190 protein-coding genes, 8 tRNA genes and 3 pseudogenes (2 of these 201 cut by a window edge) are annotated in these 230,183 nt (G+C 68.3%); 81 read left to right on the plus strand and 120 right to left on the minus strand.

Annotated features, from left to right (window positions below; all coding sequences use genetic code 11):
• The 5 genes and pseudogenes from truB to rimP form a co-directional block, all read right to left on the minus strand.
• Window positions 1-773 carry the 5' portion of a tRNA pseudouridine(55) synthase TruB gene (gene truB / locus ACG02S_RS07995; protein ID WP_394469916.1) on the minus strand. It extends 214 nt beyond the left edge of the window, so 773 of the gene's 987 nt are visible here — the first part of the coding sequence; its start codon is at window positions 771-773; the stop codon falls past the left edge of the window.
• Window positions 766-1,146 (minus strand): 30S ribosome-binding factor RbfA, encoded by a 381-nt coding sequence (rbfA, locus tag ACG02S_RS08000; protein ID WP_394469917.1) that lies wholly within the window; start codon window positions 1,144-1,146, stop codon window positions 766-768. Before rbfA ends, truB begins: the two co-directional genes overlap by 8 nt.
• Window positions 1,147-1,210: 64 nt before the next feature.
• Entirely contained in the window at window positions 1,211-4,234 is a 3,024-nt protein-coding gene (gene infB, locus ACG02S_RS08005) for a translation initiation factor IF-2 (protein WP_394469918.1), read from the minus strand.
• Between the two features lie 53 nt (window positions 4,235-4,287).
• Entirely contained in the window at window positions 4,288-5,766 is a 1,479-nt protein-coding gene (gene nusA / locus ACG02S_RS08010) for a transcription termination factor NusA (protein WP_394469919.1), read from the minus strand.
• Window positions 5,767-5,894: 128 nt separating this feature from the next.
• Window positions 5,895-6,401, minus strand: a pseudogene (rimP, locus tag ACG02S_RS08015) (ribosome maturation factor RimP); the annotation flags it as partial.
• Between the two features lie 248 nt (window positions 6,402-6,649).
• Between rimP and fabI the strand changes: the two are divergent.
• On the plus strand, window positions 6,650-7,432 hold the full coding sequence (fabI, locus tag ACG02S_RS08020) for an enoyl-ACP reductase FabI (protein WP_394469920.1): 783 nt from the start codon (window positions 6,650-6,652) through the stop codon (window positions 7,430-7,432).
• Window positions 7,433-7,438: 6 nt separating this feature from the next.
• On the opposite strand, the gene ACG02S_RS08025 is transcribed toward fabI, so the two are convergent.
• From ACG02S_RS08025 to ACG02S_RS08035, 3 genes are all read right to left on the minus strand, one after another.
• Window positions 7,439-8,131 (minus strand): PEP-CTERM sorting domain-containing protein, encoded by a 693-nt coding sequence (locus tag ACG02S_RS08025; protein WP_394469921.1) that lies wholly within the window; start codon window positions 8,129-8,131, stop codon window positions 7,439-7,441.
• 233 nt (window positions 8,132-8,364) lie between these two features.
• Entirely contained in the window at window positions 8,365-10,632 is a 2,268-nt protein-coding gene (locus ACG02S_RS08030) for an Orn/Lys/Arg family decarboxylase (protein ID WP_394469922.1), read from the minus strand.
• A 403-nt stretch (window positions 10,633-11,035) separates the two neighbouring features.
• Window positions 11,036-11,467 carry a DUF4902 domain-containing protein gene (locus ACG02S_RS08035; protein WP_394469923.1) on the minus strand — a complete coding sequence of 144 codons (432 nt, stop codon included), beginning with the start codon at window positions 11,465-11,467 and terminating at the stop codon, window positions 11,036-11,038.
• Window positions 11,468-11,583: 116 nt separating this feature from the next.
• Here ACG02S_RS08035 and ACG02S_RS08040 point away from each other — a divergent pair, with 116 nt between their 5' ends.
• A complete protein-coding gene (locus ACG02S_RS08040; RefSeq protein ID WP_394469924.1) occupies window positions 11,584-12,309 on the plus strand; it encodes a helix-turn-helix transcriptional regulator in 726 nt (241 codons plus the stop codon).
• A gap of 421 nt (window positions 12,310-12,730) precedes the next feature.
• Window positions 12,731-12,820, plus strand: a tRNA-Ser gene (locus ACG02S_RS08045).
• 531 nt (window positions 12,821-13,351) lie between these two features.
• On the opposite strand, the gene ACG02S_RS08050 is transcribed toward ACG02S_RS08045, so the two are convergent.
• The 23 genes and pseudogenes from ACG02S_RS08050 to ACG02S_RS08160 all read right to left on the minus strand — a co-directional run bounded on the left by ACG02S_RS08050 (window position 13,352) and on the right by ACG02S_RS08160 (window position 33,041).
• Window positions 13,352-13,428 (minus strand) — tRNA-Asp (locus tag ACG02S_RS08050).
• A 98-nt stretch (window positions 13,429-13,526) separates the two neighbouring features.
• Window positions 13,527-13,602, minus strand: a tRNA-Glu gene (locus ACG02S_RS08055).
• A gap of 45 nt (window positions 13,603-13,647) precedes the next feature.
• Window positions 13,648-13,723 (minus strand) — tRNA-Ala (locus tag ACG02S_RS08060).
• Between the two features lie 92 nt (window positions 13,724-13,815).
• Window positions 13,816-13,892, minus strand: a tRNA-Asp gene (locus ACG02S_RS08065).
• 99 nt (window positions 13,893-13,991) lie between these two features.
• A tRNA-Glu gene (locus ACG02S_RS08070) sits at window positions 13,992-14,067 on the minus strand.
• A 50-nt stretch (window positions 14,068-14,117) separates the two neighbouring features.
• Window positions 14,118-14,193 (minus strand) — tRNA-Ala (locus ACG02S_RS08075).
• Window positions 14,194-14,270: 77 nt separating this feature from the next.
• Window positions 14,271-15,671, minus strand: a complete 1,401-nt coding sequence (gene gltX / locus ACG02S_RS08080) for a glutamate--tRNA ligase (protein WP_394469925.1) — start codon at window positions 15,669-15,671, stop codon at window positions 14,271-14,273.
• A gap of 29 nt (window positions 15,672-15,700) precedes the next feature.
• Entirely contained in the window at window positions 15,701-17,212 is a 1,512-nt protein-coding gene (gene purF / locus ACG02S_RS08085; protein WP_394469926.1) for an amidophosphoribosyltransferase, read from the minus strand.
• 11 nt (window positions 17,213-17,223) lie between these two features.
• Window positions 17,224-17,766 (minus strand): CvpA family protein, encoded by a 543-nt coding sequence (locus tag ACG02S_RS08090; RefSeq protein WP_394469927.1) that lies wholly within the window; start codon window positions 17,764-17,766, stop codon window positions 17,224-17,226.
• Between the two features lie 14 nt (window positions 17,767-17,780).
• Window positions 17,781-18,554, minus strand: a complete 774-nt coding sequence (locus tag ACG02S_RS08095) for an SPOR domain-containing protein (protein ID WP_394469928.1) — start codon at window positions 18,552-18,554, stop codon at window positions 17,781-17,783.
• 14 nt (window positions 18,555-18,568) lie between these two features.
• A complete protein-coding gene (folC, locus tag ACG02S_RS08100; RefSeq protein ID WP_394469929.1) occupies window positions 18,569-19,879 on the minus strand; it encodes a bifunctional tetrahydrofolate synthase/dihydrofolate synthase in 1,311 nt (436 codons plus the stop codon).
• Between the two features lie 62 nt (window positions 19,880-19,941).
• Window positions 19,942-20,814 (minus strand): acetyl-CoA carboxylase, carboxyltransferase subunit beta, encoded by an 873-nt coding sequence (gene accD, locus ACG02S_RS08105; protein WP_394469930.1) that lies wholly within the window; start codon window positions 20,812-20,814, stop codon window positions 19,942-19,944.
• 3 nt (window positions 20,815-20,817) lie between these two features.
• A complete protein-coding gene (trpA, locus tag ACG02S_RS08110; RefSeq protein WP_394469931.1) occupies window positions 20,818-21,621 on the minus strand; it encodes a tryptophan synthase subunit alpha in 804 nt (267 codons plus the stop codon).
• Window positions 21,618-22,907: a tryptophan synthase subunit beta gene (gene trpB, locus ACG02S_RS08115; RefSeq protein WP_394469932.1), complete on the minus strand. Its 1,290-nt coding sequence runs from the start codon at window positions 22,905-22,907 to the stop codon at window positions 21,618-21,620. Before trpB ends, trpA begins: the two co-directional genes overlap by 4 nt.
• A 9-nt stretch (window positions 22,908-22,916) precedes the next feature.
• A complete protein-coding gene (locus ACG02S_RS08120; RefSeq protein WP_394469933.1) occupies window positions 22,917-23,543 on the minus strand; it encodes a phosphoribosylanthranilate isomerase in 627 nt (208 codons plus the stop codon).
• Window positions 23,540-24,322 (minus strand): tRNA pseudouridine(38-40) synthase TruA, encoded by a 783-nt coding sequence (truA, locus tag ACG02S_RS08125; protein WP_394469934.1) that lies wholly within the window; start codon window positions 24,320-24,322, stop codon window positions 23,540-23,542. Before truA ends, ACG02S_RS08120 begins: the two co-directional genes overlap by 4 nt.
• 7 nt (window positions 24,323-24,329) lie before the next feature.
• A pseudogene (locus ACG02S_RS08130) lies at window positions 24,330-24,761 on the minus strand (group II intron maturase-specific domain-containing protein); the annotation flags it as partial.
• A 124-nt stretch (window positions 24,762-24,885) separates the two neighbouring features.
• Window positions 24,886-27,432, minus strand: coding sequence for a motility hub landmark protein FimV (locus ACG02S_RS08135; RefSeq protein ID WP_394469935.1), 2,547 nt, complete (start codon window positions 27,430-27,432; stop codon window positions 24,886-24,888).
• 244 nt (window positions 27,433-27,676) lie between these two features.
• On the minus strand, window positions 27,677-28,789 hold the full coding sequence (gene asd, locus ACG02S_RS08140; RefSeq protein WP_394469936.1) for an aspartate-semialdehyde dehydrogenase: 1,113 nt from the start codon (window positions 28,787-28,789) through the stop codon (window positions 27,677-27,679).
• A gap of 85 nt (window positions 28,790-28,874) precedes the next feature.
• The gene (gene leuB / locus ACG02S_RS08145; protein WP_394469937.1) at window positions 28,875-29,969 is read right to left on the minus strand and encodes a 3-isopropylmalate dehydrogenase; all 1,095 of its coding nucleotides are present in this window, start codon (window positions 29,967-29,969) and stop codon (window positions 28,875-28,877) included.
• A gap of 1 nt (window position 29,970) precedes the next feature.
• A complete protein-coding gene (gene leuD, locus ACG02S_RS08150) occupies window positions 29,971-30,618 on the minus strand; it encodes a 3-isopropylmalate dehydratase small subunit (protein ID WP_394469938.1) in 648 nt (215 codons plus the stop codon).
• Window position 30,619: 1 nt separating this feature from the next.
• Complete coding sequence (gene leuC, locus ACG02S_RS08155) at window positions 30,620-32,035, minus strand: 3-isopropylmalate dehydratase large subunit (RefSeq protein WP_394469939.1); 1,416 nt, start codon at window positions 32,033-32,035, stop codon at window positions 30,620-30,622.
• A 112-nt stretch (window positions 32,036-32,147) separates the two neighbouring features.
• Window positions 32,148-33,041 carry a LysR family transcriptional regulator gene (locus tag ACG02S_RS08160; protein WP_394469940.1) on the minus strand — a complete coding sequence of 298 codons (894 nt, stop codon included), beginning with the start codon at window positions 33,039-33,041 and terminating at the stop codon, window positions 32,148-32,150.
• 257 nt (window positions 33,042-33,298) lie between these two features.
• On the opposite strand from ACG02S_RS08160, the gene ACG02S_RS08165 reads away from it, so the two are divergent.
• Genes ACG02S_RS08165 through rffA form a run of 3 tightly spaced genes read left to right on the plus strand, consistent with a single transcriptional unit; the run spans window position 33,299 to window position 36,274 of the window.
• Window positions 33,299-34,378 carry a hypothetical protein gene (locus ACG02S_RS08165; protein ID WP_394469941.1) on the plus strand — a complete coding sequence of 360 codons (1,080 nt, stop codon included), beginning with the start codon at window positions 33,299-33,301 and terminating at the stop codon, window positions 34,376-34,378.
• Entirely contained in the window at window positions 34,372-35,127 is a 756-nt protein-coding gene (locus tag ACG02S_RS08170; protein ID WP_394469942.1) for a GNAT family N-acetyltransferase, read from the plus strand. Before ACG02S_RS08165 ends, ACG02S_RS08170 begins: the two co-directional genes overlap by 7 nt.
• Window positions 35,128-35,131: 4 nt before the next feature.
• Window positions 35,132-36,274, plus strand: coding sequence for a dTDP-4-amino-4,6-dideoxygalactose transaminase (rffA, locus tag ACG02S_RS08175; RefSeq protein ID WP_394469943.1), 1,143 nt, complete (start codon window positions 35,132-35,134; stop codon window positions 36,272-36,274).
• Window positions 36,275-36,296: 22 nt separating this feature from the next.
• Here the strand turns inward: rffA and ACG02S_RS08180 are convergent, their stop codons facing one another.
• From ACG02S_RS08180 to ACG02S_RS08205, 6 genes are all read right to left on the minus strand, one after another.
• A complete protein-coding gene (locus tag ACG02S_RS08180; RefSeq protein WP_394469944.1) occupies window positions 36,297-37,631 on the minus strand; it encodes a hypothetical protein in 1,335 nt (444 codons plus the stop codon).
• Between the two features lie 240 nt (window positions 37,632-37,871).
• Window positions 37,872-39,080, minus strand: coding sequence for an FAD-dependent oxidoreductase (locus ACG02S_RS08185; RefSeq protein ID WP_394470154.1), 1,209 nt, complete (start codon window positions 39,078-39,080; stop codon window positions 37,872-37,874).
• The gene (locus ACG02S_RS08190; RefSeq protein ID WP_394470156.1) at window positions 39,077-39,478 is read right to left on the minus strand and encodes a VOC family protein; all 402 of its coding nucleotides are present in this window, start codon (window positions 39,476-39,478) and stop codon (window positions 39,077-39,079) included. The genes ACG02S_RS08185 and ACG02S_RS08190 overlap by 4 nt, the downstream gene beginning before the upstream one ends.
• Window positions 39,475-39,933 carry a GNAT family N-acetyltransferase gene (locus ACG02S_RS08195; protein ID WP_394469945.1) on the minus strand — a complete coding sequence of 153 codons (459 nt, stop codon included), beginning with the start codon at window positions 39,931-39,933 and terminating at the stop codon, window positions 39,475-39,477. The genes ACG02S_RS08190 and ACG02S_RS08195 overlap by 4 nt, the downstream gene beginning before the upstream one ends.
• Window positions 39,934-39,940: 7 nt before the next feature.
• Entirely contained in the window at window positions 39,941-41,323 is a 1,383-nt protein-coding gene (locus tag ACG02S_RS08200) for a methyltransferase domain-containing protein (RefSeq protein WP_394469946.1), read from the minus strand.
• 11 nt (window positions 41,324-41,334) lie between these two features.
• Window positions 41,335-42,291 (minus strand): glycosyltransferase family A protein, encoded by a 957-nt coding sequence (locus tag ACG02S_RS08205; RefSeq protein WP_394469947.1) that lies wholly within the window; start codon window positions 42,289-42,291, stop codon window positions 41,335-41,337.
• Window positions 42,292-42,711: 420 nt separating this feature from the next.
• Here ACG02S_RS08205 and ACG02S_RS08210 point away from each other — a divergent pair, with 420 nt between their 5' ends.
• From ACG02S_RS08210 to ACG02S_RS08220, 3 genes are all read left to right on the plus strand, one after another.
• Window positions 42,712-51,033: a heme utilization protein gene (locus ACG02S_RS08210; protein WP_394469948.1), complete on the plus strand. Its 8,322-nt coding sequence runs from the start codon at window positions 42,712-42,714 to the stop codon at window positions 51,031-51,033.
• A 156-nt stretch (window positions 51,034-51,189) separates the two neighbouring features.
• Window positions 51,190-56,418, plus strand: a complete 5,229-nt coding sequence (locus ACG02S_RS08215; protein WP_394469949.1) for a hypothetical protein — start codon at window positions 51,190-51,192, stop codon at window positions 56,416-56,418.
• A gap of 7 nt (window positions 56,419-56,425) precedes the next feature.
• Window positions 56,426-56,929 (plus strand): acyltransferase, encoded by a 504-nt coding sequence (locus ACG02S_RS08220; protein WP_394469950.1) that lies wholly within the window; start codon window positions 56,426-56,428, stop codon window positions 56,927-56,929.
• Here ACG02S_RS08220 and ACG02S_RS08225 read toward each other — a convergent pair.
• The 13 genes from ACG02S_RS08225 to ACG02S_RS08285 form a co-directional block, all read right to left on the minus strand.
• Entirely contained in the window at window positions 56,926-58,068 is a 1,143-nt protein-coding gene (locus tag ACG02S_RS08225) for a DegT/DnrJ/EryC1/StrS family aminotransferase (protein WP_394469951.1), read from the minus strand. The two genes, ACG02S_RS08220 and ACG02S_RS08225, sit on opposite strands and share 4 nt — an antisense overlap.
• Window positions 58,025-58,987 (minus strand): WxcM-like domain-containing protein, encoded by a 963-nt coding sequence (locus ACG02S_RS08230; protein WP_394469952.1) that lies wholly within the window; start codon window positions 58,985-58,987, stop codon window positions 58,025-58,027. The genes ACG02S_RS08225 and ACG02S_RS08230 overlap by 44 nt, the downstream gene beginning before the upstream one ends.
• A 123-nt stretch (window positions 58,988-59,110) precedes the next feature.
• Window positions 59,111-60,811, minus strand: a complete 1,701-nt coding sequence (locus ACG02S_RS08235; RefSeq protein WP_394469953.1) for a hypothetical protein — start codon at window positions 60,809-60,811, stop codon at window positions 59,111-59,113.
• Window positions 60,808-61,545, minus strand: coding sequence for a cytidylyltransferase domain-containing protein (locus ACG02S_RS08240; protein WP_394469954.1), 738 nt, complete (start codon window positions 61,543-61,545; stop codon window positions 60,808-60,810). The genes ACG02S_RS08235 and ACG02S_RS08240 overlap by 4 nt, the downstream gene beginning before the upstream one ends.
• 40 nt (window positions 61,546-61,585) lie before the next feature.
• A complete protein-coding gene (locus ACG02S_RS08245) occupies window positions 61,586-62,656 on the minus strand; it encodes an N-acetylneuraminate synthase family protein (protein WP_394469955.1) in 1,071 nt (356 codons plus the stop codon).
• Window positions 62,653-63,348, minus strand: a complete 696-nt coding sequence (locus ACG02S_RS08250; RefSeq protein WP_394469956.1) for a glycosyltransferase family A protein — start codon at window positions 63,346-63,348, stop codon at window positions 62,653-62,655. Before ACG02S_RS08250 ends, ACG02S_RS08245 begins: the two co-directional genes overlap by 4 nt.
• A complete protein-coding gene (locus ACG02S_RS08255) occupies window positions 63,345-64,523 on the minus strand; it encodes a DegT/DnrJ/EryC1/StrS family aminotransferase (RefSeq protein ID WP_394469957.1) in 1,179 nt (392 codons plus the stop codon). The genes ACG02S_RS08250 and ACG02S_RS08255 overlap by 4 nt, the downstream gene beginning before the upstream one ends.
• 55 nt (window positions 64,524-64,578) lie before the next feature.
• Complete coding sequence (locus ACG02S_RS08260; protein WP_394469958.1) at window positions 64,579-65,700, minus strand: iron-containing alcohol dehydrogenase family protein; 1,122 nt, start codon at window positions 65,698-65,700, stop codon at window positions 64,579-64,581.
• Window positions 65,701-65,760: 60 nt separating this feature from the next.
• Complete coding sequence (locus ACG02S_RS08265; RefSeq protein ID WP_394469959.1) at window positions 65,761-67,101, minus strand: TolC family protein; 1,341 nt, start codon at window positions 67,099-67,101, stop codon at window positions 65,761-65,763.
• A 126-nt stretch (window positions 67,102-67,227) separates the two neighbouring features.
• Window positions 67,228-68,409, minus strand: coding sequence for an HlyD family type I secretion periplasmic adaptor subunit (locus ACG02S_RS08270; protein ID WP_394469960.1), 1,182 nt, complete (start codon window positions 68,407-68,409; stop codon window positions 67,228-67,230).
• Window positions 68,410-68,449: 40 nt separating this feature from the next.
• Entirely contained in the window at window positions 68,450-70,792 is a 2,343-nt protein-coding gene (locus ACG02S_RS08275) for a type I secretion system permease/ATPase (RefSeq protein ID WP_394469961.1), read from the minus strand.
• A 22-nt stretch (window positions 70,793-70,814) separates the two neighbouring features.
• A complete protein-coding gene (locus ACG02S_RS08280; protein ID WP_394469962.1) occupies window positions 70,815-72,677 on the minus strand; it encodes an O-linked N-acetylglucosamine transferase, SPINDLY family protein in 1,863 nt (620 codons plus the stop codon).
• Between the two features lie 161 nt (window positions 72,678-72,838).
• Window positions 72,839-73,348, minus strand: coding sequence for a DUF1993 domain-containing protein (locus tag ACG02S_RS08285; protein ID WP_394469963.1), 510 nt, complete (start codon window positions 73,346-73,348; stop codon window positions 72,839-72,841).
• A gap of 93 nt (window positions 73,349-73,441) precedes the next feature.
• On the opposite strand from ACG02S_RS08285, the gene ACG02S_RS08290 reads away from it, so the two are divergent.
• From ACG02S_RS08290 to ACG02S_RS08300, 3 genes are read left to right on the plus strand one after another with little or no spacing between them, the layout of a single operon-like run.
• Complete coding sequence (locus ACG02S_RS08290; RefSeq protein ID WP_394469964.1) at window positions 73,442-74,449, plus strand: D-2-hydroxyacid dehydrogenase family protein; 1,008 nt, start codon at window positions 73,442-73,444, stop codon at window positions 74,447-74,449.
• Window positions 74,446-74,997, plus strand: a complete 552-nt coding sequence (locus ACG02S_RS08295) for a chromate transporter (protein WP_394469965.1) — start codon at window positions 74,446-74,448, stop codon at window positions 74,995-74,997. The genes ACG02S_RS08290 and ACG02S_RS08295 overlap by 4 nt, the downstream gene beginning before the upstream one ends.
• Window positions 74,994-75,530 (plus strand): chromate transporter, encoded by a 537-nt coding sequence (locus tag ACG02S_RS08300; RefSeq protein ID WP_394469966.1) that lies wholly within the window; start codon window positions 74,994-74,996, stop codon window positions 75,528-75,530. The genes ACG02S_RS08295 and ACG02S_RS08300 overlap by 4 nt, the downstream gene beginning before the upstream one ends.
• Here the strand turns inward: ACG02S_RS08300 and ACG02S_RS08305 are convergent.
• Window positions 75,527-76,501 (minus strand): GlxA family transcriptional regulator, encoded by a 975-nt coding sequence (locus tag ACG02S_RS08305; protein WP_394469967.1) that lies wholly within the window; start codon window positions 76,499-76,501, stop codon window positions 75,527-75,529. The genes ACG02S_RS08300 and ACG02S_RS08305 overlap by 4 nt on opposite strands.
• Before the next feature lie 93 nt (window positions 76,502-76,594).
• On the opposite strand from ACG02S_RS08305, the gene ACG02S_RS08310 reads away from it, so the two are divergent.
• The gene (locus tag ACG02S_RS08310; RefSeq protein WP_394469968.1) at window positions 76,595-77,776 is read left to right on the plus strand and encodes an acetylornithine transaminase; all 1,182 of its coding nucleotides are present in this window, start codon (window positions 76,595-76,597) and stop codon (window positions 77,774-77,776) included.
• A 148-nt stretch (window positions 77,777-77,924) separates the two neighbouring features.
• Here ACG02S_RS08310 and upp read toward each other — a convergent pair whose 3' ends face one another.
• The 5 genes from upp to ACG02S_RS08335 are packed head-to-tail and all read right to left on the minus strand — an operon-like array spanning window position 77,925 to window position 81,474.
• Window positions 77,925-78,551: a uracil phosphoribosyltransferase gene (gene upp, locus ACG02S_RS08315; protein WP_394469969.1), complete on the minus strand. Its 627-nt coding sequence runs from the start codon at window positions 78,549-78,551 to the stop codon at window positions 77,925-77,927.
• 31 nt (window positions 78,552-78,582) lie between these two features.
• A complete protein-coding gene (rlmB, locus tag ACG02S_RS08320) occupies window positions 78,583-79,323 on the minus strand; it encodes a 23S rRNA (guanosine(2251)-2'-O)-methyltransferase RlmB (protein WP_394469970.1) in 741 nt (246 codons plus the stop codon).
• Between the two features lie 15 nt (window positions 79,324-79,338).
• Window positions 79,339-80,130 (minus strand): polysaccharide deacetylase family protein, encoded by a 792-nt coding sequence (locus ACG02S_RS08325; RefSeq protein ID WP_394469971.1) that lies wholly within the window; start codon window positions 80,128-80,130, stop codon window positions 79,339-79,341.
• 13 nt (window positions 80,131-80,143) lie between these two features.
• The gene (locus ACG02S_RS08330) at window positions 80,144-80,851 is read right to left on the minus strand and encodes an acetyltransferase domain-containing protein (RefSeq protein ID WP_394469972.1); all 708 of its coding nucleotides are present in this window, start codon (window positions 80,849-80,851) and stop codon (window positions 80,144-80,146) included.
• Between the two features lie 11 nt (window positions 80,852-80,862).
• Window positions 80,863-81,474: a DUF4124 domain-containing protein gene (locus ACG02S_RS08335; protein ID WP_394469973.1), complete on the minus strand. Its 612-nt coding sequence runs from the start codon at window positions 81,472-81,474 to the stop codon at window positions 80,863-80,865.
• Window positions 81,475-81,535: 61 nt separating this feature from the next.
• Here ACG02S_RS08335 and ACG02S_RS08340 point away from each other — a divergent pair, with 61 nt between their 5' ends.
• The 7 genes from ACG02S_RS08340 (at window position 81,536) to ACG02S_RS08370 (ending at window position 88,334) form a co-directional block, all read left to right on the plus strand.
• Window positions 81,536-82,624, plus strand: coding sequence for a S1C family serine protease (locus tag ACG02S_RS08340; protein ID WP_394469974.1), 1,089 nt, complete (start codon window positions 81,536-81,538; stop codon window positions 82,622-82,624).
• A gap of 27 nt (window positions 82,625-82,651) precedes the next feature.
• Window positions 82,652-83,137, plus strand: a complete 486-nt coding sequence (locus tag ACG02S_RS08345) for a hypothetical protein (protein WP_394469975.1) — start codon at window positions 82,652-82,654, stop codon at window positions 83,135-83,137.
• Between the two features lie 62 nt (window positions 83,138-83,199).
• The gene (locus ACG02S_RS08350) at window positions 83,200-83,913 is read left to right on the plus strand and encodes a YebC/PmpR family DNA-binding transcriptional regulator (RefSeq protein ID WP_394469976.1); all 714 of its coding nucleotides are present in this window, start codon (window positions 83,200-83,202) and stop codon (window positions 83,911-83,913) included.
• Between the two features lie 7 nt (window positions 83,914-83,920).
• The gene (locus tag ACG02S_RS08355; RefSeq protein ID WP_394469977.1) at window positions 83,921-84,943 is read left to right on the plus strand and encodes a cupin-like domain-containing protein; all 1,023 of its coding nucleotides are present in this window, start codon (window positions 83,921-83,923) and stop codon (window positions 84,941-84,943) included.
• Window positions 84,944-85,084: 141 nt separating this feature from the next.
• Window positions 85,085-86,443, plus strand: a complete 1,359-nt coding sequence (gene yjjJ / locus ACG02S_RS08360; RefSeq protein WP_394469978.1) for a type II toxin-antitoxin system HipA family toxin YjjJ — start codon at window positions 85,085-85,087, stop codon at window positions 86,441-86,443.
• On the plus strand, window positions 86,440-87,306 hold the full coding sequence (locus ACG02S_RS08365) for an alpha/beta hydrolase (protein ID WP_394469979.1): 867 nt from the start codon (window positions 86,440-86,442) through the stop codon (window positions 87,304-87,306). The genes yjjJ and ACG02S_RS08365 overlap by 4 nt, the downstream gene beginning before the upstream one ends.
• Before the next feature lie 41 nt (window positions 87,307-87,347).
• The gene (locus ACG02S_RS08370) at window positions 87,348-88,334 is read left to right on the plus strand and encodes an LLM class flavin-dependent oxidoreductase (protein WP_394470157.1); all 987 of its coding nucleotides are present in this window, start codon (window positions 87,348-87,350) and stop codon (window positions 88,332-88,334) included.
• Here the strand turns inward: ACG02S_RS08370 and ACG02S_RS08375 are convergent.
• From ACG02S_RS08375 to cyoA, 8 genes are all read right to left on the minus strand, one after another.
• Window positions 88,304-89,674: a chloride channel protein gene (locus ACG02S_RS08375; RefSeq protein WP_394469980.1), complete on the minus strand. Its 1,371-nt coding sequence runs from the start codon at window positions 89,672-89,674 to the stop codon at window positions 88,304-88,306. The two genes, ACG02S_RS08370 and ACG02S_RS08375, sit on opposite strands and share 31 nt — an antisense overlap.
• 23 nt (window positions 89,675-89,697) lie before the next feature.
• Entirely contained in the window at window positions 89,698-90,252 is a 555-nt protein-coding gene (locus ACG02S_RS08380; protein WP_394469981.1) for a response regulator transcription factor, read from the minus strand.
• Window positions 90,245-91,564, minus strand: a complete 1,320-nt coding sequence (locus ACG02S_RS08385; RefSeq protein WP_394469982.1) for an ATP-binding protein — start codon at window positions 91,562-91,564, stop codon at window positions 90,245-90,247. The genes ACG02S_RS08380 and ACG02S_RS08385 overlap by 8 nt, the downstream gene beginning before the upstream one ends.
• Entirely contained in the window at window positions 91,561-92,268 is a 708-nt protein-coding gene (locus ACG02S_RS08390; protein ID WP_394469983.1) for an SURF1 family protein, read from the minus strand. The genes ACG02S_RS08385 and ACG02S_RS08390 overlap by 4 nt, the downstream gene beginning before the upstream one ends.
• 173 nt (window positions 92,269-92,441) lie before the next feature.
• Complete coding sequence (cyoD, locus tag ACG02S_RS08395) at window positions 92,442-92,837, minus strand: cytochrome o ubiquinol oxidase subunit IV (RefSeq protein ID WP_394469984.1); 396 nt, start codon at window positions 92,835-92,837, stop codon at window positions 92,442-92,444.
• Window positions 92,837-93,457 carry a cytochrome o ubiquinol oxidase subunit III gene (gene cyoC, locus ACG02S_RS08400; protein ID WP_394469985.1) on the minus strand — a complete coding sequence of 207 codons (621 nt, stop codon included), beginning with the start codon at window positions 93,455-93,457 and terminating at the stop codon, window positions 92,837-92,839. Before cyoC ends, cyoD begins: the two co-directional genes overlap by 1 nt.
• Before the next feature lie 24 nt (window positions 93,458-93,481).
• A complete protein-coding gene (gene cyoB, locus ACG02S_RS08405; protein WP_394469986.1) occupies window positions 93,482-95,485 on the minus strand; it encodes a cytochrome o ubiquinol oxidase subunit I in 2,004 nt (667 codons plus the stop codon).
• A 9-nt stretch (window positions 95,486-95,494) separates the two neighbouring features.
• Window positions 95,495-96,574: a ubiquinol oxidase subunit II gene (cyoA, locus tag ACG02S_RS08410; protein WP_394469987.1), complete on the minus strand. Its 1,080-nt coding sequence runs from the start codon at window positions 96,572-96,574 to the stop codon at window positions 95,495-95,497.
• A gap of 114 nt (window positions 96,575-96,688) precedes the next feature.
• On the opposite strand from cyoA, the gene ACG02S_RS08415 reads away from it, so the two are divergent.
• Both ACG02S_RS08415 and ACG02S_RS08420 read left to right on the plus strand, forming a co-directional pair.
• Window positions 96,689-98,017, plus strand: a complete 1,329-nt coding sequence (locus ACG02S_RS08415; protein WP_394469988.1) for an MFS transporter — start codon at window positions 96,689-96,691, stop codon at window positions 98,015-98,017.
• A gap of 60 nt (window positions 98,018-98,077) precedes the next feature.
• Window positions 98,078-98,743, plus strand: a complete 666-nt coding sequence (locus ACG02S_RS08420) for a glutathione S-transferase family protein (RefSeq protein ID WP_394469989.1) — start codon at window positions 98,078-98,080, stop codon at window positions 98,741-98,743.
• 4 nt (window positions 98,744-98,747) lie between these two features.
• Here ACG02S_RS08420 and purL read toward each other — a convergent pair whose 3' ends face one another.
• The 7 genes from purL to rhaS form a co-directional block, all read right to left on the minus strand.
• The gene (gene purL / locus ACG02S_RS08425; RefSeq protein WP_394469990.1) at window positions 98,748-102,707 is read right to left on the minus strand and encodes a phosphoribosylformylglycinamidine synthase; all 3,960 of its coding nucleotides are present in this window, start codon (window positions 102,705-102,707) and stop codon (window positions 98,748-98,750) included.
• A gap of 133 nt (window positions 102,708-102,840) precedes the next feature.
• A complete protein-coding gene (locus tag ACG02S_RS08430; RefSeq protein WP_394469991.1) occupies window positions 102,841-103,809 on the minus strand; it encodes a hypothetical protein in 969 nt (322 codons plus the stop codon).
• 122 nt (window positions 103,810-103,931) lie between these two features.
• Complete coding sequence (locus ACG02S_RS08435; protein WP_394469992.1) at window positions 103,932-104,720, minus strand: hypothetical protein; 789 nt, start codon at window positions 104,718-104,720, stop codon at window positions 103,932-103,934.
• 189 nt (window positions 104,721-104,909) lie between these two features.
• On the minus strand, window positions 104,910-105,866 hold the full coding sequence (locus ACG02S_RS08440) for an ABC transporter permease (protein ID WP_394469993.1): 957 nt from the start codon (window positions 105,864-105,866) through the stop codon (window positions 104,910-104,912).
• Window positions 105,863-106,822, minus strand: coding sequence for an ABC transporter permease (locus tag ACG02S_RS08445; protein WP_394469994.1), 960 nt, complete (start codon window positions 106,820-106,822; stop codon window positions 105,863-105,865). Before ACG02S_RS08445 ends, ACG02S_RS08440 begins: the two co-directional genes overlap by 4 nt.
• The gene (locus tag ACG02S_RS08450; RefSeq protein WP_394469995.1) at window positions 106,819-108,342 is read right to left on the minus strand and encodes a sugar ABC transporter ATP-binding protein; all 1,524 of its coding nucleotides are present in this window, start codon (window positions 108,340-108,342) and stop codon (window positions 106,819-106,821) included. Before ACG02S_RS08450 ends, ACG02S_RS08445 begins: the two co-directional genes overlap by 4 nt.
• A complete protein-coding gene (gene rhaS / locus ACG02S_RS08455; RefSeq protein ID WP_394469996.1) occupies window positions 108,342-109,337 on the minus strand; it encodes a rhamnose ABC transporter substrate-binding protein in 996 nt (331 codons plus the stop codon). Before rhaS ends, ACG02S_RS08450 begins: the two co-directional genes overlap by 1 nt.
• Window positions 109,338-109,479: 142 nt before the next feature.
• Here rhaS and ACG02S_RS08460 point away from each other — a divergent pair, with 142 nt between their 5' ends.
• From ACG02S_RS08460 to ACG02S_RS08470, 3 genes are read left to right on the plus strand one after another with little or no spacing between them, the layout of a single operon-like run.
• Window positions 109,480-109,980 carry a gluconokinase gene (locus ACG02S_RS08460; protein ID WP_394469997.1) on the plus strand — a complete coding sequence of 167 codons (501 nt, stop codon included), beginning with the start codon at window positions 109,480-109,482 and terminating at the stop codon, window positions 109,978-109,980.
• A gap of 7 nt (window positions 109,981-109,987) precedes the next feature.
• The gene (locus ACG02S_RS08465; RefSeq protein WP_394469998.1) at window positions 109,988-111,343 is read left to right on the plus strand and encodes an MFS transporter; all 1,356 of its coding nucleotides are present in this window, start codon (window positions 109,988-109,990) and stop codon (window positions 111,341-111,343) included.
• Entirely contained in the window at window positions 111,340-113,670 is a 2,331-nt protein-coding gene (locus ACG02S_RS08470; RefSeq protein WP_394469999.1) for a GH36-type glycosyl hydrolase domain-containing protein, read from the plus strand. Before ACG02S_RS08465 ends, ACG02S_RS08470 begins: the two co-directional genes overlap by 4 nt.
• Here the strand turns inward: ACG02S_RS08470 and gntR are convergent.
• Window positions 113,662-114,708: an HTH-type transcriptional regulator GntR gene (gene gntR, locus ACG02S_RS08475; RefSeq protein WP_394470000.1), complete on the minus strand. Its 1,047-nt coding sequence runs from the start codon at window positions 114,706-114,708 to the stop codon at window positions 113,662-113,664. The genes ACG02S_RS08470 and gntR overlap by 9 nt on opposite strands.
• Before the next feature lie 247 nt (window positions 114,709-114,955).
• Here gntR and ACG02S_RS08480 point away from each other — a divergent pair, with 247 nt between their 5' ends.
• The gene (locus tag ACG02S_RS08480) at window positions 114,956-117,895 is read left to right on the plus strand and encodes a TonB-dependent receptor plug domain-containing protein (protein ID WP_394470001.1); all 2,940 of its coding nucleotides are present in this window, start codon (window positions 114,956-114,958) and stop codon (window positions 117,893-117,895) included.
• A gap of 147 nt (window positions 117,896-118,042) precedes the next feature.
• On the opposite strand, the gene ACG02S_RS08485 is transcribed toward ACG02S_RS08480, so the two are convergent.
• The 9 genes from ACG02S_RS08485 to ACG02S_RS08525 form a co-directional block, all read right to left on the minus strand.
• Complete coding sequence (locus ACG02S_RS08485) at window positions 118,043-119,353, minus strand: TRZ/ATZ family hydrolase (protein ID WP_394470002.1); 1,311 nt, start codon at window positions 119,351-119,353, stop codon at window positions 118,043-118,045.
• A 21-nt stretch (window positions 119,354-119,374) separates the two neighbouring features.
• Window positions 119,375-120,298, minus strand: coding sequence for a ribokinase (locus tag ACG02S_RS08490; protein WP_394470003.1), 924 nt, complete (start codon window positions 120,296-120,298; stop codon window positions 119,375-119,377).
• Window positions 120,299-120,362: 64 nt separating this feature from the next.
• The gene (gltA, locus tag ACG02S_RS08495; RefSeq protein ID WP_394470004.1) at window positions 120,363-121,673 is read right to left on the minus strand and encodes a citrate synthase; all 1,311 of its coding nucleotides are present in this window, start codon (window positions 121,671-121,673) and stop codon (window positions 120,363-120,365) included.
• Window positions 121,674-121,702: 29 nt separating this feature from the next.
• Window positions 121,703-121,954, minus strand: coding sequence for an FAD assembly factor SdhE (locus ACG02S_RS08500; protein WP_394470005.1), 252 nt, complete (start codon window positions 121,952-121,954; stop codon window positions 121,703-121,705).
• A 25-nt stretch (window positions 121,955-121,979) separates the two neighbouring features.
• Window positions 121,980-122,681 (minus strand): succinate dehydrogenase iron-sulfur subunit, encoded by a 702-nt coding sequence (locus tag ACG02S_RS08505; RefSeq protein WP_394470006.1) that lies wholly within the window; start codon window positions 122,679-122,681, stop codon window positions 121,980-121,982.
• A 28-nt stretch (window positions 122,682-122,709) separates the two neighbouring features.
• Complete coding sequence (gene sdhA, locus ACG02S_RS08510) at window positions 122,710-124,500, minus strand: succinate dehydrogenase flavoprotein subunit (protein ID WP_394470007.1); 1,791 nt, start codon at window positions 124,498-124,500, stop codon at window positions 122,710-122,712.
• A gap of 1 nt (window position 124,501) precedes the next feature.
• Entirely contained in the window at window positions 124,502-124,861 is a 360-nt protein-coding gene (sdhD, locus tag ACG02S_RS08515) for a succinate dehydrogenase, hydrophobic membrane anchor protein (protein ID WP_394470008.1), read from the minus strand.
• Window positions 124,862-124,874: 13 nt separating this feature from the next.
• Complete coding sequence (sdhC, locus tag ACG02S_RS08520; RefSeq protein WP_394470009.1) at window positions 124,875-125,303, minus strand: succinate dehydrogenase, cytochrome b556 subunit; 429 nt, start codon at window positions 125,301-125,303, stop codon at window positions 124,875-124,877.
• A gap of 93 nt (window positions 125,304-125,396) precedes the next feature.
• The gene (locus tag ACG02S_RS08525; protein WP_394470010.1) at window positions 125,397-126,125 is read right to left on the minus strand and encodes a GntR family transcriptional regulator; all 729 of its coding nucleotides are present in this window, start codon (window positions 126,123-126,125) and stop codon (window positions 125,397-125,399) included.
• Between the two features lie 81 nt (window positions 126,126-126,206).
• Between ACG02S_RS08525 and ACG02S_RS08530 the strand changes: the two genes are divergently transcribed.
• From ACG02S_RS08530 to ACG02S_RS08565, 8 genes are all read left to right on the plus strand, one after another.
• Entirely contained in the window at window positions 126,207-127,193 is a 987-nt protein-coding gene (locus ACG02S_RS08530) for a malate dehydrogenase (RefSeq protein WP_394470011.1), read from the plus strand.
• A gap of 55 nt (window positions 127,194-127,248) precedes the next feature.
• Window positions 127,249-128,250: an HpcH/HpaI aldolase/citrate lyase family protein gene (locus ACG02S_RS08535; protein WP_394470012.1), complete on the plus strand. Its 1,002-nt coding sequence runs from the start codon at window positions 127,249-127,251 to the stop codon at window positions 128,248-128,250.
• Between the two features lie 120 nt (window positions 128,251-128,370).
• The gene (locus ACG02S_RS08540; RefSeq protein ID WP_394470013.1) at window positions 128,371-128,964 is read left to right on the plus strand and encodes a hypothetical protein; all 594 of its coding nucleotides are present in this window, start codon (window positions 128,371-128,373) and stop codon (window positions 128,962-128,964) included.
• A gap of 117 nt (window positions 128,965-129,081) precedes the next feature.
• Window positions 129,082-129,360 carry an AbrB/MazE/SpoVT family DNA-binding domain-containing protein gene (locus ACG02S_RS08545; protein ID WP_394470014.1) on the plus strand — a complete coding sequence of 93 codons (279 nt, stop codon included), beginning with the start codon at window positions 129,082-129,084 and terminating at the stop codon, window positions 129,358-129,360.
• Window positions 129,357-129,764 carry a type II toxin-antitoxin system VapC family toxin gene (locus tag ACG02S_RS08550; RefSeq protein ID WP_394470015.1) on the plus strand — a complete coding sequence of 136 codons (408 nt, stop codon included), beginning with the start codon at window positions 129,357-129,359 and terminating at the stop codon, window positions 129,762-129,764. The genes ACG02S_RS08545 and ACG02S_RS08550 overlap by 4 nt, the downstream gene beginning before the upstream one ends.
• A 25-nt stretch (window positions 129,765-129,789) precedes the next feature.
• Window positions 129,790-132,381 (plus strand): bifunctional aconitate hydratase 2/2-methylisocitrate dehydratase, encoded by a 2,592-nt coding sequence (gene acnB, locus ACG02S_RS08555; protein ID WP_394470016.1) that lies wholly within the window; start codon window positions 129,790-129,792, stop codon window positions 132,379-132,381.
• Between the two features lie 171 nt (window positions 132,382-132,552).
• Window positions 132,553-133,131: a DJ-1/PfpI family protein gene (locus ACG02S_RS08560; RefSeq protein ID WP_394470017.1), complete on the plus strand. Its 579-nt coding sequence runs from the start codon at window positions 132,553-132,555 to the stop codon at window positions 133,129-133,131.
• A 31-nt stretch (window positions 133,132-133,162) separates the two neighbouring features.
• A complete protein-coding gene (locus ACG02S_RS08565) occupies window positions 133,163-133,540 on the plus strand; it encodes a ribbon-helix-helix domain-containing protein (RefSeq protein WP_394470018.1) in 378 nt (125 codons plus the stop codon).
• A gap of 51 nt (window positions 133,541-133,591) precedes the next feature.
• Here ACG02S_RS08565 and gdhA read toward each other — a convergent pair whose 3' ends face one another.
• The 3 genes from gdhA to ACG02S_RS08580 all read right to left on the minus strand — a co-directional run bounded on the left by gdhA (window position 133,592) and on the right by ACG02S_RS08580 (window position 136,442).
• The gene (gdhA, locus tag ACG02S_RS08570) at window positions 133,592-134,935 is read right to left on the minus strand and encodes an NADP-specific glutamate dehydrogenase (RefSeq protein WP_394470019.1); all 1,344 of its coding nucleotides are present in this window, start codon (window positions 134,933-134,935) and stop codon (window positions 133,592-133,594) included.
• Between the two features lie 186 nt (window positions 134,936-135,121).
• A complete protein-coding gene (locus ACG02S_RS08575; protein WP_394470020.1) occupies window positions 135,122-135,394 on the minus strand; it encodes a flagellar basal body rod protein FlgC in 273 nt (90 codons plus the stop codon).
• A gap of 115 nt (window positions 135,395-135,509) precedes the next feature.
• Window positions 135,510-136,442 (minus strand): GGDEF domain-containing protein, encoded by a 933-nt coding sequence (locus ACG02S_RS08580; RefSeq protein ID WP_394470021.1) that lies wholly within the window; start codon window positions 136,440-136,442, stop codon window positions 135,510-135,512.
• 128 nt (window positions 136,443-136,570) lie between these two features.
• Here ACG02S_RS08580 and ACG02S_RS08585 point away from each other — a divergent pair, with 128 nt between their 5' ends.
• The 4 genes from ACG02S_RS08585 (at window position 136,571) to ACG02S_RS08600 (ending at window position 141,594) form a co-directional block, all read left to right on the plus strand.
• A complete protein-coding gene (locus ACG02S_RS08585) occupies window positions 136,571-139,627 on the plus strand; it encodes an amidohydrolase family protein (RefSeq protein ID WP_394470022.1) in 3,057 nt (1,018 codons plus the stop codon).
• Window position 139,628: 1 nt separating this feature from the next.
• Complete coding sequence (locus ACG02S_RS08590) at window positions 139,629-140,954, plus strand: amidohydrolase family protein (protein WP_394470023.1); 1,326 nt, start codon at window positions 139,629-139,631, stop codon at window positions 140,952-140,954.
• Entirely contained in the window at window positions 140,951-141,154 is a 204-nt protein-coding gene (locus ACG02S_RS08595; protein ID WP_394470024.1) for a hypothetical protein, read from the plus strand. Before ACG02S_RS08590 ends, ACG02S_RS08595 begins: the two co-directional genes overlap by 4 nt.
• A 77-nt stretch (window positions 141,155-141,231) precedes the next feature.
• Window positions 141,232-141,594 carry a hypothetical protein gene (locus ACG02S_RS08600; RefSeq protein ID WP_394470025.1) on the plus strand — a complete coding sequence of 121 codons (363 nt, stop codon included), beginning with the start codon at window positions 141,232-141,234 and terminating at the stop codon, window positions 141,592-141,594.
• Window positions 141,595-141,721: 127 nt separating this feature from the next.
• On the opposite strand, the gene sbcB is transcribed toward ACG02S_RS08600, so the two are convergent.
• Window positions 141,722-143,155 (minus strand): exodeoxyribonuclease I, encoded by a 1,434-nt coding sequence (sbcB, locus tag ACG02S_RS08605; RefSeq protein ID WP_394470026.1) that lies wholly within the window; start codon window positions 143,153-143,155, stop codon window positions 141,722-141,724.
• Window positions 143,156-143,193: 38 nt separating this feature from the next.
• A complete protein-coding gene (locus ACG02S_RS08610) occupies window positions 143,194-143,703 on the minus strand; it encodes a hypothetical protein (RefSeq protein WP_394470027.1) in 510 nt (169 codons plus the stop codon).
• Between the two features lie 114 nt (window positions 143,704-143,817).
• Here ACG02S_RS08610 and ACG02S_RS08615 point away from each other — a divergent pair, with 114 nt between their 5' ends.
• Window positions 143,818-144,615, plus strand: a complete 798-nt coding sequence (locus ACG02S_RS08615) for a transporter (RefSeq protein ID WP_394470028.1) — start codon at window positions 143,818-143,820, stop codon at window positions 144,613-144,615.
• 10 nt (window positions 144,616-144,625) lie between these two features.
• The gene (locus tag ACG02S_RS08620; RefSeq protein WP_394470029.1) at window positions 144,626-146,164 is read left to right on the plus strand and encodes a methyl-accepting chemotaxis protein; all 1,539 of its coding nucleotides are present in this window, start codon (window positions 144,626-144,628) and stop codon (window positions 146,162-146,164) included.
• A 12-nt stretch (window positions 146,165-146,176) separates the two neighbouring features.
• Here the strand turns inward: ACG02S_RS08620 and ACG02S_RS08625 are convergent, their stop codons facing one another.
• Together ACG02S_RS08625 and ACG02S_RS08630 are read right to left on the minus strand one after the other, a co-directional pair.
• Window positions 146,177-147,310 (minus strand): beta-ketoacyl-ACP synthase III, encoded by a 1,134-nt coding sequence (locus ACG02S_RS08625; RefSeq protein WP_394470030.1) that lies wholly within the window; start codon window positions 147,308-147,310, stop codon window positions 146,177-146,179.
• A 61-nt stretch (window positions 147,311-147,371) separates the two neighbouring features.
• Window positions 147,372-148,133 (minus strand): DeoR/GlpR family DNA-binding transcription regulator, encoded by a 762-nt coding sequence (locus ACG02S_RS08630; RefSeq protein ID WP_394470031.1) that lies wholly within the window; start codon window positions 148,131-148,133, stop codon window positions 147,372-147,374.
• Window positions 148,134-148,193: 60 nt separating this feature from the next.
• Between ACG02S_RS08630 and ACG02S_RS08635 the strand changes: the two are divergent.
• Window positions 148,194-148,796 (plus strand): annotated as a pseudogene (locus ACG02S_RS08635) (GDP-mannose pyrophosphatase); the annotation flags it as partial.
• 531 nt (window positions 148,797-149,327) lie between these two features.
• Window positions 149,328-150,305, plus strand: a complete 978-nt coding sequence (locus ACG02S_RS08640) for a GMP reductase (protein WP_394470032.1) — start codon at window positions 149,328-149,330, stop codon at window positions 150,303-150,305.
• A 3-nt stretch (window positions 150,306-150,308) separates the two neighbouring features.
• Here the strand turns inward: ACG02S_RS08640 and ACG02S_RS08645 are convergent, their stop codons facing one another.
• Entirely contained in the window at window positions 150,309-151,382 is a 1,074-nt protein-coding gene (locus ACG02S_RS08645) for a sensor histidine kinase (protein WP_394470033.1), read from the minus strand.
• Window positions 151,379-152,086: a response regulator transcription factor gene (locus tag ACG02S_RS08650; RefSeq protein ID WP_394470034.1), complete on the minus strand. Its 708-nt coding sequence runs from the start codon at window positions 152,084-152,086 to the stop codon at window positions 151,379-151,381. Before ACG02S_RS08650 ends, ACG02S_RS08645 begins: the two co-directional genes overlap by 4 nt.
• 160 nt (window positions 152,087-152,246) lie before the next feature.
• On the opposite strand from ACG02S_RS08650, the gene ACG02S_RS08655 reads away from it, so the two are divergent.
• Window positions 152,247-155,057: a valine--tRNA ligase gene (locus ACG02S_RS08655; protein ID WP_394470035.1), complete on the plus strand. Its 2,811-nt coding sequence runs from the start codon at window positions 152,247-152,249 to the stop codon at window positions 155,055-155,057.
• Here the strand turns inward: ACG02S_RS08655 and ACG02S_RS08660 are convergent.
• On the minus strand, window positions 155,051-155,992 hold the full coding sequence (locus ACG02S_RS08660; protein ID WP_394470036.1) for an NAD(P)-dependent oxidoreductase: 942 nt from the start codon (window positions 155,990-155,992) through the stop codon (window positions 155,051-155,053). The genes ACG02S_RS08655 and ACG02S_RS08660 overlap by 7 nt on opposite strands.
• Before the next feature lie 82 nt (window positions 155,993-156,074).
• Here ACG02S_RS08660 and galU point away from each other — a divergent pair, with 82 nt between their 5' ends.
• Entirely contained in the window at window positions 156,075-156,968 is an 894-nt protein-coding gene (galU, locus tag ACG02S_RS08665; protein WP_394470037.1) for a UTP--glucose-1-phosphate uridylyltransferase GalU, read from the plus strand.
• Window positions 156,969-156,973: 5 nt separating this feature from the next.
• Here galU and ACG02S_RS08670 read toward each other — a convergent pair whose 3' ends face one another.
• From ACG02S_RS08670 to cysM, 3 genes are read right to left on the minus strand one after another with little or no spacing between them, the layout of a single operon-like run.
• A complete protein-coding gene (locus tag ACG02S_RS08670) occupies window positions 156,974-157,201 on the minus strand; it encodes a sulfurtransferase TusA family protein (protein WP_394470038.1) in 228 nt (75 codons plus the stop codon).
• A gap of 5 nt (window positions 157,202-157,206) precedes the next feature.
• The gene (locus ACG02S_RS08675) at window positions 157,207-157,740 is read right to left on the minus strand and encodes an NUDIX domain-containing protein (protein ID WP_394470039.1); all 534 of its coding nucleotides are present in this window, start codon (window positions 157,738-157,740) and stop codon (window positions 157,207-157,209) included.
• Complete coding sequence (cysM, locus tag ACG02S_RS08680) at window positions 157,737-158,633, minus strand: cysteine synthase CysM (protein ID WP_394470040.1); 897 nt, start codon at window positions 158,631-158,633, stop codon at window positions 157,737-157,739. Before cysM ends, ACG02S_RS08675 begins: the two co-directional genes overlap by 4 nt.
• Window positions 158,634-158,726: 93 nt before the next feature.
• Between cysM and ACG02S_RS08685 the strand changes: the two genes are divergently transcribed.
• Window positions 158,727-158,811 (plus strand) — tRNA-Leu (locus ACG02S_RS08685).
• A gap of 91 nt (window positions 158,812-158,902) precedes the next feature.
• Complete coding sequence (locus ACG02S_RS08690) at window positions 158,903-159,484, plus strand: rhomboid family intramembrane serine protease (RefSeq protein WP_394470041.1); 582 nt, start codon at window positions 158,903-158,905, stop codon at window positions 159,482-159,484.
• On the opposite strand, the gene ACG02S_RS08695 is transcribed toward ACG02S_RS08690, so the two are convergent.
• Window positions 159,481-160,341 carry an SDR family oxidoreductase gene (locus ACG02S_RS08695; protein WP_394470042.1) on the minus strand — a complete coding sequence of 287 codons (861 nt, stop codon included), beginning with the start codon at window positions 160,339-160,341 and terminating at the stop codon, window positions 159,481-159,483. The two genes, ACG02S_RS08690 and ACG02S_RS08695, sit on opposite strands and share 4 nt — an antisense overlap.
• Window positions 160,342-160,417: 76 nt before the next feature.
• On the opposite strand from ACG02S_RS08695, the gene ACG02S_RS08700 reads away from it, so the two are divergent.
• The 10 genes from ACG02S_RS08700 (at window position 160,418) to ACG02S_RS08745 (ending at window position 171,342) form a co-directional block, all read left to right on the plus strand.
• Entirely contained in the window at window positions 160,418-161,446 is a 1,029-nt protein-coding gene (locus ACG02S_RS08700) for a CDP-6-deoxy-delta-3,4-glucoseen reductase (RefSeq protein WP_394470043.1), read from the plus strand.
• A gap of 6 nt (window positions 161,447-161,452) precedes the next feature.
• Window positions 161,453-162,181, plus strand: a complete 729-nt coding sequence (locus ACG02S_RS08705) for a 2OG-Fe dioxygenase family protein (RefSeq protein ID WP_394470044.1) — start codon at window positions 161,453-161,455, stop codon at window positions 162,179-162,181.
• Window positions 162,182-162,261: 80 nt separating this feature from the next.
• Window positions 162,262-163,314, plus strand: coding sequence for a Leu/Phe/Val dehydrogenase (locus tag ACG02S_RS08710; RefSeq protein WP_394470045.1), 1,053 nt, complete (start codon window positions 162,262-162,264; stop codon window positions 163,312-163,314).
• A gap of 301 nt (window positions 163,315-163,615) precedes the next feature.
• Entirely contained in the window at window positions 163,616-165,148 is a 1,533-nt protein-coding gene (locus ACG02S_RS08715) for a DUF4331 domain-containing protein (RefSeq protein WP_394470046.1), read from the plus strand.
• A gap of 14 nt (window positions 165,149-165,162) precedes the next feature.
• A complete protein-coding gene (locus ACG02S_RS08720) occupies window positions 165,163-165,450 on the plus strand; it encodes a hypothetical protein (RefSeq protein WP_394470047.1) in 288 nt (95 codons plus the stop codon).
• A gap of 92 nt (window positions 165,451-165,542) precedes the next feature.
• A complete protein-coding gene (locus ACG02S_RS08725) occupies window positions 165,543-166,622 on the plus strand; it encodes a tetratricopeptide repeat protein (RefSeq protein ID WP_394470048.1) in 1,080 nt (359 codons plus the stop codon).
• On the plus strand, window positions 166,619-167,806 hold the full coding sequence (locus ACG02S_RS08730) for a HupE/UreJ family protein (RefSeq protein WP_394470049.1): 1,188 nt from the start codon (window positions 166,619-166,621) through the stop codon (window positions 167,804-167,806). The genes ACG02S_RS08725 and ACG02S_RS08730 overlap by 4 nt, the downstream gene beginning before the upstream one ends.
• The gene (locus tag ACG02S_RS08735; RefSeq protein WP_394470050.1) at window positions 167,803-169,887 is read left to right on the plus strand and encodes a TonB-dependent receptor; all 2,085 of its coding nucleotides are present in this window, start codon (window positions 167,803-167,805) and stop codon (window positions 169,885-169,887) included. The genes ACG02S_RS08730 and ACG02S_RS08735 overlap by 4 nt, the downstream gene beginning before the upstream one ends.
• A 70-nt stretch (window positions 169,888-169,957) precedes the next feature.
• On the plus strand, window positions 169,958-170,632 hold the full coding sequence (locus ACG02S_RS08740) for an RNA polymerase sigma factor (protein ID WP_394470051.1): 675 nt from the start codon (window positions 169,958-169,960) through the stop codon (window positions 170,630-170,632).
• A complete protein-coding gene (locus ACG02S_RS08745) occupies window positions 170,632-171,342 on the plus strand; it encodes an anti-sigma factor (protein WP_394470052.1) in 711 nt (236 codons plus the stop codon). Before ACG02S_RS08740 ends, ACG02S_RS08745 begins: the two co-directional genes overlap by 1 nt.
• 23 nt (window positions 171,343-171,365) lie before the next feature.
• Here the strand turns inward: ACG02S_RS08745 and ACG02S_RS08750 are convergent, their stop codons facing one another.
• From ACG02S_RS08750 to ACG02S_RS08765, 4 genes are read right to left on the minus strand one after another with little or no spacing between them, the layout of a single operon-like run.
• On the minus strand, window positions 171,366-172,088 hold the full coding sequence (locus tag ACG02S_RS08750; RefSeq protein WP_394470053.1) for an ABC transporter ATP-binding protein: 723 nt from the start codon (window positions 172,086-172,088) through the stop codon (window positions 171,366-171,368).
• Between the two features lie 8 nt (window positions 172,089-172,096).
• Entirely contained in the window at window positions 172,097-172,882 is a 786-nt protein-coding gene (locus ACG02S_RS08755; protein ID WP_394470054.1) for an ABC transporter ATP-binding protein, read from the minus strand.
• Between the two features lie 13 nt (window positions 172,883-172,895).
• Window positions 172,896-173,975: a branched-chain amino acid ABC transporter permease gene (locus ACG02S_RS08760; protein ID WP_394470055.1), complete on the minus strand. Its 1,080-nt coding sequence runs from the start codon at window positions 173,973-173,975 to the stop codon at window positions 172,896-172,898.
• 10 nt (window positions 173,976-173,985) lie between these two features.
• A complete protein-coding gene (locus tag ACG02S_RS08765; RefSeq protein WP_394470056.1) occupies window positions 173,986-174,909 on the minus strand; it encodes a branched-chain amino acid ABC transporter permease in 924 nt (307 codons plus the stop codon).
• Between the two features lie 296 nt (window positions 174,910-175,205).
• Here ACG02S_RS08765 and ACG02S_RS08770 point away from each other — a divergent pair, with 296 nt between their 5' ends.
• Both ACG02S_RS08770 and ACG02S_RS08775 read left to right on the plus strand, forming a co-directional pair.
• Window positions 175,206-177,056: a sensor histidine kinase gene (locus ACG02S_RS08770; protein ID WP_394470057.1), complete on the plus strand. Its 1,851-nt coding sequence runs from the start codon at window positions 175,206-175,208 to the stop codon at window positions 177,054-177,056.
• On the plus strand, window positions 177,049-178,389 hold the full coding sequence (locus tag ACG02S_RS08775; protein WP_394470058.1) for a sigma-54-dependent transcriptional regulator: 1,341 nt from the start codon (window positions 177,049-177,051) through the stop codon (window positions 178,387-178,389). Before ACG02S_RS08770 ends, ACG02S_RS08775 begins: the two co-directional genes overlap by 8 nt.
• Here the strand turns inward: ACG02S_RS08775 and ACG02S_RS08780 are convergent.
• Genes ACG02S_RS08780 through ACG02S_RS08800 form a run of 5 tightly spaced genes read right to left on the minus strand, consistent with a single transcriptional unit; the run spans window position 178,386 to window position 184,292 of the window.
• Window positions 178,386-179,294 carry an amino acid ABC transporter substrate-binding protein gene (locus ACG02S_RS08780; protein ID WP_394470059.1) on the minus strand — a complete coding sequence of 303 codons (909 nt, stop codon included), beginning with the start codon at window positions 179,292-179,294 and terminating at the stop codon, window positions 178,386-178,388. The two genes, ACG02S_RS08775 and ACG02S_RS08780, sit on opposite strands and share 4 nt — an antisense overlap.
• Entirely contained in the window at window positions 179,272-180,597 is a 1,326-nt protein-coding gene (locus ACG02S_RS08785; protein ID WP_394470158.1) for a replication-associated recombination protein A, read from the minus strand. The genes ACG02S_RS08780 and ACG02S_RS08785 overlap by 23 nt, the downstream gene beginning before the upstream one ends.
• Before the next feature lie 5 nt (window positions 180,598-180,602).
• Window positions 180,603-181,208 (minus strand): outer membrane lipoprotein periplasmic chaperone LolA, encoded by a 606-nt coding sequence (gene lolA / locus ACG02S_RS08790; protein ID WP_394470060.1) that lies wholly within the window; start codon window positions 181,206-181,208, stop codon window positions 180,603-180,605.
• Entirely contained in the window at window positions 181,205-183,607 is a 2,403-nt protein-coding gene (locus ACG02S_RS08795) for a DNA translocase FtsK (protein ID WP_394470061.1), read from the minus strand. The genes lolA and ACG02S_RS08795 overlap by 4 nt, the downstream gene beginning before the upstream one ends.
• A 16-nt stretch (window positions 183,608-183,623) precedes the next feature.
• Complete coding sequence (locus ACG02S_RS08800; protein ID WP_310330243.1) at window positions 183,624-184,292, minus strand: Crp/Fnr family transcriptional regulator; 669 nt, start codon at window positions 184,290-184,292, stop codon at window positions 183,624-183,626.
• 172 nt (window positions 184,293-184,464) lie between these two features.
• On the opposite strand from ACG02S_RS08800, the gene trxB reads away from it, so the two are divergent.
• The 3 genes from trxB to rpmG all read left to right on the plus strand — a co-directional run bounded on the left by trxB (window position 184,465) and on the right by rpmG (window position 186,060).
• Complete coding sequence (trxB, locus tag ACG02S_RS08805) at window positions 184,465-185,424, plus strand: thioredoxin-disulfide reductase (RefSeq protein ID WP_394470062.1); 960 nt, start codon at window positions 184,465-184,467, stop codon at window positions 185,422-185,424.
• Window positions 185,425-185,621: 197 nt separating this feature from the next.
• Window positions 185,622-185,855 (plus strand): 50S ribosomal protein L28, encoded by a 234-nt coding sequence (rpmB, locus tag ACG02S_RS08810; RefSeq protein WP_268153841.1) that lies wholly within the window; start codon window positions 185,622-185,624, stop codon window positions 185,853-185,855.
• Between the two features lie 34 nt (window positions 185,856-185,889).
• Window positions 185,890-186,060 carry a 50S ribosomal protein L33 gene (gene rpmG / locus ACG02S_RS08815; RefSeq protein WP_025564431.1) on the plus strand — a complete coding sequence of 57 codons (171 nt, stop codon included), beginning with the start codon at window positions 185,890-185,892 and terminating at the stop codon, window positions 186,058-186,060.
• An 88-nt stretch (window positions 186,061-186,148) separates the two neighbouring features.
• On the opposite strand, the gene ACG02S_RS08820 is transcribed toward rpmG, so the two are convergent.
• The 3 genes from ACG02S_RS08820 to ACG02S_RS08830 form a co-directional block, all read right to left on the minus strand.
• Entirely contained in the window at window positions 186,149-186,634 is a 486-nt protein-coding gene (locus ACG02S_RS08820; protein WP_394470063.1) for a DUF3016 domain-containing protein, read from the minus strand.
• A 114-nt stretch (window positions 186,635-186,748) separates the two neighbouring features.
• Window positions 186,749-187,960 carry a DesA family fatty acid desaturase gene (locus tag ACG02S_RS08825; protein ID WP_394470064.1) on the minus strand — a complete coding sequence of 404 codons (1,212 nt, stop codon included), beginning with the start codon at window positions 187,958-187,960 and terminating at the stop codon, window positions 186,749-186,751.
• Between the two features lie 131 nt (window positions 187,961-188,091).
• The gene (locus ACG02S_RS08830; protein ID WP_394470065.1) at window positions 188,092-189,354 is read right to left on the minus strand and encodes an RsmB/NOP family class I SAM-dependent RNA methyltransferase; all 1,263 of its coding nucleotides are present in this window, start codon (window positions 189,352-189,354) and stop codon (window positions 188,092-188,094) included.
• 35 nt (window positions 189,355-189,389) lie between these two features.
• Here ACG02S_RS08830 and ACG02S_RS08835 point away from each other — a divergent pair, with 35 nt between their 5' ends.
• Window positions 189,390-190,037 (plus strand): DUF1345 domain-containing protein, encoded by a 648-nt coding sequence (locus ACG02S_RS08835; protein WP_394470066.1) that lies wholly within the window; start codon window positions 189,390-189,392, stop codon window positions 190,035-190,037.
• Window positions 190,038-190,138: 101 nt separating this feature from the next.
• Here the strand turns inward: ACG02S_RS08835 and purN are convergent, their stop codons facing one another.
• On the minus strand, window positions 190,139-190,771 hold the full coding sequence (gene purN, locus ACG02S_RS08840; protein WP_394470067.1) for a phosphoribosylglycinamide formyltransferase: 633 nt from the start codon (window positions 190,769-190,771) through the stop codon (window positions 190,139-190,141).
• Window positions 190,772-190,829: 58 nt separating this feature from the next.
• Here purN and trpS point away from each other — a divergent pair, with 58 nt between their 5' ends.
• From trpS to ACG02S_RS08855, 3 genes are read left to right on the plus strand one after another with little or no spacing between them, the layout of a single operon-like run.
• Window positions 190,830-191,831, plus strand: coding sequence for a tryptophan--tRNA ligase (gene trpS / locus ACG02S_RS08845; RefSeq protein WP_394470068.1), 1,002 nt, complete (start codon window positions 190,830-190,832; stop codon window positions 191,829-191,831).
• Window positions 191,828-192,238 (plus strand): DUF3717 domain-containing protein, encoded by a 411-nt coding sequence (locus tag ACG02S_RS08850; RefSeq protein WP_394470069.1) that lies wholly within the window; start codon window positions 191,828-191,830, stop codon window positions 192,236-192,238. The genes trpS and ACG02S_RS08850 overlap by 4 nt, the downstream gene beginning before the upstream one ends.
• Window positions 192,235-193,578, plus strand: coding sequence for an MATE family efflux transporter (locus ACG02S_RS08855; protein ID WP_394470070.1), 1,344 nt, complete (start codon window positions 192,235-192,237; stop codon window positions 193,576-193,578). The genes ACG02S_RS08850 and ACG02S_RS08855 overlap by 4 nt, the downstream gene beginning before the upstream one ends.
• On the opposite strand, the gene ACG02S_RS08860 is transcribed toward ACG02S_RS08855, so the two are convergent.
• The 4 genes from ACG02S_RS08860 to ettA all read right to left on the minus strand — a co-directional run bounded on the left by ACG02S_RS08860 (window position 193,579) and on the right by ettA (window position 198,064).
• Window positions 193,579-194,967, minus strand: coding sequence for a sensor histidine kinase (locus ACG02S_RS08860; protein WP_394470071.1), 1,389 nt, complete (start codon window positions 194,965-194,967; stop codon window positions 193,579-193,581).
• A gap of 1 nt (window position 194,968) precedes the next feature.
• Complete coding sequence (locus tag ACG02S_RS08865) at window positions 194,969-195,685, minus strand: response regulator (protein ID WP_394470072.1); 717 nt, start codon at window positions 195,683-195,685, stop codon at window positions 194,969-194,971.
• Window positions 195,686-195,775: 90 nt separating this feature from the next.
• The gene (locus ACG02S_RS08870; protein ID WP_394470073.1) at window positions 195,776-196,276 is read right to left on the minus strand and encodes a Spy/CpxP family protein refolding chaperone; all 501 of its coding nucleotides are present in this window, start codon (window positions 196,274-196,276) and stop codon (window positions 195,776-195,778) included.
• 123 nt (window positions 196,277-196,399) lie between these two features.
• On the minus strand, window positions 196,400-198,064 hold the full coding sequence (gene ettA / locus ACG02S_RS08875; protein WP_394470074.1) for an energy-dependent translational throttle protein EttA: 1,665 nt from the start codon (window positions 198,062-198,064) through the stop codon (window positions 196,400-196,402).
• Window positions 198,065-198,157: 93 nt separating this feature from the next.
• On the opposite strand from ettA, the gene ACG02S_RS08880 reads away from it, so the two are divergent.
• The 11 genes from ACG02S_RS08880 to ACG02S_RS08930 all read left to right on the plus strand — a co-directional run bounded on the left by ACG02S_RS08880 (window position 198,158) and on the right by ACG02S_RS08930 (window position 216,558).
• Window positions 198,158-199,732, plus strand: a complete 1,575-nt coding sequence (locus ACG02S_RS08880) for an ABC transporter substrate-binding protein (RefSeq protein ID WP_394470075.1) — start codon at window positions 198,158-198,160, stop codon at window positions 199,730-199,732.
• A 171-nt stretch (window positions 199,733-199,903) separates the two neighbouring features.
• Entirely contained in the window at window positions 199,904-201,394 is a 1,491-nt protein-coding gene (locus ACG02S_RS08885; RefSeq protein WP_394470076.1) for a DEAD/DEAH box helicase, read from the plus strand.
• A 90-nt stretch (window positions 201,395-201,484) separates the two neighbouring features.
• Window positions 201,485-205,717, plus strand: coding sequence for an SNF2-related protein (locus tag ACG02S_RS08890; protein ID WP_394470077.1), 4,233 nt, complete (start codon window positions 201,485-201,487; stop codon window positions 205,715-205,717).
• A gap of 90 nt (window positions 205,718-205,807) precedes the next feature.
• On the plus strand, window positions 205,808-206,077 hold the full coding sequence (locus tag ACG02S_RS08895; RefSeq protein ID WP_394470078.1) for a type II toxin-antitoxin system RelE/ParE family toxin: 270 nt from the start codon (window positions 205,808-205,810) through the stop codon (window positions 206,075-206,077).
• Window positions 206,078-206,097: 20 nt separating this feature from the next.
• Complete coding sequence (locus tag ACG02S_RS08900) at window positions 206,098-208,047, plus strand: DUF3482 domain-containing protein (RefSeq protein ID WP_394470079.1); 1,950 nt, start codon at window positions 206,098-206,100, stop codon at window positions 208,045-208,047.
• Window positions 208,031-208,669, plus strand: coding sequence for a Rossmann-fold NAD(P)-binding domain-containing protein (locus ACG02S_RS08905; protein WP_394470080.1), 639 nt, complete (start codon window positions 208,031-208,033; stop codon window positions 208,667-208,669). The genes ACG02S_RS08900 and ACG02S_RS08905 overlap by 17 nt, the downstream gene beginning before the upstream one ends.
• Window positions 208,666-210,036 carry an MBL fold metallo-hydrolase RNA specificity domain-containing protein gene (locus ACG02S_RS08910; RefSeq protein ID WP_394470081.1) on the plus strand — a complete coding sequence of 457 codons (1,371 nt, stop codon included), beginning with the start codon at window positions 208,666-208,668 and terminating at the stop codon, window positions 210,034-210,036. The genes ACG02S_RS08905 and ACG02S_RS08910 overlap by 4 nt, the downstream gene beginning before the upstream one ends.
• The gene (locus tag ACG02S_RS08915; RefSeq protein ID WP_394470082.1) at window positions 210,036-211,313 is read left to right on the plus strand and encodes an MgtC/SapB family protein; all 1,278 of its coding nucleotides are present in this window, start codon (window positions 210,036-210,038) and stop codon (window positions 211,311-211,313) included. The genes ACG02S_RS08910 and ACG02S_RS08915 overlap by 1 nt, the downstream gene beginning before the upstream one ends.
• A complete protein-coding gene (gene mnmC, locus ACG02S_RS08920) occupies window positions 211,310-213,178 on the plus strand; it encodes a bifunctional tRNA (5-methylaminomethyl-2-thiouridine)(34)-methyltransferase MnmC2/FAD-dependent 5-carboxymethylaminomethyl-2-thiouridine(34) oxidoreductase MnmC1 (RefSeq protein ID WP_394470083.1) in 1,869 nt (622 codons plus the stop codon). The genes ACG02S_RS08915 and mnmC overlap by 4 nt, the downstream gene beginning before the upstream one ends.
• A gap of 124 nt (window positions 213,179-213,302) precedes the next feature.
• The gene (locus ACG02S_RS08925; RefSeq protein ID WP_394470084.1) at window positions 213,303-214,616 is read left to right on the plus strand and encodes a methyl-accepting chemotaxis protein; all 1,314 of its coding nucleotides are present in this window, start codon (window positions 213,303-213,305) and stop codon (window positions 214,614-214,616) included.
• Window positions 214,617-214,803: 187 nt separating this feature from the next.
• Window positions 214,804-216,558, plus strand: coding sequence for a methyl-accepting chemotaxis protein (locus ACG02S_RS08930; RefSeq protein WP_394470085.1), 1,755 nt, complete (start codon window positions 214,804-214,806; stop codon window positions 216,556-216,558).
• A 15-nt stretch (window positions 216,559-216,573) separates the two neighbouring features.
• Here the strand turns inward: ACG02S_RS08930 and rpiA are convergent, their stop codons facing one another.
• From rpiA to ACG02S_RS08970, 8 genes are all read right to left on the minus strand, one after another.
• A complete protein-coding gene (rpiA, locus tag ACG02S_RS08935; RefSeq protein ID WP_394470086.1) occupies window positions 216,574-217,233 on the minus strand; it encodes a ribose-5-phosphate isomerase RpiA in 660 nt (219 codons plus the stop codon).
• Between the two features lie 118 nt (window positions 217,234-217,351).
• The gene (gene ltrA / locus ACG02S_RS08940) at window positions 217,352-218,680 is read right to left on the minus strand and encodes a group II intron reverse transcriptase/maturase (RefSeq protein ID WP_394470087.1); all 1,329 of its coding nucleotides are present in this window, start codon (window positions 218,678-218,680) and stop codon (window positions 217,352-217,354) included.
• Between the two features lie 640 nt (window positions 218,681-219,320).
• Entirely contained in the window at window positions 219,321-221,078 is a 1,758-nt protein-coding gene (locus ACG02S_RS08945; RefSeq protein WP_394470088.1) for a glycoside hydrolase family 16 protein, read from the minus strand.
• 5 nt (window positions 221,079-221,083) lie between these two features.
• Window positions 221,084-221,722: a PEP-CTERM sorting domain-containing protein gene (locus ACG02S_RS08950; RefSeq protein ID WP_394470089.1), complete on the minus strand. Its 639-nt coding sequence runs from the start codon at window positions 221,720-221,722 to the stop codon at window positions 221,084-221,086.
• Window positions 221,723-221,738: 16 nt separating this feature from the next.
• On the minus strand, window positions 221,739-222,410 hold the full coding sequence (locus ACG02S_RS08955) for a PEP-CTERM sorting domain-containing protein (protein ID WP_394470090.1): 672 nt from the start codon (window positions 222,408-222,410) through the stop codon (window positions 221,739-221,741).
• Between the two features lie 216 nt (window positions 222,411-222,626).
• Window positions 222,627-223,055, minus strand: coding sequence for a DUF2141 domain-containing protein (locus ACG02S_RS08960; RefSeq protein ID WP_394470091.1), 429 nt, complete (start codon window positions 223,053-223,055; stop codon window positions 222,627-222,629).
• Window positions 223,056-223,168: 113 nt separating this feature from the next.
• Window positions 223,169-224,317: a 3-deoxy-7-phosphoheptulonate synthase gene (locus ACG02S_RS08965; RefSeq protein WP_394470092.1), complete on the minus strand. Its 1,149-nt coding sequence runs from the start codon at window positions 224,315-224,317 to the stop codon at window positions 223,169-223,171.
• A gap of 29 nt (window positions 224,318-224,346) precedes the next feature.
• A complete protein-coding gene (locus ACG02S_RS08970) occupies window positions 224,347-225,267 on the minus strand; it encodes a DMT family transporter (RefSeq protein WP_394470093.1) in 921 nt (306 codons plus the stop codon).
• A 111-nt stretch (window positions 225,268-225,378) separates the two neighbouring features.
• Between ACG02S_RS08970 and ACG02S_RS08975 the strand changes: the two genes are divergently transcribed.
• The 5 genes from ACG02S_RS08975 to ACG02S_RS08995 all read left to right on the plus strand — a co-directional run.
• A complete protein-coding gene (locus ACG02S_RS08975; protein ID WP_394470094.1) occupies window positions 225,379-226,335 on the plus strand; it encodes a LysR family transcriptional regulator in 957 nt (318 codons plus the stop codon).
• Window positions 226,336-226,712: 377 nt separating this feature from the next.
• Window positions 226,713-227,951, plus strand: coding sequence for a glycine betaine/L-proline ABC transporter ATP-binding protein ProV (gene proV, locus ACG02S_RS08980; RefSeq protein WP_394470095.1), 1,239 nt, complete (start codon window positions 226,713-226,715; stop codon window positions 227,949-227,951).
• On the plus strand, window positions 227,948-229,075 hold the full coding sequence (gene proW / locus ACG02S_RS08985) for a glycine betaine/L-proline ABC transporter permease ProW (RefSeq protein ID WP_394470096.1): 1,128 nt from the start codon (window positions 227,948-227,950) through the stop codon (window positions 229,073-229,075). Before proV ends, proW begins: the two co-directional genes overlap by 4 nt.
• On the plus strand, window positions 229,072-230,067 hold the full coding sequence (proX, locus tag ACG02S_RS08990) for a glycine betaine/L-proline ABC transporter substrate-binding protein ProX (RefSeq protein ID WP_394470097.1): 996 nt from the start codon (window positions 229,072-229,074) through the stop codon (window positions 230,065-230,067). Before proW ends, proX begins: the two co-directional genes overlap by 4 nt.
• 13 nt (window positions 230,068-230,080) lie before the next feature.
• A protein-coding gene (locus ACG02S_RS08995; RefSeq protein WP_394470098.1) for a quinone-dependent dihydroorotate dehydrogenase crosses the window boundary here: on the plus strand, window positions 230,081-230,183 show its start. It continues 938 nt past the right edge of the window; the window shows 103 of its 1,041 coding nt (coding positions 1-103); it begins with the start codon at window positions 230,081-230,083; its stop codon lies beyond the right edge, outside the window.

A 230,183-nucleotide genomic window follows, 5' to 3' on the forward strand; every position in this document is an offset into this window, starting at 1 on the left:
AGCAGGCGGTCGGGCGAGGTCAGCAGCGCGGCCCGCTGCTCGTCGGGCATGGCTTCGATCTGGGCCAGCGTCACGGCACCGTCCAACGTCAGGCCGCCGGAGCCCGTGCGGCGCAATGCCGCCAGCGACGCTCCCACGCCCAGCTTCGCGCCAATGTCTTCGGCCAGCGTGCGGATGTAGGTGCCTTTGGTGCAGCGAACGTCGAGGGTCACAGTGCCAGCCTGCACGGCGACGATGTCGATGGCATGAATCGTCACGCGACGGCTCTTGCGCTCGATCTCGATGCCTTGGCGTGCGTACTCGTACAGCGCCTTGCCCTCATGCTTCAGCGCCGAGTACATCGGTGGCATCTGGTCGATCTCGCCGGTGAAGCCGGCGCAGGCAGCGGCGATCTGCTCGGTCGTGATGTGGTCGGCGTCGACTCGCTCCAGCACCTCGCCCTCGGCGTCGCCGGTCGTCGTGCGAACGCCCAGCGCCAGCGTCGCGAGATAACGCTTGTCGGCATCCAGGCTGAGTTGGCTGAACTTGGTGGCCGCACCGAAGCAAAGCGGCAGCAGACCGGTGGCCAGCGGATCCAGCGTGCCGGTGTGGCCCGCCTTCTCGGCGCGCAGCAGCCATTTGGCCTTCTGCAACGCGTCGTTGCTCGACAGGCCCAGCGGCTTGTCGAGCAACAACACGCCATGCAGCGGGCGACGCTGCACCCGCACGCGCGGCGGGCGGCTGTCGTCCTGCGCGCGGGCCGGGCGGGCCTGCGAGACGTTGGCCTCAGTCATTCGGCTCCTCGTCTTCGAGCGCGCGCGTGGCGTTGGCCTTGTTGATCAGTGCACTCATCTCGGCCGCGCGTTCGATGGTGCGGTCGTACTGGAAGTGCAGCGTCGGCACCGTGTGGATCTGCAGGCGCTTGAACAGACCGTTGCGCAGGAAACCCGCAGCCTCGTTCAGCGCGGTCTGCGTCTCGACCGGGTCGCCGACCAGCACCGAGAAGAACACCTTGGCATGCACATAGTCAGGCGTGACCTCGATCGCGTTGATCGTCGCCATGCCGATGCGCGGATCCTTCAGCTCACGGATCAGCTCCGCCAGATCGCGCTGGATCTGGTCGGCAATGCGGAAGCTGCGGTTGGGGATGGCGCGTTTGTGTCTCATGGCATGGTTTCCTGAAAGAACAAACCCCGCCCCGAGGGGCGGGGTTCACCCTCAGAGCGAAGGATCAGAGCGTGCGAGCCACTTCCTTGATTTCGAAGAACTCCAGCTGATCACCTTCCTTGATGTCGCTGTAGTTCTTGAGCTTGATACCGCACTCGAAGCCTTCCTTGACCTCGCGCACGTCGTCCTTCTCGCGGCGCACCGAATCCACCTCACCCGTGTAGACCACGGTGTTCTCGCGCAGCAGGCGGAACTTGGCGCCACGGCGGACCAGGCCGCTGGTGACCATGGAGCCGGCCACCGTGCCGATCTTGGAGGCGACGAACACGACGCGGATCTCGGCCGTGCCCAGCGCCTCTTCACGCTGCTCGGGCGCCAGCATGCCGGACATCGCCTTGGTCACGTCATCCACAGCGTCGTAAATGATGCTGTAGTAACGCAGATCGACGGCATTGCCCTCGGCCAGCTTGCGTGCACCGGCGTCGGCGCGCACGTTGAAGCCGATGATGACGGCCTTGGACGCGATGGCGAGGTTGATGTCGCTTTCGCTGATGCCGCCGACCGCCGCGTGGACGATCTGCACCTTGACTTCGGCGTTGCTGAGCTTGAGCAGCGAGGCGGCCAGCGCTTCCTGCGAACCCTGCACGTCGGACTTGATGATGAGCGGCAGCGTCTGCACGTCGCCGGCACCCATCTCGCTGAACATGTTCTCCAGCTTGGCGGCCTGCTGCTTGGCCAGCTTCACGTCGCGGTACTTGCCCGAACGGAAGGTGGCGACTTCGCGGGCACGGCGCTCGTCGCCCAGCACCATGAACTCGTCACCGGCTTGCGGCACTTCGGTCAGGCCCTGGATCTCGACCGGGATGGACGGGCCAGCCTCGGTCGTGGCCTTGCCGTCTTCGTCCAGCATGGCGCGCACGCGGCCGAAGGTGGAGCCGGCCAGCACGACGTCGCCGCGCTTGAGCGTGCCGCTCTGCACCAGCACGGTCGCAACCGGGCCGCGGCCCTTGTCCAGCTTGGCTTCGATGACGATGCCCTTGGCCATCGACTCGACCGGCGCCTTCAGCTCCAGCACTTCGGCCTGCAGCAGCACCTGTTCCAGCAGGTCATCGATGCCCTGGCCGGTCTTGCTCGACACGCCGATGAACGGTGCATCGCCGCCGAACTCTTCCGGCACAACCTGCTCGGCCACAAGCTCGCTCTTCACGCGCTCGGCGTTGGCGTCGGGCTTGTCGATCTTGGTCATCGCGACCACGATGGGCACGCCCGCAGCCTTCGCGTGGTGGATGGCTTCCTTGGTCTGCGGCATGACGCCGTCATCGGCCGCACAGACCAGGATGACGATGTCGGTCGCCTTGGCGCCGCGAGCCCGCATGGCCGTGAAGGCCGCGTGACCCGGGGTGTCCAGGAAGGTGATCATGCCGCGCGGGGTTTCCACGTGGTACGCGCCGATGTGCTGCGTGATGCCGCCGGCTTCGCCTGCAGCCACGCGGCTGCGGCGGATGTAGTCCAGCAGTGAGGTCTTGCCGTGGTCGACGTGGCCCATGACGGTAACGACCGGCGCGCGCGGCAGCGACTCGTGCTGCTGCTCGGCGCTGGCGCCCTCTTCTTCCAGGAAGGCGTCCGGATCGTCCAGCTTGGCAGCCATGGCCTTGTGGCCCATTTCCTCGACGAGGATCATCGCCGTTTCCTGGTCCAGCTGCTGGTTGATGGTGACCATCTGGCCCAGCTTCATCAGCTGCTTGATGACCTCGGCAGCCTTGACGGACATCTTGTGTGCCAGGTCGGCGACCGAGATGGTCTCCGGCACATGGACTTCGATGGTCTGCTGCTCTGCCGGCGGCGTGAAGTTGGAGCCACTGTCGTCGCGACCACCACGGCCACCGCGGCCACCGCGCGCCGGAGCGCGCCAGTTGCCACCGCCACCCGGACGGCCGGCGCCGGCGGGGCCGGAACCGATGGTCTTGAGGCCGCGCTTCTTGGCAGCATCATCGGCCCAGCTGGATGACAGCTTCTCGGACTTGACCGACTTCTTGTCACCCGGCTTGCCGGTGCCCTGCGCAGCCGCGGCCGGCGCCGGAGCGCCCGCCTTCTTGTGAATGGTGCCCTTGATGCCCGCGCCATCGACCGGCTTAGGCTCTTCGGGCTTCTTCGCGACCAGCACCTTCTTGGGCGCATTCATCATCGCGCGGATCTTGGCGGCCTCGTCCTCGGCGGCCTTGCGGCGGCGGGCCAGGTCGTCCTGCTTCGCCTTCTCTTCGGCAGCAGCGTCCACGGCCTTGACGACACGCAGCGCGGGCTTGGCCACCTCGGGCGCAGGCGCAGGCGCAGGCGCAGGCACGGGCGCAGCGACTTCTGCAGCCGGCGCGGGTGCGGGCGGCGGCGGGGCAACGACGGCCGGCGCCTCGGGCGCGGGGGCGACCTTAGCGGCGCGCTTGGAGGCGGCAGCCTTGTTCAGCGCAGCAGCCTCGGCGGCGGCCGCGGCGGCATTGCGAGCGCGGGCCTCGGCCTTCTCGCCGGCCTTGGCATCCACCTTGGGCGCGGCCTTGGCGGCCGCCTCGGCAGCGGCGGCTTCGGCAGCAGCTTGCGCAGCAGCTTCGGCCGCAGCGGCTTCGGCAGCGGCCTTGGCGGCAGCAGCAGCTTCACGCGCAGCGCGCTCGGCATCCTCGCGGGCCTTCACCTTGGCCGCCAGCTCTTCTTCCTGCTGGCGCAGCGCTTCGGCCTGGGCCTGGGCTTCTTCCTCGCGGCGGCGCAGTTCCGTGTCGTCGGGACCTGAGGAGACTTCGTCGTCGCGCTTGACGAACGTGCGCGTCTTCTTGACCTGGACCTGGATCGTGCGGGCCTTGCCAGAGGCGTCGGCTTGCTTGATCTCGGTGGTCGACTTCTTGACGAGCGTGATTTTCTTGCGCTCGGCACCGGCGGTGCCATGGGCAGTTCGCAGGTGGTCGAGCAGGCGTTCCTTGTCGCTCTCGCTCAGCGCGTCGTCGACGGAAGACTTCTTGACGCCCGCGGCTTGCAGCTGCTCCAGCAGACTGCTCGCCGGCTTGCTCAGCTCGGCGGCGAATTGGGCGACGGTAGTCACGGCCATGTGGGGATCCTTCAAATTACTTTTCGGTGCGGCGTGGCGGCGTTGTTGATCAATCAGTCGTTGAACCAGTGTTCACGGGCCTTCATGATCAGCGTGCGCGCTGCCGCTTCGTCCAGGCCGGACAGGTCGACCAATTCGTCTACCGCCAGGTCTGCGAGGTCGTCGCGGGTGTTGATGTCGCCGGCCGCCAGCTTGGCCAGCAGTTCGGGCGTGACACCTTCCAGGTCGCGCAGGTCTTGCGATACCTCTTCGACCTTCTCTTCCTTGGCGATCTCCATCGTCAGCAACGCATCCTTCGCACGGGTGCGCAGCTCGTTGACGGTGTCCTCGTCGAAGGCCTCGATCTCCAGCATTTCCTGCATGGGCACGTAGGCGACTTCTTCCAGGCTGGTGAAGCCCTCGGCAATCAGGATGTCGGCCACTTCCGCGTCAACGTCGAGCTTGTCGACGAACAGCGCGCGGACGCTTTCAGCCTCCACCTCCTGCTTGGCGGCGGATTCCTCGGCCGACATGATGTTGATGCGCCAGCCGGTCAGCTCCGATGCCAGACGCACGTTCTGGCCGCCGCGGCCGATGGCGATGGCGAGGTTCTCCTCGTCGACCACCACGTCCATGGCGTGGCGCTCTTCATCCACGACGATGGACTGCACGTTGGCCGGGGCCAGCGCGCCGATGACGAACTGGGCCGGATCCTCGCTCCACAGCACGATGTCGACACGCTCGCCGGCCAGTTCGGTCGTCACGCCATTGACGCGCGAACCGCGCACGCCGACGCAGGTGCCGATGGGGTCCACGCGGCGGTCATGGCTGATGACGGCGATCTTGGCGCGGCTGCCGCTGTCGCGGGCGCAGCTCTTGATCTCCAGCAGGCCTTGCTCAATTTCCGGCACTTCCTGCGCGAACAGTTCCTTCATGAACTCGGGCGAGGAGCGCGACAGCATGATCTGCGGTCCGCGCTGCGTCGGGTCCACACCGAGGATGACGGCGCGCACGCGGTCGCCGGTGCGCAAGTTCTCTTTCGAGATCATCTCGCTGCGCTTGAGGCGGCCTTCCACGCGGCCGCTCTCGACAATGATGTCGCCCTTGTCCAGGCGCTTGACCGTGCCGACGAAGATCTTCTCGCCGCGTGACATGAAGTCATTCAGCAGTTGCTCACGCTCAGCGTCACGGATCTTCTGCAGGATGACCTGCTTGGCGGCCTGCGCACCGATGCGACCGATGGGCACGGACTCGACGGGCTCCTCGATGTGGTCGTCAACCTCGATGTCGGCGATCTGGTCCTGCGCTTCGAACAACAGGATCTCGGCATCGGCGTTCTGCAGGCCGGCCTCGTTCGGCACCACATGCCAGCGTCGGAAGGTCTCGTACTCGCCCGAGTCGCGGTCCACGCTGACGCGGATGTCGGCCTCAGCGCCGTAAAACTTCTTGGTGGCCGATGCGAGTGCGGCTTCAACCGCACCGAACACGACATCGCGCTCCACGCTCTTCTCACGCGAGATTGCGTCCACCAGCATCAACATTTCGCGGTTCATTGCTTGAGACCTCCGTCAACCTTGTCTTGGCCGGGCGCCGCCTCGCTAGGCTCGCCCGCTTGTTTTTTGGCCGCTGCCGCCTTCGGCAATTTCTTCGGCTTGATGACGCCCCGCTGGCCGGGCTTGCGATCAGGCGCCGGCTCACCGCCGCGCCCCTTGAAACTGAACGACGGCACCAGGTGCGCATCGCGCACTTCGTCGAGAGTGAAGTCCAGCGCCTGCTCGGCCTCGCCATCGTCGAACACCAGGCGCCAAGCCTGGTCGCTCGCGTTCTCAGGCTGCGCACCGAGGACGCCGCGGTACTTCTTGCGTCCCTGGAAGGGCAGCTTCAACGTGATGTCGACTTCCTGGCCTACAAAACGCGCGTAATGTGCAGCCGTCTTCAGCGGGCGATCCAGACCCGGCGAGGAAACCTCGAGCCGGCCATATTCGAGACCTTCCACTTCCAGCACATACTGCAGCTGGCGCGTGACCTTCTCGCAGTCGTCCACATCGATCAGTTCGCCGGCGTCCGCCTGGGCGGGCAGCTTGTCGATCGTCACGCGCAGGGTCGCACCGCTGGCACTGCGTTCGCAGTCCACGAGTTCGTAACCAAGCCCGGTCACGGTCGTTTCAACAGCGGTTTGCCAACTCATGCGGTGATGCGTTCGGGGTTCCGAGAAAAATTGAAAAAGCAAAAAAAATGGGCTGGATGAATCCGCCCACTCGTTCACCAAAATCCTGCGCCGGGGGATGTCGTCCGGGGCTCGTTGATGACTGCTTACTCAGCAGCCCTCATTTCCAGTGAAGCTCGGATTGTACTCTGCAAGCCCCATGCCGGCAAGCCGCAGGCACCGCCGCATGCCAGAATCGCAGGCTGTTTGAATCGTCACAGGAGACAAGAATGGGCTTTCTCGCCGGCAAGCGGCTGCTGATCACGGGTGTGCTGTCCAACCGCTCCATCGCCTATGGCATCGCCCGCGCCTGCCACCGCGAAGGCGCCGAACTGGCGTTCAGCTACCAGGGAGAGCGCTTCAAGGACCGCATCAGCGAGTTCGCGGCCGAGTTCGGCTCGAAGTTGATCTACGACTGCGACGTGACGAGCGACGAGCAGATGGCCGCGCTGTTCAACGACCTGGGCGAGGTCTGGCCGGAGTTCGACGGCTTTGTGCACTCGATCGGCTTCGCGCCGCGTGAAGCGATCGCCGGCGACTTTCTCGACGGCATGACGCGCGAGAACTTCCGCATCGCGCACGACATCTCGGCCTACAGCTTTCCGGCCATGGCCAAGCTCGCCGCGCCGCGGCTGCGCGAAGGCTCTGCACTGCTGACGCTGAGCTACCTTGGCGCGCTGCGCATCGTGCCCAACTACAACACCATGGGTCTGGCCAAGGCCAGCTTGGAGGCCAGCGTGCGCTACCTGGCGCAGGCGCTGGGCCCCAAGGGCGTGCGGGTGAATGGCATCTCGGCCGGCCCGATCAAGACACTGGCTGCCTCGGGCATCAAGGACTTCGGCAAGCTGCTGAACCAGTTCGCAGCCCAGGCGCCAATCCGCCGCAACGTCACCATCGATGACGTGGGCAACACGGCAGCCTTCCTACTGTCCGACCTCGCGGGCGGCATCAGCGCCGAGATCACCTATGTGGACGGCGGATTCAGCCACACCGCGATGGCCGTGGAGAGCTGATTCGTCTCAGCGGCGACGGCGCGCAAAGGCCGCGCCGGCAGCCGCCAGCCCCAGCAGTGCGAGGCTGCCCGGCTCGGGCAGGCGCTGCGGGGTATCACGGACCACGATCGCGCCGGCTGCCACCTCGCCGTTGTCACCCACCTCGCCGATGTACAGGAACAGGCCGCTGGTCGACGTCGCGGCGGTGAGGTTGAAGTCGATCGTACCGTTGTCGCCCATGCTCAGGAAGCCGTCGGGCGTCACGGTTGACGACTCACCATCGAAGAAGCCGAGCGTCGCGACTGCATCGTCGAGCAAGGTACCGGACGGATCGGTGCCGAACAGCTTGGGCTCCACCGGCGCTCGCTGGCTGCCGGCGGCAAACAGCACACCCGACATGAAGTCGAATACCGACAGCCCGGCAGCTCCCGCCGCGCAGGCGGCAGTCAGGCAATCCGTGTTTGACAGCTTGATCGCATCAAGATCAAAGCCCGAGAACTGCCCAGTCGACCCGCCCAGCATGCTGCTGTTGTCGCGAATGCCGATGGAGAGGATGCTGGCCAGGCCGATGGTGGACAGGTCGGCCTTGTAGACGGCGGTTCCCGCGACCGTACCGCCGGTGACGCCGGTCAGTTTCGTCAACGACACCGGCACGGCCTGCACGGCGGACGCCAATGTCAGCGCGGCGACGGCGGCCCATGCTTTGCAACTTGCTTTCATCTCTTGCTCCTGGACGGGTGTGGAAACCTCCAGAAGCGCATCGACCGTGCCAGAGCCACCCCCTAGCATCTGTAAGCCGTTGATTCGATTCAGCTAAAGCGCTCGATCGCGGATCATTTCCGCCTTGCGCGGGCAGAAATGATTGGCGAATGTCATTTGCACCGACACCCTAGTTCTAGGGCGAGCGGCTATTTGCACCCCGGCCAGCAACCGCCGGCCGGACGTCTTCAGAATCAGGCCTTCACGCAGTCCACGTAGTAGTGGCCGCGACCGGTCTCCTCGTCCACCTCGTGCACGAGGCCGTGGACATCGGTGGCGAAACCGGGGAATTTGGCGTTGAAGCTGCGCGTGAACATCAGGTAGTCAACGATCTTCTTGTTGAAGCGCTCGCCCGGGATCAGCAGCGGGATGCCCGGTGGGTAAGGCGTCAGCAGCGATGTGGTGATGCGGCCTTCCAGTTCGTCAATGCCCACGCGCTCGGTCTTGCGCTGCGCGATGTGGGCGTAGGCGTCGGTCGGCGTCATTGCCGGCTGCAGGTTGGACAGGTACATGTCCGTGGTCAGGCGGGCGATGTCGCCTTCAGCGTAGGCCTGGTGGATGCTCTGGCACAGGTCACGCAGCCCCATGCGCTCGTACTTCGGGAACTTGGCGCAAAACTCCGGCAGGATGCGCCACAGCGGCGCGTTCTTGTCGTAGTCGTCCTTGAACTGCTGCAGCGCGGTCAGCAACGTGTTCCAGCGGCCCTTGGTGATGCCGATGGTGAACATGATGAAGAACGAGTACAGCCCCGTCTTCTCGACCACCACGCCGTGTTCGACGAGGAACTTGGTGACGACCGACGCCGGGATGCCCGTCGCGGCGAAGCGACCGTCCATGTCCAGGCCGGGCGTGATGATGGTGGACTTGATCGGGTCCAGCATGTTGAAGCCTTCGGCCAAGGCGCCGAAGCCATGCCAGTCCTCGTTGGCGTGCAGCATCCAGTCGGCCGCCACCGGCTCGCTGCCCTCCTGCGCGCGCAGGAAGTCCGGCCCCCAGACCTTGAACCACCAGTCGTCGCCGTAGTCGCCCTCGACCTTGCGCATGGCGCGGCGGAAGTCCAGTGATTCGCGGATGCTTTCCTCCACCAGCGCCGTGCCGCCAGGCGGCTCCATCATCGCGGCAGCCACGTCGCAGCTCGCGATGATCGAATATTGCGGACTGGTGCTGGTGTGCATCAAGTACGCCTCGTTGAAGAGGTGCTTGTCCAGCTTGACGGTCTGCGAGTCTTGCACCAGCACCTGAGAGGCCTGCGAGATGCCCGCCAGCAGCTTGTGTGTGGACTGCGTCGCGTACACCACAGCCTCCTTCGGACGCACTCGGTTCTTGCCCATCGCATGGAACTGGCCATAGAAGTCGTGGAACGCCGCATGCGGCAACCAGGCCTCGTCGAAGTGCAGCGTCGGGATGTAGCCGTCGAGCTTGTGCTTGATGGTCTCGGTGTTGTAGAGCACGCCGTCATAGGTGCTCTGCGTCAACGTGACGATGGAGGGCTTGACGGTGTCCGGGTCGACATGCGCCAGCAGCGGGTTGGCAGCGATCTTGGCGCGGATGGTTTCCGGGCTGAACTCGCTCTCGGGGATGGGGCCGATGATGCCGTAGTGGTTGCGCGTCGGCGTCATGAAGACGGGGATAGCGCCGCACATGATGATGGCGTGCAGGTTGCTCTTGTGGCAGTTGCGGTCGATGACCACCACGTCGCCCGGCGCCACCGTGTGGTGCCACACCATCTTGTTCGACGTGGACGTACCGTTGGTCACGAAGAAGCAGTGGTCGGCGTTGAAGATGCGCGCGGCATTCTTCTCGCTGGCTGCGACGGGGCCCGTGTGGTCCAGCAGTTGGCCGAGCTCTTCCACGGCATTGCACACGTCGGCGCGCAACATGTTCTCGCCGAAGAACTGGTGGAACATCTGACCCACCGGGCTCTTCAGGAACGCCACGCCGCCCGAGTGGCCGGGACAGTGCCACGAGTACGAGCCATCCTGCGCATAGTCCATCAGCGCCTTGAAGAACGGCGGCGCCAGACCATCCAGGTAGCTCTTGGCCTCGCGGATGATGTGGCGGGCCACGAACTCCGGCGTGTCCTCGAACATGTGGATGAAACCATGCAGCTCGCGCAACACGTCGTTGGGGAGGTGCTGGCTGGTGCGCGTTTCGCCATAGACGTAGATCGGGATGTCCGGGTTCCGATTGCGGATCTCGCCGATGAACTTCCGCAGGTTCAGCACCGCGGGATCGAGATCAGGCCCGCCAGCGAACTCCTCGTCGTCGATCGACAGGATGAAAGCCGAGGCGCGGCTCTGCTGCTGGGCGAACTGCGACAGGTCGCCGTAGCTCGTCACGCCCAGCACCTCCATGCCCTCCTTCTGGATGGCCTCGGCCAGTGCGCGGATGCCCAGGCCCGACGTGTTCTCGGAACGGTAGTCCTCGTCGATGATGACGATGGGAAAATGAAAACGGATCATCGCGGCCTCCAGCGGGCGGACTTCAAAAAACGAAGCCGCGAAGTGTAGGGCCGCTACGTGTCAGCACTCCCGGCATCCGGGCTCTATCCAGACCGGCCTTGCTCAATCATCCGTCTCATGCCCTCCGAGACCGTACTCGCTCAGCACAGCCTTGATTTCCCGCGCACCGGTTTCCCCGAAATGGCGAACCAGATGCTCCCAGCTGACGCTGCGAACGCTGTGGACGGTTGAGAAGCCAAGCGTCGAGGCTTTGCGGGCTACGACTGTCGAAATCGGTAGAGAACTCAGCGGCGCCTGACCAGCCACGAGTCGCAATCGCTGGAGCACAGCCTGCTCGCCCGGCCCCGCCAAGCTGGCGGTCCTACCGGGACGCTGAGATTTGACCTGTTCAATCATTGTCATGTCACAAAACAACGGCTCTACGCGACTCGACGGACGCCATGCGACCAGCTGCCAGTCCGGCACGCGCAGTCCCCTGCCCGCGACCGAGCCCCAGGCGATCAACGTGGCCCGTCACCTGGGCTTGCCACGGCAACTGATTGACGAGCTGATTGATCATCAGCAGCTGTTGCGGTCCGGCCAACACGCGCTGCGCTTCAACGAACAGCAGGTTCGACCGGATTGCCAGCGAATCTGACAGCACGGCCCATCCCTCGGGCGCGATGGTCCAGCTCCAGAAAAGCACGGCCTGATTAGGGCCGGCCCAGACCGTCTTTCCGGTCAGACGATCGCGGTCAATGGCGTCGCTCATCATCGTCAATCGGTGGTACATGCCCGAGCGCAGGCCCACAAGGTCCTGCACATCGACCTGCACGAAATCCGTGCTCGTTCTCATAGCGACTCCCAATAACTGATGCGCTAGAGTCTTGCAGCCCGGACGGCGCGCGACGACCGGCCGGCTGGCCGGTAGGCACGTGCGCCGGTTTGTGATAACCGCGAAATCCCATCCAAGTGAAGTCCGACGATTACAAGGCCATCAGCGAGGCCTCCACGAGGGAATCTCTTCGATCAACACTGACCGCTTTCGCGGCCAAGATGGGGTTCGACCGCGTCAACGCGCTCCTGGTTGATGGCGACCTGGATTCACCGTCTGTGCGCATCGGCTCGGTGGGGAACACACCAGCCGAGTTCCTGCAAGCGCATCACGATCTTTCCGACATCCGCATGGACCCCGTACTACGACGGCTGGTCGGACCGACAACTCCCTTCACGTACGACCAGGACTTCTACGTGGCGGCGGGCGCGGGTCATCTGTGGGAAGAGCAGGCGCCCTATGGCTACAAGTTCGGCCTGGCCGCGTCCCTGCCGATTGGCCCCGGACGGCACGTCCTGGTGGGTGTTGATCGGCCGGACCGACTGCCCGCTGACGAGGACGTTCTGACGCGGATGATGGCCGACCTGCAACTGCTCACCATGCATGCGCATATCGCCGCCGTCCGCCTGCTCGAAGCACCCGCCCCGACCCTGGAGTCGCTCGGCTTGCCAAGCCTGACCGCACGGGAAATCCAGTGCCTTGCCTGGGCAGCCCAAGGCAAGTCAGCTCCCGTCACGGCCCAAATCCTGGGCATCAGCCACAGTACCGTCAAGGGCTACATCCAATCCGCCCTGGACAAGCTGGGGGTCTCCACCAAGGTCCAGGCCGTCCGTCTCGCCACAGCGCTGGGTCTGCTCAACTGACCTGGGATAGCACGTTTCTTAGAGGTCCACAAGGGGCCACCGGGCCGGTGGTGGCATTTCGCCCTTCTCGCGACAGTTCAGTCATTCACTGACCAACCGCGAGGCACCTCATGTCCACCATCTACGAAATCCTGTACGAGTTGCTGGCGCTGCCCCGCGGCGGCTCCTGATTTTCGCGACCCCGCATTGCGCCTTGGGTTTCGCCACGATGTGGTAGGCCTGAGGCCTAGATAAAGCGACGCCTCCATCGCTTTCGTTCGGTGCCCCCCGAACGTCCTTCCACCCGCGACCGCCCCCTGGGGCCCTCGCGGGTTTTTTTGACCCTGCAGTTTTCGCTTCGCGCTTCGGCGCCCAAGCCCTCGCCGACGATCTGGTGGGGTGTTGGAGTGCATTCACTATGAGCTATACTGTCAGGCTTGCAGGAGAGGTGGATGAGCGGTTTAAGTCGCACGCCTGGAAAGCGTGTGTGGGCTAATACCCACCGCGGGTTCGAATCCCGCCCTCTCCGCCAAGAACTCAGCAAACATGGGCCCTCTGGGCCCGTTTTGCATTTTGCAGCGCCACACCGTCAGCCAAGCAGGAGCGCAGTTCATCCCTGGAAAGGCGCAGTTCGTCGCGTGAGGATGGCTGATATGGAGTCCTTGGTGAACACTGCGGCCTTGCCTTGCACTCCGCAAGGCGGGAGTTGAAAGTGCCGAAGATGCGCAACGGATGGATCAGCCTGAGCCTCGTGCTAGGCCTCGTCGCGGGGGGACTGCCTGCGCAAGCCAGCGAAGTCGTCAAACTGGCAAAGTTGGTGGTCAGCGGCAAGCGCACAACGGCCGACACCTCGCGCCCTACCGCTGCGGAGCCGCGGTCATCGGCGGGCACTGCTGCACCCACCAGTGGCGGCGGGGACGACACGGGCACCGCTCCCGCACCCGCCCGAGGCATTTCCTGAGTCCCCGCTGCCAAGACTCAAACGGGCCGACAGACCGAGCGCTCAATAGGACGTCAAAATAGAAAATGCGCCGAATCTTCACAGATTCGGCGCATCGCATTTTGGCGGAGTGGACGGGGCTCGAACCCGCGACCCCCGGCGTGACAGGCCGGTATTCTAACCAACTGAACTACCACTCCGCGTGGGATGAATTCAATACCGTCTTTCCACGATACCCGAGCTCATCAAACTCGCCCGTCTTGCGACGGATTCTCAAATCCTGCCTTACGACAGTATTTGGCGTCCCCTAGGGGATTCGAACCCCTGTAATCACCGTGAAAGGGTGGTGTCCTAGGCCTCTAGACGAAGGGGACTCAATTTTTAAAACCACATCGCATATCAAGCAAACATACTTTGCTTGGTGGAGGTAAGCGGGATCGAACCGCTGACCTCTTGCATGCCATGCAAGCGCTCTCCCAGCTGAGCTATACCCCCAAAGGCGCGTGGCTCAAAATCAACATCAACATCAAAAACAAACGGCCAATAAATTGGCCGTTCATTTTATCGGGCAAGCCCGATTGAATCCTTGGCGGAGTGGACGGGGCTCGAACCCGCGACCCCCGGCGTGACAGGCCGGTATTCTAACCAACTGAACTACCACTCCGCGTGGGATGAATTCAGCGCCGTCTTTCCACGGCACCCAAGCTCATCAAACTCGCCCGTCTTGCGACGGGATTTTCAAATTCTGTCTTTCGACAGTATTTGGCGTCCCCTAGGGGATTCGAACCCCTGTAATCACCGTGAAAGGGTGGTGTCCTAGGCCTCTAGACGAAGGGGACCAATCCTTCATACTTGAACTGCGCGCCACCCAACCCCCCGTCAGGAGATTTGGTGGAGGTAAGCGGGATCGAACCGCTGACCTCTTGCATGCCATGCAAGCGCTCTCCCAGCTGAGCTATACCCCCTGCGTTTTAGATTTGATCGCTAGCGATCTCATCAATAACGGCGCTGTTCAAGCGAGACCAAGAGTATATGACGAATCTCAGCGGGATTGCAAGCGATCCAGCACTTTTTTCTGATCGAACTGCTCCAGCACCGCATCCAGCGACGGCGTCTGGGCGCGACCGCACACGATGACACGCACCGGAACGGCGAGTTGCGGCATCTTCAATCCGCTGGTCGCCAGCGTTTCCTTCAGCGCCTGCTGGATCGCTGCCTTGTTCCAGTCAGTGAGCACAGCCAGACGATCGGCCAATGCGGCCAACGCAGGGCGTACCGCCTCGGTGACATGGGTCGCCAGGTCTTCGGCCGAAGGGCTGACCGGTGCGAAGTACATGGCCAACCAGTCCGCCAGCGCCACGACCGTCGGGCAACGGTCCTTGAACAGGCTGACCTTGGGCTGTACTTCTGGGACCGTCGCGGCAATGCCCTTGGCTGCCAGTTGGGCCACGGCCAGTTCTGCGATGCGAGCTTCGTCGAGGTGCTTCACATAGTGACCGTTGACCCAGTCCAGCTTGGCCGGGTCCCACTGGGCCGGACTCTTGGACAAATGCGTGCCGTCGAACCAGCTGACCATCTGCTCCGCCGAGAACAACTCGTCGTCACCGTGGCTCCAGCCCAGGCGGGCCAGGTAGTTCAGCATGGCCTCCGGCAGGTAGCCGTTGGCGGCGTAGTCCATCACGCTGACGGCGCCGCGGCGCTTGGACAGTTTCAGGCCGTCGTCACCCAGGATGATGGGCAGGTGGCCGAAGCACGGCAGCGGCGCACCCAGCGCGTTGAAGATGTTGATCTGCCAGGGCGTGTTGTTGACGTGCTCGTCGCCGCGGAAGACATGGCTGATGCGCATGTCCCAGTCATCGACGACGACAGCGAAGTTGTACGTCGGCACACCATCCGTTCGGGCAATGATCAGGTCATCGATCTCGCGGTTGTTGATCGTGATCGGCCCCTTGACGAGGTCATTCCAGGTCACGTCGCCGTCGACGGGGTTGGCGAAGCGCACGACGGGCTTCACGCCTTCGGGCGGCGTGGGCAGCGTCTTGCCGGGCTCCGGCCGCCAGCGGCGGTCGTACAGCGTTTTCTCGCCGCGGGCCTTCTGCGCCTCGCGCATCTCGGTCAGCTCTTCGGGCGTTGCGTAGCAGCGGTAGGCCTTACCGTCGGCGATCAACTGCTCGATGACGGCCGTGTAGCGGTCCAGGCGCTGCATCTGATAGATCGGGCCCTCGTCGTAGCTCAGGCCCAGCCAGTTCATCGCGGCGATGATCTGTTCCACCGAATCCTGCGTGGAGCGGGCCACGTCGGTGTCCTCGATGCGCAGCACGAACTCGCCGCCGTGGTGGCGCGCAAAGGCCCAGGAATAAAGCGCTGTGCGGGCCGTGCCCAGGTGCAGGAAGCCGGTGGGCGAAGGCGCGATGCGCGTGCGGATCTTGTCGAAGGAACTCATGCGGGTGTCAAGGTTGGAGGGGTCGCGCGTCAGCCTTCGCCGCCGCTCTGCAGGGCCAGGCGGCTGCGCGCGGCAGCGTCTTCCTCGTCGCCCTGCGAGGTACGTTGTTCGCGGATGGCGGCGAAGTCTGCCAGGCTGACGTCGCCGGTCACGTAATGGCCATCAAAGCAGCTGGCATCAAAGCCGGCCAGGCCCGGGCGCAGCGCCGCCACGACGCGCTTCATCGCGTCGACGTCCTGGTAGATCAGCGCGTCGGCGCCGATGTACTGGCGCACTTCCTCGATGGTGCGGCCGTGCGCGATCAGCTCCTCCTGCGTGGGCATGTCGATACCGTAGACGTTAGGGAAACGCACCGGAGGCGCCGCCGAGGCCAGGTAAACCTTGCGGGCGCCGGCGTCGCGGGCCATCTGCACGATCTCCTTGGAGGTGGTGCCGCGCACGATGGAGTCATCCACCAGCAGCACGTTGCGCCCCTTGAACTCCACCCCGATGGCGTTGAGCTTCTGGCGCACGCTCTTCTTGCGCGCACCCTGCCCCGGCATGATGAAAGTACGGCCGACATAGCGGTTCTTCACAAAGCCCTCGCGATAGGGCTTGCCGATGCGATGCGCCAGCTGCATGGCCGACGGGCGGCTGCTCTCGGGGATGGGGATGACGACGTCGATCTCGTTGGGCGGCATCGTGGAGATGACGCGCTGGGCCAGCGTCTCGCCCATGTTGAGTCGAGCCTGGTAGACCGAGATGCCGTCGATGACCGAGTCGGGGCGGGCGAGGTACACGAACTCGAACATGCAGGGACTGAGCTGCGGGCCGTCGTTGCACTGCTCGGTGTGCAGCTTGCCTGACATGTCGACGAACAACGCCTCGCCGGGGGCGACGTCGCGCTCCATGACGTGACCCGTGCCCTCCAGTGCCACGCTCTCGCTGGCCACCATGAACTCGCCGCTGCTTGAACGGCCGAAGCACAGCGGGCGGATGCCGAACGGGTCGCGGAACGCCAGCAGCCCGTAGCCGGCGATCAGTGCGATGACGGCGTAGCTGCCCTTGATGCGCTTCTGCACGGCGCGCACAGCGGCGAAGATCTCCTTGGGCGTGAGCGGCAGGTCGCGCGCAGCCATCTCCAGCTCATGCGCCAGCACGTTGATCAGCACCTCGGTGTCGCTCTCGGTGTTGATGTGACGGCGGTCGATGTCGAACAGCTCGTCCTTCAGCGCGTGCGCGTTGGTCAGGTTGCCGTTGTGCACCAGCACGATACCGAAGGGTGCGTTCACGTAGAAGGGCTGGGCCTCTTCCTCGCTGTAGGCGTTGCCGGCGGTGGGGTAGCGCACCTGGCCCAGGCCGATGCTGCCGGGCAGCGCGCGCATGTTGCGGGTGCGGAACACGTCGCGCACCATGCCGCGGGCCTTATGCATGAAGCACTTGTGACCCTGCATCGTGACGATGCCGGCCGCGTCCTGGCCGCGGTGCTGCAGCAGCAGCAGCGCGTCGTAGAGGAGCTGGTTGACGGGAGAGGCCGCAAGGGCGCCGACGATGCCGCACATGGCGAGAGTCCTTATTGGGTGGCGTCCGTCTCAGATGGGGTCATCGAGCGGGAAATAAAACGGGCAAGGGGTTCGGGCAACAGAGGCGTCGCATCACGCAGCACGCCATGCAGCACGGGCGCGGCGCGCGAGGCCTGCCAGGTGGCCGACTCGGCCAGCGGCGACGCGCCGACGACCAGCACCAGCAGCAGCGCGACGAACACGCCGCGCAGCGCGCCGAAGCCGGCGCCGCCCAGGCGATCGATGGCCGACAGCGGCGTGGCGTGGATCAACGCCTTCACCAGCCGCGTGGCCAGGCTCCACACGATCAGCACGAAGAAGAACGCGAGGGCCAGCGTGACGACATGCAGTGCCGTGGGGCTGAAGGAAGCCAGCCAGCTGTCCGGCAGCAGCGCTTCGACCAGCGGCGCCAGCGGCGGCGCCGCGAAATAGGCAATCACCCAGCCGGCCAGCGACATGACTTCGAACACGAGGCCGCGCCAGATGCCGATGCAGATCGACAGCAGCAGCAATGCCGCCAGCGCGAGGTCGACCCAGCTCAGCGCGATGTCCATGTCGGGCGTCGCTGTCAGAGCGTCAGGATGGCGCCCGGCAGACCGGCGCCCTTGAGCTTGGCCGAAGCGCGCTCCGCTTCGTCGCGGCTGGCGAACGGGCCCAGGCGGACCCGCACGCGGCGGCCGTCTGCGGTGTCCACTGCTTGGGCGTAGGTCTTCAGGCCCAGCTTCTCTATCTTGGCGCGCATCTCCTGGGCGCTCTTGTTCTCACCGTAGGCGCCGACCTGGACGATGTAGCGCGCCCCGGAAGCGGCGGCGGGCTCCCGGCCATCGAGCAGCGCCTGGGCACGGGCCCCATCCTGCGCCGCCGGTTTGGCGGGCTTGTCCGCGGGCTTCTCGGTCACCTTGTGCGCCGGCTTGTCGTTCGGCTTTTCCGCAGGCTTCTCCGAAGGCTTCTCGACGGGCCGCTCAGCCAATTGGGCAGCCGGCTTTTCAGCCACACGAGGTTCCACCGGCAATTCGGCAGCCGGCGCTGGTTCGGGCACCGGCTGAGCCTGCGGCAGAGCCTCGCGGGTCGGCACGGTCAGCGGCGGCGCGGTGTCCTTGCGCGGGATGTCGATGGGCAGGTCAATGGGGATGGGGCGCGGTTGCGTCTCGAAGATCAGCGGGAAGCCCACCACCCCGGCCGCCACCAGCACCGCAGCGCCGATGAGACGGCGCCTCGCCCGCAGGCGCAATTGCTGGACATCCTCGGCTGCTGGGGCCTTGGCGCCGGCCTTGCCCGCCGACTTCTTGCTGGACGCGGACGCGGCTGCATCGTCGCGTTTGAGGAAGGAAAACAGGCCCATCGGCGGCGTCTGACTCAGTGGAGGGTGGGAGGCTGCGACGCGGTAGCGCCGGCGGTCACGCGGGGTATGCCCTGCTGAAGCACGCCGCCCACGGTGTAGAAGGAACCGAAGACCAGGATTCTATCGGCCGTGGTCGCATCGGCGGCCGCAGCATGCAGCGCAGCCAGCGGACTGGCGTGCGTGTGCGTCGTCACGTCGGCCGGAGTCTTCAGACCTGCAGCCAGGAAGGCGGCCTCCAATTGCGCGGCCGTCGCCGCACGCGGCAGCGGCAGATCGGTGAAGTGCCAGACATCCACCAGCGGCGCGATGCGCGCGAGGATACCGGCCAGGTCCTTATCCACCATCGCGCCAAACACGGCATGGGTGCGCGGGAAGAAGCCCATCTGGTCGAGGTTCTGCGCCAAAGCGGCCACGGCGTGCGGGTTGTGGGCCACGTCCAGCACCACCGCCGGCTGGCCGGCCAGCACCTGGAAGCGGCCCGGCAGCTCGACCAGCGCCAGGCCCGTGCGCACGGCCTGGGCGCTGATGGGCAGGTGGTCCGCCAGCGCTTCGAAGGCCGCGAGCACGCCGGACGCGTTCAACAACTGGTTCACGCCGCGCAGCGCCGGGTAGGACATGCCGGAGAAACGCTTGTTGCGGCCGGCCCATTGCCACTGCGTGCGGTCGCCGCTGAAGGTGAAGTCCTTGCCGAGCTGGCGCAGATCGCAGCTCAGTTCGGCGGCACGCGCAGCCAGCGAGGCCGGCGGCATCGGGTCGCTGACGACGACCGGCCGGCCCGCACGCATGATGCCGGCTTTCTCGCGCCCCACGCTTTCCCGGTCCGAGCCGAGGAACTCGGTATGGTCGAGGTCGATGCTGGTGATGACGGCGCAGTCGGCGTCGATGACGTTGACCGCGTCCAGCCGCCCACCTAGCCCCACTTCGAGGATGACGAGGTCCAGCGGCTCATGCTGCAGCCGCCGCATGATGGCCAGCGTCGTGAACTCGAAGTAGGTCAGCGTGGTGTCGCCGCGGGCGGCTTCGACGGCTTCGAAGTGCGCTTCCAGCGATTCCGCCTGCACAGGCGCACCGCCCACGCGGCAGCGCTCCTGGAAGTGCACGAGGTGCGGCTTGATGTACAGCCCGACTCGGTACCCCGCGTGGAGCGCGATGGACTCCAGCATCGCGCAGGTGGACCCCTTGCCGTTGGTCCCGGCAACCACGACTGTCGGGCAGTCGAAGGCGATGCCGAGCTTCTCCTTCACCGCTCGGACGCGGTCCAGCGTCATGTCGATGATCTTGGGATGCAGGCGCTCGCAGTGGGCGAGCCAGTCGTCGAGCGTCATGGCGGGTCACGGAAAAAACAAAGCCAGGCACGGGGCCTGGCTCGGAGGTCTGCAGACGGCGGTCAGGCGACAGCGTCCGCGCTCTGGCGCTGCAGCATGGCGAGCTGGCGGGCAATCGTCTCGCGCAGCTGGCGGCGGTCCACGATCATGTCGATGGCGCCCTTCTCCATCAGGAACTCGGCACGCTGGAAGCCCGCAGGCAACTTCTCGCGAACGGTGTTCTCGATGACGCGGGGGCCGGCAAAGCCGATCAGCGCCTTGGGCTCGGCCAGCACGATGTCGCCCACGAACGCGAACGACGCCGATACACCGCCCATCGTCGGGTCGGTCAGCACACTGATGTAGGGCAGCTTGGCCTTGGCCAGGCGCGTCAGCGACGCGTTGGTCTTGGCCATCTGCATCAGGCTCAGCAGGCCTTCCTGCATCCGCGCGCCGCCGGTGGCGGTGAAGCAGATGAAAGGCGTCTTCTGTTCGATGGCCGTCTCAACGCCACGCACGAAGCGCTCCCCGACGACCGAGCCCATGGAGCCGCCCATGAAGTCGAACTCGAAGCAGGCAGCGACAACGGGCACGCTCATCACGGCGCCACCGATGACCACCAGCGCATCGGTCTCGCCGGTGTTCTCCAGCGCTTCCTTCAGGCGATCCGGGTACTTCTTGCTGTCCTTGAACTTCAGCGCATCGACCGGCAGCACCTCCTGGCCGATCTCGTAGCGGCCTTCGCCGTCGAGGAAGGCATCCAGGCGCGCACGCGCGCCAATGCGGTGGTGGAAGCTGCACTTAGGGCAGACATTGACGTTTTGCTCCAGATCGGTCTTGTACAGCACCGTCTCGCAGCTCGGGCACTTGATCCACAGGCCTTCTGGCACCGTGCGCCGGTCGGCCGGGTCACCTTGCTGGATCTTGGGCGGGAGGAGTTTGTCGAGCCAACTCATGTGTCAGTCCTTCTTGTCGAGTGCCGCACGGATTTCACGGATGAAGGCCGCGCCGGTCAAGGCGACATTATCGGCCGGCTGGCGCTCCAGCAATTCGACCAGCTTGGAGCCGATGACGACCGCGTCCGAAACGTCGGCCACGGCCCGCGCGGTCGCGCCGTCACGGATGCCGAAGCCTACGCCCACAGGCGTGCTGACGTGCTGGCGGATGCGCGGCACGGCCTCCGCCACCGCGGCCGTGTTCAGGTGACCCGCACCCGTCACGCCCTTCAGCGACACGTAGTAGACGTAGCCGCTGGCGAGCTTGCCTACTTGGGCCATGCGCGCCTCGGTGGAGGTGGGCGCCAGCAGAAAGATTGCGTCCATGTCGCCGGCGCGCAGTTTGGCTGCGAACTCCTCGCACTCCTCGGGCGGGTAGTCGACGATGAGCACACCGTCCACGCCGGCTGCAGACGCGTCGGCCACGAAGGCGTCCAGACCATAGCGCTCTACCGGGTTGGCGTAGCCCATCAGCACGACGGGCGTGGCGTCGTTGCGGGCGCGGAAGTCGCGCACGAAGGCGAGCACGTCGCGCAGCGAGATACCCTTGAGCAGCGCGCGCTCGCCGGCGCGCTGGATGACGGGTCCGTCGGCCATGGGGTCGGAGAAAGGCACGCCCAGCTCGATGACGTCGGCGCCGGCCTCGGCCATGGCCAGCATCAGGTCGACGGTGGCACCCGGATGCGGGTCACCCGCGGTGACGAAGGGGATCAGCGCCTTGCGGCCCTGGGCCTTGAGCTGGTCGAAAGTGGCAGCGATGCGGCTCATGCCCGATCTCCCGGCAGCGTGACGACGGACTCGCCACCCTTGACGGATTGCCCCCGACACGACGGCCGGCAATAGAAGTCGGCTTGAGACAGGTCGGCAACCGTGCCGATGTCCTTGTCGCCACGGCCAGAAAGGTTGACGAGCAGCACCTGATCCTTCGCCATCGTCGGCGCCATCTTCATCGCGTGGGCAACGGCGTGGCTGGACTCCAGCGCGGGGATGATGCCCTCGGTGCGGCACAGGTGATGGAAGGCCGCCAGCGCCTCGGCATCGGTCACGCCCACGTACTCGGCGCGGCCGATGTCCTTCAGGTGCGCATGCTCCGGGCCGACGCCAGGGTAGTCCAGCCCGGCCGAGATGGAGTGCGTTTCGGTGATCTGGCCGTCTGCGTCCTGCAGCAGGTAGGTGCGGTTGCCGTGCAGCACGCCGGGGCTGCCGGCCGACAGCGTGGCCGCGTGCCGGCCACTGTCAATGCCCTCCCCGGCCGCTTCCACACCGATGAGACGGGTGCCGCCGTGCGGGATGTAGGGATAGAAGATACCGATGGCGTTACTGCCGCCGCCCACGCAGGCAAGGACGGCATCCGGCTGGCGGCCGGTCATCTCCGGCATCTGCTCCAGGCACTCGTCGCCGATGACGCGCTGGAAGTCGCGCACCATCATCGGATAGGGGTGCGGGCCGGCGACTGTACCGATGATGTAGAACGTGTTCTCGACGTTGGTGACCCAGTCGCGCATCGCCTCGTTCAACGCATCCTTCAGCGTCTTGCTGCCGCTGTCCACGGGCACGACGGTCGCGCCCAGCAACTTCATGCGGTAGACGTTGGGGCTCTGGCGCTTGACGTCCTCGCTGCCCATGTAGACCACGCACTCCAGGCCGTAGCGCGCACAGATGGTGGCCGTCGCCACGCCGTGCTGGCCGGCGCCAGTCTCGGCGATGACGCGCGGCTTGCCCATGCGCTTGGCCAGCAGCGCCTGGCCGATGACGTTGTTGATCTTGTGGGCGCCGGTGTGGTTCAAGTCCTCGCGCTTCAGATAAACCTGCGCGCCACCGAGCTCACGGCTCAGGCGGTCGGCGTGATAGACGGGGCTGGGGCGGCCGACGAAGTGCTTGAGCTCCTTTTTGTACTCGGCGACAAACTCGGGGTCGTTGCGGAAATGCGCGTAGGCGTCCTTCAACTGGTCCAGCGCATGGACAAGGGTCTCTGAGACGAAGCTGCCGCCAAACGTAGTCTTGCCGGCATGGCGGAAATGCCCGGTGGCATCGGGCTGGTCGTAGGGGAACATGGTCTTTCCTCAGGTCGGTTCGGCATCGGCGCGGCGGACCGCCCGGCAGAACGCGTGGATCAGGTCGGCGCTCTTGATGCCCTTGGACACCTCGACGCCGGAGCTCACATCAACGGCCCAGGGCCGCACGCGGCCGATGCCATCGGCTACGTTGGCAGCATTCAACCCACCAGACAAAACGAGGCGAGCGCTGACGCTTGGAGGAACGAGTGACCAATCAAAGACCTTGCCGCCGCCGCCATAGCCTTCGACGGGGGCGTCGAGCAGGATGGCCTGGGCGCTTGAAAAACGAGTGACGAAGTCTACCAAGTCGAAGCCCGGCGCCACGGCGGCAGCGCGCAGATAGGGGCGGTGCACGCGCTCACAGTCGTCCGGCGTTTCGTCGCCGTGGAACTGCACGAGCATGTTGGGCAGCGCCTCCAAGCCTGCCAGCAGCTCCACTTCCGTCGCGTTGACGAACAGGCCGACGGGCGTGACGAAGGGCGGCAGCAGGCGGGCGAGCGCCCTCGCCCGCTGCGGCGTCACGGCGCGCGGGCTCCTGGCATAGAAGACGAAGCCGATGGCGTCGGCGCCGGCCGCGACGGCGGCCTCGACATCGGCCTCACGCGTCAGGCCGCAGATCTTGATACGGGTCATGGAAGCCAATCGAGCGCGGCCACACGCCGCGGAATGTCCAGCTCAGCATCGTAGGTCGGACCGAGGAAGTAGAGCCCGTCAGGGGCGAAGGTGGGCGCCGCCACCTTGCGGTCGCGCGCCGCCAGCACGTCCGAGACCCAATCCGGCGAGCGGGTGCCGCTGCCCACGGCAAGGAGGCACCCCATCAGGTTGCGCACCATGTGGTGCAGGAAGGCGCTGGCCTCGAACTCGAAGCGCCAGTAGACGCCGCGGCGCTGCACGGTGATCTCGCGCAAGGTCTTGATCGGCGACGCGGCCTGGCATTCCGACGAGCGAAAGGACGAGAAGTCGTGTTCGCCGATCAGGCGTGCTGCAGCGGCTTCGAGCGCGTCTTGCTGCAGCGGCCGAAAGATCCAGCCGCACTGACCCGACTCGATGGCCGGACGAACAGCCGACTCCAGCAGCAGGTAGGCATAACGCCGCCCTCGCGCGGAGTTGCGCGCATGGAAGTCTTCGCCGGTGAAGCGGCTCCACTGGATCGCGATGTCTGGCGGCAGGTAGCGGTTGACGCCGCGAACCCATGAGAACGGCTCGCGCTCAACGTCGGTGTCGAAATGGATGACCTGGTTGATGCCGTGCACGCCTGCATCGGTGCGCCCGGCGCAGACGGTGCGAACGGGCCGGGCTGCGAACGCGGACAGGCCCTTCTCGAGCGCGTCCTGCACGGTGCGGCCGTTCGGCTGGCTCTGCCAGCCGTTGTAGCTGCCCCCTCGGTAGCTCACGCCTAAAGCAACTCTCATGCAACTCTCAGGGATGCCGATCGAGTAGGGTGAGGGGTCGCCCCCTCAGCCCTCTCACACCACCGGACGTGCGGTTCCGCATCCGGCGGTTCAAGTAAAACGCTGGAGTTGCCGGTGGATGTCCACCAGCGAGACCAGCCCCATGTTGGCAAGGTACTTCGGCGGCATTGCTGTCACCATGTGTCTTGCTCCGGCATTCCACCACGCCCCCCCGCCCGTTGACGCTCGACTTCCACGCGCGATGCGCGTCGAGCCCAAGCGCGCGCAAGCGGGATGCCCGTGTAGCCGGGCGCTTCCACTGCCTCCAGGCAATGACTCGCAGTCGACGCCTCACCCATGCGTCCATCTCTTCGAGCGCCCGTCGTCCCTGGGTGTGCTGGAAGTAGTTCATCCAGCCCCGCAGGACCGGTCGGAGCTGCTCGATGGTCCGCTCCAGACGTTGCGCTTCGCTTCGTTCGTCGTGATCAACTTACGACGGGACTTGCACCCGTAAGAGTGCGCCCATGCTGGGCGCACATGAAAAACGCCCGGCCAGGCCGGGCGTCGAAGTATCGCGGCTGCGGTCAGCGCAGTTCGTTCAACATCGCCTGCGCCCGGTCACGCAGCGAGCCGCTGGCCCGCTGGACCAGTTCCTGCAGCACCTCGCGGGCGCCTTCGGTGTCACCGATCTGGCGGAACTCCTCGGCCAGCTCCAGTTGGCGCACCAGCGGATCGCCCTCGTCATCGCCCAGCGCATCCAACGCCTCAGCCAGCTTGTCCGGATTCGTCTGGCCCGGCTGCGTGGAGTCGCCCAGGTCGAAGTCCAGGTCGGTCGAAGCACCAACCGGTGCAGGCGTCACCGCAGGGGTCAGCGCACCCATGCCGCTGAGGTCGAAGTTGAGGTCCGGCGCGGGCGGCGCGGTGCGCGTGCCGCGGCTGGAAATGTCGAAATCCATCGTCAGCGGCGCATGCTCCACTGAGGCTGGCATGGCCTGCGTCGCGGCCATCGCCGTCGGCGAGACCGGCACCGGCGCGTCCAGGTCCAGGTCCAGCGCCAGATCGAAGCCGCTGACCGGGCCCGTGTCCGGACCACTGCGGCCCATCGCATCGGTGCCGAGATGAGCCGCCGCCGCACCCGTGGCCGCAGCCAGGCTCGGCAGCGCCGTCTGCGGCAGCGTGCTGGCGTTCATCGGCTCGGGGCGCAGTTCCGGGCCATCTTCCACATGCGCGGGAGCACCGCCGGGCTGGTAGAGCGGATTGTCCGGATCAATGCCGCGGCCCAGCTCCTGCGCCTTGGCCCAGTCCTCGCCCTCGCCCTTGGTCTCGGCATAGAGCTGCACGGCCAGTTGCTCGAAGCCCTTGGTGTCACGACGCTTGCCGTAGACCTCCAGCAGCTTCAGGCGGATCGCCAGACGCGTCGGGTTGGCGCGCAGTGCTTCCTTCAGGATTTCCTCGGCCTGCAGGTCGCGACCGTAGGCCAGGTAGACGTCGGCCTCGGCGACCGGGTCCACGTCGCCGATGGCATCCAGCTGGCTGAGCGAGTAGCTCATTGACGACTGGCCGCTGTGTTGCGCGTCGCGGGTGTCGACACGCTGGCCACCCGTGCCGCCGAAGAAGGAATCCGGCTGCAGGCGGCTTTCGTGGAAGCCCGTCTCGGACGCATGCGCGGGACGGCGCGAGCGCAGGCGGTACAGGCCGAAACCACCGAGGATCGCGACGATCGCTGCCGCCAGCGGCAGAACGACGGGGCTGTTCAGCAACTGGTCGATGAAGCTCGGCGGCTCGGCAACCGGCGGCGGCGCCGCGGGTGCGCTCGCACGGGCCTGCGGACGCGACGCTGCGGCGCTGGCAGCCGCCGCCACGGCCAGCGCAGGCGCGGAGGCCACGGTCGAAGCCGCGTCTGCGACGACGGGCGCAGGCAGCGCAGGCACCACGGCAGGGGCGACGGCAGGCGCTGCCACCGGCGCCGGTGCCGGACGGGTCGCGTCCGACAGCTTCCTCAGTTCCTCGACGTTGCGCGTCAGCTCCGCCACGCGGGCGGCGGCATCCTTCTTCTCGGTGTCCTTGGACAGCTTGGCCTCGGCCACGCTGGCGGCGGGGGCGCCGGCCTTGCTGAGCGTCAGCTTGTCGGGGCGGGCGGCGGCAGCAGGCTTGCGATCCTCGACCGCAGCCTGCACCTCGCCGCGCGACTGGCGCTCGCTTTCGGTGTTCTGCAGCGTCGGCGCGGCAGACGCCAGACGTTGCCGGTAGGCCGAGAAATCGGCGCTCTGGGCCAGGATGATTTGACGCGCCTCGCGATTCGGCACGGCGGCCAGCACCTCTTCGCCAGGCACCTGCAACACGGCACCGGCCTTCAGGCGGTTCATGTTGCCGTCAATGAAGGCGTCAGGGTTGTTGCGGAACAGGCCCACCAGCATCTGGTCCAGCGAGATGCCGCTGACCTGCGTGCGCGACGCGACCCGGGACAGCGAGTCGCCTGCGTTCACGCGGTACTCGGACGCTGCCGCCGCAGGCCGCGACGGCGTCGGCGAAGGCGCCGGACGCGGCACCGGCGCTACCACAGGCGCAGAAGCCGAACCGTTGCGAGACAGCGGCGTGCTCACCCCCGGCGCAGGCGACGGCACGGCGGCAGTCGCGGCTGCCGGCGCCGCAGCGATGGCCGGTGGCGCGGTCACGACCGGCGCAGGACGTGGCAGGCTCGGCGGGTCGAACAGCAGCGTGTATTCACGCACGAGCCGCCCGTTGGACCATGTCAGCTCGAGAATCACGTCGACGAACGGCTCCTGCACCGCACGGTCGCTCAGGACCCGCAGCACCGTGCGGCCATCACGACGAGACACCTGCACCTGAGCGGAAGCCAGCACGGGGTTGTATTCGACCCCGGTGGTGCGGTAGACGTCGGGCGGCGCAACACGCACCTTCAACGTCGCCGCTTCCTCGGCGGTGAGACTGGTCACGTCGATCTCGGCACGCATGGTCTCGCCGAGCGACGACTGCACGTTCAGTCGCCCCAGGCCCAGCGCATTCGCACCCGTGCTGGCGACCAGCACGGCAGCGGCAAACGCCAGGTGATGCCGGGCAAAGCCGGTCGGGCGAACTCCCTCGAATGCGTCGCGGATGTGGTTTTTCAAGGCATTCCCCAAAGCAACAAGGCGGGGCACAAAGCCCCGCCTGTCTCGATCTTCAGCACGCGCTGCGCGAACCGGTTATGCACGCTGGTTTGCACATTAAGGCCTGCGTCGAGTTTTGAATCAAAAACACAACGGCATCAAGCATATACGCTGAAATGCTCAAGAGGTACCTGATGTGTCGCTTGGTTTCAATATCGACGCCCGGGTGAACCCTAATTCCGTGCGTAAAAGACCGTAAGCGGAATCAACGCTCGATCAGGATGCGCAGCATGCGGCGCAGCGGCTCGGCCGCGCCCCACAGCAGTTGGTCGCCGATGGTGAACGCGCCGACGTACTCGGGGCCCATGGCCAGCTTGCGCACGCGACCAACCGGGATGGTCATGGTGCCGGTGACGGCCACGGGCGTCAGGTGCTTGAGCGTGTCCTCGCGCGTGTTGGGCACGTACTGCACCCACTCGTTGTCGGCGCGGATCATGGCCTCGATGTCGGCCAGCGGCACGTCCTTCTTCAGCTTGAAGGTCAGCGCCTGGCTGTGGCAGCGCATGGCGCCCACCCGCACACAGAAGCCGTCAACCGGGATCGCATCGCTGCCGAGGATCTTGTTGGTCTCGGCCATGCCCTTCCACTCTTCCTTGGATTGACCGTTGCCCAGGTCCTTGTCGATCCACGGGATCAGCGAACCACCCAGCGGCACGCCGAAGTTCGCCGTCTCGTCGGCAGACAGCGAACGCTGCTTGGCAATGACCTGACGGTCGATCTCCAGGATGGCACTCTTGGGGTCGTCCAGCAGCGGCTTGACGGCGGCGTTCAGCGTGCCGTACTGCGTCAGCAGTTCGCGCATGTGCTGCGCGCCACCGCCACTTGCGGCCTGGTAGGTCTGCGTGGACATCCACTCAACGAGGCCGGCCTTGTACAGCGCGCCCACGCCCATCAGCATGCAGCTCACGGTGCAGTTGCCGCCGACCCAGTTCTTGCCTCCTGCCGCCAGCGCGTTCTTGATGACCGGCAGGTTGACGGGGTCGAGCACGATGACGGCGTCGTCGTTCATGCGCAGCGACGAGGCGGCGTCGATCCAGTGGCCGTTCCAGCCTGCGGCGCGCAGCTTGGGGAAGACTTCGTTGGTGTAGTCGCCGCCCTGCGCGGTGATGATGATCTCGCAGCGCTTGAGCTGTTCGATGTCGAACGCGTTTTGCAGCTTCGTCTCGTTCTTCGCCTGCGCGGGGGCGTTGCCACCGGCGTTGGAAGTCGAGAAGAACAGCGGCTCGATCAGATCGAAATCACGCTCGGCAGTCATGCGGTCCATCAGGACCGAGCCCACCATGCCACGCCAGCCTACAAGGCCTACCAAGGTCGTCATCATCTTTCCTTTGCTTCACCAAACCCCATCCACTTCGGGCCCCGGCTCGTTCGCCGGGTTTGGTGGGGCGAGACGAGACGGAGCTTCAGCTCTTGATGGTTTTCGTGGTCGTAATGGCTTTGACGACAGCGTCGCCCATCTCGATGGTGGAAACCTTCGAGGTGCCTTCGGACCAGATGTCGGCCGTGCGCAAGCCCTGGGCCAGCACCGACTCGACCGCGGCTTCGATACGAGCGGCGGCGTCTAGCTGGTTGAGGGAGAACTTGAGCATCATGGCGGCAGACAGAATTGTAGCCAGCGGATTGGCGATGCCCCTGCCCGCAATGTCAGGCGCGCTGCCATGGCTGGGCTCGTAGAGTCCCTTGTTGTTGGCGTCCAACGAGGCGGACGGCAGCATGCCGATGGAGCCGGTCAGCATTGCGGCTTCGTCGGACAGGATGTCGCCGAACATGTTGCCGGTCACGACGACGTCGAACTTCTTCGGCGCCTTGACGAGTTGCATGGCCGCGTTGTCCACGTACATGTGGTCCAGCTCGACGTCGGGGTAGCTCTTGTGGACCTCGATGACGATGTCCTTCCAGAACTGCGAGGTCTCCAGCACGTTGGCCTTGTCGACGCTGGTGAGGCGCTTGCTGCGCTTCTGGGCCGCCTGGAAGGCGACGTGGGCGATGCGCTCGATCTCGGGCCGCGAGTAGCGCATCGTGTCGAAGGCTTCGTCGGCGCCCGGGAAGTGACCGTCCACGGCCGTGCGGCGGCCGCGGGGCTGGCCGAAATAGATGTCGCCGGTCAGTTCGCGGATCAGCAGGATGTCGAGGCCTGCCACGAGTTCGGGCTTCAGCGACGATGCATGCGTGAGCTGTTCGTAGCAGATGGCCGGACGGAAATTGGCGAACAGGCCCAGCGCCTTGCGCAGGCCCAGGATGGCCTGCTCCGGGCGCAGCGAACGCTCGAGCTTGTCGTACTTCCAGTCGCCCACGGCGCCGAACAGCACGGCATCCGCGTCCAGTGCCAGCTTCAGCGTGGCGGGCGGCAGCGGGTGGCCGCTGGTCTCGTAGGCCTTGCCGCCGACGTCGGCCCAGTCGAGCTGCAGCGGCAGGTCAAGTGCTTCCAAGACCTTGACGGCCTCGGCGACGATCTCCGGGCCGATGCCGTCGCCCGGCAGGACTGCAATCTTCTTCATCTCAAATCACTCGGTTGGCCAGCCAGGGTTTGGCGGCGATGCGTTGCGCCTCGTAAGCGCGGATCTTGTCGGTGTGCTGCAGCGTGAGGCCGATCTCGTCCAGACCGCCGATCAGGCATTCCTTGCGGAAGGGCTCGATGTCGAAGGGCAGCTCGGCGCCATCGGGCTTAACGACGACCTGGCGAGGCAGGTCAACGGTCAGCTGGTAGCCGGGGAACGCAGCCACTTCGTCGAACAGGCGCGCGATGGCGCTCTCTGGCAGCACGATGGGCAGCAGGCCGTTCTTGAAGCAGTTGTTGAAGAAGATGTCGGCAAAGCTCGGCGCCAGGATGGCGCGGAAGCCGTACTGCTGCAGTGCCCAGGGCGCGTGTTCGCGGCTGGAACCGCATCCGAAGTTGCTGCGCGCGATCAACACGCTGGCGCCGGCGTAGCGCGGCTGGTTCAGCACGAAGTCGGGGTTGGGCTTGCGGCTGGCCGGGTCCTGGCCGGGCTCACCGTGGTCCAAATAGCGCCACTCGTCAAACAGGTTGGGTCCGAAGCCCGAGCGCTTGATCGACTTCAGGAACTGCTTGGGGATGATCGCGTCGGTGTCGACGTTCTCACGGTCCATCGGCGCGACGAGACCTTGGTGAATGGTGAACTTGTCCATGTCAGGCGATCGTGCGGACGTCGACGAAATGGCCGGTCATCGCGGCCGCGGCGGCCATGGCAGGGCTGACCAGGTGGGTACGCCCACCGGCGCCCTGGCGACCTTCGAAATTGCGGTTGCTCGTGGACGCGCAGCGCTCGCCCGGCTCCAGCCGGTCGGCGTTCATCGCCAGGCACATCGAGCAACCCGGCTCGCGCCATTCGAAGCCGGCGGCTTTGAACACCTGGTCCAGGCCTTCGGCCTCAGCCTGCGCCTTCACCAACCCGGAACCCGGCACCACCAGTGCCAGTTTGATGTTCTTGGCCAGTCGGCCGCCGACACGCTTCACCACGGCCGCGGCCTCGCGCATGTCCTCGATGCGGCTGTTGGTGCAAGAGCCGATGAACACCTTGTCGACATGGATGTCGCTGATGGCCTTGTTGGGTTCCAGCGCCATGTAGGTCAGCGCGCGCTCGATGGCACCGCGCTTGACGGCGTCCTTTTCCTTCTCCGGATCAGGCACGCGGTCGTCCACGGCCAACACCATCTCGGGCGAGGTGCCCCAGCTGACCTGCGGGCGGATCTGCGCGGCGTCCAGCTCGACGACCTTGTCGAAGTGCGCGCCGGGGTCGGAGTGCAGCGTGCGCCAGTAGGCGACGGCCTGGTCCCACTCCACGCCGGTCGGCGAGAACGGGCGGCCCTTGACATAGTTGATGGTCGTGTCGTCCACGCCGATCAGGCCAGCGCGGGCGCCTGCTTCGATGGCCATGTTGCAGACCGTCATGCGGCCTTCCATGCTCAGCGCGCGGATGGCGGAGCCGGCGAACTCGATGGTGTAGCCCGTGCCGCCGGCCGTGCCGATCTTGCCGATGATGGCCAGCACGATGTCCTTGGCGCCGACGCCCTTGGGACACTGGCCTTCCACTTTGACGAGCAGGTTCTTGGCCTTCTTGGCCGACAGCGTCTGCGTGGCCAGCACATGCTCGACCTCGCTGGTGCCGATGCCGTGCGCCAGCGCGCCGAAGGCGCCGTGCGTGGACGTGTGGCTGTCGCCGCAGACGACCGTCATGCCAGGCAGCGTGGCGCCCTGCTCCGGGCCGATGACGTGCACGATGCCCTGGCGCTTGTCGTTCATCTTGAACTGCGTGATGCCGACGCGGTCGCAGTTGGCGTCCAGCGTGTCGACCTGCAGTTTGGAGACGGGGTCGGCGATGCCTTGCGAGCGGTCGGTCGTCGGCACGTTGTGGTCGCTGACGGCCAGGTTGGCGCTCAAGCGCCAGACCTTGCGCCCGGCCAGGTCCAGGCCTTCGAAGGCCTGGGGGCTGGTCACTTCATGTACGAGATGGCGGTCGATGTAGAGCAGCGTCGTGCCATCCGGTTCGGAGTGCACGACATGCTCGTCCCAGAGCTTGTCGTAAAGGGTACGGGAGGTAGTCATGCCTGCCCCTCGCCTGGTGAGTACACCAGCCGATCCCCCGAGGGGATGCGGACCGGCTTGGGAGCGGCCCGGCGCTCGGCCCGACACGCGCCGTGAACGGCGTGAAATGGAGTCATTGCTTTTCTCGAGGAATGAGGGTGTCCACGAAGCGTTGCACCACGGTGGGCAAGCGCTGTTGGCGCAGCACACCCAAGTGATAGTCGCGCTCGGCCCAGGACTCTTCAAGTCGCAGGCAGCGCACACCGAAGACGCGGGTGAAGCGCTCGGCCGGTTGTTCGGGCAGCACGGCCACGCCCAGGCCGGACTCGACCAGCTGCGCGATGCCGTCGAAACCGCGCACCTGCAGACGCGCGTTCAGCGTCTGACCACGGGCCGCCGCCTGTTCGCGCATGAGTTCCTGCGCGCTGGCGCCGGCATGCAGGCCAATGAGGTCATAGGCCAGCAGGTCGTCAAAGCTGACGGCCTCGCGGCTGGCCAGGGGGTGCTTCAGCGGCACCAAAGCCGCCAGGCGGCTGCGGGCGAACACCCAGGTCTGCACCCGATTGTCCTGCAGCGGGCCGGTGAAGATACCCACGTCCGCCCGCCCTTCGGCGACGGCCGCCTGCACCTCGGTGCTGGTCAGGTCTTCCAGGCTGATGCGGATCTGCGCATGCGCCTGTGAGAACTCCACCAGGTAGGGCGGCAGGCATTCAGCGATGGCGCTGGTGTTGGAGGCGATGCGCAGATGGCCCTTGATGCCGCGCGAGAACTCCATGACCTCGGTTTCGAGGGCATAGAGCGACGCGTGCAGCGAACGGATGTGGCGCACCAGCGCGCGGCCGGCCTCGGTGGGCTCAACGCCCCGGGCGCGCCGCTCGAAGAGCTGCACGCCGAGGCGGCTTTCCAGGTCCGACAGCCGCTTGCTGGCCGCGGCCAGCGCCAGGTGTTCCTGGGCGGCGCCGCGCGTGATCGAGCGGGTCTGCTCGATGGCCAGCACGAGATTGAGGGTGGTGAGGTCGTGGCGCATGGTGTGCCTCAAAGCATAGCTTTCGCAGGAAATGAAATTCTGCACCAAAACACCAGCCAACATTCGCGCGAAACGAATGCTCAACCAGGCGAAGCCGGGCCCGCTGGCGCAGCATTTGGGTGGCAAATGCCTGCTTCACCGCGGCGTTCGACCCTGGCGAAGCGCCCACAATCCTCGCCAAATGACCGCACCCCGCCTCCCTGCGCCGGTGCGGCACCACCCATGGAGGATGCTTGGCTTCAAGATCGCTGTTTGTGATGCCCCAGGGCAGCAGTCACACGTCCAAGATGCTGGGCGGCATCGCCGCGCAGTACCGCGACGAGCTCGAGGTCGACGTCATGTATCTGTGCAGGCCCGGCTTTGACGCGAGCCTGCCGGCACGCCGCAACGATCCACTCGCTCATCTGCCCGGGCGGCGCTGCTACCTGCTGGGGCAGCAGCTCTACTTCCAGGACGGGCCGATGGACCTGGAGGCGTACGAGCACGTCGTGTTTCAGTCGATCGGCGATTCCACCGCCGCGCTGGTCGGCCGTGTGTTCAGCCCCGAACGCATCGACGTGCTGATCACCGACGACGAACTGGATGGCCGGCGCCGCTTCTATGAAATGGTCGCGCAGTATCCGCATCAGGAAGCCGAATTGAGGGCACGCATCGGCTTCAGCCCCGCCGTGGAACGTGCGTTCGAGCAGTTGCAGCACTTCGTCGCTCCCCGCACGCCGTGGCAGCAGCTCCTGGAGCTGCGTCGCGAGGCGCCGCTGACGATGTTGGACGTGCTGGTGCCCTTCCAGTCATATGCGATGAGTGCGGTCGACACGCAAAAGCCGCCGGGTTTGGTGCGCATCGCGATGGCGCAGAAGCCGACCGATCCCAGCCTGTTGCGCAGCGCTGTCGCCCAACTGGCCGAGCTGTTCGGGGCGCACCCGACGCTGCGCTTTCAGGTGCTGGTCTTCGGTCTGGAGAAATGGCCCAAGTTCCAGCTATTCGACGCCGCATTGACGAACGTGTCGCAGGTCACGCTGGACACCCCGATCACCGAATCCGCCTACTGGAACCTCCTGCTGGGCTGCGACGCGCTACTGCTGAACAGCCGCGGCGGCCTCGGCGGCCTGCTGCGCGCACTAACGCACCGTGTCGGCGTCGTGGACCTGTGGGAGGGGCCTTCCTACAACCGCGAATGCGTTGAAGGGCTGGGCGCCACGCTGCAGCAAGCCGACGACCTCGCCCGCTTCCTGAGCACGGGGCGGCGCGACGCTGCGCAGCTCGAACGCAACGCCCGTGTCGTCGGCGCCAAGCTCAGCGAAGGCACCGAATTCATACTGCAACGCTATCTGTGCTGACCGACCGCCCGCTCACCCATCAGACCCTGCCCATCCTCTCTGCGCTGGACGCGGAGCGCTTCGGTTGGGTCACGGCCAAGCTCACGGTCGACACGACCACCGATTTCAACGCTGTCGACGCCTGGCTGGAGGCGCATGCCGTGCGCTTCGTCATTGCTCGAGTTGCCACCGACGACACCGCGCAGGCTCAGGCGCTGGAAGCACGCGGCTACCGCCTGATGGACACACTGCTGTACTACCTCCGCACACTCGGCGGCGCCAACATCGCGCCGCTCGAACTGCAGGCCGGCTACGACCTCGATGTGGCACGCCCCTCGCCGGCGGAGATGCGCGCACTGGCGGCCCAGGCGTTCAGGGGCTACATGGGCCACTATCACGCGGACCCCGCCATTGCGCCCGCGCTGGCCGACGAGGTCTATGCCTCCTGGGCCGAGCGCTCGGCAACGGACCCGGCGGTCGCGCAGCACATCGTCGCTATACGGTACGGCAGCAGGTTGGCCGCCTTCGCGACGCTGAACACCTGCAGCGGCGCTTGCGAGGGCGTTCTTTTCGCCGTCGATACGTCACACCGCAACCAGGGCCTGCACCGTGCGCTCGTGCGCGCCTCGCTGGCGCATGCCCAGGCCGGCGGCTGCCACACTTTCTTCAGCTCCACGCAGGTCGCCAACCACACCGTGCAGCGCAACTGGATCCGCGAAGGCCTGTTGCCGGACCGCGGCTGCTACACCTTCCACCTGACCCGAGAGTGATGCCGTGACACCCACGCCCATCCCCTTCAACAAGCCCTATCTGCACGGGCGCGAGCTGGTCTACATCGCGCAGGCGGTCGCCTCCGGCAAGATCTCCGGCGACGGCGTGTTCACGCAGAAGTGCCACCGCTTCTTCGAGGAGCGCTACGGCTTTCGCAAAACGCTGATGACGACGTCCTGCACCGATGCACTGGAGATGTGCGCGCTGCTGCTGGACGTCCGCGAGGGCGACGAAGTCATCGTGCCGTCGTTCACCTTCGTGTCCAGCGCCAACGCGTTCGCGCTGCGCGGCGCGAAGATCGTGTTCGCAGACAGCGCCGCCGACAACCCCAACCTCGACGTGGACACGCTCGCCGCGTTGATCACGCCACGGACCCGCGCCATCGTCGTCGTGCACTACGCCGGCGTCGCCTGTGACATGGACCCGATCCTCGCGCTCGCTGCCCGGCACGGCATCGTCGTCGTGGAAGACGCTGCACAGGCCATCGACTCGTTCTACAAGGGTCGCCCCCTGGGCAGCCTGGGCGCACTCGCCGCCTTCTCGTTTCACGAGACCAAGAACGTGATTGCGGGCGAAGGCGGACTGCTGGCCCTGAACGACATGCGCTATGCCGACCGTGCCGAAGTCATTCGTGAGAAGGGCACCAACCGCAGCGCCTTTTTCCGCGGCGACATCGACAAGTACGGCTGGGTGGACATCGGCTCGTCGTTCCTGCCATCGGACATCATTTCCGCCTATCTGTTCGCGCAGCTGGAGAACCTCGATGCCATCCAGGCGCGGCGCAAGGCACTGTGGCAGCGCTATCACGACCGCTTGGCCGAGCCGCTTGCGGCGATTGGCATCGGCCTGCCGTCCATACCGGCCTATGCCACCAACAATGGCCACATGTTCTACCTGGTGTGCAACCACCTGGAACAGCGCACCGGCCTCATCAGCGCCCTGCGGGCCGAAGGCATCCATGCCGTCTTCCACTACCAGTCGCTGCACGAGAGCCCGTTCTTCAAGGCACGGCACGACGGCCGTCCCCTGCCCCAGACGACCCGCTACGCCGATTGCCTGGTGCGACTGCCGCTCTACTACGAGCTCGCTGACGTGGATGTGGACCGCATCTCGGACACCATCGTTCGACACTTGACCGGTCCCTGACCCCCTGAGGCCGGCGCACGCATCAGCGTATGCGCGGCGGCTCTTCGGCCTGGCGCAACAAGCCCCGCAACCCGTTGCGGCTGTGCGCGCCGAAATGCGACAGCAGCCGCGCGACCTCGCGCGCCAGCGCGTCACGCTGGCCCTGGATGTCGCGCGCCAGCTCGGGGCCCAGCGCCGCCTCGTTCGCGGCGAAATCGAAATTGGGGTCAGTGACGAATTGGGCCGGGGCGCCGACGACGACCGCGGCGTCGGTGCGCGGCCCGGCGGTGAAGGCCTCCGCGGCCACCACGTCACGGACATACCCGGCGCTCCAGGCCGGGTAACGCCCATCCAGCGCCAGATCACGCAGCGCCTGCTCCAGCGGGCCGTCGCGCCGGCGTCTGGCGTTGTCCATGATCCAGCGCGTTTGGAAGTTCTCCAGCACGAAGTGCCGGTTGCTCTGCAGCACCACCAGCCCCTGCCGGTCGGCCGGCGCGCCCAGCTGGGCCTTCAGGTTGACCCACATCATGTAGCGCAGCGTCGCACCGGGCGCCGCGCTGGCGTGGTAGGGCTGTGTCAGGTCTTGCACATGGTGAAGCGCCAGCCCAGCGAAGCGCCAGCCCCAGTAGGCGTGGCCGGTCTGCCAGGCCAGCACCGCCAACCCGCCGTACTGCTGCACGCGCAGTTCGGTGAACGTGCGCGCGAAGCTGGGCGCCAGCGTGTTGAAGACGCGCCCTTGGTGGAAGAACGCCATGTGGAACGGCGCCTGCGAGCTGATGGCGACGGCCGGGTTGCCAAAAGGCTGCTTGCCGAAGCCGTAGTCCGGGTGCGCCGGGTTGTCGTCGAACAGGTTGAGGTCGTGGCCGTAATCGGGCTCATCGCAGGCCGAGGCCAGCACGGCCAGCGGCGCCACGGCCTCGCCGGGCTGGAGTGCGACGAAGCGCTGCGTGGCGCCCTTGCTATTCGGCACGGCGCTGACTTGGGCGCCGTCCAGCGGCGGGCGACTGGTGTCGGGCTCGCGCGGGTCGACCTGCAGGTACAGCGCCAGCCTGGACTGCGGCGACAGGCGCAGCGCATGCAGGAACGCCGTGCGGCGGTCGGCGTCGCTGCGGTCCGCGTCGGCCACAAAGCGCAGCGCGTCGGGTCGCGGCGCATGGCCGCGCAGGTGCTCACGCGCCCAGGCCTCCTGGGCATCGAGCGTGCGCGCGATCTCCGCCTCCTGGGCACGCAGGAAATCGACGAGCGGTTCGGCTTTCACGGCCGCGGCGTTGGCAACCTCGGGAACGCGCTCGAAAGCGCGGTAGCACATGGGGCTGTGGTTGCCCCAGGCCTGAGCGACGGGGGGCAGCAGGGCCAGCAGGAAGATGAGGAGGCGCATCGGGCGGCGGGAATGGCGAAGGCGCCGATTCTGAGCCCCCGCGCGGCCAGGCAAAGCCTTGCGACCGGATCCACGAGATTGCTTGTGGCCACCCCGCCTCCCGGTGTGCCACGGGCCGGTCAGCCCACCGCGGCACGCGCAAGTTTTGCGGGGCCAGGTTACAGACGGGAGCGCGAGCGCGGAAGCGGCCATTGGGCAAGCCGTGCTTCGCCACGTCGAAAGGTGGCGGCGCGGCGCGGCTCAAGCGTCGGCCAGTCTGAGCCGCCCCCACAGCCACCCGGTCTTGACGCCGGCCAGCGTCGCGACGGACTGCTGGTGAATGTACGGCAGCCTGCCGCCCCAGCCGAAGAAGCGGTCGCGCAGCCAGGGCGCGACGACGGCGTGGGACTGGAACATCGGCGTGAGGCCACGGCTGACCTGGCTGTAAAAACGCAGGTGGGCGCGGCGCCGCGCCGAGTAGCGGGCGAAGACGTCGGGCCAGTCCCCGCCCAGCCCGGCCGCCAGTTCGTGCGCGTCGATCAGCGCCATGTTGGCGCCCTGCCCCAACTGCGGACTCATACCGTGGGCGCAGTCGCCGATTGCCAGCACGCGGCCCTCGTGCCAGCGGGACAGGCGCACGTCGGCATAGCGGGCCTCGCGCAGCTGGGTGGCGTGCTGCAAACCCGCCAGCAGCGGCGCGACGTCGGGGAACAGCGCGGCCATCTGCTGCTTGAGCCGCTCCAGCCCGAGGCGCGCGGCCCAGCCGTCCAGCTCAGCCAGCGGCAGGCTCCAGAACAGGTTGATGCCGCGCTGCGCATCGTCCGCAGCAGCCTTGCCCACCGGCATCAGGCCGAGCATCTGCGACGCCGAACGGAAACGCTGGCGCAGTTCGACCTGCGGGAAGCCGACCGGCGCCGGCAGCACCGTCCAGACCGCGCCCCACGGGAAATGGCGCGCCCGCTGCCTCACCTTCATGCCGGCGCGCAGGCGCGAGAAGCTGCCATTGGCCAGGATCAGTGCCGCATGCCGCACGGTACCCTGGCCGCTGATCTGCAGCGTGACGCCGCCGCTGTCTTGCACAAAGCCCTCGACGGCGGCGCCGCAATGCCAGGGCACGCCCAGCGCCCGCAGCCGCCGCCACAGCAGGCCCATCAGCGCGCCACGCTGCAGGCCCAGGCCATAGGCGTCGGGATGAAAGCGCCGGTAGCTCATGTCCAGCACCGCGCGGCCGGCGGGCGTGTCGCCGTACAGCCGGTCCACGCGCACGCCGAGTTCCAGCGCCTCCGGCAGCAGGCCCATTCGAGCCAGCACCTGCTGGCCGGTGGGTTGCAGCAACAGCCCCGCGCCGATGGGCTGCGGCGCGGCCACGGCCTCGTACAGCTCGACGCCGATGCCGCGCTCAGCCAGCCGGATGGCCGCCGCGGCCCCGGCCACGCCGGCGCCCACGATGGCAACGGTGGCGGTGCTCAGGTGCGGTCCCGCAGCGGAAAGTTGATCTCGACGCCGTTGCCCGCGGGGTCCTGCAGGAAGAACTGGTGCTGGCCGGTCACGGCAGAGCGCGACTCGCGGAACGGCACGCCCAGCGCGCGCAGGTGCATGGCGGTCGCCTCTGGGTCGGTACCGGAGAAGGCGGTGTGGTCGTAGGTTGTCGGCGCAGCGGGGTCGAGCGGCCGGCGCTGAACCTCCCCGGCCGCCTGCTCGGACAGGTGCAGCACCGGCTGGCCGCCGGCGTACAGCCAGAAGCCGGCCGTATTGAACGCAGGACGCGGCCCGACCTCCAAACCGAGCGCGTCCCGGTAGAAGTCGCGCAGCACCGCCAGCAGCAAGGCGGGTGCGCGCAGGTTGATGTGATTGAGTCCCGTGATCATGGGGTGAGCGTGTGGGCGTCGAGGGCGGGCTGTGGAGGCACCCAGCGGTACTCGATGTCGAAAGGCTGCTCGTCGACGACTTGAAAACCGTGACGAACATAGAAAAGGTTGGCGCGACTATCGCGCAATGCGGCCAGCGTGATGGGCCTGCCCTGCGCCTGCAGGTGCGCCACCACCCAGGCGCCGAGGCCTTGACCCTGCGCATCCGGGTGCACATAGAGATGGTGCAGACGCAGTTCTTCGCCCTGCTCTTCGACGGTGAAGTAGCCGGCGCGCCGGCCGACCAGCAGCAGGTGGTTCATCCGCTCCGGATGGAACTGCGCCCTCAACCTCGCCCGCGCGACGGCGGGGTCGAACCGGCCCAGCCGTTCCAGACTTTCGCGCAGGGCCGCGATGCGCAAGGCCAGCATGTCTTCAAAGTCGGCATCGGCGACGGGCGCCAGCGTGGGCACCATACGTGCTTCAGGCGACAGCATCACGCACGGCGCGCATCGCGTACTGCAGCGGCATGGCGTCGCGTACCGCCAGCTCGGGGTCGCGGCCCAGCGCCAGTGCCATCTGGCGGACGCCGGCCAGCGCCTGTTCGCGCATCGGCGGCTCTTCCACCATGCACGGCACGCCGGCCTCCACGCGCAGGCCGGCGCCGTCGAACATCTGCAGCATCGTCTGGCGCGTGAACCAGCGGATGTGGGTGCGGTCCATCAGGCCGGTGGCCTCGTACTGGAACGCGCCCATGTTCAACCGCGCCTGGATGCTCCAGTGCTGCGCGTTGGGGATGCTGGTGACCACGCAGCCGCCGGGCGCCAGCACCTTGGCCACTTCGGCCAGCACGCGCCAGGGGTCGCGCAGGTGCTCCAGCACGTCGCCGAAGACCCAGCAGTCGCTGCCGCGCAAGGACTCGAAGAACTCCGGCCCGGCATCGTCGATGTTCAGCTGCAGCACCTCGTCGCAGCGCTGGCGGGCGATGTCGGCGGCCTTGGCATCCAGTTCCAGACCGACGAAGTGCACATCGGATCGGCGCGCTTTCAACGCCTGCGCCAGGCCGCCGGTGCTGCAGCCCACCTCCACAACGCGCTGCGCCTGAGCCGGGATCAGCCCCAGCACGAACGGGTTGTAGCCGCGCGGCTCGTGAGCGGCCTGTGCGTCGGCGGCGGCCGTGGCTTCGGCCGCCTGACGAGCCTGCACCTCGGCCATCCACTCTTCCAGGTGATAGCCCTGCGTGTTCGTCACGGTGCCGCGGCCCACGTGGTCCAGGTAGATCCGGCTCAGCCCCGGCGTTACGTCGTTCAACACCCAGTCCAGGTGCTTCAACAACCCGGACTTGCCGGCGTCGTGCAGCGCCAGCATCGGTGCCACCATGGGCGCGCCGTGCTTGACGGGCAGGGGCCACTGCTTCATGACCTCGATGTTGCACAACATGGCCGGCGGGTGCAGGTAGGGCACGGCGCCGTAGGCGTAGGGGATGTCGAATCCCTCGCGGTTCACGTAGGCCACGCCGCCCACGCCGTAGTGCTGGGGCTGCAGCTCGGCCAGCATGGCCTCGATGAAGCCGTCGCGCAGCACGACGATGTCGCTGTCCAGGAACAGCGCGACCGGCCCCAGCGGCAGCGTCTGGATGGCCCAGGCCATGCCGGGACCGTGGTGAATGTTGTGCCCCTGCACATGCAACGTCACGCCGTCGAGCGGCGCGACCGCGGCGCGGATGCTGTCCACGTGCTCGGCGCTGGAACCATCCACGATGTGCACGGGGTTGGCGTAGAAGCGCCGCAGCGACGTCAGCAGGTTGGTGATCAGCGCCGGGCTGTTGTACGAGACGACGACGACGGGGATCTTGCGGGCATCCATGGCGCGGCCTATCAGAATTTGTGGCTGGCCAGGAAGCCGTTCCACAGATCGAGGAACTCCGCCTCGGCGGTGGCGTCTCCCAAGCTCAGGCGGCGCATGACGTCGATGAAGGGGGACACGTCATCCTCCTGCTGGTAGCGGTTGCACAGCGCCTGGTGCAGGCCGGCATAGGCCTGGCGGGCCTGCTCGGCGCCCAGCCGCCCGATGCGGGTGGCGCCCAGTGCCAGCGCCCCGTAGCCCAGGTGGGCCGCCTTCATGTGCTTGCCCAGGATCTGCGCCGAGTGCCCCTCCCCGCCGGCGCGAAAAGCGCCCAGGCGGTCTTGGATATAGGCCACCGGGTTGATGAGGCTGGCGGCAAGGAAGGCACCCAGGTCCCACAGGCCGGCATACGACACGCCGCCGAACTCCGGCTTGGCCAGCAGGTCGGCCACTTCCTTGCGCATCACGCAGTTGGAGAACTCGCCCAGCCAGTTCTGGCATTCGGGCAGCGTGGTGGAAAACAGCACGGTGGCATCCAGCAGCAGCGTGCGGTCGTTGGAGAACCAGACCGCCTTCGGGATGGGCATTCCCTCCACCGGCTGGCCGCGCTCGTTGCTGTTCCAGCGCGCGCTGATGCTGCAAGGATGCCGGCCGGTGGCGTGCGCCATCATGTGGCGCATGTAGAAGTCAGGATAGAGCACGTCGTCGTCCAGCATCAGGTGGCAGAACTCGGTGGAGTTGCCCCACAGCTGGATCAGGTGCTTGAAGTTCTCGTACGCGCCCGCGCGCGGGCCTTGGTGAATCTCGATGGGCAGCTTGCGCATGGCCAGCGCCATGGCCGGCGAACGCAGCAGCGCGCCGAACTCGCCGCCCGGGCTGTCGTCGGAGACGACCACCCGTTGAGGCAGCAGCGTCTGCGTGACAAGGCCCGTCAGCAGTTCGACGAGGTACTTGGTCTTGTAGGCCGGGATCAGGGTGGTGACATGCATGAACTAATGCTCAGGGTTTCCCTCCGCGACGCTATTGGAGCCGCGGGAAGGTCATTTGATAGCGAAAAACAGGCCGTTGAAGCTCAAGCTGTTCAAAGCAACGCCGATAAGGGGGAGACCTAGCATTGCAACGAATAGTTAACGCTTGAGGGATTTCCGTGCAGCCGACCGGCGACACCACAGCAACGTCCAACGGTACAACCCCACCAGCTGAACTGCCGCGCCGGATTTCGGTCGGCGTGAGAGCTCAAGGTGCTGGCCGCGTTGCCGAAATCCGTCTTAGCTGTGTCCCTGATTCCAACATCAAAGTTTTGCCTGCCGCCCTGCCCGACGCTCTGCTCCAGACGTCGGGTTTCAGTGCGATACGCACTGGCGGACCGGCCCGCACGCCAAGCCGCGCCAACCTGAGGTAACGAGAACATGTCTTCCATCATCAGCAGCCTCTCCAGCGAACAGATCGCCGGCCTCACCTCTGCGACTTTGCGTGCCCTGGGCACGGAAGACTGGGCGGCGTTTTCGTCCGATCAGATCAAGGCATTGACCACCGCCCAGGTGGCCACTCTGTCCAGCTTCGCGATCAAGTCGCTGAGCACGGACCAGTTCTCGTTCTTCGATACGCAGGACATCGCCAAGCTGTCCACCTCCGCGCTGCTGGGCATGAGCTCCGAGCAGGTGCAGGCCATGGGCAGCGAGCAGGCGTCTGCGCTGACCACCACGCAGATCAGCAGCCTGACGACGCAGCAGTTCTCGGCCTTCGAGACCGCCGACCTGCAGGCGCTGAGCAGCGATGTGTTCAAGGTGCTGACCTCCCGTCAGTTGGGCGCACTGACCTCCGACCAGCTGGCCGCCATCGAGACAGCAGACCTGGCGCAACTGAGCACTTCGGCGCTGCGCGGCCTCACGTCGGACAACATCGACGCGCTGACCTCCGAGCAGGTCCAGTCGCTGTCCACCGCGCAGGTGCAGTCGCTGACCACCCAGCAGCTCAAGGGCCTGAGCACCGAGCAGATGGCTGCGCTGGAGACGGAAGACCTGCGTGCCCTGAGCACCGCCCAGCTCCGCGCGCTGTCCACGGATCAACTCAATGCGCTGGGCACCGAGCAGTTCGCCGCCTTGACGACGACCCAGGTGGCCGGACTGACGACCGCACAGGCCGCCGGGCTGGAGACGGCCGACCTGCAGGCGATGACCAGCGACCAGTTCAAGGTGCTGAATTCCGCCCAGTTCGGCGCGCTGAGCACCGAGCAGCTGGCCGCCATCGAGACTGCTGACCTGGCCGTGATGAGCACGGCAGCGCTGCGTGGCATCACGTCCGAGAACATCGACGCCTTCACCTCCGACCAGATCAAGGCGCTGGGCACTCACCAGATCCAGGCGCTGACGACGCAGCAGTTGAAGGGCCTGTCCACCGAGCAGATGGCCGCGCTGGAAACGCAGGACTTGCGCGCGCTGTCGACGGCCCAGATCCGCGCGCTGTCCACCGAGCAGCTGAACGCGCTGGGCTCCGAGCAGATCGCCGCGCTGACCACGAGCCAGGTCGCCAGCCTGACGACGGCGCAGGTCGCCGGCCTGGAAACGGCCGACGTCCAAGCGCTGACGACCGACCAGTTCAAGGTGCTGTCGTCCGCCCAGATCGGCGCGATGACCACCGAGCAGCTCGCTGCCATCGAAACCGATGACCTCAAGCAGATCTCTACGGCGGCCATTCGTGGCATCACGTCCGAAAACATCGATGCGCTGACGTCCGACCAAATCAAGGCGCTGGGCACGGCCCAGGTCCAATCGCTGAGCACGCAACAGCTGAAGGGCCTGTCCACCGAGCAGATGGCCGCGCTGGAAACGGAGGACCTCCGGGCGCTGTCGACGGCGCAGATCCGCGCACTGTCCACCGAGCAGCTCAACGCGCTGGGCTCCGAGCAGTTCGCCGCCCTCACGACCACCCAGGTGGCCGGCCTGACGACCGCCCAGGTCGCCGGCCTGGAGACGGCTGATCTGCAAGCCCTCGGCACCGACCAGTTCAAGGTGCTGTCGTCCGCCCAGGTCGGCGCGCTAACCACCGAGCAGCTGGCCGCCATCGAGACCGCTGACCTGGCCGTGATGAGCACTGCGGCGCTGCGCGGCATCACGTCGGACAACATCGACGCGTTCACGTCCGACCAGATCAAGGCGCTGGGCACGGCCCAGGTCCAATCGCTGAGCACGCAACAGCTGAAGGGCCTTAGCACCGAGCAGATGGCGGCGCTGGAAACGGAAGACCTTCGTGCGCTGTCGACGGCCCAGATCCGCGCGCTGTCCACCGAGCAGCTGAACGCGCTGGGCTCCGAGCAGTTCGCCGCGTTGACCACCAGCCAGGTGGCCAGCCTGACGACGGCGCAGGTCGCCGGCCTGGAAACGGCCGACGTCCAAGCGCTGACGACCGACCAGTTCAAGGTGCTGTCGTCCGCCCAGATCGGCGCGATGACCACCGAGCAGCTCGCTGCCATCGAAACCGATGACCTCAAGCAGATCTCTACGGCGGCCATTCGTGGCATCACGTCCGAGAACATTGATGCGCTGACGTCTGACCAAATCAAGGCGCTGGGCACGGCCCAGGTCCAATCGCTGAGCACGCAACAGCTGAAGGGCCTGTCCACCGAGCAGATGGCCGCGCTGGAAACGGAAGACCTCCGGGCGCTGTCGACGGCGCAGATCCGCGCGCTGTCCACCGAGCAGCTGAACGCGCTGGGCTCCGAGCAGTTCGCCGCCCTCACGACCACCCAGGTGGCCGGCCTGACGACCGCCCAGGTCGCCGGCCTGGAGACGGCTGATCTGCAAGCCCTCGGCACCGACCAGTTCAAGGTGCTGTCGTCCGCCCAGGTCGGCGCGCTGACCACCGAGCAGCTGGCTGCCATCGAGACCGCTGACCTGGCTGTGATGAGCACTGCGGCGCTGCGCGGCATCACGTCGGACAACATCGACGCGTTCACGTCCGATCAGATCAAGGCGCTGGGCACGGCCCAGGTCCAATCGCTGAGCACGCAACTGCTGAAGGGCCTTAGCACCGAGCAGATGGCAGCGCTGGAAACGGAAGACCTTCGTGCGCTGTCGACGGCCCAGATCCGCGCGCTGTCCACCGAGCAGCTGAACGCGCTGGGCTCCGAGCAGATCGCCGCGCTGACCACGAGCCAGGTCGCCAGCCTGACGACGGCGCAGGTAGCCGGCCTGGAGACGGCCGACGTCCAAGCGCTGACGACCGACCAGTTCAAGGTGCTGTCCTCCGCCCAGATCGGCGCGATGACCACCGAGCAGCTCGCTGCCATCGAGACCGATGACATCAAGCAGATTTCCTCGGCGGCCATCCGTGGCATCACATCCGAGAACATCGACGCGCTGACGTCCGACCAGATCAAGGCGCTGACCACGGCGCAGTTCCAGTCGTTGACGACGCAGCAGCTCAAGGGCTTGTCCACCGAGCAGATCGCTGCGATGGAGACCGAGGACCTGCGTGCACTGAGCACGGCCCAGATCCGCGCGCTCGCCACCGACCAGCTCAACGCGCTGACAACCGAGCAGTTTTCCGCCCCGACCACCATCCAGGTCAGCAGCCTGACCACGCAACAGGTCGCCGCGCTGGAGACGGCCGACCTGCAGGCGATGACGACCGACCAGTTCAAGGCCTTCAGCTCGGCGCAAGTCGGTGCGATGACCACCGAACAGCTGGCCGCCATCGAGACCGCCGACCTGGCCGTGATGAGCACCGCGGCGCTGCGTGGCATCACGTCCGAGAATATCGACGCATTCACGTCCGACCAGATCAAGGCGCTGTCGACGGCCCAGATCCAGTCGTTGACCACGCAACAGCTGAAGGGTCTGAGCACCGAGCAGATGGCCGCGCTGGACACGGAAGACCTCCGTGCGCTGTCGACAGCACAGATCCGGGTGCTGAGCACCGAGCAGTTGAACGCGCTGACCACGGAGCAGTTCGGCGTGCTGACCACCTCGCAAGTGGCCAGCCTGACGACCGCGCAGGTCGCCGGCATCGAGACGGCTGACCTCCAGGCCCTCGGCACCGACCAGTTCAAGGTGCTGTCGTCCGCCCAGGTGGGTGCGATGACGACCGAACAGCTGGTCGCCATCGAAACCGCCGACCTGGCCGTGATGACCACCGCCGCGCTGCGGGGACTGACGTCGGAGAACATCGACGCCTTCACGTCCGACCAGATCAAGGCGCTGTCCACGGCCCAGGTCCAGTCGTTGACCACTCAGCAGCTGAAGGGCCTGTCCACGGAGCAGATGGCCGCGCTGGAAACGCAGGACCTGCGTGCGCTGAGCACGGCGCAGATCCGGGCGCTGTCCACCGAGCAGCTGAACGCACTGGGCTCCGAGCAGGTCGCCGCGCTGACGACCGGCCAGGTCGCCAGCTTGACCACCGCGCAAGTCGCCGGCATGGAGACCGCTGACGTACAGGCGCTGACGACCGACCAGTTCAAGGTGCTGTCGTCCGCCCAGATCGGCGCACTGACCACCGAGCAGCTGGCAGCCATCGAAACCGATGACCTCAAGCAGATCTCCACGGCAGCCATCCGTGGCATCACGTCCGAGAACATCGATGCGCTGACGTCCGACCAAATCAAGGCGCTGGGCACCGCCCAGGTCCAATCGCTGAGCACGCAACAGCTGAAGGGCCTGAGCACCGAGCAGATGGCCGCGCTGGAAACGGAAGACCTCCGCGCGCTCTCGACGGCGCAGATCCGGGCACTGTCCACAGAGCAGCTCAACGCGCTGGGGTCCGAGCAGATCGCGGCGTTGACCACCAGCCAGGTCGCCAGCCTGACGACAGCCCAGGTCGCCGGCATGGAGACGGCCGACATCCTGGCGCTGACGACCGACCAGTTCAAGGTGCTGTCGTCCGCCCAGATCGGCGCGATGACTACCGAGCAGCTCGCTGCCATCGAGACCGATGACATCAAGCAGATCTCGACGGCGGCCATTCGCGGCCTGACGTCCGAGAACATCGATGCGCTGACCTCCGACCAGATCAAGGCGCTGTCCACTGCGCAGTTCCAGTCGTTGACGACGCAGCAGCTCAAGGGCCTGTCCACCGAGCAGATCGCCGCGATGGAGACCGAGGATCTGCGTGCGCTGAGCACGGCCCAGATCCGCGCACTCGCCACCGACCAGCTCAACGCGCTGACCACCGAGCAGTTCTCCGCTCCGACCACCGTCCAGATCAGCAGCCTGACCACGCAGCAAGTGGCCGGCCTGGAGACGGCCGACCTGCAGGCGATGACGACCGACCAGTTCAAGGCCTTCAGCTCGGCGCAAGTCGGTGCGATGACCACCGAGCAGCTGGCTGCCATCGAGACCGCCGATCTGGCCGTGATGAGCACCGCCGCGCTGCGTGGCATCACGTCCGAGAATATCGACGCATTCACGTCCGACCAGATCAAGGCGCTGTCCACCGCGCAGGTTCAGTCGCTGACCACCCAGCAGCTGAAGGGTCTGTCCACAGAGCAGATGGCGGCACTGGAAACGCAGGACCTGCGTGCGCTGACCACCGCTCAGATCCGTGCGCTGTCCACCGAGCAGCTCAACGCACTGGGTTCGGAGCAGATCGCCGCGCTGACCACTGGCCAGGTCGCTAGCCTGAGCACTGCGCAGGTTGCCGGTATGGAAACCGCCGATGTTCAGGCGCTGACAACCGACCAGTTCAAGGTGCTGTCGTCCGCCCAGATCGGCGCGCTGACCACCGAGCAGCTGGCGGCCATCGAGACCGATGACATCAAGCAGATTTCCTCGGCGGCCATCCGTGGCATCACGTCCGAGAACATCGACGCGCTCACGACCGACCAGGTGAAGGCGCTGTCCACGGCGCAGGTCCAGTCCCTGACCACCCAGCAGATCAAGGGTCTCAGCACCGAGCAGATGGCCGCGCTGGAAACGGAAGACCTCCGCGCGCTGTCGACGGCGCAAATCCGTGCGCTGAGCACCGAACAACTCAACGCGCTGGGCACCGAACAGTTCGCGGCGCTGACGACCGCCCAGGTCGCCGGCCTGACGACCGCCCAGGTGGCCGGCATCGAGACGGCCGACCTCCAGGCCCTCGGCACCGACCAGTTCAAGGTGCTGTCGTCCGCCCAGGTGGGTGCGATGACGACCGAACAGCTGGCCGCCATCGAGACCGCCGACCTGGCCGTGATGAGCACCGCGGCGCTGCGCGGCATCACATCGGTGAACATCGACGCGTTCACGTCCGACCAGATCAAGGCACTGGGCACGGCGCAGGTCCAATCGCTCACCACGCAGCAGCTGAAGGGCCTGAGCACCGAGCAGATGGCCGCGCTGGACACGGAAGACCTCCGTGCGCTGTCAACGGCACAGATCCGTGCGCTGAGCACCGAGCAGCTGAATGCACTGGGCACCGAGCAATTCGCGGTGCTGACCACCACCCAGGTCGCCAACCTGAGCACCGCTCAGGTAGCCGGCATCGAAACGGCTGATCTGCAGGCCATGACGTCTGACCAGTTCAAGGTGTTGTCGTCCGCCCAGGTGGGTGCGATGACGACCGAACAGCTGGCCGCCATCGAGACCGCCGACCTGACCGTGATGACCACCGCCGCGCTGCGGGGTCTCACGTCAGAGAACATCGACGCCTTCACGTCCGACCAGATCAAGGCGCTGGGCACGGCTCAGATCCAGTCGCTGACGACCCAGCAGCTCAAGGGCCTCAGCACCGAGCAGATGGCCGCGCTGGAAACCGAGGACCTGCGTGCGCTCAGCACGGCGCAGATCCGCGCCCTGTCCACCGAGCAGCTCAACGCACTGAGCACCGAGCAGTTCGCCGCGCTGACCACCACCCAGGTGGCCAACCTGACGACCGCGCAAGTCGCCGGCATCGAGACGGCCGACCTGCAAGCGCTGACGACCGACCAGTTCAAGGTGCTGTCGTCCGCCCAGATCGGCGCACTGACCACCGAGCAGCTGGCTGCCATCGAGACCGATGACATCAAGCAGATCTCCACAGCGGCCATCCGTGGCCTGACGTCCGAAAACATCGACGCGCTGACCTCCGACCAGATCAAGGCGCTGTCCACGGCCCAGGTCCAGTCGCTGACCACGCAGCAGCTGAAGGGCCTGTCCACCGAGCAGATGGCCGCGCTGGAAACCGAGGACCTGCGTGCGCTCAGCACGGCGCAGATCCGCGCGCTGTCCACCGAGCAGCTGAATGCGCTGGGCACCGAGCAGTTCGCCGCGCTGTCCACCATCCAGGTGGCCAACCTGACGACCGCGCAAGTGGCCGGCATCGAGACTGCCGACCTGCAGGCCATGAGCAGCGACCAGTTCAAGGTCCTGAGCTCCAGCCAACTGGGCGCGCTGACGACCGAGCAGGTCGCGGCCATCGAGACGCAGGACATCGGCGCCATCACCACGGCGGCACTGCGCGGCCTCGGGTCGGAAGACCTGGGGGCCCTGGGCACCGAGCAGATCATCGCGCTGGGCAGCCAGCAGGTGGCTTCGCTGACCACCGCCCAGCTGGATGGCCTGAGGTCCGAACAGATCGCGGCCTTTGAGACGGCTGACGTCGTTGCCTTGAGCAGCCAGCAGTTGCGCAGTCTGACCAGCGAACAGTTCGAGGGCTTCACCTCCGATCAATGGACCGCGATGACGACCACGCAGCTGAACTCGCTGACGTCGGAGCAGCTGCGGACCATCGAAACCGAGGCCATCGCCGGATTCGACAGCACCGATTTCACGGCCTTCAGCACGGCCGCCATCCGGGGCTTCAGCACCGAGCAGATCGTGGCCATGGCCAGCGAGGACCTGAAGGCCTTCAGCTCGGCACAGTTCGTCGCGCTGACAACCGAGCAGCTGCACGCCATCACCAGCGAGCAGGTTGTAGGCATCGATGCCTCCGACCTCGGCAAGCTGTCGATGGCCCAGGCCGGCTCGTTCACGACCGAGGCGATTCACGCGATGACCACCGAACAGGTCAACGCGCTGATCCCGGCCCAGGTCTCGCCCATCATCCTGGACCTGGACGGCGACGGCGTGGAAACCACGGCGGCGGCCAACGGCGTCAGCTACGACCTGCTGGGTCGGGGTGTCTGGCAACAGTGGGGCTGGGTGGGCGGCGGCGACGGCCTGCTGGTGCACGACATCAACGGAGACGGCCAGATCAACAACGGCAAGGAACTGTTCGGTGAAGGCACGATGCTCGCCGACGGCACCCGCGCCAAGGACGGCTACGCCGCGATGGCTGCGCTCGACAGCAACCACGACGGCAAGCTGGATGCGAGCGACATCGACTACAACAAACTGCAAGTCTGGATCGACGCCGACCACAACGGCGTCACCGGCAGCGGCGAGCTGAAGTCGCTGGCTGAGCTGGGCATTGCAAGCATGAGCCTGCAGTCGCAAACGTCGACCGCCACCGACAACGGCAACCTCATCGGCCTGGTGGGCAGCTACCAGACCACCGATGGCGCCAGCCACCAGATGGCGGACGTGTGGTTCAGCCGCGACGCGAACGGTGCCGTCAGCACGAGCGGCCCGGTGACGGCGGGCGAGGCGAGCGGCACGGCAGCCGCGGCGCAGCTGCAGCTCAGCGACGTGCTGTCCGCACCGAGCGAGCTGACGCTGCCGGGCGGCGACACAGCGGCCAACCTGGTCACGGCACCGATGCCGACGGTCGATCCGCTGCTGGCACTGAAGTCCAAGTCGCTCGATGAGGACGAGCTGAATCGTCAACCGCCGCTGATCTGATCGAAAAGTTCACGGCAGACGTCGGAGGCGCCCGCGAGGGGGCCTCCGACGTTGTTCACAATTGGAGGACCATGACGGCGAGCATCACCCGCGACCGCTGGCCGCACTCACGCCGTCCAGGCCTCCTTCCCTGCATGTCGTCCTGAATACCCTGTCATGGCGACCCTCATCACGCCCACCCCCGAGCAGCTGTCCCAGCTCACGACGAAGGAAGTCGCGGCGCTGAGCGCCAACGTGTGGGCCACGTTCACGGCCGCGCACATCAATGCCCTGTCGCCTGAGCAGCTTGCGGCGCTGAAGCCCGCGGCGTTCAGCAAGCTGCCCCTGGCGCTGATGTCCGCCTTCTCCGCGGACGACTTGCAGGTGCTCAGCACCTCGGTCATCAAGGCCTTCAACACCGCGCAGATCGCCGCGCTGTCGGCCGACGACTTCGGTGCGCTGACGCCGCAGCAAGTGGCTGCGCTGCAGCCCAAGCAGCTGACGGTCATGACAGCGGACCAGTTTTCCGCGCTCGGTGTCGATCAGGTCGCCCAGCTGACGGCCACGCAGGTCAAGTCGCTCAGCGCCGACCTGATGTCGGCGCTGCTGCCCGAGGAACTCGCGGCGCTTGGCCCCAAGGCCGTGGCCGCGCTGAGCGCCACGCAGGTGCGTGCGCTGAGCGCTGAGCAGATCCAGGCGCTGACACCCGACCAGGCCGCCGTCTTCACCGGCAACCAGGGCGCCGGACTGACGGCCGACCAGCTGACGGTGATGGCGCCCGAGGCGTTCTCCAGCTTGTCCACCGCGGCCCTGCGCGCCATTTCCGCCAGCACGCTGACGGCGCTGCCGCCCGAGCTGATCCAGCAGTTCAGCCCGTCGCAGATCGCCGCTTTGGGCGCCAGCCAGATCACCGCGCTGGGCACCGCCGGCATCGATGCGCTGACCGCAGAGCAACTGCACGGCTTCACCAGCGTGCAGATCCGCGCGCTGAACACCACACAGATCGGCGCGCTGTCGGGTGAAGACCTGGTGGCGCTGGGCAGCCGCGGCGTGGCCAGCTTCACGTCGGGCCAGATCGCCTCGCTGACGCCGGAACAGGTGCAGGCGCTGGAGACGCGCCAGTTTGCCGGCATGACGTCGGCGCAGTCGGTGGGCCTGTCCAGCCTGCAGCTGAGCGGCCTGTCGGCCGAAGCGCTGGGCGCCATGTCCACGGCTGCCATCCGCAGGCTGCGCAACGAGATCATCAGCAACCTTAGCGCCGACCACGTCGGTGCGCTCACGACCCGCCAGGTGTCGGTGCTGACCTCGCGCCAGATCGCCGCGCTGGACACCGAAGACATCGCCGCTTTCAGCACGCAGCAGATCCAGGCGCTGGGCTCGGTACAGATCGCCGGACTCAGCACGCGCCAGATTGCCGCCATCGAGCTGGAGGACGTGGCCGCCCTGGGCACCGCCGCGGTCAAGGGCCTGAAGGGCAACCAGCTAGGCGCGTTCGCGAGCGAGCAGATCCAGGCGCTGACGACCGTGCAGGTGGCGGTCATGACCTCGATGCAGCTCAACGGGCTGGGCACCGACCAGCTGCGGGCAGTGGAGAACACCGACCTGCAGGCCATCGGCACGAAGGCCCTGCAATCGCTGTCGCCCACGCTGTTGAACAACCTCACCACCGAGCAGGTCGACGCGCTCTCCACCGGCCAGGTGCGCTCGCTGACCAGCGCGCAGATCCAGAGCCTGACGCCCGAGCAGCTCAACACGCTGAGCACGCAGCAGTTCGCCGTGCTGACGTCCAAGCAGGTCACGTCGCTGACCGGTGGGCAGATGGCCGCGCTGCAGTCCGAAGATTTCGCTGCGCTGTCGTCCGGCGCGTTCAAGGCCATCACGCCCGGCCAGCTCGGCGCGCTGGACGCGACGCTGGTGCAGGCCATCTCCACCGCGCAGACCGCGGCACTGACATCGAGACAAGTCACGGGTCTGACGGCCGAGCAGCTGACGCAGTTGACCACCGACGCCTTCGCGGCACTCGGCAGCGGCGCCATCCGCGGCCTGCAGGCCAACCAGCTGCAAAGTCTGGGTGAGCTGCAGCTGAACCTGCTGAGCACGTTGCAGGTGGCCAGCCTCACGTCAGCCCAGCTGAGCACGTTGACCAACGAGCAGCTCAACACGCTGGGCACCAGCCAGTGGGCGGCGCTGGGCTCGCGGCAGATCACCGGCATCGCCGCCGACCGCTGGGACCAGATCTCCGCCGACCGCATCGCCGCCCTGGGCACCGGCACGCTGCGCGCGCTGAGCGCCGAGCAGGTTCGCGACCTCAGCCTGGAGCAGTGGTCGGCCATGGGTTCGCGCCAGCTGGCCGCGCTGACCTCGCGCCAGATCGCCGAGATCGCCACCGACGAGATCCCCTGGCTCTCGGCCGACGCGCTGCGCGCCATCAGCACAGCGGCCATCCAGGGCCTGACCGCCAGCCACCTGCGCAATCTTGACCCCGGTCAGGCCGCGCTACTGACCCCAGCCCAGGTGGCTTCACTGAACACGCGCCAGTTGGCGGACCTGACCACTGATGCGCTGTTCGCGCTGACCACCGCCCAGGTGTCGGCCATGACGGCCAAGCAACTGGCGGCACTGTCCGCGTCGCAGGTCGCCAACCTGGAGTGGGACGACCTGGTGGCGCTGGGCACGCGCGGCATCACAGCCTTCGGCGCCGCGCAGATCGCGGCGATGACGCCCGAGCAGCTGACCGCGCTGAGCAGCCAGCAGGTCGCCGCGCTGAACACCGCGCAACTGTCGCGGCTGAGCACCGATCAGGTCATGGCCATCGTGGCCGACGACCTCGGCGCGCTGTCCACCACCGCGCTGCGCTCGCTGAGCACGGAGCAGTTCGCAGCTTTTGGCGTGACCGAGCTGGCGTTACTGAGCAGCCGCCAGCTGGCCACGCTCAGCTCGGCACAGATGCGCGCCATCGACAGCGACGAGATCGCTGCCATCAACCCCGTCCAATTCGGCGCCTTCGGCTCCCAGCAACTGAGCGGCATGACCAGCGCGCAGCTGCTGGGCATCACGGTGGACCAGATTTCACAGATCTCCACACAGGCGCTGCGCGCGCTGGGCAGCGAACAAATCGGGCTGCTGAGCGCCGAGCAGATCTCCTTCCTCTCCACGCGCCAGATCGCCACGCTGAGCAGCGAGCAGATCCGCGGCCTGGAGACCGAGGACATCGTCGCGATGAGCGACAGCCAGTGGGCCGCGATGGGCAGCCGCCAGCTCAGCTGGCTCAGTCAGGCGCAGGTCGCCGCCATCGAGGCGGGCGACATCATGGCCCTCAGCACCGGCGCCATGCGCGGCTGGAGCACGCAGTCCATGGCCGGGCTGCAGGTCGAGCAGATCGCCGCCTTCGGCAGCCAGCAGGTGTTCGCGCTGCTGAGCGCGCAGGTGCGCGCACTCGGGCCCGAAGACTTCGCCGCGCTGTCGGCCGACGCGCTGCAAGGTCTCAGCAGTGCGGCCATGCTGTCACTGACCTCCGAGCAGACCGGCGCGCTGACGGTGGGCCACGTGCAGCAGATGGGCTCGCAGCAGCTGCAGCTGATGTCCACGGCGGGCATCGCCGGCCTCAGCAGCGATGTCATTCCCAATCTCAGCACGCAGCAGATGGCGGCGCTTGGCAGCCACCAGCTGCGCGCGCTCGGCAGCGACCAGCTGCCGCTTCTGACCGTGGAATCGCTGAACGCGTTGGACACCGCGCAGTTCCGCGCCCTCAGCTCCGCGCAGCTGGACTCGATGGGCTCCGAGCAGATCTCACAGCTCAGCACCGCGCTGCTGGGCGCGCTGACCAGTGCGCAGGTTCGAGGCCTGTCCACCGACGACCTCAGCCTGCTGGACGGCGATCACATCGCCGGCCTCAGCACGGCGGCGCTGAACGGCATGACGGCCGGACAGATCGGCGTGATCAATGGCATCCAGGCGGTCGCCTTCAGCACGCAGCAGATGGCCGCGCTGTCCAGCGCCGCGCTGAATGCACTAGGCACCGAGGCATTCGATGCACTGAGCAGCACGCAGCTCGCCGCGTTGGCGCCCACGCAACTGGACAAGCTGTCCACCGAGAACGTGGCGCTGCTCAGCGGCGCCGACCTGCAGGCGCTGGGCAGCGCGCAGATCGTCGCCTTCAGCACGCGTCAAATAGCAGCGCTCGCCAGCGAGACCATCACCGACCTGCAGCCCGCGCAGCTCAACGCATTCAGCACCCGCCAGGTCAAGGCGCTGACGACCGAGCAGATGGGGGCCATCGAGACCGAAGACCTGGCCGCCTGGAACACCGCGGCGCTGCGCTCGCTCAACACGGAACAATTCGCCGCGCTGCACAGCGAGCAGATCGCCGCCTTCACGACGCAGCAGATTCAGGTGCTCAGCTCGGCCCAGTTCCGCACGCTGGAGAGCGAGGAGATCGCGTCCTTCACGACCGCGCAGGTGGCGTCTTTCAGTACCCGCGCGCTGGCCAGCTTCTCCGCCACACAGATGCAGGCCTTCGAGACCGAGGACCTCTCCGCGCTCAACTCGGCCCAGCTGCGCGCGCTGTCCACGCTGCAGATCGCGTCGCTGATGAGCGAGCAGATTCCCGGGCTGGACAGTGCCGACATGCGCGGGCTGTCGATGGCGCAGGTGCAGGCCTTCAGCAGCGAGCAGATCGGCGCGATGAGCGGCGGCCAGGTGGACGCGTTGTTTGCCGCGACGCCCATCGTGCTGGACCTAGACGGCAACGGCGTGCGCACCCTGGCCGCCAGCCAGGGCGTGCAGTTCGACCTGAACGGCACCGGCCACGCGCAGCAATGGGGCTGGGTGGGCGGCGGCGACGGCCTGCTGGTGCGCGACCTGAACGCCAACGGCCTGATCGACAACGGGCAGGAACTGTTTGGCAGCGGCACCCAGCTCGCCAGCGGACTGCGCGCCGGCAACGGCTACGCAGCCATGCTGGCGCTGGATGAGAACCACGACGGCCGGCTCAGCGCCGCCGATGCGGCCTTCGCGCAGCTGCAGGTCTGGGTGGACGCCAACCGCAACGGCGTCACCGACGCCGACGAGCTGCGCAGCCTGGTGGACATGAACATCGTGTCGCTGGACCTGCACGCGCAGCAAGGCACCGCGACGGACCAGGGAAACCTGCTGGGCCTGATGTCCAGCTACACCACCGCCGATGGCCAGCAACACGACATGGCGGACGTGTGGTTTGCCAAGCACGAGGACACGACGGCCGCGCCGCTGCCAGCGGCCAGCGAACTGCTGAGCGGGCCGCTGCCCGACCTGCTGGGCGGCAAGGGCAGCGCAGATGCGCCCACGCCCTCCCCAGCCGGACCTCGACCGTCCTGGTTGAAGGAACGAGAGCTGGACGATGATGCAGGCTGGACTCCGCTCATCTGATCCACGCATGTCATCCTCCGCTGACGACGCATCCCAGCCCCCCCCCCAGATCCACCCGCTGGCCGACGTGCAAAGCCCCCGTATCGGGCCGCGCACGCGCGTCTGGCAGTTCTGCGTGATCCTGCCTGGCGCCCGCATCGGCGCCGACTGCAACGTCAACGCGCAGGTGCTGGTGGAGAACGACGTGGTGGTGGGCGACCGCGTGACGCTGAAGTCCGGCGTGCAGCTGTGGGATGGCCTGCGGGTCGAAGACGATGTCTTCATCGGCCCCAACGCCACGTTCACGAACGACCGCCTGCCGCGCTCGCGGCAGCGACCGGAGTCGTTTCAACAGACGGTCATCGAACGTGGCGCGTCCATCGGCGCGAACGCGACAATCCTGGGCGGCGTTCGCATCGGCGCGGGCGCGCTGATCGGCGCGGGCAGCGTGGTCACGAAAGATGTGCCGGCAGGCGAGTTGTGGGTGGGCAACCCGGCGCGGTCGCGCGGACCGGTGCCTGCCAAAACCTAGACGGCCGCCCTCACCGCACGCACGACACGCTCCACCTGCGCATCGCTCATCCCCGGCCACAGCGGCAGGCTCAGCACGCGCTGGTGCATGGCCTCGCTGATCGGGAAATCACCGTCGCTGTAGCCCAGCTCCGCATAGGCTGGCTGCCGGTGCGGCGGCACCGGGTAGTGGATCAGCGTGCCAATGCCCTGCTTCGCCAGCTCGGCTTGCAGCCGGTCGCGGTCATCGTGTTGCACGACGAACAGGTGCCAGGCAGAGTCCAGTCCCTCCGGCACCACGGGCAGTTGCAGCGGCGCACCGCTCAGTCCATCCAGCAGCATCGCCGCCAGGCGGCGGCGTTCCTCGGTCTGCGCCTGCAGCAGCGGCAGCTTGGCCGCCAGCACGGCGGCCTGGATCTCGTCCAGCCGCGAGTTCCGGCCCTTGACCTCGTTGTGGTACTTGACCTTGGAGCCGTAGTTGCGCAGCACGCGCACCTGGGCCATCAGCGCGGCGTCGTCGCCCGTCACGCCGCCACCGTCGCCCATCGCGCCCAGGTTCTTGCCGGGGTAGAAGCTCCAGGCTGACAGGTCGGCGAGGCTGCCCACCGGGCGGCCGCAGTAAACGGCAGCATGCGCCTGGGCGCAGTCGTCCAGCACCTTCAGGCCGCGCTTCGCGGCCACGGCGTTGATCGCGTCCATGTCGGCCGGCAGGCCGTACAGGTGCACCGGCAGCAACACCTTCGTGCGCGGCGTGACGGCAGCCTCGATGCGCGCAGGGTCGAGGTTGTAGGTGCGCGGGTCCGGCTCGACGGGCACTGGCGTCGCGCCGCACTGGCTCACAGCCAGCCAGGTCGCGATGTAGGTGTTGGACGGCACGATGACCTCGTCGCCCTCTCCCACGCCCAGCGCTTCCAGCGCCAGCGCCAGCGCGTCCAGCCCGTTGGCGACGCCGGCGCAATCGGCCGCACCGACGCTGGCTGCGTAGGCTCGCTCGAAAGCCTTCAGTTCCTCGCCCAGCAGGAACCAGCCGCTGCCGGCCACGCGCAGCAGCGCGGCGTCGATGCCGGCCTGCGCCGCACGGTAGACCGGCTGCAGGTCCAGGAACGGGATGCGCGCGTCAGCCACGGCGGTGCTCGGTGACAGCGGCGAGGTAGTCGTCATAGCTGCGGATGTAGTCGGCGGGGTCGTAGGGGTCGGACGCCAGCACCAGCAGCACCGCGTCGGCGCTGAAGCGGTACTGGATGCCCCACACCATCGGCGGGATGTGCAGGCCCAGCAGCGGGCTGTCCAGCAGCACCTCGTCGCGCAGCTGGCCGTCGTCCAGCACCACACTGAGGCTGCCCTTCACGCAGACGAGGAACTGGTGGCAGGCCTTGTGCGCATGCTCGCCGCGCACCTCGCGGCTGGGTACGTCGTAGACGAGGAAGAAGCGCTCGGGCGTGAACGGCAGCTGCGCGTCGATCTGGCCCACCGTCAGCGAGCCGCGCATGTCGATGACCTTGGGCAACTTGACCAGCGCTGCTCCGGGCACCTGCAGCGCCAAGTCGTCGGCGTTCACGCGCCGGGCCGGCTCGGCAGGGCGGATGCCGGTGTCCACGTAGCCGATCACATGCGCCGGGTTGCCTGCCACGATGGCGTTGGGTGGCACGTCGCGCGTGACGACGGCGCCGTCCTGCACCATGGCGCCGGCACCGATGGTCACGCCCGGGCGGATGGTGGCGTTGGCGCCGATGCTGGCGCCCTGACGCACCCAGGTGCGGACCGGCGCCTCGGGCCGCTGCTTGCTGCGCGGGAAGGGGTCGTTGGAGAAGGTGACGTTGGGGCCGATGAACACGTCATCGTCCACCTGCACGCCATCCCACAATTGCACGCCGCACTTGACCGTGACGCGGTCGCCCAGCAGCACCTGGTTCTCGATGAAGACGTGGTCGCAGATGTTGGCGTCGCGGCCGATCCGCGCCCCGGGCAGGATGTGCGCGAAAGCCCAGACGCGGCTGCCCGCACCGATGTGCGGGCTTTCCACCAGGGCGTGGCTGTGGATGAAGACTTCCGGGCGGGATGCGGCGACAGTGAGACTCATGGGCTCGCGTGCAGAAAGGCGGCGACGAGTCATCCTATAGCCTCAGGAAGTGCCTCATCGCTTCGAATGGCGAGTCCGCGCCGCCCTGTTCCGCCGGACGCGGCCTTCGCATCACGATGGTTCTCAGCGCAGGTACTGCAGCAGCGAGGGCGAATCGGCCAGGCGCTGAGCCACGCGGGCGTGCTGGCGTCGCTGGAAGTCCCATTGCAGCACGGGGTCACGCCACCAGGCGTCCAGTTCGTCGATGCATTCACCCAACGGTAGCGAGGGCACGACCTCTCTATCCATCAATGCCTTCTCCTCCCAGACAAGGGAACGCAGCTGGCAATGCAGCATCGGCACGGCATGCATCAGGGGCTCGATGGCCGCGCTGGTAGGGATGTCGTAGCCCAGGCAGGCATCGCAGCCTTGCACGAAGGCCACCAGAGGCTGGGCCACGCCGCGCCGCAAGCTCTCCGGCGTCACGCCCAACGACTCCTGCAGCAGCAGGGGGAAACCTTCCGTGGGCTTGTAGCGCAGCAGCACTTCCACGCCGCGGCGCCGTCCCCATGCCAGCAGCTGGCGCAACCCGTCGAGATAGGCGTGGATGTCTGCCGTGCTGAGTCCGTTGTGGGACAGGCCGCTCAGCAGCACGCCCAGTGTGCCCAGGGGCTGCGCCGGGGCAGACTCTGGTACCGGCTGGTGGCGTTCGCCGAAGCGAAGCAGCGCGCCGGGCACGCGGCAGTCGTCGGTGTCCCGGCAGTCCGCGCCCTGCACCGGATGGTGCAGGCATTGCATCTGCCCCCCCAGCTTCGGCAGGGGAATGTTCTGGAACTTGGCATGCGGCAGCATCAGCACCTGCAGGCGGTGCCGGCGGGAGAGGCTCAACAGCCCGCCATGCAAGCCGGAATCGTGGTTGGACAGCAGCAGTTGCTCGGGCAACGCAAGCCCCTGCTGCTCGATGTCATGGAACAGCGTGAACTGCAGCAGCAGCGCGTCAACCAGCGCCTGCACCTGCAGCTGAAGGAAGCCCTCGTTGCGCAGCTCGCCTTCGAGCAGCTGCCGGGCCACGGGTCGAACGCTCGCCGCCAGGGCCTCGCACTGCTGCTGATGGACAGGCCCCAGCGCCGCGCGCACCTCGGTGAGGGTTCGCAGAGGCAGGCGCTCGATGCCGCTCAACTCGACGTCGTAGAACTGCGCGGGCACCTGCAGGCACTCCCCGGGGGCAGCAAGAATCTGGGCGGCCAGATAGTCCTTGTCGTAGAAGCAGGTGGGTAGGTGCGCCCACCGCCGCGCGCCCGCACGCTGCCCGAGCGGACGCCAGTCCGGCAGCTCCGGCTCGGGCAGCGGGCCAGCATCATAGAGATAGCTGCGATGCGGCACGCCGCCTCCCTGCAATGCAGCCGCCATGGCCATGCATGCCGCCGCAGAGGGCTGACCGTAGCGGTAGGGTGCAGCGGCACCGAGCAGGTGAACCACCGCGCCAGCCGGCGCGTCCTCCACCAGGCAGCGGCCGATGGCCGCATAACCCCGCAGGTTGAGCAGGGCGTAGAACGTGTTGAAGTAGCCCCAATGGCAACCTGCGGCCTCCGGCAGCAGCTCGGCCAGTGCTGCATCGAGGCGCGATTGGTATACCGCCATGTCCGAGCGCGCACGGCGGAACACCTCGCTCATGAAAGAGGGGCCTACGCCGCGGGCCAGCCGCACGCCGCCCAGTCCCAGGGCACGAGCCTGGTCGAAGAGCTGGGGGTCGAAAAGCAATACCTCGGCGCCCTCCAGTTGCGAAAGCAGGGTCGCGGCGGCTGGCAAGTCGAGACGGTGGGTAACGCTGATCAGCGGCTTCATGCCCGCCCTCCGGTCCGCTTGTCGTCTCGCTTATCGGTACGCGAAGCCAGCAGAGCCCGGACGCAGTCCTGCGCAGAGCTGTCCAGGGTCAAACCGGATTGGTCCACGAGGGACTGCAGCAGCCGAAGATGGCCGGGCTCATCGACATCGAAGCGCAGCTCAGGAAAAGCCAGCGCCGCGGGGGCGCGGGGGCAGGCCTTGCGGCAGTTGCAAGCCCAAGGGCCGTCCTCGTCCCACAGGGCGAGGGTCACGTGCTCGCGATGGCGGGGCTCGGTGCAGTCGGCGGCAAGCCTGTGCAGCAGCGCGGCCGGCAGGATCTCGGCACCGAAACCATCGGCATAGCCGCTGCCCAGACGGTCCAGGTGATTGCAGGCGTAGTCGCAGTCGCTGGCGGCATAGAAGTCCACCAGCGCGTCAACCACGGCGCCGTCGATGAAGGGGTTGTCCGCGCACACGCGCACCACGGTGTCCGCCTCGAATCGCCGCGCCGCGCGGCTGAAGCGGTCCAGCACGTCAGACTCGCTGCCGGTATAGGTGGCCATGCCCATCGACCGCGCCAGCTCCACCAGGGCGGCGTCACGCGGCAACTCCGTCGTGGCCAGAACCAGGGTATCGATGCGCTGCGCCCGCCTCAGGCGCTCAAGCACCCAGGCCAGCAGTGGCCTGCCGGCCAACGGCGCCATCATCTTCCCGGGGAAGCGTGTGGACCCCATTCGCGCCTGCACCAGGGCCACCACGCGGCCTGGCCGTGCGGATGACGGGACACACATCAGCTCAGGCGCCCTGCCCCAGATCGGCCCACTGAAGCACGTGGTCGGACTCCAGTGCGCGCAGCACCGGCCGGCCCAGCACGGCGTCCCAGTGCAGCGGGCTGACACCCGTGCCGGGGCGCTTGTAGGTCAGGTGGGCTTCGGTGAGCACCTCGCCGGCGCCGACGTCACGGGTCAGCACGATGGAGCGACGGGCATTGGCGCGCGCCGGGCCTTCCGTAGGCGTGGGCTGCTTGTGGTCGCTCTCGCCCAGCAGGTCGTGAACGGTGTCCAAGGCCGTCATGAAGCGGCGCAAGTCGTGGACGTCCATCGCGTGGTAGTGGTCGTTGCCCGGCAGCGTCTTGTCGTGGGTGAAGTGTTTCTCCAACACGACGGCTCCCAGCAGGTGGGCACTCATCAGCGGGTACATCGCCTCGTCAGGCAACGTATGGTCGGAATAGCCGATCAGCAGCTCGGGATACGCCCTCTGCAGGCCGTTGATCATGCGCAGGTGGGCCTGTGCGTTGGGCGTCGGATAGTTCAGCACGCAGTGCAGCAGGACCAGCTCGCGGCAACCGGCGGCGCGCAGGGTCTGCACGGCCGTGTCGATCTCGCTGAGCGTGGATGCACCCGTGGACAGCACTACCGGCTTGCCCTTGGCGGCGATTCTCCGCAGGAAGGGAACGTTGGTGAGATCCGCCGACGCAATCTTGTGGAACGGCATCAGGTCGTCGAGAAACTCGACGGCGGCGTCGTCGAAGGCTGTCGAGAGGAAGTCGATGCCGACCTGCTCGCAGTGCTGGGCCAGAATACGGTACTCGTTCGGACCGAAGCGGTCGTACTTCTTGAAGAGCTCGAACTGGCTGCGCGTCGGCTCCTTGCTGGTGTCCCAGTAGGACGGCGAGTGCTTCGACGCCAGCGTCTCGGCCTTGTAGCTCTGGAACTTGGCTGCGTCTGCGCCCCCCTGCTTGGCCAGTTCGATCAGCCGCTTGGCCTGGTCGAGGGAGCCCTCATGGTTGACGCCGATCTCGGCGATCACGTAAGGGCGGCTGTCGGGGGTGAGGCGGCGCTGGCCGAGGGTCACCGAGGCGGTCATTGCATGCTCCTGCGTGCGGAGGAAGTCGAGGATCCGTCGGCGCCGTGCTTGCTGATGAGGCGCTGCCGGTGCAACTCCATGGCGTCGAGGTCGTTGGTGATGTTGTTGCCGTGTCGGCGGTAGCGGTACAGCGGCAGCTCCAGCCGGGCGATGTGGTGCTTCTGCTCGAAGCGGATGCGCAGCTCGCGTTCCTCGTGGCGGTGGAAGCTCTCGTCATAGAGCCCAGTCGCCAGGAGCTGCGCCTTCCGGAACATGATGCCGCAGGCGATCGGCTGCTCCATGCAGTTCATGCGCTCCAGCACCTCCTCATGGTCGTCCACCAGGAGATAGTCGCAGGCAACGGCGTCGTGCGCCGGGTTCTGGTCGAGAAAGAAATGCAGGATGTTCAGGAAGTTGGCGTTGACGTAGTCGTCAGAGTCCACCCGCACGATGAAGTCACCGCGTGCGGCGCGGATGCCGCGGTTCAGCGAGGCCGGCAAGCCCTGATTGCGCTCGTTGCGCAACGGGACGACAGCGTCATGGAACAGTTCCAGGGCGTACGGCGTGCGGTCGGTGCTGCCATCGTCGATAACGATGATCTCGTACTGGTGGCTGTGCAGGGTCTGGTGTAGCAGCGAACGCAGGCAGCGGCCGATGTAGCGCTCCTGGTTGAAAACCGGCACGATGACCGATACCAACGGCTTGGCGTTCATACCCTCGCCTCCTGCGGTTGCAGCGCCTCTAGGAGCGCTTGGCGAGCCAGTGAGGGGGCGTCCTCGCGCAGCTTCACGCCTACCGGCAGGGATACCGCACGCGACAGCAGCGCGGCCGACTGCGGGAAGGCCTCCGAAAGATTGCCGCCATGAGCGCTGGCCAACTCCGGCATGTGCGTCCAGGTGCCAGCGAAGTGCCAGGTGAAGGCCTCCGGCAGTATCTTGGTGGCGAGTCCGCGGGCCAGCAGGGCCTCACGACACCGGCGCGCAGCGGCATTGTCCTGAACGAAGAAGACGAGTGCATCCGCCGTCTCGTAGCTGCCTTCAGGCACCTCGCGCGGGGTGATGCCCGGCAGGTCGCAAATGGCGTTCCAGAGCTTGTCGCGGTTGCAGCGCTGGGCGGTCACGATGTCCGGCAGCTTGCGCAGCTGCGCCAGCCCTACGGCGCCTTGCAGCTCCATCATGCGAAAGTTGAAGCCGCTGCTCGCGCGGGTGTCCTCCCAGCGTGGCACGGCCGGGTTGTTCTCATGCCCGTGGTCATGCCAAGCCGCACCGCGAGCCCAATCCTCCTGCTGCTGGAAGAGCACGAGCCCCCCCTCCCCGGTCGTCATGGTCTTGGCGAAGTCGAAGCTGAAAGTGCCCAGACGCCCCCAGCTGCCAAGCGCGCGCCCATGGAGCGAACCACCGCAGCCCCAGGCCGCATCCTCGATCAGCGCAATGTCATGCTCGTCGCAAATCGCCTTGATCTCGGGCAGGCGAGACGGCGTGCCGAGCATGTGGACGACGATGACAGCCTTGGTGCGCGGCGTGATGCGGCGCTTCAGGTCCTCAGGGTCCAGGTTCAGCGTGGCGTCGATCTCGGCGCACACCGGGGTGGCACGGGATTCGATGATGGCCTCGACCGTGGCTACGAAGGTGAAGCTCTGCGTGATCACCTCGTCGCCAGCACCGACGCCCAGCGCCGCCAGGCCGACGCGCAGCGCGGCTGTACCAGACGAGACGGCAAGCGCATGCGGCGAGCCCATGGTGCTGGCGAAGGTCTGCTCGAACTCGCGAACCTTGTAGCAGTCACCCCTCAGCGCATCGAAGCCGTGACGGAACAGGATGGCACCGCGGCCGAAGATGTCCTGGATCTCGGCCAGTTCCTCTGGGCCCATCACTTCATAGCCTGGCATGCTGTCTCCCGAACTCGTGTTGTCTATGTGCGTGTGCGTTGCGTCGGTCGCTTGCTTACATCAGGCGGAACAGATCCGCCACCTTTTCCGGGGTTAGCCGTGACTTGAAGTTCTCACCCAGCGCGTTCGTCAGCGGTTTGGCATGCACGATTGAAGCGCTGTAGAGCGCCTCGAAGCTGGATGCATCCAGGCCCGCGCAGACGCCTTGGGGGATCTTCACGCCCTGCGCGTCCACCATGCCCCAGAACTCGTCGTAAGCCTGCGGGTAAAACTCGCCCATGGCGCGCATCACGATGCAGTTGGCCACGCAATGATGCAGACCCAACACGACGGACAATCCCGCCGACAACGGATGGACAAGGCCCACGTAGCTCGTCGCAATGGCGCAGCCACCTAGGAAGGAAGCCACCATCAGCCGCTCGCGGTTCTCGGAGGTCATCATGTCCCCCACGCCAAACACCTGGCGGCACAGGTTGATGGTCTCGCGCGAATAGGCATCGCCTATGGCGTTGCGATAGCTGCCTGCCAACGATTCGATGCAATGGATGTAGGCATCCATGCCCGTGTAGAAGTACTGGTTGCGCGGCACCGTTGCCGTGAGCTGCGGGTCCATGATCACATGGTCGAACACCGTGAAGTCGCTGTTCATGCCCAGCTTCAGCCCCGATGCCGCGTTGGTCATCACGCAGGTGCGCGTCGCTTCTGCGCCGGTGCCCGAGATCGTCGGGATTCCGACCTTGAAGACGCCTGGCTGCTTGAGCAGATCCCATCCTTGGTAGTCTGCGGCGCGCCCGCCGTTGCCCAGCAGGTTGGACACTGCCTTGGCTGTATCCATCGTGATGCCGCCTCCCATCCCGACGACAGCGGACGGCAGGCCCTTACCCTGCGCATGCAGCGAGGCCACCACGCCATCGATGCCACCTGTCTTTGGCTCGTGCGCCGTCTCGACGAACTGCAGCACGTCCCCGTCCTGGACGCCAAGCTGGGCGGACAGTTCGCTATGGTCCTGGAAATACTCGTCCACCAGAAACACGACACTCTTGTCCTGTCCGAGTGCCAGAGCCTGCGCACGACGGCCATCGAGTAAACCCCGCAATTCCGCAAGCGAGCCCGCGCCAATGTTGTAGCGGCCGACGTTCTTCACGAGCTTGACGCCTGTGTCCAGGATGTTTGCCATAGTGGGGGTTCCGAAGGGGGAATCGATTCGAGAGTTGTCAGCCCGCGCGGTGCTGCCGCATCACCTCAGCGCCGACATCACGCCCGGCCCCATGGACCACAGCATGGCCAGCGACTGTTGCGCCTCGAACAGCGTGCTGAGCTGGGCGACACGCAAAGAATAGTAGTCGGACTCCGCGCCCATCACGTCGAACAGCGAGCGCCGGCCCATCTGCTGCCACTGCACCAGCGTCGCGGCGCGCAGGCGCTCGCTGTTGCGAAGGATCTCGACGATGCGGCGCGAGCGGTCCAGCGCGGCCTCGGCCGAGCTGTAGAGGTCGCTCATCTGGTAAACCTTGGCGTTCAGCGTGTCGCGCACCTGCGCCTCGGCGGCCTCTGCACGTTTGCTCGCGGCATGCTCGGCGGCCTGCTGGCCGGGTTGCAGGATGGGCACGGTCAGGCTGACGCCCGCGTTCCATTCGCCGACACGGCTGCCCTTGTTGGTGGCAGTGGCGATGCCCGCGCCGCCCAGGCTGACCTGCGGCCTGCCCTGGGCCGCGACGCTCTCGGCGTAGCGGCGCTGGGCACGTGAATTGGCCTGCTGCGACAACACATCGGGGGACTGCGCCGCGGCACGCCTGAGCCCTTCCATGTCGGGCAGCTGGTTCAGCACGGCGGCGTAGCTGGCGCTGGGCGGCAGGTCGTCGCCGACCAGGCGCTTCAGGCGGAACTCGGTGGAGCGCAGCGCGCTGATGGTCTGCTCCATGGACAGCTCGGCCGTCATCTGACTCTTCTGCGCCTGAATCAGCTCGCTGGCGCGGCCCTTGTCGATCTTGACCACGCCTTCCAGCGCCTCCACGAGGCAGGCCATGCGGCGCATGTACTGGCGGTAGATCTGCGCCTGCAGCAGCAGGCGGCCACGGTCCAGCGAGTAGTTCACGACCTGGACGGAGATCTGCTGCTCGGCGTTGAACAGGCCTTGCCGCGAGGCCTCAGCCAGCTGGGCGCGCCAGGCGCTGTTGGCTGCCGTGCGGCCGGCGTCCCACAGCGGCATGTTGAAGCCCAGCGTCAGCTGCGACTGCAGTTGCTGCTGGCGCAGGCCGCTGACCTGCTGGCCCGCCGCCGCACCGGTGACGGTGGCGCTGACACTGGGCTTGTTGGCCTCGGTGGCCTGCACCCAGTCGTCACGCGCGGCCTGCGCCAGCAGCGTGGCGGCACCAATTTGCTCGCTGCGGCGCAGCGCCGTGTCCACCAGCGCCACCAACTGTCCGCGCGGGTCGCTGGAGGCGATGGACAGGTCCACACCCTTGGCCTTGTCGGCGATGACCGGACCGTCGTCCTCGCCGCAACGCAGCTGCGCCCACGCAGGCGCGGCAATGCTGCAGGCCAGGGCCAATGGCAGGAGGCGGTGAAGGGCACGCATGGTCGGAGCGACGGCAGGAGACAGCACGGGCTCCACTAGACCATGGGCCCCTGCCAGTGAAACGCAAGAGAAAGGCGGGTCAAGCCCGCCTATTCCGCATGCGCACGGCGGCGCGTGACAAGGTGCTCAGCGTTCCTTCAACGCCTCTTGCGACTTCAGCAGCGGCCGCAGCAGAAAGCTCAGCACCGTACGATCGCCGGTCTTGATCTCGACGGTGGCACTCATGCCTGGAATGACCGGCAGCGGCTCGCCATTGCGCGTCAGGTTGTTCTCATCGGCGCGTACCAGCGCGCGGTAGTAGCGCGCGTCGCCAGCAGCCGTGAGCTTCTCGTTGTCGCCCAGCGTGTCCGCGCTGATCACCTCGATCGCGCCTTTCAGCCCGCCGTTGACGTTGTAGTCGTAGCCGGCGATTTTCATGATGGCGCGCTGACCGACCTGGATGAAACCCACCTCGCTGGGCGGCACGCGCGCCTCGATCAGCACGGTGGGGCCCAGCGGCACGATCTCCATGATGGGCGAGCCGCTGGAGACCACCCCGCCCAGCGTCGTGATGCGGATGTTCTTGACGATGCCATGCACCGGCGAACGCAGCACCGTGCGCTTCATCGCGTCCTGGCGCACCACCTGCTGTTCGTCCAGCGCCGCGAGCTCGTTCTCCAGACGCGTCAGCTCCTGGCTGGCCTCCTGGCGGAAGCGGCTGACGCGCTCCTGGCGCTGCTGCCGCAGGTCGTTGATCTGGCGGTTCACGCGCATCACCTCGACCTCGGACATCAAGCCCTTGGCCGACAAGTCCTGCGCCACCTTCAGCTCGCGCGCCAGCAGGCCGACGCTGCGGTCCAGGCTGGACACCGCCTCGTCCAGCAGGCGCTGCCGGGCCTCATAGGCCTGCTTCTCCAGCGCCACGGCCTCGGACTTGGCCGGCACGTCGGCCGGCAGCTCGAACTTGGCGCCGTAGGCCTCCGCCCGCAGCCGCGCCACGGCCACCCGCATCGCGGTGCGGCGCAGAGCGCCCTCGTTCTCCTGCGCCTCCACGCGCGTGGGGTCCAGCCGCGCCAGCTCCTGGCCCGCCTGCACCTCCTCGCCCTCGCGCACCTTCAACTCGGCCAGCAGGCCGCTGTCCAGGCTGGCAATGACTTGCTCGCGCGCTTCCGGCACCACGCGGCCCTGCACACGGCTGATCTGGTCGACCCGGGCGACGCTGGCCCACACGATGGCCGCGAACAGCGCCGCCGCCAGCAGGTACAGCGCCCACATCGAACGCGGCAGTGGTTCGTCGGCCAGCGCGTTGGCGAGCGCGCTCGTGAACATGCCTTCTTGTTTGCCGCCCGCCATTTCGCTGACTCAGCCTTTAAACGGAGGCCTGGCGTTGCACCGGCTGGGTGCTCGGATGCATGTGCACGGGCGTGCCCTGCGGCTCGGCGGCCGGGCGCACGCCCGACAGCGCGGCCAGCACCTTGTCGCGCGGGCCGTCCAGCACGACCTTGCCGTTGTCCATGACGACGACGCGCGTCACCAGCTCCAGCACGGCCGGCCGGTGCGTCACCGCCACCAGCGTGACGCCTTCGGAGGCCTGCTTCAGCTGGCGCAGGAAGCTCATCTCGGACTGCGCGTCCATCGAGCTGGTCGGCTCGTCCATCAGCAAAATCTTGGGTTTGTTGACCAGCGCGCGCGCCAGCGCCACCAGCTGCCGCTGTCCTCCGGACAGCATCGCACCCATCTCGCCCACCTGCAGGTCCCAGCCCTGGGGGTGCGATGCCACCAGGCGGTCCAGCCCGGTCAGCCGGGCCACGTCCACCAGACGCGCCGCGTCGACGTCGCCGCGGCCCATCAGCACGTTGTCGCGCAGCGTGCCGTGGAACAGCCGCGGCTCCTGCGACACGAAGCCCACATGGGCGCGGTACTCGGCCGGGTCCACCTGACGCAGGTCGATGCCCTCCACCTCCACCAGGCCCTCGGTCGGCTGGTACAGGCCGCCCAGCAGCCGCAGCACGGTCGATTTGCCGCTGCCGATGCGCCCCAGGATGGCAATGCGCTCGCCTGCCTCGATGCGCAGCGACACGCCGTTCAGCACCTTGGGCGCCGCCTGGTCCGGCACCGGCGGCGGGTAGCTGAAGCCGACGTCGTTCAGGCCCACGCGGCCGGTCACCTGGTTCAGCGGCACATACTGCTGGCCTGGCTGACGCTCGGTGGGCTTGCTCATCAGCACGTCCAGGCTCTGCAGCGCGGCGCGCGCGCCCTGGTAGCGCGTGACCAGGCCCACCAGCGCGCCCAGCGGTGCCAGCGCCCGCGAGGAAAACATGATGGAGCCGATCAGCGCACCTTGCGTGACGCTGCCCTCGCGGATCAGGTAGACGCCCACCAGCAGCATGACCAGCGTGTTGACCTGGTACATGGACTGGGTCAGATGGTTGATCAACCCATGCATGCTGCGCATGCGGTGGCCGGACTCCGCCGCGACGGCGTTGCTGATCTCGTAGCGGTGCTGGAACTGCGGGGCGGCGCCCGAGGTCTTCACGTCCTCCAGGCCCTCCAACGCTTCGACCAGGTTGCCCTGCAGCTCGGCGTGCTCGGCCATGCCGGTGCGCACGGAGCGCCGCACCAGTTGCTGCAGCACGATGATGCCGATCAGCATGATGGGCACGGTCAGCGCCACCACCCAGCCCAGCGGGCCGCCGACGACGAACACCATCCCGACAAAGACGAAGATGAACGGCACATCGCTGATGACCGACATGGAGGCCGACGCGAAGAAGTCGCGCACCGTCTCCACCTGGCCCATGTAGTGCGCACAGGAGCCGGCCGACGCGGGCCGGTGCTCCATGCGGATGGACAGAATGTGCTTGAACAGCCGCGAGCCGATGATGAGGTCGGCCTTGCGGCCGGCCATGTCGATCAGGTCGGCGCGCAGGTGCTTGGCGAACAGGTCGAAGGCCACGCACAGCGCGCCGCCGATGACCAGCGTCCACAGCGTCGCCATCGCATCCTGGTGCGGGATGACCTTGTCGTAAATGACCGCCGTGACCATGCCGGTTCCCAGCATCAGCACGTTGCTGAGCAGCGCCGCCAGCAGCGCGCCGCGGTAGTAGGGCATGAAGCGCTTCAGCGTGCCCCACAGCCAATGGTCGGTCTGATCCAGCTCGATCAAGTGGTGGTGGGCGCGCGCCTGCGCGCGCGGCGCCTCCGCCAGGCTGGTCAGCAGGCAGAAGCCGCTGTACTCGCCCTCCAGCTCCGCCAGCGTGGCCTCCACGGCCTTGGCGTCGGCACCGGGAAAGATCACCTCGAAGCGGTCGCTGCCTTCGGCCAGCGGACGCACCAGCACGCAGGCGTCGCCGCCCTTCAGCAGCAGCACGGCCGGCAGCATCAGCCCGTTGATCTGGGCCAGCGGGCGGCGCTGCATGGCCGCGTCGTAGCCGGCCTCGCGCATCAGCCGCACGGCCTGGTCGGGCGCCAGCGCACCGTCGGCCGCGCCGTCGGCCCGCAGCGACGCGGCCGAACGCGGCCGGCCGTGGTACTGAGTCAGCCAGACCAGCGCATGCAGCAGCGGATCGCCCAGGTCGGCGGCGGCACCGGGCACGCTGTCGGCCTCGGGCCGCTTCGGCGGCGCCGGCGGCGCCTCGGCCAAGTGCAGGCCGCGACGCCCCGCGCCGCCACCCGGCGGGTCGAAGAAGTCGTCACGGCGTGATTGCGTCACCTGGGCAGCTCCGGTTCAGTGTTCAGCGGCGCGCCAGTGCGAGCTGTTCAAACTGCGCTTCCATGTCGCGCACCAGCGCGGGCATGTCGAACAGCGGCGAGCTGCGGCCGTGCTCGCCCAGGTAGCGCTTGTACGACTGGGCACGCGCCGGATGCGTGCCGATTTGGATTGCCATGCGCTCGTAGTCGGCCAGCGACGTGACGGCCAACTCGGGCAGTCCGACAGCATGCAGCAAACTGCCGGCCATGCGCGAGATGTAGCTGCGCCCGCTCAAAGACAGGATGGGCGTGCCCATCCACAGGCAGTCGTTGGCAGTGGTGCCGGCGTTGAACGGAAAGGTGTCCAGCACCAGGTCCGCCAGCTGGAAGCGGGCCAGGTAGTCCGGCGGCGCGGCACGCGGCGCGAAGTACAGCCGGTCGGCCGACACGCCCATGCGCTCGGCATTGGCCAGCATGTTCTCGCGCGCCTTGTCGTTGTCCGCCAGCAGCCACAGCACCGAGCCGGGAACCGCTGCCAGGATGCGCATCCACGCGTCGAACATCTGCTGCGTGTATTTGTGGTTGTTGTTGAACGAGCAGAAGACGAAGCCTTCTTCCGGCAGGCCGACCTGGGCCCGCGTAGGCGTGGCACCGACGGGCCGCCTGCGGTCGCTGGACTGGTAGCAGTGCTGCAGGTAGATCGGGCGCTCGGTGCAGTACGGCAGGTACTCGGGCGGCATGACGTACCTGTCGGCAATGATCCAGTCCACGCCCGGCAACGCCGATGTGGCCGGCAGGCCCAGGTAGCTGACCTGCACCGGCGCGGGCCGGTGCGCCAAGATGTCGGGGCGGGCGCCGCTGGTCAGGCCTTGCAGGTCGACCAGCACGTCGATACCGGCGGCAGCGATCAGCTGCGCGGCCTGCTCGTCGGTGCGGCCCTGCAGCGGGATGACATGGTCCATCGCCGTGCGGATGCGGGCCTGCTGCGCGGTTCCGTCGTCGCCGCTCCAGCAGAACGCGAACACCTCGAAGCGCGAGCGGTCGTGCAGCTCGAAGATCTCGGGCGTCAGGAACCCCACCGCGTGCATGCGCAGGTCGCCGGACAGGTAGCCGATGCGCACCCTGCCCTCGCGCTTGACGCGGGCGTGCAGCGGTGCAGCCTTGATCTTGGCGACCTTCTCCGCAACGAAGCGCTGCGCCACCATCAGCTGCAGCGCCGGGTCGTCGCTGTAGCTCAGCATGGCCAGCAGCGAGGTGTTGGACAGCAGCTGGTTGGGCGTGACCTCGCCCACCGGGTCGTAGATGGGCCAGGCGCACTGCTTCTGGCGGATGTGCACGTAGTGCTGCAGCACGTCGGGCTGTTCGGGCTTGATCGCCAGCGATCGGCGCATCAGCGCCTCGGCCTCGGGGAAGCGGCGCTCCTGCTCCAGCAGGCGCGCCATGTTCTTCAGTGCATGCAGCCGCATCTCCTGCGGTTCGGTGCCCAACACTTCGGCGGTGGTGTCGCTGTCCGCCACCTCCCGCCAGGTCTGCAGCGCGTCATCCTTGCGCCCCTGGTGCTCCAGCTGGTGGCCCAGGTTGACGCGGGCCTGCAGGAAATCGGGCTTCAGCGCCAGCGCGTCACGGTAGACGCGCTCGGCATCCGCGTGGCGGCTCAACGCGGCCCACACGGTACCCAGGTTGTACAGCGCCACCAGCCGCATCGGGCCTTCGCTGTGATCCAGCCAGACCTGGTACAGCTGCGCGGCCAACTCGCCGTGACCGTCGGCCTGCAACTGGTTGGCGCGCGACATCACCTCCGGCAGCGCAAGGCTGCGCGCCTGGCAAGCCGCCATCCACTGCTCCCATTCGGGTTGCAGGGCTTGCGGGACGCTCAGTGTCTGCATGCTCGGACTGGCGATGTCCATGGTGTGTGGCGTTGGGTTCCGGTCGAGACCCGCCACCACCCAGGGAAAACGAGGTGGCAGCGACTGACACGGATTCTGCGCCGCCGCACCCGTTTCGATCCATGCAATTGGGCCGTCGCCTGCGCACTATTCGCCGCTGGCGGCCCCCATGAGACCTCGGATCAGCCGCCCAGGTAGTCGCCTTTGCCCAGCGGCACGCCAGCGTGGCGCAGCAGCGCATAGGTCGTCGTGGCGTGGAAATAGAAGTTGGGCAACGCGAAATGCTGCAGGTAGGTCAGGCCGTCGAACTTCAGCGGATCGCCCGTGCGGCGCGGGATGCTGATCTCGCAGGCCTCGCTGCCGGCGAAGGCGGCCTCCGGCACGGACAGCACGAACTCGCGGGTTTTGCGGATGCGCTCGACCAGGTCGTCCAGCGAGGCCTCGTTGTCCTCGTACTTGGGGATCTCCTGGCCGGCCAGCCGCGCCACGCAGCCCTTGGCGGCGTCGCTGGCGATCTGGATCTGCTTCGTGAACGGCAGCATGTCGGGCGCCAGGCGCAGCGTCAGGTAGACGTCGGTCGAGAACTTCTTCGCCTCGGCATGGGACTTGGCGGCCTCCAGCCAGTTCAGCATGTTGCCCAGCATCTTGGCGAACGGCGCCACGCTGGCACCGTGCATGGAAATCTGCGTCATCGGATCACTCCTGTCATCGGGAAACCGATGGTAGCCATCGAGCACAGAGGGCCGTGCGGGCCACGGCACAATGCCCCGCAAAACCTGTAGCCCATGAACGTCATCATCCTCGACGACTACCAGGATGCGGTACGCAAGCTGCGCTGCGCCGCCAAGCTGGAACCGCTGAATGCCAAGGTCTTCACGAACACCGTCAAGGGCATCGGCCAGCTGTCGGTGCGGCTGCGCGATGCCGAGGTGCTGGTGCTGATCCGCGAGCGCACGGCCTTCCCCCGCCAGCTGCTGGAAAAGCTGCCCAAGCTGAAGCTGATCTCCCAAACGGGGCGCGTGGGCAGCCACATCGACGTCGAGGCCTGTACCCGGCTGGGCATTGCCGTGGCCGAGGGCGGCGGCAACCCGGTGGCGCCCGCCGAGCTGACCTGGGCGCTGATCATGGCCTCCATGCGCCGGCTGCCGCAGTACATCGGCAACCTCAAACATGGCGCCTGGCAGCAGGCCGGGCTGAAGGCCGCGTCCATGCCGGCCAACTTCGGCTTGGGGCTGGTGCTGCGCGGCAAGACGCTGGGCATTTGGGGTTACGGCAAGATCGGCCAGCTCGTGGCCGGCTACGGCCGGGCGTTCGGCATGGATGTCATCGTCTGGGGCAGCGAGCCTTCGCGGCTGCGCGCCGAGGCCGACGGCCACCGCGCCGCGGGCAGCCGCGAGGCCTTCTTCGCCGAGGCCGACGTGCTGACCGTGCACCTGCGCCTGTGCGACGCCACACGCGGCATCGTCACCACCGAGGACCTCAGCCGCATGAAGCCCACGGCGCTGTTCGTCAACACGTCGCGCGCCGAGTTGGTTACCGAGGGCGCGCTGGTCTCGGCGCTGAACCGCGGACGCCCCGGCATGGCGGCCATCGACGTGTTCGAGAGCGAGCCCATCCTGCAGGGCCACCCGCTGCTGCGGCTGGAAAATGCGGTCTGCACGCCGCACATCGGCTACGTGGAGCAGGACAGCTACGAGCTGTATTTCGACGCCGCCTTCGACAACGTGCTGAACTTCATCAAGTCCGAGCCGACGAACATCGTCAACCCCGAGGCCTTGAAGGTTCTCCGGTGAGCCGCCCGGCGTCGCCGGGCGCGCTGTTCTTCGCCTTCACGCGCCTGGCACTGCAGGGCTTCGGCGGCGTGCTGGCCGTGGCGCAGCGCGAGCTGGTGGAGCGTCTAGGCTGGATGAACCAGGAAGAGTTCGTCGAGACGCTGGCCATCGCCCAGGTGCTGCCGGGGCCCAACGTCGTGAACCTGTCGATGATGGTCGGCGACCGCTTCTTCGGCGTGCGTGGCGCCGTTGCGGCGCTGGGCGGCATGCTGGCGGCACCGGCGCTCGTCGTGCTGGTGCTGGCCGCGGCGTTCCAACATCTGGGCGGCCATCCGGTCGCCGTGGACGCGCTGCGCGGCATGGGCGCCGTGGCAGCCGGGCTCATCGTGGCCACGGGCATCAAGCTTCTACCGGCGCTGCACACCAGCCCGCTGGGGCGGCTGCAGGCCGTGGCGCTGGCGCTCACCGCGTTCGTGCTGATCGCGTGGCTGCGCTGGCCGCTGATCACCGTGCTGACCCTGCTGGGCGGTGGCGGCATCGCCCTGGCATGGTGGAAGCTGCGGCCATGACGGTCAGCCTGCCCGATCTGTTCCTGCACTTCCTGACGCTGTCGCTGCTGTCCATCGGCGGCGCCATCTCCACCGTGCCGGAGATGCACCGCTTCCTGGTCGAGCGCACGGGCTGGCTGTCGGAGGCGGGCTTCACCTCGTCGATCGCGCTGGCGCAGGCCGCACCGGGCCCCAACGTGCTGTTCGTGGCGGTGCTGGGCTTCAATGTGGCTGGACTGCCGGGCGCGGCGGCGGCCATGGCCGGCATCCTGTTGCCGTCCACGGTGCTGACGCTGGCCGCCACGCGCTGGATGCGGGCCAATCGCGGCCATGCCGGGCTGCGCGCGTTCTCGGCCGGCATGGCGCCGCTGACGCTGGGCCTCGTCTTCGCCACAGGCTGGCTGCTGGCCCTGCCCTTCGTGCGCGACGACGCCCACCGCTGGGGCGCGCTCGTGCTGATCGCCGCCACCGTGTGGCTGACGCTGAAGACGCGGTTGAGCCTGGTGTGGATGGTGCTGGGCGGCGGCGTGCTGGGGGCGATCGGTATCGTCTAAGCGCCGAGCGCGCCCTGACGGAACGCAGCGGGCGGCCGGCCTAGCAGTCGCACGAACGAACGCCGCATGCGCTCGGCGCTGCCGAAGCCGCAGTCCTGCGACACCCGCAGCACTGACGCTGCGCCACTGTCCAGCGCGGCGCGTGCCGCCTCCACCCGCAGCCGCTCGACGGCCTGTGCGGGCGTGGCGCCCGTCTCGGCACGAAAGCAGCGCGCAAAATGTCGCGGGCTCATGCAAGCCCGCGCCGCCAGCGCTTCTACGCCGTGATCGCGCTGCAGGTCGCGGCGCACGTCATCCAGCAGCGCACCGAAACGCCCCTCCGGGCGCTGCAGGTCCAGCAGCGGCGAGAACTGCGACTGCCCGCCTGGACGCCGCCGCTCCACCACCAACTGGCGCGCGGCGTCGCGGGCGATGTCCTCGCCATGGTCGTGGGCCAGCAGCGCCAGGCACAGGTCGATGCCGGCGGTCATGCCGGCGCTCGTCCACACTTCGGGGCGCTGCTCGGCCCGCACGGCGGGCTCGCGCACGTAGATGCGGTCGGGCTGCAGCCGCACGGCCGGGTAGTCGGTGGCGAACTGCCGGCCGCGCGACCAGTGCGTCGTCGCCGTGCGCTGGTCCAACAGCCCGGCCGCTGCCAGCAGCAGGCTGCCGCTGCAGATGCTGGCGATGCGCGCACCGGAACGGCCGGCACGCTGCAGCCAGCCCGTGAGGCGGGCATCGCCGCAGGCGGCGTCCACGCCGTCGCCGCCGATCACCATGACGAGGTCCAGATCGCTCAGGGCGCGCGGCAGCCCCCGCACCGGCCAGGCCACGCCGGCGGAGCTGCGAACGGCGGGAGGCTCTCTCGCCACGAGCCGCCAGTCGTAGCTGCCCGGCCGCGCCAGGCGGGCCAGCTCGAACACCGCCATCGGCCCGGCCAGGTCGAACTGCTGGAAGCCGGGAAATAGGACGAAGGCGATGCGGCAGGTCATGCCTTCATGATGGCAGAAAAGGTGGGAACTGCGTCATGGCGGCCATGGGTCCGCGGTCGCACACTGGCGGCCATCGCTCAGCCAGGACCCACCATGACCGACCCCGGACACGCCCTTATCACCATCACCCAGCGGCCCGCGACGGTCTTCGTCGAAGGCCACGGCGCCTGGCTCATCGACGAACAGGGCAAGCGCCACGTCGACCTCGTGCAGGGCTGGGCGGTCAACAGCCTGGGCCACAGCCCGGCGCTGATCACGCAGGCGCTGCTCGCCCAGTCGCAGCGCCTGCTGAACCCCAGCCCGGCCTACTACAACCGCCCACTGCTGGACCTGGCCGCGCGGCTGGTACAGCTCAGCGCCTTTGACCGCGTGTTCCTGGCCAGCTCCGGCGCCGAGGCCAACGAGGGCGCGGTGAAGCTGGCGCGGCGCTGGGGCAGCCGGCATCGCAATGGCGCGCACGAGATCATCGGTTTCGAGCACGCCTTCCACGGCCGCACGCTGGCGATGATGAGTGCTTCGGGCAAGCCGGGCTGGGACGCCATCTATACGCCGATGCCGGGCGGATTCACCAAGGCGCGGCTGAACGACATCGCGTCAGTCGAACGCGCGCTGACGCCACGCACCGTCGCCGTGATGATCGAGTTCGTGCAGGGCGAGGCCGGCGTCGTCGTTGCCGAACCGGGCTTTGTGCGCGAGCTGCGGGCGCTCACCGCGGAGCGCGGCGTGCTGCTCATCGCCGACGAGGTGCAGACCGGCGTCGGTCGCTGCGGCACCGCGTTCGCGTATGAGCAGTACGGCATTGAGCCCGATGTGATGACGCTGGCCAAGGGCCTGGGCGGCGGCGTGCCGCTGGCGGCACTGCTGTGCAAGGAGGCGTTCAACTGCTTTGAGCCGGGCGACCAGGGCGGTACGTTCGCGGGCAACCCGCTGATGGCCGCCGTGGGCCTGGCCGTCGTCGACGAGGTGTGCCGGCCCGCGTTCCTGGCCGGTGTGCGGGCGCGGGCAGAACAGCTGTCAGCGGGCCTGCAGGCCATCGCGCGGGAGTTCGACTTGGTGGGCGAGCGCGGCATGGGGCTGCTGCGGGCGCTGGTTCTGCCGACCGACGTGGCAGCGGACGTGGTCGCCGCCGCGCAAGCGCTGGAACCCGTGGGCCTGCTGCTGAACGCGCCCCGCCCTCACCTCATCCGGCTGATGCCTGCGCTGAACATCAGCGCGGCCGAGATGGACGAAGGCCTGGCGCTGATTCGCCAGGCCTTGCGAATCGTGCTTGCCTGAATGGCTTCGCGGGGCGAGCGCCGGGCCGCCCCAAGCCGGCCCGCCTCTGGCGATGTGCGAGCGGGTCACGCCCCGCGAGCATTGCCGTCCTCTCGGGGGACCGACTGGGCTTGCGGGCGTCCAGCACCGCAAGCCCAGGCGAGGGGCTTCAGGTCGTCCCGAAAATCTTGTCGCCCGCGTCGCCCAGGCCAGGAATGATGTAGCCGACCTCATTCAGGTGGCTGTCGATGGCCGCCGTCCAGCAGCGCACGTCAGGGTGGGCGGCTTCCAGCGCCTTGACGCCCTCGGGCGCGGCCACCAGCACCAGTGCGCGCACGTCCCTGCAACCGCGCTGCTTCAGCAGGTCGACGGTGGCGATCATGCTGCCAGCCGTGGCCAGCATGGGGTCGATGATCAGCGCCGTGCGGGCCTCCAGGCTGCCGACGAACTTGTCGAAGTAGTTCACCGGCTTCAGCGTTTCGTGGTCACGCGCCAGGCCCACCACGGACACCTTGGCGTTGGGCAGGATGTCCAGCACGCCGTCCAGCATGCCCAGACCCGCGCGCAGGATGGGCACCACAGTGACCTTCTTGCCGGCGATCTGGTCGCACTCGGCCGGGCCGCTCCAGCAGTTGATGGTGACCTTCTCGGTCGGGAAGTCGGCCGTCGCCTCGTAGGCCAGCAGCCGCGCCACCTCACCCGTCAGCTCGCGGAACTTCTTTGTCGAGATGTCCGCCTCGCGCAGCAGGCCGATCTTGTGTTTGACGAGGGGGTGCTTGACTTCGATGACGGCCATGAGGCCTCCCAGTTTTTCTCAATAGTCAGAATTATCGGCTGCGCTGGCGAAGGGCTTCGTACAGGCACACGCCCGACGCGACGGACACGTTCAGGCTCTCGACCGCGCCGGCCATGGGGATGCGCACCAGCTCGTCGCACGTCTTGGCCGTCAGCTGGCGCATGCCCTCGCCTTCAGCGCCCAGCACCAACGCCACGGGGCGCTTGAAGTCGACGTCGTAGATGGAGCGCTCTGCCTGGTCCGAAGTGCCGACAACCCAGATGTCGCGTTCCTTCAGCTCATTCAAAGTCCGTGCCAGGTTGGTGACCATCAGATAGGGCACCGTCTCGGCCGCGCCGCTGGCCACCTTGGCCACCGTGGCGTTCAGGCCCACGGCGCGGTCCTTGGGCGCAACGACGGCGTGCACGCCGGCGCCATCGGCCACGCGCAGGCAGGCACCCAGGTTGTGCGGGTCGGTCACGCCGTCGAGCACCAGCACCAGCGGCGGGCCTTCGACGGCATCCAGCACGTCGTCCAGCGAATGCGGCTGCGCGAGGGTTGCCACGCGCGCCACCACGCCCTGGTGACGCGGGCTGCCGGCCAGCTGGCTCAGGCGCTCGTCGCTGCTTTCCACCAGCTTCGCGCCGGCCTCCTTGGCGCGGTCGATGAAAGCGCGCATGCGCTGGTCGCGCCGCGCGGGGTCGAAATGCACCTCGGCGACGGACGCGGGGTGGGTCTTGAGGCGGACGGTGACGGCGTGAAAGCCGAACAGGACGGACTTGGGCGAGCTCATGCACGCATTGTCGGCTCAGCGACCCGCTTGCTTTCTGGCGTTCTCCATGACGTTGACCATCGTGTCGGTCCAGAAGCGCGCCTTGTGTTTCGCCAGGTGGTCCAGCAGCGCGTCGTGAGCGGCCCTGTCTACGCTCAGGTGTTCCGCGCCCACGCCGTGGAACAGCAGGTGCACGACCGCGCGCTGGCTCGCCGCCTTCTCCACCAGCGCGATGAGCTGTTCGGCCGTCCAGCCTTCCACGAAGTAGACGGGCGCGGCGTAGGGGTCGAACCCCGAGGTGTCCGTCACCATCGCCGGATTGGCGGCGCGGAAAGCGACGAACTGCGGGCGCAGCGCCGTCACGTAATCCTGCCCGCCCGCCTTCAGGTCGAGGCAGGGCGGCGTGAAGGTGCGACGGGTCTGGCCGTCCAGGCTCTGCAGCCAGGTGTTGGCGGCCAGGATGTGTTCCTGCACCTGCGCCGGTGTCTGCTGATCCAGGTCGCGGTGCGGCTGCACCCACTCGCGGCCCGGGCCCTTGGCCGAGCAGCCGTGGAACAAGCTGTGGTTGCCCAGTTCGTGGCCGGCGGCGGCGGCGGCCTTCCATTCATTCTGGCGGGCCGGCAACGTGGGGCCGTTGATGGGGATGTAGAAGCTGCCACGCAGGCCGCGCCGGTTCAGCGCGGGGATGGCGTGGTCGAGCTGGCTGGGCAGCGCGTCGTCGTAGCCCAGCGTGACGGCGGCCTGCGCGCCGCCCGGCCACACGAAGGGCGCTGCCTGCACGGCGGTGGCCGCGACCAGGCCGAGGACGGCCATCAGCATCTTCTTCATCGTCGTCATCTCCTCAACGCAGCAGTTGCACCGCCATCAACAGCCCGATCAACACCGGCTGATGCACCATGTAGAAACTCAACGACCAGCGCCCCAGCACCGCCAGCGGCCGCGGCGCCGCGCCGCGCCACAACTGCGGCCGGGCGCGCGTGACGACGAAGCCCAGCAGCATGACGCCGAACCACGGCAGCACCGGCACCCAGTCTTCGGTGACGGGCTTGTGCGTGACCAGGCCCAGCCAGTTTGTCCAGCGTGTGTCGAAGAACGGCAGCTGCACCAGCCGTGGCGCTGCAACAGCCAGCGCCGCCAGCGCCAGCAGCGCCGCGTTCGGCAGCCGTGCCAAGCCCAGCCGCAGCAGCACCAGCATGACGGCAATGCCGTGCAGCACGCCGAAGCTGATCCAGCTATTCGGGAACATGAACCACGAGCCCGCCGACACCAGCACCGCGCAGCCCGCCACCTGCGCCCAGCGCCGCCAGAAACGCACGGCGCTCTGCCCGGCGCCCACGGCCAGCGCCTGCCCGCCGCCGGCACAGAACAAGAACAGGCTGACGATGGCCGTGCGCTGCCAGGTCCAGACCGGGTCACGGTAGAAGTCCTGGCGTATCCAGCCGAAGTGGTTCAGGTCGAACGCGAAATGGTAGGTCGCCATCCACACGATGGCCGCGCCGCGCAGCGCGTCGAGACGGTCGGAACGTGAAGGCGCGACAGCCGCGGTCATTGAAGAAGAGGTCAGGGCAACGGCGTGGAGGCCGGATTCTGGACCCGCTGCAGTCGCTGCTCGGCGCGGCGCTGCTGCATGCGCTCCTCGGCGATGCGCCGGCGCGCAATGCGGTCGCCCTCGTCCGGGTCGGCAGCGGCGTGCATGTCCTCGGCACGCACACGGGCGTCGCGGCGCACGCGGTCGCTCAGCTGGCTCTGCGCGGCCTGGGCGTCGCGGCTGATAGCCCAGTCAGCGTCGCGGTAGCGGCCCTGGCCGCTGCGGCACTGGCGCACCCGGCGCACCTCATCCTGCAGGAAACGGCGCTCGGCGTCACCCAGCGTGGTGGAGTTGGCCCGCGTCTCCATGCCACGCAACTCGCCGTCGCCGGGGCAGCTGTTGCCGGCCGGCCCGGGGGCCGCCGGCGCTGCGGAGGCGGGCTCCAGCGCCGCGCGCACGACCTCCGGCTTCAAGCTGTCCACCAGGTTGGGCTGCAGCGTGCGCTCGGACACCGGCTGCCCGGACTGCGGGCAGGGTTTGTCGCTGAACACGACCTTGCCACCCACTTCGCATTTCCAGACCTGCTGCGCCGCCGCGCCCGTCGATGCCAGGCACCAGGCCAGGCTCCATGCCATCCATTTCATCGTCAAGCTCCCGTCTTTGCCCACAATGCGGGCCGTCACCATTGCCACCACCGACCGCGCCATGCCACAGCGCCTTCTCGCCTTCACGATTGCCGCATTGTTCAGCACCGTCGCCCTGCCGCCGGCGTTGGCCCAGAACAAGGCCGCCCAGCCGCGTGCCATCAGCCCCCGCGGCGCACTCGACGCCGAGGAGACGAACAACATCAGCGTCTTCAAACGCGTCAGCCCGTCGGTGGTGCACATCACCACGCTGTCCGTGCAAAGAGATTTCTTCTCGCTGCGCACCAGCGAGCAGCCGCGCGGCACGGGCACCGGCTTCGTCTGGGACGCGGAGGGGCACATCGTCACCAACTTCCACGTCATCCAGGGCGGCGACCGCGCCACCGTCACGCTGGCCGACCAGAGCAGCCACCCGGCCCGGCTGGTGGGCGCCTTTCCCGACCGCGACATCGCGGTGCTGCGCATCGACGCGCCGCGCGACAAGCTGCCCGCCATCCAACTCGGCGCCAGCCGCGACCTGCAGGTGGGCCAGAAGGTCTACGCCATCGGCAACCCGTTCGGGCTGGACCAGACCCTGACGATGGGCATCGTCTCAGCGCTGAACCGCGAGATCGAGGCCGTCACACGCCGCACCATCAAGGGTGCCATCCAGACCGATGCGGCCATCAACCCCGGCAACTCGGGCGGGCCGCTGCTGGACTCGGCGGGGCGGCTGATCGGCGTCAACACGTCCATCTACAGCCCCAGCGGCGCCAGCGCGGGCATCGGCTTCGCCATTCCGGTAGACGAAGTCAACCGCATCGTGCCGCGGCTGATCCGCGACGGGCGCTTCATCCGGCCAGCGCTGGGCGTGACGGCCGGCGCCGAGAACCTGGCGCGGGCGCTGGGCGCGCCCAAGGGCGTGCTGCTGGTGGACGTGGGCAACGGCAGCCCGGCAGCCGCGGCCGGCCTGAAGCCCTTCGGCCGCGACCGCAGCGGGCGCATCGTGCCGGGCGATGTCATCACCGGCGTCGACGGCCAGGCCGTGGCGGATCTGGACGACATGCTGTCGCTGCTGGAGACGCGTCAGATCGGGGAGAAGGTGACGCTGACCGTGTGGCGGGCGGGGCAGACGAGGAAGGTGGTGGCGACGTTGGGGAGTTCGGATTGAGGCGATCAGACTATAGGAACGGCGAGCATGAATAGATCTGATCTCACGAAGCTGCTCCCGAGAAACGGCGCTGATATCGAGAATGCGCGCGCACTCGTCGCCCTCGGATACCCAATGGTCGAGCCAGTACTGACGAGCCTTCTCCAGTGGCTCGAGACGGACGGCTCTCCAGTAGAGATGATCATCAGACCATTCTTCGCGGACCTTGGGGAACCGGCGCTGGAGTTGGTCCGGGATGCGCTGACGGCACCCATCAAGCCTGCCCGGAAGCACGCCCTGCTGCGCTACGTGTTGCCAAGCTGGCCAGCGAGCGTGGTGCAGAAGCTGGCGCCGGAGCTGCACGGCTTCATCCAGCACTACGACTTCTACGGCCTCGACGTTTGGGCATTGCGCCTCCTTGTCGACAAGGGCATCGAGACACATGGAGGGAACGAGCAGTGGAAGGCGCAGAAGATTGAACGGTTGAGGGAGCTGCTCGCCGTACTGGAATCGCCACCTGCAGCGACCTCGTAAAGTAGCGCTCCGCCGAACGCGCCAGCGCGAGCGGCTCAATCAACGCATCGACAGGACACTCCATGGGCGCGCAATGGAAAGCCAAACACAAGGACATCGCGTCCAACGCCAAGGGCAAGCTGTTCGGCAAGCTGGCCAAGGACATCATGCTGGCCGCGCGCGGCGGCGCTGACCCGAAGGACAACGCGAAGCTGCGCATGGCCGTCGAGGCGGCGCGCAAGGTGTCCATGCCCAAGGACACGCTGGACCGCGCCATCAAGAAGGGCGCGGGGCTGACCGGCGAGACGGTCCACTTCGAGCAGGTCATATACGAAGGCTTCGCACCGCACCGCGTGCCAGTGATGGTGGAGGTGCTGACCGACAACACCAACCGCGCCGCGTCGGACATGCGCGTGCTGTTCCGCAAGGGCCAGCAGGGCACGCCCGGTTCGGTGAGCTGGGACTTCGACCACGTGGGCCTTATCGAGGCGGAAGCCGCCACACCCGGCGCGGATGCCGACATGGCCGCGATCGAGGCCGGCGCGCAAGACTTGCTGCCGGCCGACGAGGACGGCGTCACGGTCTTCCTGACCGACCCGACGGACCTGGACCTGGTCAGCCGCGCGCTGCCCGCGCAGGGATTCACCGTGTTGAGCGCCAAGCTGGGCTACCGGCCCAAGAACCCGGTGGACCCCACCAGCCTGAGTGCCGAGCAGCTGGAAGAGGTCGAGAGCTTCCTGGCCGCGATGGACGACAACGACGACGTGCAGCACGTGTACGCCGGGCTGGCCGGCTGAGGCGGGCATGCCGCTGCCCCCGCATGCGCTTGCGACCGTGGCGGAGCGGCGCGGCGTCGACGCGCGCGCCTTCCAGCAAGAGATCCTGCCCGCTGGCCAACCGGTGATTCTGCGCGGCCTCGTCGACGACTGGCCGGCGGTGCAGCGAGGCCAGGCGTCGGCGCGCAGCGTCTGCGAGTACCTGATGGAGTTCTACCAGGGCAAGGTCGTGCCGCTGCTGATTGGCGACCCGGCGGCCCGGCGGCACATCTTTTACCAGGACCTGATGGCGGGTCTGAACTTCGAGCGACGCCCCGCCACCATTTTTGACGGCATGCGGCTGCTGCTGGGCCAGCTGGACGAGGCCGATGCGCCGGCGATCTACATGGAGTCGCTGCCCGTGGCCGACTGCCTGCCCGGCTTCGCTGCGGCGCACGCGATGCCGCTGCTGGGCAACGCCGTGTCGCCCAACATCTGGATCGGCAACGCGGTCAAGGTGCAGACCCACTTTGACCTGAAGCTCAACCTGGCCTGCCTGGTGGCCGGCAAGCGGCGCTTCACGCTGTTCCCGCCCGATCAGTTGCCCAACCTCTACGTCGGCCCGCTGGACTTCACGCCGGCCGGCACGCCGCTGAGCATGGTGACGCTGGACAACCCCGACCTGGCGCGCTACCCGCGCTTCCAGCAGGCGCTGGACGCGGCCCAGGTGGCCGACCTGGAGCCGGGCGACGCGCTGTACATCCCCTACGCCTGGTGGCACCACGTCGAGTCGCTGGAGCCCTTCAACATCCTCGTCAACTACTGGTGGACGCAGACGCAGTCGCCGGTGCACAACTACGACGCGCTGCTGCACGCCGTGCTGGCCTTTCGCGACATGCCGGCGGAGCAGCGCCAGTTCTGGCGCCAGATGTTCGACTACTTCGTGTTCGAGACCGGCGGCGAAGCGCTGGGCCACCTGGCGCCCGAGCACCGCGGCCATCTGGGCCCAGTCACGCCGGAGAAGCTCGCCGCCATCAAGGCCATGCTGGCGGAGTCGCTGGGCCGCCGCTAGCCGGCGACCGCCCGCTGCCAGCTCCTTCCTGTTGCAGAAAATTCGGGACATCAAGCGGCGCACCCATCATGCAAGCCATTGCTTTGCATTAGATTTTTCAGATCAATTCAGGACAGAATTCAGGACACACCGTTTGAATCCATGCTCACAGACCTGCCCAGCCTCGAACGCCTCCTGCGCCGGCGCGGGCCGCTGAGTCTGGCGGAGATCGCAGCAGCGCTGGGCTGCTCCACCAAGACGGCGCAGCGGCTGATTGCCGCGGCAGGCGACGCCGTCGTGGCGGCTGGCCAGACGCGCAGGCGGCGTGTTGCCTGGCGACGCGAAGTCCGCGGCCAGCGCGTCGAGGCGCCGGTCCACCGCATCGACTCCGAGGGCCGACCGCACAGGGTGGGGGTGCTGCGGCCGATCTGGCCGCAGGGCTGCCATCTGGAGGCCACCGCACCTGCGGGAGCCACGCCAGCGGGTGCGCCCGGCGGCTGGTGCGACGGCCTGCCCTACCCGCTTTACGACCAGCGGCCTCAGGGCTTTCTCGGCCGTGCCTTTGCCCGGCGGCACGCGCCCGGCCTGGACCTCCCGCGTGACCCGCGCGACTGGGACGACGACGCGCTGCTGCTGGGCCTGAGCGCCTTTGGCGACGACCTGCCCGGTGAGCTGATCGTGGGTGACGCCGCGCTGCGTCGCTTTCTCGACGCACGGCTGGCCCCGGCCCGGCCCATCCCCGAACCCGAGCTGCCCGCCACCTACACCGCCCTGGCCGCGCAGGCGATGGACGGCGGCTTGCCCGGGTCACCGGCCGGCGGCGAGTTCCCCAAGTTCACCGCCACGCGCGCGTTGCCCGGCATGGCCACGCCACATTGCGTCGTCAAGTTCAGCGGCGCCGATGACTCCGCCACCGTGCAGCGCTGGCGTGACCTGCTGGTCTGCGAGCACGTGGCCGCCGAGGTGCTGGGCGAGCAGGCGGCGCGCACGCGACTGGTGGCGCATGAGGGCCGCCACTTCCTGGAGAGCGAGCGCTTCGACCGTGTCGCTCTGCACGGCCGGCGCGGCGTGGTCAGTCTGGCGGCGGTCAATGCCGGCCTCGTCGGCGCGTCGACGGACGACTGGACGACCGTGGCCACGGCGCTCGTCGCTCGGGGCCTGCTGAGCGCGGACGACGCCGAGCGCCTGGCCGAGCGCCAGTTGTTTGGCCTGCTCATCGCCAACAGCGACATGCACGGCGGCAACCTGGGTTTCTTCCACCACGCGACGGGACTGCGCCTGGCGCCGAGCTACGACCAGTTGCCCATGCGCTACGCCCCGCAGGCCGGCGGCGAGGTGTTGTCACCGCCGCTGGCGCCCCGCCTGCCGCTGCCGGCGCAGCGCGAGCGCTGGCAGCGCGCGGCAACGCTGGCCATGGCCTTCTGGCGCGTGGCCGCCGAGGACGCACGGATCAGCCCGGCATTCCGCGCGCTGTGCGCCGGCAACGCCCGCGCGCTGGAACACGCCATGGCCCTGGCATGAAGCGTTCGCTCATCGCGCTGTCAGCCCTGGCCCTCGGACTGGCTGCTGTGAACCTAGCCGCCGGCGAATGGCTGACGCGGCCAGTCCGCACCGCCATCGGCGCGCCCCCGGCGGGGCTGAACGCCGAAGCAGTCAGCATCCACCACGGCGACGGCCAGCACGTCGCCGGCTGGTTCCTGCCTGGCCGCGCGGGCGAAGGGGCCGTGCTTCTGCTGCACGGCGTGCGAGGCAACCGGCTGCAGATGCTGGCGCGCGCCCGCTGGCTGCAGCGTGAGGGCGTCTCCTGCCTCATCGTCGACCTGCCGTCGCATGGCGAAAGTAGCGGCGATCGCATCAGCTTCGGCCGCCACGAGGCCGCGGGTGCCGACGCCGCACTGGCCTGGCTGCGGCAGCGCCTGCCGGGCGAGAAGGTCGGCGCCATCGGCGCGTCGCTGGGTGGCGCGTCGCTGCTGTTCGCCAGGCGCCAGCCGGAGCTGGACGCACTGGTGCTGGAGTCGGTCTACCCGACCATCACCGACGCGGTGCAGGACCGGCTGGAGATGCGCCTGGGTCCACCGGGCCGCTGGCTGGCGCCCTTGCTGCTGGTGCAGCTGCCGCTGCGGCTGGGCATCAGTGCTGACGAACTGCGGCCCGTTGCCGCGATCCCCGGCGTGCGTGCGCCACTGTTGGTCGCCTCCGGCACCGAAGACCTGCACACGCGCTGGCCGGAGACCGAAGCGCTGTTCGCCGCTGCGAGGGCGCCCAAGTTGCTGTGGCCGGTGGCCGGTGCGGCGCACGAAGACCTGCACGCCTTCGATGCCGCCAGCTACGAAATCCGGCTGCTGCCCTGGCTGCAAGCACAGCTGCGCAAGTCCCCGGGCTGACGGGGCCAAGCCCGGCTCGGCAAGATGTCGCCATGAACGCCCTGCCCCCGCTTTCCATCCTTGACCTGGCGCCTGTCGTCGAAGGCGCCACCACGCGCGAAGCGCTGCTGAACAGCCTCGACCTGGTGAAGCTCGCCGACGACCTGGGCTACACGCGCTACTGGGTCGCCGAACACCACAACATGGAAGGCGTGGCCAGTTCGGCCACGGCGGTGCTGATCGGCCAGCTGGCGGCCGCGTCTCGACGTATCCGTGTCGGCGCGGGCGGCATCATGCTGCCCAACCATGCGCCCCTGACCATCGCCGAGCAGTTCGGCACGCTGGCCGAGCTGTTCCCCGGGCGCATCGACCTGGGCCTGGGCCGCGCGCCCGGCACCGACCGGCCGACCATGCGCGCGCTGCGCCGCAGCCTGGAGAGCACGGGCGAGGATGCCTTCCCGAACGACGTGCTGGAGCTGCAGGGCTACCTCGCGCCCGAAGCGCCTGGCGCCGTTGTCCGCGCCGTGCCGGGCCAGGGCACCGAGGTGCCGATCTGGCTGCTGGGCTCCAGCCTGTACAGCGCGCAGCTGGCCGCCTACCTCGGCCTGCCGTTCGCGTTCGCGTCGCACTTCGCGCCCGACATGCTGATGCAGGCGCTGCAGATCTACCGCAGCACCTACCAGCCCAGCGCGCGGCACCCGAAGCCGCACGCGATGGTGGGGCTGAACGTGGTGGTGGCGCCCACCGACGAGGAGGCACGTCACCTCTTCACGTCGGCGCAGCAGCGCTTTCTCGGCATGGTGCGCGGCCAGCGCGGTAAGCTGCCGCCGCCGGTGGCGGGCATGGAGGCGCTGTGGTCCGCCACGGAGCGCATGCAGGTGGAGCGCATGTTGGACGAGGCCGTCGTCGGTTCGCCCGAGACGGTGCGCGCCGGCCTCGCGGCCACGCGCGAGCGCACGCAGGCAGACGAGTTCATCGTCGCCACCGCGGTGCACGACCACGCCGCGCGGCGGCGGTCCTACGAGTTGCTGGCGGGGCTGCCCGGCTGATCTGCCGGCGGCGGCAGGCGCTGCAGCTGCGCCGAGGCCAGCGATACGTACAGCGCCGGCGACAGCAAGCGCGACACGCCGCTGGCCACCAGCGCGCAGGCCATCAGGCTCAGCACCATAGCGTGACCGTCCACCATCTCCATGACGATGATGAAGGAGGTCAGCGGTGCCTGGGTCGTCGCGGCCAGAAAGCCGGCCATGCCCAGCGCGATCAGGGCCGGTGCATGGACGGCGGCGAGGCCGCTGAAGTGCGCCACATCCGCCCCCCAGGCCGCGCCGATGGACAGCGACGGCGCAAAGATGCCAGCCGGCACGCCGGCCCAGGCGGTCAGCCAGGTGGCGATCAGCTTCAGCGGCGCGAACAGCCAGGCCTGTGCCGCCGTGCCGTCGGCGGACTGGCCGCGCAACAAGGCCTGCGTGTGTTCATAGCCGCCGCCGAAGACGGCGCCGTCCGTCACCACGCCGATGATGGCCACGGCCAGCCCGCAGGCCGCTGCGAACCACAGCGGCTGACGCCGGCGCCAGCGTGACAGCCGCCCGGGCGCCGGGCCGGCCAGGCTCATCACCAGCAGGCGCGAGAACAGGCCGCCCAGCAGGCCACAGCCCAAGGCCAGCAGCAGCGCCGGCCACCACAGGGCGCCGGTGAGCTCGACGACATGAATGACGCCGAAATAGGTGCCGTTGCCGTAGAAGGACACGCCGACCAGGCCGGCCAGCACGATGCCGGCGATCAACAGGCCGGAGCTGCGCTGCTCGGGCCTGCGGGTCAGCTCCTCGATGGCGAACATGACGCCGCCCAGCGGCGTGTTGAAGGCTGCCGCGATGCCGGCCGCGCCACCGGCCGTCAGCAGCCCATGGGCGCTGACGGTAGCGCCCTCGGGCAGCCAGCGCCGTGCGGCGTGCATGATGCCCGCGGCCACCTGGACGGAAGGCCCCTCGCGCCCCAGCGACAGACCGCCGAGCAAGCCACCGGACGTCAGCATCACCTTGGCCACGGCCAGGCGCACGGACACGAAAAGCCCGCGCTGCTCAGGCGCCACCGCGGGGTCCAGCGCAGCCATGACCTGAGGAATGCCCGAGCCCGCCGCCCCCGGCCACCAGCGCCGCGTGGCGGCCACGATGAGCACGGTGCACAGCGGCGTCCACAGCAAGGGCGCCCACGGCCACCGCTCGCGGCCCAGATGGAACAGCACCAACGCCGACTCGCCCAGCCAGGTGAAGAACACGACGCAAAGCCCCGCCAAACCCGCAAACGCGATGACCAGCGCTCGCGTGGCCCACAGGCGCCAGTCGGACAACTCGCGCTGGACGTGCGGCAGAGGGTCGTGGCGCTTGATCATCGAGGTGGCGTCCGAGGGGTGGTCTATTTGATGCGCTGTTTTTCGAGCTTGCGCGCCAGCGTGCGCCGGTGCATGCCCAAGCGCCGCGCGGTCTCGCTGATGTTGAAGCCGGTCTCGGCCAGCACCTCGTGGATGCGCTCCCACTCCAGCGTCTTGATGTTCGCCGTCTGCCGCTCGGTGAGCTCCACATCGGCATCGCCCTGCTTGCGCGCAAACGCGGCCTCGATGTCGTCGGTGTTGGCCGGCTTGGCGAGGTAGTGGCAGGCGCCCAGCTTGATGGCCTCCACGGCAGTGGCGATTGACGCATAGCCGGTCAGCACGACGATGAGCACCTCGGGATCCCAGCCGTGCAGGTATTGCACGCAGGTCAGACCCGAGGCGCCGCCGGCCAGCTTCAGGTCCACGACCGCGTGGCCCAGCTCCTGGTCGTCGGGCAGCGCCTCCAGCAGCAGCTTCATGTCGTCCAGCCCGGTGGCGCGCACGACCCGCCAGCCACGACGCTCGAAGGAGCGCGTCAGCGTGCGGGCGAAGCTGTCGTCGTCTTCGACGATGAGCAGCAGGCGATCTTCTTCACGCATGGGGTGTCCTGGGCAATAACGATGCCAGCGGCAGCGTGAGGGTGACCTCGGCGCCACCGTCGTCGAGGTTGCGCGCCTCCAGCCGGCCGCCCAGTGTGCGGGCGACGTTGACGGACAAGAACAGGCCCATGCCGCGGCCATGCTGGCCCTTGCTGCTCTGGTAGGGCTCGCCGAAATGCGCCAGCCGCTCGGCGTCGAAGCCCGGGCCGCGGTCGAGGACGCTCAAGCACAGGTGGTCCTCGTCCGGGCAGCTTGCCTGAAGCACCAGCGGCAGGCCCGGCGCGGCCTCGGCGGCGTTGTCCAGCAGGTTGGCGACGACCTGCTGCAGCGCGCTGTCTGAAATCATCTGACGGTCCGGCAGACCCTCGCTGATCAGCACCAGCTGGACTTGCGGATGCGCTTCGCGCCAGCTGTCAGCCAGGCCGTCGATGAAAGCCTGCAGCGTGGTCAGCCGGGGCGCCTCGCCGCGCATCTCGCCGGCTGACATCAGGATGCCGGTCACGATGGCCTTACAGCGCAGGATCTGGCGCTGCATCTCCTCGATCTCCTCGCGCAGCTCGGGCTCGGCCGCGAACGGCGCCATGTGCGCCCAGTCGCCCAGGATGACGCTGAGCGTGGCCAGCGGCGTGCCCAGCTCGTGCGCGGCGCCGCTGGCCAACAGGCCCATGCGCACGATGTGGGTCTGCTCGGCGGCACGCTGCTGAGCGGCGGCCAGCTCGGCGTCGCGTTGGCGCAGGTTGCGGTTGATGCGCACGAGGAACACGGCCAGCAGGCCAACGTTCAGCAGGAAGCACAGCAGCAGGCCACCCAGGTAGTTGGGCGACAGCGTGGTGGGCTCGGTGGGGTCCAGCACGAGCGGCCGGTGCCACTGCGTCAGCAGCACGAAGCCGGTCACGGTGCTGAGCACGATGGCCCACAGGTAGCCCGGCCGCAACAACACGGAGGCCACGGCGACCTGCAGCAGGTAGAGGTAGATGAAGGGGTTGTCGCTGCCACCGGCCAGGTACAGCTGGCCGGTCAGCACGGCCACGTCGACCAGCAAAGCGATGCACAGCTCCAGCTGCGAGACCGGGCTGAACAGCCGGTTGCGCCACAGGCTGAACAGGTTGAAGGCCACCAGCACGCCCAGCAGCGTCAGCATCTCCACCAGCGGCAGCGCGATGGACAAACCCAGGTGCACCACCAGGACGGTGGCAAGCTGCCCACCCACGGCCAGCCAGCGCAGCTCGATGAGCTGGCGCAGGTTGGCCTGGCCGGCGCGGCGTTCGGGGGCTTCGGCAGCGGGTGCCGCCAGTGTGGTGGTGTCGGTCAAGTCAGGGTTCCGGGACGGCGGCGCTCTTCGCGCCACAACCACCCGGCCGCTGCCGCGGCCATGGCCGCCAGCGCGGCCCAGGTGGCGGCGTAGACGGCGTGATTGTTGGCGAAACGCACCACCGTCAGCCCCGGGCGCGGCGAGCGCTGCGGCTGGGTCGGGTCCGCAGACTCGTCGACGAAGAACGGCGCGACCGGGCCGGGGACTCGCAGCTGCGCGGCGATGCCGGCCACATCGCGCGAGAACCAGCGGCCGGCAGCGGGGTCGTTGGCACGCAAAGGGCCGCCGAGTGGCTCGGTCAGGCGCAGCAGGCCGACCAGCTCGACAGGGCCGGCCGGCGCGGCACGCGACTCGGGCGCGCGCTGCGCCGGGGGCACGAACCCGCGATTGACGAGCACCGCACGGCCATCTACCAGCCGCAGAGGCGCCAGCACCCAGTAGCCGCCGCCCAGTTCGGTGTTGGCCTGCACCAGCACCTCGCCCGGCTCGAAGCGCCCCTGCAGCCGCAGGCGGCGGTACTCGTCGGCCTTGCCAACATCACCGGCCGGCGGCGCGACCGGCTCGGCCGTCAGCCGCTGCTCGACGCGGGCGATCAGGTCCTGCTTCCAGCCGAGGCGTTGGACTTGCCAGACAGCCAATGCGACAAAGCCGACGCTGGCGAGCGCGGTGAAGACGATCAGCGCGATGCGCGCGGCACGGGCCATATCAGCTTCCTTCAGGTTGCGCCCGTCGTGCATTCATCGGGCCGAGCGCCGGGCCGCTCCGAAGCCGGCCCGTCTGGTGATGCTTGCGGCTCGATGCCGCAAGCATCGCCGTCCCCTCGGGGGACCGACCAGGCCCGCCCGCGTCCAGCGGGAGCGGGACTGGGCGAGGGGCTTCACATATTGCGCATCGCCGCAGGATCGGGCGTCGGCATCATGTTGGTGTTCATGTGATACATCACCCAGACCGAGCCGGCCAGCATGATGACCACCAGCGCCACCGTGAACAGCAGCGCCAGCATGGACCAGCCGCCCTCTACCTTGGCGTTCATGTGCAGGAAGTACACCATGTGCACCACCATTTGCACGGCCGCGAAGCCGAGGATGATGAAGCCCGTCATCTTGGGGCTGGGCAACACCTTGCCCATGACCAGCCAGAACGGAATGGCCGTCAGGATGACCGCGAGCACAAAGCCGATGGCGTAACCCTTCACGCTGACGTGGAAGTCCTGCTCGCCGTCGAAGCTGTCGTCATCACCGTGGTGACCGTGGAGATCGTGGTTGGCGGCCATCACATCACTCCCATGAGATAGACGAAGGTGAAGACGCCGATCCAGACGACGTCCAGGAAGTGCCAGAACATCGACAGGCACATCAGGCGGCGGCGGTTGGGCGCGGTGAGGCCGCGCTTTTGCACCTGCACCATCAGCACCACCAGCCAGATGCAGCCGAAGGTGACATGCAGGCCGTGCGTGCCCACCAGCGTGAAGAAGCTGGACAGGAACGCGCTGCGCGCTGGGCCGGCGCCCTGGTGGATGAGGTGGTGGAACTCGTAGATCTCGATGGCGAGGAAGCCCAGGCCCAGCAGGCCCGTGACGGCCAGCCAGCCCAGCACCTGCGCCTTCTTGCGCGCCTGCATGCCCACCATCGCCATGCCGTAGGTGATGGACGAGAACAGCAGCAGCGCCGTGTTGATGGCCACCAGCTGCAGGTCGAACAAATCGGCGCCCGACGGGCCGGCCGCATAGTTGCGGCCCAGCACGGCGTACACGGCAAACAGCACCGCGAAGATGAGGCAGTCGCTCATCAGGTAGAGCCAGAAGCCCAGCATGGTGCTGTTGGGCGGGTGGTGGTGGCCGTCGTCGTAGAAGACGACCGGGGCACCGGAAGTGGCGGTCACGCTTGCGGTCATGGGTGTGCTCTGTCGCTCAATCGATCAGGCCAGGGCGTCGAGCGCGCGGCTGCGCTCGTTCTCGGCGAGGGTCACGGCGTCGGCCTTGATGTGGTAGTCGCGGTCGTAATTGAAGGTGTGCACGATGGTCGCGACCACCGTGGCCACCAGCAGTGCCAGCGCGATCCAGTACATGTGCCACACCAGCGCGAAGCCCATCGCGGTGGCGAGCATCGCGATGACGAAACCGGCCCACGTGTTGCGCGGCATGTGGATGTCCACGAAGCCGGTGCGCGGGCGCTGGTGGCCGCGGGCCTTCATGTCGTGCCAGGCGTCCATTTCATGGGCCACCGGCGTGAACGCGAAGTTGTAGTCCGGTGGCGGCGACGAGGTGGCCCACTCCAGCGTGCGGCCGCCCCAAATGTCGCCGGTCACGTCGCGCAGCTGCTTGCGGCGCATCACGCTGACGGCGATCTGAACCAGGAAGGCGGCGATGCCCAGCGCGATGATGCCCGCGCCCACCGCCGCGATCACGAACCAGATCTGCAGCGACGGGTCGTCGAAGTGGCTGACACGCCGTGTGACGCCCATCAGGCCCAGCACGTACAGCGGCGTGAACGCGACCCAGAAGCCGATGAACCAGCACCAGAAGCTGACCTTGCCCCAGAAGGCATCGAGCCGGTAGCCGAAGGCCTTGGGGAACCAGTAGTTGATGCCCGCGAAGATGCCGAACACGACGCCACCAATGATGACGTTGTGGAAGTGCGCGATCAGGAACAGGCTGTTGTGCAGCACGAAGTCCGCCGCCGGCACCGCCAGCAGCACGCCGGTCATGCCGCCCACCGTGAAGGTGATCATGAAGCCCATCGTCCACAGCATGGGCACCTCGAACTGGATGCGTCCGCGGTACATGGTGAACAGCCAGTTGAAGATCTTCGCCCCCGTGGGGATGGAGATGATCATCGTCGTGATGCCGAAGAAGCTGTTGACGCTGGCCCCCGAGCCCATCGTGAAGAAGTGGTGCAGCCAGACCAGGTACGACAGGATGGTGATGACCACCGTCGCGTAGACCATGGACGCGTAGCCGAACAGCTTCTTGCGGCTGAACGTGGACACCACTTCGGAAAAGATGCCGAAGATGGGGAGGATCAGGATGTAGACCTCCGGGTGGCCCCAGATCCAGATCAGGTTCACGTACAGCATGGCGTTGCCGCCGAGGTCGTTCGTGAAGAAGTTGGTGGCAAGGTACCGGTCGGCGGTCAGCAGCGCCAGCGTGGCGGCCAGCACGGGGAAGGTCGCGACGATCAGCACGTTGGTGCACAGCGAGGTCCACGTGAAGACGGGCATCTTCATCAGCGTCATGCCCGGCGCGCGCATCTTGACGATGGTCGCGATCAGGTTGATGCCGGACAGCGTCGTTCCCACCCCTGCCACCTGCAATGACCACAGGTAGTAGTCCACGCCGGGGTCGGGGCTTGCCAGGATGCCCGACAGCGGCGGGAAGGCCAGCCAGCCGGTCTTGGCGAACTCGCCGACGAACAGCGAGATCATCACCAGGATGGCGCCACCCGCGGTCATCCAGAAGCTGAAGTTATTCAGGAACGGGAAGGCAACGTCGCGCGCGCCGATCTGCAGCGGCACGACGTAGTTCATGAAACCCGTCACCAGCGGCATGGCGACGAAGAAGATCATGATGACGCCGTGCGCCGTGAAGATCTGGTCGTAGTGGTGCGGCGGTAGAAAGCCGGCGTTGTCACCGAAGGCCATCGCCTGGTGGGCACGCATCATGATCGCGTCGGCAAAGCCGCGCAGCAGCATGAGGATGCCCAGCAGCATGTACATGATGCCGATCTTCTTGTGGTCGATGCTGGTGATCCAGTCTCGCCACAGGTGGCCCCAGAGCTTGAACTTTGTGATCAGCGCGAACACGAGCAGGCCGCCGAGGGCCACGGCGAGGAAGGTCGCGATGAGGATGGGCTCATGCAACGGGAGGGCATGCAAGCCCAGCCGGCCGAAGACCGGGTGGAGCTCTTCAGGGTAGACGGTCATCGGTCAGACTCAGTTCTGAGACGCGAGGGAGGTGGTCAGCGCGGCAGGTTCCAGCGCCAGGCCCAGCGGATTGACGGGGGTGCACAGCGCGGCCACGACGGTGCGCTCGCGCACGACGCCATCCAGCGCCTGCCACGGGCTGCGCATCGTGCCGGCCACGCCGCCCTTGCCGGCGCCGCCGGCGGCGTCGATGGCCATCATCTGGCTGGCGCACATCTTCTGGCCGTCGACGCAGCGATCGACGATTGCGCCCCACAGGCCCGGCTCGATGCTGGCGAAGCGCTGCACCGGGTCGCGGGTGCTGGGCTGCTCCAGCTTCAGGTACCCCTCGCGGGTCAGCGTGTTGCCGCTGGCCTGGTTGGCAGCGATCCAGCCGGCGAAGTCAGTGTCCGACAGGCCGTGGAACTTGAAACGCATGCCCGAGAAGCCGGCCCCGCTGTAGTGCGCCGACAGGCCGTCGTAGATGCCGGCCTTGTTGATGACGGCGTGCAGCTGCGTCTCCATGCCCGGCATCGTGTAGATCATGCCGGCCAGCGCCGGCACGTAGAAGGTGTTCATCACCGACGTGGAGGTGAAGCGGAAGTGGATGGGCCTGTCCACCGGCGCCGCCATCTCATTGACGGTCGCAATGCCCTGCTCCGGGTAGATGAACAGCCACTTCCAGTCCATCGACACGACGTAGACCTCCAGCGGCTTCACGCCCGGCACCAGCGCCTTCTCTTCGGAGATGCGGTCCAGCGGGCGGAATGGGTCCAGCTTGTGCGTGCTGATCCAGGTGATCGCGCCCAGCGCGATGATGATCAGCAGCGGCGCGCCCCAGATCACCAGCTCCAGCCGGGTGGAATGGTCCCAGTCGGGCGCGTAGGTCGCCTCGGCGTTCGACTGACGGTAGCGGAACGCGAAGAACAGCGTCAGCGCGATCACCGGGACAATGATCAGCAGCATCAGCAGCGTGGAGGTGACGATGAGATCGGCCTGCTGCTGGGCAATGTCACCATGCGGCTTCATCACGATGCCACTGCAGCCACTCAATGCGACGATGGCTGACAAGACCAGGCCGCGGGTGAGGAGAGAATTTTTGGAGTACATCCTGAGTGACGCGCGAGGGTTAACGATCTTGCACGAGACGATGGAATGTAAGTTGATTGAGGCAAATCAACGATTGGACATTTTGTCCAAGGCATAGACGGAGACCAAGCCCCCATGGCAGCCAGCAGTACCTTCACCACGCCCCAGTCCGGCCCGCTGACCACACGCAGCGACGAGGATCTGGCCCCTGGCGACATCGCGGTCGGCGTCATCATCGGCCGGGCGTCCGAATATTTCGACTTTTTCGTCTTCGGCATCGCGTCCGTGCTGGTATTCCCGCAGGTGTTCTTCCCGTTCACGGACGCGCTGACCGGCACGCTGTACGCCTTCCTGGTGTTCGCGCTGGCGTTCGTCGTGCGCCCCATCGGCACGCTAATAGGCATGGAGATCCAGCGCCGCTTCAGCCGCTCCACCAAGCTGACCATCGCGCTGTTCCTGCTGGGCTCCTCCACGGTGGCGATGGGTCTGCTGCCCAGCTACGCCGAGGCCGGCGGCACCGCCATCGTGCTGCTGACGCTGTGCCGCATCGGCCAAGGCCTGGCTCTGGGAGGCTCCTGGGACGGCCTGCCCTCGCTGCTGGCATTGAATGCCCCGCCGCACCGCCGCGGCTGGTACGCGATGCTCGGCCAGCTCGGCGCACCGCTGGGCTTCTTCGTCGCGTCGGGCGTGTTCCTGTACGTCTACAGCAGCCTTTCAGCCAAGGACTTCCTGTCTTGGGGCTGGCGCTTCCCGTTCTTCACCGCGTTCGCGATCAACGTCGTGGCGCTGTTCGCCCGGTTGCGCCTGGTCGTCACGCACGAGTACGAAAAGCGCATGGAGGAGCACGAGCTGGACCCCGCCCACCTGCACGCTCTGCTGCCCGCGCAAGGCCACCACATCGTCATCGGCGCCTTCGTGGCACTGGCCAGCTACGCCCTTTTCCACCTGGTGACGGTGTTTCCGCTGTCGTGGGTAGCGTTGTCAGATCCGGAAGGCATCGAGGGCTTCATGAAGATGGAACTGCTGGGCGCCGCCTTCGCCGCGGCGGCCATGCCGATGTCCGGCCTGATCGCCGACAAGGTCGGTCGCCGCAACTTCCTGGGCTCGCTGGCCGTCGCCATCGGCGTATTTGCCGTCGCGGCGCCGTTCATGCTGGGCGGCGGCAAGCCGGGCCAGGCGTCCTTCATCCTGATTGGTTTCGTGTTGCTGGGCCTGTCGTACGGCCAGTCGGCCGGCTCGGTCACGTCCAACTTCCTGCCGCACTTCCGCTACACCGGCGCGGCGCTGACGGCAGACATGGCCTGGTTGCTGGGCGCGGCCTTCGCACCGGTCGTCGCGCTGTACCTGTCGTCGCAGTTCGGGCTGGTCTCGCTGACGGCCTACCTGATGTCCGGCGCGCTGGGCACGCTGGTAGCACTGCGCATCAACAAACAGTTGCAGGCAGCGGCTGTCGTGCACGACTGACACCCCGAGCCGCCACACAAGCGGGCTTCGGCCCGCTTTTTTTGACCCGAGACCGCCGCCATGGGCCTGACGCTGCACTACCACCCCCTGTCCTCCCACTGCTGGAAGCTGCTGATCGCGCTCGATGAACTGGGTGCGCCTTACACGCCGCAGATCGTCAACCTCGGCGACCCGGCCGCGCGCGCCGCCTATGCCGCGCTGTGGCCCACGGCCAAGATCCCGCTGCTGGTGGACGGCGAACGCGTGGTGCCCGAGACGGCCATCCAGATGGAGTACCTTAACCGCCGCATGGTCGGCGACCTGCTGCCGGCGGACTTCGACGCGCAGCTGCAGGTGCGCCTGTGGAACCGGCTGTTCGACAACTATGTGATGGACCCCATGCAGCGGTACATCGCGCAGATGCTGCGCCCGGCAACGCAACGGGACGCCAAGGCACAGACCGATGCCGTCGACCTGCTCGGCATGGCCTACGACCTGATCGAACGCCGCATGGGCGAGCACAGCTGGGCGGCGAGCGACGCTTTCAGCATGGCGGACTGCACGGCGGCGCCGTCACTGTTTTACGCGGCGACCATCCGGCCGTTTTCAGCCGACCACTCGCGTTTGAGCGCCTACTTCGAGCGGCTGGTGGCCCGCCCATCGGTGGCCAGTGCCATCGAGCAGGCGCAGCCGTTCTTCAAGTACTACCCGCTGCAGCAAGCGATGCCCGCGCGCTTCCTCGGCTGAAAGCTCAGCCCAGCGCCTTGCGCGCGTTCTGGAACATGCGCAGCCACGGGCTGTGCTGCGCGCGATTGCCATTCGTCCAGCTCATCTGCACGTTGCGGAACACGCGCTCCGGGTGCGGCATCAGCGCGGTGAAGCGGCCGTCGGCCGTCGTCACGCCGGTCAGGCCGCCGGGGCTGCCATTCGGGTTGAACGGGTAGGCCTCGGTGGCCGCGCCGTGGTTGTCCACGAAGCGCATGGCCTGGATGACCTGGGCCGCATCGCCCTGGTGGGCGAAGTTCGCGAAGCCCTCGCCGTGCGCGACCGCGATGGGCAGGCGGCTGCCTGCCATACCCTGGAAGAACACGCTCGGTGACTCCAGCACCTCGACCATGGACAAACGCGCCTCGAACTGCTCGCTTTGGTTGCGCGTGAAGCGCGGCCAGGCGTCGGCGCCCGGGATGATGGGCGCCAGCGCGGCCAGCATCTGGCAACCGTTGCACACGCCCAAGGCGAGCGTGTCCCGACGCGCGAAGAACGCGCGGAACTGCTCGGCCAGCACCGGGTTGAACATGATGGAGCGCGCCCAGCCCTCGCCGGCGCCCAGCGTGTCGCCGTAGCTGAAGCCGCCGCAGGCGACGAAGGCCGCGAAGCCGTCCAGCTTGACCGCGCCGGACTGCAGGTCGCTCATGTGCACGTCGAAGCTGTCGAAGCCGCCCAGCGACATCGCGTAGGCCATCTCGATGTGCGAGTTGACGCCCTGCTCGCGCAGGATGGCCACCTTGGGCTTGGCACTCGTGCTGATGAACGGGGCTTGCGTCTCGAACGTCAGATGCACATGCATGCCCGGGTCGTCGGCCTGGCCGGCCGCGGCGTGCTCGGCATCGGCGCCGGCCGGGTTGTCGCGCAGCTGCGCAATGCGCCAGCTCACTTCGTCCCAGGTCTGCTGCAGCGCCGTCAGGTCAGCGCCGAAGACCTTCTTGGCATCGCGCCAGACTTCCATCTGCCGCGCCGCATTGGGCTTGGCGACCACGTGCGAATGCTTCGACAGGCCATGCGCACGCAGCACCTGCATGACGGCATCGCGGTCGGCCGCGCGCACCTGGATCAGCGCGCCCAGCTCCTCGCTGAACAGCGCACGCAGCGTCAGCTCGTCGCGGCGGCCGCTGACCTGCGCGGCCCAGTTCTTCGAGTCGCCCATGTCGGCACGGCTGTCGCTGATGCCGTCGCCTTCGGTGACCAGCATGTCGATGTTCAGGCTCAGGCCGGTCTGGCCGGCAAAGGCCATTTCGCAGGCCGCCGCCCACAGGCCACCGTCGGAACGGTCGTGGTAGGCCAGCAGCTGGCCGGCGCCGCGCAGTTCGTTGATCGCGTTGACCAGCGCCACCAACAGCTGCGGCTCGTCCAGGTCGGGCACATCGCCGCCGAACTGGTTCTGCGTCTGCGCAAGGATGGAGCCGCCCATGCGGTGCCGGCCCTGCCCCAGGTCGATCAGGATGGCGCACGAGTCCTCGCGCTGCCACTCGGGGGTCAGCGTGCCGCGCACGTCGGCGACGCTGGCAAACGCAGTGACGATCAGCGACACCGGTGCGGTGACTTGCTTGTCATCCCACTTAGTGCGCATCGACAGCGAATCCTTGCCGACGGGGATGCTGATGCCCAGCGCCGGGCACAACTCCATGCCGACAGCCTTCACCGTGTCGAACAGCGCGGCGTCTTCGCCAGCCTCGCCGCAGGCGGCCATCCAGTTGGCGCTGAGCTTCACGCGCGGCAGTTCGATGGGCGCGGCCAGCAGGTTGGTGATGGACTCGGCCACCGCCATGCGGCCCGACGCCGGCGCGTTGACGGACGCCAGCGGCGTGCGCTCGCCCATGCTCATCGCCTCGCCGGCAAAGCCGTTGAAGTCGGCCAGCGTGACGGCGCAGTCCGCCACCGGCACCTGCCAGGGGCCGACCATCTGGTCACGGTGGTTCAGGCCGCCCACGGTGCGGTCGCCGATGGTGACCAGGAAGCGCTTGCTCGCCACGGTCGGGTGGCGCAGCACGTCGAACGCCGCCTGCGCCAGCTGCGTGCCGGACAAGTCCAGCGTGCCACCGTCGCGTGCCACGCGCTTCACGTCGCGCGTCATCTTGGGCGGCTTGCCCAGCAGCACGTCCATCGGCATGTCGATGGGGTCGTCGCCGGCCTGTTCGTCCACCAGCTTCAGGTCGCGTTCTTCGGTCACCACACCGACGACCGCGAACGGGCAGCGCTCACGCGCGCACATCGCGGCAAAGCGATCCAGGCTGTCGGGCGCGATGGCCAGCACGTAGCGCTCCTGGCTCTCGTTGCACCAGATTTCCTTGGGCGCCAGGCCCGACTCTTCCAGCGGCACCTTGCGCAGGTCGAATCGCGCGCCGCGGCCGGCGTCGTTCACCAGCTCCGGGAAGGCATTCGAGATGCCGCCCGCGCCGACGTCGTGGATGGCCAGCACCGGGTTCTCGGCGCCGAGACCCCAGCAGTGGTTGATGACCTCCTGCGCGCGCCGCTCGATCTCGGGGTTGCCGCGCTGCACGGAGTCGAAGTCCAGATCCGCCGTGTTCGTGCCCGCCGCCATCGACGACGCGGCACTGCCACCCATGCCGATGCGCATGCCCGGGCCACCGAGCTGAATCAGCAGGCTGCCGGCCGGGAACTCGATCTTCTTCGTCAGATCCGCGCGGATCTGGCCCAGACCGCCCGCGATCATGATGGGCTTGTGATAGCCGCGCTGCACGCCGTCCACGGCCTGCTCGTAGACGCGGAAATAGCCGCCCAGGTTGGGCCGGCCGAACTCGTTGTTGAACGCGGCACCGCCCAGCGGGCCGTTGATCATGATCTGCAGCGCCGACGCGATGTGAGCGGGCTTGCCAACGGGGTTCTGCTCCCACGACTCTGCCAGGCCCGGCAGGTGCAGGTTGGACACCGAGAAGCCCGTCAGGCCCGCCTTGGGCTTGGCGCCGCGGCCGGTGGCGCCTTCGTCGCGGATCTCACCGCCTGCGCCGGTGGACGCGCCCGGGAACGGCGAGATGGCGGTCGGGTGGTTGTGCGTCTCCACCTTCATCAGCACCTCGGCCTGCTCGGCCCGGGCGACGTAGGCGGAGCCCGGCTGGTCGGCGGCCATCCAGCGCTGGATGGCATGGCCTTCCATGACGGCGGCGTTGTCCGAGTACGCGATGACCGTATGCTGCGGGTGCAGCTTCTCGGTGTTGCGGATCATGCCGAACAGGCTCAGCGGCTGCGCCTCGCCGTCGACGATGAAGTTCGCATTGAAGATCTTGTGCCGGCAGTGCTCGCTGTTGGCCTGCGCGAACATCATCAGCTCCACGTCGCTGGGGTTGCGTCCCAGCTTCTTGAAGTTGGTATCCAGGTAGTCGATCTCGTCGGTCGACAGCGCCAGGCCGAACTCGACATTGGCCTTCTCCAGCGACGCCCGCCCCTGGCCAAGCACGTCCACATGCTGCAGCGGCTCAGCGGTGCGCTCGTCGAACAGATGCGCCGTGTCGTCGCGGTTGAAGCACACCGACTCGGTCATGCGGTCGTGCAGCAGCGCGGCGCAGGCGTTCAGCTCGTCGGCGCTCAAAGGCTTGGCGCCGCCCAGCAGGCCGCTCTTGGTCGTGATGCGGTACTCAACGACGCGCTCCACGCGCTTCAGCGTGAAGCCGCAGTTGCGGGCGATGTCGGTGGCCTTGGAGGCCCAGGGGCTGACCGTGCCAAAACGCGGCGTCACGACGATCAGATCGCCTTCGGCACCGGCGGCGGCCGGTTCGCCATAGGTCAGCAGCGCGGCGAAGCGCTCGCGGGTGGCGGCGTCCAGCGCCGCATCCGTCCAGACCCAATGCACCGCGCGCGCGCTGATGCCGGTAATGCGGCCATTGACCTGCTGCAGACCGGCCAGCAAGGCCTGGGCGCGGAAGTCGGAAAGAGCGTTGCCGCCCTCGAAATGGGTCAGCTGCGGGGTCTGGGCCATGGAATCCGTGGAGGCTGGGCGCGGGTGGGACGCGCGGTTCTCTGGAAGGCACGCGCCCCGGGCTGGCGGCGGCGTGCGGAAGCACGGGATTCTACTGAGGGACACCTCAGCCTCGGCGGCACCGGGCCGGCGGTCAGGACCCGCGCGGCAGTGCCGCGCGAGCGAGCAGCACCTGCGCCACGCTGCGCACGGCCTCTGGCTCCGACGCGGACAGGCTCAGCCTGCGGGCCATGCTCACGACGTCGGCATCCAGCGTCGAGGCATTCATCGCCAGGGCCGCCTGGAGGGCGGCCAGCCTGACCGTGGCGTCCGGGTCTTGCAGGTGCTGCCTGACCGCCACCGCTGCCGTGGGGGCATCGACCAGTTGCGGCAGGGCCAACAGAGCGCTCGCCCGCGCTTCGGCATGGCTGCCGGCCAGGATGGACTGCAGCCGCTGCGCGGCGACGCTGCGGCCCATGTCGTCCAGCGACCGGCGGCTCAGGCTGCCTATCAGTTCCGAGAGGTAGGCCGGTTCGGTCTCTTGCTGCAGCGCGGCCAGCAGCGCCTGCGTCAGCTCTGGGCGCTGCGACGCGCCTTCCACGCTGCGCAGCAAGTCGTACCCGAGCCGCTTGGTGTCGTGGTCGGCGGCCCCTATCAGTCCACGCACCAACGCGGCCGTCTCGGGGCTGTCATCCTGGGCGAGCAGGCGCATCAGCGCGAAGCGCTCCGTCGCGGAGCTGCTGCCGAGCAGGCGGGCACGCACCTGCGCCGCCGCCTGGGGGTCGCGGCGCATGGAGCACGACAGATCCTGCAGCGCGCGGTCATCGAAGGCCGCCTCGGGATCGGCGGCCAGGCGGCCGAGCACTGCATCGACTTGCAGCGCGCTGGCGTCGGCCCGCCGCAGCGGCTCGGCTTGGCTCTGCCGCTGTCCAGCCATCAGCGCCAGGGGCGACACCGGCGCGGACGGCGCCGTCGCGTGCGGCACGCCTGGCCTGGCGAATGCCGGCCCCTGCGCGGGCGGGTGCGCCTCCGACGGCACCGAGGTCGACAGCGCGGACACAGCAAGCACGGTCCCCACCACGCCCACCGCCAGGCCGCCGGCAAAGCCTATCCACAGCTTCATGCGATGTCCTTCCTGCCCCAGCGGCACGGGCGCGGCCACCGGTGCCGCCAGCGCGAAGCTGGGGCATCGGCAGCGGTCATGAGGCCTGGGCGGCGCGCCACATCCGCCTGGGTCGAACGGGATCAGTTCGCGATCGAGCCGCCGCAGTTGGCGCCGATGGAATTGCCGGAGCCGCCCCGAATGCGGCAGTTGACGGCGCCACGGGCGCTGCCGCTCACGACACGGGTGTTGGTGGAGTCCTGGATGTAGATGCCTTCGATGCGGGCACCCTGGATATCAACCGCGTTGACCGTCGTGCCGCTGCTGTTGCTGACGCTGAAGAATCCGCGCGCCGAGTTGCGCGACACCACGCGCGACACTGTCACGTTCGGCCCATTGCCATTGGCGACACGGAAGGTCGCGTAGCCCGCGCTCGGGCTGTTGTTCGTGCCCGTCACCGTGCCGACGGTGCCGTTGCGGCTGTTGTTCAGCAACAGCGCGGACGAACCCGTGTTGTTGGCCGTCACATCCGCGATGTTGAAGCCGTTGGCATTCCAGACCTCGACCGCATGGCCGCCGACGTTGTCGCCCCGGATGCCGCTCATGCGCAGGCCGCTGCTGTCGCCGTCGATGTCGAAACGGATGCCACCGGTGCTGCCCGACATGTTGGTCATGCGGAAGTTGGTGATCGTGGCGTTGGTGCAGTTGCGGCCGAGGAAGGCATAGCGCGGGTTGTTGGTCACCGTCACGTTGCGGATGGTGATGCGGTCCGCGTTGAAGCAGCGGAACAGGCCGTCACCCGTGATGGCGCTGCCGTCCAGCGTGCGGCCGCCGAAGTCCAGCACCATGCCGCTGGTCACGCGTATCGGCGCCGTGGGACGGTCCGGGATGCTGCTGGTCTGCGCGCTCGCTGCGACCGAAAAGGCGGCCAACAAACCACCCAGGAGTGGGAAGCGCAGGTGAGCGCGTCGTGCGCGAGCTTTTACCTTGTTCATGTGCATAGGTCTCCATCAATTTCTAATATTCCCCGCGCGCCCACCCAGGCAGTGCGAGGCGCAACATGCCCCGGACGATGCGTCGCCCGCGACAAACCTCCAAACTCGATGCAGCCACCGCCCGGCTCATGCCCGGCGCTTCACCCATAGCCGCGGCAACACCATCGCCGCGATCAGCAAGCCGCCGGCCACCATCGCCATCACGACGCCCGGCACGTTCAGCATGCCCAGCGCAAACGTGAACGCACCCAGCAGCACCGCCGCCAGCACCACGCCGACCATGCTGCCGCGCCCGCCCTGAATGGCCACGCCGCCCAGCAGCGCGATGGTGATGGCGTCCAGCTCCCAACCGGCTGCGAGGTTGGGCCGGGTGCTGCCGATGCGGCCGGTCAGCAGCACGGCGGCCAGTGCAGCGGCGATGCCGGCAAAGACGAACAGGCCCAGCCGGTAGCTGTCTGCCGCGATGCCGCTGAAGCGCGCAGCGACCGGATTCGCGCCGATCGCGTAGACACGTCGGCCGTGCACGGTGCGATGCATCCACAACGCCACGCCTGCCGCGAACAGCAGCGCGACGCCGAACTCGATGGGCACGATCAGCCACTCAACGCCGAACAGGTCGCCCAGCGTGCCGTTGCCCAGCACGCTCAAGGGCTCGGGGTAGCCGGTGATCGCCTGGTCGCCCAACAGCACCAGCGCCAGGCCGCGGTACAGCGACAAGGTGCCGATGGTGACGACGATGGACGGCAGGCCGCGTTGCGTGACCAGCCAGCCGTTCAGCCACCCGCAGGCCGCGCCCGTTGACGCAGCAGCCAGCAGCATCACAGGCAGCGGAGCGCCTGCCTGCATGGCCAAGCCCATGGCCAGTGACGACAAGGCCATGGTCGCCGCAATGGACAGGTCGATCTCGCCGGCCACGATGAGCATGGCCATGGCCAGCGCGATGATGAGGCGCTCGGACATGTTGACCGTGCTGTCGGCCAGCGCGAAGGGCGACAGGAAGCCGTCCAGCCCCGCGCCGAAGCCGGCGTACAGCAGCACCAGCAGCGCGGCCAGCACGCGTTCCCAGGACGTGAAGGCCTTCATGACCCGCCCCGCTCCAGGATGGGCAGGCCCTTGCCGGCCCGCACCCTGGCGTTGAACGCGACCGACAGCAGAATGACTGCGCCCGCAATGGCCTGCTGCCAGAACGGCGAGACCTGGATGACCGGCAGCGCCGCGTTGACCACGCCCAGGAACAGCACGCCCAGCATCGCGCCGCCCACCGTGCCAATGCCGCCCGCGATGCTGACGCCACCGATGACGCAGGCGGCAATCACCGTCAGCTCATACCCCGCCGCCAGCTCGGTGAAGGCGATGGCATAGCGCCCCACCCACAGCACGCCGGCCAGGCCGGCCAGCGCGCCGGACAGCGTATAGACCTGCAGCAGCCGGCGCTGCTCCGAAATGCCTGCCACGCGCGCCGCGTCGGGGTTGTTGCCCAGCGCGATGACCTCGCGGCCGGCCGGCCGCCAGCGCAGCCACGCGCCCACGGCCACCACCACCCCAGCAGCGATCAGCACCAACAGCGGCAGGCCCGCGACATCGGTGCGCGGCAGCGACTTGATGGCCGGGTGGATGTCCTGGTCCGACACCCAGGCGCCGCCCGAGGCCACGAACACCGCGCCGCGGTACAGCGACATGGTGCCCAGCGTCACGACGATGGGCGGCAGCGCGCAGCGCGCGATCAGCAGCCCGTTGACGGCACCCAGCAGGCCGCCCAACATCAGCGCCAGCAACAGCAAGGCCGCGATGGGCAGGCCGGGGAAGGCCTGGCCCACCAGCGCACAGGCCATGCCCGTCAGCGCCAGGTTGGACGCGACCGACAGGTCCACGCCGCGCGTCAGCAGCACGACCATCTGGCCGGCCACCAGGATGGCCAGCAACGCGGATTCGTTGGCGATGTCCAGCGCATTGCGCAGCGTCAGAAAGACCGGTGCACGCCACCCGACGAGCAACACGATGACCGCGATGACGGCCAGCAGTAGCGGGTCACGCTTCATGCCGCGAGCTCCTTCGCCACACCCGATGCTGCCGCCACGATGGACTCGGCAGGCGCGCCGTGCGCGAACTCGGCCACCACGCGCCCGCGCCGCATGACGAGGACGCGGTCTGCCAGGTTCATCGCCTCGGGCAGCTCCGAGGACACGAGGATGACGGCCAGGCCCTGCTGCACCATCTCCTCGATGAGTTCATAGACCGCCTGCTTGGCCCCGACGTCGATGCCCTTGGTGGGCTCGTCCAGGATGACCACGCGCGGCTGCAGGCCCAGCCACTTGGCGATGACCACCTTCTGCTGGTTGCCGCCGGACAGACTGGCCACCGGCACCTCCTGCGACGCGGCTTTGATGCGCAGCCGGTCCATCAGCGTCTGCGCGAAGCCGCGCTCGCGCACGGCAGACAGCCAGGGGCCACGGGATAGCTTGCCATGCCACGCATGGCGCGGGCCGGCCAGCGCGGGCAGCGTCAGGTTGGCGCCGACGGACAGGTCCAGCAGCGCGCCCTGCTGGCGGCGGTCTTCCGGCACGTAGACCAGCCCGGCGGCGATGGCCTGGGCGGGGTCGTGCAGATCCAGCGGCCGGCCGTCCAGCTCGACGCGGGCGCTCGCCTCGGGCTTGAGGCCGATCAGCGCCAGCATGGCCTCGGTGCGGCCGGCGCCCACCAAGCCGTAGAAGCCCAGCACCTCGCCGCGCCGCACCTCAAAGGCCAGGTCGGCGAACTCGGTCGGGTGGCTCAGTGCCTGCACGCGCAGCGCCACCGCGCCAGGCGAGCGGCGGCGCTGCGGGTAGGTGTCGTCCACCGCGCGGCCCACCATCAGCTTCACCAGCGCGGGCTCCGCAGCGGTCGCCATGTCGCCGCTGCCGACCGTGGCGCCATCGCGCAGCACGACGTAGCGGTCGCACACGGCGAACAGTTCATCGAACTTGTGCGTGATGAACAGCACCGCCACGCCTTGCGCCTTGAGGCGATTGACGAGGCGGTAGATCTCGTGGATCTCGGCCTGCGACAGCGCGGCCGTGGGCTCGTCCAGGATGACCACGCGCGCCTGCATGGACAGCGCGCGCGCGATTTCCACCTGGTGGCGCTGCGCGATGCCCAGCTCGGCCGCCGGCGTGCGGGCGGGGAACTGTGCGCCAACCAAGTCCAGCCACTGCTGCGCCTCGCGTTCCATGCGGGGCCAGTCGACCACTTGCACACCTGCCACTCGCTTAGTGAGCGGGCGGGCGATGAAGATGTTCTCGGCGGCGGACAGCGCGTCGAACACCACCGTCTCCTGGTGCACGGCGGCGATGCCTGCGGCCTGCGCGTCCTGCGTGCGCGCGAACTTGACGGGCCGCCCGTCCAGCAGGATCTCGCCCGAGTCGGGCGCATGCACGCCGGTCAGCGTCTTGACCAGCGTGCTCTTGCCGGCGCCGTTCTCGCCGATCAGTGCCAGCGCCTGGCCGGGCAGGAGGTCCAGGTCCACGCCGCGCAGCGCCTGCGTGGGGCCGAAGCGTTTGGTGATGCCGCGGAGTTGCAGCATCAGTACATCTTGGCGAACTTCTCGACGTTGCTCGCGTTGAAAGTGAAGGGTTCGGCCATTGCGCCTTCCGCACTCGCGTCCAGCGTCATCTTGCCCACGCGGCCCAGCGGCACGCTCTCGCCCGGCACGCCCTTGACAGAGCCCTTCACCAGCGCATTCGCGGCATGGACGACGGAGTAGCCCAGGTCCACCGGGTTCCAGATGGCGAAGCTCTTCACCGCCCCGCCCTTCACATGGCCCAGCATCTCCGACGGCAGGCCCAGGCCGGTGACGAAGACCTGGCCCACACGGCGCTCGTCCTGAACGGCGCGGGCGGCAGCGGCAATCCCCACCGTCGTCGGCGCGACGATGACCTTCAGGTTCGGGTGGCTCTTCAGCAGACCTTGCGCCTCGCGGTAGCTCTTGTCGGTCTGGTCGTCACCGTAGACGACGCTGACCAGCCTGACCTTGGCATAGGGCGGCGTGGCCAGCGTAGTCTTCATCGCCGCAATCCACGCGTTCTGGTTGGTGGCCTGCGCGGTGGCGGACAGCACGGCCACCTCGCCGCCGGCAGGCGCTGCGTCCAGCACCAGCGCGGCCAGCTTCGCGCCGATCATCGGCGTGCTGGACGGCGCCAGGTGCAGCTGCCGGCCGTCCTTGCGCACCATGGAGTCGAAGGACAGCACCTTGATGCCACGCTGTTGCGCCTTCTTCAGCACCGGCACCAGCGCATCCGGGTCGTTGGCAGAGATGGCGATGGCCTTCACGCGCTGCGCGATCAGCGCGTTGATGATCTCCACCTGGCCCTCGGCCGTGGCCTTGGCCGGGCCGGCGTAAACAATCTCCAGGCCGCCCAGTTCCTTGGCGGCTTCCTGCGCCCCCTGGCGGGCGGCGTCGAAGAAGCCGTTGCCCAGGCTCTTCACGACGAGGGCCATCTTGTCGGCGGCAAAAGCCGCCTGGGCGCTGCACAGCGCCGCCGCAACGGCCGCCAGCGTGGTGCGAATTCGGTACTTCATGTGTCTCCCATCCCCGGCCTGCGGCCGTTGCGGGCGGCAGTAGGCCTCAAAACCGGGCGCCCGCCACCGCTTTGCGGGGAACTACGGAGCACAACACTCACGGCCTCGATTAGGATAGCGCTATCCTTTGCATTCGAGATCCATGACAGCGCCCTCACCTCCTTCCGTCGTCTTCATGGGCGTGGCCGGCAGCGGCAAATCCACTCTGGCGGCGATGGTTGCCAAGCGACTGGGCCGCGTCTGGCTGGAGGGCGACCAGTTCCACGGCGAGGCCAACCGCAGCAAGATGGCCCGCGGCGAACCGCTGACCGACGCGGACCGCGTCAGCTGGCTGGCCAGTCTGGCCGAGCAGCTGCAGCAGCGGCCCAGCGTGTTGCTGGCGTGCTCGGCGCTGAAGCGCGTCTACCGCGACCAATTGCGCGTTGCGTCGCCGGGCCTGCGCTTCGCGTTCCTGGACATTTCGAAAGCCGAGGCCAGCCAGCGCGTCAGCACGCGGGGCGGCCACTTCTTTGCCGCAAGCCTGATGGACAGCCAGTTCGAAACGCTGGAGTCACCGGTAGACGAAGCCGGCGTGCTGCGCCTGGACGCCTCGCAGCCGTTGGACGCGCTGCAGCGCCAGGTCTGCCACTGGCTCGCCGACTGAACGCGCGATGAAGCAGCCTCCCCTGACCCGCCGCGAGATCGTCGGCTACGGCCTGGGCGACATGGGGTTCAACTTCTACTGGACCAACATCTCGACCTTTTTGCTGATCTTCTACACCGACGTGTTCGGCATCACCGCCGCTGCAGCGGCCACGATGCTGTTCGTCGTGAAGATCTTCAACGCCTTCACCGACCCCATGATCGGCGCCTTTGCCGACCGCACGCAGACGCGCTGGGGCAAGTTCCGGCCCTACCTGCTGTTCGTGCCCCTGCCGCTGGCCTTCATGGGCGTGCTGACGTACTCCACGCCCGACGTCGGCCCCACGGGCAAGCTGGTGTGGGCGTACGTGACCTACCTGCTGCTGATGACGGTCTACACCGGCGTCAACCTGCCCTACAGCGCGCTCTCGGGCGTCATCACGGGCGACGCGCGGGAGCGCAATGCAGTCAACGCGTCGCGCTTCGTCTGCGGGTTCCTCGGCGGCATGGTCGTCACGGCGGCCACGCCGCGCCTGGTGCAATGGCTGGGCAGTGGCGACGCCGCGCTGGGCTGGACGCTGACGATGGCCTGCTGGGGCACAGCCGCCGCTGTCATCTTCGCCATCACATTCGCCACGACGAAGGAGCGCGTGCAGCCCACGCAGGCCGAGCCTTCCACCGTGCGGCAAGACCTCGCCGACCTGCGCAGCAACAAGCCGTGGATCCTGCTGTTCCTGCTGGCACTGATCATCATGGTCAGCATCACGCTGCGCATGACCAGCGCGGCCTACTACTTCAAGTACGTGGTCAACCGGCCCGAGCTGCTGGCCACCTTCGTGCCCGCCTACCTGCTGGCCGCTGCCGCCGGCACGGCGCTGACGCCCTTCCTCGCCCGCTTCGTCGACAAGCGCAAGCTGATGATCGGGCTGATGATCGCGTCCACCGCGCTGTCGGCGGCCTTCCTGTTCGTGGACGCGAACCAGATCTGGCTGATGTACGCGCTGCAAGTCGCGCTGGGCCTGGCACTGGGGCCGAAGTCGCCGCTGAATTTCTCGATGCTGGCCGACGCCGCCGACTTCAACGAATGGCGCAATGGCCGCCGCGCCACTGCCATGACCTTCGCCGCCAGCTCCTTCGCGCAGAAGCTGGGTACGGCGGTGGCGGTGGGCGTCATCGGCACCATTTTCACGGCGCTGGGTTATGTGCCCAACGCGGCACAGTCGGCCGACTCTCAGGCCGGCATCGTCTGGCTGATGTCGGTCATCCCGGCGGTCTTCACCGGGCTGGCGGCCGTGCTGATGATGTTCTACACGCTGGACAACCCGACGATGGCCCGCATCCAGAGCGACCTGGCCGCGCGGAAGACTTCCTCTCCGACACCATGATTCATCACCACGACGACGGCGCCCGCTGCGAGCTGACCAGCCCCACCGCAATGCCGCAAGCCGGCGGCTTCCTGTGGAACCGCCGCATGATGATCCAGGTGACCTGCCGCGGCTACGCCACCGCCCAGTTCATGCAGCCCGAACCAGCCAAGTACGCGCATGCGCCCAACCTGGAGGCCAAGACCTTCATGCAGCCGGAGCAGGCCTACTACGCCCACCACCCGGGCCGCTTCGTCTACGTGAAGGACGAGGAGACGGGCGAGCTGTTCTCGGCCCCCTACGAGCCGGTGCGCGCGAAGGTTGACAGCTTCAGCTTCACCGCGAGCGCGCACGACCTGTCCTGGACCGTGGAGCACCTGGGCCTGCGCGTGGAGATGCGTCTGGGCCTACCCACCAAAGACGTGGTGGAGCTGTGGGAGCTGCGCGTCACCAACCTGACCGGCCGGCCGCGGCGCGTCAGCGTCGTGCCCTACTTCCCCATCGGCTACATGTCGTGGATGAACCAGTCCGCCGAATGGCGTGCCGACCTGGGCGGCGTCGTCGCCAGCTGCGTCACTCCCTACCAAAAGGTCGCGGACTACTTCAAGAACATCCATCTCAAGGACAAGACCTACTTCCTGTGCGAGCGCGCGCCCGATACCTGGGAGGCGGCGCAGGCCGCATTCGAAGGCGAAGGCGGGCTGCACAACCCGAGCGCGCTGCAGGCAGGCACGCTGGCCGGCGGCGATGCACGCTACGAGACGCCCGCCGCCTGCGTGCAGTACCGGCTGGCGCTGGTGCCGCACCAGAGCGAGTGCTACCGCTTCGTCTTCGGCCCCGCGCTGGACGACGCCGAAATCGCCACGGTGCGCGACACCTACCTCAGCGAAGCCGGCTTCGCCCGCGCGCGCACCGCCTATGCGGACTACATCGCCAGCGGCCGGGGCTGTCTGCGCATCACCACGCCCGACGCCGCCTTCGACCGCTTCGTCAACCACTGGCTTCCGCGCCAGGTTTTCTATCACGGCGACGTCAACCGTCTCAGCACCGACCCGCAGACGCGCAACTACCTGCAGGACAACCTCGGCATGGCCTACATCGCCCCGGCCGTCACGCGCGGCGCGCTGCTGCATGCGCTAGGCCAGCAGGAAGCAAATGGCGCCATGCCCGACGGCATCCTGCTGATCGAAGGCGCCGAGCTGAAGTACATCAACCAGGTTCCGCACACTGACCACTGCGTGTGGCTTCCCGTCTGCCTGCAGGCCTACCTGGACGAGACGGGCGACTTCGCGCTGCTGGACGTAGACGTGAACGGCCAGACCGTCGCCCAGCGCTTCGACGCCGCCATGGCCTGGCTGCACCAAGACCGCGACGCGCGGGGCCTGAGCTACATCGCCCAGGGCGACTGGTGCGATCCGATGAACATGGTGGGCTACCAGGGCCGCGGCGTGTCCGGCTGGTTGACAGTGGCGGCCGCGTTCGCGATGAAGCTGTGGGCCGGCATCAGCGCCGATGCGGGTCGCACGGAAGCCGCCGCCCGCTGGTTCGCCGCCGCGCAGGAACTGAACGACGCCGCCAACTGCCACCTGTGGGACGGCGACTGGTTCGCCCGCGGCATCACGGACGACGACGTCAAGTTCGGCGTCGCCGCCGATGCCGAAGGCCGCATCTACCTGAACCCGCAGTCGTGGGCCCTGCTCAGTGGCGCAGCCACCGACGAGCAGCGCGCGAGGATGCTCGCAGCCATCGACGCGCAGCTGCAAACGCCGCACGGCGTGGCGATGTTCAATCCTCCCTACTCGCGCATGCGCGACGACGTGGGCCGCGTGACGCAGAAGCACCCGGGCTCGGCCGAGAACGGCGCGGTCTACAACCACGCCGCCGCGTTCTACATCCATGCGATGTACGACGCCGGCGAGGCCGACCGTGCCTGGCGCGCACTGCGCGCGATGGTCGCCGGACCGGACGAGGCCGACTTGCTGCAGCGCGGCCAGATGCCGGTGTTCATTCCGAACTACTACCGCGGCGCACACAAGGAGTACCCACGCACGGCTGGCCGCTCCAGCCAGCTGTTCAACACCGGCACGGCGGCCTGGGCCTATCGCTCGGTGATCGAAGGGCTGTGCGGCCTGCGCGGCCATCCTGACGGGCTGCGGGTGAAGCCGCAACTGCCTTCGGGCTGGAACGAAATGAACGCCGAGCGCGAGTTCCGCGGTGCGCGGTTCAAGCTGCAAGTGCGCCGCACGGGTGCGGCTCGCGTGCTGCTGGACGGCCAGCCGTTGCCAGACGGCTTGGTGCGCAACATACAGGCCGGTCGCGCGTACCGCCTGGACGTCGAACTACGCTGATTCGCGCCTCTGCACCTGGAAGCCCAGGTCCAGGTGTGGCGTCTCCACCGGCTGGTTGCGGATCAGCTTCATCAGCATCAGCGCGGCCTGCTGGCCGATCTCGCGGCGCGGCGTGGCCACGGTGGTCAGCGGCGGCACCATCTGGTCGCTGCCTGGCAGGTCGTTGAAGCCGGCAATCGCGACGCGCCCCGGCACCGCCACGCCCAGCCGCAGCGCGGCCAGCAGCGCGCCCTGGGCCAGGTCATCGTTGCAGAAGAAGATGGCGTCGGTCTCTGGCGCCTCGCGCAGCACGCGCTCCAGCATGTGGCCGCCGAGCGCCATCGACGACGGCTCGGGGGTCAGCAATTTGCGCACGCACTCGCCCAGGCCGGCCTGCTGCATCGCTTCCACATAGCCCTCGCCGCGCTCCAGCGTGCGCGGGTCCAGCTGCGCGGCGACATAGGTGACGTGGCGGCGGCCCGAGTCCAGCAGATGCCCGGTGATGGCCCGCCCGGCCTCGCGCTGTGAGAAGCCCACGCTGTGGCAGCCGGGCTCGGACTCCAGCTCCATCACGCGCACGCAGGGCACGCCGCTCGCCTCGATCAGCGCGGTCGCCGCGGCGCTGTGGTCACGGCCAGTGACGATGAGGCCGGCCGGCCGGTGCGCCAGGAAGCTGCGCAGCACCGCCTCCTCCTCGCCGGCATCGTAGTGAGTCACGCCGATCAGCGTCTGGAAACCGGCCGGCACCAGCGTGTTCTGCACCGCGTCCAGCAGGTCGACGAACAGCGTGTTGCTGAGCTTGGGGATCAGCACCGCCACATGCGAGCTGCGCGCGGAGGCCAGCGCTCGGGCGGCGGGGTCAGGCACGTAACCCAGCGCAGCCGCGGCGGCCTGCACGCGCTCGACCAGTTCGTGCCCCACGGCGCGCTCGCCGCGCAGCGCCCGTGACACGGTGATGGGGCTGACGCCGGCCGCCTGCGCCACGTCCGCCAGCGTCACCCGGCCGGTGGCGCGCGTGCGTCGGGCGGGGGCGGCGGAAGCAGTGGTGTGGCTCGGCATGGCTAGAGAGTATCCCCCATACCGAATGGTGAAACCCGCGCCTAGGATAGCGCAATCCGATTGGATTGCGCTATCCAGGACGGACGCAAAACAGGTGCACCGAGACACCCGTAGTGCCCACCCCGATGCGCTCACCGAGTTCGACTCGCTTTTTTTTGACGCAATTGGATAGCGCTATCCAATAAACAAGTTTGTTTAGCAAACAAGTTCCAGAACCAGCCACGAGCTGCCAACCCCAGGAGACATGATGAAAGCCCCTCGCCAACCCACCTTGATCCACCTCGCGGCGCTGGCCGCCTGTGCCGGCCTCGCCCTGCCCACCCAGGCCCAGACCGCCGAGGCCGCGCCGGACGCAGCGACCGACAGCGGCAGCAACGTGCTGAGCACCGTCGTCGTGACCGGCTCCCGCATCTCCGCGCGCGGCTTCACGCAGCCCACGCCGACGACGCGCTTGGTCGCCTCGGACCTGGAGAAAGTCGCCAAGCCCAACCTGTTCAACGCCATCGCCGAGCTCCCCGCGCTGCAAGGCAGCACCGGCCGCACCACCAGCACCAACAGCACCAGCTCCGGCATCCAGGGTCTCAGCTCGCTGAGCCTGCGCGGCCTTGGACCCATCCGCACGCTGACGCTGATCGACGGCCAGCGCGTGGTGGGCGCCAACGTGACCGGTGTGACCGACGTGAGCCAGTTCCCGCAGCTGCTCATCAAGCAGGTGGACGTGGTGACGGGAGGCGCGTCGGCGTCCTACGGTTCGGACGCCGTGGGCGGCGTGGTGAACTTCATCACCGACAAGCGCTTCTCCGGCTTCAAGGCCAACGTCGAGGGCGGCCAGACGAACTACGGCGACGACAAGAACTCCACGCTGCAGGCGGCCTGGGGCAGCGGCTTCCTGGAGGGCCGTGCCCACTTGAGCGCCAGCGTCGAGTACAGCCGCGAGAAGGGCGTGCCGTCCCCGCGCTTCGGCGGTGCCGGTGCCAACGGCCGCGACTGGTTCAGAAACCCCGCCTTCCAGGTGCGGCCCATAGCCCAGACCACCGACGGCAAGCCGCAGTACACCTTCATCGAGAACGCCCAGCAGTTCCAGTACGCCAAGTACGGCCTCATCACCAGCGGCCCGCTGCAGGGCACGGCCTTTGGCCCCGGCGGCACGCCCTACCAGTTCCAGTACGGCTCCAATGGCGTGCCCACCGGCACCGGCGCCGTGACCGGGTGCGTGACGCCCTTCTGCGTGGGCGGCGACCTGAGCGGCACCGTCGGCGGCGGCACCACGCTGGGCATGAACATGACGCGCCAGGTGGCCTACACGCGCGGCAGCTTCGAGTTGAACGACGACCATGAGGTCTTCTTCAGCCTGAACTACGGCAAGGTGGACTCGCTGTTCACGCCCAACCCGGGCGCGGCCAAGAACGCCAACCTCACCATCCAGTGCAGCAATCCCTTCCTGCCCACGTCGATCGTGACGGCCTGCGCGGCCAACAACATCACCAGCTTCCAGTACGGCGTGGCCAACGCGATCTTTCCCGACGACATCGAGGTCAACCCGGTGCGCACGCAGTTGCGCGCGGTCGTCGGTGCCAACGGCAAGTTCGACGCGTTCGGCAAGGGCTGGACCTATGACGCCTACGCCACCCATGCGCAGAACACCATCGACATCAGCGTCCAGCACATGACGCTCAACGCTCGCTACAACGCCGCCATCGACGCCGTGCGCGGGCCCAACAACACCATCATCTGCCGCAACGCGGCAGCAGCCGCTTCGGGCTGCGTGCCGCTGAACATCATCGGCGACGTGCCCATCGACCCTGCAGCCTGGGCCTACATCGCACCGGCCAACGGCCCGCACCAGTACTCGCGCCAGCGCCAGTCGGTCGCCGCGTTCAACGTCAACGGCGAACCCTTCTCGCTGTGGGCCGGCCCGGTGGCCGTGGCCTTCGGCGCCGAAGCGCGTCGCGAGCAGTACTACGTCATTGGCGACCCGTATGGCAACGGCGTGTTCCCCGAAACGCCCAACACGCCGCAGTACCCCGCCGATCCGCTGCTGAACACCACCATCGGCAACAACTGGTACGCCGGCAACTATCACAACGCCAAGGGCGCATACCACGTGAAGGAAGGCTTCATCGAGCTGAACCTGCCGCTGTTCAAGGGCACGGCGCTGGGCGAGGCCAACCTCAACATCGCCGGTCGCCACACCGACTACAGCACCTCGGGCAAGGTCGACAGCTGGAAGGTCGGCTCGACGTGGCAGACCGGCATCGACGGCCTGCGCCTGCGCGCCGTCACGTCACGGGACGTACGCGCGCCCAACCTGAGCGAGCTGTTCGCGGCGCCGCTGGTCGTCAACAACACCGTCAACTACCAGGGCACGACGCTGACCGTGCAGCAGCGCACCATCGGCAACGTCAACCTGCGCCCGGAGATTGCCCGCAACACGACCTTCGGCCTCGTGCTGGCGCAGCCGATGTGGGCGCCAGGCTTCAGCGCCTCCGTCGACTACTTCGACATCAAGGTTGACGACGTGATCTCGTCGCTGAACGCGCAGCAGGAGGTGGACCTGTGCGTGGCCGGCAACCAGGAAATCTGCGCCGCGATAGACCTCGTCAGCGCGACGAAGTACGTGACGTTGCAGGCCTTCAACCTCGCGTCCATGCGCAATAAGGGCTTCGACCTCGAAGCCCTGTACCGATTCAACCTGGGCAGCGTGGGCCTGCCGGGCAGCCTGACGCTGCGCGGCCTGGCCACGCACACCCGCAGCTTCGTGACCAACTCGGGCGTCGTGGGCACCATCCCGAGCGAAGCTGCCGGCGTCAACCTCGGCAACACGCCCAAGTGGAAAGGCCAGTTCTCGCAGTCCTGGGAGAACGAGACGGCCAGCTTCACGGTCTCGCAGCGCTGGATCAGCGACGGCGTCTACAGCAACGAGTACATCGAGTGCCAGACCAACTGCCCCGTCTCCACGGTGACGCGGCCCACCATCCTGAACAACCAGATGAAGGGCGCGTTCTACTGGGACATCGGCGGCTCGTACAAGGTCAACAAGCACCTGAGCGTCTACTTCAAGGTCGACAACCTGACCGACGTGGACCCGGTGGCAGCGCCGCAGACGGGCACGGGCTACGGCATCAACCCGTTCCTGTATGACGTGCTGGGCCGCCAGTACCGGGTTGGCGCTCGAATGAGCTTTTGAACCTCAGCACCAGACGAGCGCGGGCCGCCCCAAGCCGGCCCGTGGGCGATGTGCTTGCGGCTCAATGCCGCAAGCATCGCCGTCCCCTCGGGGGACCGCCCAGCCGCGCCCGCGTTCAGCGGCGTGGCTGGGCGAGGGGCTTCAATGTCAGCCGGCCTTCATGCGGCCGACCACGTCACGTGCCTCGGCCAGCAGGGCCGGCACGTCGATGGTGGTGGGTTGGCGGTCGCGCAACACCTGCCGGCCGCCCACCCACACGTTGCTGACGTGCTCGCGCCCCGCCACGTAGACCAGCTGCGCGGCCGGGTTGTAGACCGGCTGGCATTCGAGGCTGTCCAGCGACACCGCGACCACGTCGGCCAGCTTACCCACTTCCAGCGAGCCCAGGTCATCGCCGCGGCCCATGGCCTTGGCGGCGCGGATGGTCGCCATCTCCAGCGCGGTGCGGGCCGAGGCCACCGTCGGGTCGCCGGTGATGCCCTTGGCCAGCAGCGCGGCCGAGCGGATCTCGCCGAACATGTCCAGTCGGTTGTTGGAGGCTGCACCGTCGGTGCCGAGGATGGTGTTGACGCCTGCGGCTTCCAGCGCTTTCAGCGGCATGACGCCCGAGGCCAGCTTCAGGTTGGAGTTGGGGTTATGCACCAGGTGCACGCCCTTCTTCGCCATCAGGTCGATCTCCGCCTCGTTCAGATGGACCATGTGCACGGCAATCATGCGTTCGCTGAACAGGCCCAGCTTGTCCAGCCGTTCGATGGGCCGCACGCCGTGCGCCTTGACGCCGTCCTCGACCTCGCCCGCCGTCTCGTGAATGTGGCAGTGCATCTGGATGTCCAGCTTCTCGGCCAAGTCGCGCAGCTTGATGAAGGTCTCGTCGGACACTGTGTAGGGTGCATGCGGCGCGCTGGTCCAGTCGAGCAGGGTCTCGCCCTTGTACTGTTCGTAGGCGGCGACGCCCTTGGCGATGTAGTCGTCCGGGCCGGACGCATAGCCCGTCGGGAAGTCGATGACGTTCATCGACACCGCAGCGCGCACGCCCGAGTCCACTGCGGCGCGGGCCATCGCGGTCGGGAAGAAGTACATGTCGTTGATGTAGGTCGTGCCGCTGCGCAGGCCTTCGGCGGCGGCCAGCTTGGAGCCGAGGTAGGTCCAGGCTTCGCTGACCCACTTCTTCTCCAGCGGCCAGATGTGGTTCTGCAGCCAGTCCATCAGCGGCACGTCGTCGGCGACGCCGCGCAGCAGCGTCATGGCCGAGTGCGCATGGCCGTTGATGAGCCCGGGGATGAGGATCTGCTCGGGCAGCTCGACGCGCTCGGCTTGTGGGTATTGCGCCAGCAGCTTCTCCCGCGGGCCGATGGCCGCGATGCGCTCGCCGTCGATCAGCAGCGCGTGGTGTTCCAGCGTGTCTTCGCCGGCCTTCATGGTCAGCAGCCAGCGGGGCAGCAGCAGGGTCTGGGACATCTCTCGTTCTCCTTGTGGGATTCAGTTCTTTTCGCCGAGCAGTTGCTCGACTTCGCCGCGATGCGGCATTGCATCCTGCACGCCGGTCCGGGACACGGCCAGTGCTGCAGCGGCCTGGGCGAAGCCGAGCGCCTCGGCAATGGACTGGCCCTCGGCCAGCGCGGTAACGAGCGCACCGACGAGGGTATCGCCTGCGCCCACGGTGTCGACGGCTTTCACAGGGCGGGCCGACACCAGGCGCACGCCATCGGCGTCGACCCAGCACAGCCCTTGCGCGCCCAGCGACACGAGCACGGCCGCCGGCCCCTTGGCCCGCAAGGCCTGCGCGAGCGACTCCGGGCCGGCCGCGCCACCACCCAGCGTGGTGACCAGCGCCTGGGCCTCCAGCGCGTTGACGACCAGCACGTCCACCAGCGGCAGCAGCGCTTCGCAGCCGGGCCGGTAGGGGGCGGCGTTCAGCAGCGTCCTCACGCCGAGCGCACGGGCGCGTTCGAACGCGCGGGCGATGCTCTCCAGCGGCAACTCCTGCTGCGCCACCAGCCAACGCAGGCCGGTCAGCTCCAGCGCCTCGATCTGCGCCAGTGGCAGCGTGCCGTTGGAACCGGCCACCGTGACGATCTGGTTCTCGGCATCCTCGGCACCGACGACGATCAGCGCCACACCCGGCACTTCGTCGGCTGGCTGAGCGACGGCGCTGGTGTCGACGCCCTCGCCCTTCAACTGCTCGACCATCGCGGCACCGTTCTCTCGCAAGCCCACGCGCGCCGCCAGCGCGACCCTGGCGCCCAAGCGGGCCGCCGCCACCGACTGGTTCGCGCCCTTGCCGCCCAGGCACGAGCCAAACCGCTGACCGCGCAGCGTCTCGCCCGGAAGCGGCAAGCGCGGCGCGTGCACGATGAGGTCGCGGTTCACGCTGCCCAGGACGAGGATCTCAGGTGCGGTCATCGAGTCTCCAAATGAAAGAACCCCTCGGAGGTCCGAGGGGTTCGCGGGGTGCGTCTGCCGAAGATCAGCGCTGGGCGATGGGCTTGACGTCGCGCGGCGATGCGCCGACGAACAGCTGGCGCGGACGGCCGATCTTGTACTCGGGGTCGCCGATCATCTCATTGAGCTGGGCGATCCAGCCGACTGTGCGGGCCAGCGCGAAGATGGCGGTGAACAGCGGCACCGGAATGCCGATCGCGCGCTGCACGATGCCCGAGTAGAAGTCGACGTTCGGGTAGAGCTTGCGGGCAACGAAGTACTCGTCTTCCAGCGCGATCTTCTCCAGCTTCATGGCCAGTTCGAACAGCGGGTCGTTCTGCAGGCCCAGTTCGTTCAGCACCTCGTGGCAGGTCTCGCGCATCAGCTTCGCGCGCGGGTCGTAGTTCTTGTAGACGCGGTGGCCGAAGCCCATCAGCTTGACGCCGGAGGACTTGTCCTTGACCTTGCTGACGAACTCGCCGATGCGGGCCACGCCGCCGTTCTTCTGGATGTCGCCCAGCATGTTCAGGCAGGCCTCGTTGGCGCCGCCGTGCGCAGGGCCCCACAGGCAGGCCACGCCGGCCGCGATGGCCGCGAACGGGTTGGTGCCCGACGAGCCGCACAGACGCACGGTCGACGTCGAAGCGTTCTGCTCGTGGTCGGCGTGCAGCGTGAAGATGCGGTCCATCGCACGCACCAGTACCGGGTTGGGCTTGTAGTCCTCGCACGGCGTGGCGAACATCATGCGCATGAAGTTGCCGGCGTAGCTCAGGTCGTTCTGCGGGTAGATGTAGGGCTGGCCGATCGTGTACTTGTAGGCCATGGACACCAGCGTGGGCATCTTGGCGATCAGGCGGATGGCCGAGATCTCGCGGTGCTCGGGGTTATTGATGTCCGTGCTGTCGTGATAGAACGAGGACATCGCACCCACCAGGCCCGTCATGACGGCCATCGGGTGGGCATCACGGCGGAAGCCACGCAGGAAGAACTGCATCTGCTCATTCACCATCGTGTGGTGCATGACCTTGTTCTCGAACTCGGCCTTCTGGCTCTCGTTCGGCAGCTCTCCGTACAGCAGCAGATAGCAGGTTTCGAGGTAGTCGCAGTTCACCGCGAGCTGCTCGATGGGGTAGCCGCGGTACAGCAGCTCGCCCTTGTCGCCGTCGATGTAGGTGATGGTGGAGTTGCACGACGCCGTCGACAGGAAGCCGGGGTCATACGTGAACTTGCCGGTCTGGGCGTACAGCTTGCGGATGTCGATGACATCCGGGCCGATGCTGCCCTTGTACAGCGGCAGGTCCATCGAGGGGCTGCCGTCGGAGAACGACAGGGTGGCTTTCACGTCGGACGGGGTCATGGTGCGGTCCTTAAGGTTTCAAAAGCGATTCAGGGGCGCAGTTCGGCGAGAACCTCGCGCACCTCGGCGGTGTCGATTTCACCACTGGGCTCCTTGCGGCGCAGCAGCAGGTCGAGCAAGTCGTTGTCGGACAAGTCCATCAGCGTCGTCAGGCCGTCAGCATGGCTGACGCTGACGCCTTCTGGATGGCGGTTGAAGAAGCGCTCGATCAGCAGGTCGTTCTCGAGCAGGCCCCGGCGGCAGCGCCAGCGCAGCTTGGACAGCGCGCGTTCGTCGATCATCGGGGCGGCCACTTCAGTCATCTCGTCAGACCGCGCGACGGACCATCAGCTCCTTGATCTTGCCGATGGCCTTCGTGGGGTTCAGGCCCTTGGGGCAGACGTCCACGCAGTTCATGATGGTGTGGCAGCGGAACAGGCGGTACGGGTCTTCGAGGTTGTCCAGGCGCTCGTTGGTGGCCTCGTCGCGGCTGTCGGCGATGAAGCGGTAGGCCTGCAGCAGGCCGGCCGGGCCAACGAACTTATCGGGGTTCCACCAGAAGCTCGGGCAGCTCGTCGAGCAGCTCGCGCACAGGATGCATTCGTACAGGCCATTCAGCTCGTCACGCTCCTCGGGCGACTGCAGCCGCTCGGTCTCGGGCGGAATGTTGTCGTTGACGAGGTAGGGCTTGATCGAGTGGTACTGCTTGAAGAACTGCGTCATGTCGACGATCAGGTCGCGCACGACGGGCAGGCCCGGCAGCGGCTTCAGCACGATCGTGCCCGGCAGCGTGCGCATGTTCGTCAGGCAGGCCAGACCGTTCTTGCCATTGATGTTCATCGCATCCGAACCGCAGACGCCTTCGCGGCAGGAGCGGCGGAAGGACAGGCTCGGGTCGACCGCCTTGAGCTTGTTCAAGGCGTCCAGGAGCATGCGCTCCGAGCCGTCCAGCTCGACCTCGAGGGTCTGCATGTAGGGCTTGGCGTCCTTGTCCGGGTCGTAGCGGTAAATCTGGAAGGTGCGCTTCATGATCTTCAATGTCCTTGTCGGCGGGCCGTCAGAAGGTCCGCACTTTCGGCGGGATCGAGTCAACGGTCAGTGGCTTGAGGTTGACAGGCTTGTAATCCAGGCGGTTGCCTTCGGAATACCAAAGCGTGTGCTTCATCCACTGCTCGTCGTTGCGGCCGTTCGGGTGGGCCGGCGTGTCGCCGTAGTCGTTGACCGTATGGGCGCCACGGCTCTCGGTGCGCGCGGCGGCCGAGACGATGGTGGCCTGCGCCGCCTCGATCAGGTTCTCCACTTCCAGCGCCTCGATGCGCGCGGTGTTGAAGACCTTGGACTTGTCCTTCAGCGTGATGTTCTTGACCCGTTCGGCAATCTCCGCAATCTTGCTGACGCCTTCGTTGAGCATGGCCTGGGTGCGGAACACGCCGGCGTGCTGCTGCATCGCGGCGCGCAGGTCGTTGGCCACGTCCTGCGCGTACTCGCCGCTGCTGCTGCCGTCCAGGCGCGCCAGGCGGGCCAGCGAGCGGTCCGCCGCGTCGGCCGGCAGCGCCTTGTGCGACTGCTTACCCAGGTCCGCCGCCACCAGGTGGTTGCCGGCTGCACGGCCGAACACCAGCAGGTCCAGCAACGAGTTGGTGCCCAAGCGGTTGGCGCCGTGCACGCTGACGCAGGCGCATTCGCCCACCGCATACAGTCCGTTAACGATCTCGTTGGGCTTGCCATCCTTGGGCACCACCACCTGGCCATGGATGTTGGTGGGAATGCCACCCATCTGGTAGTGGATGGTCGGCACCACGGGAATGGGTTCCTTGGTGATGTCGACGTTGGCGAAGTTGTGGCCGATCTCCAGCACCGAAGGCAGGCGCTTGGCGATGGTGTCGCCGCCCAGGTGAGTCATGTCCAGGTTGATGTAGTCCTTGTTGGGACCGCAGCCACGACCTTCCTTGATCTCCTGGTCCATGCATCGCGAAACGAAGTCGCGCGGCGCCAGGTCCTTCAGCGTGGGCGCGTAGCGCTCCATGAAGCGCTCGCCGTTGGCGTTGCGCAGGATGGCGCCTTCACCACGGCAGCCTTCGGTCAGCAGCACGCCGGCGTTGTGCACGCCGGTGGGGTGGAACTGCCAGAACTCCATGTCTTCCAGCGGGATGCCGGCACGCGCCGCCATGCCCAGGCCATCGCCGGTGTTGATGAAGGCGTTGGTGCTGGCCGCAAAGATGCGCCCGGCGCCGCCGGTGGCCAGCAGCACGGTCTTGCCTTGAAGGATGTGGACCTCGCCGGTCTCCATCTCCAGCGCCGTCACGCCGACCACGTCGCCCTCGGCGTCGCGGATCAGGTCCAGCGCCATCCATTCGACGAAGAACTGCGTGCGCGCCTTGACGTTCTGCTGATAGAGCGTGTGCAGCATCGCGTGGCCGGTGCGGTCGGCGGCGGCGCAGGCGCGCTGCACGGGCTTCTCGCCGTAGTTGGCCGTGTGGCCGCCAAACGGGCGCTGGTAGATGGTGCCGTCGGCGTTGCGGTCGAAGGGCATGCCGAAGTGCTCAAGCTCGTAGACGACCTTGGGCGCCTCGCGGCACATGAACTCGATGGCGTCCTGGTCACCCAGCCAGTCCGAACCCTTGACGGTGTCGAAGAAGTGGTAGTGCCAGTTGTCCTCGGACATGTTGCCCAGGGACGCACCGATGCCGCCTTGGGCAGCGACGGTGTGCGAGCGGGTCGGGAAGACCTTGGACAGCACGGCCACGTTCAGGCCGGCCAGCGACAGCTGCAGCGAGGCACGCATGCCGGAGCCACCGGCCCCGACGATGACCACGTCGAACTTGCGGGTCGAAATCTTTGCCGTCATCTCAAAGTCTCCACAACACCTGGATGGCCCAGCCGGCACAGCCGAGCAACCACACGATCGAAAACACTTGCAGGGCCAGCCGGATGCCGACGGGCTTCACGTAGTCCATCCACACGTCGCGCACGCCCACCCACGCGTGGTAGGCCAGCGCGACGATGGCAACGAAGGTCAGGACCTTCATCCAGTGCGGCGCGAACACGGCCGACCAGTGGTCATAGCCCAGTTCGCCGGGCATCAGGAAGCGCGCCAGCACGGCGATGGTGAACAAGGCCATCAGCACGGCGGTGACGCGCTGGGCCAGCCAGTCGCGCAGGCCGTAATGGGCGCCGACGACCAGACGCTTGGAGCCGAAAGTACTCATCTTGTGGTCCTCCTCAATACAGGCCGAACAGCTTGGCGCCCAGCACCAGCGTCAATGCGGTGCTCAATGCCAGCGTCACGAGTGCCGAGCTGTGGCCCTGGGCCTTGCTGACGCTGTGCGTGGCATCCATCCACAGGTGGCGCACGCCGGCGATGAAATGGAACAGGTAGCCCCACAGCAGCCCCAGCGTCACCAGCTTGACAAACCAGGCCGGCAGCACGCCCACGCCGGCGGCAAACACGTTGGTGAAGCTGTCGTAGGAAATCTCGGATGTCAGGCTGGCATCCAGCATCCACACCACAAAGGGCAGCAGCACGAACATCAGCACGCCGCTGACGCGGTGCAGGATGGAGACGATGCCGGCAGGCGGGAGGCGGTAGCGGACGATCTGGGTGACGTGAATATTTCGGTATACGGGTCTTGTCTTGGCGCTATCCGTCATGTCGAGCCTGCGTAATCGGGGTGAAACCAAACGATTCTAGGGCCATGCGTTAACCCGACCATCTCACTATGCTGCACCGCGCCATCGTCAGTTTCAGTTCAAGTCGTTGCGGTAATGGTCGGCGTTGGTGCAGTACAGCCCGCGGCGCAGCTCCATCGGCCGGTCCCCATAGGTGAACGCCAGCCGTTCGACGCTGAGCAGCGGCTCTCCCGGCGGCACCTGCAGCAAGCGCGCGGCGTCCGGCGTGGCGGCGACCGCACGCAACTGCTCTTGCGCCCTCACCATGTGCACGCCGAAATGGGTCTCGAACAATGCGTACAGCGTGCCGGGGTGAGTTGCCAGGAGCTCCGCATTCAAGCCCTTGAAGTGCCGCTCTGCCAGCCACAGCTCGTCCAGCACGACCGGGCGGCCGCGCCGGTGCAGCAGGCGGCGCACTTCAATCACCGGCTCGGCCGCGCGCAGCGCCAGCGCACGCGCAACATCCGCGCTGGCACGCAGGCGCCGACTGCCCAGCAGCTCGCGCGTGAAGCCTTCCGTCTCGTCGTCGGCCACCAGCCGCAGAAAGCGGAACTGCTGGCGAGGCGCCGCATGCGTCGAGACGAAGGTGCCGCTGCCCTGGCGGCGCTCCACGATGTGCGCCGCGGTCAGTTCGTCCAGCGCGCGCCGCACCGTGCCGGCGCTGGCGCCAAAACGCGCCGCCAGCGCGGCCTCGCTCGGCAGCGCGTCGCCGGGACGCCACTCGCCGGCCGCCAGCGCGGCCACGATCAGCTGACGGATCTGCTCGTAAAGCGGCGCGGGAGACCTGGGCTTGGTTGAGGGCATGGAGGCATTGCAGCACAGGGCAGCCCGTACACTTGACGGGATTCGCCTCCCGCATTTTTCAACTGCCCCTCGGAGATCTCCATGAGCAAGAAACCCGTTCGCGTCGCCGTCACCGGCGCTGCCGGCCAGATCGGCTACGCCCTGCTGTTCCGCATCGCCTCCGGCGAAATGCTGGGCAAGGACCAGCCCGTCATCCTGCAGCTGTTGGAGATTCCCGACGAGAAGGCTCAGAACGCGCTGAAGGGCGTGATCATGGAATTGGAAGACTGCGCCTTCCCGCTGCTGGCCGGCGTCGAGGCTCACAGCGACCCGATGACCGCCTTCAAGGATACCGACTACGCGCTGCTGGTCGGTTCGCGCCCGCGCGGCCCGGGCATGGAGCGCGCCGAACTGCTGGCCGTCAACGGCGCCATCTTCACGACGCAGGGCAAGGCGCTGAACGCCGTCGCGTCCCGCAACGTCAAGGTGCTGGTGGTCGGCAACCCGGCCAACACCAACGCCTACATCGCGATGAAGTCGGCCCCCGACCTGCCGCGCAAGAACTTCACTGCCATGCTGCGCCTGGACCACAACCGCGCCGCGTCGCAACTGGCGGCCAAAACCGGCAAGGCCGTCGCCTCCATCGAGAAGCTGGCCGTGTGGGGCAACCACTCGCCGACGATGTATGCCGACTACCGCAACGCCACCATCGACGGCCAGTCGGTCAAGGACATGATCAACGACGAGCAGTGGAACCGTGAGACGTTCCTGCCCACCGTGGGCAAGCGCGGCGCCGCCATCATTGCCGCTCGCGGCCTGTCGTCGGCAGCCTCGGCGGCAAACGCTGCCATCGACCACATGCGCGACTGGGCCTTGGGCACCAACGGCAAGTGGGTCACGATGGGCATTCCGTCCAACGGCGAATACGGCATCCCCAAGGACGTCATGTTCGGGTACCCCGTGACCTGCGAAGGCGGCGAGTACAAGATCGTCGAGGGCATTGCCATTGACGAGTTCTCGCAGGAGTGCATCAACAAGACCCTGAAGGAACTGACCGACGAACAGGACGGCGTCAAGCACCTGCTGTAATCGGGCGTCCGCCCACTGAACGAGGGTCGGCGCTGCCGACCCTTTTTTATTGCAGATGAGTCCCCTCCTCCACCCGCGCCAGGCCTTGTTCGGCCATGAGCCCGCTCGCCCGGCGATGCCCGTTGTCGACCACTACTGTGGCGTCGAGGCGCGCATGCGCAAGAGCCTCGCGCTGCAGGCCGAAATGGGCCCGGTGTTCGACATCACGCTGGACGCCGAAGACGGCGCGCCGGTGGGCGGCGAGGCCGAGCACGCGCTGCTGATCGCCGAGCTGGTGACCGGCAGCGCCAACCGCTTCGGTCGCGTCGGCGCGCGCATCCATCCCTGGGGTCACGCCGCGTTCGAGGCCGACGTGGACACGCTGGTCGCCAAGGCCGGCGCGCGCCTGGCCTATCTGATGATCCCCAAGCCGGGCTGCGCCGATGACGTGGACCGCGCCGTGGTCGCGATCGACGCCGCCTGCGACCACCATGGACAGCCCCGTCTGCCGCTGCAGGTGCTCATCGAGACGCACGGTGCGCTGCGCGAGGTGTTCCGCATTGCAGCCCACCCGCGCGTCGAGTCGCTGTCTTTCGGGCTGATGGATTTCGTGTCCGCACATGCCGGCGCCATTCCCAAAACCGCCATGGAGCTGCCCGGCCAGTTCGAACACCCGCTGGTGGCGCGCGCCAAGGTCGAGATCGCCGCCGCGGCGCATGCGTTCGGCAAGACGCCCTCGCACTGCGTCGTCACCGAGTTCCGCGATGCTGCGCGCCTGGCCGACGCCGCGCGCCGCGCCGCGCGCGAGTTCGGCTACACGCGCATGTGGAGCATCCATCCTGACCAGATCCGGCCCATCCTCGCGGCCTTCGCGCCCGCCGCCGACGAGATCTTCGAAGCCGCCCAACTGCTGCTGGCCGCGCAGGCGGCGCATTGGGCGCCCATGTCGTTCCGTGAACGACTGCACGACCGCGCCAGCTATCGCTATTTCTGGACCGTGCTGGAGCGGGCCCAACGCACCGGCTGCCCGCTACCTGACGAGGCACTTCGTGCGTTCTTTCCTGTATCCATCGGGTAAAGCACGGGCCTGAGGTTCTCTGGGTGCGGCCGACAATCCCTACAACTGCTCACGGACGCGCGCGTCCATTGCGGCCATGATGCGCCGCCCTTCTTCACCCCTTTTTTTCGCCCCCTCCCGATGCTGTTTTCCACGCTACGCGGCAACGTGACCGCACTGATCCTCTGCGCCGCCCTGCCTGCCCTCGCGCAGGCGCCCGCTGCGAAGGCCCCGGCAACCAAGCCGGCCGCCGCCAAGCCCGCCGCCAAGTCGGCAGCCAAGCCCCGGGTCGCTGCGGCCAAGAAGACGCCGCCCCCGCCGCCCGAGCCCGTGCTGACCGACGCCGACGAAAGCCAGTTGGCCGCGGCCGAGCGTGCCTACATGGGCCTCTACGCGTGCGAGTTCAAGGAAAGCGTGGTGATCGAGAAGCACCCCAAGGTGGCCGGCTATGTCGACGTCATCTGGAAGCAGACGCGCATCACGATGAAGCCCGTGCTGTCGTCCACCGGCGCGCTGCGCCTGGAGGACGTGACCGGCCGCACGCTGATGATCCAGATCGCCAACAAATCCATGCTGCTGGACACCAAGATCGGCCAGCGCCTGCTGGACGATTGCATTCACCCCGAGCAGGAAAAGCTGATCGCCGCCGCCAAGGCCGCGCGACTCGCCGACCCCGAAGCGGACGCTGCAGCAGCGGCCCGCAGCAGCCTGGGCATCGCACCCGGCGGCCAGTGAGCCGCCGCGAGAGTCATCTCGCTTGAAAGACCCCGGCCCAGGTATGTAGAATCAATGCATACTTTCTAATGCATACCTGAGCCGCCGCCTCCGCGACGACCGGGCGCTGGAGTCGCCATGGAAGCCACCGTTGCCGAACGCGGGCAGATCACGCTGCCCAAAGCCGTCCGAGATGCGCTCGGCCTGACCAAGGGCACCACGCTGAAGGTTGAGCTGGACGGCGGTCGCATCATCTTGCGCAAGAACGTCGACGACGCCATTTCTCGCCTGCGCGGGCGCTTCAAGCTCGACGGTTTCGCCAACACCGACGAGGCCATGCGCGCCATCCGCGGCCACGCGCCAGGCGACCCCTACCTGCCGCCCGAACCGGACGACGCGGGAGAGCCCGCGCCTTGATCGCCACCGACTCTTCCGTGCTGATCGATCTGATCGCCGGCGACGACGATGCCAGCGGCAGCGCCGCCGAGGCCGTGCGCCAGGCGCTGCACGTGGGCCCGGTCGTGCTGTGCGAGGTCGCACTCGCGGAAGTCTGCACCGCCTTCAAGGACGGTACCGACGTGCTGCAGTTCCTGGAAGACCTGGGCATCCGCTTCGACGCCATGGAGGCCAAGTCGGCCTTGCGGGCGGGCGAGATGCAGCGGCGCTACCGCCAGCGCGGCGGCAACCGCACCCGCACCGTGGCCGACTTCCTGATCGGCTCCCACGCCATGATGCAGTGCGACGGCCTGATCACGCGCGATGTCGGCTTCTACAGAGACTATTTCAAAGGACTGAGGATCGTCGTCCCGACCTCGGCCTGACCTGTTGCTTCACCGGAGAAACACCATGCTTCAAGCCTACCGCCAACACACCGCCGAGCGCGCTGCCCTCGGCATCCCGCCCCTTGCGCTGGATGCCAAGCAGGTCGCCGAACTTATCGAGCTGATCAAGAACCCACCCGCTGGCGAGGACGCTTTCCTGCTGGACCTGCTGACGCACCGCGTGCCCCCGGGCGTGGACGATGCTGCCAAGGTCAAGGCCTCGTTCCTGGCAGCGGTCGCGCACGGCGACCTGAGCGTCGCACTGATCTCCAAAGCCAAGGCCACCGAGCTGCTGGGCACCATGGTGGGCGGCTACAACGTGCATCCGCTGATCGAGCTGCTGGACGACGCCGAAGTCGCCGGCGTCGCTGCCGAGGGCCTGAAGAAGACCCTGCTGATGTTCGACTACTTCAACGACGTGGCCGCCAAGGCCAAGGCTGGCAATGCCAAGGCCAAGGAAGTGATGCAGTCGTGGGCCGACGCCGAGTGGTTCACCACCCGCGCCGAAGTCGAGAAGAAGATCACCGTCACCGTGTTCAAGGTACCGGGCGAGACCAACACCGACGACCTGTCACCCGCGCCCGACGCGTGGAGCCGCCCGGACATCCCGCTGCACTACCTCGCGATGCTGAAGAACACCCGTTCCGACGCGGCCTTCAAGCCCGAGGAAGACGGCAAGCGCGGCCCGATGCAGTTCATCGACGACCTGAAGAAGAAGGGCCACGTCGTGGCCTATGTTGGCGACGTTGTCGGCACGGGCTCCAGCCGCAAGTCGGCCACTAACTCCGTCATCTGGGCTACTGGCCAGGACATCCCATTCGTGCCGAACAAGCGCTTCGGCGGCGTGACGCTGGGCGGCAAGATCGCCCCCATCTTCTTCAACACGCAGGAAGACTCCGGCTCGCTGCCCATCGAAGTGGACGTGTCCAAGCTTGAAATGGGCGACGTCATCGACGTCCTGCCCTACGACGGCAAGCTGGTGAAGAACGGCGAGACCGTCGCCGAGTTCAAGCTCAAGAGCGATGTGTTGTTCGACGAAGTGCGTGCCGGCGGCCGCATCAACCTCATCATCGGCCGCTCGCTGACGGCCAAGGCGCGTGAGTTCCTGGGCCTGCCCGCCTCCACGCTGTTCCGTCTGCCGCAAGCGCCCGCCGAAACCAAGGCCGGCTTCACGCTGGCGCAGAAGATGGTCGGCCGTGCCGTCGGCCTGCCGGAGGGCCAGGGCGTGCGCCCGGGCACGTATTGCGAACCCAAGATGACCACGGTCGGCTCGCAAGACACCACCGGCCCGATGACCCGCGACGAGCTGAAGGACCTGGCCTGCCTGGGCTTCTCGGCCGACCTGGTCATGCAGTCCTTCTGCCATACCGCCGCCTACCCCAAGCCGGTGGACGTGAAGACCCACCGCGAGCTGCCCGCCTTCATCAGCAACCGCGGCGGCGTGTCGCTGCGCCCGGGTGACGGCGTCATCCACAGCTGGCTGAACCGCCTGCTGCTGCCCGACACGGTCGGCACCGGCGGCGACTCGCACACACGCTTCCCCATCGGCATCTCGTTCCCGGCCGGTTCCGGCCTGGTCGCCTTCGGCGCCGCCACCGGCGTGATGCCGCTGGACATGCCCGAGTCCGTGCTCGTGCGCTTCAAGGGCGAAATGCAGCCCGGCGTGACGCTGCGCGACCTCGTGCATGCCATCCCGCTGTACGCCATCAAGGCCGGCCTGTTGACCGTGGCCAAGGCGGGCAAGATCAACGCCTTCTCGGGCCGCATCCTGGAGATCGAAGGCCTGCCGAACCTGAAGGTCGAGCAAGCCTTCGAGCTGAGCGACGCCTCCGCCGAGCGTTCGGCCGCTGGCTGCACGATCAAGCTCAACCCCGAGCCGATCAAGGAATACCTCACCAGCAACATCGTGCTGATGAAGAACATGATCGCCGACGGTTATGCCGACGCGAAGACGCTGCAGCGTCGCATCGAGAAGGTCGAAGCCTGGCTGGCCAACCCCGAGCTGCTGGAAGCCGACAAGGACGCCGAATACGCCCACGTCATCGAGATCGACCTGGCCGATATCAAGGAACCGATCCTGTGCTGCCCGAACGACCCCGACGACGCCAAGACGCTGTCCGACGTCGCCGGCACCAAGATCGACGAAGCCTTCATCGGTTCGTGCATGACCAACATCGGCCACTTCCGCGCGGCGGCCAAGCTGCTGGGCGGCCAGCGCGACATCCCGGTCAAGCTGTGGGTCGCCCCGCCAACCAAGATGGACCAGAGCGAGCTGATCAAGGAAGGCCACTACGCCGCCTTCGGCACGGCCGGCGCGCGCACCGAAATGCCGGGCTGCAGCCTGTGCATGGGCAACCAGGCGCAGGTGCGTGAAGGCGCCACCGTCGTGTCCACGTCGACCCGCAACTTCCCGAACCGCCTGGGCAAGAACACCAACGTGTTCCTGGCGTCGGCCGAACTGGCCGCCATCGCCTCCAAGCTGGGCCACATCCCGACGGTGCAGGAATACCACGAGGCGATGGGCATCATCAACAAGGACACCGCCAGCGTCTACAAGTACCTGAACTTCGACCAGATCGAGGAGTACGCGGAGACCGCCAAGTCCGTGACGGCCTGACGCCGATGAGGCTGCCGCCGCGGCGGCCCGCCTGCTTCCAGCCCCGCCCGGCCCCTGGCCCGGTGGGGTTTTTTCTTGCGCGCCCGGCGCGCCGCCCACCTGCACAACCCGCTGTTACCCCGCACCCGCGCCGCCTTCCCAGAATGAGCGCTCCCAACACAAGGAGACCCCATGGGCAAGAAGCTGCTGCTGCTGGCCGGCGACTATGTCGAAGACTACGAGATCATGGTGCCCTTCCAGGCGCTGCAGGCCGTGGGCCACCGCATCGACGCTGTCTGCCCGGGCAAGGAGGCCGGCGACTTCGTCTTGACCGCCATCCACGACTTCGAAGGCGCCCAGACCTACTCCGAGAAGCCGGGTCACCGCTTCGTGCTGAACGCCAGCTTCGAGGCCGTGCGCGGCGAGGACTACGACGCGCTGGTCATCCCCGGCGGCCGCGCGCCCGAGTACCTGCGGACGGTCAAGGGCGTGCTGCCGCTTATCCAGCACTTCGTGCAGGCCGGCAAGCCGGTCGCCGCGATCTGCCACGGCGCGCAGCTGCTGGCCGCCGCCGGTGTCATCCGAGGCAAGAAGGTCTCGGCCTACCCGGCCTGCGCCGCCGAGGTCGAGCTGGCCGGTGCCAGCTATGCCGACATCCCGGTGGACCAGGCCGTCACCGACGGCAACCTCGTCACCGCGTCCGCCTGGCCCGCCCACCCGGCCTGGATCGCGCAGTTCCTGGCCGTGCTGGGCACGCGCATCCAGCACTGAGCGGCGCAGAATCGCGCCCGGAGGTGTTGCCATGTGCCAGGTCTTCATCAGCGCCAACCCCGAGTCCTACGAGTCGCGCACGCGCTCCGTGCGGCTTCACGGCGTCGTCACCAGCATCCGGCTGGAAAACCTGCACTGGGAGGTGCTGGAGGAGATCGCCGCGCGCGACGGCATGGGCGTCACCCCGTTGATCGAGAAGCTCTACGACGAGCTGGTGCACACGCGCGGCGCGGTGGGCAACTTCGCGTCGTTCCTGCGCGTCTCGGCGCTGCGCTACATGGCGCTGCTGGCGCGCCAGCGCATCCCGGCCGACCTGTCGGTACCACTGCGCTCGCTGGACGCGGACGCCGTGCTGCAGGACCTACCGGCCAGCTGGGCGCGCACGCCGAGTCGGGTCGAGCTGCGCTGAACAAACTCGGAAGTCCCGCCGGCTCCCCTGGCGTTATCCCCCGCGCAGCGCTCAGATCACGCCCTGAGCCAGCATCGCATCGGCCACCTTCACGAAGCCGGCGACGTTGGCACCGTCGATGTAGCTGATGCTGCCGTCGGGGCGCACGCCATGCTTCAGGCAGGCGGCGTGGATGCCCTGCATGATCTGCAGCAACCGCGCGTCCACTTCCTCGCGTGTCCAGGACAGGCGCATCGCGTTCTGGCTCATCTCCAGGCCCGAGGTCGCCACGCCGCCGGCATTGCTGGCCTTGCCCGGCGCGTACAGCACGCCGGCCGCTTCGAAGGCCTTGGCGGCCTCGATGGTGGCCGGCATGTTCGCGCCCTCGGCCACGCAGACGACGCCGTTGCTGATCAGCGTCGCGGCATCGCCGGCGTCCAGTTCGTTTTGCGTCGCGCAGGGCAGCGCCACGTCCACCGGCACCTGCCAGGGTCGCACGCCGGGCAGAAAGCGTGCGCCGCTGCGCTCGGCGTAGTCGCTGACGCGGCCGTACAGGTGGTTCTTCACCTCCATCAGCACCGCCAGCTTCTCCGGCGTGAAGCCGGCCTCGTCGAGCACCGTGCCGCTGGAGTCCGACACGGTGACGACGGTGGCGCCCAGCTGCATCGCCTTCTCGACGGCGTACTGCGCGACATTGCCCGAGCCGGACACCGACACGCGCAACCCGTCGAAGGACTTGCCGCGCGTCTTCAGCATTTCCTGCGCGAAGTAGACCGTGCCGTAGCCTGTCGCCTCCGGGCGGATCAGTGAGCCGCCGAATGACAGGCCCTTGCCGGTGAACACGCTGCCCGCGCTGTTGGTCAGCTTCTTGACCATGCCGGCGATGTAGCCCACCTCGCGGCCGCCGACGCCGATGTCACCGGCCGGCACGTCGGTGTCAGGGCCCACGTGGCGGAACAGCTCCGTCGCGAACGCCTGGCAGAACCGCATGATCTCGTGGGCGCTCTTGCCCTTGGGGTCGAAGTCCGAGCCACCCTTGCCGCCGCCCATGGGCAGCCTCGTCAGCGCGTTCTTCAGCGTTTGCTCAAAGGCCAGGAACTTCAGCACCGACAGGTTCACCGACGGGTGAAAGCGCAGGCCGCCCTTGTACGGGCCGATGGCCATGCTGTGCTGGATGCGGTAGCCGCGATTGACCTGTACCTCGCCGCGGTCGTCCACCCAGCAGACGCGGAACACGACGATGCGCTCGGGCTCCACCAGTCGATCCAGCAGACCGTGCTCCGCATAGCGCGGGTGCGTCTCGATGAACGGCCACAGGCTTTCCAGGACTTCGGTCACCGCCTGCAGGTATTCGGGCTGCCCGGGGTTGCGTTGCGCGACCTGTTCAAGGAATTGGCCAAGGGACGTGTATTTCATGGACAGGCAGATTCCGGCAGCGCAGCGCCCGGGAGGGGCGCCGCCCGACCATCATGTTAAAAACACATGAGCGCGTGCACCATCTTGGGTTGGCAAAGCCAGGTTCGCACCAGACATAGGCGCAGCGCCCAAAACAAAGAGCGGCGCGCATCGCTGCGGGCCGCTCTGGCTTGGGAAGGCGGGGGCTCAGGCCTTGATGTCCAGCAGTGCCCCGGTGGTGTTCAGCTGCGTCTGCAGCACCTTCAGGTTCGCGACGAAGGCATAGGCCGCGGACTGCTGCTCCACCACCTCGTTGGCCGGGTTGATCTCGCGCTCCGGCGCCTTGTCGACGTTGGTCGGCTCCACACTGGGGCGGGACTGGTTGCTGGTCGCCAGGTTGGCGATGTTGGACGCCGACGCGCGCAGGCGCTCGTTCGCGGCGGAGATGCCGGACAGGGCGGTGGACAGGGCGACGTTCATCTGGCTTGATTGGGTAAGCGTTTCAACCGCTACATCGGCAGCGCTGGCTTGAACTTTAGAACAAAGTGCGAAAAAACCTGCATTTGCCGGGATCGCTGCCGCGCCAATCGTGAAATCAGCCCGCCAGCTCCTCGTAGCCGCCGGCCGGCACGAACACCCGCACGCTGTCCCCGCCGGCCGCCTTGGCCTCGGCACAGGCCAGCGACGCGCTGCCCAGCACGGCGTCCACCGTGGTCAGCGTGGATTGGATCTGCACCACGCCCAGCGACGCCTTCACGCGCGTGCGGTGCAAGCCCCAGTGCAGCCTGTACGCCGCCACGGCAGCGCGGATCTTCTCGGCAATGATCTGTGCGTAGTGCGCGTCGCAGTCGGGCAGCAGAACGGCGAAATGGTCTTCCTCCAGCCGCGCTACCAGGTCGGAGGCACGCACCTTACCGATCAGCATCTGACCCAGGCCATACAGAAAGTGGTCGCCCACCTCCGCGCCCATGCCCTTGACGACGTCGCCAAACTTGTCGACGTCCAGCCACAGCACCGACACCGGGTCACCTCGGCGGCTGCCGACGTGCTCGGCCAGGCGGCGCTCGAACTCGCGGCGGTTGGCCAGTTCGGTGACGGCGTCGTGCTTGGCCGTCCAGGTCGGCTGCAGCCGCTGCGCGCGCGCGGCCGTCACGTCCTCGACGATCCACAGCGCCTCGGCCGCAGGCGAGTCCCAGTGCACGGGGGTGGCTTGCAGGCGGCCCCAGAAGCGGTGGCCGTCGCGTTTGACGTACTCGATCTCCTCGTCCAGCGGCTGGCCGGCCGCAAAGGCGGTGGCGGCGCGCTCGTGCAGCTGGGCGTGCGCCTGGTCGTTGGTATGGACAGCGCGCGTGGCCTGGCCGGCCAGGTCGCTGTCGTCGCCAAAGCCGAACAGGTGGTTGAACTCATCGCTGACGACCTCGAAGCGCTGGCCGCACACGAAGGCGACGGCGGTGGGCGCCCGTACCAGCAGCGCACGCAGGCGAGCGGCAGTGGTGTCTTCGGTAGCGGGAATGGCGGCGCTGCTCATGAGGTCTCCTGGGGCTGTCTCTTCTGAGCCCGACTATCGCAGGACTGCCGGCTTTCGGCCATGACGCCGATCACGCGGTTAGAGTCCGCCACCTCGCCGTCACCGCGGCGCCACGTCGAGACGCCACGATGCGCCTGCTGCCTCTTGCCTTGCTCGCGTTGCTGAGCGGCCTCACCCAGGCCCAGCAACTCAGTGAAACCCCTCAGGGCCTGCGGGACGCGACGCCGCGCTGGCACGCGCTGACCGGCGCCCGCCTCGTGCTGGAGCCGGGTCGCGTCGTCGAGAACGGCACGCTGGTCATGAAGGACGGCGTCATCGTCGCCGCCGGCGCAGGCCTGAAGCCGCCCGCCGGCGCGCGCGTGTGGCATGTGCCGGGGCGCACGGTCTATGCGGGCTTCATCGATGCGGCCAGCAGCGTGGGTCAAGGACGCGCGGAAGCACCCAGGGCCAAGGGGCTGACGCCGGGGCAGCGCTGGGTGCGGGCCGAGTTCCGCCAGGCTGGCGCACTGGAGATCCGGCCCGAGGACGTGAAGACGGCGCGCGAGCTGGGCTTCACGGCGGCGTTGTCGCTGCCGCCGGCGGGTGCCGTGTTCCGCGGCCAGAGCGCGCTGATCAGCCTGCGCGACGGCGCGGATGTGCGCGCCCTGGTGCTGCGCGCCGACGTGGCCCAGCATCTGGCGCACGAGTACCAGAGCGTCGATTTCGAGAGCGGCGCGCGTGCGACGCCGAACTACCCCACGTCGCTGATGGGCAGCATCGCGCTGCAGCGGCAGACGCTGCTGAACGCGCAATGGGCCGCCACGCCCGTACCCACCGGAGAGCGGCGCGAGTTCAATGCCGGTCTGGCCGCGCTGTCGCCCGCGCTGGCCGGGCGGCAACCGGTCATCCACGACGCGCTGGACGAGGAAGACCTGCTGCGCATCGCCCGGCTGCGCGACGAGTTCAAGCTGAACCTGATCGCCCAGGGCACCGGCACCGAGTACCGCAAGGCCGCGCAGCTGAAGGCGCTGGGCCTGCCGGTGATCGTGCCGCTGGCTTACCCGGCCGCACCCGAGGTGGAGCAGCCCGAGAGTGCGCTGGACGTGCCGCTGCACCTGCTACAGCACTGGGAGAGCGCGCCCAGCAATGCGGCGGCGCTGCAGGCGGCCGGCGTGGAGTTCGCGATCTCCACGCAGGGGCTCAAGGACGCCGGCAAGGACTTCTGGCCGCGGCTGCGCCAGGCCGTGCAGCGCGGACTGACACCCGAAGCGGCGTTGGCCGCGCTGACCACCACGCCTGCGCGGTTGCTGGGCCAGCCCCGGCTGGGGCGGCTGACGCCGGGCCAGATCGCCAATGTCGCGGTCGCCAGCGGCGACCTGTTCACCAGCGAGCAGGCCGAGGTGGAAATCGCTTTTGTCGACGGCGTGCCGCTGCCGACCGCCGCGTGGGAGCGCTTCGACGCGCGCGGCCAGTGGACGGTCAAGCCGGCCGACGGGGCCGAGCAGCGCTGGCAGATTGCCGGCACGCGCGCCCGGCCCACGCTGACGGTCGAGGGCCGTGCCTGCGAGCTGCAGCAGCGGGGCCGCGAACTGCTGCTGCGCTGGCCTTGCGATGGCGGCGGCAACCCGCTGCGACTGGAGGGACGTGGCGCTGCGCTGAACGGCGCGCTGACATTGGCCGATGGCCGCACGCAGGCCTGGAGCGCCACACGCGCCGCGCCCTTCGAGCCGCCTGCGCCCAAGCCGCAGGCCGTCTCCGCGCCCTCGCCCGCCACCTTCCCGGCCGGCGCTTTCGGCCGCGCGGCGGCACCGGAACGGCCCGCCGCTGTGCTGGTGCGCAACGCGACGATCTGGACCAGCGCCGCGGCGGGCACGCTCGCCGGCGCCGACCTGCTGGTGCGCGACGGCCGCATCGCCGCCATTGGCGAGGGGCTGACCGCACCGGCTGGCGCCGTCGTCATCGACGCGCAAGGCCAGCACCTGACACCCGGCCTCATCGACGCGCACTCGCACACCGCCGTCCACCGAGGCATCAACGAGTTCGCGCATTCGGTGACGGCCGAGGTGCGCGTGGGCGACGTGGTTGACGCGACCGACATCAGCCTGTACCGCCAGCTGGCCGGCGGCGTCACCAGCGCCAACCTGCTGCACGGTTCGGCCAACGCTATCGGCGGGCAGAACCAGGTCATCAAGCTGCGCTGGGGGCTAGATGGCGACGCGCTGAAGTTCGAGGGCGCTAGGCCCGGCATCAAGTTCGCGCTGGGCGAGAACGTCAAGCGCGCCAACTTCCCCGCCACAGATGGCGATCCGCGCTACCCGACCACGCGCATGGGCGTGGAGCAGGTCATGCGCGACGCCTTCCTGGCTGCGCAGGCCTACCGCGCTCAACGCAAGGCCGACCCGAACGCGCGGCGAGACCTGCAGCTGGATACGCTGGTGGAGCTGCTGGAGAAGAAACGCGTCATCCACATCCACAGCTACCGCGCCGACGAGATCCTGATGTTCGTCGCGCTGGCCAAGGAATTCGGCCTGGAGGTGGCCACCTTCCAGCACGTGCTGGAGGCCTACAAAGTCGCGCCCGAGATCGCATCGCTGGGCGCCGGCGCCTCAGGCTTCTCGGACTGGTGGGGCTACAAGGTCGAGGTCCAGGACGCGATTGCCTACAACGGCGCGATGACGCAAAAGGCCGGAGTGTTGACCAGCTTCAACTCCGACAGCGACGAGCTCGCGCGCCGCCTGAATACCGAGGCTGCCAAGGCACTGCGCTACGGCGGCACCGCATGGGGCATGACCGCGGCAGACGCGCTGAAGTTCGTGACGATCAATCCGGCGAGGCAGCTGCGCATCGACGGCCGAGTTGGCTCGCTGGAGGCAGGCAAGGACGCCGACTTCGTGCTGTGGAGCGCGCATCCACTGTCCAGCGCCGCGCGGGCCGAGCAGACCTGGATCGACGGCCGACGCTACTTCAGCCGCGACGAGGACACGCAACTGCGCGAACGCGACCGCGTCGAGCGGGCCCGGCTGGTCGCACTGGCGCTGCCCGAGCGCGCCAAGGCCTCCGCACCTCCCGAGGGCCGACCCGCGACGGCGCTGGCTGCCGCGCTGGACCAGCTCGAACTGCAGCGCTGGCTGCACCAGATGAACCGTGACCGCATCAGCTACTACGGTGGCGACGGCTGGCATGAGTGCACTCAAGACACGTACTGACATGAAGCTCGCCCTCGCCCTCCTGGCCGCGCTGCTGAGCGCCACCTTCACCACCCAAGCCACGCCCAACATACCGCCGCCGCCGCAGCGCGAACCGCTGCTGCTGCGCAATGCGACGCTGCACCCGGTCAGCGGCCCCGCCATCGCGGGCGGCAGCCTGCTCATCGTGGGTGGACGCATCCAGGCCATCGGCACCGACCTGACCGCCCCCCCCGGCGCGCGCACCGTGGACCTCGGCGGCCGCCACGTCTATCCCGGCATGATCGCCGCGGATAGCAACCTGGGCTTGGCCGAGATCCGGTCGGTGAGCGCCAGTCTGGACAGCAACGAGACCGGCGCGCTCAATCCGAATGCGCGCGCGCTGGTCGCCTTCAACGCCGACAGCGAGCTGCTGCCGGTCACGCGCGGTGGCGGCGTGCTGGCCGCGCTGGCGGTGCCCGAGGCCGGTCGCACGGGCCTGATCACCGGGACATCCGCGCTGCTGCAACTGGAAGGCTGGAACTGGCGGGACATGGCCTTGCTGCCCGAGGCCGGCTTGCACATCACCGTGCCGCGGCTGCGACTGAACAACGCCCTGTTCCCGACCCAGCCCGAGTCCCGGCTGGCCGAGATGCGCCGCTCCACCGAGGCGCGGCTGAAGCTGCTGGACGACGCTTTTGAGTCGGCCAAGGCCTATGCGCTGGCACGCACAGTCGATGCCACCACGCCCGTCGACACACGCTGGGAGGCCATGCGGCCCGTGCTGCCGGCCAATGCGGGCACACAGCCGGCGCGGCCCGTCTTCATGCATGCCGACGACCTGGCGCAGATCCGCTTCGCGCTGGACTTTGCGGCACGGCACGGCCTGATACTGATCATCGTGGGCGGAGCCGATGCCTGGCGCGTGGCCGACACGCTGCGTGAGCGTCGTGTGCCGGTGATCGTGGACGGCCTGCTGCGCCTGCCGCTGCGTCGCGATGACCCGCCCGATGCGCTGTTCTCACTGCCCGCGAAACTGGCTGCGGCCGGCGTGCAGTTCTGCATCGCCGAAGGTGGCCGCGATTCGACCAACGCGCGCAACCTGCCCTTCGAGGCCGCGCAGGCGCGTGCCTACGGACTTTCAGATGACGAGGCGCTGAAGGCGGTCACGCTGTACCCGGCGCAGATCCTGGGTATCGCCGACAAACTGGGTTCGCTGGAGGTAGGCAAGCTGGCCAACCTTTTCGTCGCCGACGGCGACCCGCTGGAGCAGGCGACACGCATCGAACGCGTGTTCATCCAGGGGCGCGAGGTGGAACTGAGCGACCGGCAGACGAAGCTGCGCGACAAGTATCTGCAGCGGCCATGACAACTCTGCGCGACGTCCTGCGCAAAGCCCTGCTTACGATCAGCCTGCTCGGCGTGCTGCTCTTCGGCGGCGGGCTGCTCGTCTCTTTCGCCGCTCCGCTGGCGGTCGAGCAGGCGGCGCGCGAAGTCATCTGCATCGAGGTGGAACGCCGCGTCGGCAGGAAGTTCGACGGGCTGTCGAACGCCGCCTGGCGGGGGTAGCGCGCAAGGCGCTGCAGAAGACAACGGCGGACGCCGACCGCGTCGAGCGCGAACTGCGCGAGCAGTTGCCGCAGCGCGTGGCGCGAGCCGTCGCGGACATGCTCAGCGCCGACTGCGAGTGCCGAAAGCGTCTAGCGGAACGCGCCCGGCAGTCGCATGAAGAACGGCTCGGCTCGCTGCGCCAGGCACAAGCCCGGCTATCCGAGTGGATCGAACAGGCCTGCGCGAACACGCGCGACCCGTTGCAGCGCGAGCTGCGCATCTTCACGGCGCTCAACGCCGTACTGTTTGCGCTGCTGGGCCTGCTGTGCCTGAGGAAACGCTCCTCGGCGATGCAGCGGGCGCTGGTCGCGGTCACGATGCTGGGCGCCAGTGCGGTGGTGGGCGGCGCCTACCTGTTCAACCAGAAATGGATGCACACGCTGGCGTTCGGCGACTAGGTCGGCTGGGGCGATGTCGCCTATCTCGCGACGGTAACCACGCTGTTTTCGGACGTAGTCTTCAACAAAGGCCGCGTGACAGCGGCCATGCTTGGCGCCATCACTCTTCCCGCCTGCTGAGCTGCCGCTAGGGTGCGATCTGTTCGGCGTAGTCATACAGCGCCGACAGGATGGCCTCGCCGCGCTCGTCGGCGCTTTCGCCCAGTTGGTCAATGCGCTCCATGAACGCCGCCAGCGTCTGCGCGCCACCCTCGCCGGCATGCAGCCGGGCGCCGCAATGCTGTTGCCAGCGCTCGGCCTCCTGTGGCGACAGGCTGGCGGGGAAGTTGCGCGCGCGCCAGCGGAACACCAGCTCGTCCAGCCGCCCGTCCTGGAAGGCCAGTTTGCCCTGCGCCGCGCGCTCGGCCAGCTGCTCGGGCGCCGTCGTCCGCACACGGTTCAGCGCGCGACGGTCCTCGTTGCCGATGAAGCCGCCGTACAGGTCCTCGTCCACATCAGCGGATGCGAAGGGCTCGCGCTGGAACACGTCGCCCCACAAGCCGTCCAGCAAGCGGCCTTTCTCGGCCAGCAGCCGGGCGTTCGCCAGCTGTGCGTCCATGTCATGCCCCCAGCGCTCGGCCATTGCGGGGCTGAGCGTCTTCAGGTTGCCGATGACGATGGGGCTCTTGTTGACGTGGATGGTCTTGATGGGCAGCCGTGTGACGCCCTCGGGCAGCGCGTCCTGCTTCGTGAACATGCGCTCACGGATGGCTGCGGCGTTCAAGCCCAACAGCTCGGCGGGATCGGCCGAGCAGTCCCACACGATCAGCTCGTTCTTGTTGGTCGGGTGCGGCGCCAGCGGCCATACCAGCGCGATACAGCCACGCTCGGGGCCATACATGCCTGAGATGTGCAGGAAGGGCTTGCCCACGCCAATCTCGTCCCACACGGCCTGCTTGCTGCGCAGCTTCACGCAGAAGTCCCACAGCTTGGGCTGCGCGACCTTCAGCTTACGCGCCAGCGCGACGGTGGCACGCACGTCCGACAGCGCATCGTGTGCCGCCTCGTGGGCCACGCCGTTGGCGACGGTCAGGTGTTCCAGCTTGAAGCTGGGGCGGCCGTCTTCATGCTGGGGCCACTCCAGCCCGTCAGGCCGCAGCGCGTACGCGCAGCGCACCACGTCCAGCAGGTCCCAACGGCCGCAGCCGTTCTGCCATTCGCGCGCATAGGGGTCGATGAGGTTGCGCCAGAACAGGTGGCGTGTCACCTCGTCGTCGAAGCGGATGCTGTTGTAGCCCACACCCACCGTGCCTGGCAGCGCCAGCACGGTCTCGATAGCGGCGGCGAACTCGTGCTCAGGCACGCCACGCTGCTGGCAGTGCTGAGGCAGGATGCCGGTCAGCAGGCAAGACTCGGGGTCGGGCAGGTAGTCGGGCGACGGCTGGCAGTACAGCATCAGCGGCTCGCCGACCTCGTTCAGCTCCGCATCGGTGCGCAGGCCAGCGAACTGCGCGGGGCGGTCGCGGCGCGGCACGCGGCCGAAAGTTTCGTAGTCGTGCCAGAAAAAGCTCAGGTCGCTCATGGGCCGGCACGATAGCGCACGACCCGGCCAGGCAGCGATCAGATCTTGGAGAACTGCATCCGCAGCACGTATTGCATGTTGCAGGGCTTGCCGCCGCAGAACCCTGGCTTGAAAGGGGTGACCATCAGCACGGCGGACGAGAAGCGGGCGAACTCGGGTTGGACATCGCCGAACACGTCAACATGGCGCACCTTGCCCTCTGAGTCCACGTCGGCGACAACGGTCATCGCGCCGCTGGGGAACAGCTTGTCCATGCCGTCCTGGATGGCGTTGAAGATCGGCAACAGGCCCTGCGCGGGGAATGGTGGCTCGTCCGCGGCGGGCATGCCTTCGTATTCGGCCCTGATCAGCGCTCTCTCGGCTTCGTCCAGTTCGGCATAGCGGCGGTTCAGCGGCAAACTTGAGCGGATGGCGACGCGCCCCAATCGCGTCCCTGTTTCCTCGACGCGGATCTCGTACCGCTTGCGCGGCAGGTCGGACGCAGCAGCGGCCTGCATCAACCCCGCGAGCAGGCAAGCCGAAATCAAGAGTTCTGAGCGGTAAGACATGACACGGCTCCCTGGTCTGCTTGTTGGGCGGCACACACGATAGCGCAGTCGGGTCGCCAGTCGGCAGCCACTCCGCTAGAGTGACTCGCTAGCTGACATCACCAGGGAGCCGCCGTGAACCACTACGCTGCGCTGCTGACAGGATTGCTGGCGCTGGCCTTCATCGGCCCGGCCTGTGCAGATGAGGATGACACCATCGCCACCGACCGGCCTGACTTCGTCGAGTCCAGCAACGTGGTCGGCAAAGGGCGCGTGCAGATCGAGACCAGCCTGGCCTGGGAACGCGACCGCCAGGGTGGCTTGACGTCGCGCACGGCCAGCACGCCGACGCTGCTGCGGGTGGGCGTGGCCGACGCCTGGGAGCTGCGCTTCGAGACTGACGGCCGGCTGCGCCAGACGATCCAGGAGGCCGGGACGACGACGAAGGAACGCGGCTGGTCGGACCTGGCGGTCGGCGTGAAATGGCACCAGCGCGACGGCGACGAGGCGACCCTCACGCCTGGCTTGGCGTGGCTGCTGCACGTGGACGTGGACAGCGGTTCGGGCGCGTTCCGCGGCCAGGGGCTGAGGCCGTCGCTGCGCATGGTGGCCGAGTGGGAGCTGCCGGGCGGCTGGTCGGCGGGCGTGATGCCAGGGCTGTACCGGGACCGCGACGAAGAGGGCCGGCATTTCACGGGCGCCATCCTGGCCGCCGTCATCGGCAAGTCGCTGACCGAGCGCTTGCGCGGCTTCGTCGAGGTCTCGGGCCAGCAGCTGGCCTCCAGCCGGAACGGCGGCAGCGTGATCACCTTCGACACCGGCCTGGCCTACCTGCTGGATCGCAACCTGCAGGCCGATGTCGCGCTGTCCCGGGGCATCAACAAGAACGCGCCGGACTTGTCGTGGACGGTGGGGCTGTCGGCCCGCTTCTGAGGAATCCGCCATGAACTTCAACATCCGCCAGCGGCTGCTGGCGCTGAGCCTGATGGGCGTGGCCTTCGTCGCCATCGTCGGGCTGGTGGGCTACCTGGCGCTGGGCACACTGTCCGGCACGGCGGCGTCCGTCGCCCGCTCCAACACGGCACTGCGCGCGCAGCTGGAGGCGGACATGATGCACGACGCGCTGCGCGGCGACGTGCTGCGCGCGGTGCTGGGCGGCATCAAGGGCAACACCGCCGAGCTGGTGGACGTGCAGAAGGACATCGGCGAACACACGCAGGAGTTTCGCGCCCACATGACAGAGCTGAAGTCGCTGTCGCTCAGCCCGGCGATCACGGCGGCTGTAGCCAAGACCGAGGGCGAGCTGAACGCCTACATCACCAGCGCCAACGAAGTGGTCAAGCTGGCCGGCAACGACCTGGCCGGGGCGGAAGCGCGCCTGCCGGACTTTGCCACGGCGTTCAAGGCGCTGGAAACCGACATGGAGGAGCTGAGCGACCTGATCCAGCAGTTCGCCCGCCAGACGGACGCCGATGGCGCGGCCTCGGCCTCGCAGACCCGGTGGCTGCTGATCGCCGCCGCCGTGGTGGGCGCCACACTACTGCTCGTCGTCAACCAGTTGGCCGCGCGCAGCATCACGCAACCGCTGCAGCGCGCGGTCAGCCACACGCAGACCGTGGCGGCTGGCGACCTCAGCCACCGCATCGAGGGGCACGGCCGCGACGAGACCGGACAGTTGCTGCTGGCGTTGCAGCAGATGGGCAGCGGCCTCGCCCACATCGTCGGTCAGGTGCGCGCCAGCGCAGACTCCATCGCCACCGGCTCGGCCGAGATCGCCATCGGCAGCACCAACCTCAGCCAGCGCACCGAGGAGCAGGCCAGCAGCCTGGAGCAGACCGCCTCGGCCATGGAGGAGCTGACCGCCACCGTGCGCAACAACGCCGAGACCGCGCAGCGCGCCACCGCGCTGGCACGCTCGGCCGCGGCGGTGGCGCAACAAGGTGGCACCGCCGTGGCCGAGGCCGTCAGCACCATGGCCGGCATCTCGGCCAGTTCGCGACGCATCGCCGACATCATCGGCGTCATCGACGGCATCGCGTTCCAGACCAACATCCTGGCGCTGAACGCGGCCGTCGAGGCGGCACGCGCTGGCGAGCAGGGGCGCGGCTTCGCGGTGGTCGCGTCGGAAGTGCGCTCGCTGGCACAGCGCTCGGCCACAGCTGCGCGCGAGATCAAGGGCCTCATCGGCGACAGTGTGGAGCGCGTGGAGACCGGCACCACGCAGGTGGGCCGTGCCGGTGAAACGGTGCAGAGCATCGTGGCCGAGGTGCGCAAGGTCAGCGACCTGATCGCCGAGATCAGCGCGGCCAGCGACGAGCAGAGTCGCGGCATCGGCCAGGTAGGCTCGGCCGTCGCCATCCTGGATCAGATGACCCAGCAGAACGCCGCGCTGGTGGAAGAAAGCGCCGCCGCGGCCGAGAGCCTGAAGGATCAGGCGGCACGGCTGGCGGAGCTGGTCGCGCAGTTCCGGCTGCCGCGCTAGCGCTGGGCGCGGTCAGCGTTTCCTGACAACCACGCTGCCAATGGAGTAGCCCGCACCGAACGAGCAAATGACGCCCGCGTCGCCGGCCTTCAGGTCGGCACGATGCTGGTGGAAGGCAATGATGGAGCCCGCCGACGCCGTATTGGCGTACTCGTTCAAGATCAGCGGCGCGATCTCATCGCCGGCGTCCGCGCCCACCAACTTCTTGATGACCAGCTGGTTCATGCCCTTGTTGGCCTGGTGCAGCCAGTAGCGGCTGACCTGCGTAGGCTCCAGGCCCAGCTTGCCGAGGTGCGCCTCGATATGGGCCGCGGCCATGGGCACCACTTCCTTGAAGACCTTGCGGCCCTCCTGATAGAAGGTCAGGTCGCGCGCATTGGGGTCGCGGTCTTCGGCGCGGTTCATGAAGCCGAAGTTGTTGCGGATGTTGCTGCTGAACTGCGTGGCCAGCTGCGTGCCCAGGATCTCCCACTGGTCAGGCCCCGTGGCCGTGTCGGCACGCTCGACGATCAACGCCGTGCAGACGTCACCGAAGATGAAATGGCAGTCGCGGTCGCGCCATTCCAAGTGGGCGGACGTGATCTCAGGGCTCACGACCAGCACGCACTGGGACGCGCCGGAGCGCACCGCGTTGAAGGCCTGCTCCAGCGCGAAGGTGGCCGACGAGCAAGCCACGTTCATATCGAAGCCGTAGCCGCCCGCGCCCAGCGCCTGCTGGATCTCGACGGCCATGGCCGGATAGGCGCGCTGCATGTTGGCGCTGGAACACAGGACCGCGTCGATGTCGGCACCGGTCTTGCCGGCCTGCTGCAGCGCCTGCCGCGCGGCATCAACGGCAATCTCGGCCATCAGAGAGATCTCGTCGTCGCCCCGCGGCGTGAACTTCGGATACATGCGGGCAGGGTCCAGCACGCCGTCCTTCTCGATGACGTAGCGCTGCTGGATGCCGGATGCCTTCTCGATGAACTCGACACTGGAGTGCGTCAGCGCCGTGCGCTCGCCGGCCGCGATGGCCGAGGCGTGTTCAGCGTTCTGCAGGTCGGCGTAGCGGTTGAAGGCATCCACCAGCTCGGCGTTGGTGATGACGTGCGGCGGGCGGTAGATGCCGGTGCCGCTGATGACCACTGCCGGAAGTGAGGTTTGCATAGTGAGGACGTGAACCGCCGCGGGTGGACGAGGCCGGAATCTTATCGAGCCCGCTGGCCGCTCAGTCGCGCGCGACGAGGATGTCCAGCCCAGGGCGGCGCAGTGAAGCCAGTGCGTCCGCGCTGGCCTGCGGCGTGACGATGAGCGTGGACAGCGCCGCCAGCGGCGCAACGCGGAAGGGTGAAACCTTGCCCAGCTTGTCGCTGCTGGCCATCAACACGGTCTCGGCCGCCTGCGCCATCAGCAGCGCCTTGACCTGGGCCTCCTCGAAGTCACCAGTGGACAGGCCGAACGCAGCGTCCACGCCGGTCACGCCCAGAAAGCAGCAGTCCGCCCGCAGCGCCTGGACGGCCTGCGCCACGCCGGCACCCACGGCCACGCCGGAGTGCTTGAACAGCCGGCCGCCCAGCATCAGCACCTCCACGCTCGGGTGCTCGATCAGCGCTGCGGCGATGACGGGGCTGTGCGTGGCGATGGTGGCGCGCAGCGTGACCGGCAGTTGCTGCACCAGGGACAGCGTGCTGGTGCCGCCGTCGACGAAGACCAGTTGCCCGTCGGCGATCAGGGCCGCTGCCGCGCGGCCCAGCGCGCGCTTCTCATCCAACGCAATGGCACCACGCCGCGCCAGGTTGGCCAGCGCTGGCGACACCGGCAGCGCGCCGCCGTGCACGCGCTGAAGGGCGCCGCGCTGGGCCAGGTCGCGCAGATCGCGGCGGATGGTGTCCTCCGACACGGCCAGCCGCTCGGCCAGCTCGCGCGCCAGCACGCGACCGCTCAGCTGCAGTTCATCCAAGATAGTCAGGTGGCGTTGTTCGGTCAGCATCCGTGGGCTTGCATGTTTTTGCGTTATTTTGCATGATTAATACTCAATACAGGAATTTTCATGCAATCCCCGTCACCCGCCCGCATTGCCGATCTGCCGCTCCGGGACCGAGTTCGTGTGCAACAGGTGCGTCTGCTGTCGGACAACTGGTACACGCTGAAGACCACGCGCTTCGACTTCCTGCGCAGCGACGGCCAGTGGCAGGCGCAGGATCGCGAGACCTATGACCGCGGCAACGGCGCGACGCTGCTGCTCTACCAGCTCGAGCGCCGCCGCGTGATGCTGACGCGGCAGTTCCGCTACCCCGTCTTCGTGAATGGCTGGCAGCAGTTGATGGTGGAAACCGTGGCAGGGCTGCTGGACGAGGCCGATCCGGTCAGCTGCATTCGCGCCGAGGCCGAGCAGGAAGCCGGCGTGCGGCTGCGCGACGTGCAGCCGCTGTTCGAGGCCTACATGAGCCCCGGCTCGGTGACGGAGAAGCTGCACTTCTTTGCTGCCGAGTACGAGGAGCGCGACCTCGTGGGCGAAGGCGGCGGCCTGGTCGACGAGGGCGAGGACATCGCCCGCCTCGAGATCGGCTTCGACGAGGCGATGCGGCAGGTCGAGGCCGGCGAGATCGTCGATGCGAAGACGATCATGCTGCTGCGCTGGGCCGAACGGCATGTGTTCGGTCCGCCGCCAAGGCAAGGGCCGCTGCTGGTCTTCATCGCTGGCCCCTACCGCAGCGGCACCAGCGACCGCGACGACCTCATTGCCGCTAATGTGCAGGCCATGCAGGACGCCGCCGTGCAAGTCGCGGCGGCAGGCCATGTGCCGGTGCTGGGCGAGTGGGTCACGCTGCCGCTGATCGCCGCGCAAGGCGGCGGGCGCGGTGACGCCATCTGGGACCGTGTCTTCCATCCGAACGCGCAGGCCGTGCTCGAACGCTGCGATGTGCTGCTGCGCATCGGTGGCGACTCGGCCGGCGCCGATGCGATGGTTCAGGCCGCCTTGGCACACGGACTGCGGGTCCACTACGGCCTGCCTTCCCTGATCGCGTTGACTGCGTAGAATCAATCACCGGGCCCAAATTTTTGGCGTCCGGTTTTTTCTGCTCGCTTACTTCGCGGGCACGAAGCCGGCAGAGCCAAGTCAAGCGCTCGCAGCCCAGGTCGCGCACTGCACGAACGCGCGCCGCAACTGTGAACTTGAACCATGGAAATCTTCGACTACGACAACATCCTGCTGCTGCCGCGCAAATGCCGCGTGGACAGCCGCTCCGACTGCGACGCCTCGGTACAGTTCGGCCCGCACCGCTTCCGCCTGCCGGTCGTGCCGGCGAACATGAAGACCGTCGTCGATGAGTCCATCACCGAGATGCTGGCTCGCGAGGGCTTCTTCTACGTGATGCACCGCTTCGACCTGGACAGCCTGGCCTATGCGCGCGCCATGCGCGACAAGGGCCTGATCGTCAGCTTGAGCGTGGGCGTGAAACCGGCCGACCATGAGCTGGTCAGCCAGCTCGCCGCCGATGGCGTGGGCGCCGACTACCTGACCATCGACATCGCGCACGGCCATGCCGAAAGCGTGCAGCGCATGATTGCGCACATCAAGCACCAACTGCCCGACACCTTCGTCATCGCCGGCAATGTGGGTACGCCCGAGGCCGTCATCGACCTGGAGAACTGGGGTGCGGACGCGACCAAGGTTGGCGTGGGCCCGGGCAAGGTCTGCATCACGCGGCTGAAGACCGGGTTTGGCACCGGCGGCTGGCAGCTGTCGGCGCTGAAGTGGTGTGCCCGCGTGGCCACCAAGCCCATCGTGGCCGACGGGGGCATCCGCCACCACGGCGACATCGCCAAGAGCGTGCGCTTCGGCGCCAGCATGGTCATGGTCGGCTCGCTGTTCGCCGGCCACGAGGAGTCGCCCGGCCAAACGGTCGAGGTCGACGGCAAGCGCTATAAGGAGTACTACGGCTCAGCGTCGGACTTCAACAAGGGCGAGTACCGCCACGTGGAAGGCAAGCGCATCCTGGAGCCGGTCAAGGGCAAGCTGCCAGACACGCTGCGCGAAATGCAGGAAGACCTGCAAAGCTCCATCTCCTATGCCGGCGGCACGCAGCTGGCGGACCTGAAGCGGGTGAACTACGTCGTGCTCGGCGGCGAGAACGCGGGCGAGCACCTGTTCATGTGACGCCTAACGCAACGTCACCGCGGCCTCCAGCCCCGGCTCGACGTTGCGCAGCACCAGCCGGCTGCCATGCGCCTCGGCCACCAGTCGGCACAGGCACAGGCCCAGGCCCACGCCGCCCTCGTGGCGCGTGCGCGCTTGGTCCGGCCGGTAGAAGGGCTGGCCCAACTGCGGCAAGGCCTCGGGCGGCACGCCGGGGCCGAAGTCGCGCACCTTCAGCTGCAGGCCGGTACCAGCCCGCTGCAGACTCAGCTGCACGGCGCCGCGCGACGGGTCGTTGTGGCGCAACGCGTTGTGAATCAGGTTGCGCAGCAGCAGCTGCACGCGCAGCCGGTCCAGTCTCAACAGCGGCAGATCCGGCTCGATGAGCAACTCCAGCCTCGGCTGCGCCTGCTCGCGCGCCAGCGCAGCCAGGTCGACCTCGCAAAGCTGCAGCGCGCTGTGCCCGCTGCCCAGCCGCTCGCTCTCCAACAACGCGTTGATCATGTCGCGCATCTGAGCGAGCTCGTCCAGCAGCGCATCGCGCGATTCACCCTCACCCACCAGTTCCGCATGCAGCCGCGCGCGCGTAAGCGGGCTGCGCAGTTCGTGGCTGATGGCCAGCAGCAGCGCGCGCTTGCCGTCCAGCATGGCCTGGATGTCGGCGGCCATCTGGTTGAAGCGCTGCGCCAGGTCGCCGATCTCGTCGCCATGGATGACCGGCACGCGGTGCGCGAACTCTCCACGCCGGAAGGCTTCAGCGCCCACAGCCAAGGCATGCAGCGGCTGCACCATGTGGCGGATCAGGCCGAAGGCCATCCCGATGACCCCCAGCAGCCCCATGACGCACAACAGCAGGACGTCGGGGCTGCGCATCGACGTCCACAGCAAGAGGCTGCTCGTGCCGGCCAGCACGACGAAGATGGCGATGAGCCGTGCGCCCAGCGAGTGCTTGAACTGCTTGTGATGGTGATGCCAGCGCTGGTGCCAACGGTGCCGCAGGCGCCAGCGGTATGCCCCGTCGCGGCTCATACGGCGGGCGCGTTTGGCCCGGTTGCGTTGCCAGCGTTCGCGCCAGCGGTGGTCGTAGGGGTGGCTCAAGGCAGTTCCGGCAGGGCGAAGCAATAGCCGGCGTTGCGCAACGTCTTCAACGCTGCCAGCGGCTCCAGCTTGCGGCGCAGACGGCTGACGAGGATGTCCACGGCGCGCGTGTACAGCTCGGCCTCCTGGCCGCGCAGCCGGTTCAGGATGTCATCGCGCGAAAAGACCTTGCCCGGCTCGCGCGCCAGCATCAGCAGCAACTCGTACTCGGTGCCGGTCAGCTCGATGACGCCGCAGCCCGCGCGCACCTCGCGGCGTGCCGCGTCGATCTGCAGGCCCTCGAAGCGGAGCTGATGCGCCGGCTGCGACACGGCAATGGGCGCGGGCGCGAGGCGCGTGCGGCGCAGGATGGTTTGCAACCGAGCGGCCAGCTCGCGCGGCTCGAACGGTTTGGGCAGGTAGTCGTCGGCCCCCAGCTCCAGGCCCACGACGCGGTCGGTCAGGTCGCCGCGCGCCGTCAGCATCAGCACCGGCATGTCGCGCCACGGGTCGCCACCGGCGCGCAGCCGCCTGCAGAACTCGAAGCCGTCCATCTCGGGCAGCATGCCGTCCAGGATCAGCGCGTCAAAGCGCTGCACCGCCAGCCTCGCCAGCGCGGCGCTGGGCCGCGTGACCGCCTCCAGCTGCAGGTCGAATCGGGCCAGGTAGTGCGCGAGCGGACCGGCCAGGGCCTCGTCATCGTCGATCAGCAGCAGTCGGTGCATGGTCGTCGCATTTTCATTGCGGCCCTGGGCGGCACATCTCATCGCGGTATCGCCGGGTTTCGGTTTGTATCGACGCACGCCCATAAAATCGGTCCTCCCTCCCCTGCCGACAGGCTCTGCGACGCACTTCTGCTCGCCGAGCGCCAGCCGAGATTTGCCCGTGACAGAACTTGCCAAGTCCTTCGAACCCGCCGCCCTGGAAGCCCACTGGGGCCCAAAGTGGGAGGCCGCCGGCCTGTACGCGCCGACGCTGGACCCGGCCAAGCCGTCCTTCAGCATCCAGCTGCCACCGCCCAACGTGACCGGCACGCTGCACATGGGCCACGCCTTCAACCAGACGGTGATGGACTCGCTGACGCGCTACCACCGCATGCTGGGCGACAACACGCTGTGGGTGCCCGGCACCGACCACGCCGGCATCGCCACGCAGATCGTCGTGGAGCGCCAGCTGCAAGCGGCTGGCCAGAGCCGCCACGACCTGGGCCGCAAGAACTTCGTCGCCCGCGTGTGGGAGTGGAAGCAGCAGTCCGGCAATACCATCACCAGCCAGATGCGCCGCCTCGGTGACTCGGTCAGCTGGGCACACGAGTACTTCACGATGGACGAGAAGCTCTCGGACGTCGTGGTCGAGACCTTCGTCCGCCTGTATGAGGAAGGCCTGATCTACCGGGGCAAGCGCCTGGTGAGCTGGGACCCGATCCTGCAGTCCGCCGTGTCGGACCTCGAAGTGAGCTCCGAGGAAGAGGACGGCTCGCTGTGGCACATCCGCTATCCGCTGGCGGATGGCAGCGGCTCCGTCGTCGTGGCCACCACGCGCCCCGAGACCATGCTGGGCGACGTGGCCGTCATGGTCCACCCCGAGGACGAGCGCTATGCCGCGCTGATCGGCAAGCTCGTCAAGCTGCCGCTGACCGGCCGCGAGATCCCGGTCATTGCCGACGACTACGTGGACCGCGAGTTCGGCACTGGCGTCGTCAAGGTCACGCCAGCGCATGACACCAACGACTATGCGGTCGGCCAGCGTCACAAGCTGCCGATGATCACGGTGCTGGACCTGCAGGCCAAGATCAACGACAACGCGCCCGAGACCTACCGCGGCCTGGACCGCTTCGTTGCCCGCAAGCGCATCGTGGCCGACCTGGAAGCACTGGGCCTGCTGGTCGAAGTGAAGAAGCACAAGCTGCAGGTGCCCCGCTGCGAGCGCACCGGCCAGGTCATCGAGCCCATGCTGACGGACCAGTGGTTCGTCGCCACCACCAAGCCCGGCAGCAGCGGCAAGAGCATCGCCGACGGCGCCATCGAGGCGGTCGCCAGCGGCGAGGTGAAGTTCTTCCCCGAGCAGTGGGTCAACACCTACAACCACTGGATGGGCAACCTGCAGGACTGGTGCATCTCGCGCCAGCTGTGGTGGGGCCACCAAATCCCGGCCTGGTACGGCACGAACGGCGAACTGTTCGTCGCACGCAGCGAAGAGGAAGCGAAAGGCCGCGCCAAGGCCGCCGGCTACGTGGGCGAGCTGACGCTCGACCCCGACGTGCTGGACACCTGGTACTCGTCAGCGCTGGTGCCGTTCTCGACGCTGGGCTGGCCCGAGAAGACCCTGGAGCAGTCGCTGTTCCTGCCGTCCTCGGTGCTGGTGACCGGCTACGACATCATCTTTTTCTGGGTCGCCCGGATGATCATGATGACCAAGCATTTCACCGGCCAGGTGCCGTTCAAGGACGTCTACATCCACGGCCTGGTGCGCGACTCGCAGGGCCAGAAGATGAGCAAGTCCGAGGGCAATGTGCTGGACCCGGTGGACCTGATCCAGGGCTGCGACCTGGACACGCTGACGCAGAAGTCCACCACCGGCCTGCGCAAGCCCGAGACGGCACCCAAGGTCGCCGCGCGCGTGAAGAAGGAGTTCCCCGACGGCATGCCAGCCTACGGCGCCGACGCGCTGCGCTTCACGATGGCGTCGTATGCGTCCCTGGGCCGCAACATCAACTTCGACACCAAGCGCTGCGAGGGCTACCGCAACTTCTGCAACAAGCTCTGGAACGCGACCCGTTTCGTGCTGATGAACTGCGAAGGCCAGGACTGCGGCCTCGCGAATGCGCAGGGCAGCTGCCCGCCCGGCTACAACAAGTTCAGTCAGGCCGACCGCTGGATCGTCAGCGAGTTGCAGCGTGTGCAAGCCGCCGCCGCACAAGGCTTCGCCGAGTACCGTCTCGACAACGTGGCCAACGCGGTCTACAGCTTCGTCTGGGACGAGTATTGCGACTGGTACCTGGAGATCGCCAAGGTGCAGATCCAGACCGGCGACGAGGCCCAGCAGCGCGCCACGCGCCGCACGCTGATCCGCGTGCTGGAGACCACGCTGCGCCTGCTGCACCCCATCGCGCCCTTCATCACCGAGGAGCTGTGGCAGACCGTGGCCCCGGTGGCCGGCCGCAAGACAGTGGACTACATCACGCAGGCCGGCTACCCCATCGCGGCACCCGAGCGCATCGATGCGAGCGCCGACGCCTGGATGACGCAACTCAAGGACGTCGTCGGCATCACGCGCAGCCTGCGCGGCGAGATGAACCTGAGCCCGAGCGACCGCGTGCCGCTGCTGGTGGGCGGCGACCTGAGCTTCCTGAGTGAAGCCGCCGCCGTGCTGAAGGTGCTGGCCAAGCTGAGCGCCGTGGAACTGATCGCCGACGACGCCGAATTTGCGAAGCACAGCGCCACATCGCCGGTGCTGGTGCACGGCGCTGCGAAGCTGGCGCTGAAGGTGGAGATCGACGTGGAGGCCGAGCGCGCCCGCCTGACCAAGGAGGCCACGCGCCTGGAAGGCGAGATTGGCAAGGCCGAGGCCAAGCTGGGCAACGAGAGCTTCGTCGCCCGCGCGCCGGCCGCCGTCGTCGAGCAGGAGCGCGCACGCGTGGCAGGCTTCAAGGAGACGGTTGCTCGCCTGCGCGAGCAGCTGGCGCGACTTCAGTAAGCGGCGGCGCGGGGGCTGCCGCGTTTCGTGTCCAGCGCCTTGCTCAACAGCCCGTCGATGCCGCGTGCCACAGCCCACGCCGCACGCACGCGCGACTCCCGCGTCGTGCCGGCCAGCCGCGGCGTGACTTGCAGGTTGTGCAAGCCGTGCAGCGGCCCGCCGCTGTCCAGCCAACCCGGCTCCAGGCAGTCGAACCACGCCGCCCGCATCTGGCCGCCGTGCAGCGCACGCGCCAGCGCAGCGCCGTCGACGAGGCTGGACTGGCTCAGCGCGACCAGCACCTGGCCGGCGCGGGCATGCTCCAGCTGCCGGGCGCCCAACAGGCCGCGAAATCGTTCGAAGTAGGGCAGCAGCAACACCAGCCCGTCGCTGTGCTCCACCAGCTCGTCCAGCGCCATGCAATCGATGCCCCAGCGCGCCCAGATGGAGTCGCTGGGATGCAGGCCCGGGTCGTAGCCCACGACGCGCGAGCCGAAGGCCTGCAGCAACTGCGCCATCACGCGCGCTGCCGGCGTCAGGCCCAGAAGACCGATGGTCGAGCAGCCGAGCTCACGCCCCACCCGCATGCCGTCGCTGCCTTCCACCGGCAGGCGCCGCAGCAGGTTCAACAACGCGCCGATGGCGAATTCCGCCTCGGCTCCGGCGGTGGACGCCTGCGAGCGCACCACCTCCACGCGCGCCTGCCGGCAGGCATCGAGGTCGATGTTCTCCGCCCCTCCCGTTGCCCGGCCGATGGCCCTGAGCTGGCGCGCCGCGCGCAGCAGTTGCACGTCGATGCGCACCTCGGGCGGCGCCACCAGTGCCCGCACGTCGTGCACCGCCGCCGCCAGGCCGACTGCATCGCCCACCAGCTCGGGTGCAAAGCGCGCGTCATGGCGCTCGCCGAGCCACTGCACCACCTCAGCTTCCAGCGGTTCCAATATCAGGACGGTCATTGTTTTATGTGCCCAACTTGAGGGTCATGGCTGTCATACGCCCCATGACAGAATGGCCCGAACCTTGCTATTCAGTGTATCCATGGCCTCCACATCCCGCGCTCCTGTCACCAAAGCCATCTTTCCCGTCGCCGGACTCGGCACCCGTTTCCTGCCGGCCACCAAGGCCCAGCCCAAGGAGATGCTGCCGGTCGTCGACAAGCCGCTGATTCAGTACGCCGTCGAGGAAGCCTACGAAGCCGGCATCCGCGAGATGATCTTCGTGACCGGCCGCCACAAGCGCCCGATCGAAGACCACTTCGACATGACCTTCGAGCTGGAAGTGGCGCTGGAGAAAGCCGGCAAGCAGGAACTGCTGGACGTCGTGCACAGCGTCAAGCCGGCCGACATGGAATGCATCTACGTGCGCCAGGCGCAGGCGTTGGGCCTGGGTCATGCGGTGTTGTGCGGCCAGCGCCTGGTGGGCAACGAGCCTTTCGCCGTGCTGCTGGCCGATGACCTGATGGTCGGTCCGCAGCCGGGGCGAGGCATCCTGAAGCAGATGGTCGAGCAATACGCCGACTGGCGTGCCTCCATCCTGGCCGTGCAGGAAGTGCCGGCAGAGCACACGCGCCGCTACGGCATCGTCGCCGGCACGCACGTCAACGAGAACGTGATGGACGTGACCCGCATCGTGGAGAAGCCCGCACCCGAGGACGCGCCCTCACGCCTGGGCGTGGCGGGCCGCTACATCCTGACGCCAGGCGTGTTCCACGAGATCGCCAACCAGCCGCGCGGCGTGGGCGGCGAGATCCAGCTGACCGACGGCATCGCCGGGTTGCTGCGCCGCGAGAAGGTGTTCGCCTTCCGCTATGACGGCAAGCGCTACGACTGCGGCAGCAAGGAAGGCTTCCTGCAGGCGAATGTCGAGCTGGCACTGGCCCACCCGCAGCTGGGTCCGGGCTTCAGGGAGTACCTGCAGACCCTGGACATCTGAGGGCTTCAGCGGCGCCGCAGGATGTGGACGAACTCCGCGCCTGCGGTGACCTGCTCGACCAGTTCGTTGCCCGTCTGACGTGCGAAGGCCTGAAAGTCGCGCAGCGAACCTGGGTCCGTCGCGACCACGCGCAACAACTCGCCGCTGAGCATCTCGGCCAGCGCCTTCTTGGCCTTCAGGATGGGCAGCGGGCAATTCAGCCCCCGGGTGTCGATCTCGCGTTGCACGTCCATGATCTTCATTCTCTCTTGAGGTCCAGCCACTGCGGTTCGATGCCTTTGGAGCGCAGCCACGTCGCCAGGGCCTGACCGGTGCCCTGCGGCCAGCAGCGCACCTCTTCGGGCGCGATCAGTTGGTACTCGGCCAGCTCTTGCGACAGCCGGATGTCGCCGTGCGCCTGCGCGTGGTACGCAATGATGATCTGGTTCATGCGCTGGAAGTCCCAGACGCCCAGCAGCGTCAACTGATCGACCTGCAGTGCCGTCTCTTCGCCGATCTCGCGGCGGATGCCCTCCTCGGGGCTCTCGCCGGCCTCCATGAAGCCGGTGATCAGGCCGAAGAAACGCCCCGGCCAGGCGGCATTGCGTGCCAGCAGCACCTGGCCGTCGCGGTCCATGCATTCGATGACCGCCGCCAGGACTGGCGTCGGGTTGTTCCAGTGCGTCCAGCCGCAGGCCGGGCAGCGCAGGCGCGTCTTGTCGCCGCCGTCCTCAGCCAGCGTGATCGACGCCAGCGGCGTCGCGCAGTCGGGACAATAGGTCGGCGCTTTCACGCCGGGAACACCCCGGTGGACAGGTAGCGGTCGCCGCGGTCGCAGACGATGAACACGATGGTCGCGTTCTCGACCTGCTTGGCGATCTGCAAGGCCACCCAGCAGGCGCCCGCCGCCGAGATGCCGGCGAACAGGCCTTCCTCGCGGGCCAGGCGGCGCGCCATGTCCTCGGCGTCGGCCTGGCTCACCAGCACCAGCTCGTCCACGCCGCTCGGGTCGTAGATCTTGGGCAGGTAGGCCTCGGGCCACTTGCGGATGCCCGGGATGCGCGACCCGTCGGCCGGCTGCGCACCAACGATGCGCACGGCCGCGTTCTGCTCCTTCAGGAAGCGTGACGTACCGGTGATGGTGCCGGTCGTGCCCATGGCGCTGACGAAGTGCGTGATGCGCCCGCCCGTGTCCTTCCACAGCTCGGGGCCGGTGGTCTCGTAATGCACGCGCGGGTTGTCGGGGTTGGCGAACTGGTCCAACACGCGGCCCTTGCCTTCCCGGGCCATCTGCTCAGCGAGGTCGCGGGCGTACTCCATGCCGCCGGTCTTGGGCGTCAGGATCAGCTCGGCGCCGAACGCCTTCATCGTCTGCGCGCGCTCGATGGACAAGTCCTCCGGCATGATGAGCACCATGCGGTAGCCGCGGATGGCCGCCGCCATCGCCAGTGCGATGCCGGTGTTGCCCGAGGTCGCCTCGATCAGCGTGTCGCCGGGCTTGATCTCGCCGCGCTCCTCGGCACGCTTGATCATGCTGATGGCCGGTCGGTCCTTCACCGAGCCGGCCGGGTTGTTGCCCTCCAGCTTGGCCAGGATCACGTTGCCGCGCGCATCGGGGCCTGGCAGGCGCTGCAGTCGCACCAGGGGCGTGGCACCGATGACGTCTTCGAGGGTCGGATAGTTCATTCGGGCGATTGTGGCAGCGGGTTCAAAAACCAAGCCTTGGCGAGTGCATAATCCAGCCCCTCGCTGCAACGGCGAGAAAGCAGTTTCCGACGGGCCCGGGTGGCGAAATCGGTAGACGCAGGGGACTCAAAATCCCCCGCCGCAAGGTGTGCCGGTTCGAGTCCGGCCCCGGGCACCAGACGAAACGGCTTTTTTCCCCTGGCATACTCAAAACGGTAAGCACCGGCCCTTCCGGTGCAGGCGCCCTCCCGGCGCACAGCCGCAACTCCATGCCTCCGCTGCCTCAGGTCACCAAAGCCTTCATGCTGGCTTGCGCCGGTGCCTTCTGCTTCTTCATCCTGTTCCCGTCGCTGGCCTTCTGGTTCGAGCTGTGGCCGCTGCAGTCGGGCGCCTTCCTGCCCTGGCAGCCGCTGAGTTACGCCTTCCTGCATGGCGACTTCATGCACCTGCTGTTCAACATGCTGGGGCTGTGGATGTTTGGCGGCGAGCTGGAGCGTGTCTGGGGTCCCAAGCGCTACACGCAGATCCTGGTGGCCAGCACGCTGAGCGCGGCCGCCGTGCAGCTGCTGTTCACCTGGGTCATCGGCACCAACGCGCCGACGGTGGGCGCCTCTGGCGCGATCTTCGGCCTGCTGCTGTCGTTCGGCATGCTGTTCCCCAACCGAATCATCGTGCCGCTGATCCCGCCCATCCCGATGAAGGCCAAGTACTTCGTTGCGATCTTCGGCGGCCTGGAGCTGATCCTGGGCTTCGGCCGCTCCAGCGGCGTGGCCCACTTCGCTCACCTGGGCGGCATGCTGGGCGCGTGGCTGTTGATCCGCCACTGGCGCTCGCCGCGCCGGCGCGGCTAGAGCCCTTCGCGCGGCGTCGGGTACCGAAGCTTCAGGCGCAGCTCACGCCTGAGCCTGTGGTTCAAGATCCGGCGCGACTCGCTCCAGAAGCTCAGCTGCATCGCGCTCATGCGCTCGGCCGCCTGCGCACGCGTGATGCGCTCGGGCCGCGGCAGCCCTGACAGGTCGGCCGCCAGGTCGAAGTAGTCGCCCATCAGCAACTGGCTGTCGTCGCAGACGTTGACGGCGCGCTGCGGCTGGCCGCGCAGCAGCGCCAGCAGGCAGGCGCGCACCAGGTCGTCAGCGTGGATGTGGTTGGTGAACACATCGTCCTCGCGCAGCAGCACCGGCGTACCCTTGGCCAGCCGCTCCCGCGGATGGCCGCCCTCACGGTCGCGCGCGTAGATGCCCGGCACGCGCAGCAGGCTCACGCGCGTGCCGTGGCGGCGGCCGAAGGCGCGCAGCTGCGACTCGGCATCGACGCGCCGAGCCGCACGGTCGGTGGCCGGGTTCAGCGCGCGCGTTTCGTCGATGACGGCGCCGCCGCAATCGCCATAGACGCCGGTGGTGCTGACGTAGACAAGCGCGGCCGGCGGCCGGCGTGCCAACGCGCCGAGCAGCTGGCGCGTGCGGACATCGGTGTCACCGTCCCGCGCGGGCGGCGCCAGGTGCAGCACGAGGTCCGCCAGCCCGGCCAGCCGCGACAGCGTGACCGCATCGTCCAGGTTGCCCAGCAGCGGCACGGCGCCTGCGGCACGCAGCGCCGGCACGCGCTCGGGGCTGGACGTCAGCGCGAACAAGCGCCAACGGCCTGCAAGAAGTTTGAGCAGGCGCAAGCCCACATCGCCACAACCAATGATGAGGAGCCTCGGGGTCATTCGGGGGTACGGCAAAATGGCGGGCAGTCTACGGCCCCGGGATTCGCTGCGGGGCCGCTTGCTTTTTGAAGCCCTCATGTCCTACCAGATCACCATCCAGCCCGCCGGCCGCGTCTACACCACCGAGGGCGACGACACCTTGCTCGCCGCCGCCATCCGCAACGGCGTCGGCCTGCCCTACGGCTGCAAGGACGGCGCTTGTGGCTCCTGCAAGAGCAAGCTGCTGGAAGGCGCCGTCGTGCATGGCAACCACCAGCCCAAGGCGCTGTCTGCCGAAGAAGAAGCTGCCGGCTTTGTGCTGACCTGCTGTGCACGGCCCCAGACGGACTGCGTCGTCGAGGCCCGCACCGTGCCCGGCGCCGGCGAGTTCCAGGTGCTGAAGCTGCCCACGCGCGTGGCCGCGATGCTGAAGCCCGCGCCTGACGTAGCCGTGCTGACCATGCAGCTGGCCGCCAACCAGAACTTCCAGTTCCGCGCCGGCCAGTACGTCGAGTTCATCCTGCGCGACGGCTCGCGCCGCAGCTACTCGATGGCCAACGCGCCGCATTCGCTGCCGGGTCAGATCGAGCTGCACATCCGCCACATGCCGGGCGGCAAGTTCACCGACCACGTGTTCGGTGCGCTGAAGGAGAAGGACATCCTGCGCATGGAAGGGCCTTTCGGCAGCTTTTTCCTGCGCGAGGACAGCGAGAAGCCCATCGTGCTGCTGGCCAGCGGCACCGGTTTCGCGCCCATCAAGGCGATCATCGAGCGCGCCCGCCACATCGAATCGAAGCGGCCCATGGTGCTGTACTGGGGCGCCCGCAAGCAGGCCGACCTGTACTTGAGCGACTGGATCGCGCAGGTGGCGGCCGAGTGGCCCACGCTGACCTACGTGCCCGTGCTTTCGGAGCCGGACGAAGGCTGGACGGGTCGCACGGGCTTCGTGCACCAGGCCGTCATGGCCGACGTGCCCGACATGACCGCCCATCAGGTCTATGCATGCGGCGCGCCCATCATGGTCGAGTCCGCCCAGAAGGACTTTGTTGCCCAGTGCGGACTCCCCGACACCGAGTTCTACGCGGACGCCTTCACTTCCGAAGCCGACAAGCACGCGAACGGCTGAGCGACCATGTTCGAGCCGCCCTGGACCGATCCGGCCGACCTCGTCGGCGCCCTCAAGCGCGAGGGCGAGGCCGTACTCGCGCCGGCCGCGCTGCCCGTGCTGGGCGTGTCGGCCGCCGAACTCGACCCGCTCATGCCCTGCTGGGACGACCTGCCGCCCGACGGCTACCTGCGCGACGGCGGCCGCTACCGCTTCCGTCGCCACGGCTGCTTCGTCGCCGACGGCGACACGCTGACGCTGCAGCCGCACCGCGCGCACTGGCAGCCGCTGGACTACAACGCGCTGCACGGCGGCATCCAGCGCTGGTACGTGCCGCTGGCGCAGCAGATGGTCAATTCACCGGCCTGGGCAGCGCTGCTGCGGGGACTGGCACGCGTGGCGTCTGCGCTGAAGGGAGAGCAGCCCTGGTTCATCGAGGCCCACCCCTTCCGCATCGACACCAGCGACGGCATCGGCCGGCCCACGCCCGAGGGCGCGCACCGCGATGGCGTGGACCTGGTGGCCGTGCTGCTGGTGGGCCGCCACGAGATCAAGGGCGGCGAGTCGCGCGTGTTCGACGCCCACGGCCCGGCTGGCCAGCGCTTCACGATGCTGGAGCCGTGGACCGCGCTGTTGCTGGACGACGCCCGCGTCATCCACGAGACCACGCCCATCCAGCCGCTGGTGGCCGGCGAGCGCGGCTGGCGCGATACCTTGGTGATCACGTTGCGAAGCGGTGGATTCCAGGGACCGTGAGAGCGGCCCGATAAACTCCTCGACGGCCACGCCAAAAGCGTGGCCGTTTGTTCATCTACCGCGCCAAAAGCGCCTCCATCATGACGACCTCCCTCTTCGGCCTGCCCGAGCAAGCTGCCCACGAACGCGTGCTGCTCGCCACCGACCCGGCCACCGGCCTCAAGGCCATCCTCGCCGTGCACAGCACCGCGCGCGGCCCCGCCTTCGGCGGCTGCCGGCTGTGGCACTACGACACCGAACTCGCCGCGCTGAACGACGCGCTGCGCCTGTCGCAAGGCATGAGCCTGAAGAACGCGCTGGCCGACCTGCCCTTCGGCGGCGGCAAGGCCGTCATCCTGAAGCCGCAAGGCGACTTCGACCGGCCCGCCCTCTTCGCCGCCTTCGGCCGCGCGGTGCAGTCGCTGAACGGCGCTTACATCACCGCCGAAGACGTCGGCACCACCACCGCCGACATGCGCGGCATGCAAGCCCATACGCCCTTCGTCAGCGGCATCCCGCGCGAAGGCGCGTTCGGCGGTGATCCCAGCCCCAAGACGGCCTGGGGCGTGTTCGTGTCCATCCGGGCCGGCGTGCGGCTGGTGCTGGGCCGGGACTCGCTGGACGGCGTGCGCGTCGCACTGCAGGGCCTGGGAGCAGTGGGCTGGCACTTGGCGGAGTTCCTGCATCAAGCAGGCGCGCAGCTGGTGGTGGCCGATGTGGATGCGACCAAGGTCGAGCGCGCCGTGGCGCAGTTGGGAGCCCAGGCCGTGCCCGTGGGCGAGATCCTGAACGCCGACGTGGACGTGCTGGCGCCGTGCGCCCTCGGCGCGTCGCTGAACGAGCAGACCGTGCCCGCCATCCGCGCCCGGCTGATCGCCGGCGCCGCCAACAACCAGCTCGCCACGCCCGCCGACGGCGACGCGCTGCAGCGCCGCGGCATCTGCTACCTGCCCGACTACCTGGTGAACGCGGGCGGCATCATCAGTGTGGCGCGCGAGTACCGCGGCGAAGGTGAAGAGACCGCCGTGATGGCCGAAGTCGGCAGGATCGCCGAGCGCGTGGAGGAGCTGCTGCAGCGTGTGCAGGTCGCCGACTCGACGCCGGCCCGCGTGGCCGACGACTGGGCGCGCAGCAAACTGGTTCGCATGGTCTGACTGAAGAGACCGGCGCGGCACGGCCGTGCCAGTCCCTAGATGTGAACGCGGGCGCGCGGGCGCTTACGCAGCAAACCACGATTGGATGCACTCTTTCTTCGATGCGCCGTCCCCGAAAGCACGGACGCTGACGGGACGCACCCGGCGCACGGCTTGCCACCACCGCAGTGGATGCCCATGTTCTTTCCCGCTTGAGGGGCAGAAATCGCATCCACGGCTGACAAAGCCGCGTAAGACGAGCAGGCGAACCCGATTCGCCCGGCATCCACTCCGCTTCCCTCCAACGACGAGGACACATCCCATGAACCAGTTCCCATTGGCGACGCCGCTGCGCGTCGGGCTGATTGCCGCCAGCGCGCTCTGCGCCCACCTGGCCTTCGCGTCCAGCCACCGCGAGGCGCCGTTCATCACCACTGTTCCCAAGGTGGATGCGACGGACTTCTACATGTTCATGAGCTACGAGGCGGGCCGCACCGACTACGTCACGCTCATCGCCAACTACCTGCCGCTGCAGGACGCGTACGGCGGCCCCAACTACTTCTCGCTGGACCCCAACGCGCTCTACGAGATCCACGTCGACAACAACGGCGACGCCAAGGAAGACGTCACCTTCCAGTTCCGATTCAAGAACAACCTCAAGAGCACCGCGTTGATGGTCGGTGACAAGAGCGTGCCGATCCCGCTGATCCAGTCCGGCGCCGTGTCAGACGTCAAGGCCGCGACGCTGAACGTCAACGAAACCTACACGGTCGACATCGTGCGCGGCGACCGCCGTGCCGGCACGCGCACCGCCATCACCAATGCCAGCGGTGGCTCAGCCACGTTCGACAAGCCGGTCGACAACATCGGCAAGAAGACCATCGCCGACTACCCCGCCTACGCGGCCAAGCACATCTACACCGTCAACGTACCGGGCTGCAACCAGGCCGCCAAGCTGTTCGTGGGCCAGCGCAAAGACCCGTTTGCCGTCAACCTCGGCACAATTTTCGACCTGGTGAACGCACCGGCGGCAGTGATTACCGATCCGGCGCTGATCAATGCCGCGCCGAACACGCTGGACGCCAAGAACGTCACCACGCTGGCGCTTGAAGTGCACAAGAGCTGCCTCGTCGCCGGTAGCGAACCGGTGGTCGGCGGCTGGACCTCAGCCAGCATGCGCCAGGCCCGCATCCTGGATCCGTCGCCCAAGGCGGGCCACCAGACCAGCGACAAGGCCGGCGGTGCGTGGGTCCAGGTGTCGCGCCTGGGCATGCCCCTGGTCAACGAAGTGGTCATCGGCCTGCCGGACAAGGACCGCTTCAATGCGTCCAAGCCGAAGGACGACGCGCAGTTCGCCGCCTATGTGACCAACCCGACGCTGCCGGTGCTGCTGTCCACGGTGCTCGCCATCCCCGGCTCGGCACCGACCAACCTGCCGCGCAACGATCTCGTCACCACCTTCCTGACCGGCATCAAGGGCGTCAACCAGCCGACCAACGTCGTCGCGTCGGAAGAACTGCGCCTGAACACGTCCATTGCGGCCGTGCCGTTCGCGCAGCAGAACCGCCTGGGCATCGTCGGCAATCTGTTGGCCAAGGGCAACGACAACGCCGGCTTCCCCAACGGCCGCCGGCCCAAGGATGACGTCGTCGACATCTCGTTGGTGGCGGTGATGGGAGGCCTGTGCATCGCCAACGGCGACAACGACGCGCTAGGCTTCGGCGCCGCCTGCCGGCCGTCTGCCGTGCCGCTGGGCATGACGTCGCTGAAGCTGCATGACGCGGTCGACCAGGCTGTCGTCCCGTTGCTGGCCGGCTTCCCGTACCTCAACACGCCCGCCGGCGGCACGCAGTGAGACAGGAGCCTGCCATGAACACCTCTTCTTCAGGACGCGCCAGCCCGGCACTGCTCGTGGTGTCCGCCGTCGCGGCGTTGGTGACCGGCTGCTTTGGCGGCGGCGGCGACGACGGCAGCATGCCGCCGGGCGGCACCACGGCGGCCTCGGTGCCCGACAGCGCACTGGTCTCGTCGTCGGCGTACACGCAGTTCACGCTGACGACGACGGCGATGTCCAGCGAGACGGCGGAGCCGCTGACGGCTGACAACGTCACGGTGCCGCCCGCCAGCGAAACCGACGAACCGGCGTCGGTCAGTTGAGGACCGCGCGAGCCCTGGCGCTCGCGTGCCTCACAGCCGTCTCGCTCGCAGCCTCCGCAGCGCCTTTCACGCCTCGTCAGGACGATGAGGTCGTGGAGCGCCTGCCGCTGCGCGCGGGCTCGGCGGAGGAGCGTGCACGCCGACGGGCCGAACAGCGCGTGCTGGCGCAGCGTCCCCAAGACCTCGGTGTGGCGCTGCGCGCCGCGCGCGAGGCCATCGAGCGCAGCCGCCAGAACGGCGACCCGCGCGACCTCGGCACCGCCCAGGCCTGGCTGCAGCCCTGGTGGACCGACGCTGCTGCGCCCGCCGCCGCGCGGCTGTTGAAGGCGACCGTGCTGCAGGCCCGGCACGAGTTCGACGCCGCGCTGGCGGAGCTGGACCGTGTGCTGGCCGCGCCCCGCCTGCCCGCCGCCGTGCAGGCGCAGGCCGAGCTGACGCGCGCCAGCCTGCTGCAGGTGCGTGGCCGCTGGGCCGAAGCGCGCGCCGGCTGCCAGCGCCTGGCCGCACCGCCGCTGTCGTCGCCGCACGGCCAGGCCTGTGTCGCCGAACTCGACAGCCTGCAGGGTCACGCCGATGCCGCCGCGCGGCGGTTGGCCGAACTGGACCGTGCCCCCAACGCGCCGCACGCCTGGCTCGCACTGCTGCGGGCCGAACTGGCCGAGCGCCAGGGCAGGCCCGAAGCCGGCCCGCTGTACGCCCGCGCGCTGCGACTGGGCGATGACCCCTACGCACGCGCCGCCTACGCCGACTGGCTGCTGGACGCGAAGCGGCCCGCCGACGCCGCCACGCTCGTGCGCCCGCGGCAGCCCGATTCGCTCGAAGCGCTGCCCGACGCGCTGCTGCTGCGGCTGGCCATCGCCTGGCACCGGCTGCAAGAACCCGACGCCGCCCGCGCCGCCGCCGAGATGCAGGCGCGCCTGGACGCCGCGGCGCTTCGCGGCGACACCAGCCACGCCCGCGAGCGCGCGCGCTTCGCGCTGGACGTGCGCGGCGACACCGCCGAGGCGCTGCGCCAGGCCACGTTGAACTGGGCCCAGCAACGCGAGCCGGCCGATGCCGTGCTGCTGATGCGCGCCGCCCGCGCTGCACAGCAGCCGCAGGCCGCGGAACCCGTGCGCCGCTTCATGCGCGAGCAGGGCCTGCAGGACCGTCGCCTGAAGGAGCCGGCATGACGGCCCGCCTGCTTCGGGCCTGGGCCTGGGTCAGCCTGGCAGGCGCCCTCCTGGCGCCTGCCGCTTGGGCGCACAAGGCCAGCGACGCCTACCTGCAGCTGCAGGCGGATGACCGCACCGTGACGCTGCGCGCGGACATCGCCCTGCGCGACCTGGACCGCGACCTCGTGCTCGACGCCGATGACGATGGCCTGCTGCGCTGGGGCGAGGTGCGCGCGCGCGCCGCCGATCTCGAAGCGCTGGCCCGCCGCGACGTGCGGCTGGACGTCCGCGACACCGCGGGTGCGCGCTGCGAGCCCGGCCCGATGGCGCCGCTGCAGCTGGACGCGCACAGCGACGGCCGCTACGCGGTGCTGACGCGCCGCTGGACCTGCGCCCAGGCACCGGCCGCCACCGCCGAGCTGGGCTACGACCTCTTCGCCGCCACCGACCCCACGCACCGCGGCGTGCTGGTGTGGCGCCAGTCGGGTGCTGCGCGGACGACGGTCATCGCGCCGGGCACGGCTGCGCTGAGACTGCCGCTGGCCGCCACCGCCGCCGGCGCGCCGGACACCAGCGGCGCCGTGCTCGGCGCGGGCACCATCTTCCGCGACGGCGTGCACCACATCTGGATCGGCATCGATCACGTGCTGTTCCTCGTCGTGCTGCTGCTGCCGGCGGTGCTGCAGCGCGAGGCGGGCCGTTGGCGGCCGGCCTCCGCCTGGCGACCGGCACTGTGGCGCGTGCTGGGCGTTGTCACGGCGTTCACGGTGGCGCACTCCATCACGCTGGCGCTGGCCGTGTTCGACGTGCTGGATCCGCCCTCGCGCGGGGTCGAAAGCCTCATCGCGCTGAGCGTGTTGCTCGCCGCACTGAACAACCTGCGGCCCGTGGTGGTGGACGCGCGCTGGCAGCTCACGTTCGCGTTTGGTTTGGTGCACGGCTTCGGCTTCGCCAATGCGCTGAAGGACATGGGCCTGGCACGAGGGGAGCTGGCGCTGCCGCTGGTCCTGTTCAATGTCGGCGTGGAAGCGGGCCAGCTGGCCATCGTCGCCGTGCTGGTGCCGCTGGTCTGGGCGGCGCGCCGCTGGCGCGGCTACGTGCGGTGGGTGCTCGGGGCCGGCTCCGCCGCCGTGGCGCTCATCGCCACCTTGTGGCTGGTGGAGCGCCTGTTTGACATGCAATTGTTGGGAGTGGGCGGATGACGAACTCGAAGATCTGGCTGGGCGCCGCTGCGGCCATGGCGCTGACAGGCGCACGCGCCGCCGAGGCGCCCGCCACCCCGGCGGTCGTGGCATTGCAGCGCGTGGAGGTCGACGGCCGGCACTATGACAACGGCGTGGGCAGCAGCGACGCCGCATCGCAAGGCGCCGTGCGTGCAGAGCTCATCAAGAGCCGGCCGGTGCTGCGGCCCGGCGAGGTGCTGGAGTTTGTGCCGGGCCTCATCGTCACGCAGCACAGCGGCGACGGCAAGGCCAACCAGTATTTCCTGCGCGGCTTCAACCTCGACCACGGCACCGACTTCGCCACCACCGTCATGGGGCTGCCGGTCAACATGCCCAGCCACGCGCACGGCCAGGGCTACGCCGACCTGAACTTTCTGATCCCGGAGCTGGTGGAGCGCATCGACTACCGCAAGGGGCCCTACTTCGCGCGCAATGGCGACTTCGCCGCGGCCGGCTCGGCAGACATCGACTACCTGCGCCAGCTGAGCGCGCCGTTCGTCAGCGTCACGCTCGGCGAGGGCCGCTACCGCCGCGCCGTGGCGGCGGGGTCCACTCGCTTGGACGACGGCCTGCAGTTGCTGGGCGCCGTGGAAGCGATGGGCAACGACGGCCCGTGGCGGCTGCCCGAGGACTTGAACCGCCGCAACGTGGTGCTGAGCCTGTCGAGTGACCGCGGCAGCGACCGCTGGCGCGTGGCCGCCATGGACTATCGCGCGCGCTGGACATCGACCGACCAGGTGCCGCAGCGGCTGATCGACGCCGGCGTGTGGAATGGCCGGCCGTTCGATCGCTTTGACGCCATCGACCCGACCGACGGCGGCCGCACGCGGCGCAGCAGCGTGTCGGGCGAATGGTCACGCGACGCGGACGGCCGCAGCACCCGCGTGGCCGCGTACGCCATGGCCTATCAGCTGTCGCTGTTCTCCAACTTCACGTATGGGCTGGAGCGCCCCGACACGGGTGACCAGTTCTCGCAGCAGGACGACCGGCGTGTCTACGGGCTGCGGGCCAGCCACGCGGCGGACCTGCGGCTGGGCGGCCTGCCCGCGCGCAGCGAGGTGGGCGTGCAGTTGCGGCACGACCGCGCGGAGGTGGGCCTTTTCGACACCCAGGCCCGCGCCACCTTGAGCACCACGCGCGAGGACCGCGTGCGTCAGTCGCTGGCCAGTGCGTACGGCGAGCTGAGCGTGGAACTGCTGCCGTGGGCGCGCACGGTCGTCGGCGTGCGTGCCGACCAGGCGCGCTTTCGCGTCCACAGCCTGAGCAACGCAGCCAACTCCGGCGCGGCTCGGCAGACGCTGGCATCGCCGAAGTTATCGCTGGTGCTGGGGCCATGGTCGCGCACGGAGGTGTTCCTGAACGCCGGCCGCGGCTTTCACAGCAACGACGCGCGCGGCGTGACAGCGCGCGTGGACCCGCGCAGCGGCGAGCCGGTGGAGGCGGTGCCGGGGCTGGTGGGGGCGAAGGGCTACGAGCTGGGCGTGCGCAGCGAGATCGTGCCGGGCCTGCAAAGCTCGCTGGCGCTGTGGCGGCTGGATTTCGACTCGGAGCTGGTCTACGTCGGGGACGCCGGCGCCACCGAGGCCAACCGCCCCAGCCGGCGCCACGGTCTGGAATGGAACAACCGCTTCGTGCCGGCCCCGTGGCTGCTGGTGGATGCCGACTTCGCGTGGACGCGGGCCCGGTTCGCCGACGCCGACCCGGCCGGCGCGCGCATCCCGAACGCGGTGGACCGCGTCGCCTCCGTCGGCGTGACGCTGCGCGATCTGGGCCCGTGGTCCGGCAGCCTGCAGTGGCGATACCTGGGCAGCGCCCCGCTGATCGAGGATGACAGCGTGCGCTCGCGCGCGTCGCTGACGGCCAACCTGCGCGTGAGCCGCAGCTTCGGCCCGAGAACGGACCTGACGCTGGACGTCTTCAACCTCCTGGACCGGCGCGTCAACGACATCGAGTACTTCTACGAGTCGCGCCTGCCGGGCGAGGCGACACCGGTGGCCGACCGCCATGTGCACCCCGCCGAGCCCCGCACCTGGCGCATCACCTGGCGCCGTAGCTTCTGACCCGGCGCCCCGGGGGAAACCAGGGCGCTGCCGGGTCATCCAATCCGGCCGGATCAGCGTACAACCACGCATGACGCAGCCGCCCGACCCCACGACCGCCCCGCTCTCGGCGGTGCCCTCGCCCCACGCCGAACGCGATGAGCGGCTCGCCGCCCTGATGGCACGCGTCGCCGCCGCAGACCGGCGCGCCTTCGAGGAGTTGTACCGGGCCACCAGCGCCCTGCTTTTCGGCGTGGTGCTGCGCATCAACCGCGACAGAGACCAGGCGGAAGAGGTGCTCCAGGAGGTGTTCATCGCCGCCTGGCGGCAGGCGGCGACTTTTGACGTCGCGCAGGGGCGTGTGCTGACCTGGCTGACGACCATCGCCCGTCACCGGGCCATCGACAGCCTGCGCCGCAAGGCCACGCAACCGGTCACCGTCAGCCGCTTTGGCGGGCTGGACGCGGACGGCGTCGAGACGGATCTGCTCGAACACCTGCCCAGCGAACAGCCCGCTCCGCAGGACCTGCTGGACGACGCGAGCCGGGCACACGAGCTGCACCGGTGCATGGAATCGCTCAGCGGCGAGCAGCGCAGCAGCCTGGCGTTGGCTTACTACCAGGGACTGTCCCATGCCGAGGTGGCCGATCACCTGCACCAGCCACTGGGCACCGTGAAGAGCTGGGTGCGCCGCGGGCTGCTGAAGCTGCGCACCTGCCTGGACCAGGCAACCGCGCGGCTGGATGCCATGGGGAGGGCCGCCTGATGGACTACGCACATCCCGAGCGCGCTGAACGGCTGGCCGCCGACTACGCGGTGGGCACCTTGCGAGGCGGCGCGCGCCGCCGTTTCGAGCGGCTGCTGCCCGCGCATCCCGCGCTGGCCCGTGCCACTGCGGAATGGCTGGCCCGCCTGCAACTGTTGGCCGGGCAGGTGGCGCCCGTGGAGCCGGGCGCGCACGTGTGGGCGGCCGTTCAGGCTCGCCTCTTTGGTGCGGCAGCGAACGATGAACGGGTGTCGACCGCAGCGCCCCGGCCGGTTCGGCGCGGCGTGCTGCGGTTCTGGCAAGGCCTCAGCGGCGCGGCGCTGGCGGCGTCGGTCGTGCTGGCCCTGGTGGTGGCGCGCCCGGCGCCCGAGGCGCCGCCGGTCGTGGTGGTGATGCGCAGCACGCCGGATGGGGTCGAGCTGGTCAAGACCGGTTTCGTCGCCAGCGTGGCTTCAGACGGCCGCACGCTGGTGCTGAAGCCGCTGGCGCCGCTGGCCATCGACCCCCGCTATTCGCTGCAGCTGTGGGCCGTGCCGCGAGAGGGCTCGCCGCGGTCGCTGGGGCTGGTGCAGGCCGGCGACGTGGCAACCACCGTGACGCGCGCCAACCTGCTCGCGCAGACGAAGGCCTTTGCCGTCAGCCTGGAGCCGACCGGCGGCTCGCCCACCGGGGCGCCGACCGGACCGATCGTCTCGGCAGGCTCGATCTAGACGGCGCGAATCAGAAAGAGCGCCTACTCGCCCAGGTACGCGGCGCGCACCTTGGGGTCGTTCAGCAGCGCACGGCCCTCGCCCTCCATCGTGACCTCGCCAGACTCCATCACGTAGCCGCGGTTGGCCAGCTGCAGCGCGCGGCTGGCGTTCTGCTCGACCAGCAACACCGTCACGCCCTGCTGGTGGATGTCGTTCACGACCTCGAAGATCTTGTCCACCATGATGGGCGACAGGCCCATGGAGGGCTCGTCCAGCAGCAGCACCTTGGGGCGCGCCATCAGCGCGCGGCCCATGGCCAGCATCTGCTGCTCGCCGCCAGACATGGTGCCGGCCAGTTGCTTGGCGCGCTCCTTCAGCCGCGGGAACAGGCCGAAGACCTTGTCCATGTCGGCGTTGATCTCCCCGTCCTTGCGGTTGTAGGCGCCCATCTGCAGGTTCTCGACGATGGTCATGCGCGTGAACGTGCCGCGGCCCTCGGGCACCATCACCAGGCCCTGCTTGGCCAGGTCCCAGGCGCCCTGGCCCTTGATGGCCTTGCCCAGGTACTCCACGCTGCCGGCGGCCACCGGCTGCAGGCCGGTGATGGCCTTCAGCGTGGTGGTTTTGCCCGCGCCGTTGGCGCCGATCAGCGACACCAGTTCGCCCTCGCGCACCTCGAAGCTCACGCCCTTGACGGCCTGGATGCCGCCGTAGGCGACCTTCAGGCCGCTGACCTTCAGCAGGGTTTGCTTTGCGTCTGCCATGTGCGTGCTCAATGTGTTTTGTGACCGGCGCCGAGGTAGGCCTCGATCACCTTCTCGTTGTTCTGCACCTCGGCCGGCGTGCCCTCGGCGATCTGCTTGCCGTAGTCCAACACCGTGACCCGGTCGCACAGGCCCATGACCAGCTTCACGTCGTGCTCGATCAGCAAAATGGTGCGGCCGTCGTTGCGGATGCGGTCGATCAACTCGCGCAGCACGACCTTCTCGGTCGCGTTCATGCCGGCGGCGGGCTCGTCCAGCGCGATCAGCTGCGGGTCGGTGGCCAGTGCGCGAGCGATCTCCAGGCGGCGTTGGTCCCCGTAGCTCAGCGTGCGGGCCTTGTAGTCCGCGTACTTGCCGATGCCGACATAGTCCAGCAACTCCTGCGCGCGTGCCTTGATGGCGGCTTCCTCGGCCTTGAACTTGGGCGTGCGGAACACCGCGCCGACCAGGCCGGACTTGGTGCGGATGTGGCGGCCCACCATCACGTTCTCGATCGCCGTCATGTCGGCGAACAAGCGGATGTTCTGGAAGGTGCGCGCGATGCCGGCCTTGGCGACCTGGTGCACGGCCTGCGGTGTGTACGGCGTGCCACCCAGTGAGAAGCTGCCGCCGTCGGGCGTGTACAGGCCGGTGATGACGTTGAAGAAGGTCGTCTTGCCAGCGCCGTTGGGGCCGATCAGGCCGTAGACCTGGCCGCGCTGGATCTGGATGCCGACGTCGGACAGGGCCTGCACGCCGCCGAAGCGCTTGGACGCGCCGCTGACGTTGAGGACGATGTTGTCGTGTGTGCTCATGTCGCTCATCCCCTCACTTGGCCGCTGGGGCGGACTTGCCGTGCTCCGGCGCGGGCCACAGGCCGCGCGGACGGATCAGCATGATGGTGATCATGGCCAGCGCCACCAGCAGCTGGCGCAGGATGGACGCGTCGATGCGGCCGTCCGTCATCTGCTGGATGTCGCCGGCAACGTAGCGCAGCACCTCGGGCAGCGCCGCCAGCAGCAACGCGCCCAGGATGACGCCGGGGATGTGGCCAATGCCGCCCAGCACCACCATCGCGACGATCATGACCGACTCCTGCAGGCTGAAGGACTCGGGCGACACGAAGCCCTGGAAGCTCGCGAACATCGCGCCGGCCACGCCGCCGAACGTGGCGCCCATGCCAAAAGCCAGCAGCTTCAGGTTGCGGGTGTTGATGCCCATGGCCTTGGCGGCGATCTCGTCCTCGCGGATGGCCATCCATGCGCGGCCAATGCGTGACTGCTCCAGCCGGTAGCAGATGATGACGCTGCCCACCACCAGTGCCAGAAACAGGTAGTAGTACAGCGTCACCGACGGCAGCGTGTAGTCGCCGATCTGCAGCGACTTGCCGAGGTTGACGCCGAAGATGTGGAACGAGTCGATCTGGCCGATGCCGCGTGGGCCGTTGGTCACGTTGACCGGGTGCTCCAGATTGTTCAGGAACACGCGGATGATTTCGCCGAAGCCCAGCGTGACGATGGCGAGGTAGTCGCCGCGCAGCTTCAGCGTGGGCGCGCCCAGCGCCACGCCGAACAGCGCCGCGACGCCCGCCGCCAGCGGGATGACGATCCACAGCGGCGAATGCACGCCATCCGGGAACGCGGCCCGGAAGGCCTCGAAGTTCTCGCTGAGGTGCGGGCTGGCCATCAGCGCGAACAAGTAGGACCCGACCGCGTAGAAGGCCACGTAGCCCAAGTCCAGCAGGCCGGCATAGCCGACGACGATGTTCAGGCCCAGCGCCAGCAGCACGTACAGCAGCGCCAGGTCGATGATGCGCACCGGGCCGCTGCCGAACTGCTGTGCGAACAGCGGCACGACGAGCAGGCCGATGGCTGCGAGCAGGAAGGTGATGAGTTTCTTGGCTTGCATGTGAGTCTCCTCAAGCCCGGTCAGCGACGCGCTCGCCCAGCAGGCCCGAGGGCCGCAGCGTGAGCACGAGGATGAGGGCCACGAAGGCGAAGATGTCCGCGTAGTGGCTGCCCAGCACACCGCCGGTCAGCTCGCCCAGGTAGCCAGCGCCGATGGCCTCGATGAGGCCCAGCAGCACGCCCCCCACCACCGCGCCGGCCAGGTTGCCGATGCCGCCCAGCACCGCGGCCGTGAACGCCTTCAGGCCTGGCATGAAGCCCATCGTGTGCTGCACGGTGCCGTAGTTGGCCGCCCACATCAGGCCGGCCACGGCGGCCAGCGCCGCACCGATGACGAAGGTGGTGGAGATGATGAAGTCGGGCTTCACGCCCATCAGGCCGGCCACGCGCGGGTTCTCGGCCGTAGCGCGCATCGCGCGGCCCAGCTTCGTGAAGTTCACCAGGTACATCAGCGCCGCCAGGATGCAGACCGTCAGGCCCAGGATCAGGCATTGCGTGACGGTGATGACCGGGCCGCCCAGGTCGAACGGGTCGGTGGGCAGCAGCAGCGGGAAGGGCTTGGGATTGGGCTTCCAGACGATCATTGCGAGCACCTGCAGCAGCAACGACATACCCATCGCGGTGATCAGCGGCGCCAGCCGCGGCGCATTGCGCAGCGGCCGGTAGGCGATCTTCTCGACCGCGAAGTTCAGCACCGCGCACACCACCACCGCACAGGCCAGCGCGATCAGCATCAGCGCCCAGCCGGGGAGGCCGGCGTCGGCCAGCAGCGTGACCACGGTCCAGCTGACCATGGCGCCCACCATCAGGATCTCGCCGTGCGCGAAGTTGATGAGGTTGATGATGCCGTAGACCATCGTGTAGCCCAGCGCGACGAGGGCATACATGCTCCCCAGCACCAAGCCGTTGATGATCTGTTGAATCAGAGTCTCCATGAGGGCTCCAGAAAATTTATGGGGCGCAGCATGCGCCACGCGACAGGGCTGTGATCGCAACCCTCGTGCCAATCGGCCTGTTTCAAGGGTATTCACCGACCGGTTGAAACGCTCTGGCGCTCGATCCGTCCCGCGCCACCGGTCAAGGTCGGATTTCACGAGTGTCGACCGCCGACGAGTGGGCGGAAATCCGCACAAACCGCACGCGCACCGGGCGACTTTCCGCCACCCCTGAAAAAACCGCGCGCCAGCCTGCCGCAGCGCTCCCCACATGGGCACACTGGCGCCTCCTCGTCATGCTTGTGCCCGCCCCTTTCCGCCCGCGCGCGATGCACCTGGCCCGGCTGCTGGGCCGGCCGGGCTTCCATCTGTTCCTGACCGGCCTCCTGATGGCGCTGGGCTTCACGCTCGCGCACATCCTGAGCGAGCGCAGCGGTCGCGAGCAGCTGTCGGCGCTGAGCACCGAGCGGCTGGAGTTGTACGCGTCCAACCTCGCCGCCGAGCTCGGCCGGCATGCCTACCTGCCCAGCCTGCTCGCCATCGACCCCACGCTGCAGGCACTGGTCGCCGCGCCGGGCGACACGCAACGCCGCCTGCAGGCTGGCCAGATGTTGGCGCGCATCAACGTGCGGGCCGGCACCCACCAGATCTTCGTCACCGATGCGCAGGGGCAGGTGTTGTCGGCCAGCGAGACGCTGACGCCACCGGCACGCCTGCGAGAAGCCATGGCGCAGGAGCGCAGCCAGTTCTTCGCCGCCGACGACAAGACGGGCAGCACGGACTTCTACATGCTGCACCCCCTGCGCCAGCAAGGCCGCACCGTGGGTGTCATCGTGGTGCGCTTCAACCTCGCGCCGCTGGAGGCCACCTGGGTGGATATGGGCCTGCGCACGCAGCGCGAGCGCATCCTCGTGGCGGACGATCAGGACGTGGTCATCATGAGTTCCGAGCAGGCCTGGAAGTACGCGGTGCTGGACCGTGCCGACCCGTCGCGCCGCGCGGCGCTGCAGGCCAGTGCGCGCTACCCGCAGGACATCGGCCCGGACCTGGACCTGCCCGCCACGCTGCAGGCCCACGAAGGCACGCCCGTGAGCCTGCCCGGCGCGCCCGCGCTGCTGGCGCAGCAGCGCCAGATCCTGCCGCTGGGCCTGCGGTTGGTGGCCCTGTCGGACCTGGGCGAGGTGCGCCGCCAGGCCCGGCTGGCGGCCTGGGGCGGCGCCGCGGGCGGTGCCAGCATCGGGCTGTTGGTGCTGTACCTGTCGTCGCGCCGCCGGGCGCTGCGCCAGCTCACGCAGACGCAGGCCGAATTGCGCCAGGCTCATGCTCAGCTAGAGCAGCTGGTGGACAGCCGCACGGCCGAGCTGCGCCAGACCAACGACGCACTGAAGACCCAGATCGCCCAGCGCCTGCAGACCGAGGGCGAGCTGCTGCAGACCAGCAAGCTGGCCGTGCTGGGCCAGATGTCGGCCGGGCTGTCGCACGAGGTCAACCAGCCGCTGACGGCGCTGCGCGCGCTGGCGCGCAATTCCATCCGGCTGCTGGAGAACGGTCGTCAGGACGCCGTGGCCACCAATCTGCAGCTGATGGACGACATGGTCGAGCGCATGAGCCAGATCACGCGCCAGCTGAAGAGCTTTGCGCGCAAGTCCGACGAGCGGGGCGTCGGCAGCGCGTCGCTGCTGGACTGCGTGCGCGCCGCGCTGCTGTTGCTAGAGCACCGCAGCCGACTGCTGCACGCCACCGCCGACGTGGAGGTGCCCGTAGGCCTGCGCGTGCGCGCCGAGCCCAACCGGCTGGAGCAGGTCCTGGTCAACCTGTTCGGCAACGCACTCGACGCGATGCAAAACGAGGCCGAGCGCCGGCTGGTGGTGCGCGTGCTGGCCCAAGACGGCGGCCAGCGGGCGCTGGTGCGCGTGCAGGACAGCGGCGCCGGCGTCAGCGACGCCGACCTGGCGCGGCTGTTCGAGCCCTTCTTCACCACCAAGCCGGCCGGCGAAGGGCTGGGCCTCGGCCTCGTCATTTCAGCCAAGATCGTGCATGAGTTCGGCGGCACGCTGCGCGCCGAGCGGCTGGAGCACGGCATGAGTTTCGAATTCGACCTCGCGGTCGACACGTGGGACGCGACAGGAGATTCGCAAGATGTTTGAGGGCTACAAGGTCGTGTTCGTCGAGGACGACCTGCCAGTACGCGTCAGCCTGACGCAGACGCTGGAGCTGGAGGGCTTCACCGTCGTGCCCTGTCGCAGCGCGGAGGAGGCGCTGCCGCACGTCCAACCGGGCGCGCAGATCATCCTCATCACCGACGTTCGCCTGCCCGGCATGGATGGTCGCGCGCTGCTGGCGCACGCGCAGGCGACGGATGCCCGCATTCCCGTCATCCTCATCACCGCACACGGCGATGTGACCATGGCCGTGCAAGCCATGCGCGCCGGCGCCTACGACTTCATCGAGAAGCCCTTTGCGCCCGAGCGCCTCATCGACGTAGCCCGCCGCGCGCTGGACCTGCGCTCACTGCGCCACTCGGCCGACGAGCTGCGCCAGCAACTGCAGCGCGCCAGCGGTATCGAGGCCGCGCTGCTGGGCCAGTCACCGGCCATGCAGCAGCTGCGCCGCCAGGTGCTGAACCTGGCCGGCACCTCGGCCGACGTGCTCATCGTCGGCGAGACCGGCACCGGCAAGGAGCTGGTAGCGCGCTGCCTGCACGACCAGAGCGCGCGGCGGGACCGCCACTTCGTCGCCATCAACTGCGGCGGCCTGCCCGAAGCGCTCTTCGAAAGCGAGCTGTTCGGCCACGAGCCCGGCTCGTTCACCAGCGCGGCCAAGCGCCGCATCGGCAAGATCGAGCATGCCAACGGCGGCACGCTGCTGCTGGACGAGATCGAGACCATGCCCGTCGCGCTGCAGATCAAGCTGCTGCGCGTGCTGCAGGAGCGCCGCGTGGAGCGGCTGGGCTCCAACGAGGAGCTGCCCATCAACGTGCGCTTCATCGCCGCCAGCAAAGGCGACCTGCGCGAGCAGGCCCAGCGCGGCGAGTTTCGCAACGACCTCTACTACCGCCTCAACATCGCGACGCTGAACCTGCCGCCGCTGCGCGAGCGCCGCGAAGACATCCCGCTGCTGTTCGAGCACTTCGTGGCCCAGGCCTGCGCGCGCTACGAGCGCGAAGCGCCCGAGCTGACACCCGAGAAGCTGCGCGAGCTGATGGCGCACGACTGGCCCGGCAACGTGCGTGAGATCCGCAACGCGGCCGACCGTTTCGTGCTGGCGCTGGACGACCTGGACCCGCAGGCGGCGCTGCAGGCCGTGCCGGCGCTGAACCTGGCGCGGCAGATGGATCTCGTCGAGAAGACGCTGATCGAACAGGCGCTGCGCCGCTGCGGCGGCAAGGTGCCCGCGGCGATGGAGCTGCTGGGAACGCCGCGCAAGACGCTGTACGACAAGCTGCACCGGCACGGCATCGTGCTGGATGATTTTCGCTAGCGGTAGTGCTCGGGATCGGGCGAGTCGGTCGGATTCGCGATGACGCGGCGGAAGGCCGCGCTCATCGGCAGCTTCAGGTTCAGCCCCGAGTTGGGCAGCGGCGACTCGAACCAGCGGCGGTAGATCGCGTGGATCTCGCCGCTGCGGTAGAGCCCGGCCAGCACCTCGTCCACCAGCGCCTTGAACTGCGGGTCGTCGCGGCGCAGGCCCAGGGCATAGGGTTCGATGGTCAGCGCGCGTTCGGAAATGCGGTACGCCGCCGCACCGGTGCCCTGCTGGGCCAACAGAGCGCGCAGCAGCACGTCGTCCATCAGGAAGGCCTTGGCGCGACCACTCTTCAGCAGCTGGAAGCCCTCGGGGTCGTCCAACCCACCCAGGATGTGGATGCTCAAGCCCTGCTGCTCGTTGACCTTGGCGAGGTGCTGGATGCTGGTCGTGCCGACCGTCGTCGCGACCGTTTGGCCGCGCAGGTCGGCCAGGCCCTGCACGCGCTCGGGGCCGCGCGTCAGCAGCCGCGTCTCGGCGACGAAAGTCGTCAGCGAGAAGGCCTGCGTGCGCTCGCGCTCCGCGTTGTGCGTGGTGATGCCGCATTCCAGGTCCAGCGTGCCGTTGGCTACCAGCGGCATGCGCGTGGCCGACGCCACTTCGACGCGGCGCACTTCGAGATCGGGCAGTTGCAGCCGGGCGCGCACGGCCGCCACGATGCGCTCGCACAGCTCGATGCTGTAGCCGGTGGGCCGCAGTTGGGCGTCCAGGAACGAGAACGGCAGCGAATCCGCGCGGTGGCCGAGGACGATGACACCGGTGTCGCGCACGCGGGTCAGCGTGGGGCCATCCGCCGCGTGGGCCGCCAGGCCCAGCAGCACCGCGCCGAACGCCAGACTAAGCGCCAGCAGACGCTTCATCGTCCAGCCGTCGTAGCTCGGCCAGCTTGTCGGCAATGCGCGACTCCAGGCCGCGCGGCACGGGGGCGTACCAGCCCTGCCCTTCCAGCCCGTCCGGCAGGTACTGCTCCCCAGCCGCGTAGGCATTGGGTTCATCGTGCGCGTAGCGGTAGGCGTGCCCGTAGCCCAGTTCCTTCATCAGCTTGGTGGGCGCGTTGCGCAGGTGCACGGGCACCGGTCGCGACTGGTCTTGCTTGATGAAGGCCTTGACCTCATTGAAGGCCTTGTAGACGGCATTGCTCTTGGCCGCGACGGCGAGGTAGACGACGGCCTCGGCCAGCGCCAGCTCGCCCTCGGGCGAGCCCAGCCGCTCATAAGCCTCAGCCGCGTCCAGCGCGATGCGCAGCGCACGCGGGTCGGCCAGACCGATGTCCTCGCTGGCCATGCGGATCAGCCGGCGCGAGATGTAGCGCGCGTCCACGCCACCGTCCAGCATGCGCGCGAACCAGTACAGCGCGCCGTCCGGGTTGCTGCCACGCACGGACTTGTGCAGCGCCGAGATGACGTCGTAGAACTGGTCGCCGCCCTTGTCATAACGGCGCAGTTGCTCACCCAGCGCGCGCTCCAGCAAGGTCTCATCGATCTGCGCGCCCTGCGCGAGCGACGCCGACGTGTCGAACGCATTCAGCAGTCGGCGCGCGTCGCCGTCGGCATAGCCGATGAGGCGCTGCGCAGCTTCCGGCGTGGGCGGCGCGATGCCCAGTTCGGCCGAACCTCGCTCGATGAGCTGACCCAGCTCTTCGGCATCCAGGCTCTTCAGCACCTGCACCGTTGCACGCGACAGCAGCGCCGAATTGACTTCGAAGCTGGGGTTCTCGGTCGTCGCGCCGATGAACGTGAACAGGCCGGCCTCGACATGCGGCAGGAAGGCGTCCTGCTGCGCCTTGTTGAAGCGGTGGACCTCATCGACGAACACGACCGTGCGCCTACCCTGCGCTGCAGCAACCTGCGCACGCTCAACGGCCTCGCGGATATCCTTGACGCCACCCAGAACCGCCGAGATGGCGATGAACTGCGCATCGAACGACCCCGCCATCAGCCGCGCCAGCGTGGTCTTGCCGACGCCGGGCGGGCCCCACAGGATCATGCTGTGCAACCGACCGGCGTCGAAGGCGACGCGCAGCGGCATCCCGGGGCCCAGCAGGTGGCGCTGGCCGATGACTTCATCCAGCGTGCGTGGCCGCAGACGCTCGGCCAACGGCACGCCAGCGAGCGGCGCCGCCGGCGCGGGGGCGGCGTCGGGCAGTGGCTCGTCGTCGAACAGCGAGTTCACTGCTCGATCAGGTCGGCCCCGGCCGGCAGCTTGAACTGGAAGCGATCAGCGGCCAGCGCAACGTTGGCTTGCACGGCGCTGAAGTCCAGCCGCGAGCGCTGGCCGAAGCCGTCGACGATTTCCATCGCGGCCAGATCCTTGCCTTTGAAGCCCAGCTTCAGCGTCTGGATGGTGGACTCGGCCTGCTTGGGTACGGCCTGCACCCACTCCAGCCCGCCCTCGGCCGCCGCGGCCTTGAGTGTGAAGTCGCGCTCCAGGTCGGTGCCAGCCAGCAAGGCAGCGGGCGTGGCGCCCAGCGCATCGGCCAGCTTGCGGGAGCTGGCCTGGTTCAAGTCGGCGTCAAAAATCCAGACCTTGGTGCCATCGGCCACGATGGTCTGCTCAAACGGCTTGGCATAGGCAAAGCGGAAACGGTTGGGCCGCTGGAACTCGAAGCTGCCGCTGGACACCTTCTTGCGCTTGCCATCGGGCGACGTGACCGTCTGCGTGAAGTTGGCCTTGCCGCTCTTCACGTCGCGGCCGAAGTCGCGCAGGGCATCGACGGCGTCGGCGTGGGCAATGCCGCTCATCAGCAGCGTCAGGGCGATCAGGTGTTTCTTCATTCGTCTCGCTTCGGGACAATCAGTTCACGGCTGCCGTTGGACGCCAACGAGCCCACCAGTCCAGACTTCTCCATCTGTTCCAGCAGCCGCGCGGCGCGGTTGTAGCCTATGCGCAGATGGCGCTGCACGAGAGAGATGGACGCCTTGCGATGCTGTAGGACGATGGCGACGGCCTGGTCATACATGGGGTCGGCCTCGCCTGCGGACTCCCCCGGCGCCGGCGCTTCACCGTCAATTCCGTCGAGCACGCCGCCTTCAAGGATGCCTTCGATGTAGTTGGGTTCACCCTGGGACTTGATGTACTCCACAACGCGGTGCACCTCTTCGTCGCTGACAAAGGCGCCGTGCACGCGGATCGGCAGACCCGTGCCCGACGGCATGTACAGCATGTCGCCCATGCCCAGCAGCGCCTCGGCGCCCATCTGATCGAGGATGGTGCGGCTGTCGATCTTGGAGCTGACCTGGAAGGACAGCCGGGTCGGGATGTTGGCCTTGATGAGGCCGGTGATGACGTCCACGGACGGCCGCTGCGTGGCGAGGATCAGGTGGATGCCGGCAGCACGCGCCTTCTGTGCCAGGCGGGCAATCAACTCCTCGATCTTCTTGCCGACGACCATCATCAGGTCGGCCAGTTCGTCGATGACGACGACGATGAACGGCAGGCGCTCCAGCGGCTCGGGGTCGTCGTTGTTCAGCGCGAACGGGTTCGGGATGCTGATGCCGTTGGCTTTCGCTTCGTCGATCTTCTTGTTGTAGCCGGCCAGGTTGCGCACGCCCATCTTGGACATGAGCTTGTAGCGCCGCTCCATCTCGCCGACACACCAGTTCAGCGCGTTGCCGGCCTGCTTCATGTCGGTGACGACCGGCGCCAGCAGGTGCGGGATGCCCTCGTAGACGCTCATCTCCAGCATCTTGGGATCGATGAGGATGAGCCGCACATCGCGCGCTTCGGCCTTGTAGAGCAGGCTCAAGATCATCGCGTTGATGCCCACCGACTTGCCGGAACCGGTCGTGCCGGCCACCAGGCAATGCGGCATCTTGGCGAGGTCCGCGACGACCGGAAGGCCGACGATGTCCTTGCCCAGGCCCATGGTCAGCATGGAGGCCGCATCGGCATACACCTGAGAGCCGAGAATCTCGGACAGACGGATGGTCTGACGCCGCGCGTTGGGCAGTTCCAGCGCCATGTAGTTCTTGCCCGGGATGGTCTCGACGACGCGGATGGACACCAGGCTCAAGGACCGCGACAGATCCTTGGCCAGGCCGACGATCTGCGAGCCCTTCACGCCGGTCGCCGGCTCGATCTCGTAGCGGGTGATCACCGGGCCCGGCTGGGCCGCGACGACGTGCACCTCCACGCCGAAGTCGCGCAGCTTCTTCTCGATGAGCCTGCTGGTCATCTCCAGCGACTCGGGCGTCACCGTCTCTTGGCGGCCGGGTGCGGCATCCAGCAGGTCGACCTGCGGCAACTTGGCGTCGCCGGCATCGATGAACAGCGTCTGCTGCCGCTCCTTGGCCACGCGCGTGGACTGCGGCACCTCGACGACCGGCGCCTCGATGACCAGCGGCACGTCGTGTTCGATGCCGAGGTCGCGCTCCAGCTGGCGCTCGGCCTCGCGTTCCACCTCGACTTCGTGCTCGCGCTCCTTGACGGCCTGCTGGCCGGCTTTCTGGTCGGCCTTGATCTCGCGCTTTTCGATCTGCTGCTCGCGCAGCTGCTCGATGCGCTCGCCAATGCGCTCGGCAAGATGGCCCCACGAGAAGCGCAGCGCCCACGACATGCCGGTCAGCAGCAGCACGATCCAGACCACGCCCGAGCCGGCAAAACCCAGGCCCTTCATGCCCAGTGGGCCAAGCGCATAACCCACAATGCCGCCGGCGGCGCCCGGCAGGCGCGGCTCCAGCGCGTACAACCGGCTCCACTCCAGCGCACAGCTGGCAGCGACCAGCAGCACAACGCCAGCCCACCAGCGCAGGCGCTGGCTCCAGCGCGGCGCGGCTTCAACGTCATGGCGCAGCAGGCCGGCCAGGCTGCGCAGCCAGCCGCGCAAGGCCAGCAGCGGCAGCCACCAGGCGGAGAAACCGAACAGGTACAGCAGGCCGTCCGACACCCAGGCGCCGACGCCGCCCACGCGGTTCGCGATGCGGTCGTGCTGGCCGCTGGTGCTGAAAGCGGCGTCGCGCAGGTCGTGCGTGGCAAACGCCAGCAGCAGCAGCGCGAGCGCGATGGCCGTCAACGCCAGCCACAGCGGCGTGCGCAGCAGCCTCGATGCGGCCGACGGCGGCGCGGGCTCTCGCTTGGGCGCTTGGCGGCGCGTGGGTTTGGACGGGCTGGCGGCTTCGCTGGCGGCACCGGCCGCATCGGCGCCACCCAGCAGGGAACCGAGGGGAAAACTCATCCCCGCATTGTCACCGTCAATCGTGGGTCAGGCGTTCCTTGATGACCACCGAACCGTTCTCAAGCGTTTCGATGACGCCGCGCTCTTCGAGGTCCTTCATGACCCGGCTGACCATCTCGCGCGATGCGCCGACGACCTTGGCCATGTCCTGGCGCGAGACCTTGCCGCGGATGATCTTGATGCCCTTCTCGTCCTCGGCCATGTCGAGCAGCGTGCGCGCCACGCGGCCGTACACGTCCAGCAGCGCCAGCGACTCGATCTGGCGGTCGGCATTGCGCAGCCGCGCCACCAGCCCGCGCAGGATGCCGTAGGCAAGGCTGCTGCCTTCGGGCAGACAGCGCGCGAACTCCAGGCGGCCCAGCACCAGCATGTCGGTCTGCACCTCGGCACGGACCGTGGCCGAATGCGGCTCGTTGTCGATCAGGCTCATCTCGCCGACGTAATCGCCCGACTGCAGCACGGCCAGGATGACCTCGCGGCCGCGGTGGTCGGCCGTCAGCACGCGGGCGCGTCCGTTCAGCAGGATGAACAGCGCGTTGGACTTGGTGCCTTGCTCGACGATCAGCTCGCCGCGCTTGAAACGGCGCTTGACGACGCTATCGGCAATGGACTGGGCCTGGTCCGTGGTCAGCATCGAAAACAGCGGCACCCGTCGGATCAGGTCCAGGTTCGAAATCATCGCCATGTGCAGTCTCCAGGTTTGAGCGCGAGGCGGGCGCGGTGAAAGACGCCTGCCTAGAATGGCGTGCATTTTGCACATGTGGCAGGGCTTGCCTCAATGAACGAGCTTGGGGTTTTCACCCCAGAGCCCCTCAGAGGACGCTTGCAAGCCCGCCCGCAGCCCTCACTTCCCCGCCATGACCGCAAACATCCAACACCACGGCCTGCTCATCCTCGGCTCCGGCCCGGCCGGCTACACGGCTGCCATTTACGCGGCCCGCGCCAACCTGAAGCCCACGTTGATCACGGGCATGGCGCAGGGCGGCCAGTTGATGACGACGACCGAGGTCGACAACTGGCCGGCCGATGTGATGGGTGTGCAGGGTCCTGAGCTGATGCAACGCTTCCAGCAGCATGCCGAGCGCTTCCAGACGCAGATCGTGTTCGACCACATCAACAGCGTCGACTTCTCCAAGCGCCCGTTCACGCTGGTGGGGGACAGCGGCACCTACACCTGCGACGCACTCATCATCGCGACCGGCGCTTCCGCCAAGTACCTGGGGCTGGAATCGGAGCAGTCCTTCATGGGCCGCGGCGTCAGCGGCTGTGCGACCTGCGACGGCTTCTTCTACCGCGGCCAGGAAGTCTGCGTGGTGGGTGGCGGCAACACGGCCGTCGAGGAGGCGCTGTACCTGTCCAACATCGCCAGCACCGTCCACCTGATCCACCGCCGCGACAAGTTCCGCGCCGAACCTATCCTTGTCGACAAGCTGATGGACAAGGTCGCCTCCGGCAAGATGAAGCTGCACGTGTTCCAGCAACTGGAAGAGGTGCTAGGTGATGCATCCGGCGTGACGGGCGTGCGCACGGTCAACGTGAAAGACGGCAGCAAGACCGACATCCCTGTGCACGGCTGCTTCATCGCCATTGGCCACCATCCCAACACGGACATCTTCCAGGGCCAGCTGGAGATGAAGGACGGCTACATCGTCACCCGCAGCGGTCTCAACGGCTTCGCGACGATGACCAGCGTGCCCGGTGTGTTCGCCGCCGGCGACGTGCAGGACCACATCTACCGCCAGGCCATCACCAGCGCCGGCACGGGTTGCATGGCCGCCCTGGACGCGCAACGCTTCCTGGAGCAGGAAAACGGCTGACCCGGCGGTTGAACGACGGCGCCTGGTGAGCGCCATTTCTGTCTCTCGGGTTTTCCGCTATACTCGCGGGCTTGCCTGCCGGATGGACCGCATCTGGCTCTGAAACTCGTTTCAGGCGCTGGACTAGCAGGCATTGCGGTCAAAGGGTTGCGTGGGACGCCTCGTGCAACTGGTCAAACGTCAGAGTGGAGAAGCGTATGGCACGCGTCTGTCAAGTCACGGGCAAGAAGCCCATGGTCGGGAACAATGTTTCCCATGCCAACAATAAAACCAAGCGCCGGTTCCTGCCGAACCTGCAGTACCGCCGTTTCTTCGTGGAATCGGAAAACCGTTGGGTGCGCCTGCGCATCAGCAACGCCGCTCTGCGTCTGATCGACAAGGTCGGCATCGACCAAGTCGTCGCCGATCTGCGCGCCAAGGGCGAGCTCTGATCGTCGCCCACTGACCTACTGAAGGAATACGACCATGGCATCCAAAGGCGGCCGCGAGAAGATCAAGCTGGAGTCCACTGCGGGCACCGGCCACTTCTACACCACGAACAAGAACAAGAAGACCACGCCCGAAAAGCTGGAATTCATGAAGTTCGACCCCAAGGCACGCAAGCACGTGCTGTACAAGGAAATCAAGCTGAAGTGATTCAGCGCTGCGGTGCTTGAGGGCGCCGCGGTTTCCAAAACGAAACCCGCCAAGCGGCACCGCTGGCGGGTTTTGTCATTTCAGGATCTCACTTCGAGGCCGTGACCGGTGCGCGGAACTCGCGATCAAACCAGTTGTCGATCATGCGCTTCTCGTAGCGCAGCGGGTCGCCGCTGGAATAGCGGTTGAACCCGTCCTGGTAGTTCATGTCCCGCAGCAGGGTCTCGCCCTGCTTGACCACCTTGCCACCTTCGCTGACGGTGTACTTCATCGACAAGGACGGCAGCGTCACGGTGCGCATCACGCGTATCCACTGCGCGTTGTGCCCGACAGGCTCGACATCACCCGCCAGGTTCACATCGGTCACCTCGATCGTCACGTCACGGCCGGGCAGCCGCTTCTGCGCCTGTTCAACGAGATGCGCCTCGATGTCCTTCAGCACAGTCTCATCCCGGAAACCGCTGTTGTCCTTGATGTCGGAGAACTTGTCCGTTTGCACGAACGTGACCTTCACGTCGGCATGCGCTGCTGCGGCTGCGATCAGCAGCGCGGGCGCGATCCAGAGATGCTTCATGGCATGACTCCTATCAATGGCTAGAGGCGATGAGTCTAGGCCAGCGTATGAAAAAGGGCGCCTCGTGAGGCGCCCTTTACACCGGCGAAACCGCCGGCCCTGAGACTGGCAGGGTCAGGCGTGAGCGGCGCGCAGACGTATCGAGAACGCCTGCAGTTCGGCAATACCGCTCTCTTCGGCGCGACGGCACCAGGCCTGCAGGTCGGCGACCAACTGCTCGGCCGACACGTTGGTGCGGGTCCACATCTGGCGCAGTTCCTCGCGCATCGTCACCAGCTTGTCGATGACGGGGCTGGCGGCACGCGCGTTGGCCAGATAGCCATGAACGTCGGCGGGGATGCGCTCCTCGTCGCGGTGCAGCCAGCGGGTGGCCAGCTTGAACTGCGCGAAGCGCTCCGTGTGCTTGCCACCTTCGGCCTTGATCTTCTCGAGTTCGGCCGCACAGGCCGACTTCAGGCCCCGGGCGTAGCTGGCCATGACTTCGTAGCGGTTGGCGATCAACGCCTCCAGCGTGCGGGCGTCGGCAGGCTTGATCTCGCCCAGGCTCAGCTTGGGCGCAGTCTTGCGGACCTTGGCCATGCCCAGCGTCTCCAACACACGGATGTACAGCCAGCCGATGTCGAACTCGTAGGGTTTGACGGAGAACTTGGCCGACGTCGGGTAGGTGTGGTGGTTGTTGTGCAGTTCCTCGCCGCCGATGATCAGCGTCCAGGGCGTCAGGTTCGTCGAGGCATCGGGCGCTTCGAAGTTGCGATAGCCCCAGTAGTGGCCGATGCCGTTGACGACGCCGGCGGCCCAGATCGGGATCCACGCCATCTGCAGGGCCCAGATGGTGGCGCCGATGGCGCCGAACAGCGTCACGTTGATGATCAGCATCAGCGACACACCCAGTGCGCTGTGCTTCGTGTACAGGTTGCGCTCGATCCAGTCCTCGGGCGTGCCGCGGCTGTACTTGGCGATGGTCTCGGCGTTCTTGGCCTCGGCGCGGTAAAGCTCGGCGCCCTCAGCCAACACCTTCTTCAGGCCGCGGGTCTGCGGGCTGTGCGGGTCTTCCTCGGTCTCGCACTTGGCGTGGTGCTTGCGGTGGATGGCAACCCACTCACGCGTGACCATGCCGGTGGTCATCCACAGCCAGAAGCGGAAGAAGTGCGAGGGGATGGGTCCCAGGTCCAGCGCACGATGAGCCTGCGCGCGATGCAAGAAGATCGTGACGGCAGCAATCGTGATGTGCGTCACCACGAGGGCGTAGATCACCAGCTGCCAGACGCTGAAATCGGCGAAGCCATGGGCCACCCAATCCAGCAGCGCGTCGAAAAATGCGTTCATGCGTCCAGAACCTCACCCCGTGGGGCCATGCGAAGGAACCTGAATTGTAGAGGAGTGCCCCCAAATTCAAGGGGCGACGTGGCGCGTATTCAGACCGGTGTCGTGCGAATCGACGCGTTCCTTGATGGCCGTCAAGCGGCTCGCTCCCAGGCGACGGCGAAGAATCCGTCGGTCGCGTGACGGTGCGGCCACAGACGCAGTGCGCCTTTCTGGGTCAGGCCAGCGGCCTGCTCGACCTGCGAGCGAGCCAGAGCATCCGCCGCATCCAGCGGCTTGAAATCCGGATGCGCGGCGGCGAACTCAGCCGCGATCTGCTCGTTTTCCGCGTCCAGCAGACTGCAGGTCGCGTAGACGAGCCTCCCGCCCGGCTTCACCAGCCGGGCCGCGCTGGCCAGGATCGCGCGCTGCTTGGCCTGCAGTTCCGTCACGGCCTGCGGGGTCTGACGCCATTTCAAGTCGGGGTTGCGGCGCAACGTGCCCAGGCCCGAGCACGGCGCGTCAACCAGCACGCGGTCGATCTTTCCGGCCAGGCGCTTGATGCGGTCGTCGCGCTCATGGGCGATCTGGGCCGGGTAGACGTTGGACAGGCCGCTGCGGGCCAGGCGGGGCTTCAGCGCGTCCAGGCGGTGGCCAGACACGTCGAACGCATACAGCCGGCCGGTGTTGCGCATCAGCGCGCCCAGCGCCAGCGTCTTGCCGCCGGCACCGGCGCAGAAGTCCACCACCATCTCGCCCCGCTTGGGCGCCAGCAACAAGGCCAGCAGCTGGCTGCCCTCGTCCTGCACCTCCACGCCACCGCTGGTGAACAGCGCCATCTTGTGCAGTGCAGGCTTGCCGTCGATGCGCAGGCCCAGCGGCGAGTAAGGCGTCGGCACGGCATCGATGCCCGCCTCCTTGAACTGCGCCTGAGCCTCCTCGCGCTTGAGCTTCAGCGAATTCACGCGCAGGTCCAGCGGCGCCGGCTCGTTCAGTGCCGCGGCGAGCTTCCAGAATTCCTCGTCACCGAGTTGCGCCTGCAGCGGCTCGACCAGCCAGTCAGGCAGGTTGTGGCGCAGCTTGGCCGGCAGGCTCTGGGGGTCGATGGCCTGGACCTGGTCCAGCCACTGCAGCTCGGCGGGGCTCAGCGCGCCGCGCATGAAGCCGGCGTTGCCGCGCCAGGCCAGGATCGCCAGCCGACGCGGCACCGGGCCGTGCCCGCTTTGCGCCAGGTTCTGGAACTTGAGCCGCTCGCGCAGCAGCGCGTAAACGGTCTCGGCCAGGCTGGCGCGCTCGCGCTGACCCAGGTTCTTGTGATGTCGGAAAAAGGCCGAGACGGTGGCGTCGGCCGGCGCGTCGAGCTTGTTGACGGCGGCGATCAGCTCGGCGCACAGCTCCAGCAGGGCATTAGGATGCATCGCGCCATTATCCCAAGCGCCCTCACCTTCGCCGCATGAATCTCTGGAACCAGTTGCGCCTGCGCCCTCGGCTGATGACGGCGTTGGTGGTCGGAAGCCTTTTGGCCTTCTTCTGGCCGGGGTCAGTGGCCTGGCAGACCCGGCTGCTGCTGGGCTGGAACCTGGTGATCTGGATCTACCTGCCGCTGGCACTGTGGATGATGCTGGGTCGAACGGGCTCCAAGGACGTGCAACACCGCGCCCGCAGCCTCAACGAAGGCACGCCGGTGATGCTGCTGCTCGCGGCGCTGGGGGCGCTGGCCAGCCTGGCAGCCATCGCGCTGGAGTTGCAGGCGGCGCGCCAGGCGCAGGCGCCCGGCCATGTGCTGTTTGCGCTGGCCACCGTCGCGGGCTCCTGGCTGCTGTTGCCGGTGGAGTTCGGCATCGCCTACGCAAGCCTGTACCACCGCGGCGACAAGGAGGCCGCCCACGGGCTGGAGTTTCCGGGCGACGACGGCCCGCCGGACTACGGCGACTTCCTGTACTTCTCGATCACCGTGGCCGCCACGTCGCAGACCTCGGACGTCGCGGTCAGCTCCCGGCCCATGCGCCGGCTGGTGTTGCTGCAGGCGCTGCTGTCCTTTGTCTTCAACACCGGCGTGCTGGCGATGTCCATCAACATCCTGGCCGGACTTGTCAGCTGAAAGGATGGGATCCCTCGCCCAGTCCTGCCGCGCTGAACGCGGGCAAGCCCGGGCGGTCCCCTGAGGAGACGGCTCGGGAGCGGCCCGGCGCTCGGCCGGCTCTAGCCAAGCAAAAGATGCTGCGCCGCGCCGTCGCGGTGGGCCACGCGCTCGCCGTCCCACACCAGCGCACCTTCCACGAACCAGCGCACCGACTGCGGATAGATGCGGTGCTCGGCCACCAGCACGCGGGCAGACAACGCCTTCGCATCGTCCCCCGGCAGCACCGGCACCACGGCCTGCATGACGATGGCGCCATGGTCCAGCTCGGCGGTGACGAAGTGCACCGTCACGCCGGCGATCTTGCAGCCCATCGCGATCGCGCGCTCATGCGTGTGCAGGCCGGTGAAAGCCGGCAGCAGCGACGGATGGATGTTCAACATGCGCCGGTCATAGCGGGCCGTGAAGCCGGGCGTCAGGATGCGCATGAAACCGGCCAGCACGATCAGGTCGGGCGCGAAGCCGTCGATGACACAGGCCAGCTCGGCGTCGAAATCCTCGCGGCTGGCGTAGGCCTTGTGATCGACGACGGCCGTAGCAATGCCGTGCTGCGCGGCGAACTGCAGGCCGCCCGCGTCGGGTCGGTTACTGATGACGGCGGCCACCTCTGCGGGCCAGCCTTCGGCGTGGCAGGCTTTCACGATGGCTTCCATGTTGGAGCCGCGCCCGGAAATCAGAATCACCAACCTCTTCATGGGGCGGCAGTTTAGGGTGGCGAAGCATGCGGCCCATTGAACGACAATCCGCGCCCTCATGACGACACCCGTCCTTACCCGCCCGCGCGTGCTGTCGGGCATGCGCCCAACAGGCGCACTCCATCTCGGCCACTACCACGGCGCCCTCAAGAACTGGGTGCGCCTGCAGGACAGCCACGAAGGCTTCTTCTTCGTCGCTGACTGGCATGCGCTGACCACCTCCCACCCCAGCGGCGAGACGCTGTCGCACCACGTCTACGAGATGGTCACCGACTGGCTCGCCGCCGGCCTGGATCCCGAACGCTGCACGCTGTTCCTGCAGAGCCGCATGCCGGAGCACGCCGAGCTGTTCACGCTGCTGGCCATGTGCACGCCGTCCAGCTGGCTGGCGCGCATGCCCAGCTACAAGGACCAGGTCGCCGCAGACCCCGAGCTGGCGACCTACGGCTTCCTCGGCTATCCGCTGCTGCAGGCGGCCGACATCCTGCTCTACAAGCCCGCTGGCGTGCCGGTCGGCGAGGACCAGGCCGCCCACGTGGAGGTGACGCGCGAGGTGGGCCGCCGCTTCAATCGGCTGTACGCGGCGGAGGCGCCCATCTTCGTGGAACCGCAGGCGCTGCTGACCGAGACCGCCCGCGTCCCCGGGCTGGACGGGCAGAAGATGAGCAAGAGCGGCGACAACGCCATCGCGATGCGCGACGCCCCCGAGGTCACGGCCACCAAGATCCGCACCATGCCCACGGACCCGCAGCGCGTGCGCCGCAGCGACGCGGGCGACCCTGCGCGCTGCCCGGTCTGGCCGCTGCACCAGATCTACACCGACGACGCCACGCGCGCCGCCTGCGAGACCGGCTGCCGCACCGCCAGCATCGGCTGTCTGGACTGCAAGCAGCCGGTAATCGAGGCCATCCAGCAGGAACAGGCGCCCTGGCGCGAACGCGCCGCCGCGCTGGACCGCCAGCAGGTGCAGTGGATGCTGGAGGTCGGCACCGAGCGCGCCCGCGCGGTCGCGCGCAAGACGCTGCGTGAGGTGCGCGCGGCGATGGGGCTGGTCGCTTGAGTGCCGACACGATTCATGTGACGGATCTCGAGGCCGCCATCAACTGGTGGCGCGGGCGCTCGCCGTCCGCCGATGGCATCAGCGCAGCGCCCGAAGTGCGCGCCCTGGCCGAGGCCTACGCGCTGCTCGCGTGGAGCCGCGCCAGCGTGATCGACGTCGACGCGCTGAGCGACAAGGCGCTGGGCGCCTGGCTGAGCTGGTACGAAACCACGCCGGACTCGCCCTGCATCGCCATCTGTTCCACCGCCCAGGGCGACCCGGTCTGCAAAGGCTGTGGCCGCACGTTTGACGAGGTCCAGCACTGGCCAGCGCTCGACGCCTTCGAGAAGCGCGACGTGTGGCACCGGATCACCCTGGAGGGCACGGCCTGGCGCTTCAACCGGTACGCGGAAAGAGCCCAGAGGTGACCCGGATCCGGTTCGTCGACAGCGTCGGCCGCCTGGTGCCGCAGGCCTGGCCGGTGCTGGTGGGCCAGCTCGCCGTGATGATGTTCAGCACGGTGGACACGCTGATGATGGGTCGCGTGGGCCCGCAAGACCTGGCCGCGCTGGCGGTGGGGTCGGCCGCCTACGTGTCCATCTTCGTGGGCCTGATGGGCGTCGTGCTGGCCGTTGGACCCATCGCCGGCCGGCAGTTCGGCGCCGACGACCTGCCCGGCGCCGGCCGCAGCTTCGTGCAGGCGCAGTGGTTGGCCGTGCTGCTGTGCATTCCCGGCTGCCTGATGCTGTGGTTCCCCGACCCGTTCATCTGGCTGGCCCAGCTGGATGCCACCCAGGCCGACAAGGTGCGCGCCTACACCCGCCCCGAGGCATTCGCGCTGCCAGCGGCGCTGCTGTTCACCGCCTTCCGCGGCTTCTCGACGGCGGTCAGCCGGCCCAAGGCCGTCATGGCCATGCAGCTGACCGGCCTGGCCGCGAAGGTGCCGCTGAACGCGGTGCTGGTGTTCGGCTGGGGCCCCTTTCCCGCGATGGGCGTGGCCGGGTGCGGCTGGGCCACCGCCATCGCGATGATCGGGCAGGCCGCTGCTGCACTGGTGCTGCTGCGGCGCGACCGCTTCTACCTGCCTTTCCGCATCCCGTCGCTGTGGCAAACGCGGCCCGCGGCGCGCGAGTTGCTGGGTCTCGTGAAGCTGGGCCTGCCCATGGGTGGCTCCATCCTCGTGGAAGTGACCGGCTTCACCTTCATGGCCTTCTTCATCGCACGGCTGGGCGCCACGCCGGTGGCCGGGCACCAGATCGCGGTCAACTTGGTCGCGATGATGTTCATGTCGGCGCTCGCGCTGGCCACAGCCGCCGGCACGCTGGTGGCCCAGCACCTGGGCGCGGGCGACAAGCGCGGCGCGCGCATCGTCGGCCGCCACGCCATGGTTCTCGCCTCGCTGGTAGCCGCCGGGCTGGGCGCTATCGTCGCACTGGCGCGCGAGCCCATCGTGGCGCTGTACACGTCCAACCCCGAGGCCGCCGCCGCCGCGCTGCCGCTGCTGGTGTGGGTGTGGTTCTTCCACCTCGGCGACGCGCTGCAGACCGTCGCCGCCTACGTGCTGCGCGCCTACCAGGTCGCCACGCTGCCCATGGTCATCTACGTCATCGCGCTGTGGGGCCTAGGCATAGGCGGTGGCTACTTCCTGGCCTTCGGCGAGGGTGGCGCCGGTGCGGTGGGCTTCTGGCAGGCCGCCACGGCAGGGCTGCTGGCGGCGGCGTTGCTGCTGGGCCTCCTGCTCAGGCGCGTGTTCGACGAGAACCGCTGATCAGCCGCGCGCCGCCGCCGGCAGGAACAGCACAAAGCGGCTGCCGCCGCCCTCGCGCGCCAAGCAGCCCACGTGGCCGCCGTGGCGCTCGGCGATCTGCTTGACGAGGCTCAGTCCCAGGCCCACCCCCCCGGCCATCTCGGCATGGCCGGGCAAGCGGTAGAAGGGCTCGAAGATGCGATCGCGCAATTCCGCCGGCACGCCGGGCCCTCGGTCGGCGACGACGAACTCGTAGCCGCCCGCCACCGGGCGCAGGCGCAGCTCCACATCCGGGCCGCCGTAACGGCGCGCGTTCTCCAGCAGGTTGCGCAGCGCGCGGCGCAACAGCCGTTCCTGGCCCTCTACCGTGGCGGCGCCGGTTTCCGGCTCGAAGGGCGCATCGACGCAGGCGGCTTCCTCGGCCCCCAGGCCCAGCAGGTCCACGGCGTGGATCTCGCCCAGCGAGCTGCCCGCCTCCAGGCGGCTGGCCAGCAGCACCTCCTCGACCAGCGCATCCAGCTCGGCAATGTTGATGTCGATCTCGCGCGCCAGCTTCTCGCGCTGCGCCGGGCCGGCCTCGTCCAGCATGGCGAACGCCATCTTCAGGCGCGCCAGCGGCGAGCGCAGCTCATGGCTGGCATTGGCGAGCAAGGCCTGGTGGGAGCGCAGCAGCGTCTCGATGCGCGCGGCGGCCTGGTTGAAGCTGGTGGCCAGCGCGGCGACCTCGTCTCGGCCGCTGTCGTCCACGCGGTGATGCAACTGCCCGGCGCCGAACTGCTCGACACCGCGCTTCAGCGATTCCAGCCGGCGCGTCAGCCGGCGCACCACCGGGTAGGCCCCGACGGCCACGCCCACGAACAGCAGCACCAGCACGATCGCCAGCGTGGAGAACTGCGGGGCCCCGGGCGTGCCGGGCCGCACTGTCCATGGCCCATTCCAGACGCCGTCTTCAAACCGGCCGGGCCGCGGGGCCGCCGCGGGCGGGGCCACCGGCCCCTGCGGCGCGCTGGCCCCCGGCGGCGCGGCGGGCGGTCGCATGGTGCGCACCAGATCCAGGTTGCGGCCGTCTCCCAGGCTGGCGCGCACCACGACGGCGCCAGGGTCATCCACGCGCCGCAGGAAAGATCCGGTGGCAGCGATGCGCCCCTGCTCGTCCTCCAGCGCCAGCGGCATGCGCAGCCGGCCGCCCCATTCCTTGAACACTTCCGCCTGCTGCTCGCGCGGCGCCGTGGCCGGCGGCAGCGCCAGCCGCAGCAGGTCGGCAATCGCGTTCAGGCGCTCGTTGGCCGCGATCTCGACGTTGCCGCGCTCCTGCTCGATGTGGCGCTGGAACAGCCAGGCCGAGCCGAACGCGAACGCCAGCAGCAGCGCCACCAGCGTCAGATAGATGCGGACGTATAGAGACTTCAATTCAGGCGCTGTCCGAGTCCGCGTCCTGCTTGCGCGCGAACACATAGCCCGCACCGCGCACAGTCAGCACGCGGCGCGGCGTCTTCGGATCGTCCTCGATGACGGCGCGGATGCGCGAGATGTGCACGTCGATGGAGCGGTCGAAGGCCTCCAGCGGATGGCCCTTCAGCGCGTCCATGATCTGGTCGCGGGACAGCACCCGGCCCGGGCTCTGCGCCAGCACCACGAGCAGGTCGAACTGGTGGCTGGTCAGGTCGCAGATCTTGCCGTCCAGGCGTGCCACACGGGCGGCCAGGTCGATCTCCAGCCGGCCGAAGCGCAGCACCTCGTCACCGTCCAGCTTGGGCTCCAGCCGGCGCAGCAGCGCCTTGATGCGGGCCTGCAGCTCGCGCGGCTCGAAGGGCTTGGCGAGGTAGTCGTCCGCGCCCAGCTCGAGACCCAGGATGCGGTCCATGGGCTCGCCGCGGGCCGACAGCATCAGCACCGGCTGGTGGCGCCAGCGCGTGTCGCCGCGCAGCCAGCGGCAGAAGTCCAGACCGTCGCCGTCCGGCAGCATGATGTCCAGCACGATCAGCTCGAAACGGCTCTGCGCCAGCATGTCGCGCGCCTGGGCCAGGCTGGCAGCCGTGCTGACCTCGAAGCCGGCGTTGCGCAGGTAGTCGCCCACCATGCCGGTCAGGCGGGCATCGTCATCGATCAGCAGCAGTCGAGCAGTCATCACCGGGGCCAACGAAGAGAACGAAGACCGGCGCACATCGGCGCCGGGCGTACGGGCCTCAAGCATCGCAGAACTCTCAGGCCGCGCGAATCAGCGGGAACGGCGCTCGGCCATGCGGGCCTCGCGCTTCTTCATCGTCTCGCCGATCTTGGCGCGCTGCTCGGGCGTCAACACGCGGGCAGCCTCGATGCTGGCCTGGCTCATGCGCTTGGACGCTGTCTCGTGCTGCGCGGCGATCTGGGCGCGCACCGACTCGATGGCAGCGGCGTCGATGTTGGTCGCCGTGTACAGCATGGCGAGCTGCTCGTTCAGCTTGCGGCCGTTGTCGCGCTGGCCGGCCAGATCCTGCCCGGCCTGCTTGAAGATGGCCTTGATCTGGCTGCGCTGGGCATCGGTCGCGTTGACCAGTTCCAGCATGTGGCCCATGTGGCCGCCAAACGGGCCGGGCGCCATCAGCGTCGGGCCGCCGCGGTGATGGCCGGGTCCGCCAGGACCGCCGGGGCCACCCGCGTGGGCAGCGACGCCGCCCAGGGCCAGCGCCGTGGCCACGGCACCGATGCGGAACAGGTTCTGGATCTGGAAGGCTTTCATCAGAGGTCTCCTGGAGGAAGAGTGAGTGATGTGATCTTCCAGGGCCCCTGTATGCGATCTTTGGGGGCGGAGTAAAGAACTGTGTCGCGTTGTCGCGATCAGGCTTCCCCTCCCCTCAGAACGTCACTTGATGGGCTTGAAGCGCATGCGCTTCGGGCGCGCGCCTTCTTCGCCCAGGCGCTTCTTCTTGTCGGCCTCGTACTCGTGGAAGTTACCGTCGAAGAAGAACCACTGCGAGTTGCCTTCGCAGGCCAGGATGTGCGTGCAGATGCGGTCCAGGAACCAACGGTCATGGCTGATGACCATGGCCGAGCCGGCGAACTCCAGCAGCGCTTCTTCCAGCGCGCGCAGGGTTTCGACGTCCAAGTCGTTGGACGGTTCGTCCAGCATCAGCACGTTGCCGCCCTGGGCCAGCGTCTTGGCCAGGTGCAGGCGGCCGCGTTCACCGCCGGAGAGCTGGCCGACCATCTTCTGCTGGTCATTGCCCTTGAAGTTGAAGCGGCCCAGATACGCACGGCTGGGCATGACGAACTTGCCGACCGTGATGTTGTCCAGGCCGCCGGAGACGTCCTGCCACACGGTCTTGTCGGCTTCCAGGCTCTGGCGGCTCTGGTCGACGAAGGCCATCTTGGCCGTCTTACCGATCTTGACGGTTCCGCTGTCCGGCTGCTCCACGCCCTGCAGCATGCGGAACAGCGTCGACTTGCCGGCGCCGTTGGGGCCAATGATGCCGACGATGGCGCCGGCCGGCACCTTGAACGACAGGTTGTCGATCAGCACGCGGTCGCCGAAGCTCTTGCTGACGTTCTCGAACTCGATGACTTCATTGCCCAGGCGCTCGGCCACGGGGATGAAGATCTCGTTCGTCACGTTGCGCTGCTGGTACTCGACGTCGCTCAGTTCCTCGAAGCGGGCCAGGCGCGCCTTGCTCTTGGCCTGACGACCCTTGGCGTTGGAGCGCACCCACTTCAGCTCCTCCTTCATGGCCTTCATGCGCGCGTCTTCGGACTTCTGCTCAGTCTCCAGGCGCTTTTCCTTCTGGTCCAGCCAGTCGGAGTAATTGCCCTTCCACGGGATGCCGTGGCCACGGTCCAGTTCCAGGATCCACTCGGCCGCGTTGTCCAGGAAGTAACGATCGTGGGTGATGGCCACCACAGTGCCGGGGAAGCGCTGCAGGAACTGCTCCAGCCACTCGACCGACTCCGCGTCCAAGTGGTTGGTGGGTTCGTCCAGCAGCAGCATGTCGGGCTTGCTCAGCAGCAGGCGACACAGCGCCACTCGGCGCTTCTCGCCACCGGACAGCACACCGATCTGAGCGTCCCACGGCGGCAGGTTCAGCGCGTCGGCGGCCAGTTCCAGCTGCAGGTCCGTGTTCTCGGAGCCGGCGGCGGCAATGATGGCCTCCAGCTCGCCCTGCTCAGCAGCCAGCGCATCGAAGTCGGCGTCGGGTTCGGCGTAGGCGGCGTAGACCTCGTCCAGGCGCTTCTTGGCGGCCAGCACGCCGCCGATGCCCTCTTCCACGGCCTCGCGCACGGTCTGCGTCTCGTTCAGGCGCGGCTCCTGCTCCAGGTAGCCGATCTTGATGCCGGGCATGGGCATCGCCTCGCCTTCGTACTCCTTGTCGACGCCGGCCATGATCTTCAGGATCGTGGACTTGCCCGAGCCGTTGACACCCAGCACGCCAATCTTGGCGCCGGGGAAGAAGGACAGCGAGATGTCCTTCAGGATGTGGCGCTTGGGGGGAACCGTCTTGTTCACACGGTTCATCGAGAAGACGTACTGGGCCATGGGCAAATCCTGTCAGGCTGAAATGGCGGCAGGCCCCGGGAGAGGCCTGCGATGCCTGCTATTGTCGCCGAGCCCGTGATTTCAGGAAGTCAGATGCTCCGCGTGCTCGCCGCCCTGCTCGTTCTCGCCACCGGCCTCTCCTCCGCTCAGACGCTGCGCTGGGCCAGCCAGGGCGACATGCAGACCACCGATCCGCATTCGCAGAACGAGGTGATGACGAACACCTTGAACAACCAGGTGTACGAGGCCCTGACCCGGCGCATGAACGACATGAGCATGGGCCCGGCGCTGGCCACGGCGTGGACGCAGGTGAGCCCGACGCTGTGGCGCTTCAAGCTGCGGCCGCGCGTGAAGTTCCACGACGGCACGCCCTTCACGGCCGACGACGTGGTTTTCTCGATGCAGCGCCTGCGCGACCCGAACGCGCCGCAGCGCGTCTACGCCAACGCGGTGGGCATCCCGCGGGCGGTGGACCCGCTGACGGTGGAGTTCGTGCTGGACAAGCCCAACCCCATCGTGCCGGAGCTGATGGGCAACCTCTACATCATGAGCAAGCGCTGGTGCGAGCAGCACCGAGTGACCCAGCCGCTGAATTTCAAGCAGCAGGAAGAGTCCTACGCCAGCCGCAACGCCAACGGTACTGGCCCGTTCATGCTGGTCAGCCGCCAGCCGGGCGTGAAGACTGTGTTCAAGCGCAACCCGGCCTGGTGGAACAAGTTTGAAGGCAACCTGCAGGAGTTCATCTACCTGCCCATCGGCAACGACGCGACCCGCACCGCGGCCCTGATTTCCGGCGAGGTGGACTTCGTCATCGACCCGCCGCCGCGCGATGTCGCCCGGCTGCGCACGAATCCGCAGCTGAAGGTGCTGGATGGGCAGGAGAACCGCCTTGTCTACCTCGGCATGGACCAGACCCGCGACACGCTGCTGTACGGCAAGGCCGCCGGTGGCAAGAACCCGCTGAAAGACCGCCGCGTGCGCCAGGCGCTCTACCAGGGCATCGACATCGAGGCCATCAAGACCAAGCTGATGAACGGGTACTCGCTGCCCACCGGCGGCCTGACGCCGTCGCCGCGCGGTGCCTACGGCGACGCCAAGCTCGAAAGCCGGCTGCCCTACGACCCGGCCGCCGCTCGCAAGCTGCTGGCCGAGGCGGGATTTGCCGAAGGCTTCGACATCACGCTGGACTGCCCCAACAACCGCTACGTCAATGACGAGCGCATCTGCATCGCGCTGGCCAGCATGTGGGCGCAGATCAAGGTGCGCACCAAGGTCAACGCCATGCCGCGCACGCTGTACTTCCCCAAGATCGAGAAGTTCGACACCAGCCTGTTCCTGACCGGCTGGGGCGGCGGCTCGACAGACGCCGAAGTCATGCTGACTCCAGTGCTGCGCAACCGCGGCGAGCAAGGCGTGGGCGTGGCCAACTACGGCGGCATCGTCAACGCCGCGGCGGACGCGCTGGCGGCCGCGTCCACCATCGAGACCGACACAAAGAAACGCGAGGGCCTCGTCAAGGCCGCGCTGCAGGCCTACCGCGAACAGATCGCCATCATTCCGCTGCACCGCCAGGTCATCCCGTGGGCCATGCGCAAGGAGGTCAGTCTGCCGCATTCCGCCAACAACATGGCAAGCATGGACTGGGTCACGATCTCCAAATCACGCTGAGCGGCGCCAGCCGCTAGAATGCAACCCAACGCCGCGCCTCTCAGTCTTGCGCGGCGTTTCATTTTTCTGGCCCCAAGCACGCGGCCTGGCTTGCCCGAAGACTGGTGTCGCCTCCCCGGCGTCACGGCAAGCCCCGGTGATTTTCGGCGTGCCTCCCCTCTATTGGATTCGATGAGTTTCGACACCCTCGGCCTTGCAGCCCCGCTGCTGAAGGCCATCGCCGACGCCGGCTACACCACCCCCACCCCCATCCAGGCCCAGGCCATTCCCGCCGTGTTGAACGGTGGCGACCTGCTGGCCGGCGCACAGACCGGCACCGGCAAGACCGCCGGCTTCACGCTGCCCATGCTGCACCGCCTGTCCACCGGCGAGAAGCTGCTGAACAAGCGCGGCAAGATCGCCATCCGCGCCCTCGTGCTGACGCCCACCCGCGAGCTGGCCGCCCAGGTCGAGGAAAGCGTGCAGACCTACGGCAAGTACCTGCCGCTGAAGAGCATGGTCATGTTCGGAGGCGTCGGCATGCAGCCGCAGATCAACAAGCTGCGCGACGGCGTCGACATCCTTGTCGCCACGCCCGGCCGCCTGCTGGACCACGCGCAGCAGGGCACGCTGGACCTGAGCCAGGTGCAGATGCTGGTGCTGGACGAAGCCGACCGCATGCTCGACATGGGCTTCGTGCACGACATCAAGAAGGTGCTCGCGCTGCTGCCCGCCAAGAAACAGTCGCTGCTGTTCAGCGCCACCTTCAGCGACGAGATCAAGAACCTCGCCGACCGCCTGCTCAACGCCCCGGCGCTGATCGAGGTGGCCCGCCGCAACCAGACCAACGACGCCATCGCGCAGAAGGTCCACCCGGTCGGCCGCGAGCGCAAGAAGGAACTGCTGGCGCACCTGATCAAGTCGGGCGACTGGCACCAGGTACTGGTCTTCACGCGCATGAAGCACGGCGCCAACCGCCTGACCGACTACCTGAACGACCAAGGCATCAGCGCCATGGCCATCCACGGCAACAAGAGCCAGGGTGCGCGCACCAAGGCGCTGGCCGACTTCAAGTCGGGCGACCTGACCTGCCTGGTGGCGACCGACATCGCCGCCCGCGGCATCGACATCGACCAGCTGCCCCACGTCGTCAACTTCGAGCTGCCCAACGTGCCGGAGGACTACGTCCACCGCATCGGCCGCACGGGCCGCGCCGGCGCGCAGGGCGAGGCTGTCAGCCTCGTCTGCATCGACGAGAACGGCTTCCTGCGTGACATCGAGCGGCTCATCAAGCGCGAGATCCCGAAAGAGATCGTGCCCGGCTTCGCGCCCGACCCGAACGAGAAGGCCGAGCCCATCGTGCTGGGCCGCACCATCCTGAACCCGAACGGCAGCCGGGGCCGCAACCCCAACCCGCCGGCCGGTGCCAACGGCCGCGGCGGCCGTGGTGGCAACGGCGGTGGTGGTGGCCGGGGTGGCGACAGCCGTGGCGGTTCGCGCGACGGTGGCCGCCCCAGTGGCGGTGGCGGCAAGCCGGGTGGCCACACTGGCGTCGGCGGTGCCCGCACGGCGCCCAAGCCGCAAGGCCAGGGTGGTCAACGCTCGGGCTCCGGCCAGCCCAGCCGCGACGGCGGCGCCGCGCGCAGCAACAACGGCCCGCGCCTGACATCGCCCAAGCGCTGATCGACCGCGCATAGTCCGCACGGCCTGCCCTTCGCGGGGCAGGCCGTTTTCTTTGGCTGCTCTAATTCCGCGCTGCTCTAATTCCGCGCCATGGCTCGCCCCCCGCTCGACAAATCCCTCAAGTTCAACCTGCCTGATGGCACGGTGGTGACCGCCCAGCAGATGCTGGACAAGATCCAGCAGATCAAGCGGGCTCCGAGCAAGGCTCAACCCGCCGGCACCTCACCCCCGCTGCCCGAGGCCGACCTGCTGGCGTTGCTTGACACGCTGCTGCTGCTGGGCGGCTTTGCCAGCATCAACGCCGTGCTGCAGTGGCTGGCCATGAACGGCCAGCAGCGCGCCGACGGCAGCGCCTTCGACCACTACAGCGTGCGCGACGGCCTGCACGCTCTGGTCGAACGCGGGCAGGCCGAGGCGATTTACAGCAAGGGCACGCGCGCCCCCCTAGCCGACCATGCCGCACGGCTGCAGGTCCTGCTGACCCGTCCCGAGGCCGAGCACTTCTGGCGCCAGCGCCTGTGGCTGCTGGGCCCGGGCCGCGGCCACTGGCGCGATCCCGTTGGCTGGGTCAGCTTCCGCGGCGAGGACGACATGCTGGCGGTGCTGCGCCTGATGTTCTACACCGGCCTGCCGGCCGCCGAGTTCCACACGCTGCTGGATACGAGCCTGTCCGAGCTGCGCGACCCGATGCTGCAGGCGCAGGCGATGCTCACCCCCTGGCTGCCAGGTCTGCTGCCGCAGATTGATCCTGAACTGCGCGACGGCCTGCTGGGCCTGCTGCTCGATGTGCTGCGGGTCGGCGACCCGGCACGCGCCGACATTCGCGCCTGGCTGGGCACGGCCGAAGCCGCGCCGCTGAGCATCCCGCTGCGCGCACGCCTGGCCGAGGCTGACCTACTGGCGCTGGATCTGGACGGCGCCGAGCGCCAGCTGCAAGGGCTTCAAGGCCCCGGCGTGACCGTGTTGGCCGCCACGCGCGCCCTCGTCGCCGGCCGCTGGACCGAGGCCAGTGCGGCCTTCGAGGCCGCCATCAAAGCCCTCCACACCGCCAGCCGCAGCCGCCGCAACGCGCTGCCGCTGGACACCGCGCGGTTCTACCTGCTGAGCCTGCTGGCCAGCAACGACCCCAAAGCCTGGGCGCTGGCGCGCAAGTACGCCATCGCCGAGTCTGGCACTCGCAATCCGACGGCCTATGACGCCTGGGGCCTGTGGGCGCACGGCATCGGCGTGCGGCTGGGCGAGGACAGCTTCCTCGACGCCGCCTTCGCGCCCCATGCGCCGGGCGACGCCGCGCCGGCCGACCGCCTGCTGCTAGCCGCCTGGCTGGGCAAGCCCGCGCCGGGCTGGACGCCCGCGCTCGCGCAAGACCTGCTCGCCCGCCTCGGCACCGACCAGGCGCTGCTGGCCGAGCACCTGCGCGCCGCGCTGCACCGGCTGGAGCTGGGCGGCGAAGGCACCACGCGCGTTGCCAGTTTCCTGGGCCGGCCACGCCCTGCCTGGCAGGACGCGCTCGCGGCCATCGCCGCGCTCAGCGACGACGGCAAGCCCGCCGGTAGTGCAGCCAAGACCGAGCTGGCCTGGCAGCTCAAGCTGGACGCCGCCGGCCGCGTGCACACACTGGAGCCGCTGGAGATGAGCACCGGCGCCCGCGGCGGCCTCAAGTTCAAGGCCGTCACGCTCGCCAAGCTGAAGAAGCAGGGCGCCCAGCGCAGCCGCGACAACCTGGTGCTGCGCCACATCGAGCGCGACGCCTGGGCCGGCGTGCACGACCTGCGGCTGGACGTCAGCGCGGCCCTGGTCGCGCTGGTGGGCCACCCGCACCTGATGTTCGCCGATGCGCCGGGCCAGTGGGTGGAGCTGAGCGAGGGGCAGCCTGAGCTGGAGGTGAAGCGCGTGGGCGACGCTTTTCAGTTTCACCTGCATCCGCCGCTGATCTCCAGCGACGCCCCTCACGCCGGCATGCTGCACGGCGCCCAGGCCGAAGCCGAACGCGAGCGCCGCAACGCCCAGCGCGTGGTGCGCGAGGGCCCGGGCCGCGCGCGGCTGATCCGCATCACGCCCACGCAGCGCCGCGTGGCCGAACTGGTGGCCCAGGGCTGGCAGGTGCCGGCCGATGCGACCGCCGAGCTGGGCGGCGCACTGCAAGTGCTGACCGGTCACTTCCAGCTGCACTCCGACGCCGATGCCGGCCAGCGCGTGGCGGGTGACAGCCGCCTGCACGCGCGCCTCACGCCGCAGGGCGAAGGCCTGAGCCTGCTGCTGGTGGCCCAGCCGTTTGGCGACTTCGGTCCCGCCGTCACGCCCGGCCAGGGCCGCGAGCGGCTGATGTGCCTGCATGAAGGCATCAGCGTGGCGACCGAGCGTGACCTGCACGCCGAAAGCGCGCACCGAGCCGCTGTCATGGAGGCCCTGCCCTTCCTCGATCCCGAGCAACCGCCCGACCAGCCTTGGCTGCTGGCCGACGCCGAGGATGCACTGGCTGCCGTCGAGCGCCTGCCGGCGCTGCCCGGCATTGCCGCGCTGGCCTGGCCCAAGGGCAAGCCGGTGCGCGTGCTGCCGCTGGACGGCGCTTCGGTGCAGATCACCGTCAGCAGCGGACGCGACTGGCTGGGCGTGAGCGGCGAGGCCCAGGTCGAGGAAGGCCGTGTGCTGGGCCTGCAGGAGCTGCTGGCGCTCAGCCGCGCCAGCAGGAGCCGCTTCGTACGACTGGCCGAGGGCCACTACCTGGCGCTGTCCGAGCAACTGCGCCAGCAGCTGCGCGACCTGGACGCGCTGGGCGAGACGAAGAAGGGCGCGCTGCAGCTGCCCGCCGCCGGCGCCGCCTGGCTGGAGCAAGGCCTGGCCGGCGTGCAGCTGGCCGGCGACGCCGCCTGGCGTGAACGGACGCACCAGCTCGCCGCCGCCGCCGCGCTGCAACCCCAGCCCCCCAAGGCGCTGCGCGCCGAGCTGCGCGGCTACCAGGCCGAGGGCTTCGCGTGGATGAGCCGGCTGGCGGCGGCCGGCTTCGGTGCCTGCCTCGCCGACGACATGGGCCTGGGAAAGACCGTGCAGACGCTGGCGCTGCTGGTCGAGCGCGCGGCGCAAGGCCCGGCGCTGGTCATCGCGCCCACGTCCGTCTGCGGCAACTGGCTGGCCGAGTGCGCCACGTTCGCGCCGTCGTTGAACGCGCTGGACTACGGCACCGCCACCGACCGCACCGCGCTGCTGGCCGGCGCAGGACCGGGCGACATCGTGGTCGCCAGCTACGCGCTGGCGCAGATCGATGCCGACGCGTTTGCCGCGCAGCGCTGGCACACGCTGGTGCTGGACGAGGCTCAGGCGCTGAAGAATGCCGCCACCAAGCGGGCCAAGTCCGTTGCAGAGTTCGACGCGGACTTTCGCCTGGCACTGTCGGGTACACCGGTGGAGAACCGGCTGGCCGACCTGTGGTCACTGATGAACCTGATCAACCCCGGCCTGCTGGGCACGGCACAACAGTTCAACGAACGCTTTGCCGGCCCCATCGAGCGCCAGCAGGACGCGCCGGCCCGCGCGCGGCTGCGTCGCCTCGTCGCGCCCTTCCTGCTGCGCCGCACGAAGGCCCAGGTGCTGCAAGACCTGCCCCCGCGCACCGAGATCATCCACCGCGTGGTGCCCACGGAGCAGGAGCGCCATTTCCTGGAAGCCCTGCGCCGCGACGCGCAGGCCGCCGTGGCGCAGGCCGCCGCCGACCCGGAGCGCGGCGCCCCCATGCAGGTGCTGGCCGAGCTGATGCGGCTTCGCCGCGCGGCCTGTGACCCGCGCCTGGTGTCGCCCGAGCTGGGGCTGATGGGCAGCAAGATGGCCGAGTTCGAGCAGATCGTGCGCGAGCTGGTCGCCGGCGGCCACAAGGCGCTGGTGTTCAGCCAGTTCACCGACTACCTGGACCTGCTGGGTGAGCGCCTCGCGCAGATGGGCGTCGCTCACCAGCGCCTGGATGGCAGCACGCCACAGGCCGAGCGCACGAAGCGCGTCGCCGCCTTCCAGCAGGGCGAGGGGGACGTGTTCCTCATCAGCCTGAAAGCCGGCGGCTTCGGCCTGAACCTGACCGTGGCCGACTACGTGCTCATCGTCGACCCGTGGTGGAACCCCGCCGCCGAAGACCAGGCCGCCGGCCGTGCCCACCGCATGGGCCAGCAACGCCCCGTGACCGTCTACCGGCTGGTGACGGCCGGCTCAGTGGAGGAACGCATCATCGAGCTGCATCGCGACAAGCGCGGTCTGGCGGAGAGCATGCTGGAGGGCGAAGGCCGTGCCGCGCCGCTGGATGCCGCGGCACTGGCTGCGCTGCTGGCCGATGCGTAGTCCGTATTTGGCCTACATTCATTCCACCGAGCCCCACGGACTTTGCATGCGCAGCGCCCAAGTCAAGCTCATCCGCTATCTGGCCACGACGTGCTGAAGAAGCTCGGCGCGCCCGCTTGGGCCGATACGCTGGCCCGGCTGCTCGTCACGGTCGACACCCTGCAGGCCTTCCCGCTGTCCGGCACCGTGCCCGAGGAACTGGCCGACCTCGGCAGCGAGCGCTACCGGCAACGCGTCTCGGGCAAGAACCGCGTCCTCGGCGAGTGGGCGGCGAGGGTCGTCTACCGCCACATCGTCTGCGACGTGCGGCGCGACCTGCGCGGGCTGTTGTCCCGGCACCTGCTGCGCGTGGCGCGCTGACGGCTGCGAGGACCGCACCGTTGAAGCTCGAACCCGACTTCGTTGCCTCCGAGGCAGCCGCACGGCGCGTGGCGCTGCTGGACTGGGCCGAAAGCCACGACGTGGGCGCGCTCTGGTCCGCCGATGACGCCCGCTGGGCCACGCAGCAGGCGCGTGCCGAGGGAGCCGCCGTCGACTTCCGGCTGGCGCGGGCACGCCACGCAGCGCAGCGCATGGGCGAGCGTGACGACAGGCTGACGGAACTGCTGGCGCGGCCGCTGTGGTCGGGCAGCTGGGCACTGGCGGCCATGGTGGGGGGCCTGGTGCTGGGCCTGGGCCTGGACAGGCTGGGCGGCCAGCAGCTGAACCTGCTGGCGCTGCCTCTGTGGGGCGTGCTGGCGCTGCAGCTCCTGGCCTACGGGCTGCTGTTCGTGCTGGCGTTCCGGCGTCCTGCGCTGCTGGTCAAGAAGGGGCCGCTTCTGCGCCTGTGGCAGCGCCTGCTGACGCCGCGCACCCGCAGCCGCGCCAGGCAGGCGCTGGCGCACTGGTGGCAGCTCAGCCTGCCGCTGCAGGCGGCCCGCTGCGCGTTGTTGTGGCACCTGGCGCTGCTGGGGCTGAACCTGGGGCTGATCGGCGGGCTCTACCTGCGTGCACTCGGGCTGGAGATCCTGATCGGCTGGGAAAGCACCTATCTCGACGCCACCCAGGTGCAGCGCCTAGCCGACTTGCTGCTGGCCCCAGCCGCCTGGCTCACCGGCCTGGCCGTGCCCGATGTCGCCCCGCTGCGCCATGCCGCCCTGCAGGGGCCCCAGGCACTGGCTGCGGACTGGCTGCATCTGATGGCGGCGACGGTGGCGCTCGTCGCGCTGCCGCGCCTGCTGCTGGTGCTGCACGCGGCCTGGCGCAGCTGGCGGCTGGCGCACGCGCTGCCGTTGAACGTGGGCAGCGGGCCTGCCGACCTGCGGCTGCTGCTGATCGACCCGCAACGCCGCCTGGCGGGCGGCCTGCTCGGCCAGGACGGCGAACGGCTCAGCAGCCCGGAGGGCGACCGCCTGCTGCTGACGCTGACCGACGCCGCGCCCGAGACCTTGCCAGCCACCTGGGGCGGCCGTGCGCTGGCGCTGCTGGGCGCAAGCCCTGCCCGCATCCCCGCCTTCGATGCCTGCGCGGCGGCAGAGAGCCTGCCCGCTGCAACGCCGGCCTGGCCGGCGCAGCGCCGCCAGCTGCGCGCGCTGGGCCCACTGTGGCCGCCCGCCCGGCAAGGGGCCTGGCAACGCCTGCTCGAAGCCTGGGAAGCGCCGGTACGCGAGCGCGAGGGCCAGGCCCAACGGCTCATGGCCCAGGCGCTGGCCACGCTGTGCGTGCAGCCGCTTCACCTACCCGACGGCGCCGAGCCGCAGACGCAGCTGCGCAAGGCGGTGGATCAACAGCTGCAGGTGCTGGCCGAAAAGCTGCGTGAGCTGTACGGGCAGGATGCCGCCACCGACGCGGTGCCGTCTGCCGGCGAGGCCTGGCCCCACCAGGTGCTGCGCCCGAGGTCCGTGGCGCGCAATTCGGTGTTGAGCGGTGTGGCAGGTGGCGCGGCCACCGGCCTGGCTGCGGACGTTGCGGCGGGTGGCCTGACGCTGGGCGCCGGCGCACTGATCGGTGCCGTCGTCGGCGGCGTGGCGGGCAGCGGGCTCACGGAATGGTTGACCCGCCGCCAGGGCCGGCGCACGACCTCGCTGCAGGTCGACCTGGTGGAGGCCGCGCCGCTGCTGATCGGCGAAGTCCTGAATGTCTGGCTGGCGCAGCTCGGCCTGCGCTTGCCTGCCGCACAGGTCGAAGCGGCGCTGGACGCGCCAGCCTGGATCGACGCACTCAAGCACGCGCCGGCCGAAGTGCCCGCACGGCTGCAACCGCTGTTCGCGCAAGTCTGCGAGCACCTGCTGGAGGCTGCCGACCGGCGTGACCTCAGCGCCGACAATCGAACCCATGGCGCCCACCCCTGAACCCAGCTGGCTGGCCGGCGCCACCGGCCTGGTCGGCCGCGCCCTGCAGGCCGAGCTGCCCGGCGCCATCGCACTCGTGCGCAAGCCGCAGCCGGGCGCGGTGACCGTGGACTACGCGCGGCCCGAATCCTTCGCCGCCCTGCCCGCACCCGGCAGCGTCTGCATCGCCTTGGGAACGACGATGGCCCAGGCCGGCTCACGCGCGGCGTTTCGCGCAGTGGACTTCGACGCCGTCGTGACCGTCGCCCGCGCGGCGCGCCAGGCCGGCGCCACGCATTGCGGCCTGGTCTCGGCGATGGGCGCGACTGCGCGCTCGGCCGTCTTCTACAACCGGGTCAAGGGCGAGACCGAGGACGCGCTGACGGCGATGGGCTTCGAACGCCTGGTCATCGCGCGGCCCTCGCTGCTGGACGGCGAACGCACCGCGCTGGCGCAGCCGCAGCGCGCCGGCGAAGGCTGGGCGTTGCGGCTCACCCGCCCCATCGCCGGCCTGATCCCGGCGCGCTGGCGGCCCATCACGCCGGATCGTGTCGCCCGTGCGCTGGTGCTTGCGCTGTCTCAACACGGCCCCGCCGTGCAGGTGCTCGAATCGACGGAACTGCAAACCCTGGGTGCTCCATGAAGCTGACCTTCCTCGGCGCCGCCGACACCGTCACCGGCTCGCGCCATCTGCTCACGCTGGGCGATCAGCGCCTGCTGCTCGATGCCGGCCTGTTCCAGGGCTACAAGACGCTGCGCGAACGCAACTGGATGCCGTTAGGGGAGCCGGTCCAGCAGCTGGACGCCGTGCTGCTGTCCCATGCCCACTTGGACCACTGCGGCTATCTGCCCGCGCTGCGCCGCCAGGGCTTCAAGGGACCGATCTACGCGACGTCGGCCACCCGCGATCTGTGCGACGTGCTGCTGCGCGACAGCGCTCATCTGCAGGAGGAAGACGCCCGCCGCGCCAACCGCGACCATTCCAGCCGTCACGACAAGGCGCTGCCGCTGTACGGCGTGCGCGAGGCCGAGGCGACGCTGAAGGCCTTTGCCGCGCTGCCGCGCGATGGCCGGCTCAAGCTCGGTGCCACCGACGTGCGCTTCACGCCGGCCGGGCACCTGCTGGGCGCCAGCAGCATCCACGTCAGCCACGCCGGCCGCTCGTTGCTGTTCTCGGGCGACATCGGCCGCGTGAACGACCTGCTGATGCCCGTGCCCCAGGTGCCGCCCGCCGCCGACGTGGTGCTGATCGAGTCCACCTACGGCAACCGGCTGCATCCGGCCGAGGACGCGCAGGCACGGCTCGCGCAGATCCTGCGTAACACCTTCAAACGAGGCGGCTCGGTGCTGCTGCCCAGCTTCGCGGTAGGCCGCGCGCAGGCGCTGCTGCTGTTGCTGCAACGCCTGCGCAATGCCGGCGAGCTCCCGCTGGACGTGCCGATCTGGCTGGACAGCCCGATGGCCGAGCAGGCCACCGAGCTGACCATCAAGCACGCCCGGCTGCTGCGCATCTCCGCCAACGAGGCGCGCAGCCTGACCGACCGGGTGCGCTACGTCACCAAGCAGGCACAGAGCCTCAAGCTGGCCGCCAGCCTGGCCGCGCCGCGCGCGAAGCCAGCCGTCGTCATTTCGGCCAGCGGCATGGCCACCGGCGGGCGGGTGCTGAACTACATCGAGACGCTGGCGCCGCAGCCGCAGCACCACATCGCCTTCCCCGGCTTCCAGGCCGGCGGCACGCGCGGCGCGCGCATGGTGGGCGGCGAACGCGAGATCAAGATCCGCGGCCGCTGGGTGCCGGTGAATGCGGAGATCAGCCACCTGGACGGCCTGTCCGGCCATGCCGACGGCGACGGCCTGCTGCAGTGGCTGCGCGCACTGCCCCGACCGCCCGAGCAGGTCTACGTGGTGCACGGCGAGCCGGCCGCCGCCGACGCGCTGCGCTGCCGCATCCAGGACGAGCTGGGCCTGCCCGTGCGCGTGCCGCAGCACGGCGAGACCGTCGCCTGGTGATGGCCGGCCTGGACCAGGCCTTCGGCGTTTCCGGCAGCCTCCTCTTCGGCCTGGCCGCGGCGCTGGGCAGCGGGCTGCTGATCGGTCTGGAGCGCGAGCGCCACAAGAGGCGTGGGCCGCACCGCGAGCCGGCGGGGCTGCGCACCTTCACGCTGGCGGCCCTGAGCGGGGCGCTGGCACAGGCGCTGGACGTGCCCGGCCTGGTGCCGGTGGGTGCGCTGGCCGTCGCGGCGCTGGCGGCGCTGGCCTATCTTCGCAGCCGCACGCGGGACCCCGGCCTCACGACCGAGATCGCGCTGCTGGTGACGTACCTCATCGGTGTGCTGTGCGTGACGGCACCGCTGCTGGGCTCGCCGGCCGCCGTCGTCGTGACCGCACTGCTGGCCGCGCGCACGCGGCTGCACCGCTTCGCAACAAACCTGCTGCACGAGGAGGAGTTGCACGACGGCCTGCTGCTGGCCGCGCTGGCGCTGGTGGTGCTGCCGCTGATGCCGCAGCTGCCGCTGCCCTGGCTGGCCGGCATGAAGGCGCATTCGCTGCTGGGGCTGATGCTATTGCTACTGGCGCTGCAGGCCGTGGGCCACGTCGCGCTGCGGCTGGCTGGGCCGCAGGCGGGGCTGGCGCTGTCGGGCCTGCTGTCGGGGCTGGTGTCCAGCACCGCCACCGTTGCAGCGATGGGCACCCGCGCACGCGCGCAGCCGGGCCTGGCGATGGCGTGCACGGCGGGCGCGGTGATGTCGACCGCCGCCACCTGGCTGCAGGCCCAGCTGATGCTGTTTGCGATGGCGCCCGACGCGGCGCTGAAGTTGCTGCCCATCACGCTGCTCGGCATGGCGCTGTGCGGTGGCCTGGGCGGGCTGCTGGCATGGCGCTCGCGCCGCGGTGAGCAAGCCAGCGCTGCGCAAGGCACCAGCGATCGCCGCGGCCCGCTGCGGCTGCGCGAGGCGCTGCTGCTGTCGCTGATGCTCAGCGCCGTGGCGGTGGCGGTGAGCTGGGCCCGCGAGCAGTTCGGCGCCTCGGGCCTGTACGGCGCCGTCGCGCTGGCCGGCCTGGCGGACGCGCACGCGCCCATCGCATCGCTGGCCGGGCTGCAGGGAGCCGGCAGCATCGGCACCGCGCAGCTGACGTGGGGCCTGCTGCTGGCGCTGGCGTGCAACAGCGTGACACGCAGCGTCACGGCGGTCGTCGCCGGCGGCTGGGGCTTCGCACGCGTGGTCATCACGGCGCTGGCCTTGCCGCTGCTGCTGGCCGCGCTGCTGTCATGGGTGATCACATGACGCGCGGCCCCATCACGCCCGCCCAGGTCGACTTCTCCGACCCCGCCGCGCCGGCCGCACCCGCCTTCGGCGACGTCTACCACTCGCGCGCCGGCGCGCTGGCGCAGGCGCGGCATGTGTTCGTCGACGGCAACAGGCTGCCCGCGCGCTGGCAGGGCCGCGAGCGCTTCGTCGTGCTGGAAACCGGCTTCGGCCTGGGCAACAACTTCCTCGCCACCTGGGACGCCTGGCGGCAAGACCCGTCACGCTGCGCGCGGCTGGTGTTCGTCAGCCTCGAGAAGCACCCGCTGACGCGCGACGACCTGGCGCGCGTGCATGCCGGCAACCCACTGGGCGACCTGGCGCGGCAACTCGTCGACCGCTGGCCGCCGCTGACCCCGGGCCTGCATACGCTCAGCTTTGAAGGCGGCAGCGTCGAGCTGCTGCTGGGCCTGGGAGATGCCCGCGACCTGTCGCGGGAGCTGGTGCTGGACGCCGACGCGATCTACCTCGACGGCTTCTCGCCCAAACTCAACCCGGACCTGTGGGACGAATGGCTGCTGAAGAGCCTGGCCCGCCACGCGGTGCCCGGCACGACGGTCGCAACCTGGAGCATCCACCGGCCAATGCGCCGCACGCTGGCGTCGCTGGGCTTCGAGGTCGGGCTGGCGCCAGGTTTTGCCAACAAGCCGGAAATGACGGTGGCCCGCTTCGCGCCGCGCCACCTGCCGCAGCGCCCGGCGGGCCGCGAGCCGCTGGCGCCGGGGGCGCGGCATGCGGTCATCGTCGGCGCGGGGCTGGCCGGCGCGGCCTGCGCGCTGGCCCTGGCCCGCGCGGGCGTGGCCTGCACGGTGGTCGACGCGCTGGCCGCGCCGGCCCAGGCCAGCTCGGGCAATCCGGCCGGCCTGTTCCACGGCACGCTGAACCCCGACGACGGCCCGCATGCGCGCTTCAACCGCGCCGCGGCACTGGCCACGCAGGCGCTGCTGCGCGAACTGGGCGTGCCGCAGCAGGCCGGCCTGCTGCGGCTGGAGACCCGGCTCGCACAGGACGCGATGGTCGGCGTGCCGGGGTATGTCGAACCGCTGTCCACCGAGCGCGCGTCGGCGCTGGCCGGCACCGCCCTCTCGCACCCGGCCTGGCTGTATCCGGGCGGCGGCGCCGTGGCGCCGGGCGCGTATGTCGACGCCCTGCTGCAGGCCAGCGGCGCCACGCTGAAGCTGCGGACCGCCGTGGCGGCCGCGCGCCGTGACGAAGCCGGCTGGACCTTGCTGGACGACACCGGCGGGCCCCTCACCACCGCGCCGCTGCTGGTACTGGCCGGCGGCCACGCGCAGTTGCCGCTGTTGGGCGAACTGGCCGTCGACCTGACTGTGCAGCGAGGCCAGTTGACGCACCTGGCCCGCGCGCCGTGGGTGCCCGGCCTGCCCATCGCCGGCGACGGCTATGCCATCGCCGACGGCCAGGGCGGTGCCTGGTGCGGCGCGACGACGCAGGACGACGACACCGCCCCCGAGCTGCGCGAGGCCGACCAGGTCGAGAACCTGACGCGCTATGCACGGCTCGCAGGCCTGGTGGCGCCACCGCGGGCGCCGCTGGCGGGCCGCGTGGCGTGGCGGCTGATCGCACCCGACCGGCTGCCGCTCATTGGCGGCCTGGCGCTGCCCGGCGCGCCGCCGGCCGCGCAGCTGCGGTTGCAGCCGCGCCTGCCGGGCCTCGTGGTCTGCACAGGGTTCGCCTCGCGCGGCATCACGTGGGCGGCGCTGGCTGGCCACGTCGCCGCTGCGCTGGCACTGGGCGGGCCGCGACCACTGGAAGCCGAGCTGCTGGACGCTGTGGACCCGCTGCGCTTCGCGTTGCGCCGGCAACGCAGGCCCGCGCGCTAGCCGCTCTTCTCCCAACTATTGCCGATTTACCCCCGTCAACAGGGGCAAGCCGGCAGAGGCCGGGCCGCACACTGCGCGGCGTTGCCGGCGTCGCCGGCTGTGTAGGTTTGAGGGAGCTGTCGGCATGTTCGGTTCTGGTGATTCGCAAAAGCTGAAGTTGGCACTGGGCGTGATGCTCGCTGTCGTGACGGTGGGCTCGGGCATCGCGCTCACGGGCGCCGCCTCGGCCAAGGGATGGCTCATCGCCAGCCTCGTCATCACCTGGGCGGTGGGCCTGATCACGCTGCTGACCAGCGGCGGAAAGGGCGGCGACCTGCACGCGGCGACGCAAGCCGCCGAGGCGCTGGCCCGCTTTGACCTGACCCATCCCATCCCCAACGGCGGCAACGACGATGTCGGCCGCCTGCTGGGCGCGCTGAACGACACGCAGCGTTCGCTGCAAAAGCTCATCGGCGATGTGCGCGGCGCGGCCGACAGCATCGGCACCGCCAGCGCCGAGATCGCCACCGGCAACTTCGACCTGAGCCAGCGCACCGAGCAGACGGCCAGCAACCTGCAGAACGCCGCGTCGTCGATGTCGGAGTTGACCGGCACCGTCAAGCAGACCGCCGATGCCGCGATGACGGCCAACCAGCTCGCCAGCTCGGCGGCATCGGTCGCCCAGCGCGGTGGCGAGGCCGTGTCGCAGGTGGTGTCGACGATGGACCAGATCAGCCACAGCTCGCGCAAGATCAACGAGATCATCGGCACCATCGACGGCATCGCGTTCCAGACCAACATCCTGGCGCTGAACGCCGCCGTGGAGGCCGCGCGGGCCGGCGAGCAGGGCCGGGGCTTCGCGGTCGTGGCCGGCGAAGTGCGGCTGCTCGCGCAGCGCAGCGCCGAGGCCGCCAAGGAGATCAAGAGCCTCATCAGCGCAAGCGTGGAGCGCGTGGACTCCGGCACGCAGCAGGTGCAGGCCGCCGGCGCCACGATGACCGAGATCGTCGCCAGCGTTCAGCGAGTGACCGACATCATTGCCGAGATCAGCGCCGCGGCGCGCGAGCAGAGTGAGGGCATTGCCGTCGTCAACGGCTCGGTCGTGCAGCTGGACCAGATGACGCAACAAAACGCCGCGCTGGTGGAGCAATCCGCCGCCGCCGCCGAGAGCCTGCGCGAACAGTCGGCCCGCATGGCCGAGGTCATCGGCGTGTTCCGTCTCTCTGGCGGTGCCAGCAGTGCCCGCCCCACCGCTGCGGCCAGGCCTGCAACGCCGCCCCAGGCTGCCGCTTCCGCGTCACCCAAAACGGCGTCCAAAACGGCGTCCAAGACGGCGCCGTCCAAGGTCGCAGCGAAGCCTGCCGCCAGGGTCACGCCGCCGGCGCCGACGGCCGCTGCGAAGCCGGCCCCCGTGCCCGCCTCTGCCGCTGCCGCCGATGGCGACTGGGAAACCTTCTGACCCGGCGTGCGGCGGCCCACGGGCTGGCCGTCCCCATCCACCAGGGCGCCGCAAGGCGCCCTTTTGCTTTGCACCCGCCACCGGTGTGACAAATCGGCACCGTCAAGGTCACCGGTGGGTTTCCCACACCTCGCCCCCGACGGTCGGATGTGCCAGCATGCAAAGACAACACCCAGGAGGCGGACCGATGCTCACCGCGCTGTTCTCAAGCCGCTCGCTCGGCCAACGCCTCGGCCTGGGTCAGGCCCTGGTTCTGCTGATCGCCCTGTCGGGCTCCGGCCTGGGCTACTGGGGCCTCGCCAAGGTGGCGGAAGAAACCGAGACCTTGCACCAGAGCACGCTGGTGACGGAACGGGTCGCGGCCGACTGGTATCGCAACGTCTTCAACGGCACGACGCGCACCACCGCCATCGCGGTGAGCGCCGACCCCAGCCTGGCCGGCTTCTTCTCGGCGCAGGCCGCCGAGGCGACGCGCATCTCCACCGAGCTGCAGCAGCGGCTGGACAAACTGCTGGAGACCCCGCAGGAGCGCGCGCTGTTCGACAAGATCGCGGAGCTGCGCCAGCGCTACATCGCCGCACGCGATGCGCTGACCGCGGCCAAGAAGGCAGGTGAGGCCGAACAGGCCAAGCAGATCTTCGATCAGCAGTTCATGCCGGCGTCGGCGGCCTACCTGGACGGCATCAAGGCCGTCGCCCAGCAGCAGCGCGACCAGCTCGACGCCGCCATGCAGCGCCTGCAGGCCGCCAACCGCAATGCGCGCATCGGGCTGCTGGTGTTCGCGCTGTTCACGCTGGCTGCCGGTGGTGCCCTGGCCTGGTGGCTGACCCGCTCGATCACCCGGCCGCTGCACGAGGCCGCCCAGGTGGCCGACGCGATAGCGAACTTCGACCTGACCCAGCAGATCCACCCCGTCGGCCAGGACGAGACCGGCCGGCTGCTGCGTTCGCTGCAACGCATGCAGGCGGCCCTGCTGAAGCTGATCGGCGAGGTGCGCGGCTCGACCGACAGCATCAGCACCGCCAGCTCCGAGATCGCCACCGGCAATCTCGACCTCAGCCAGCGCACCGAGCAGACCGCCAGCAATCTGCAGAACGCGGCGTCGTCGCTGTCGGAACTGACCGGCACCGTCAAGCAGACCGCCGATGCCGCGATGACGGCCAACCAGCTCGCCAGCTCCGCTGCGGCCGTGGCCCAGCAAGGCGGTGAGGCGGTGTCCCAGGTCGTGGCCACGATGGACCAGATCAGCCACAGCTCGCGCAAGATCAACGAGATCATCGGCACCATCGACGGCATCGCGTTCCAGACCAACATCCTGGCGCTGAACGCCGCCGTGGAAGCCGCGCGTGCCGGCGAGCAGGGCCGGGGCTTCGCGGTCGTGGCCGGCGAGGTGCGGCTGCTCGCGCAGCGCAGCGCCGAGGCCGCCAAGGAGATCAAGAGCCTCATCAGCGCCAGCGTGGAGCGCGTGGACTCCGGCATGCAGCAGGTGCAGGCCGCCGGCGCCACGATGACCGAGATCGTCGCCAGCGTTCAGCGCGTGACCGACATCATTGGCGAGATCAGCGCCGCCGCGCGTGAGCAGAGCGAGGGCATCGCCGCCGTCAACGGCTCGGTCGTGCAGCTGGACCAGATGACGCAACAAAACGCCGCGCTGGTGGAGCAAGCGGCCGCCGCCGCCGACAGCCTGCGCGAGCAGTCGAGCCGGCTGGCCGATGCCATCGGCGTGTTCAAGCTCAGCGGCGCGGCGCATCGCGCGGTGCCCGCCAAGGCGCCGCCGCCACCGAGAGCCGCCACGCCCAAGTTGGCGGCAGCGCCTAAAGGCCCCGCCACCAGGCCGGCGACAACCCCCAAGCTCGCCGCACCGCCCGCCATGCGCCCGGCGGCGCCTCGGTCGGCCCCGGCCGCAGCCCCGAAGGACGAGGGCGACTGGGAAACCTTCTGAGCGGCGCGCGCCCGTTCAGAAGCTCAGCGTCTTCACACCGTCGGCGCCGCCCAGCAGGCAGACGCTGGCCTTGTGGCGCGCAAACACACCCACGGTGACGACGCCGGGCCACTGGTTGACCTCGGTCTCGAACGCCAGCGGGGCGGTGATTGACAGGCCCGTCACATCCAGGATGTGGCCGCCGTTGTCGGTGACGACGCCGGCGCGAAGCCGGGCCTCGCCGCCCAACGCCGCGAAGCGGCGCGCCAGCTGCGCCGCGGCCATCGGGATGATCTCGACCGGCAGCGGGAACCGGCCCAGCGTCTGCACGAGCTTGGACGCGTCGGCGATGCAGACGAACTGCGCTGCCAGGTCGGCGACGATCTTCTCTCGCGTCAGTGCCGCGCCGCCGCCCTTGACCATGAAGCCGTTGCCGTCGATCTCATCGGCACCGTCGATGTAGACGGTGAGGCCCGTCACCTCGGCCGCGTCCAACACCGGGATGCCGAGCTTGAGCAGCCGCTGCGTGGAACGCTCCGAGCTGGACACGGCGCCGGCGACCGCGATGCCGCTGGCCGCCAGCGCGTCGATGAAGCAGTCCACGGTAGAGCCGGTGCCGACGCCGACGATCTGGCCGGGCGTGACGTAATCCAGGGCGGCGCGGCCGACGAGTTGCTTGAGCTGGTCTTGGTTCATTGGTAGACGTTGATTCTTATTAAAGCCCGAAGGCCAGTTTCTGAGCCAACGCCCCCTTTCAAACCGTGCGTGCGAATTTCCCGCACACGGCTTACCAGTGGTCTGTCGGCTCGCAGCATTACGCGGAGCTCCCTATGACGGGAGTTCTGCCGGAATAACGGATGGTCCCGCGCAGGCGGTGGAGTCCAAGGTTTTCGAAGTAGTCGCGATCCCATCGCCGAGCACGTCCCGCTGGCAAGTTACGACCCGCACGTTTGATCCGCAGGCTCCGCAGCCGTCCCACGACATAGTTGTCCACGTCTAGGAAGTGATTGGCCGCGTTTCCCGTTTGGAAGTATTGACCCCAGCCACGCAGCACCGGGTTGAGCTGGGCGATGACGCTCCGCACATCCTCATGGCACCGCCCGCGTGGGGTCAGTCCTCGTACACGTTCTCGCACACGGTTCATTGCTTTGCGGCTCGGCCAGTTCTGCAAGTAGTACCGCTTCAGACCCTTCTGCTGCCACAGCCGGCCGCTCATGCGTTTGTGCAGATGACACCCCAGGAAGTCGAAGCCCTCCTGGCCTTGCGTCAACACCGCACGTCGCGTTTTCTGTGGATGCAGCTTGAGCCCCAAGCGGTCCAGCACATGCTCGATGCGGCTTTGTGCTTCCTCGCAGCCACGCGCCGTTCGGCACATCACCACGAAATCATCCGCATACCGCACCAGCTCGCCCAGGTGCCGGCCATGCCTGGCCCACACCCGGTCCAGCACGTGCAGGTAGATGTTGGACAGCAGCGGCGAGATCACGCCGGCCTCCATCACCCCCGCCTGCAACCACTGCCTCACCAGCTTGAGCACCCGCCGATCGCTGACCCGCTGACTCACCAAGGTGAGCAGCTTGTCGTGGTCGATGCTGCCGAAGTAGTTCTCGATGTCGGCGTCCAGCACGTGATCCGCACCCGCGTTGGCCAGTTGCCTGATCCGCTGCAACGCCATCTGCGCACTGCGCCTCGGCCGGAACCCATACGAGCACGGCTTGAAGTCCGCCTCGAAGATCGGCTCCAACACCAGCTTGCCCGCCATCTGCACCACCCGGTCTCGCACCGTCGGGATGCCCAGGGGCCGCTTCCTTCCATCTGCCTTGGGGATGTAGGTGCGCCGCACGACCTGCGCCCCGTACTCGCCTGCGCGCAGCACCTCACCCAGCTCTTCTAAGAAGCGCCGGACTCCGTACTGCTCGACCTCGCTGATCGTCACCCGATCAGCGCCCGCTGCGCCCTTGTTGCGGCGCACGCGCTTCCACGCCTCGTGCAGGATGTCAGCCCTGCACATATGGTCGTACAACGCATGGAAGCGCCTTTCCGGCGCCCGCTTGGCTGCGGCCCAGAGCTGCCTTTGCAGTTGTCGCACTTTGTCGCTCGACACAAGGTCGACGGGGTTGTTAGGTCCGGTCTTGCCGGCCATTCCCTCGCGCTTACCTGCTCCCTCAGCATGACCACCGCAGGGACCCTTCCCTCCAGCCGCGTTATGCCGCACGGCCTTCGTCGATGGCGCTTGCGCCCCACCGTCCAGTACTACGATCCCCTCGGACTCCCGCTGCACACGTCTCGACTTCGCCTTGGGCTTATACGAGCGCGCTTGCCCCGACTCGGGCCGCGCAGACGGGTCTCTCACGTTCCACACCAATCCTTGCACGCGTGCTGCGCCCAATACCCCGCCGCAGTCCCCGGCGCGCTTCGGTTCTTGCGCCAAAGATGTTGCCTTCGCCGTGATATGAGCGGCTCGGCCTGCGGGTTGTAAATCTGACGAGGCTGCAGGCTTCACTTCATGTTGCGGCCCGCGTGCTTGCTTCCTGCTGAGCGGCTCTCGCCGGTTCACAGGCTTTTGACACCCCGCTCGGGCACAGAGGTCTCCCTCCACTACCTGGGCTCTGCTACCCGGCGCACCGACGCCTACCGGGACGGGACTCTCACCCGTTGGATTGGCGCAGCATGCAGCGGCTCTTCCTTGCCCTTGCAGGCTCAGCTTTGCTTTTGCTTCGTGACGCACCATACGTCGGATTTTCGTGGATGACGCGGCTACTGCCGCGTCATCCGCTTGCCGGCTACTTCAACACCACCGTTTTCGAGGCCGAATCGGTCGCCAGCTGGCGCGCGGCATCCCAGGCGGTCACGCGGTACTCGACGACGTCGCCTCGCTTCAGACCGCCGACCGTGTAGCGGCTGGTGCCGCCGTCCTGGCGCATGCGCACGGTGCGGGCATCGCTGCCGTTGACCGTGTAGTGCACGTCCACCCAACCCGACGATGCCGCCGCGAACTCCAGCGTCGTGGTGCCGGTTTGCACCGCCTGCGCACTGACCGTCGCCGCGGCCGGCGCCAGCGCGCTGCGTTTCGAGACGGCCTGCGTCGCGCCAGTGCCCGAGTCCCAGACGATATCGTCGAACGCGATCTGGAACGCGGCGCCCGGCACGGCGCCGTCCAGGCTGAGGAACTCGAACAGCGAGTTCATCGACTGCAGCGCGACCAGCGACCCGGCGATCTCGGCGACGGGGATGGTCGCCGTGCCCCACTCGCCGTTGCGCACCAGGCCGTAGCTCGTGGCGTTGGCGGGGAAGTTGACCCAGCCGTGGTTGGTGTACGTGTCCAGGATGCCGATCCTGAACGCGACGTTGGCCGGCACCTTGATCTTCAGCTTGATGTGGCCGTTGCGGAAGCCGCTCATGTCGTGCACGCGGCGCGACTGGATGGCCCCACCGAACCACTGACCCGGCGCGAAATAGTTCAACGCGATGACGTTGTCGCCTTCGAACGGCGCCAGGCTGCCGCCGCCCATGGAACCCGTGTTCCAGATGAAGAAGTCCGACGACGCGCCCAGCTCCTGCTTGTTGTTGACCGGTGTGGTGTCAGTGAACACACCAAACTTGCCGACTTCCGGCGTGGTTCCCACGCCCAGCTTGACCTCGCCCTTGCCGTCGAGCTCGTACACACGCACATAGTCCACGTAGGCGGTGGCAGGCAGCGGCGCGGTGATCTGCGCGGGCGTGGCCGCCGGCGTGAAGTTGCCGCCCACGGCCATGTTCAACAGCAGGTAGAAGGGCTCGTTCAGCGCGGGCGACGTGATCGTGATCGGCGACTTGTACATGTCGTACTCGCGGCCGTTGTCGACGACGCTGAAGCGCATCTGCGTGTCCGTCCAGTAAAGCCGGTAGGTCACGAAGCGGTTGGCGAGGGACCTGCTCGGCGCATACCAGTTCTTGGTCTGCCAGGCTGTGGACGCGGCGCAGGTCTCGTTGCCCGGCACGCAGGCGTCTTGGTGGAAGAAGATGACGTTGGAGCCGACGAACTGCTCGGGCGAGATCGGCGGCAGGCCGGCCGGCTGGCGACCGCCCTGCTCCATGATGTCGATCTCGCCGTTGCGCGGCCAGGCCTGCGGGCTGGTGCCCAGCATCCAGGCCGCAGGCCACAGGCCCACGCCGACCTTGGGCGTGGCCATGCGCACCTCGACCATGCCGTACTTGACCTGCACCTTGCCGGACGTGTCGACCTTGCCGGACGTGAACTGGTTAGCGCCGACGACCTCGCGCCTGGCCGTGATGGCGAGAGCCCGCGTGGCCGGCTCGAACGGCACATTGACAATGCTGAGGTTGCCGGGTTGGTAGGACTGCAGCTCCTGGTTGCCGTAGCCGCACAGGCCGATCTGGCAGCCGTTGCCGTTGGAGGCGGTCCAGACGCTGCCGTCGAGGCTGGCGCCGTTGAACTCCTCGGACCACAGCAGCTTGCCGATGACGGGGCTGGTGACGCTGGCCGAGGCCGCGACGCTGGCGGCCAGCAGCAGGCCGCCGATGAGGTGTTGATGCTTCATGGCTTTCATCCTTGCGGGCGGGTGGCGGACTTGCGGCGCGCGGCCGCGGCGACGAGCAGGCCGCCGACCAGCATCAGGCCGTAGGTGGCCGGCTCCGGGACAGCGGCAGCGACGGTGATGCGCGCCCCGGGCATGCCGAGGAAGGTCGAGCTCTGCTCGGTCCAGGCCCCCGGCGCGGTGGTGTACGCCCAGTTGCCGGTGTAGTCGTACGTGGCGCCTATCCACTGGCCGGCAAAGCCGCTGTCGGCCGTGGCGACCAGCCAGTAGCTGCCCGCCGCCAGCGCCCAGCCGGTGGGCGCGAACGTTGAGTTGACGGCGGGGGCGTCGAGGTGGGCGCTGTAGAGCCAACTGGCACCGCCGGGCAGCGCGCCGTTGCGGGTGACGATGCCCAGCGTGACGCCACCGCTGCCGCCCCACTCGGGCACATGCTCGATGGCCGTCAGGATGGACTGCACGGTGGTGGCGCTGGCGAGGCTGAACGGGACGGCGATGCTGTTGCCCGCCTCCAGCATTTGCGGCCAGCCGTCCAGGTAGGTGATGTCGTCGCCGTACGAGTCGAAAACGACGGTCTGTGCGCCGGCGTGGGCGGTCAGGCCGCACAGCAGCAGCGACGCGGCGAGCTTGGTGAGTGTGTTGATCTGCATGTTCATGCTCCTCGGCTCAGCCGCGACGGCGGCGCGCGATGGCGCCGACGACGGCGAGGCCGGCGGCCAGCAGCACGTAGCTCTGCGGCTCCGGCACCGGCGCGGTGGTCAGCGTCAGCTGCAGGTCGTCCACCAGCACGGCGTTGGGTCGCCCGTCCAGGATGGGACCCACGGACGTGCCGATCTCGATCTGGATGGACGTCGTGCCGACCGGGATGGCCGCCGCCGTGAAGTTGAACTGGGTCCAGTTGCTGGTGCTGAGCAGGCTGTGGAACGTGGTGTTCAGCGCCGCGCCGAGGATGCCGCTGTCGCCCAGGTAATTCATCTTGACGAAGGCGTTGCCGGTGGTGCTGGCGTCGCCCTTGGCCCAGAAGCTCAGCAGCGGCGTGTCGCCGACATTGGCGGCACCGAGCGCGGGCAGGCCACCATGGTGGAAGGAGTTCTGAAAGCCCACCGAGTCGCTGAAGCCACCGGGCGCGCTCAGCAGCAGCGCAAAGCTGCCGCTGTGCGCGTCGTTGGACAAGGTGGCAGGGCTGGCGGTGGGCGCCGTCAGCCAGCCGGCGGCGATCTGGCCCGCGCCGGCCGGCGCTTCGAAGCCGCCGTTGGCGATGCCGTTGGTGGTGCCGGCGCCGGCGGCTCCGGTAAGCAACAACGCGGCAAGGGCCGCGCCAATCTTCGAGTTCAGCATGTGTCGTCTCCTGGTTATTGCTTGAAGGGCGACGACTGGACTGCTGCGCGCCGCCGTTCCTGAAACCGCTTTCTGAAAGCGCTTTCAATGAACGGCGCGACCTTAGGGGGCCGAGGAAATGCTGTCAATGCGGCGTCCCCTGCCCCGCCACGAACTAGGGGCCGGGGATACCCAGGGTGCTTGGCGGCCGCGGGTGCGGGTGCCGCGGCGCTGCGGTCAGTTCATGCGGATCTTCATCACCTGGCCTGCGGACGGTGTCATCAGCGCCTGCTCGAACTTCGGCGGACCGGCGTTGCCCACGGCATTGTTGGAGAAGCCGTAGGGCTCGGTCGGGATGCCCATGTTGTTCATGTCCACGCGCCCGTTGGCATTGGCGTCCTGGAACAGGCTCAACGCCAGCGGGCCGGCGGGCAGGTCCTTCAGCACGATGCTGAGGGTGCCCCCGGCGGCGTCCGGGCCCAGCATGAAGCGCTGGGCGGCCTGCGGCTGGCGCAGCCAGGTCGACGGCTCGGTGAACACGGCGACGACCAGCGTGGCACCCTTCAGCCGGGCCACGTCCAGGCCCTCGACCTCCAGCGTCACATCGGCCGCATGGCCATGCATGGCAGCGCACGCGAGCAGCGCGGTCGCAAGCACTCGTTTCATCGCAGTCTCCAGTTCAGCAGTGGGAAAGGCTGAATGATGGAAACCAAGCGGCCGCCGCGCGAGCGTGCTGCGACGGCCGGGCGCCTGGCGGCGCGAGCGGCACGCCCGCGGCGTCAGCCTCGGCGCTTCTGGACCGCGGCGGCCAGTTCGCGCAGCAAGGGCTCGGTCTGGCTCCAGCCCAGGCAGGCGTCGGTGATGGACACGCCGGGCTTCAGGTCCGCACGGGTCTGGCCCTCGGCCAGATCCTGCCGGCCCGGCTGCAGGTGGCTCTCGATCATGACGCCGGTGATGCGTGCGTCACCTTTCCCATTGGCACCGGCGATCTGGGCTGCCACGTCTCGGCCGACATCGATCTGGCGCTCGTATTTCTTGCTGGAGTTGGCGTGCGAGAAGTCGATCATGACCTGCTCGCGCAGGCCCGAGGTCTTCAGCGCCTCGCAGGCCGCGTTGACCGACGCCGCGTCGTAGTTTGGCGCCTTGCCACCGCGAAGGATGACGTGGCAGTCCCGGTTGCCGCGGGTCTCGAAGATGGCGGCGGTGCCCATCTTTGTCATGCCCATGAAGGCATGCGCCGACTGCGCGGCCAGCACCGCATCGCTGGCGACCTTGATGCCGCCGTCGGTGCCGTTCTTGAACCCGACCGGGCAGCTCAGGCCCGACGCCAGCTGGCGGTGGCTCTGACTCTCGGTGGTGCGCGCGCCAATGGCGCCCCAGGCGATCAGGTCGGAGATGTACTGCGGCGACAGCAGGTCCAGGAACTCGGTGCCGGCAGGCAGACCCAGGCCGTTGACGTCCAGCAGCAGCTGGCGCGCCAGGCGCAGGCCTTCGTTCATGTGGAAGCTGCCGTCCAGACGCGGGTCGTTGATGTAGCCCTTCCAGCCCACCGTCGTGCGCGGCTTCTCGAAGTACACGCGCATGACCACCAGCAGGTCGCGCTTCAGTTCGTCGCGCGCCGCTTTCAGCAGCCGCGCGTAGTCCATCGCCTGGTCGTGGTCGTGGATGGAGCACGGGCCCACGATGACGAGCAGCCGGTCGTCGCGACCGTGCAGCACGTCGCTGATCTGCTGGCGCGCCTGTGCCACCAGATCGAGCGTGGCCTCGGGCACCGGCATCTCTTCCAGCAGCAACGCCGGGCTGATCAGCGCGCGCACGGCGCCGATGCGGGTGTCGTCGGTGCGGGTGGTGTCGCGCGTCTCGTCGCGCGACCCGCGCTCGTCTTCGAAGGGGCGGTGGTCGTGTCGGGCGTCGTCGAGGTGGGTCATGGCCGGGCTCCCAGTAGAGCCCTCGATTGTCACCGCTTGGCCGCGGCGACGCACACGGCCAGCGCCGACACGCCGAAGCCGAGCAGCGCCTGCAGCTCCAGCCGCTCGCCCAGCAGAACGAAGCCCATCAGCGCCGACATGCCCGGCACCAGGAAGAACAGCCGCGCCACGTCGCCAGTCTGGCCGCGGCGGATCATCAGGAACATCAGGCTGAACGCGCCGATGGAGTTCACCACCGCCAGCCACAGCCAGGCGCCGACCAGCTCGGGCTGCCAGTCGATGGCGAAGCCTTCGACCGGACCGGCGAACGCCGCGACCGCCACGGCCGAGACCGTCATCTGCACGCCGCTGCCGGTGCGCAGGTCCATATGGGCGCAAAATTGTTTCTGGTAAAGCGTGCCGGCCACCAGGCCCAGCAGCCCCAGCGCCGCCAGCGCATAGCTGGCCCCGGCGCCCGCCATCGGCTTGCCGCCCACCACCAGCGCCACGCCGGCCAACCCGCCCACCAGGCCCAGCGCCTGGCGGCCGTTCAGCCTCTCGGCCAACCACACGTGCGCGCCCAGCGCGGTGGCCAGCGGCATCAGGCCGATCAGCAGCCCCGCCACGCCGGCCGACAGGCCGTGGTGCAGCGCGAAGTAGATGGCCGAGAAGTGCAGCACCTGCATCAGCAACGCGACGACGGCCAAGTGGCCCCAGTCGCGCGCCCGGGGCCAGGGCGCCTGCGTCACCACCGCCACGCCCAGCAGCACGACAGCGGCCAGGCCGAAGCGCAAGGTCAGCAGCGTCAGCGGCCCGGTGTGCGGCAGCGCCAGCTTGCCGGCCACGTAGCCGCTGCTCCACAGCAGGATGAACAGCAGCGGCAGGCTCAGGCTGGCCAGGCCGACGGCCAGCCGGTCGAGCCGGCTGGGGCGGAAGGAACGGGCGGGCAGTGAGGGCGTGAAGCTGGCCATGTGAGGCTCCGGTGAGGCTGCGGTCAATCGAGTGAGCCGACTCTAGGAACAGCTCGCATCGGACACAATCGCCAACAAAATCCATTCAGAGTTTCCAAACGGAGCCCAATAATGGGACGACTCGAAGATCTGCATGCCTTCGCCCGCGTCGTGGACGCCCGCGGCTTCTCGGGCGCCGCGCGACTGCTGGGCACCACCAAGTCGGCCGTCAGCAAGCAGGTGGTGCGGCTGGAAGACCAGCTGGGCACGCGGCTGCTGCACCGCACCACGCGCAGCGTCAGCCCCACGGCCGAGGGTCGCGCCGTCTACGAACGCGCGCTGCGGCTGCTGGAGGACTCCCGCGCGCTGGACGCCGAGCTGGCCGGCCGCCGCGACGAACCCAGCGGCGTGCTGCGCCTGTCCACGTCTACCGCGTTCGGCAACCTGCAGTTCACTGCGCTGGCGGCCGAGTTCTGCACCCGCCATCCGCAGCTGCAGCTGGTGCTGGGGCTGAACGACCGGTATGTGGACCTGGCCGAGGAAGGCTTCGACGTGGTGTTGCGGCTCACGGGCAAGCCGTCCGAAGGCCTGGTCGCGCGCCGGCTGGCCACCATGCGTTTCGTGCTGTGCGCGGCGCCCGCATATCTCGCCGCGCACGGCGAACCGCAGGCGGTGACCGACATCGCCGCGCACCGCTGCCTGCGCTTCGGCCATCTGCAGTCGCCCGACCGCTGGCGCTTCCGGCATGCCGAGCTGGGCGAGGTGGCCGTGGAGACACGAGGTGCGCTGCGCTTCGAGAGCGGCCTCACGGCCAACAGCAGCGAGTCGCTTCGAGTGGCGGCGCTGGCCGGCATGGGCCTGGCGGTGCTGCCGACCTACGCCGTCGGCGCCGACCTGCGCGCCGGCCGGCTGCGCGCGGTGCTGCCGGGCTGGCAGCCGGTCGGCGGCCTGGCGGATGCCGATACGCTGTACGCCGTCTACCTGCCCAGCCGGCATCCGGCGCCCAAGGTGCGCGCGCTGATCGACTTCCTGCTGGAGAAGCTGGGCGACGTACCGCCCTGGGACCGGCGGGACGATTCACAGCCTTGATTCCAACCGGTTATAATGATCGGCTTCACTTCGATCAATAAGTCATTTTGATCGAGCCGCGTCACTTGCGGGCCAGCCTCGGCCCCATCGCGATGCGGACGTCCCGGGATCTGCCCGGCAAGCGGCGGCCCGACCGCCCACGACCAGCCATGCTCCCGCTGGCAGCGCCCCTCGACCAGGCCCGCTGCCGCGACCGAGTTCCGGCGGGTATTGCTTGCGCCACCATGTCGTTCTCAGTGCCCGCCGGCAGCCTTGAAGGCTTGCCCGGCGCCGCGCGCGCCCGCGACCTTCCCGACTGATGGCCCGACGGCCGCCACCCCAGCGGTGGCGGCATCCCGTTCACCCGCAGCCCTGCACTGCATGAAAGGAGTCCGTCCATGGCCAAGGCCATCCACATCGACCACGTTTTCAAGGTCTTCGGCGACGCGCCTGAACAGGCACTGGCCCTCGTCCGCCAGGGCCTGTCCAAGCAGGACATCCTGGCCCGCACCGGCCAGTCCATCGGCGTGTTCGACGCCAGCTTCGAAATCCAGGCCGGCGAGATCTTCGTCATCATGGGCCTGTCGGGCTCCGGCAAGTCGACGCTGGTGCGCTTGCTGAACCGGCTCATCGAGCCCAGCGCAGGCCGCATCGTCATCGACGGCGAAGACATCAACACCCATGCCGACGCCAAGCTGCGCGCGCTGCGCCGCAAGGACATCAGCATGGTGTTCCAGTCCTTCGCGCTGATGCCGCACATGACCGTGCGCGACAACACCGCCTTCGGGCTGGAACTGGCCGGCGCGCCCAAGGCGGAGCGCCTGGCGGCAGCCGACGACGCGCTGGCCCAGGTGGGCCTGGCCGGCTGGGGCGACAGTTATCCCGATGAACTGTCCGGCGGCATGCAGCAGCGCGTGGGCCTGGCGCGCGCGCTGGCGTCCGATCCCTCCATCCTGCTGATGGACGAGGCCTTCTCGGCACTGGACCCCATCATCCGCACCGAGATGCAGTCGGAACTGCTGCGGCTGCAGCAGGTCAGGCGCCGCACCATCGTCTTCATCTCGCACGACCTCGACGAGGCAATGCGCATCGGCGACCGCATCGCCCTCATGAAGGACGGCCATGTGGTGCAGGTCGGAACGCCCGACGAGATCTTGCGCCATCCCGCCGACGACTTCGTGCGCAGCTTCGTGCGCGGCGTGGACGCCGCGGCCGTGTTCAAGGCGGCCGACATCGCACGCCAGCCACTGACCGTGGTGGCCGAGCACAGCGACCGCGGCTGCCGCGCGGCGCTGAAGCAGCTCGAAGACCAGGACCGCGACTTCGCCTATGTCATCAGCCCCTCACGGCGCTATCTCGGCACGGTGTCAGCCGACAGCCTGCGCACCGCACTGAGCGGTCACGACGGCCCGCTGGGTCTGCAGCGCGCCTTCCTGCCGGCGGTGCCGGAACTGCCTGCCGACGCGCTCGTCGCCGGCCTGCTCGGGCAGGTCGCGCAGGCGCCCTGCGCACTGCCGGTGGTGACGGCCGAGGGCCGCTTCTGCGGCGTCATCAGCAAGACCACGCTGCTGAAGTTCCTGGACCGCGACACGCCGCCCCTTGAGTCCACACCCGTCGTCAGCCAGGAGCACACATGAACGAGAACCCCCTCGCACCGACCGCCGACACGGCCGCCTGCGCCGCCCCTGTCACGCCCATCGAGACAGACCCCTGGCAAGCCCTGTCGGCCGCGCCCGACGCCGCCCCGGCCTGGCTCGACGCGCCGGCCGCCTCACTGACGAGCGACGCGGCAAATGCCCCGCCGTGGCAGCAGATGTTCGACGGCTCGCTGCCCATCGACGCCTGGATCAACCAGGGGCTGGGCTGGGTCGTCGAGCACGGCCGCCCCTTCTTCCAGAGCGTGCGCCTGCCCATCGACGGCACGCTGAACTCGGTGCAAGGCTTGCTGGGCGGCCTGCCGGCGCCGGGCATGATCGCGCTGATCGGCCTGCTGGCCTGGCAGTTCGCCGGCCGCAAGATCGCGATCGGCGGCACCGTCTCGCTGGGACTGGTTGCGCTGCTGGGCATCTGGACCGAGGCGATGGTGACGCTGTCGCTGGTGCTGACCTCGCTGCTGTTCTGCCTGCTGATCGGCCTGCCGCTGGGCGTGCTGCTGGCCAGCAGCGACCGCGCACAGCGCGTCATGCGCCCACTGCTGGACGCGATGCAGACCACGCCTGCCTTCGTCTACCTGGTGCCGGTGGTGATGCTGTTCGGCATCGGCAACGTGCCGGGCGTCATCGTGACCATCGTGTTCGCGCTGGCGCCGCTGGCCAGGCTGACCAACCTCGGCCTGCGCCAGGTGCGGCCTGGCCTCATCGAGGCGGCGCGCGCTTACGGCGCCTCGCCGTGGCAGATGCTGGCCAAGGTGAAGCTGCCGCTGGCGATGCCGTCCATCATGGCCGGCATCAACCAGGCGCTGATGCTGTCGCTGTCCATGGTGGTCATCGCGTCCATGATCGCCGTCGGCGGCCTGGGCCAGATGGTGCTACGCGGCATCGGCCGGCTGGACATGGGCCTGGCCACCGTGGGCGGGCTGGGCATCGTGCTGCTGGCCATCACTCTGGACCGCCTGACGCAGGCGCTGGGCCGCTCGCGCCGCAGCGCCGGCCGGCACTGGTGGCACACCGGGCCCGCCGGCTTCGTGCTGCGCAGCCTGCATCGTCTGCCGCGCGCGCCCGCGCTCGCCACCACGTTCGACAAGCAAGGAGTCCGCACATGACAAAGCACTGCGCTCGCCTCATCGCCACCGCCCTGCTCGCGCTCTGCCTGGGCGTGCATGGCGAGCCCCTGCCGGGCCGGGGCATCACCGTGCAGCCGCTCAAGAGCTCGCTGGCCGAGGAGGCTTTCCAGACGCTGCTGGTCTCGCGCGCACTGGAGAGGCTTGGCTACACCTTGCTGCCAATGAAGGACCTGGAGCCCGCTACCGAACACCTGGCCATCGCCAACGGCGACGCCACGTTCATGGCCAACCACTGGCACCGGCTGCACGCCGACTTCTACAAGAACAGCGGTGGCGACGCCAAGCTGTTCCGCAGCGCGAGCGCCTATGCCGAAGGCGCGGTGCAGGGCTACCTGATCGACCGCAAGACGGCCGAGCGGCACGGCATCACCCGCCTCGACCAGCTGAAGGACCCCGCCATCGCCAAGCTGTTCGACAGCGATGGCGACGGCCGCGCCGACCTGACCGGCTGCAACCCCGGCTGGGGCTGCGAGCTGGCCATCGAGCGGCACCTCACCGCCGGCGGCCTGCGCCCGCACGTGACGCACCGCCAGGGCAGCTATGCCGCGCTGATGGCCGACACCATCGCGCGCTTCAGGCAGGGCCAGCCCGTCCTGTACTACACCTGGACGCCCTACTGGGTCAGCGCGGTGCTGAAGCCGGGCGCCGACGTCGTCTGGCTGCAGGTGCCGGCGACGGCCGCGCCGGATCTCGACACGCAGTTACCCAACGGCCGCAACTACGGCTTCCACGCCGACCGGCAGCAGATCGTCGCCAACCGGGCATTCGCCGCGCAGAACCCGGCCGCGGCGCGCCTGTTCGAGGTGATGCGCCTGCCCATCACCGACATCAATGCGCAGAACCTGCGCATGAGCGAGGGGCAGAACACGCAGCGCGACGTGGAGCGCCACACGGACGGCTGGATACGTGCGCACCAGGTGCTGTTCGATGGCTGGCTCGCGCAGGCACGGCAGGCGGCGGGCGGGCATTAGCGACAATCCGGCCATGCCCCTCGTTCCCTATGCCCTCACCCGCCCCTTCCTGTTCGGCCTGGACCCCGAGCACGCCCACGAGCTGACGCTGGACGCCATCGCGCGGCTGCAGAACA

Source organism: Pelomonas dachongensis, assembly GCF_043555865.1.
GTDB classification, from domain to species: Bacteria; Pseudomonadota; Gammaproteobacteria; order Burkholderiales; family Burkholderiaceae_C; genus Pelomonas; species Pelomonas dachongensis.

Coding starts and splice junctions, on each gene's coding strand:
- ACG02S_RS08575 (WP_394470020.1), bottom strand. CDS start 135,394: ATGAACGTCGCCCTGTCCACCGCCCTGTCCGGCATCTCCGCCGCGAAC.
- folC (WP_394469929.1), bottom strand. CDS start 19,879: ATGACGCTCGACGACTGGCTCGCCCACTGCGAGCGCCTGCATCCCAAG.
- gltX (WP_394469925.1), bottom strand. CDS start 15,671: ATGAGTTCCTTCGACAAGATCCGCACGCGCATCGCGCCTTCGCCCACC.
- ACG02S_RS08255 (WP_394469957.1), bottom strand. CDS start 64,523: ATGCCAGGCTATGAAGTGATGGGCCCAGAGGAACTGGCCGAGATCCAG.
- fabI (WP_394469920.1), top strand. CDS start 6,650: ATGGGCTTTCTCGCCGGCAAGCGGCTGCTGATCACGGGTGTGCTGTCC.
- sdhA (WP_394470007.1), bottom strand. CDS start 124,500: ATGACGGCAAAGATTTCGACCCGCAAGTTCGACGTGGTCATCGTCGGG.
- sdhD (WP_394470008.1), bottom strand. CDS start 124,861: ATGAGTACTTTCGGCTCCAAGCGTCTGGTCGTCGGCGCCCATTACGGC.
- ACG02S_RS08210 (WP_394469948.1), top strand. CDS start 42,712: ATGTCTTCCATCATCAGCAGCCTCTCCAGCGAACAGATCGCCGGCCTC.
- proW (WP_394470096.1), top strand. CDS start 227,948: ATGAACGAGAACCCCCTCGCACCGACCGCCGACACGGCCGCCTGCGCC.
- cyoA (WP_394469987.1), bottom strand. CDS start 96,574: ATGTACTCCAAAAATTCTCTCCTCACCCGCGGCCTGGTCTTGTCAGCC.
- upp (WP_394469969.1), bottom strand. CDS start 78,551: ATGGCCGTCATCGAAGTCAAGCACCCCCTCGTCAAACACAAGATCGGC.
- ACG02S_RS08305 (WP_394469967.1), bottom strand. CDS start 76,501: ATGACCTGCCGCATCGCCTTCGTCCTATTTCCCGGCTTCCAGCAGTTC.
- ACG02S_RS08525 (WP_394470010.1), bottom strand. CDS start 126,125: ATGCCCTCAACCAAGCCCAGGTCTCCCGCGCCGCTTTACGAGCAGATC.
- rbfA (WP_394469917.1), bottom strand. CDS start 1,146: ATGAGACACAAACGCGCCATCCCCAACCGCAGCTTCCGCATTGCCGAC.
- ACG02S_RS08390 (WP_394469983.1), bottom strand. CDS start 92,268: ATGGCCCGTGCCGCGCGCATCGCGCTGATCGTCTTCACCGCGCTCGCC.
- ACG02S_RS08335 (WP_394469973.1), bottom strand. CDS start 81,474: ATGAAATGGATGGCATGGAGCCTGGCCTGGTGCCTGGCATCGACGGGC.
- ACG02S_RS08640 (WP_394470032.1), top strand. CDS start 149,328: ATGGAAATCTTCGACTACGACAACATCCTGCTGCTGCCGCGCAAATGC.
- proV (WP_394470095.1), top strand. CDS start 226,713: ATGGCCAAGGCCATCCACATCGACCACGTTTTCAAGGTCTTCGGCGAC.
- ACG02S_RS08795 (WP_394470061.1), bottom strand. CDS start 183,607: ATGAGTTTTCCCCTCGGTTCCCTGCTGGGTGGCGCCGATGCGGCCGGT.
- ettA (WP_394470074.1), bottom strand. CDS start 198,064: ATGGCCCAGTACGTCTTCTCGATGAACCGTGTGAACAAGACGGTTCCC.
- nusA (WP_394469919.1), bottom strand. CDS start 5,766: ATGAACCGCGAAATGTTGATGCTGGTGGACGCAATCTCGCGTGAGAAG.
- ACG02S_RS08715 (WP_394470046.1), top strand. CDS start 163,616: ATGAACCAGTTCCCATTGGCGACGCCGCTGCGCGTCGGGCTGATTGCC.
- ACG02S_RS08750 (WP_394470053.1), bottom strand. CDS start 172,088: ATGGCAGACGCAAAGCAAACCCTGCTGAAGGTCAGCGGCCTGAAGGTC.
- ACG02S_RS08280 (WP_394469962.1), bottom strand. CDS start 72,677: ATGGACATCGCCAGTCCGAGCATGCAGACACTGAGCGTCCCGCAAGCC.
- trxB (WP_394470062.1), top strand. CDS start 184,465: ATGACCGCAAACATCCAACACCACGGCCTGCTCATCCTCGGCTCCGGC.
- ACG02S_RS08260 (WP_394469958.1), bottom strand. CDS start 65,700: ATGGCAAACATCCTGGACACAGGCGTCAAGCTCGTGAAGAACGTCGGC.
- purL (WP_394469990.1), bottom strand. CDS start 102,707: ATGGCCCAGACCCCGCAGCTGACCCATTTCGAGGGCGGCAACGCTCTT.
- ACG02S_RS08445 (WP_394469994.1), bottom strand. CDS start 106,822: ATGAAGCGTGACCCGCTACTGCTGGCCGTCATCGCGGTCATCGTGTTG.
- ACG02S_RS08165 (WP_394469941.1), top strand. CDS start 33,299: ATGCCCCAGGGCAGCAGTCACACGTCCAAGATGCTGGGCGGCATCGCC.
- ACG02S_RS08300 (WP_394469966.1), top strand. CDS start 74,994: ATGACGGTCAGCCTGCCCGATCTGTTCCTGCACTTCCTGACGCTGTCG.
- ACG02S_RS08735 (WP_394470050.1), top strand. CDS start 167,803: ATGACGAACTCGAAGATCTGGCTGGGCGCCGCTGCGGCCATGGCGCTG.
- gntR (WP_394470000.1), bottom strand. CDS start 114,708: ATGCCGAGCCACACCACTGCTTCCGCCGCCCCCGCCCGACGCACGCGC.
- ACG02S_RS08190 (WP_394470156.1), bottom strand. CDS start 39,478: ATGATCACGGGACTCAATCACATCAACCTGCGCGCACCCGCCTTGCTG.
- ACG02S_RS08530 (WP_394470011.1), top strand. CDS start 126,207: ATGAGCAAGAAACCCGTTCGCGTCGCCGTCACCGGCGCTGCCGGCCAG.
- ACG02S_RS08200 (WP_394469946.1), bottom strand. CDS start 41,323: ATGGATGCCCGCAAGATCCCCGTCGTCGTCGTCTCGTACAACAGCCCG.
- accD (WP_394469930.1), bottom strand. CDS start 20,814: ATGAGTTGGCTCGACAAACTCCTCCCGCCCAAGATCCAGCAAGGTGAC.
- ACG02S_RS08745 (WP_394470052.1), top strand. CDS start 170,632: ATGGACTACGCACATCCCGAGCGCGCTGAACGGCTGGCCGCCGACTAC.
- ACG02S_RS08195 (WP_394469945.1), bottom strand. CDS start 39,933: ATGGTGCCCACGCTGGCGCCCGTCGCCGATGCCGACTTTGAAGACATG.
- ACG02S_RS08480 (WP_394470001.1), top strand. CDS start 114,956: ATGAAAGCCCCTCGCCAACCCACCTTGATCCACCTCGCGGCGCTGGCC.
- cyoD (WP_394469984.1), bottom strand. CDS start 92,837: ATGGCCGCCAACCACGATCTCCACGGTCACCACGGTGATGACGACAGC.
- ACG02S_RS08560 (WP_394470017.1), top strand. CDS start 132,553: ATGGGCAAGAAGCTGCTGCTGCTGGCCGGCGACTATGTCGAAGACTAC.
- ACG02S_RS08960 (WP_394470091.1), bottom strand. CDS start 223,055: ATGAAACGAGTGCTTGCGACCGCGCTGCTCGCGTGCGCTGCCATGCAT.
- ACG02S_RS08250 (WP_394469956.1), bottom strand. CDS start 63,348: ATGAACGCCAAGCCGTTGGTATCGGTCATCGTGCCGGTTTTCAACCAG.
- ACG02S_RS08590 (WP_394470023.1), top strand. CDS start 139,629: ATGAAGCTCGCCCTCGCCCTCCTGGCCGCGCTGCTGAGCGCCACCTTC.
- ACG02S_RS08950 (WP_394470089.1), bottom strand. CDS start 221,722: ATGCAGATCAACACACTCACCAAGCTCGCCGCGTCGCTGCTGCTGTGC.
- ACG02S_RS08270 (WP_394469960.1), bottom strand. CDS start 68,409: ATGTTCACGAGCGCGCTCGCCAACGCGCTGGCCGACGAACCACTGCCG.
- ACG02S_RS08440 (WP_394469993.1), bottom strand. CDS start 105,866: ATGAAGGCCTTCACGTCCTGGGAACGCGTGCTGGCCGCGCTGCTGGTG.
- ACG02S_RS08365 (WP_394469979.1), top strand. CDS start 86,440: ATGAAGCGTTCGCTCATCGCGCTGTCAGCCCTGGCCCTCGGACTGGCT.
- sdhC (WP_394470009.1), bottom strand. CDS start 125,303: ATGACGGATAGCGCCAAGACAAGACCCGTATACCGAAATATTCACGTC.
- ACG02S_RS08160 (WP_394469940.1), bottom strand. CDS start 33,041: ATGCGCCACGACCTCACCACCCTCAATCTCGTGCTGGCCATCGAGCAG.
- ACG02S_RS08340 (WP_394469974.1), top strand. CDS start 81,536: ATGCCACAGCGCCTTCTCGCCTTCACGATTGCCGCATTGTTCAGCACC.
- ACG02S_RS08030 (WP_394469922.1), bottom strand. CDS start 10,632: ATGATCCGTTTTCATTTTCCCATCGTCATCATCGACGAGGACTACCGT.
- ACG02S_RS08820 (WP_394470063.1), bottom strand. CDS start 186,634: ATGAAGCATCTCTGGATCGCGCCCGCGCTGCTGATCGCAGCCGCAGCA.
- ACG02S_RS08800 (WP_310330243.1), bottom strand. CDS start 184,292: ATGGCGATGATTTCGAACCTGGACCTGATCCGACGGGTGCCGCTGTTT.
- leuB (WP_394469937.1), bottom strand. CDS start 29,969: ATGAAGAAGATTGCAGTCCTGCCGGGCGACGGCATCGGCCCGGAGATC.
- galU (WP_394470037.1), top strand. CDS start 156,075: ATGGCCTCCACATCCCGCGCTCCTGTCACCAAAGCCATCTTTCCCGTC.
- ACG02S_RS08430 (WP_394469991.1), bottom strand. CDS start 103,809: ATGAAGCTGTGGATAGGCTTTGCCGGCGGCCTGGCGGTGGGCGTGGTG.
- ACG02S_RS08350 (WP_394469976.1), top strand. CDS start 83,200: ATGGGCGCGCAATGGAAAGCCAAACACAAGGACATCGCGTCCAACGCC.
- ACG02S_RS08690 (WP_394470041.1), top strand. CDS start 158,903: ATGCCTCCGCTGCCTCAGGTCACCAAAGCCTTCATGCTGGCTTGCGCC.
- ACG02S_RS08325 (WP_394469971.1), bottom strand. CDS start 80,130: ATGAAGAAGATGCTGATGGCCGTCCTCGGCCTGGTCGCGGCCACCGCC.
- yjjJ (WP_394469978.1), top strand. CDS start 85,085: ATGCTCACAGACCTGCCCAGCCTCGAACGCCTCCTGCGCCGGCGCGGG.
- cysM (WP_394470040.1), bottom strand. CDS start 158,633: ATGAACTATCCGACCCTCGAAGACGTCATCGGTGCCACGCCCCTGGTG.
- ACG02S_RS08415 (WP_394469988.1), top strand. CDS start 96,689: ATGGCAGCCAGCAGTACCTTCACCACGCCCCAGTCCGGCCCGCTGACC.
- ACG02S_RS08650 (WP_394470034.1), bottom strand. CDS start 152,086: ATGCACCGACTGCTGCTGATCGACGATGACGAGGCCCTGGCCGGTCCG.
- ACG02S_RS08660 (WP_394470036.1), bottom strand. CDS start 155,992: ATGACCGTCCTGATATTGGAACCGCTGGAAGCTGAGGTGGTGCAGTGG.
- ACG02S_RS08775 (WP_394470058.1), top strand. CDS start 177,049: ATGTTTGAGGGCTACAAGGTCGTGTTCGTCGAGGACGACCTGCCAGTA.
- infB (WP_394469918.1), bottom strand. CDS start 4,234: ATGGCCGTGACTACCGTCGCCCAATTCGCCGCCGAGCTGAGCAAGCCG.
- ACG02S_RS08470 (WP_394469999.1), top strand. CDS start 111,340: ATGATTCATCACCACGACGACGGCGCCCGCTGCGAGCTGACCAGCCCC.
- ACG02S_RS08620 (WP_394470029.1), top strand. CDS start 144,626: ATGAACTTCAACATCCGCCAGCGGCTGCTGGCGCTGAGCCTGATGGGC.
- ACG02S_RS08290 (WP_394469964.1), top strand. CDS start 73,442: ATGAACGTCATCATCCTCGACGACTACCAGGATGCGGTACGCAAGCTG.
- ACG02S_RS08910 (WP_394470081.1), top strand. CDS start 208,666: ATGAAGCTGACCTTCCTCGGCGCCGCCGACACCGTCACCGGCTCGCGC.
- ACG02S_RS08500 (WP_394470005.1), bottom strand. CDS start 121,954: ATGATCGACGAACGCGCGCTGTCCAAGCTGCGCTGGCGCTGCCGCCGG.
- ACG02S_RS08490 (WP_394470003.1), bottom strand. CDS start 120,298: ATGACCGCACCTGAGATCCTCGTCCTGGGCAGCGTGAACCGCGACCTC.
- lolA (WP_394470060.1), bottom strand. CDS start 181,208: ATGAAGAAACACCTGATCGCCCTGACGCTGCTGATGAGCGGCATTGCC.
- ACG02S_RS08485 (WP_394470002.1), bottom strand. CDS start 119,353: ATGTCCCAGACCCTGCTGCTGCCCCGCTGGCTGCTGACCATGAAGGCC.
- ACG02S_RS08120 (WP_394469933.1), bottom strand. CDS start 23,543: ATGACCCGTATCAAGATCTGCGGCCTGACGCGTGAGGCCGATGTCGAG.
- trpB (WP_394469932.1), bottom strand. CDS start 22,907: ATGTTCCCCTACGACCAGCCCGATGCCACCGGGCATTTCCGCCATGCC.
- ACG02S_RS08565 (WP_394470018.1), top strand. CDS start 133,163: ATGTGCCAGGTCTTCATCAGCGCCAACCCCGAGTCCTACGAGTCGCGC.
- purF (WP_394469926.1), bottom strand. CDS start 17,212: ATGTGCGGCATCGTCGGCGCCCTTGCGGCCTCTCCCGTCAACCAGCTC.
- ACG02S_RS08505 (WP_394470006.1), bottom strand. CDS start 122,681: ATGAAGCGCACCTTCCAGATTTACCGCTACGACCCGGACAAGGACGCC.
- rpmB (WP_268153841.1), top strand. CDS start 185,622: ATGGCACGCGTCTGTCAAGTCACGGGCAAGAAGCCCATGGTCGGGAAC.
- ACG02S_RS08670 (WP_394470038.1), bottom strand. CDS start 157,201: ATGGACGTGCAACGCGAGATCGACACCCGGGGGCTGAATTGCCCGCTG.
- ACG02S_RS08705 (WP_394470044.1), top strand. CDS start 161,453: ATGTTCGAGCCGCCCTGGACCGATCCGGCCGACCTCGTCGGCGCCCTC.
- ACG02S_RS08975 (WP_394470094.1), top strand. CDS start 225,379: ATGGGACGACTCGAAGATCTGCATGCCTTCGCCCGCGTCGTGGACGCC.
- ACG02S_RS08610 (WP_394470027.1), bottom strand. CDS start 143,703: ATGTCTTACCGCTCAGAACTCTTGATTTCGGCTTGCCTGCTCGCGGGG.
- truA (WP_394469934.1), bottom strand. CDS start 24,322: ATGAGAGTTGCTTTAGGCGTGAGCTACCGAGGGGGCAGCTACAACGGC.
- ACG02S_RS08460 (WP_394469997.1), top strand. CDS start 109,480: ATGACAGCGCCCTCACCTCCTTCCGTCGTCTTCATGGGCGTGGCCGGC.
- ACG02S_RS08755 (WP_394470054.1), bottom strand. CDS start 172,882: ATGAGCACACACGACAACATCGTCCTCAACGTCAGCGGCGCGTCCAAG.
- ACG02S_RS08830 (WP_394470065.1), bottom strand. CDS start 189,354: ATGCATCCTAATGCCCTGCTGGAGCTGTGCGCCGAGCTGATCGCCGCC.
- proX (WP_394470097.1), top strand. CDS start 229,072: ATGACAAAGCACTGCGCTCGCCTCATCGCCACCGCCCTGCTCGCGCTC.
- rlmB (WP_394469970.1), bottom strand. CDS start 79,323: ATGAGCTCGCCCAAGTCCGTCCTGTTCGGCTTTCACGCCGTCACCGTC.
- ACG02S_RS08355 (WP_394469977.1), top strand. CDS start 83,921: ATGCCGCTGCCCCCGCATGCGCTTGCGACCGTGGCGGAGCGGCGCGGC.
- asd (WP_394469936.1), bottom strand. CDS start 28,789: ATGACGACCTTGGTAGGCCTTGTAGGCTGGCGTGGCATGGTGGGCTCG.
- ACG02S_RS08885 (WP_394470076.1), top strand. CDS start 199,904: ATGAGTTTCGACACCCTCGGCCTTGCAGCCCCGCTGCTGAAGGCCATC.
- ACG02S_RS08580 (WP_394470021.1), bottom strand. CDS start 136,442: ATGAGCAGCGCCGCCATTCCCGCTACCGAAGACACCACTGCCGCTCGC.
- sbcB (WP_394470026.1), bottom strand. CDS start 143,155: ATGAGCGACCTGAGCTTTTTCTGGCACGACTACGAAACTTTCGGCCGC.
- ACG02S_RS08330 (WP_394469972.1), bottom strand. CDS start 80,851: ATGACCGCGGCTGTCGCGCCTTCACGTTCCGACCGTCTCGACGCGCTG.
- trpA (WP_394469931.1), bottom strand. CDS start 21,621: ATGAGCCGCATCGCTGCCACTTTCGACCAGCTCAAGGCCCAGGGCCGC.
- ACG02S_RS08540 (WP_394470013.1), top strand. CDS start 128,371: ATGCTGTTTTCCACGCTACGCGGCAACGTGACCGCACTGATCCTCTGC.
- ACG02S_RS08700 (WP_394470043.1), top strand. CDS start 160,418: ATGTCCTACCAGATCACCATCCAGCCCGCCGGCCGCGTCTACACCACC.
- ACG02S_RS08215 (WP_394469949.1), top strand. CDS start 51,190: ATGGCGACCCTCATCACGCCCACCCCCGAGCAGCTGTCCCAGCTCACG.
- ACG02S_RS08220 (WP_394469950.1), top strand. CDS start 56,426: ATGTCATCCTCCGCTGACGACGCATCCCAGCCCCCCCCCCAGATCCAC.
- ACG02S_RS08770 (WP_394470057.1), top strand. CDS start 175,206: ATGCTTGTGCCCGCCCCTTTCCGCCCGCGCGCGATGCACCTGGCCCGG.
- ACG02S_RS08375 (WP_394469980.1), bottom strand. CDS start 89,674: ATGATCAAGCGCCACGACCCTCTGCCGCACGTCCAGCGCGAGTTGTCC.
- ACG02S_RS08740 (WP_394470051.1), top strand. CDS start 169,958: ATGACGCAGCCGCCCGACCCCACGACCGCCCCGCTCTCGGCGGTGCCC.
- ACG02S_RS08545 (WP_394470014.1), top strand. CDS start 129,082: ATGGAAGCCACCGTTGCCGAACGCGGGCAGATCACGCTGCCCAAAGCC.
- ACG02S_RS08285 (WP_394469963.1), bottom strand. CDS start 73,348: ATGACGCAGATTTCCATGCACGGTGCCAGCGTGGCGCCGTTCGCCAAG.
- ACG02S_RS08025 (WP_394469921.1), bottom strand. CDS start 8,131: ATGAAAGCAAGTTGCAAAGCATGGGCCGCCGTCGCCGCGCTGACATTG.
- trpS (WP_394470068.1), top strand. CDS start 190,830: ATGACGACACCCGTCCTTACCCGCCCGCGCGTGCTGTCGGGCATGCGC.
- ACG02S_RS08890 (WP_394470077.1), top strand. CDS start 201,485: ATGGCTCGCCCCCCGCTCGACAAATCCCTCAAGTTCAACCTGCCTGAT.
- ACG02S_RS08925 (WP_394470084.1), top strand. CDS start 213,303: ATGTTCGGTTCTGGTGATTCGCAAAAGCTGAAGTTGGCACTGGGCGTG.
- ACG02S_RS08945 (WP_394470088.1), bottom strand. CDS start 221,078: ATGAAGCATCAACACCTCATCGGCGGCCTGCTGCTGGCCGCCAGCGTC.
- ACG02S_RS08265 (WP_394469959.1), bottom strand. CDS start 67,101: ATGCGTGCCCTTCACCGCCTCCTGCCATTGGCCCTGGCCTGCAGCATT.
- ACG02S_RS08180 (WP_394469944.1), bottom strand. CDS start 37,631: ATGCGCCTCCTCATCTTCCTGCTGGCCCTGCTGCCCCCCGTCGCTCAG.
- ACG02S_RS08465 (WP_394469998.1), top strand. CDS start 109,988: ATGAAGCAGCCTCCCCTGACCCGCCGCGAGATCGTCGGCTACGGCCTG.
- ACG02S_RS08585 (WP_394470022.1), top strand. CDS start 136,571: ATGCGCCTGCTGCCTCTTGCCTTGCTCGCGTTGCTGAGCGGCCTCACC.
- ACG02S_RS08090 (WP_394469927.1), bottom strand. CDS start 17,766: ATGGACATCGCGCTGAGCTGGGTCGACCTCGCGCTGGCGGCATTGCTG.
- ACG02S_RS08955 (WP_394470090.1), bottom strand. CDS start 222,410: ATGCTGAACTCGAAGATTGGCGCGGCCCTTGCCGCGTTGTTGCTTACC.
- ACG02S_RS08730 (WP_394470049.1), top strand. CDS start 166,619: ATGACGGCCCGCCTGCTTCGGGCCTGGGCCTGGGTCAGCCTGGCAGGC.
- rpmG (WP_025564431.1), top strand. CDS start 185,890: ATGGCATCCAAAGGCGGCCGCGAGAAGATCAAGCTGGAGTCCACTGCG.
- mnmC (WP_394470083.1), top strand. CDS start 211,310: ATGACGCGCGGCCCCATCACGCCCGCCCAGGTCGACTTCTCCGACCCC.
- ACG02S_RS08825 (WP_394470064.1), bottom strand. CDS start 187,960: ATGAACGCATTTTTCGACGCGCTGCTGGATTGGGTGGCCCATGGCTTC.
- cyoC (WP_394469985.1), bottom strand. CDS start 93,457: ATGACCGCAAGCGTGACCGCCACTTCCGGTGCCCCGGTCGTCTTCTAC.
- ACG02S_RS08865 (WP_394470072.1), bottom strand. CDS start 195,685: ATGACTGCTCGACTGCTGCTGATCGATGACGATGCCCGCCTGACCGGC.
- ACG02S_RS08225 (WP_394469951.1), bottom strand. CDS start 58,068: ATGACGACTACCTCGCCGCTGTCACCGAGCACCGCCGTGGCTGACGCG.
- ACG02S_RS08905 (WP_394470080.1), top strand. CDS start 208,031: ATGGCGCCCACCCCTGAACCCAGCTGGCTGGCCGGCGCCACCGGCCTG.
- ACG02S_RS08765 (WP_394470056.1), bottom strand. CDS start 174,909: ATGGAGACTCTGATTCAACAGATCATCAACGGCTTGGTGCTGGGGAGC.
- ltrA (WP_394470087.1), bottom strand. CDS start 218,680: ATGGCCGGCAAGACCGGACCTAACAACCCCGTCGACCTTGTGTCGAGC.
- ACG02S_RS08535 (WP_394470012.1), top strand. CDS start 127,249: ATGAGTCCCCTCCTCCACCCGCGCCAGGCCTTGTTCGGCCATGAGCCC.
- acnB (WP_394470016.1), top strand. CDS start 129,790: ATGCTTCAAGCCTACCGCCAACACACCGCCGAGCGCGCTGCCCTCGGC.
- ACG02S_RS08420 (WP_394469989.1), top strand. CDS start 98,078: ATGGGCCTGACGCTGCACTACCACCCCCTGTCCTCCCACTGCTGGAAG.
- cyoB (WP_394469986.1), bottom strand. CDS start 95,485: ATGACCGTCTACCCTGAAGAGCTCCACCCGGTCTTCGGCCGGCTGGGC.
- ACG02S_RS08965 (WP_394470092.1), bottom strand. CDS start 224,317: ATGACCCACCTCGACGACGCCCGACACGACCACCGCCCCTTCGAAGAC.
- ACG02S_RS08970 (WP_394470093.1), bottom strand. CDS start 225,267: ATGGCCAGCTTCACGCCCTCACTGCCCGCCCGTTCCTTCCGCCCCAGC.
- ACG02S_RS08205 (WP_394469947.1), bottom strand. CDS start 42,291: ATGCATGTCACCACCCTGATCCCGGCCTACAAGACCAAGTACCTCGTC.
- ACG02S_RS08720 (WP_394470047.1), top strand. CDS start 165,163: ATGAACACCTCTTCTTCAGGACGCGCCAGCCCGGCACTGCTCGTGGTG.
- ACG02S_RS08095 (WP_394469928.1), bottom strand. CDS start 18,554: ATGGGCCTGTTTTCCTTCCTCAAACGCGACGATGCAGCCGCGTCCGCG.
- ACG02S_RS08630 (WP_394470031.1), bottom strand. CDS start 148,133: ATGCTGACCGAACAACGCCACCTGACTATCTTGGATGAACTGCAGCTG.
- ACG02S_RS08595 (WP_394470024.1), top strand. CDS start 140,951: ATGACAACTCTGCGCGACGTCCTGCGCAAAGCCCTGCTTACGATCAGC.
- ACG02S_RS08245 (WP_394469955.1), bottom strand. CDS start 62,656: ATGACCGCCTCGGTGACCCTCGGCCAGCGCCGCCTCACCCCCGACAGC.
- ACG02S_RS08310 (WP_394469968.1), top strand. CDS start 76,595: ATGACCGACCCCGGACACGCCCTTATCACCATCACCCAGCGGCCCGCG.
- ACG02S_RS08870 (WP_394470073.1), bottom strand. CDS start 196,276: ATGAAAGCCTTCCAGATCCAGAACCTGTTCCGCATCGGTGCCGTGGCC.
- ACG02S_RS08880 (WP_394470075.1), top strand. CDS start 198,158: ATGCTCCGCGTGCTCGCCGCCCTGCTCGTTCTCGCCACCGGCCTCTCC.
- ACG02S_RS08035 (WP_394469923.1), bottom strand. CDS start 11,467: ATGAGAACGAGCACGGATTTCGTGCAGGTCGATGTGCAGGACCTTGTG.
- ACG02S_RS08760 (WP_394470055.1), bottom strand. CDS start 173,975: ATGCAAGCCAAGAAACTCATCACCTTCCTGCTCGCAGCCATCGGCCTG.
- rpiA (WP_394470086.1), bottom strand. CDS start 217,233: ATGAACCAAGACCAGCTCAAGCAACTCGTCGGCCGCGCCGCCCTGGAT.
- ACG02S_RS08380 (WP_394469981.1), bottom strand. CDS start 90,252: ATGCGTGAAGAAGATCGCCTGCTGCTCATCGTCGAAGACGACGACAGC.
- ACG02S_RS08695 (WP_394470042.1), bottom strand. CDS start 160,341: ATGACCCCGAGGCTCCTCATCATTGGTTGTGGCGATGTGGGCTTGCGC.
- ACG02S_RS08835 (WP_394470066.1), top strand. CDS start 189,390: ATGAATCTCTGGAACCAGTTGCGCCTGCGCCCTCGGCTGATGACGGCG.
- leuC (WP_394469939.1), bottom strand. CDS start 32,035: ATGACTACCTCCCGTACCCTTTACGACAAGCTCTGGGACGAGCATGTC.
- gdhA (WP_394470019.1), bottom strand. CDS start 134,935: ATGAAATACACGTCCCTTGGCCAATTCCTTGAACAGGTCGCGCAACGC.
- ACG02S_RS08930 (WP_394470085.1), top strand. CDS start 214,804: ATGCTCACCGCGCTGTTCTCAAGCCGCTCGCTCGGCCAACGCCTCGGC.
- ACG02S_RS08780 (WP_394470059.1), bottom strand. CDS start 179,294: ATGAAGCGTCTGCTGGCGCTTAGTCTGGCGTTCGGCGCGGTGCTGCTG.
- purN (WP_394470067.1), bottom strand. CDS start 190,771: ATGAAGAGGTTGGTGATTCTGATTTCCGGGCGCGGCTCCAACATGGAA.
- leuD (WP_394469938.1), bottom strand. CDS start 30,618: ATGGACAAGTTCACCATTCACCAAGGTCTCGTCGCGCCGATGGACCGT.
- gltA (WP_394470004.1), bottom strand. CDS start 121,673: ATGACCCCGTCCGACGTGAAAGCCACCCTGTCGTTCTCCGACGGCAGC.
- ACG02S_RS08450 (WP_394469995.1), bottom strand. CDS start 108,342: ATGCTGCAACTCCGCGGCATCACCAAACGCTTCGGCCCCACGCAGGCG.
- rhaS (WP_394469996.1), bottom strand. CDS start 109,337: ATGAAGTACCGAATTCGCACCACGCTGGCGGCCGTTGCGGCGGCGCTG.
- ACG02S_RS08230 (WP_394469952.1), bottom strand. CDS start 58,987: ATGAGTCTCACTGTCGCCGCATCCCGCCCGGAAGTCTTCATCCACAGC.
- ACG02S_RS08235 (WP_394469953.1), bottom strand. CDS start 60,811: ATGAAGCCGCTGATCAGCGTTACCCACCGTCTCGACTTGCCAGCCGCC.
- ACG02S_RS08345 (WP_394469975.1), top strand. CDS start 82,652: ATGAATAGATCTGATCTCACGAAGCTGCTCCCGAGAAACGGCGCTGAT.
- ACG02S_RS08915 (WP_394470082.1), top strand. CDS start 210,036: ATGGCCGGCCTGGACCAGGCCTTCGGCGTTTCCGGCAGCCTCCTCTTC.
- ACG02S_RS08625 (WP_394470030.1), bottom strand. CDS start 147,310: ATGCAAACCTCACTTCCGGCAGTGGTCATCAGCGGCACCGGCATCTAC.
- ACG02S_RS08710 (WP_394470045.1), top strand. CDS start 162,262: ATGACGACCTCCCTCTTCGGCCTGCCCGAGCAAGCTGCCCACGAACGC.